The following is a 217,783-nucleotide window of genomic DNA, read 5'->3' as shown; positions in this document are numbered from 1 at the left end:
TGGATTAACCGTAATGGTAAAACTTGTTTCCCCAAAACATGTTGGATTAGAGTTATCGTCTACACGAACATATATGGTTTGTGGACTTGACATATTTGGGTAAGCTTCTGGTGTTGTTATTGCATTGGTACTTGTTGCAACATCGCCTGGCTGCTCGTAATAACTTACCGTGTAATTGGCCGGATCTTGACCGTTTAAAATAACTGCTTCCTCGGTTGTTAAATCGAATATTTCTACGCCATCGTTTGATGAATCGTCGCAAAGTTCTAGGTTTGAAGGTGAACCAGTAGTTGAATTGTTATTTATAAGTAATTGGAAATCAACTATTGAAAAACAACCTGTTGATGTGTTAGTAATTGTAGCATAAATAGTTTGTCCGTTATTGTTGCTAGTATATGGGCTAGTTAATGGACTTGAAGCAATAGTAGCGTTACTTTCAGATTCATAATAAGCAACAGCAACATTAGATTGAGAACCTATAATTAAAGGCGTGTTTTCCTCTAAATTAAAAAGGGTTTGACCATCATTAAATGGTGCTACCGAATCACATTCGGTTAAATCTAAGCCATTTCCAAAAGGAGGAGTTTGGCTAATAGGAGCATCAGCAAATTGCGCGGTACCAGTCCAAGTTAAACTAAAAGGACTATTACCAATAGGTCTATCTATAACAATAAAATAGGTATCTCCTGCATTAGCATTTATAGCACTAACAAAACTATTTCCAGCAGCACCAGGACCTTCAAAGTTGTCAGTTTCAGAAGTACTTAACCCTGTTAAATTATTTGCTTGACCAGATGATTGTGGATTTGTTGTTGAGCATCTAATCGTTGGTCCTAAATTACCACAAGTAGTATTTGGCCCAAAAATAAAGAAATCGTAGTCCTCAGTAATATTAGTACTATTAGGTGTTAATGTAAAAGCTAAAGTTCCTGTTGTTGTTACAGTTACTTCTAGCCATAAGCTATTGTTTTCATTACTCTGGCAAGAATTAGGAAATTCGTTACTATTGTTTCCAGGTCCGTTAACATCTAAAACAACATCTGAATCTCCACAAACTGTAAGAGCATTAGCACAGTCATTAGGTTGTTGAGCGAAAGAAATAAACGAGAAAATAAAAAATAATGTACTTAGTAGGATCCTTTTCATAATGGGTTAAATGCGATTAAGTAAGCAAATATAAACTATATAATTAGTTTTTATAAGATTGTTAAATATTAGTGTGGTTTTAAAAAGTAGAATACTAAATTTAAAACAACTTTATATAAATAACACCTACCTAAAAAAACAGATAAATTTTATTAACGCTTTAGAGTAAAGTGATTTTTATAAATACGGCCATCTTCTAAGGTAACATGAAACCAATAGTCATTTGCGGGCATAATTTTTCCGTTGTAAGTACCATCCCAACCTTTACCAGCAGGATCTAAAGTAGTAAGAAGTTTTCCGTAGCGATCGAAAATATGAATTAAAGAATTACGTTGAAATTGACTTGACACACCGTAAACTTGCCAAGTGTCATTTATTGTATCATTATTAGGTGTAAAGTATAGAGGGAAACCTATTACAGATACCAACTCTGTAACGCTACCACAATTATTTTTGGTATCTCTAATGGTTACTGTATAAATTCCAGGAGAAATATTATTAAATATATTACTTTCTTGAAAAAGTGTAGATTCTCCATCTTGATTAGTTAATGCAAATTCGTATTCGCCTTCACCACTAAATAATATTGTAATTTGATTATTATTTAAACTGCCATCAATTACTAAAACATCTTCTATTGTTGCAGTATTAGAAGGTTCTACAATTATAGTTTTTGTTTTACTACAACCAGATGCAATATTTGTAACGATTACAGTAAAAGTACCAACAGTATTAACTTGAATAGATTCGGTTGTTTCTCCTGTAGACCAGTTAAAACTATAGTTTCCCGAAAATTCATCAACTAAACTACTATTTAAAGTTAGTGTTTCTGGAAATGTATTTAAGCAATATAAAACTCTTTCGTTTTCGGTCTCTAATTCAGGTAGTGGGTTAATTTTTAAGTATACTTCATTTATTCCATAACAGGCATTATTGTTTTCAACTCTAACATAAATAGTTTGAGAATATGGCGTAGTATTTTGGTACGGTGATGTTAGTGGATTTTGTTCTAAAAGTGCATCATTATAAGTTTCAAAATAATTAATATTTAAACCTGTTGGTAATGCGTTTAAAATTTGAACAGAAAACTCATCTAGATTAAAGGTATCTAAACCATCTTCAGAGTTTAAAACATCACAAAGTTCTGGTGCGTAATAATTACTAATTTGTGTATCGCTAGTCTCAATTATTAGTTCGCTTGTATTAATACAGCCGGTAATAGTATTAGTTACTCTAACGTAAATGGTTTCAGGATTAGTAATATTGTTATATGCGTTGCCATCTATTTCATTGGTATTGTTTTCGGCATCGTTTTGTGAATTAAAAAACCTAATGCTCCTATTTGTTGTAGTAGGTGTAATATTATCTATAACTTGAGTTAGGTTAAAGGTTGTAAAACCGTCTACAGCATTAATATCGTCACATTGGTATAGTGTGGTATTGTTAGCTTCTGGTATAGGGTTTATTATTAATTGAAAATTTCCTATAGAATAACACGATGTTTCATTATTGTTTTCAATTCTAACATGAATAGTCTCATTAAAAGCTGTTTGATTGGTATAGTTATTAGGTAATTGATTTTGTTCATTTTCGGCATCTTCAAAACTATTATAGTATGAAATAGTATAAATTGCTGGATTTTGATTCCCAATAATATCTGCATTAAAAGTAGTTAAATCTAAAGTTAAAAATCCATCCATAGGATTATTATCGTTATCACATACAATAAAGTCGTTAGTATTATTTATTTGCGGAGTACTAAATACTTGAATATTAAAAGATGTAATATCAAAACAATTTGCATTGCCTGTAGGTTGTACTCGTGCGTATATTGTTTGTGGATTTGAAGTATTTTCATACAAACCGCTAATACTATTAATCCCAGCTTGAGCATCACTTAAACTCTCAAAATAAATAACATCTGTTGTTAGTGGGTTTTGAGTATCAAGGATATCGCTTGTTTGTTGCGATAAATCAAAAAGAAATTTATTATCATTATTGTTATCACAAACCCTAATATTTGAAGGTTGATTAGCAACTGGATACGAGAAGTACGTAACATTGGCTTCTCCTTTTAAAGCGCCACAATTACCATCGTTAAGTTCAATCAATACTTCATAAAAACCAGATGTTGTAATATCTAAATCAAAATCTGTTTCTGGTAAAAGGTTGCCATCTAAAGTCCAAGTATAGGTAGCACCAGGTATATCATCTCCCATTAAAGAGTAAAAATCACCATCACATAAGTTTAAAAATGTTGTACTGTTTCCATCTTTAATAATATCTATAGTTTCAGTAAAAAAAGAAGAAATAAATGGAGGTAAACCTTGTCTAGAATTAGCAGTTAAAGCCACTGCATTATGTTGATAATTGCAAGCTAAACCTAGTGCATTTGGATTATTTATAACAGATAGAAAAGGTGTGCCTTGATCGTAAGTATTACTCATAGCACGGTATATTTTTCCGTTAGGTCCTAATTGCAAACCTCCACGATAAGTTTGTCTTTCGTCAATAAGTACTTCGCTTGCACTAATATCTGTTGCTTGTAAATTATATTGTAATAAAGCGCCATATTGTGCATTAGCATTATTAAAATCTCCTGGAGCTACATTGGCAAAAGTCGAGACATAAAGCTTTGTGTTATCTGGAGAAAACTCAATACCATAAGGGTTTTGTGCTCCAGCTTGCGATATAAAATTTATATTAATAAAAGTAGGATTACTTACTATACCTGTAGCGGTATCAAAATCGTAAAGGTATAAGCCTTCGGTAATATTTGCCGCAGCTAATTTTGTACCGTCTGGAGAGAATTTTAAGTAACCTCTTCTTTCTGAAATTGAAAAAGGAAAAGACGATACTATAGGTGTTGTATTAATTCCTGTAACAGCGTTTACTTCAAAGGCATAAAATGTATTGTTATTATTATCAACTGCATTTGAGTTGGTTAACGCATCACTATCTGCAAATGTGACAACCCAAATACTTTGTGATTGGCAATCTTTTAAAACAGCACTTAATTTCTCTGAAGCTTTATGTAATAAAAACTGATTTTTTAATGTTACATCTCCTAATCCGCCATTTAAAGTCATATCTACAACAGAGTAACGAAATCCAGAATCTAAACCACCTTGAAACTCTGTGTCTTGGGTAATTATATAATAAATGTCTGCATCTTCAGGTTTAGGTATAATTATAGCAGACTGTGTGCTAGACTGGTTACCTGTTAAACCAAAACCATTAGGCATTAAATTGTGAGAACTATCGTAAACATTCTCGCCATTGGTATAAAATAATAAATTACCTGTATTGTCTGAAATACTTGTACAACCTTCTTCAGTAGCTAATTGTCCGTTATCTAAAGTTGTGACATTTCCATTTAAATCAAAATTAATTCCGGCATTATCGCCAAAATACCAGTTAGAGGCTTCTTGTTGCGAGTAAACAGCAAAACAACAACAAAATAGTAGGAAATTAAATACCTTTTTCATAATAGATTAGCGTAGTATTCAAATATATTATAAATACAATTGTTAATCTAACTTATGTATGTTAAAATAAATAGGTAATTACCTACAAATCACGTTTTAATAACAAACGGTAAGAGCCTAAAATAAATAGAGCAGTCCAAAATAAAACAATAGCGACTTGGTACCAATGTAAACTATAGTCAAAATTAAATTGTTCACCAACTTGGTTTGCTATTTCTTTAACAGCACCTAATCTTGAAAAGGGTTCCATTATTAAATTAGACATAGATTCTAAAGGAAACCATTGTGTTATTGCTTCCCAATGATCTTTTGTAGCATCAAACTGAAACCTTATTAAGGCGTAGGCAATTTTTTCGATTACATACCAAACAAATAAGAATCCTAAAGCAAAAGCAGAGCGTTTAATTAATATACCTAAGAACAAGCAAAACGAAAAGAAACCTAATAATTTAACAAAGAAGGCTAAAAGGTATTCTAAGTCTGAAAACACGTGAAACGACTCTGTAATACTAGAAAATGAATAACCAAGAATTAAAGACACAACAAATACAAAAAGTGTAGAAATTAGTGCGAAAACTGAAACAGTTATAAATTTAGAAGCTATAAATTCTTTTTTACTTAAACCATCAATTAAATTTTGTTTAATGGTTTTGTTACTATATTCATTAGCCATCATAGAAACAATAACAATGGCTAAAAAGAATTTTAGTGAAGCAGCAATAAACGTGTTAAAGTGCCATATATATGGAAAATTAAAAATGCCTTGTTCTGCAAGATGAAATTTTACAGGACCAATATCAAATTTAATGGCAGCAATTAAAGCAATGGCAGTTAATAAAATAAAATAAGCTAGAATAAGCACTTTACTAGCGCGATTATTCCAAAGTTTTATAAATTCTATATTTAAAAGTCGTAACATGATTGGTTGGTTTTTAGCTGAAATAATTCAGAAATGATTTAAATACTAAACTTTAATTTAGCAGGATTGATGTTTTATTTTTTATTATCTGTAAGCTGAAGAAATTGCTCTTCTAAACTTTCTTTACGCATAACTAAATGCGATAAGAATACACCATTATTAAAGGCTTGTTTATTAAACTCTGATGCAGAAACAGGTGCTTTTAAAAACGCAGTTGTAACACCATCTTTTTCTGTAACACGATCAATATCTTTATGTGTTTCTAAAAAAGAAAGTAAACTAGATTTGTCGTCACTTTTTAATTCGAAAAAGCCATTACTTGAAATCATCTCATCTACGCGGCCAGAATATAATTTTTCGCCTTTTCTTAAAACGACAACGTGTGAGCATACTTTTTCTACCTCGTCAAGTAAATGCGATGCTAATAAAATAGTTGTGCCTTGACTTGCAATTTGTTTAATAATAGCTCTAATTTGGTGAATACCTTGTGGGTCTAAACCATTAGTTGGTTCGTCTAGAATTAAAATTTCAGGATCATTAAGTAGGGCAGAAGCTATGGCTAAGCGCTGTTTCATTCCTAAAGAAAAGGTTTTAAATTTACTATCTTTTCTATCTGTTAAGCCAACAACTTCAAGTTTTTCTAATATTTTACTATCATCAATACCTTTAATTTTACAAACTAATTTTAAATTTTTAAAAGCAGTCATGTATGGATAAAAGTTAGGACGCTCAATAATAGCACCTACTTTTTTTAAAGCTTCATGTGTAGTTGCATTACCATCAAACCATTTAAAATCACCACTGGTTTTATTTACAACGTTTAATACAATGCCTAAAGTTGTAGATTTTCCACTACCGTTTGGTCCTAAAATGCCATATACATTACCTTTTTCTATAGTAAAAGATAAATCTTTTACAGCGGTTAAATAGCCATATTTTTTTGTAAGATTATTTATTTGAAGAATGGTTTCCATGAACTCTTAATATTTTTTGATGCCATAAAAAAGGCAAAGGTTGGTTTAAAAGTAAGACGATGCTATTTATTTTTTGTTACAAATTAGGCATAAAAAAAACCATTCTGGGAAAGAATGGTTTTAATTTATATGTGTATTTATAAGTAATACGGTAATAGAATTTTAATTCCAGTTTTCATCAAAATCTAAATTATCGTAATCATCAATATTGTAATCATCATCAAATTCATCATAAATATCATCACTTTCAGCTTCAAAAACTTTTTCTGGCGCAGAGTCTGGTACTTGACCTTGAACAAACATTAAATTAGGGTAATCAACACCTTCAGTTTCTTCAGCGATTTCGGCTAATTCAACAAAAAAAGTCCACATATTAAAGAAATCGTAAACATAAATAAGTTTTGTTTGTGCCTCATGTACTGTGTCATCTAAAGCTGTTTCGTTCATTAGCTTTACTTGGTTAGCGCCTTCGCTCATGTCAAACAAAGAGATTTCTTCGCCTTGATTCCACTCATCATCACTTAAATAAAATGATGCCATTTCTGTACCATCAAAACCAAAAGACTGCGTTATAATATTATGCAAATCTTCCATGGTATCTGTTTCTCTAATTTCTAAATCGCGAAACACATCTTCTTCTGTATCATTGTCAAGAATGACTCTAAATCTATAAATCATAATTTAATTTTGGTTTGCAAAGGTACGATTGTCTTCTATATTTCTTCCGAAATAAAAATACTTTTATAGCTGTTTTCTAAATATACATAAAATTGAATTCCAAATAAAATAGTTGCAATCACTAAATGTAATGGTTGCGATAGAAAAGGAAAATCAAAATAATACATTGCAATGCCCGAAACAACCTCGAAAACAATACATATAATTATTAAGTTTACTTTTTTATAACCTAAGTTTAAACGTTTGTTTTTAATATATAACCATGCGTTTACAAAAAACACTAAAAATGAAAATGAACGGTGTACATAGAATTGAAGTGTTGGGTTTTGCAGCCATAATTCTTTTACATAACCTATAGCTTTTACTTGCTCATCTACATGCTGTCTAACTTGAGTACCTAAAACAATTTGTATTAAAGTTAAAACAATGGCAAATAGTAAAATGTTTTTAAATTTAGAATTTTGAATTTGTTTTTTAAAACGTGTTTTCGAGGCATAAATTAAATATAAAATAAAGCCTACAATTACTAAAGCCATTACCATATGAATGGTAATTTTATAAGGCGCAAGGTTAGAGTCTACTACCGTTTTACCAAGCCAAGCTTGAAATGCCATACCAAATACTGTAAGTATAGATATTATAGTAAGCCATTTGTTTTTTCGCCAAAACCAAAAGGATAAAACTGTAAATATTAATATTGGAATTCCCGATAATGCACCACATAATCTATTAATGTATTCTACCCAAGTATGCAATGGGTTATACTTTGCATAATCATGTTTTGTGTATGCTTCCCAATTATTTAAATCTATATTTTCTGAAGAAATAAAATTTGATTGTGCAACTAAAAGACCTTCATCCTTAATAATTACAATACCTTTTTTATAATCGTGATTTGGTTTAAATTCTAAATCTGAAGCTTGAGTTGGAGGTATGTAATAACCAAAACATTTTGGCCAATCTGGACAACCCATTCCAGAACCTGTCATGCGAACTACTGCGCCAGCAATAATAACCAGATAAACTAAAACTAAGGCTGTTTTTGCAAAAGTTCTAAAGTATTTTTTCATATTCTTTTTCCTAAAAATTAAATTTCTAGCTTAATTGTTTTTTAAAACATAAACTGTTTTCCATGTTTTTATATTGGCCGTAATTAGGTATTATTTTATAGTTACTTTTTTTATAAAATCCTACAGCTTCTACTTGCCTAATTCCAGTTTCTAAAACCGAATAACTATATCCTAGTTCTAAAGCCCAAAGTTCTAATTTCTTTAAAATTGAACTGGCAATATTTAAACCTCTAAATTCTGGTTTAGTAAACATGCGTTTAATTTCTACCGAAGTAGTATTAAAAGGTTTAAATGCACCACAAGCAATGGCTTGATTGTTTTTATAGGCTACAACTACATGTTTTAAAACATCGATATTATTAAATTGGTTGTAAAAATCATGTTCATCGCCATCTGTAATTTTAAGATAATTGTCTAATTCTTTTACCAAATTGATAAAATCTTGATTATTAGAGTTTGTTCTTAAAATTTTAAGCATACTTTAATTTTAATAATATTTTTTCATGAATGCTAGTTTTATTTTTATAGCTTCCTCTATATAGAAACCATAATTAGCAATAGCTGTTCTACCTTTAATTGTATAAAAAGGCTCATACCATCTTTTAGATATATACTCTTCATCCCAACTTTCATGAAAATTAATTACTACAGGCTCTAAAAAGTCTATTTTTGTAGGTTCAGGTCTTAATTCCTTAGGTATTTTGTTTAAAAAAAAGTTTGAGTAATTTGTAGCCCAATTACCATTCTTTGTTTTATAAATGGGGTCAGATATTTTAATGTCCTTATAGTTATTGCAAAAATTGTATAGATATACTAATCTATTTTCATTTTCTTTAAATGAAGGCGTACTTGCATGTAATGAAATTAGGAATGTAATATTTTTATCTGTATAATCACCATGATGCAAGGAGTCTACAGTGTATTTTGCAATCCACTCTGAATTCATCAAATTTGAAGTGCAATAATTATACTTAGCTTTTTTTAAATCAATTTTACTACCAGAAAAAATTAATAATTTTGGTTCTTCATTGCATTTATAATCATTACAGTCAATACGTTTTAAACTGATTTTTATTTCTTCATTTTTAAATAAATCTGAAACTAAATAATGCTGTGTTTTATGTTTTTTTGATGTAAATGTAAGAGAGTCGTTTAATTTAGCTTTAATTTTAAATTTACCTTTTCTATTTGTTGTTGTTGTATATTTTTTCCAATTGGTTTTATTTTCCCCAAATTCTCTTAAAGCTTCATAGTTTTCAGCTTCTAAAAGTTTATTAATTGTATCATTTATAGTAACCGAAACTTTTCTGTCTTTTTTTGAGGCAAATGTGTTAAAAGCATAGCCTTCTATTGTAACTTCCTGCGAGTAAGTTCTAGTAAAAAAAAGTACTAATAATATGTATATTAATTTATTCATCTTTTGTTTTTAAACCTAAAGCTTTTCCTTTTTCTAGCATTAAATTAAAAGCGGCTTCATGATCGTTAGGTATTTCACCTTCTAAAATAGCTTCTTTTATGGCTTCTTTAATTATACCTATTTCTCTAGATGGTTTTAAATTAAAGGTTTTCATTATCTCTTCACCAGTTACTGGTGGTTGAAAATTTCTAATACTATCTTTCTCTTCAACTTCAATTATTTTTTCTCTAACAATTTTAAAGTTGTTGTGATATTTATTAAATTTCTTAGGGTTTTTGGTTGTAATATCTGCTTCACAAAGTGTCATTAAATCATCTACATAATCTCCAGCGTCAAAAACCAAGCGTCTTACGGCAGAATCTGTTACAATATCTTGAGCTAAAACAATTGGTCGCGAGCTCATAAATACTAATTTTTGAACAAATTTCATTTTCTCATTAAGCGGCATTTTTAAACGCTTAAATAAATGATATACCATTTTTGAGCCTTCAAATTCGTGCGCATGAAATGTCCAGCCTACTTTTTTAGAGAATTTTTTTGTTGGTGCTTTTCCAATGTCGTGTAATAATGCAGCCCAACGCAACCAAACGTCATCTGTATGTTTTGCTATATTATCTACAACTTCAAGTGTGTGGTAGAAATTGTCTTTATGGCGTTGGCCTTCAACTTCATCAATACCTTTTAAAGCCGTTAATTCTGGTAAAATATGTTTAAGTAATCCCGTTTTCTCAAGTAATAAAAAGCCAATTGATGGTGTTTTACTTTCTAATATTTTATTTAATTCTACAACAATACGTTCTTTGGTAATTATTTTAATTCTATTGTTGTTTCTCGTAATAGCATCTAACGATTCTTTTTCTATAGTAAAACCTAATTGCGTAGCAAAACGTATAGCTCGCATCATACGTAAAGGATCGTCACTATACGTAATATCTGGGTCTAAAGGTGTGCGTATAATTTTGTTTTGTAAATCTTCTACACCATTAAAAGGGTCTAATAAATCTCCAAAATTATCTTGCGATAAATCTAAAGCCAAAGCGTTTATGCTAAAATCTCTTCGGTTTTGGTCATCTTGTAAAGTGCCGTTTTCTACAACAGGATTTCTGCTGTTTTCGTTGTAAGATTCTTTTCTAGCACCAACAAATTCAACTTCTATGTCGTTATATTTAAGCATTGCTGTGCCATACGTTTTAAATACTTGAACTTTTGGCTTATTTGGTAAGTTTTTTGCAACTTGCTTTGCAAGAGCGATACCACTACCAACAGCAACTATATCTATATCTTTAGCGTTGCCGCGTTGTAATAAATAATCGCGTACAAAACCACCAATTACATAGCTATCAAGATTTAACTCTTTAGCAGATTGGGAAATGATTTTAAATATGTTGTGTTTAAGTGCTTTTTTGTGATTCATTGTATATGCAAACCTTGCTACTCCCTAATAATTTTAACGCTTCCGTTATTACTCAACTTTATAATAGTTGATGGGTTTGTAGACCTTTTTTCTGTTTGCAAATTTACGACATAATCCACACCTTTTAAAATGGCTTCGTCTATTTCTTTAAACGATTTTGGAGTTGGATTTCCTGCTAAGTTAGCAGATGTAGATACAATAGGTTTTCCTAAATATTTTATAAGGTGCTGGCAAAATTTATCTTGAGTAACTCTAATGGCAAGTGTATTGTCTTCTGCAATTAAATTCTCTGCAACTCCAGCAGGATTATCATAAATCACCGTAGTTGGATTTATAGCTAAATCTAAAATGTCGTAAGCTATATTTGGTACATTATCAACATGCTTTTCTAGCATACTATAATTATTAACCAAACAAATTAATGCTTTACTTTCTTCACGGTTTTTAAGTTTATAAACTTTTTTAACAGCATTATAATTTGTTGCATCGCAACCAATACCCCAAACAGTATCTGTTGGGTATAAAATAATGCCACCTTGTTTTAAAACAGTGACAGCTTCGGTAGTAAGTAATTTAATATCCACACTCAATTTTATTATATATTTGCGTAAAACAAAAGTAAATGAAATTAGTTTATTATAAATCAGATCATGGAAATTTTGGAGACGATTTAAATTTATGGATATGGCCTAAAGTTTTTGGAGACAACTTTTTTAATAAACGAAACGATGTTGCTTTTATGGGTATTGGCTCAATTTTAATGGGCAACTCGAAATTTATAGAACTAGCTAATAAAAGCGAAAAAAAAGTAATTTTTAGTACAGGAGTTCGCTCTATAAATGAAAACTTTAATTTTGATGACTCTTGGGATATTAGATTTGTACGTGGTCCTTATAGCTCATTAAGGTTAACAAAAGAAGCTAATAATTACATTGCAGATGGTGCTTATTTTTTAGTACTTTTGCCACAATATAAAACCTATTTAAACTTACCTAAAAAACATAAAATTAGTTTTATACCGTATTTTAAATCATTAGATAAAGTAGACTGGAAATCTATTTGCGATGGCTTAGGTTGGAATCTTATTTTACCAACAGATGGTAACGTAGAACAATTTATGATTGATATTGCAAAAAGTGAACAAGTTATAAGTGAAGCAATGCATGGTTGTATTTTGGCAGATGCTTTAAGAGTACCTTGGAAGCGTTTACGTTTTAATGCACATATGTATGAAGGAGAACGTGTAAGTGAATGGAAATGGAACGATTGGATGTTATCTATAGATATTAAAGAAAACAGTTTTATTGAAGCGCCAATATTAAAACGAAAAAAATGGTTTAAAATCTCGAAAGCAGCTTATAAAAAAGCAAATCGCGACCATTTAATATCTAAACTGTCTCAGCATGAAAGTATTTCGTTCAATTTATCTACAGAGTCTATAATGGAAAATATGATAGAAAAAATGGAGAAAGAAGTAGACGCTTTTAATGCTAAATATTTTCAATAAATTTAATACACATGGTTTTTAATGCAACCTAAATGATGTAATATATTCTATGAGTTTTTTCAAAAAAATAAAAGTTAAGTACAAAAATAATGCACTTAGAAACCGTTTAATTAAGGAGAATAAGCGTTTTAATTTAGAACACTACGTTTTTAAAAAAACTAATGTTTTAATTATAGATCAAATTGTGCCAGAATTTAATAAAGATTCTGGTTCTAGACGGTTAACCGAAATTATAAAATTACTTTTAGAAAAAGATGTTGCTGTATTTTTAGTAGCAGATTTAAAGCAATACAAGTATAAAAGCGATTATATAGAAAAGTTTAAAGCACTTGGTGTAAATGTTTACGAACCAACTGTAGACCAAAGTGATGTATTGGTAACTAAAGAACTTTTTATATATAAAATTGCACCAAAATTGGATATTGCATGGTTACATAGACCAAATATTTTTGAAAAATATTACCAACAAATAAAACAAGCAAATGCTAATATTAAGTTGGTTTTTGATATGGTAGATTTTCATTATTTAAGGTTAAGTAGAGAATTTAAAGACTCACAAGATTTAAACACAAAAACTGAAGCAGAACGCTATTTACAAATAGAATTAAATAACTGCAATCAAGCCGATAGTATTATAGTAATTTCTGAAGATGATAAAACCGAACTACTGAAACATTATAATAAGCCAGAAAAAATGGTCGTTATAGGTAATGTTCACGATTATATAAAAAAAACAGATGAATTTTTAACAGTAGAAAACCGTAAAGATTTGCTATTTGTTGGTGGGTTTAAGCACATGCCAAATGAAGATGCTGTATTGTATTTACATAATGAAATTATGCCATTGGTTTGGGAAACACATCCAGAGATTAAAGTTAATATTGTTGGTAGTTATCCAACACAAACAGTTTTAGAGCTTCACTCTAAAAAGTTTAATGTTATAGGTTTTGTAGAAGATGTATCTCTCTATTATAAAACAGCAAAATTATTTGTGGCGCCATTAAAATATGGCGCAGGTGTTAAAGGAAAAATAGGACAAAGTTTTGAGTATAGTTTACCAGTTGTAACTACAGATATTGGAGCAGAAGGTTTCGATTTTTCTCCATTTAGTCAAACCATGATTGCAAATAATAAAAGAGACTTTGCTAATCAAATTATGGCGCTTTATACTAATAATGAGTTATGGAATGAGTTAAGTGATTTCTCACCAAAAATTATTCAGCCATTTTCTCTAAAGCATATTAGCAGTACAATAGATCAGGTTTTAAAACGCTAACTTATTTAAGTTTAAAAACAGTATCTGTAAAATTATCTACAGTAAATTCGTGGTATACATCCTCTGGTAAAACCTGGTACGGTGTATTAAAAAAGGAAGCATCAATTTTAGGGTTTTTACTATCTATAACCATAATATTATTAGGGTTATAAAAAGCATAATTCTTTACAGAAGCATTTGTAGTTATTATTTTTTTCTGATAAGCTAAAGCTTCAAAAATCCTAAAACTTAAGCCATTATGTCCATCACGAACTAAGTCTAAAATTATTCTAGAGTTATCAAGATGCTCTTTAAGTTCATCAGCTTTAATCTCTGTGCTAGTATGCTCAATACTTTTATATAAACCAGCCGGTTTTCTAGAGCTTACAGTTACAAATTTGTAACTAATATTTAAAGCATCAAATTGTTGTGCAATACTATTAAGTTGAGTAAGTCTTTCGTCTGGAGACAATACTATAAAAGCATCATATTTGTACTCCGTTTTTATAGGTTGCTTCTCTAAATAAATAAAATTAGTAATGTGTTTAAAACCATATTTTTCAACATCTTTTAAATCAAAAGAATAAATAGAATCAAAAACACCATTTAATAAATGGTCCACAGGAAAGCGTACACAACTATCGTAAATATAAGCGATATACTGGTTTGTAAAAGTCTTTATTTTTGTGTGAACTGCTAATGGTATTAAATCTGGCCTTATAACTAAAATAGCATCTTGTTTGCCTAAACTTTCAAGTGTATTAGTAATATATTCTAAGCGTTTAATTTTTTTTATATTCTTGTTAAAAAATGTCTTTAAAACAAAATTTTTAAGTTTTTCAAATACCGAACGGTATTTATATTTAAACTTACTAATATCTATATGTGTAGCTTCAATCCCTTTTTTTTGTAATGCTTTTACAATATGTTGGTCGTAATTCCAATAATCAAAACTTATTAAGGTAATTTTCATAAACGCAAGTTGTCGCTAGTTATTTTTCAAACTCAAAGGTACAGTTTTTTGTAAAGCTACAAGGTATGTTAAAGAATTGTATCTTTGTTTTTTGTTTTAAAACAGAATTACTTTTTATGAAAAAAATTCAAGTAGGCTTTTTAGTCTCTTACGATTACGAATTGCTTAAAAATGCTATTCCTTTAGTTTATAAATTAGCCGATACTATTTTTTTAGCGGTTGATATAGACCGAAAAACCTGGAATGGATCACCAATTACTATTGATGATTCTTTTTTTAATTGGATAAAAACCTTTGACACAGAGAATAAAATAGTTATTTACGAAGATAATTTTTGTAAGCCAGAACTAACAACCATGCAATGCGAAGTGCGTGAGCGTAAAATGATGGCCGAAAAAATGGGAATTGGTAATTGGATAATTCAACTGGATGCCGATGAGTATTTTATAAACTTTGAACGTTTTGTAAAGTTTTTAAAAAGTAAAGATGCTTATTTAACAAACCCTGAAAAACATAAAATACAAATACAACCATTTCATGTAAGTTTATATAAAAAAACAGAAAACGGTTATTTGTATGTAAATGAAGCAACCAAAACTGTAGTTGCAACTAATTATCCAGATTATAAAATTGGAAGAAAAACGCATGGTAAAGTAATTTATTTTAATGCTTTAATTTTACACGAAAGTATTTCTAGAGATCGTGAAGATTTAATCACAAAGCTCACTAATTGGGGACATAATGAAGAGGTAGATGTTGACGGTTTTATGAAAAAATGGGATGCCGTAAATGAGTCTAATTATAAAGACATGCAAGATTTTTTCTTTTTAGAACCAGAAAAATGGAAACACTTGGATTTTGTTAAAGGATCAAACTTTACAGAGCTTTTTGAAAATTTTAAAAAAGAAAAAGAAAAAGGATTGTATAAGTCTAAGTTTTTTATTTTTAAAAAAAACTTAGGACAGTTTTTTAAATACCTTTTTAAGTAATTTATTTTGAAGTCAACACTCCTTATCGCTACATATAATTGGCCAGCAGCTTTAGAGTTAGTTTTACAAAGTGCTAAAAACCAAACGCAATTACCAGACGAAATTTTAATTGCAGATGATGGTTCTACACAAGAAACTAAAGCATTAATAGACCTGTATGCTAAAACATTTACCATACCAGTAAAACACATTTGGCAGGAAGATAAAGGGTTTAGAAAATCTCAAATTCTTAATAAAGCCATAGCGCAAGCAAGTGGCGAATATATAATACAAGTAGATGGCGATTGTATTATGCATCGTAATTTTGTAAAAGATCACATGGCTTTTGCAAATGCCAATCAATATTTATTTGGCTCTCGAGTAAATATACAGCAACCATATTTAGAAATTTTATTTCAAAAAAAACAAACCAATTTTGGACCGTTTTCAAAAGGAATAAAAAAACGCACACGAGCCATTCATTCTAAATTTTTAAGCGGCTTTTACAAAGAGCAAGATTTCTTTTCAAAAAAATTTCGTGGGTGCAATACCTCTTACTTTAAATCAGATTTTATTGCAGTAAATGGCTATAATGAAGATATAACTGGTTGGGGACGTGAAGATAGTGAGCTTATGCTGCGTATGCATAATAAAGGAGTAAAAGCAAGACGTTTGCGTTACCGTGGCATTGTGTTTCACATCTGGCATAAAGAAAAATCGAAAGATAGAGTAGAAGCAAACAATACAATAGAGTTAAAAACCATTAGCAATAAAATAGATTGGGCAACTAATGGATTAGATAAATATTTAAATAATGCGTAAAGTAATAAATCCACTATATCAAGCCAATACAAAAGCACTTGACCATTTTATATTAAATTATGAAACTCAAGGTGAAGCATTTGGCAATCAAGATAGAAACAGTTTGCGCTTATTTAAGTTAGATGGCAAAGTTTTAAATGCTAAATCTTTTAAAAAGCCAAATGCAATAAATAAAGTCGTTTATAAATTTTTTAGAAAAAGTAAAGCACAACGCTCTTTTGAATATGCAAATAAATTACAAGAATTAGGCATTGGCACTCCAGAACCAGTAGCATTTTACGAAATAAATACTGGTTTATTATTTGGTAAAAGTTATTATATAAGTGAGCAGCTAGATTGCGATATTACCTACAGGGAATTAACTACAGATTTTAATATACCTAACTATGAGGCTATACTTAGAGCCTTTACAAGGTTTACATTTGGCCTACATGAAAATGGCGTAAATTTTTTAGATCACTCACCAGGAAATACATTAATAGACTATAATAATGGCGATTATAAATTTTATTTGGTAGACTTAAACCGAATGAATTTTGAAACCATGATTTTTGAAAAACGTATAAAAAACTTTGCAAAACTTACAATTCATAAATCTATGATTGAAGTTATGAGTGATGAATACGCTAAGCTTATTAATGAAGATTATAGTAAAGTGTTTAATTTAATGTGGCAGGAAACACAGGCGTTTCAAGAATCTTTTCACCGCCGTAGACGCTTAAAACAAAAAATAAAATTCTGGAAAAAATACGATTAGTTTCTACCTTTACGTAGCAACCATAATTTTACATAACGCATAAAAACAACATAACCTTGTACATAGCCAATGGTTAAGCCTACAACACCATCACGAAAACCACTTTGTACTAAATAATGTTTTAAAAAGCCCCAAACAGGTTTAATTACAAAATGATAAGCAGTTAATTGGCCTGTTTTAGTATCGTAATCTTTAGCTTGTAATGTGGCATACTTATTCATTTTTTGCATGTATTGGTCAAAACTACGGTAAGAATAATGTAAAAATTTATGATCTAATTTTCCAATACTTCCGTTTACCTGTAAAGCTTCATGTACATGCCTATTATCGTACTTACAAGCTTCTTTTTTAAATAACCTAATAACACTATCATTTCGCCAGCCACTGTAATGTACACGTTGTCCCATAAAATGGTTTATACGTTTAATACTAAAGGCATCGTGAGAAATTTCATTTTTATTTAAAAGTGAGGTTATTTCAGTTTTTAATTCTGGTGTAACGCGTTCATCGGCATCCAAAAGTAAAATCCAATCATGTTGAGCTTGAGCAATGGCATAATTTTTTTGAGCACCATAAAAATCAAACTTACGCTGTATAGCGCGTGAGGCTAGAGTAGTTGCTTTCTCAAAAGTACCATCGGTACTAAAACTATCAATAACCAAAATCTCATCAGCAAATGAAACCGAAGCAATAGCTGCTTCAATATTATCAATTTCATTTTTAGTAGGTATAATTGCTGTTATTTTCCTCACACTAAAGTTTTGTGTAAAAATAACTATTTTTGCTATATATAAAGACTTTATCTAAAATCAATGGTTAAACCAGAAATCTCAATAATTATAAGTACTTACAATGCCGAAGCTTGGCTAGAAAAAGTACTGTGGAGTTACGAAGCACAAAGCTTTAAAAATTTTGAAATAGTTATTGCAGATGATGGCTCTAAGCAACCAACTTTTAATTTGTTAGAGCGAATTAAAAACGAAGTTTCATTTCCTATACAACACGTTTGGCATGAAGACAATGGTTTTCAAAAAACAAAAATTTTAAACAAAGCAATTGTAGCCTGTAACGCTAATTATATATTAATGAGTGATGGCGATTGTATGGCAAGAAAAGATTTTGTTGAAACGCATTACGCCAAACGAGAAAAAGGTTACTTTTTATCTGGTGGTTATTTTAAATTACCAATGGATATTTCTCAAAAAATAACAAAACAGGATATTCTATCTCAAGACTGTTTTAACTTAAAATGGTTGTTGGCAAATGGTTTACCATCATCTTTTAAAAATAATAAATTAAATGCATCACCTTTAAAAGCAAAGGTTTTAAATACCATAACGCCAACAAATGCTAGTTGGAATGGGCATAATGCTTCGGGTTGGAAAAAAGATATTTTAGCAGTTAATGGTTTTGATGAGCGTATGCAATATGGTGGAGAAGATAGAGAAATGGGAGAACGCTTATTTAATATGGGTATAAAATCTAAACAGATAAGGTACAATGCAATATGTTTACATTTAGACCATTCTAGAGGTTATGTAAACCAAGAAGCTATAGATAAAAATCAAGCAATACGTGCTGTTGTAAAAAAAGAAAATTTAAAATGGACTAACTACGGTATTTTACAAAAATCATAGATTTTTTAAAAATACGGTTAAGTTATCAAGTAAAAACTCTGGTTTAAAATAATTATAAAAATTAGAATAGTCTTTTTTAATCGCTTTATAAGTAGTATTCTTATATAATTCTGGTTTAAAATCCTTTAAATGTACAGAAATGTTTGTGGTTCCGTTTTCAAACAAACTCCATGCGGCTTTATCAATCCAAGGAGAAAAAATGGTAAATGTTGGCGTATTTAAAGCTTTTGCCATATTAACAGCGCCACCTTCGTTACCAATTAAAGCATCACAAAAGTGTGTGATACAAATAAAATCGCGTAAACTTTTTCCAAAAACATCTAATCTAATTCTTTTTTTAGTCTCTACTTTACACAGGTTGTAAATAGCATTAGCATCTTCTAATTGTTTTGGTATATAATTAAAAAGTAGTTGTACATCAGGATATGTTTCAATTATATAGTCTAACACGCTAGCCATATATTCAAAAGGATAGGTTTTAGATAAATCACTACCCAAAACACCAATCATAATCAAAGGTTTATTTAAATCTATACTATTTGAAATTAAAAAAGCCTTTGTTTTTTCAATTTCAGTATTCGTTAAATAAATTTTAGGTTTTATAGGTTGCGGTATATTCCCTAAAATAGGCTGTAATAACTGTAACCTGTTTTCAATAGCTAAACCAGCGTTTGTTTTTGGAGTTTTAGAATCTTTAAAAGTATGGTTGTATAAAAAAGAAGAATAAGATTTTTTAATAGAAATTTTAGTTTCAGCTTTGGTAAAGTAAGAAATAAGATTGCTACTTAGTTTTCCATAAACATCAATAACAGTGTCGTATTTTTCAGCTTTAATACGTTTTAAAAACTTATAAAATTCGGTTTTAGAGTTTTCAATGTCTTTAGTAAAAAAAACAAATTCATCAATAAACGGGTTGTTTTCAACTACTGGTAAGGTATGAGAATTAATTAAATAATGTAACTCAGCATCTGGATATTTAGCACGTAAAACCTCAAACAAAATACTTGTAGTAAGCACATCGCCAATCATTTTTTGCTGAATTACTAATATTTTCATACTTCAAAAATTTAAATCCCAAGATTGAAAACAATTTTGGGATTTAGCATATTATATAACTTTATCTTATTCGTTTATACTGCAACATTATGCTCACGTAAAGCATCATTAAGCGACGTTTTTTTATTAGTACTTTCTTTACGCTTTCCAATAATTAAAGCACAAGGCACATTGTAATCGCCAGCAGGAAAAGATTTTGTGTAACTACCAGGAATAACAACAGAACGAGCAGGAACACGACCTTTCATCTCTACAGGTTCATCACCAGTAACATCTATAATTTTAGTAGAAGCCGTTAATACAACATTAGCACCTAAAACCGCTTCAGTCTCAACGTGTACACCTTCAACAACAATACATCTAGAACCAATAAAAGCATTATCTTCAATAATAACAGGAGCAGCCTGTAAAGGCTCTAAAACACCACCAATACCAACACCACCAGAAAGGTGAACATTTTTTCCAATTTGTGCACAACTACCAACAGTAGCCCAAGTATCTACCATAGTACCTTCATCAACATAAGCACCAATATTAACATAACTAGGCATTAAAATTGTACCAGCCGAAATATATGCACCATGTCTAGCCACAGCATGAGGTACCACACGAATGCCTTTTTCTTTATAACCCGTTTTTAATGGGATTTTGTCGTGAAATTCAAAAACACCAACCTCAATAGTTTCCATTTTCTGGATAGGGAAATACAAAACCACAGCTTTTTTAACCCATTCATTAACTTGCCAACCATTCTCAACAGGTTCAGCCACTCTTAAAGTACCTTCATCAAGTAACTTAACGACTTCTCTAATGGCGTTTTGTGTGTTTTCTTCAGTTAATAAATCTCGGTTTTCCCAAGCATTTTCAATCGTTTGTTGTAAATCTTTCATCAATAATAATTTTTTAGTGTTTTGGGCGTGCCCTAAAGGTCAGGCTCTCGGCAGTCGCTCTCTGCGAGGAGCTTCAACAAATGCCTCCATCCTTCACGCAAATATAACCTCTATTTATAATTTGGCATAATATTTTATGTATGTAGTATATAAACATTAAATTTGCATAAAAAATAATAATGGCTCAAATTCTAGCAATAGACTATGGTAAAGTAAGAACTGGATTAGCAGTAACAGACGATATGCAAATTATCGCCTCTGGCCTAACCACGGTTGCTACCACAACATTATTAGATTTTTTAAAAGACTACACAACAAAGGAAAGCGTAGAGTTGTTTTTGGTTGGCGAACCAAAACAAATGAATAATCAGGCTAGCGAAAGCGAAGCCTTAATAGCACCTTTTATAAGTAGATTACGCACCTTTTTTCCACACATACCAATTAAAAGAGTAGACGAGCGTTTTACATCTAAAATGGCAGTACAAACAATGATTGATAGTGGTTTAAAGAAAAAACAAAGACAAAATAAAGCATTAGTAGACGAAATTAGTGCAACAATAATATTACAAAGTTACCTTTACAATAAATAATAATATGGTATTACCAATAGTCGCTTATGGCGATCCAGTTTTAAAAGTTAAAGCTAAGGAAATCGATAAAGATTATCCAAATCTTAAAGAACTTATAACAAACATGCAAGAAACTATGCATGGCGCTTATGGTGTAGGTTTAGCAGCACCACAAATAGGTTTGCCAATTCGTATGTTTTTAGTAGATGCATCTCCATTTGCAGACGATGATGTATTAGAAGACGATGAGCGCGCATTTTTAAAAGATTTTAAACACACATTTATAAACCCAACAATTTTAGAAGAATCTGGAGATGAATGGGCATTTAACGAAGGCTGTTTAAGCATACCAGATGTTCGTGAAGATGTGTTTAGAAAACCTAATATTAAAGTAGAATATTTTGATGAAGACTTTAAAAAGCATACCATGGAATTAAGTGGTTTAGCAGCTAGAGTTTTCCAGCATGAGTACGACCACATTGAAGGTATTTTATTTACAGATAAATTATCATCATTAAAAAAACGTTTAATAAAAGGAAAACTACTTAATATCTCTAAAGGTAAAATTAATGTAGAGTATAGAATGAAGTTTCCTAACCTAAAAAAGAAACGTTAAAAACTTGCAAAACACAATCGTGTACAAGATATTTGCGCTCCTTAGTTTAAAAATTAAGTGATAGCAAACAAAAAGAAACAATAATATGGCATTAGATAAAATTTTAGCAATTTCAGGAAAACCAGGTTTATACGAGTTAGTAACACAAACTAGAGGAGGATTTATTGCAAAATCTTTAGTAGATAATCGTAAAATCTCTGTAGGTATCCAGCAAAACGTAAGTGTTTTAAGTGAAATAGCTATTTATACTTTAACAGAAGAAGTACCATTACGCGAGGTTTTTAATAAAATAAAAACTAAAGAAAACGGTGCGCAAACAAGTGTAAGCCATAAAGAATCTAAAGATAAATTAGAAGAATATTTCTTCGATGTATTACCAGATTACGATGAAGATAGAGTATATGCAAGCGATATTAAAAAAGTAATACAGTGGTATAATACGTTACAAAAAAACGACTTATTAGATTTAGAAGATACTAAATCTACAGATGAAGAAGAATAAAACGCTTAATCTAAACATAAATTAAAATCCAGCTTTTAAGCTGGATTTTTTTGTTTTTAAATACCTTTACAAAAACTTTTTTACATGAATTCTAGAGCCAATCAATTAAAAGCATTCGATAGATTATTAACTATTATAGACGAGTTGCGAGAGCAATGTCCTTGGGATAAAAAGCAAACTATGGAAAGTTTAAGGCATCTTACCATAGAAGAAACTTACGAGCTTGGTGACGCTATTTTAGATAACGACCTAGAAGAAATAAAAAAAGAAGTTGGAGACCTCATGCTGCATTTGGTTTTTTATGCTAAAATAGGAAGCGAAACAAACGCTTTTGATATTGCAGATGTTTGTAATTCTATTTGCGAAAAACTTATACACAGGCATCCACATATATATGGTGATGTAAAAGTAAAAGATGAAGAAGAAGTAAAGCGTAATTGGGAGAAACTAAAACTTAAAGAAGGAAAGACAAGTGTTTTAGAAGGTGTGCCCAAAAGTTTACCAGCTTTAGTAAAAGCCAGTAGAATACAAGATAAAGTTGCAGGTGTTGGTTTTGATTGGGATGCACCAGAACAAGTTTGGGAAAAAGTTGAAGAAGAGCTTAAAGAATTTAAAGCAGAAGTTGAGCATAACGATGCCAATAAAATGGAAGATGAGTTTGGAGATGTTTTATTTTCTCTAGTAAATTATGCACGATTTAAAAATATAAATCCAGAGAATGCTTTAGAGCGAACCAATAAAAAATTTTCAAAGCGTTTTAAGTATATAGAGGCAAAAGCAAAGGAATTGAATAAAGATTTAAAGGATATGACTTTAGCAGAAATGGATGTTTTTTGGGAAGAAGCAAAAAAAATATAACTTTTTTTTCAATATCGAAATCCAAATTTAAAATTGCTGCGTATATATATTAAATGACATTCTTTCTTCATTGGAAAATTGGTTAATAGCGTAAACTTTTATAATGTCATTTTATATAATAAATTATTTCTAGTAAGCGAAATAGAAATAATTGGTTAGTTTAGTTAGGAGCCAAAATCCTGTTTGATTTAAATCGAACAGGATTTGGTTTTTTTAAACGTTTTACATTTATACAATTAAAAAAAAATACCCGTTATAAAACGAGTATTTTAATAGTTATTATAGTAAAATATTATTTATTCTGCATCATTATTATCTGCTGTATTAGTTTCTTCTGTAGTGGCTTCTTCTGCTTTAGCTTTAGCATTTTCCATTACTTTAATTTTTTTAAGTTTAGCTTTCCAAGTTTTTAAAGCTTCGGTATGCTTATCTATATTATCATATACAGATTTTACTAATGGGTTTTTTCTATCAGCGTCTTTAAAAAACAATAAGTTGTTTTGCAATTGGTTTATTTCACCTTTTGTTTCATCAATTTTTTTTCTAATAAAATTGTACTCGTTTTGTAAAGCTCTTTGATCTCTAGCAGAAGATAAATCTTGAAGTTTGTTTTCGTACTTCATCATTTCTACTTCACTTTTATTCATATCTAACGTGCCAAACAACGTATCAAGTGCTTTATTAAAATCACTTTCAATTTTACGTTTATTACTTGGCACACGACCTATGTTTTTCCAGTTTGCAATATGTTGTTTTATGGTTGCTAAATCTGCTTTTTGTTCTCCAGTAAGTTTTGTCTCTTTTACAAGTTTTAGCATACTTTCTTTATCTGCATAGGCTTTTTCTTCCTCTGCACTAGCTTCATTACGTTTGGCATGCAAGCGGTCGAAATAGTGATTGCACGCAGCTCTAAATTGTTTCCAGATTTTGTCGCTATCTTTTCTTGGTACATGACCAATGCGTTTCCAGTCGCTTTGAATTTTTTTCATTAGTGCAGTGGTTTTTTCAAAATCGTCACTGTCTTTATTGTCTTCTGCAATTTTTACTAATTCTCGTTTTTTCTCAAGATTAACGTATTGGTCCTTTTTTAAATTTTTATAAAAGGCATTTTTCTTATGGTTAAAATCTCTAACAGCTTCTTTAAATTTCGCCCAAGTAGCTTCGTTTACCTTGATTGGTACCTTTCCGGCTTTAAAGAATTCTTCACGTAAGGCTTCGATTTCTTTAATTTTATTTTGCCAGCTTTTGTGGTTGTCTTGTGTATTCTGGGTTTTTTCTTTTATAAGAGCAATAATACCTTGTTTTAATTCAAGGTTTTTCTCGTATAATTCATCGAGATGTTTAAAGTAATCTTGCCTTTTAGCATTAATAGCTTTTGTTGCTTGTTTAAAACGCTCCCAAATTACTTCGCGGTGTTCTTTTGCTACAGGACCTAAATCTTCTTTCCAAAGTTTGTGTAGTGCTTGTAGTTCTCTAAAAGCACGATTGGTGTTTTCTTCATTAACTAACTCTTCTGCACGTTCTATTATCTTGGTTTTTTTCTCAAGATTATGCTCAAAATCTTTGTCTCTTAAATCGCGATCTAAATGTAATAAATCGTAAAAACGCTCTACATTAAAATGGTAGCTATTCCACGCATTATTATACTTGTCTCTAGGTATTGCACCTGCGTTTTTCCACTGTTCTTGCAGATCTTTAAATTCTTTGTACTTACTATTCATAGTGCCATCACTATCTGTAAGTGCTTTAATTTGATCTATAATAGATAGTCTATTTGCTAAATTATCTTTAAGTCCTTTTTCTAAATTTTTATAATGCGCTGTTAATTTAGTACGGTATTCTTTATATATATCTTTAAAGCTTCGTTGCAATGGATTTGTGTAGTGAAAATCTATTTCGTTGCCACCTTTGCTTAAAAAGTCTTCCTTTTTTTCGTCTAAAAGTGCATTAAATTTTTCTGTGAATTCATTTTTAATATCATCCACATGCTTTTTTATAGCTTGAATTTTATGGTTTTTCACTAATTTTTCAAGCTCAATCACCAATTCGTCAAGAGACATTGCGTGGTAATCTTTGTCTTCGATAGTGTGTCTATCACTATTACCTTCATCTTCTGCATCTTCGGCGTTTGATTCATCAATTTCATTAATGAGGTCATCGTCGCTTGAGTCGCTATTAGTGTTTTGAGTTGTTGAATCTTCAGTTAAAGAAGGTGTTGTTTCTTCTTCTGAAGTGTTTTTGGTAGGGTTATTATCCTCAATTCCATCTGCGTTTAGCAGGTTATCTTGCTCAGACATTTCTTTAAATGTTATAGTTCTAATAAAAATTTTAGACTTTAAAGATAGTAAAATTGCATCATCTTCAAAGGTTGAAGCGTTATAAAGCTAATATTATTTACTTTACTTGTTCCATATTTGCCATGATTTTTCGGCTTGTAGTGCTAGCATATCATAACCGTTTATAATTTTAGCTTCTTTTTGTTTTCCTAAATTTAAAAACTTTGTTTCAGACGGATTGTATATTAAATCGAAAAGTAAGTGCTTATTTGTTAAGTATTGGTACGGTATATCTGGATAGCTTTCAATATTAGGATGTGTGCCTAAAGGCGTGCAATTAATTATAATTTTGTGATTTTCTATAATGGTTTTATTTAAATCTGAATATGTTATTTCATTTTTGTTTTTAGGTGTTCTTGATACAAAAAGAAACTCAATATCTAATTTTTTTAAGGCATAAGCTACGGCTTTACTTGCGCCGCCAGTACCTAAAATTAAAGCTTTTTTATGGTATGTTTTTAGGTGTGGTTTTAAGGTGTTTTTAAAACCATAAAAATCTGTATTATAGCCAACATATTTGCCTTTTTTTGTAATTTTTATTGTGTTTACAGCACCAATTGCTTTGGCTTTTTTGTTTAGTTTATCTAAATATGGTATTATGCTTTCTTTGTAAGGGATTGTTACGTTAAAACCTTCAATAGCCTTATTTTTTTTTAATTCTTTTTTAAATAAATCTATAGATACTAAATCAAAATTTTCATAGGAGGCATCGCTAATATCTTCAGTTTTAAACTTTATTTTAAAATAGTTTCTTGAAAAAGAATATTCTATATCTTTTCCTATTAATCCAAATTTACGCATTAATTTTTTTTGTTTTTCTACCGTACCATTCTAAACTAAGTACAATTGCTATTCCTATTGCTATATATATAATGGCTAAACTAGTTTCAAAATCAAATTCTGGCCAATACCTTTTGTAGTTTTCTACTATAAGTTTCCCTGTAGAATCTACTAAATATTCTCCAGTATTATCATTTTTATAAATTGTTTTTTTCCATGGCCAAACAACGCCTAACGAACCAACTATAAAACCAATTATAGATGCTGTTGTAACACTTTTATAATTTTTTAAAATATAGTTTAATACATGAGAAAATGTAATTAAACCTACTAAAGATCCTAGTGTAAAAACGGCTAAAACTTTAAGCATTTTAATACGCTCTACATTATCTACAAAACTAAAATTACCACCTAATATTTCGAAAAAAGTATCATAAAGTGCATTAACCGAGTCTACTAAAAGCAATACGTAATTACCTAGAAGAATTAAAATAAAAGACCCAGAGAAGCCTGGTAAGGTCATGCCAGAGACACTAATTATGCCACAAATAAATACAAACCAAAGGTTATCGTTTTGTGTTGCAGGATCAAGAAAACTAATACTTATACCTATTGCTGCACCAATACCTAGAGCTGCATAGGTTGTTATTTTCCAGTCTTTAAAATCTTTACTTAAATAATATATAGAACCTAAAATCATACCAAAAAAAACACTCCAAACATACAACTCGTTATGTTTTATTAAATAGTCTAAGATTTTGGATACACTAAAATAGCTTACTATCATTCCAAAAAATAGTAAGCCTAAAAACCTACCATTTATATATTTATAAAATGCTTTAAAATGACCATTTAAAATTAGTTTAAAAGCAGTAGCATTAATACGTTGAAGAGAGTAAATGAATTCTTCGTAAAAACCAGCAACAAAGGCTACAACGCCTCCAGATATACCAGGAACTTTGTTTGCAGCACCCATGCCTAATCCTTTTAAGATTAGAAATAATTTATCTTTAAAGGTGCGAGTACTTTCCATTATTTTGCTTTTGAGCCAACATATTCTAAAATGAATATGGTTAAAAATCCAGCAGCCATTAAGATAATTGCTGGCAAGGTTTGCGGCGAAATATTTTGATTTATCTCTGAAAATTGGAATGGTAGTATACTACTTTCTGTAACTGTTTTAAAAGATTCGAAATTATTTAAACTTTTTTGATATACAGCCAATGTTCCTAAATCTGAAACTGCAGAAAAAGGTATAATTTCTCCTGATGCATCATCCATTACAGTTAAGGTTTGTTTCCAAGGCCAAACTTTATTTAAAGAACCTAATATAAAACCAGTTAATAAAGCTAAAGTTGCATTATGATAGTTTTTAAATAGCCATTTTAATATACGGCTAAAACTTAATAGACCAACAATAGCTCCTGTAGCGAAAATGGCTATTTTTTTTAAATCGAAATCATGAAAGGCATTACTAAGTGTTTTGTAAGCTCCTAAAATAACTAGAATAAATGAACCAGAAATTCCTGGCAAAATCATAGCACAAATAGCTATTGCACCTGCAAAAAACAAAAACCAGGGATTGTTATTTGCAGCCATAGAAGGCAAGCTAGTTATATAATAAGCTAAAACGGCTCCAATTATTACTGCTAATATTGTTAAAGGTCTCCATTTAGTTATTTGCTTCCCAACAAAATAAATACTTACTAGTATTAAGCCAAAAAAGAAAGACCAAATTAAAATTGGATGTTGCTCTAACAAGTATTTGGCAATTCGCATGAAAGAGACAAAACTTACAATTATTCCTAGTAGTAATGCTAGTAAAAAATTACCATTTGCTTTTTGCCAAAAGGCTTTAATACCTTCGTTTTTTAAAGTTTTAAATAGTGATAGATTTATGTTACTTATTGTTGTAATAAGTTCTTCGTAAATTCCAGAAATAAATGCTATGGTGCCACCAGAAACTCCTGGTACAGCATCTGCAGCTCCCATGGCAATTCCTTTAAGCGAAACAAGTAAATAATCGGTGAGTTTTCTTTGCATTAAAACTATATTTAAATGGGATTATTTTTAGTCGACTATAAATTAAGGTTTAGTTAACCCTTAAATTGTTTAGATGTTTTTAAAATTATAATTGCACTAAAAATATATAAAACCACTTATATTATCTATATCAAAGGTATGTAATTTTAAATAGATTGTTTTAGTTTTAAGAGATGAAAAAAGATAATATGGATTACCTTTTTATCATCTTTTTAACAAGTAGAGATTGATAAACCAAAGGAAATAACTCTTCTAATATTATAATATGCTCAGCATCAAAACGCATGGCGTTTTTTAAATGATAGCTTGCTTTTTCTTGTTCAAATAATTGATAGTATAAACCAGCTAATCTAAACTCTATTTCAGCATTTTCAGGATAAAACTCTGCAGCTTGTATTAAATTTAAGGTTGCAGCTTCTAATTCTCCTAGTTCTTTCAACAAATCGGCACGCATTAACCAAGTTTCTAATTCGTAGTTACCAAGTTCTATAGCACGTTTGTGTCCTTTTTCGGCTTCTTCTAGAAAATTTAAACGGTGATTAATTTTAGCGTATAATTTCCAATATAAAACATTTTCGCTATCTATATTAATGGCTTTATTAATATAATACAATGCTTTTTGGTAATTACCTTGTTTACTGTAAAATTTAGTAATTGCAATCCAACCTTTATCTAATAAAGGGTCTTCATGTACAGTTTGATAAAAATAATTTTGTGCTAACTCATTATTGCCTAATTTTTCGTGGCAATGTCCAATACGTAATAAAGCGAAAGATGTTGGGTCTTCTAGACTTAATGTAATAGTATAATTTTCTATAGCTTCGTTGTATTGTTTTAGTTTTTCTAAAACTTTTCCTTTTTCAATATATGCACCTACAAAAGTATCGTCACTTATTATTGCAAAATCGAAAGCACTTAAAGCTTTTTCATAATCTTTTTGCTCAAAGTATTGTCTGCCTAATTGGTGCCAAGCAACTTCACAATATGGGTTTTTATCAAGGTATTTTGTTAAAAAACTTATGGCTTCTTCAGTTTCATTTAAAAAGTCAAAACAGTAAATTATATTATAAAGCGAAGCATAATCTTCAGGATTTTGTTCTAAGCAACGCATAAAATTATCTCTAGCTAAATCGAAACGATCTAAAAATAAATATTCCATTCCTATAATAGAGTACAAATCTGAAGTGTCATCAGCTAAATCTAATGCTTTTTGTAACACACTTATAGCCTCGTTATGTTTATCTTCTTTTGATAAAATATTTGCTTTTTGAATGTAGATTTCTTCGTTTGAAGGTTCTATAAGATGTAATTGGTCTAATAAATCATTTGCTTTTTCTAGTTCATTTTCAAAAACAAATACTTCAATTTTAAAGAGTTTTAAATTTGTAGATGTTGGGTGTTGGTCAAGTCCTAATTTTATAGCTTTTTTAGCCAATGCTACTTTGCCATTATTTAAATAATGGTGAATAATATTTTCAAATTCATTAGAATCGAAAAACAAAATATTATTTGTTTTTAACATAGATTCAAACTTCGAAAGTGAAATTTTGTTATGTTCTTCTTCTTGGCTAAATTCCATAGGCACATTTTCTAGCGTTCAACAATAATAAAAGTAGTACTCAATTGTCCATTTTTAAGGCGTAATCACTAAATGTTTTTAACAAAGTAATCAACAACCTAAAATTTTAAACTAATACAGCACTTTATAATTTGATTAACAGATAATTAAATTAATTGTTTTCGCTTTGTATTTTATTAAGTAATTCAATAATGATGCCACAGCCATCAATAATTTCTTGATTAGATATAGTTAGTGGTGGTGTAATTCTAATTGCTTTTGGCTCGAAAAGCAACCAAAAAGAGATTAGTCCAGCGTCTTGGGTATTTAAAATCAACTGGTTAGTGATTTCTGCAGAAGGAGTTATAGCAGCTAACATTAATCCTTTTCCTCGAATTTCGGTAATTAATTCGTGTTTTAAATGTTGTCTTATAAGTTGTTCTTTTTCTAAAGCTTGTGACATTAAGTCACTACTAATTACTTCTTGCAAGGTTGCTAGGGCAGCGGCAGCAATAACTGGATGGCCACCAAAAGTAGTTATATGACCTAGCTTAGGGTTATCTTGCAAGCAATCCATTAACTGGCTTGATGCTGTAAACGCACCAATTGGCATACCGCCACCAAGGCCTTTTCCTGTTACTAAAATATCTGGATTGCAATTATAATTTTGAAAACCAAAAAGTTTTCCAGTTCTACCAACTCCAGGCTGTATTTCGTCTAAAATTAAAAGCGCACCAACGTCATGACATCTTTTTTGTACTTTTTGTAAGTAGTTGTTTTTTGGCTCTATAAAACCTGCGCCACCTTGTATAGTTTCAAGAATTACGCAAGCGGTTTTATTTGTAATGTGCTTTAAATGTGGTTCGTGATTAAAAGTTATATGGCTCACTTCTGGTAATAACGGACGAAATGGAGCTTTGCGTTCTTCAAAATCCATTAAACTTAAAGAGCCCATAGTATTACCGTGGTATGCGTTGTGAGCTGCAATAATTTGACTCCTTCCTGTTGCACGTCTTGCGAGTTTTATAGCACCTTCAATAGCTTCTGTTCCAGAGTTAACTAGGTATGTTTTTTCTAAATTTTCTGGCAGATGTTTTGCTAATAATTTAGTGAGTTCTACAGCTGGTTTTTGTACATATTCACCATAAACCATAACGTGTAAGTACTTGTCTAGCTGCTGTTTTATTGCTGAAATTACTTTTGGGTGATTATGACCTAAAGTACAAGCAGAAACACCTGCAACAAAGTCTAAATATTTGTTGTTTTGGGTATCGTATATATAAGAGCCTTTAGCGTGTGAAACTTCCATTGCTAAAGGATAAGGTGAGGTTTGTGCTTGATATTTAAAGAAATCGTTTTGCATTATTTCTACTCTTCGTCTTTACTGCTAGCTTTTATAGCAGGTACCAATTTAGGTTGTTTTAAAATCTTTTTTGGTATTTGTCTTGAAGCTTTAGGTTCTGGCTCATTAGTTTCACTTGTTATACCGCTAACTCTAATTTTTGGTTTTGCTTCTTCATCTGCTTTTTCAACACGGTCTAAAAGTGCTTTATCAAAAAATTCTTCTTCTGGTACAAAAGGTTCTAAACCATTAATTTTTACAAGTTCTAAAGGAGGATCGTCTTTAAATAAATCTTCAACATTTAACGGTCTTTCATCTTCACGCCAATCAAATCCAACTAATTTTTTTGAGTTTTTAGGAAATTCTTCTTCAGGAAATGTTTTGGCTTCAGGATTTAAAATACGTTTATACATATCTATATCTCCATTGCTAAACACCATTTCTATATTTGCAGATCTTGCTTTATCTATGCCTACAAGTTCGTCATTTTCATCTCTCATATAAAAAATGGATTCTGCATTTTTATAAATATTTACATTTTTTAATTGGTTTTCTGTATCAAACAAACCAATAAGTCGTTTTCCTTTTATTTGGCTGTAACCGTCGTCGCTTAGAGTGTCTTTACTAATCATGAAAGCATTTTCAAATACAATTAAAGAATCAATTTTTTCTGTATCTGGATTAGATTTTAAGTGAATTGTATCTCCAGTCATTTGGTTTTTTAAATTCCATAGTATTGGTCTTCTTTTTGTTGCAAATGCCTCTTGAGAAGATGATTGAGATAAATTAATTAATTGTGTTAAACCTGTTTGATGATTTACGTGAATAGAATCTGCTTTACCACTAACATCAGATTTATAAAGTTTTGCATTTCTAAAAGCACGTGTTATTCTATGGTTCTCTTTACCTGTAACCATTAAAGTATCTGCGTGTAAGTAGATGGAGTCATTTTCTTGTAGGCTTACAGCTAGTGCGCGTTTGGTTACAAAAGCAGAATCTTTTGCTTTGTAAACTTCTGCATAGTGACCTCGAATAATACTGTTATTAATTGTATCTGTAATTGTAATATTATTTGTTGCTGAAGCGAAATCTATTTTTCTATCAAAATACATGCTGTCTCCAACAACTTGGCGGTTATCGTAATCTATTTTAGAGTTTTTAATAAAATAGCCTGTATCTTCATTTGTGTCGTAAAAACCGCGCTCACAATAAATGGTACTTGTTTCTCCTACTATTGTTGATGGTCCATACATGTATGCATGGCCACTTTCTGAATAAAAATCTAATTGATTTGTTGTTAATGTATATTCTGGATTTACAAGTTCTACTGTGTTTAAAAAGCGGTATTTCTTTTTTTGCATATAGTAACGACCAACAGTACTGGTAATTGTCCCTGAAGAGTCGCGAACTACTTTTCCAAAATCGTTATAAAAAGCTTGTTGTTTAGTACGGTCAAAAAATAATTTTTCGGTAGTTAGAGTAGAGCTTGGCTCGGTTAAAACAACTTCTCCCTTAGCAACTGCTAATTGGGTTTTACCACTATACTCTGCATATTTTGCTACCATTTGTATGGTGTCGCCTTGTTTCATTAAAACATTACCGTAAGCTTCAACAAAATTTTCTTTTCCGTAAACTACGGCTTGATCACACCACATATCTATACCATCATGGTAGACGTGTACTTGACCTGCATCACTACGCGTTAATATTCTTGCTCCAGGAAATTTTTCTTCGTCTATAGAACCAAAGGCTCCAGAGTCTTTAATTTCTATATTTTTTTGTTTTTGAGCAAAACTTTGAGTTGCTATAAAACTGAAAAATAAAAGTATAAATAGGTTTTTAAACATCTTGTTTTTAGAGTTTGAACAAAAATAACGATAATAATGAGTTGACATTATGTATTGGCATAAATTTAATAGTAGTATAATACCAAAAAACCTGCCGAAAATTATTTCTTGGCAGGTTTTAATACTGTAGTATTTAAGAAAATTATCTAAAAATAGTTTGTTTTCTATCTGGTCCAACAGATACAATTTTAATAGGTATTTCTAATTCTTTTTCTAAGAAAGCGATATAATCGTTAAGTTCTTTTGGTAATTGAGAAGCGTCGCTCATTTTAGTTAAATCTTCGCTCCAACCTTTAAACTCTGTATATACAGGTTCTACGTTTTCTGGTTCTATATTAAATGGTAAATGCTCAATTGTTTCGCCTTTATACTTGTATGCTGTTGCTACTTTTAAAGTTTTAAACCCAGATAATACATCACTTTTCATCATCATTAATTGTGTTACACCATTAACGCGACAAGTGTATTTTAAGGCTACTAAATCTAACCAACCACAACGTCTTGCTCTACCTGTTACAGCACCAAATTCTTGACCAACTCTAGCCATTTCTTCGCCATCTGCATCAAATAACTCTGTAGGAAATGGTCCAGAACCAACACGTGTTGTGTAAGCTTTAAAAATACCAAATACTTCTTTTATTCTATTTGGTGCAATACCTAAACCTGTACAAGCACCAGCAGCTGTTGTGTTAGATGATGTTACAAATGGATATGTACCAAAATCAATATCTAAAAGAGAACCTTGAGCACCTTCGGCTAAGATAGTTTTTTCATCTTTTAACGCTTGGTGTAAATAGGCTTCACTGTCTATAAATTGTAATTCTTTTAATCTTTCTACAGATTCGAAAAATTCAACTTCCATTTCTTCTAAATCGTATTGAATATCTACATCATAGAACGCTATCATGGCTTCGTGTTTGTTTGCTAAAGCACGGTATTTTTCTTTCCAATCTGGCATTTCTAAATCTCCAACGCGAATACCATTTCTACCTGTTTTATCCATATAAGTTGGTCCTATACCTTTAAGAGTAGAACCAATTTTAGCTTTACCTTTTGAGGCTTCACTTGCAGCATCTAGTAAACGGTGTGTTGGTAAAATTAAGTGTGCTTTTCGAGACACAATTAACTTAGCTTTATAGTCAATATTAAATTGATCTAAACCTTCTAATTCTTTTATAAAAACAACAGGATCAACAACAACACCATTACCAATCACATTCATAGCATCTTTGTGAAAAATACCAGAAGGAATTGTACGTAATACATGTTTTATACCATCGAATTTTAATGTATGTCCTGCATTTGGCCCACCTTGAAAGCGTGCAATAATATTGTAGTTAGCGGTTAATACATCGACAATTTTTCCTTTGCCTTCGTCTCCCCATTGTAAACCTAGTAGTAAATCTACTGCCATTATAAATAATTGTTTTTAGTTGTCTTTTGTTGTGTTTTTTGTGCCATAAAAATATAGGGAATGGTTGTTGATTTTTATATCAAAAACTTCCTCTATTGTTTTTTTTATAGACTGTATTCTAGGATCGCAAAATTCGATAACTTCACCAGTATCTGTTAATATAACATGATCATGTTGTTTATCGAAATAAGATTTTTCGTAATGAGCTTGGTTTTGACCAAACTGGTGTTTACGTACCAATCCCGAATCTAAAAGTAGTTCTATAGTATTGTAAAGCGTTGCTCGACTCACACGATATTTTTTATTCTTCATATTTAAATATAAAGACTCAATATCAAAATGCTCTTTACTATTGTAAATTTCTTGAAGTATAGCGTAACGTTCCGGAGTTTTACGGTGACCATTACTTTCTAAAAAAGTTGTAAAAACATTTTTTACAATCTCTTGATTTTTATTTTCTGTATTTGCGCTCATAATTACGCGACAAATTTACGTAATTTTTTGAGGTTATTCTATAAATTTGTAATATTCAATAGCGTGTTATCAATCAGTTATTAACAAGTGAAGCGTTACATGCGTGTTACTTTCTCAATACCATTAATCTTCTTCAGGTTATCCATAACCTTTTTTAATAGGGTTTTGTTTTTTACACTTAAATTAATTTTACCTGAGAAAATACCATCGTCACTTTTAAAACTAATGCTTGTCATGTTTACATGCATATTACTAGAGATTACTTTAGTAATATCGTTTACTAAACCAAGATTGTCTATACCAGAAAGTCTAATGTTTGCGTGGTATTCTTGTTGAGAAGAATCTATCCATTTTGCCTGCATAATACGGTAAGCATAATTAGATTGTAAGCTTAGTGCATTTGGGCAATTGTTTTTGTGTACTTTAATACCATCGTTAATTGTAAGAAATCCAAATACAGCGTCACCAGGAATTGGGTTACAGCAAGTGGCTAATTTATAATCTAGGCGTTCTTCTTCTTTACCAAATACCAACATATCGTATTTGTTGGTAATTTCGTCTTTTTCTAAATCTTCTTTTGAAACGTTGTTTTTTCGGTTAATTTTATTTTTTATAAAACTAACAAGTGCATTACTTCTAGAGGCTGCGTATTCTTTTAGCATTGGGTTACTAATAGAACCAATACCTACACGATAAAATAAATCTAAACTGGTTTTAAGCTTAAAGTGATTAACCATTTCGTTAACCGATTTTTCATTAAGCGTAATTTTTAATTGTTTTAATTTACGACGTAAAATCTCTTTGCCGTCTTCTGCAATTTCTTTTTTCTCTTCTTTTAAAAGTGATTTTATTTTAGAGCGTGCACGCGATGTTGTTGCGTAATCTAACCAATTTGGATTTGGCTTTATATTTTCGGAGGTTAAAATATCTACTTGATCTCCACTTTTTAACTCGTGACTTAATGGTACTAGTTTACCATTAACTTTTGCACCTCGTGTTTTCATACCAACTTCGGTATGTATGTTAAAAGCAAAATCTAATGGTGTTGCGCCTTTAGGTAAAGATTTTAAATCTCCTTTGGGCGTAAAAACAAAAATTTCCTTTGAGTATAAGTTAAGTTTAAACTGCTCTACAAAATCGACAGCATTAGTTTCGTGATTTTCTAAGGCTTCTTGTAAGCGGTTTATCCACAAGTCTAAATTATCGTCTTTATCGTTTTCATTTTTGTATTTATAGTGAGCTGCATAACCTTTTTCGGCTATCTCGTTCATACGCTCACTTCTAATTTGTACTTCTACCCAACGTCCTTTAGGTCCCATTACGGTAATATGTAAGGCTTCGTAACCTGTAGATTTTGGTGACGAAATCCAATCTCTTAGTCTTATTGGGTTTGGCCTAAAATGATCTGTTACTACAGAGTATATTTTCCAGGCTAAGAATTTTTCGTTTGCAGTATCAGATTTATATATAATTCTTACAGCAAATTTATCGTAAACCTCATCGAAAGAAACTCCTTGCTTATCCATTTTTCTTTTTATAGAAAATATAGATTTTGGTCTTCCTTTTATTTCGTAATTTAAATTTTCCCTATCTAAAGATGTTTTTATAACGTTATTAAAGTCGTTTATATAGGCGTCTTGTTCTTCTTTACTTTCCTTTAGTTTAAATAAAATGTCGTTATAAACTTCTGGTTCTGTATATTTTAAGCTTAAATCTTCTAGTTCGGTTTTTATGTTGTAAAGTCCAATTCTGTGTGCTAATGGAGCATAAATATATAGTGTTTCGCTTGCAATTTTAACTTGCTTATCTGGACGCATAGAGTCCATAGTTTGCATATTGTGTAAGCGATCGGCAATTTTAATAATAATTACTCTTACATCATCATTTAATGTAAGTAACATTTTTCTAAAATTTTCGGCTTGTAAAGACACATCCATTGCAGTGTCTTTACTCATAGACGATATTTTTGTTAAACCATCTACAATTCTGGCAACAGTTTCACCAAATAATTGTTCAATATCTTTTATAGAGTAATCTTCATTGTCTTCTACAACATCATGGAGTAGAGCAGCAGCAATTGATGTAGCATCAAGTCCTATTTCTGAAGCTACAATTCGTGCCACAGCAATAGGATGAAAAATATAAGCTTCACCGCTTTTTCTTCGTTGTTCTTTGTGAGCATCTACAGCAACTTCAAAAGCTTTTCTAATAAGTTTTTTATCATCTTCTGTTAATGAGGTATAACTTACTTTAAGTAGGTTTTTGTAGGCTTTTGCAATAGCTGCATTTTCTTTTTCAATTTCTAAGGCTGTCATAGAATTAAAAATAATATAAATATGTTAACTCGCAACGACTTTTTTTGTTTTTTAAACCGAAGTCATTCATTTTTAGTTAAAATGTAATTTTAAAGTATAAAATTTCTATTTTTTTTGGTAGACTTCCATTTCTAAACCTATGCCATAATTATTTAAACCTTCCATAAGTAGCTTAGATTTGTTAATGTTTTCTTTGTCGTAAAGTACCCATTTTCCGCCGTTTAAAAACACACGTTTTACGTAGGTTCTTTTTTCTTGAATTTTATCTGTAAAAGGTAAAAGCGGTCTAAATGTGGTAGATACTTTTACTATACCGCGTTTTGTTTTGACTTCTTGGTATTTTTTGTTAGGTAGTAGTTTTCCTTTAGCATCAGTATATCCCAATACTTGTAATGATACAAAAATACCAGATTTTGGTACGTATATATCAAAAGGTGTTACGTCAAGTTCAAAAAGTTCTTCGTTTTTTTCTGTAGCGATAAAAACAATATTATCGTAGGTTAATATATCTCCAGGTAAACCATTATTGTTTTCGTAGAAATTGACTTTAAATTTAGTTGAAAAGGGTCTTTTTTTGCTATTAGATTTATTACGTTTTCGCCATGTTTTGGCTTCAACTTTTATTGGTATTTTTATTTTAGTTAATCGTTTTGTTTGTTGTGTTTTATTAGGAAATAGTACTCCAATTTCACTTTCTATAGTTGGTAGCCAACATTTATAATAATCGTTATGTGTTGTTGGCTTTATTTTTTCAATTTTAAAAGGACCTTTAGGTTTGTTTTTTATAATAACCTCTTGCAGTTCACTTACCTTAGATTCCATTACTAGCGTGCTAGGTAATTGTTGTGTTGGGAGTTTTAAATCTTTATAACCTACTGCAGATAGATATAAGGTGTCTATGTCTTTATATAATTTTTTTGAAAAATAAAACTTGCCGTCTTCATCTGCAAAAATCCCATTGCCGTTACCAAAAGAAATGGTTGCATAGGCAACTGGATTTTGAGTCTCTGAAATTATAGTTGTGTTTTGTGACATACAACACAGTGACACGAAAAAAAAGCAGATAGTAAGATGTTTTTTTATAGACATTTTTTGAATTTAAATATTATCTAAAAATATAAAGTACAATTAAAAAACAAAAGTGTGATGTTTTTTAATTGTACTAAATATAAAACTTTAATTACAGTTTTGTTGTTATTTTGAAGCGTTTATCCAATTATCAATTTTGGTTTCTAATAAAGCTAATGGTACACAACCAGTTTCTAATACTTGATTATGAAACGCTGCAATATTAAATTTCTCTCCCAAACTTTTTTCTGCTTTGGCACGAAGTTCTCTAATTTTTAATTGGCCAATTTTATAAGATAATGCTTGACCAGGATTAGCCATATAACGTTCTATTTCTGAAATTATACTGGCTTCACTTTCTGCCTCGTGCGCTAAAGAGTATTTAATTGCTTGTTCTCTTGTCCAGCCTTTTGCATGCATTCCAGTATCTACTACTAAACGAATAGCGCGGTGCATTTCCATACCTAACATTCCAAAATATTGGTAAGGATCTGTGTATAAACCAAGTTCTTTACCTAGAGACTCGCTATATAAAGCCCAACCTTCACCATAGGCACTATACCACAAAGTTTTTCTAAACTCTGGTAAGTTTGTGTCTTCTTGTTGTAAAGAAATTTGATAATGATGTCCAGGAATTGCTTCGTGTAAAAATAATGCTTCGTCACTAAAAACATTATATTTTGTGGCATCTGGAATTGGTGTGTAAAAAATTCCAGGTCGTGTACCATCTAAAGAGCCAGGATTGTATTCTGCACTTGCAGATGCTTCTCTAAATTTTTCGGTTTGTCTTACTTCAAAAGCTGTTTCTGGTTTAACGTCAAATAGTTTTTCTATTTGGGGTTTCATGGTTTTATGAATCTCGTTAAAATTAGCAATAATTTCTTCTGGAGTTTTGTACGGCATTAATTCTTTATTATTTCTAACATAATCGAAAAAAGAAATAATATCACCTTTGTAACCAACTTGCTCTTTTACTGCTTCCATTTCTGCAAGTATACGTTTTACCTCACTTAAACCAAGTTCGTGAATTTGGTTTGCAGTCATTTCTGTCGTTGTGTAAAGTTTAATTTGGTGATCGTAATAGGCTTTCCCATTTGGAGTATCGCTAATGCCGCTAGAAGTTCTACCAGCTTCTAAATATTCACCATTCATAAAAGTATAAAGGTTAGTATAAGCAGGTTTTAGTTTGTTTTCTATCATGTTTGAATAAGCTTCTGTAAGACGTTTTTTGTCTTCTTCAGAAAAATCTTCAGGCATATTTTTAATAGGCTGATAAAATAAATGGTCTTCTAATTTAGTATCAATTATAGTTTTTAATTGTGGTGTAACTTTTATAATTAAAGACTTAGGTAATACGTGATTTACTTGAATGCCTTCTTTCATTTTAGCTTCGGCTGATGCTACCCATTCTAAATATTGATCAACACGTTGTAACCAATTCTCATAATCTTCTATGGTATTAAAAGGTTGTGCACTTTTACCGCTTGCTAATTGACCAATGGTTAATTGCTGTGTCCACATTTGGTTTATAGGCGTTAAATCTTCATTAAAATTAAAACGGTCTAAGTTAATGTTGCAATCCCAAATTAAAACATCACGACTTAATTGTTGTGTTTTTGTGAGTTGCTCATTAGTATAAGATTCTGCTTTAGTTTTATAATTTTGGTAGTATGCTTTTACTTTTGTAGCAAACTCATCTGATAGAGAATTGGGTAGTAAATTATTATATCTATGATCTCCTGCAGAGGTTGCTGCTAAAGGATTTAGTTTTAAACCGTCTTGATAAAAATCGTTTAGCATACTGCTAAATTCTATATTTTTTTCTGTAGAGTCTGGTGTTTCTGTAGTAGGGCTTTTGTCGTTTTTACATGATGCTAGTAGCGTTATCATGCATAAAATTGCTAAATAGTGTTTCATTTTAAAAGTTGATTTTAAGTTACTAAAGTACAGATTAATTAAGTAATGAATAATAATTTGTTTGTTATTGCTTATTATTTTTAATTGAAATACTATTTAACTAAAAATAAAAACGTTGGTAAAATTAATACCAACGTTTTTTCTTCTTTTTTGAAGCTTCACTTTTTCTTCCTTTTTTATATTTAGAACCTTTCTTTTTATGTACCTGTGGTTTTGCTTTAGGATCTAATGGATATGGATGATCTTCTACAATGTCTAATTGTAAATTAATAAGTTGTTGTATGGTTTTTATGTATTCTTTTTCATCTGCAGAACAAAATGAATACGCCATACCAGTATTTCCAGCTCTTCCGGTTCTACCAATTCTATGTACGTAAGTTTCTGGTACGTTTGGCATATCAAAATTTATTACTGCATCTACATTTTCTATATCTATACCGCGAGCAGCAACATCTGTAGCAATTAAAATATTAACCTCATTTTTTTTGAATCTATTTAAAGCTTCTTGTCTTAAGGTTTGGCTTTTATCACCATGAATACTATCGGCTTTATAATTGTTTCTTAAAAGCGTTTTTTCAAGTTTATCTACACCATATTTTGTGCGTCTAAAAATAATTATTTTACCTTTTATAGTATTACGTAATAAGTGTAAACATAATTCTATTTTTTTAGGTTTTGGGACGTAGTAAAGTGCTTGGTTTATATTTTTTGATGTTGAAGAATTCTGGGATACTTCAACACGTTTAGGGTTGTTTAAAATAGTTTTTGCTAATTGCTCAACCTTATATGGCATTGTTGCTGAAAACAGAAGGATTTGTTTTTCTGCAGGACAAAGTCTTTCAATTTTTTTAACATCGTCTATAAAACCCATATCAAGCATTAAATCTGCTTCGTCTAAAACTAAGGTTTCAACATAGTCTAAATTTACTTCATCTTGTTTGTGTAAATCTAATAATCTACCAGGAGTAGCTATTAAAATATCTACGCCTTTTCTTAAAACATCTTTTTGTGGTTCTATGGACGCACCTCCAAAAATAACTGCAGAACGTAGGTTAGTATATATTAAATAGTCTTGAAAATTTTCTTGAATTTGTATTGCTAATTCTCGTGTAGGGCTTATAATTAAAGCACGAACTTTTTTTTGATTTTTGGCTGCATCTTGCTTATCGTAAAGCAACTGGAGTATAGGTAATGCAAAAGCTGCTGTTTTTCCGGTACCGGTTTGAGCAGAGGCAATGACGTCTTTTTTATTTAAAACTAAAGGTATTGTACGCTCTTGAATTAAGGTTGGGTTATCATAACCTTTTTCGGCAATGGCACGTAATAATGGTCTGTTAAGTTTTAAATCTTTAAATGACATGTAATTAATTTTATGCAAAGATAACTTAAAAGTTATAGCAGTTTTAATAAACGTGTTTTAATTAAAAACCGACTTATATTTTTTTGCAGCATTGGTTAAATTTGTAGACAGCGTTTTAAGCCAAAGTAGTTGGTTGCTTATTAAATGTGCTTCTTGAAGGTTTAGTAGTGCTTTATTATCTATTTGCGTTTGTCCAGCTTCTATAGCCATATCTCTTTTTTGAGATAAATTCTCATAATGTTGCTGAAGTCTTTTATGTGCTTGAGCAGTTTCTTTTTCTGTTGTGAGCTCTGTTATTTTGTTGTTTTCTAATTTTGAAGCCGTATTGTTTAATGTGTTAAAAATACTCTCTGTAATGGTGTCAAACTCTTTAGAAGCAGAAGTAGTTTTATGGTTAAGTATATAGCTTCCAATTGAAGCAATTGCAGATAAAATGGTATGGTTTAAAGTTACCATGTCGTAAATTAAAGCCGATTCTTTTTGTTTAGATTTTGGATCTTGCGTCACGCGTTGAAAAGCGGCGTTTAAATTACTCATAGCTAAAAAGGCTTCCTTTCTAGAAATTTTATAATTTAAATTATTTTCTTCTTTATTGTGGTATAATGCTTTAGTGGCTTGTAGGTATTTTCCGTTTGAAGTTATTACGCTAACAATTACGGCATCTAGATTTTTATATTCCCAACTTGGAAAAACCAGATAGTTTGCAACTATAGCAATAGTTGCTCCAATAATAGTATCTATTACTCTATATTGAATAACCGAAAATGCATTAGGGTCTATTAAAGAATAAACAAATACAATATTTAAAGTAATAAAAGCTGCGCCTGCTTTATAGCTTTGCTGTATTAACGAGAAGGCAAAAGTTAAAGATACTACAGCTAAAATCATGTAAACTGTAGTGTTTTTAGTAATTAAAATAATAATTATTGCTATAACAGCGCCAATTAACGTACCTATAATACGGTTTTTAGAGCGTTCTTTTGTTAAACCATAATTGGGTCTCATTATAACTATTATGGTAAGTACAATCCAATAAGCATTTTTTAAATCTAATAAGCTACCTAACAAAAAGCCAAAGACAATAGCAATTGATAGTCTTAAAGCATGCCTTAGCATTGGTGATTTTAAGCTAAAATGTTGTAATAGAATATTAAATCTATAATCTTGAGAGGTTAAAAACTGTTGAGAGGTTTTAATTTTTAAAGATGCTTTAGTGTTGTCTTTTACTTTTTTAAGTACACGTCTAATAGCTTTTACTTCTTGTAAGAGTTGTTTTTGGTAATCTTGAAGGTTTCTTAATGCTATTGCGCCATCTCTGGCTTCTGGTAAAGTAACTACATCTACATAATCTTGAATTGCAGTTTCTGTTTTTTTAAATGTTTTGTTTAGTTGTTCTAAGTTTGGAAGGTTTCCTTTTTTTATTAAAAGTTCAGATAAAGCAATTAAGTGATTGCCTAAAACTTTATTCATTTTTTTAAAAACTATTAAATGTGATTTATGTAAACCAAATATGGAATCTATTTTTGAGTAATCTAAAGAATTTGCTAGAGCTAACTCAAAAATATCCACTAGTGAAATAAATATTAAAAGTCTACGCTCATTAGAAAATGATCTACCAGAACGTTTTCTTCCTTCTAATAGCGATTCACGCAATGTTTCGTGTTTTTCGCTAATTTGTGTTTGTAATATAAGTGCCTTTTTGGCGTTTTTTTCTCGTTTGTTTTGTTTGGTAAGTAACTTGGCTCTTATTTTTAAAAATTCTCCTGTAAGTTGTAATGTGTCTGATAGTAGTTGGTCATCATCCTTTTTAGGAAATAACCAGTTAGATAGTAGTGAAACAATTAAATACCAAAGTCCGCCAACACCAAGTAAACCAACATGTAATGCTATAGCTTTAATATCGGTTTTTTCTATAGCTAATGTTAAAACAATTGCCAATAGGCCAGAAAATGAAATTAAAGACGCTCTAAAACCATAAACAGAAATTAGGCTTACTAAAAAACTAATAATTGCAATTGCTATTAATAATAATATGAAATAGGGTTTTGTAACAAAAATTATAAATGATACTAAAAGGGTTAAAAGAATACTTATAAGTATACCATTAATTTTACGCCTTAAACTACCAGGAACATCGCTTGGTGCATTTAAAAATGTTCCAAGTGCAATAGCTGGAGCAAATTCAAATAAATTGGTAATATTTAAAATTGCTAAAGGTAAAACAATAGCAACTGTTAATACAATACCTCTGTAAAAGCTAGAGCCTTTTAAAAATAACTCTGTAGTGATTAAATGTGTTTTTAACTTATTCTGCACAGTTTAACAAAGGTAGTTTAATTGTTTTTAGCGTGTTTTAAATGATACGTTTTATAATAAAAACTTAACTTTTACTTAGCGTTAACTTAGTTGCATAATTGTGCTTTAATACCTAATTGCTTACTTAGTTTTTGCCGTCTTATGGAGGTTTTATTGGGGTTGATTTTTAAAAATTTTATAGGCAATACAGTAGTCGTTGTAATAGCATTAAAAGTTGCTTCGTGCTCAAAATAACATTCATTACTATAAGTTATATTATTATAGGTAAACTGAAATTCTATTACATACAAAAACGTTTTGACTCTTTTGTTTGTACTACTATCTAAATTTTTTAGATTATGTGAATAGTCATCAATTCGTTTATTTGTGATTTTAGCTAAAGTGTAGCTCCCATATTTTTTAGTTAAAGCTTGTTCATAATAATATTGCAGGCTAGAAGGTAGTGTAAAGAGTATAAAAGCAGAACTAAGTAAAATAAACCCAAAACCAAAAGCCATAAATAATGTACCATCAGTTTTAAATTTACTACCTAAATATGCAAAAAAAGCACCGAAAATTATAAATGCTAACCAAATACCTAATAAGCCTAAGTGTTTTTTTATAGCAAACACTATAAACTGTTTTCTATCATTAAAGGTTAGTTTTATTTTTTTGTTTTTCAATAGTATATTTTTAAATCTATTTTAAAAGAAAATAGGTTAATATTAGTACTACGATTAATAAAAAAATAATAATCGAGTTTTTGGCTTTTGTTTGCTTGTTTTTTAAAACATGAGAGCCTTTAAAATTACGCTCTTTATTTTTTACAATAAGATTTCTTTCTGTTATGGTTGGTTCTATAATAGTATTTTCTGCACCGCCATAAAATTCTGGATTTTCTAGAAGGTTGTCTACAATATCCTTAGAATCTTTTAAAGATAGATTTGTTTCATCTTTCACGTATTTAACTGCTTCTATAGTACTATTTTTTTCTATTAAATTTAGCACTTTAGCTTTGTTTAAAATTTTACCGTTAATTTTTAACTGATTGCTCATAAGTCTTTAGATTATAGTTTATAATTAAGCATAAGACTAAAATAACAAAAGATTTAAGGAAACACTTTTACTTTAAGAAGCATTTAATTAAAATAAAAAAAGAGTTAGCTAAAAGCTAACTCTTTTTTTTGTAGTTAAGAATGTTTTAAGTTATACTGCTATATCTATAACAGGAGTAGTTTTAATAGTGTTTTCAAATTGGTTTGATGTGTTATTTTCTCCGCTAGCTTTTAGTGCTTTTTCTCCTGCAAAAAATGTTTTGTGATCATCACCTAAATCAGATCCTGCCATTCTTTGGTGTTTTACGCATGATACACCTTTTCTAATCTCTTGACGTTGTACTTCTTTTACATAAGTTAACATGCCTTCTTTACCAAAGTATCCTTGTGTTAAATTATTCATATGCAACGCAGTTGTGTGATAAGTTGGTAAGGTTATTAAGTGGTGAAATATTCCGGCTTCTCTTGATGCATCTGCTTGAAACGTTTTTATATTTTGGTCTGCACGCAGACTTAACTCTGTATTATCATACTCTTCAGCCATTAAATTGTTTCTATCATATGCTGTAAGGTTTTTTCCTTCTAAAAGCATAGCATCATATGCTTGATTTCTAAAATTTAAAGTCCAGTTAAATGATGGTGAATTATTGTATACCAATTTTGCGTTTGGAATTATTGCGCGCACTCTATTAACCATATGTGCTATTTGTTTAACGTTTGGAGTTGGTGTTTCTATCCATAATAAATCTGCTCCATTTTGTAAGCTAGTTACACAATCTAATACAACACGGTCAATATTGGTACCATCTCTAAATTTATATAAGCCATTGGCAAGACGAACAGGTCTAACAAGTTTACCATCTCTTTTAAGTAAAACATCATCTTCTTTAGCATTATTTATATCAATTTCTTCTGCTTCAACAAAGGCAAGATATTGTGATGCTAAATCTCCAGGTTTTTGACTTACAGGAAGTTTTTGTGTTAATCCTGCACCTTCAGAATCTGTTCTAGCAACTATAATCCCGTCTTCAATACCTAATTCTAAAAAAGCATATCTTACTGCATTTAGTTTTGCTATAAAATCTTCATGTGGTACGGTAACTTTGCCATCTTGGTGACCGCATTGTTTAGCATCAGATACTTGGTTTTCAATTTGTATTGCACAAGCACCAGCTTGTATCATTTTTTTTGATAATAAATAGGTTGCTTCTTCATTACCAAAACCAGCATCAATATCTGCTATAATAGGTACAATGTGAGTTTCGAAATTATCTATTTTGTCTTGTACGTCTTCACCATTTTCTAAGCGTCTAAATAAATCGTTTAATTCTATAGCATCTGCTTGACGCAAGAAATCATAAATTTCTGCAATTAATTCAGGTACAGCAGTTTTTTCATGCATAGATTGGTCTGGTAACGGGCCAAACTCTGAACGTAATGCAGCAACCATCCAACCAGAAAGGTATAAGTATTTTTTGTTTGTAGTTTGATGGTGCTTTTTAACAGCTATCATTTTTTGTTGGGCAACAAACCCATGCCAGCAACCTAGAGATTGCGTGTATTTTGTAGTGTCTGCATCGTACTCTGCCATGTCTTTTCTCATAATGGCAGCGGTATATTTAGCAATATCTAAACCTGTTTTAAATCTATTTTGTATTGCCATTCTTGCAGCGCTTTCTGGTAATATTGCATCCCAAGTATTTCCATATTTAGCTTTTAGGCTTCTTATTGTTTCTAGCGCAGAGCTATAATTTGTTTGTGCTAAATTTTTCATAATTTTGTGTTACGTTATTTATTATTAATAATTAGATCCTGTAGATTGTTGCCGCAATCGCAGGATTGTTTTTTTTTAAATGTATTGGTAAGCTGGAAGTGTTAAAAATTCTTCAAATGTTTCCGCGAGAACTAAAGAGTTAAAAAGGTCTATAGCAAGTTTAAACTTTGTGTTTTTTATGTTTTCTTCTCCAATTTCGGTAATTATTTTTTCAACTTCATCATTAAATAACTCATTGTAAAACGCTTGGTTAAATTCGCGACCATCTTCAATAATAACTTTATTTTTTAACCACTGCCAAATTTGTGTTCGTGAAATTTCTGCTGTAGCAGCATCTTCCATTAAGTTATACAGTGCAACAGCTCCATGACCGCGTAGCCAAGCTTCGGTATATAAAATACCCACGTTAATGTTTTTTCTAATACCAGCTTCAGTTATTGTACCTTTTGGTAATTGTACTAAATCCTGTTCTGTAATATTAATATCATCTCTTGTTATGTGTAATTGGTTTGCATTTGGCATGTGTTTATTAAACTCATTTAATGCTACATTTACTAAAGCAGGATGTGCAACCCAAGTACCATCGTGGCCGTTTTTTACTTCACGTTCTTTATCTTTTCTTACTTTTTCTAATGCATTAGCATTGGCTTGTTCGTTATTTTTAATAGGAATTTGAGCAGCCATACCGCCAATTGCTAGTATGCCTCTTTTATGGCAGCGTTGTATTACTAACTTAGAGTAAGCGTCCATAAACGGTGTTTCCATTGTTACTTGATCGCGATTAGGAACAACAAAGTTAGAGTGGTTTCTAAACTTTTTGATATATGAAAAAATATAGTCCCAACGCCCACAGTTTAAGCCTACAATGTGATCTTTTAATTCGTAAATAATCTCGTCTAATTGAAAGCTTGCTGTTATTGTTTCTACTAAAACGGTTGCTTTAAATGTACCTAATGGTATTTTTAAATAGTCTTGAGCAAAAGCAAAAACCTCATTCCACCAGCGCGCTTCAAGGTAATGTTCTAATTTTGGTAAATAGAAGTAAGGTGCTGTGTTGTTTTTTAGTAATGTTGCAGCGTTATGAAAAACATATAAACCAAAATCTACCAAACTTCCTGAGGTTTCTTGGTTGTTAATTAAAATATGCCTTTCATTTAAATGTAAACCTCTAGGTCTCACTAATAATACAGCGGTTTTGTTATTTAGTTTGTAAGATTTATTTCTTTTTGTATCTACTAAAGCAATGGTTTTGTTGTTGGCATCCATTAAGTTTTGTTGACCTTCAATAGTGTTTTTCCAGGTAGGCGCATTGCTGTCTTCTAAATCTGCCATAAAGGTTTTGGCACCAGAGTTTAGAGCATTAATTATCATTTTTCTATTAACAGGTCCTGTAATTTCTACACGTCTATCTTGTAAATCGTGTGGTATGTTTCCTGCTGTCCAGTCGCTTTCTCTTATAGTCTTGGTTTCTATTGGAAAGCTTGGAAATTTACCTGTATCAAAAACTAACTGCTGTTGTTCTCTTCTTTTTAAAAGTTCTAAACGTTTAGAATTAAATTTTTCGTGAAGCGCAGTTAAAAAGTTAAAAGCATCATCGGTTAAAATTTCTGGATAGTAATTTTTTACTTCTTTAGAGAAAGTAATTTTGTGCGATTTTAAAAGCGTGTTTTCCATACTGTTATAATTTTATAGTACAATATTAGAACAAAGATTTTTAAAAAACAAGCGAACGTTCGCTAAATATTTATTTTCGCCAAAAAATAATATTCGCAAAAAAGTGTATATTTGTTTTTATGGAAGAAGATTATATTAAACTTATATTTGGTTTAAAGCTAAAGCAGATACGTACAGATAAAGATTTATCTCTATTTGGTTTGTCTAAATTATCTGGCTTATCAAAGTCTTATTTAAATGAAATTGAAAACGGAAAAAAATACCCAAAGCCAGACAAAATAGCGATTCTTTCAGAACGATTAGATGTGCCTTATGACCAAATGGTATCTTTAAAGTTAGATAAAAATTTAGCACCAATAGGTGATTTGCTTCAGTCTAAAATTTTAAAAGAAATACCGTTAGAACTCTTTGGTATTAAAGAAAGTAATTTAATAGATATAGTTGCTAATGCACCAGCAAAAGTAAATGCATTTATTAGTACTATTATTGAAATAGCACAACATTATAATTTTAGTCGAGAAAGTTTTTATTTAGCCTCTGTACGCTCATTTCAAGAAGCTAATAATAATTATTTTCATGACTTAGAGCAAAATGTTTTAGCTTTTGCAAAAGCTTACCATTTAAATTTAGATAGTTTTATTAGCTCTAAAGATTTAGAAGAAATATTAATTGAAGAGTATGGCTATACTATTGAAAAAAATGAATTAAATAAACATGAGGCTTTAGGAAATTTACGTTCGGTTTATGTACCAAAAACTAAAACCTTACTGCTAAACAATGAAATAGACGAATCTCAACGTACATTTATTTATGCGAAGGAATTGGCTTATAATTTTCTTGAAATTAAGGAGCGCTTGTTTACTTTTCCATGGATTAAGTTTGATACTTTTGATCAAGTTTTAAATAATTTTTATGCTTCATATTTTGCAGGTGCATTAATTATTTCTCGTGAAAAACTAAAGAAACAATTAGCTAATATTTTTGAAAAAGAAACATTTCAGTCTAACTTATTTATAGAATCTATAGAGAGTTTTAATGCTTCTCCAGAATCTTTTTACCAAAGGTTAACCAATATTTTACCAAAAGCATTTAATATTCAAAATCTGTTTTTCTTACGTTTTTCTCACACGGCAGGTAGTAATGCTTTTTATTTAAATAAAGAGTTGCATTTATCACACCAACACTCGCCACATGCCAACGAAACAAACGAACATTACTGTAGACGTTGGGTGTCTTTAAAAGTTTTAAAAGATATAAGTGAAAATAAAAATAGTCATGAATTTGATATCCAGATTTCTAATTATAAAGATGATGGTGAAAAATATTTGGTACTATCATCTGCAACAAGAGATCCTTTTAAAGATAGGCAATATAGAAGTATAAGTATAGGTTTATTAATTAATAAACAACTACAACGTAAACTTAATTTTTTAAGCGATGCAAATATTAAAATGCAAAATGTTGGTGTAACTTGCCAACGTTGTACGGTAGAAAATTGTGAGGTAAGGCAATCGCCACCAGTGGTTTTAGAAAAAAAGACTAAAAATAAAAAAATAGAGACTATAGTAGAAACACTTACTGCTAAGTTTAATTAATTTACAACTACTAGTTTTTTTAACATAACAATTTGTCCTAAATGGTAATGTGAGTGCTCTATAATACCAAGTAAATTTCTAAAGTAAGTACCATATTTTTCATCTTCAAAATAAGCTTGTAATTTGCTATCTGGTAATTGTTTAATTAATTCTGCAAATTGTTTAGCTTGAGTAAAAATTTTATCTAAAAATTGCTCCCAGTCTTTTTGGTTTGTAATTGGTGGATGATTAAAACTTAAGGCATCTTTAGCATTTAGTTTTTCGCCTTCAAGTACTTTTAAATTAGCGTCTATATAATAATTTATATGAAATACTAATGTAGCTATAGTATTAAAATCCTGTATTTTAGTTGTTGCTTGTTGCCAGGTTACAGAATCTAAAACTGTTTTTAAATTTGAAGCAGTCCAATTTCCACCAAAATGAAATTCTAATATATGTTTTGCTATTTGCGAAGTCGTTTTCATTAAAAAAAATAAAAATTAGTAATCATTATTTACTTCAATCCAATAATCATCTGGATCTTGAAAGTAAATTTGCTTAATACCATCGTTTCTAATATAATCTTTTTTTGGTGTGTTACGCCAATCTGAATAGTCTATACCTAAAGACTCTAAGTGCTCTACAAATGCATTAAAATTTAATGTGGCTAAGGCAAAATGTACAGCTTTGTTAGTTTTTATTTCACTATCTGGTCTAGGTATTAAATGTAATTGTTTGTTATCGTTAAATTTAAGCCATCTTGTTTTTGAATGAGATGCGGTGTTTTTTATCTCTTCAAGCTTAAATACTTTTTTATAAAATAAAACAGATACATCTACATCTTTAACAGAAAGTGCAATATGGTTAAAGGTGAAACAATTCATTATTTATTTAAATTAAGGCTTAATATCTGTTCTTTATTTAAACAAAGTTTATACTACCTAGGTTCTAAGCCATATTTTTTTAAAGTATTGGTATATAAATTCCAAGCTCTGTCTTTATTAAAAGACACTTGAATAGGAATTTTTTCAAATTCTAATAATGTGGTACTAACACGTTTTTTAAATTCTGCAACCGAAGTTGTGTAAAATAACCAGGTTTTACGGTTTTTGTGGCTGTAAACTATTGTAAGTATAGATTGTAAATCATGCTCTAAACTTTTAATTAATGCGTCTTCAATTTCTGTCATTAATTTATTTTCTTCAGCAGTAGGAATACCATTGTTTGTTTGTGAATTAAATGTCCAAACAAACTCTACGTGATCATTATATTGCTTAGAGTCGGTAAAGTTTTTTAAATGTTTTCTACCTCTTACAATAACAGGTTTTCCTTCGCTTTCTACGGTTGTTGCAAACCAAGAGTCGTTTAATTTTAGTTTAGATTCTTTAGACTGAGAGAATAAAGTACCAACATTTAGTATTAGTATTAATAGAATAAGTTTTTTCATTTTTTTAAGTTTTTTTGAAGAATTTGGGACTTTTAAATACTTAAAACGAAGCTACTACAAATAATTTACAAAGCCAAAAACAAAAAACCACCTAAAAAGGTGGTTTTTAAACTTGTAAATAGTTTTTCTTCTATTATTCTATAGTTACAATTAAATCGTCTTGTTTAACCATATTACCTTCTTTTAAACTAATTTTTTTAACAATTCCAGATTTAAAAGCCGTAACAGTTGTTTCCATTTTCATGGCTTCAATTATAAATAGAGGATCGTTTTCTTTTACTTCTTGTCCCTTTTTTACTAATACTTTGTATAATGAACCTTGTAATGGTGCACCAATATGGTTGGTATTAGCAGGATCTATTTTCTCATTTTCTTCTACAGTAATATTTAAAGATTTGTCTAATACTTCAACAAATCTATTTTCTCCATTAACTTTAAAAAATACAGTTCTCATACCTTGCTCATTAGGTATGCCCACAGATAGTAATTTTATAATTACTGTTTTACCAGGTTCTAATTCTATTAAAGTTTCTTCTCGCAATTTCATACCATAAAAAAAGTTTTTTGTTGGTACTAATGCTAAGTTGCCATAGTTTTTATAATTTTCATGGGCTTTTTCAAAAACTTTTGGATATAGAGTGTACGATAAGAAATCTTCCATTTCTATAGCTCTTGTAAATCCTTTTTGAAATTTCTTTTTAAAGGCTTTATACTCAGTATCAAAATCTATAGGTTCTAAATGTGCATTTGGTCTATTAGTATATGGCTTTCTGTTTTTTAGAATTATTTTTTGAAGCTTTTTAGGAAATCCTCCAGCTGGCTGACCTAAATCTCCTTTAAAGAAACTAATTACCGATTCTGGAAACGAAATTTCTTCACCACGTTCCATAACATCTTCTGTGGTAAGATTATTTGTAACCATAAAAATCGCCATGTCTCCAACCACTTTAGAGCTTGGTGTTACTTTTACTAGATTGCCAAATAGTTTGTTAACAGCAGCATACATTTTTTTAACCTCGTCAAACCTATCACCTAAACCTAAAGCTATAGCTTGTGGTCTTAAATTTGAATATTGTCCGCCAGGAATTTCATGCTCAAAAACCTCTGCTGTTCCAGCTTTTAAACCAGATTCAAATGGGTAGTACAACTCACGAGTGTCTTCCCAAAAATTTGAAAACTGATTTAATTTTGGCATATCGAACTGGTGTTCTCTTGGTTGGTTTTTCATCATTTCTACAACCGCATTAAAATTAGGTTGAGATGTAAGCCCAGATAAACCACTTAATGCTACATCTACAACATCTACACCAGCTTCTATAGCTTTTAAATAGGTTGCTGTTTGTAGTGATGAGGTATCATGAGTATGTAAATGAATTGGTACATTTACAGTGTCTTTTAACGCCGAAACCAATTCTGTTGCAGCATAAGGTTTTAATAAACCTGCCATATCTTTTATGGCAATCATGTGGGCACCAGCATTTTCTAAATCTTTAGCAAGTTGTGTGTAGTATTTTAGGTTGTATTTTGTTTCGTTAACATCTAAAATATCGCCAGTATAACTTAATGCTGCCTCTGCTATTCCGCCAGTTTTATTACGAACATAATTTATACTTGGCTCCATAGCTTTTACCCAGTTTAAGGAGTCGAAAATTCTAAAAATATCAACACCATTTTCCCAAGATTTTTCTACAAACTTTTCAATTAAATTATCTGGATATGCTTTATAACCAACACCATTAGAGCCTCGTAATAGCATTTGAAATAATATGTTGGGTACTGCTTTACGCAATTCTCTTAAGCGTGTCCATGGACTTTCGTGCAGGAAACGTAAGCAAACATCAAAAGTTGCGCCACCCCAAACTTCCATACTAAATGTATTAGGATGGTTTTTTGCATAACTTTCGGCTACTTTAAGCATATCGAACGTTCGCATACGTGTTGCTAATAGTGACTGGTGTGCATCTCGCATTGTGGTATCTGTAAAATGAATTTTCTTTTCATCTTTTAACCAAGCACAAAATTTTTCTGGTCCTAACTCTGTAAGTAAATCTTTTGTGCCTTTTGGATAAGCTTCAGATAAACTAAACTTTGGAATTTTAGGGTTTCTAAACACCTTGTTTTCTTCAATAAACTTTACATCAGGATTGCCATTTACAATAGTTTCAGCTAAATACTTAACTACTTTTGAAGTTCTATCTTGTGGTAATTTTATTTTGAAAAGTGCAGGTGTATTTTGAATAAAATTAACGGTTACTTTTCCATCTTTAAATGTTGGATGCTGAATTACATTTTGTAAAAAGTGAATGTTAGTTTTTACACCACGAATTCTAAATTCTTTTAAAGCTCGAATCATTTTACGTGTAGCACCATCTAAGGTTCTACCATGTGATGAAACTTTTACTAACATAGAATCGAAAAACGGACTTACCTGATAGCCTTGGTATATACTACCAGCGTCTAAACGAATACCCATACCAGATGCACTACGATATGTTGTTACATTACCATAATCTGGTGTGAAGTTATTGGCAGGATCTTCGGTTGTAAGTCTACATTGTAATGCAAAACCATAGGTAGCTATAGAATCTTGATCGTATATTTTTATTTGTTGGCTGTTTAATTTGTAACCACCAGCAACAAAAATTTGTGTTTTTACCAAATCTATACCTGTAACCATTTCGGTAACGGTATGTTCTACCTGTATTCTAGGATTAACTTCTATAAAGTAAATATTATCTTCTCTATCTACTAAAAACTCTACTGTACCAATGTTATTATAACTTACTTCCTTGGCAATAGAAACAGCATATTTATATAATTGTTGTTTAACATTATCACTTACATTATGTGATGGTGCAATTTCAACTACTTTTTGATGTCGACGTTGTACAGAGCAGTCGCGTTCATGTAAGTGGCGAATATTACCATGATTATCTGCAACAATTTGTACTTCAATATGTTTTGGGTCTTCAACATATTTTTCTAAAAACATGGTGTCATCACCAAAAGCATTTAATGCTTCATTTCTTGCTGAGTCAAAATTTAGTTCTAAATCTTCAGCTTTTCTAATAATTCGCATGCCACGACCGCCACCACCAGAGGCAGCTTTAAGCATAATAGGATAACCTATAGTTTCGGCTTGAGAAAGCGCTACTTTTAAAGAGGTTAGTTTCTTTTTATTACTTTCTATAATTGGTACATTACATTTTACTGCTACTTTTTTTGCAGTAATTTTATCGCCTAACGCGTCCATAACCTTTGGGTCTGGACCAATAAAAATAATACCATTAGCGGCACATTGTCTTGCAAATTCTGAGTTTTCAGATAAAAAACCATAACCTGGATGTATAGCGTCTACATTTTTAGATTTTGCCAAATCTATTATGGCTTCAATATCTAGATAGGGTTTTAATGGTTGGTTGTTTTCTCCAATTTGGTAAGATTCATCAGCTTTATTTCTATGTTGCGAGTAGCGATCTTCGTACGTATAAATGGCTACAGTTGTTATGTTTAACTCTGTACAAGCTCGTAAAACGCGAATAGCAATTTCACTTCTGTTAGCAACAAGAACTTTTTTAATTTTCATTTTGTAGTAGTGTGTTTTAGTTGTGTGTTATTTTATAATATATGGATTTTCGTTTTGGTAATTTCTTATAATAAAATCTAATGCAGATTTTAGTAATTCTCCCATGTTTTTAGAGCGTTTAAACCTTACATCGTTAGTGAGTTTAAATAAGCCAGACCTTAATTCTTTAATTTTAGCATTTGTAGAAATTGTATCTTCTTTCATGCAATTAATTAAATCTTGTAAGCGTTCCTGCTCGCTTGTTGCTCGCTTTGCTAGAAGAGAACGTTCTTCTTTTTTATATTGTTCTATAGACTCTTTAGCTAAAACCTCTATACTCATTTTTACTAAAGCATTGTTTTCTTTTAAAAACTGTGGTTTATATACTTTTGGGTTACCTTCATAACTTTGCTGGTCGAAATCTACTGCGCGAATTCTATATTGAATACGGTCGAAATCATGAGTAATTACAATTACATAATTATACGAGCGCATATCTGCCAAAAGTCTTACAAAGCAGCGCTCATTAAATTTAACAAACTCTTTGGCTAATGCACGTTTATCTTGTTCTGTAATTTTATTTAGGTATTCGCTTATGTAAGTGTCACCAGGAATTCCAGAAATATGTTCTTCTATTAAAGTGTCTTTATGAACTAAAAAGTTTATATGGTTGGGCGATAGAATATGCTCAAGTTCTAAACCGTAAATTCTGGAAGCATCTGCTTTTTTTATATATAAAAATATATAGTTATCATTTAATACGTTTCTAACTTTTATACGAAAAGGTTTAGTATTACCAAAGGTGCAAAAATCAATACTATCAATATTTAAATAGGGTAGAATAGAGTCACTACCGTCTGAATGTAATATAGAATACATTTGTTTTAAACTTAACTCTATTTCATCTCTTTCATGCTCGGCATAATAACAGCTTACCCAAAGTGTATCATTATCATTATCATCAAAAATTTCTACTGCACCTTGAAAGCGTAAAAGATCATCATAAAAAATTGGAATTTTTATGTTTCGGCCTTGCTCACTAAGGTATTTTGACAACTTATCTGTTATTGGATATGCTGGTTTTTTTTTAGATATTAATTTTTCGTTCATAGTAATAATTCAATGCCTATAAGGTAGTTATTTATTGACAAAAAATACTATGCACGCATAGTATTTTTTTATTTTTATTTAAAATTAATTTAACATAAGAAAGGTTTGTTTATAAAAATTAAATTTACCTTTGCAGTATAATTATGAGAAACAATAAATTAAATAGTATTTGTAAAATGTTTTGGATGTCAATTTCCAAAGCATAGAGCGTATATTATAAAAACCATATATAAAGCGTTCTATTTTTTAATAGAACGCTTTTTTTTTAACCATAGTAAAATGAATTTTTTAAACCTTATATCGATTAGTATTAAAAGTAATGCACATAATTTTATGTGTAAGAAGTCGATTACACCCAAATATCAAAGCGTTTAAATTAATAAGAAATAGAAACTTTTAATCCCTTTGATTTTACACTAAATCAAAGGGATTTTTTTATACCTAGTATTATGATAAGAAAAATCACAGTATTACTAAAAAGAGAGCAAACAGTTAAAGAGTTAAAAAGCTATACTAATGTCATGATTGGGTCATTAATATTAGCTATAGCGTATGTAATATTTATTATACCACATAATATTGTGCCAGGTGGTATTTTAGGTTTAAGTATTGTAACAAATAAACTTACAGGTTTATCTGTTGGTATAGTAGCTTTGTGTATAAATATTCCATTATTACTTTGGGGAACAAAAGTATTGGGAAAAAAAACAGGCTTAAAAACAGCATTTTCAATGGTGTTGGTGTCTTTTTATATAGACATTTTCACCAAAATATTTAGAAATAAGATATTTGTAGAAGATGTTTTAATCTCATCGATATTTGGTGGTGTAATTATTGGTTTTTCTGTTTTTATGGTAATGAAAGCTGGTGCAACCACTGGAGGAAATGATATTTTAGTTCGTATACTGGCAAAAAAAATTAAACGTCCTTTTAGTCAATTAATATTAATGGTAGATGGTATTGTAATTGCTTTGGGTATTTTTGTGTTTAACGATTTTACAATGGCTGCTTATAGTATTGTTGCTATAATTGCTATTAGTAAAACCATAGCTTATTATATTAAGCAATCTGCAATGCACATGACGGTATTTGTTTTTTCTGAAAAGAATTTACTTATACAAGAGGCTTTTTTAAATAACAAAAAGCATACTAATACAATATTAAAATTAATACACCATGATTCTCAAGGAAAGTTAATTTTAATTACAAAAAACAGAAAACAAATTGAGACTGTTAAAGCTGTAGTTTATAAAGTAGATGAAAAAGCAGATATTAGTGTTTTAGAGTCTACAACTGAAACGGTTTAGTTAAATAAAAAAGCCACTTCAAATTGAAGTGGCTTTTTAAATTAATTTATAGAGATTACTTAATCATCTCATAACTACGTTTTACAAAATCGCTTAATTCTTTACCTTTTAATAAACCTTGAGATAGTCTAGCTAAATCTAAACTTTGGTTAATTAAACGTTCTTGTTTTTTCTTTGTTTTGGTATTTAGAATATCGTTTACTAAGTCAGAATTTGTATTTACTACTAGGTTGTAAATCTCTGGCATGTTACCAAACATATTCATTCCGCCACCACCAGTTGCTTGCATTTCTTTCATACGACGCATGAATTCTGGTTGTGTTATCATAAATGGAGCAGCATCACTATCTTGAGGTTCTAATTGTACAGAGAATTTTTCAGAAGGAATAACTTCTTTTAGTAATTCGTCTAATGCTTTAGTTTGCTCTTCATCTAATTTAGAAATTGTTGTATCGTCTTTCTTAATTAGTTTGTCTATAGAATCTGCATCAACACGTGCAAAAGTAATATTCTCTTTAGTGCTTTCTAATTTTTGCATTAAATGCGAAACAATTGGAGAATCTAATAACAATACTTCATATCCTTTTGCTTTGGCAGCTTCAATATATGTATGTTGTTCGTCTTGGTTGCTTGCGTATAGAATTACCATTTTACCATCTTTATCTGTCTGGTTTGCTTTAATGGCGTTTTCTAATTCTTGATACGTGTAAAACTTATTATCTACTGTTGGGTATAATGCAAATGCATCTGCTTTATCGAAGAATTTATCTTCAGAAAGCATTCCATATTCAATAACAATTTTAATATCGTTCCATTTTGCTTCAAAATCTTCACGGTTATTATTAAATAACGATTTTAATTTATCTGCTACTTTACGTGTAATGTAAGATGAAATCTTTTTAACAGCGCCATCTGCTTGTAAGTACGAACGTGATACGTTTAATGGAATGTCTGGAGAATCTATAACACCACGTAACATGGTTAAAAATTCTGGTACAATACCTTCTACATTATCTGTTACAAATACTTGGTTTTGGTATAATTGAATTTTATCCTTTTGCATGCTCATATCTTGAGTCATTTTTGGGAAATACAATATACCAGTTAAGTTAAATGGGTAATCTACATTTAAGTGAATATGAAATAAAGGCTCTTCAAATTGAGCAGGATAAAGTTCTCTATAAAAACCTTTATAGTCTGCATCTTCTAACTCAGTTGGTTGTTTTGTCCAAGCTGGATTAGGATTGTTTATAATATTATCTACAGTAATTTTTTTCTGTGGTTCTGTAGTTTCTTTACCTTCAGCATCTTTAGTTGTTTCAGGTGTATGTTCTGGATCGTTAATTTCTTTAGTTCCAAATTTAATTGGAATAGGCATAAACTTGTTATACTTAGATAGTAAGCTACCAATACGTGCTTCTTCTAAAAACTCTAAAGAGTCTTCAGCAATGTGAAGAATAATTTCTGTTCCTCTATCTTTTTTATCTGCTGTTTCTAATGTGAATTCTGGAGAACCATCACAAGTCCAGTGTGCAGCTTCGGTTCCTTCTTTGTGAGATTTAGTAATAATTTCTACTTTATCTGCTACCATAAAAGCAGAATAAAAACCAAGACCAAAATGCCCAATAATTCCAGAGTCTTTAGCAGAGTCTTTATATTTATCTAAAAATTCTTCGGCTCCAGAGAAAGCGACTTGGTTAATGTATTTTTCAACTTCGTCTGCAGTCATACCTAAACCTTGATCAATAATATGAAGTTTTTTACCTTCTTTATCGATTTTAACTTCAATAATTGGGTTTCCGTATTCTGCTTTAGACTCTCCAATACTGGTTAAATGCTTTAATTTTAAAGTTGCATCTGTACCATTACTAATAAGTTCACGTAAAAATATTTCGTGATCACTATATAAGAACTTCTTAATTAGTGGAAAAATGTTTTCTACCGAAACATTAATATTACCTTTTGCCATTGTTATAGTTTTTTAAATCTGTTAATTTAATCACTATGGTTATGTAAAACATAGTGGTAAAAAACAGGTTTTAATTATTATTATTAATTTACTGTTTTGTGATAGTCAAAAAAAATACCAATTAAGTAAAGGTGACAAGATGACATTTGTTTTTTTGTTATTATTAAATACATAAAATAGTTTATATATTATGCATGCATAATGATTGAAATATAATTTTAAAGTGTTTTATTGCGAAAACATTAAATTGCGAGACTATTTTAAGAAGTTTTAACAAATAACTTCTTGTTTAAAAAAAGAATAAAAGATTATAAATGTACAATTCGAAAATTATTGGACTTGGTAAGTATTTGCCAGATAATGTGGTAACTAATGATGATCTATCTAAAATGATGGATACAAATGATGAATGGATTACCGAACGCACAGGAATAAAAGAACGCCGTTGGGTAAAACCAGGTTCTGGAGATACAACTGCAACTATGGGAGTAAAAGCTGCCAAACAAGCAATTGAGCGTGCAGGAATAGATAAAGACGATATAGATTTTATTGTTTTTGCGACTTTAAGTCCAGATATGTATTTTCCTGGTCCGGGCGTACAAGTACAGCATGCTTTAGGAATTAAAACTGTTGGTGCGCTAGATGTACGTAACCAATGTTCTGGTTTTATTTATGCTTTATCTGTAGCAGATAATTTTATTAAAACAGGAATGTATAAAAACATTCTTGTTATTGGTAGTGAGTTGCATTCTCACGGGTTGGATAAAACTACACGTGGTCGAGGCGTTACGGTAATTTTTGGTGATGGAGCAGGAGCTGCAGTTTTAACAAGAGAAGAAGACACAACTAAAGGTGTATTATCTACACATCTACACTCTCAAGGTGAACATGCTGAAGAGTTGGTGTTAGTAGCACCAGGTATGGGAAAACGTTGGGTAAATGATATTTTAGCAGATAAAGATCCTAACGATGAAAGTTATTTCCCGCATATGAATGGGCAATTTGTATTTAAAAATGCTGTAGTTAGATTTAGTGAAGTAATTATGGAAGGTTTAATGCAAAATAAATTAGGGAAAGAAGATATTAGTATGCTTATTCCGCATCAAGCTAATTTAAGAATAGCTCAATTTATACAAAAAAAGTTTGCACTTAGTAATGATCAAGTTTATAATAATATTATGCGTTATGGTAATACAACAGCAGCGTCTATACCTATTGCGTTAACTGAAGCTTGGGAAGAAGGTAAAATAAAAGAAGGTGATAATGTGGTTTTAGCAGCCTTTGGTAGTGGATTTACTTGGGGAAGTGCTATAATAAAGTGGTAATTTTTTAACAAGAAACTATAACTATAAAAAATCCCAATGTTTAACAATGGGATTTTTTGCTATCAATCATATAAACTTAACGTGTTTACGAACGTTTTATGTAAAGACTAATTCAAATAAAATAAATTCGTTAACGGTGTTGTGTTTCTTAATAGACGCTTATTTTTTGATTTTATTACATTGATATTCAGTATTTAACACTATTTAACATAAGGATTTTAATCTCATAAAAAAAAATCCTGAAACAAAGTTCCAGGATTTCACGCTATTAATCAATTCTATAATAATATGAAATATCAATTTCAAGAATTAACTGATGCAAATATATAACCCAATTATGGTTAAATCTATTTGGTTGAGGTATTTAGCACTTTTTTAACGCAATTTATAGATCTTTAACAAGAAAATATATACATAAATAAAAACCCAAAGCATAAACGCTTTGGGTTTTCTAATTTAATAGCCAAAATAAACACTAACCATCAACTTTTATAAGGACTATTAAATTGAGCTGAATTTTGTGTTTTTACATAAATCCACCACCGCTAGATTTTTCGTTATTATCTCTATTTTTTCTAGATTTAGCTCTGTATTTCCCACCACCAAATCTATAATTTAGTCCTAAAAATATGTTTTGGTTTTCCCAATTAAAATTTCCGGTTTGTCTAAATGGGTTATCACCTACAAAACCAAATTCCATAGTATTAAAAATATCATTGTAATTAATACTTATAGACCCTTTACCTTTAGCAAAGCTTTGTCTTGCTCCTACATTTACAAAATACATTGGTGTACTTTCAAACTGGATACCTTTATTTTTTCCTCTATATAATCCAAAAAGAGAGAATGATAAGGTTTTGCTTACACTAAAGTTATTGAAAGCTCTAAAATTCCAAGCTACATTATCTACTTCAATTTCACTTCTAATAATATCGTCTATAGTTGCATTTTCTAATGGTACATCTATACGTTCTGTAATACCGGTTTGTGTTTGCGAAAACAAATCAAAACTTGCATTAATGCTCCACCATTTTGTTGGTCTGTAATTACTTGATAACTCTATACCAAAAGCCGATGTGTTATCAAAGTTATCATTAGTTAAAATTAACCTGCTTAAATCTGTTTGGTCTACAAATACGGCAGTATTAATTTCGTCTTCAATAATTCTATAAAATACACCACCAGTTATGCTTCCGCCTTTTACTACACGTGTATAGTTTGCTTCTATAGAATTTGTAAATTGTGGTAAAAGATTTGGGTTTCCAAATTGAGATATTAATGGCGTGCTCCATTCTCTAATAGGGTTTATTTGTCCAATTCCAGGTCTATCTATACGTCTACTATAGCTTAATTGATATGAGTTTTTCTCGCTAGGACTATAAGTTAAAAACAACGAAGGATAGACTTCAAAATAATCATTTTTAAAAGGATTTGGAGTAGTTTCGTTTGTTTCTATTTCTGTCTCTAAGGCATTAGCGTTAACCTCTACAGTCTCTGCTCTTAAACCAATTTGGTATGTGAATTTTTCAAATTTCTTTCCGTAGGTTGCATAAGCAGAGAATATGTTTCTTTCGTAATCAAAAGTTGTTGATGGTGTTTGCCTTAGCATTCCAGCTTCATTAAAGCTCAAACCAGTAGAGGCAAAGTTTATATTGGTTTCAAATAAACGTGCTTGTAACCCTAATTCTAATTTTGCTTTTTCACTTAATGGGTTTACATAGTCTAGGTTTATGGTTGTTCTATTTCTTTCTGTTCCTACTAAATCATTTCTTGTAGGACTTAGTGCATTTGCACCAAAATTATAAAAATTAGCATCTTCATCTTGTTCAAAATCGTTATAATCTACTTCTAGCTCTACGTTGTGACCATCTTTAGCAAAATCTAATTTGTAATTTAAGTTGTACTGCCCAGAGATGTTATCGTTTGTATTTTTAAAAGTTTGGTATTGGTTAGCGGCTTCATCATCATAAAATAAAACACTGGTTTCACTATTAGTTTTAGAGTCGAATGTATTTTGGTTTGTGAAAAAAGATACTGTGTTTTTATCATTAATGTAGTAATCTACACCAACTTTATATAAGTGATTTTTAGTGTTAGATAAGCCTCCAAAAAACTGTTGAGAATTATCGTCTATACGTAAAATGTTTCCTCTGTTTGCGTTTTTAGCAATATTGTTTCCATAGTTTCCGTAGATGTTAATTTTTCCGTTTCTATAGTTTAAATCTACCGATGAATTAAATTTTGCATTTTCATCTACATTTAATCCCATATTTATACTACCATTAAATCCTAATTTCACGTTTTTATGTAGTACTATATTTATAATACCACTCATACCTTCTGGATTATATTTGGCAGATGGATTTGTAATTAACTCTATACTTTTTATAGAGGTAGAAGGAATTTGTTTTAATAACTGTGCAGCAGGAATGTTAGATAATTTTCCGTCTACCATAACGCGCACATTTTGATTACCACGTAAACTTATAGCTCCAGATTGCTGGTCTACACTTACACTTGGTAAGTTATTCATAATATCACTTGCTGTTGGTCCAGTTGTAGTAAGGTCTTTACCAACGTTTATTACTTTTCTGTCTACTTTTTGTTGTATTGTAGAAACTTCGGCCGTGATTTCTACCTCGCCTAAACTGGTAGCTTCTTCAAATATTTTAATAGTACCAAAGTCTATTCTTTTAGTGGCTTTGGTAATTTCAATTTCACGACTTACTGTTTTGTAGCCAAGGTATTCGATGCTTACTTTGTTTTTTCCTTCAGGTATATTTTCCATGTAAAAAGTACCGTCTTCTTTTGTAAGACCACCTGTAATAATTTTATTATTTAAATCTCTAATTACAATATTTACATATGGTAAGGGTTCGTTAAGATTTCCGTCTAAAATAGTACCAGTAATAATTCCATTTTTAAATATGGATGGACTATTAACCGAAGTTTGTGCCTGTAATGTAAAAGCCATTACAAATAGGCAAATGCTTAAAAAATGTTTCATTTTGATTGATTGGTGTTTTTTGATTGATTGTATTTAAATTGGTTTGTTTTGGTAATAATATAAAGACGTTTGTTTTAAATTTCTGTTACCGCTTTTAACAGGTGTTAACATGAATTTAACATTTGTCTTGTTTCTTTTTATTAATATGAGATAAGAAATAAAAAAAGATGAATAAGAAAACATTAGTAATAGGGGCATCAACAAAACCAAATAGATATTCTAATATGGCGATGCAAAAATTAACAAATTATAATCATGATACTGTGGCCTTTGGAATGCGTCCAGGAGAAGAATATGGTGTTACTATAGATACAGAATTAAAACCTTATAAGGTTTTAGATACAGTAACTCTATATTTAAACCCTACTAGGCAAAAAGAATATTATAACTATATAGTGTCTTTAAAACCCAAGCGTGTAATTTTTAATCCAGGAACAGAAAATCCAGAATTTTACGCTATTCTCGAAGAAAATAATATTGAAGTAGAAGTTGCTTGTACATTGGTAATGCTATCTACAAACCAGTATTAACTTCTTTTTTATTGGTAATAAATAATAAGCCAATAAATGTTAGTAAGCCGTTTACTATTAAAATTTCGAATCCAAATTGGTAGCCAAATAATAGCTCTTTAGAATACAGATTCATAAAGTAAGATAGTAATGGTGCGGCTATGGCAATAATCCAAACATATTTATCTTTAATATGGTTTTTGGTTAAAATGCCAAATGCAAATAAGCCAAGTAATGGACCATAAGTATAACCAGCAGCTTTAAATAACTCCCATATAACAGAAACATCTTTAAAAATAGTATCAAATAATATAATTACAGCAACAAGTAGAAAACTAAAAAAGATATGCACACGTTTACGTATCTTTTTTTGTTCTTGCTGTGGTTTTTTATCAAGCTCTATAATATCTATACAAAAAGCAGTTGTTAGTGAAGTTAAAGCAGAATCTGCACTCGAGTAAGCAGCAGCAATTAAACCTAAAAGAAAAAATGCTGAAGTCGCAATACCTATTTCTGGCAACATGGCTACGGTTGGAAATAAATCATCCTTTTTGGCAGTAATACCATTTTGCTCTGCATATTGGGTAAGCATTAAACCTAAAGCTAAAAATAAGATGTTTACAAATACAAGAACCACTGCAAACGAAAGCATATTTTTTTGTGCTTCTTTAATATTTCTACAGGTTAGGTTTTTTTGCATCATATCTTGGTCTAAACCTGTCATGGTAATAGTAATAAATATACCTGCTAAAAAGCTTTTCCAAAAATACTGCGGATCATTACCATCGCTAAAAAAGAAAACCTTACTCATGTTGCTATTAGTAATATTGCTGTAGACTTCACTAATACTATTTAAATTTAAAGCAGAAGCTAAAAAGAAAATTGCCACAATTACGGCAGTAAGCATAAATAATGTTTGTAAAGTGTCTGTAAAAATTATAGTTTTAATACCACCTTTAAAGGTATATAGCCAAATTAAGGCAATGGTAATTAATACGGTAACCGGAAAAGGAATACCAAATTGATTAAAAACTAAAAGCTGTAAGACCTTAGCAACTAAAAACAGCCTAAAAGCAGCACCAACCGTTCTAGAAATTAAAAAGGCTACAGAACCTGTTTTGTAACTTGTACTGCCAAACCTATCTCTTAAATACGTATAAATAGACGTTAAGTTTAATCTATAATATAAAGGTAATAATACATAAGCAATAACTAAATAACCAACAAAATAGCCTAGTACAACTTGAAAATAGCCAAACTGTTTGCCTTCTACAGCACCAGGAACAGAGATAAATGTTACGCCAGATAGCGATGCTCCAATCATACCAAAAGCAACCAAATACCATGGTGCAGATTTGTTTGCTTTAAAAAAAGCAGCATTTGTATCTTCTTTTCCTGTGAAATAAGATATTAAAATAAGCACACCAAAATAGGCAGCAATTAATAATAAAATTTGAGTAGCAGTCATGTAAATTATATTCTACCGGCCAAAATACAAAATAAGTTTACAGCTATAGGTTTGTTGTAAAAAAATAGTAAAATATAACTTATTATTACCTTAAGTATTAATGTATTTAAGTGCGCTAAAATTAGCGAAAGTCTTGACTAATATTTAAATTCGCAGTCTATGGAATTCTCATCAAAACTTTTGGAAAATGCTGTTAACGAAATCTCACAATTACCAGGTATTGGTAAGCGTACAGCATTACGTTTGGCATTACATTTATTAAAACAACCAAAGGAGCAAACCACAAATTTATCGCAAGCAATTACACACATGCGCGAAGATTTAAAATTTTGTAAATCTTGTCACAATATTAGCGATGTAGAACTGTGTGAAATTTGCGCAAATCCATTACGAAAAAAAGATGTTATTTGCGTCGTTGAAGATATTCGCGACGTTATGGCTATAGAAAATACGGCATCGCATAAAGGATTGTATCACGTTTTAGGCGGAAAAATAAATCCTATAGAAGGTATTGGTCCACACGATTTAAATATTGTAAGCTTAATAGAAAAAGTAAAAAGCGGAAACATTAAAGAACTTATTTTTGCCTTAAGTCCAACTATGGAAGGCGATACTACCAACTTTTATATATTTAAACAATTACAAGGTTTAGAAGTACAAACCTCTACAATAGCCAGAGGAATATCTGTTGGAGATGAGTTAGAGTATGCAGATGAGGTAACACTTGGACGCAGTATTTTAAACCGTATTCCGTTTGAAAACTCATTAAAACAATAAGCCTTTTTGCAACTCTCGGTTATCATACTTAACTATAATGTACGCTACTTTTTAGAGCTATGTCTACAAAGCGTAGAAACAGCAATACAAAATATAGATGCCGAAATAATAGTAGTAGATAACAACTCACAAGATAAAAGTTGTGCTATGGTAAAAGCTAAATTCCCTAAAGTAAAACTTATAGAAAATAAAAATAACTATGGGTTTTCTAAAGGAAATAATATAGGAGTAGCACAAGCCCAAGGCGAATATATTTGCATATTAAATCCAGACACGGTAGTAGGAGAAAACACGTTTAAAACACTCTTGCAATTTGCAAAAACAAAACATAACCTTGGTATAGTAGGCTGTAAGTTAATAGATGGAAATGGTGAGTTTTTACCCGAAAGTAAACGTAACGTTCCAATAACAAAAGTAGCAATACAAAAAGCTTTAGGTAACTCACAACACTATTATGCAAACCAACTATCTAAAAATGAAATAGGTAAAGTACCCATTTATGTAGGCGCATTTATGTTAATAAAGCGCGATGTTTACAAAGCTGTAAATGGTTTTGACGAAGACTATTTTATGTATGGCGAAGATATAGACCTAAGTTATAAAATTATAAAAGCAGGTTACCAAAGCTATTATTATGGAGAAATAAGTGCAATACATTACAAAGGAGAAAGCACTTTAAAAAATAAAACCTATGCAAAACGCTTTTATGGCGCTATGCAAATATTTTATAAAAAACATTTTAAACGTAATGTAGTTTTTGATGCTTTGGTTTTTTTAGGCATACAATCTGCAAGAATATTTGGCAATAAAGGAAAAGATGTAGTTGTAAAAACTGAAAATTACGCATTAGTTTCAAATAAGGAAATAGATGTTTTAGCCGAAAAATTAAAAAAACCGATATCATCAATTCAAAATATAACGGAAGCAAAAGCCAATACACAGGTGATTTTTGATGCTAACTATATTAGTTTTCAAAAGATTATTGAAGAAATGGAAACTTCAGAAAAAAATAAAAATTTAACTTTCAAAATACTTCCAAAAAACGCTAATTTTATACTCGGAAGTCATTCCTCAAAAAGTAGAGGAGAAGTGATACACTTTTAAGTATCAAAATAATAGAGTTAATAAAATCAAAATTATAATGAATAGTCAGATAAATAAGCTATTTTTTATTAATTTTGCATTTTGAAAATATAAAAAGACACATTTTTTATTAATATGGCAAGATTTGAACTAAAATTACCGAAAATGGGAGAAAGCGTAGCAGAAGCTACGATTACTTCATGGTTAAAAGAAGTTGGAGATACTATTGAACAAGACGAAGCAGTTTTAGAAATTGCAACAGATAAAGTAGATAGTGAAGTACCAAGTGAAGTTGATGGTGTTTTAGTAGAAGTGCTTTTTAATGTAGACGATGTGGTACAAGTAGGCCAAACCATTGCTGTGATAGAAACAGAAGGTGAAGGTAATACAGCCGCTACAGAACCAAAAGCAGAAGAAGTTGTAGAAGAAAAAACAGCACCTGCAGTTGCAGAGGTTGAAAAAACGGTGACTAAAGCTCAAGAAACAGCAGCGCCAATAAGTTCTAATGGCGAACGTTTTTACTCTCCATTAGTAAAAAATATGGCTAAAGCCGAAGGTATTGATCAGGCCGAATTAGATGCTATTACAGGAACAGGAAAAGATGGTCGTGTAACTAAGGCAGACATGCAAGCTTACTTAAAAAATAGAGGTTCTCAACTTGCACAAGAAGCAGCTGCACCAGCTAAGACTGCTAAACCTGAAGCTAAAAAACCAGCGCCAGTTGTAGCAGCACAAGGTGATGAAATTATAGAAATGACTAGAATGGGCAAGCTTATTGCGCATCATATGGTAGATAGTGTACAAACAAGTGCACACGTACAAAGTTTTATCGAGGCCGATGTTACAAATATCTGGAACTGGAGAAAGAAAGTAAAAGGAGAATTTATGAAACGTGAAGGCGAAAACCTTACGTTTACGCCTATATTTATGGAAGCCGTTGCAAAAGCATTACGTGATTTTCCTATGATGAATATCTCTTTACAAGGCGATACAATTGTTAAAAAGAAAAACGTAAACCTAGGTATGGCAGCAGCTTTACCAGATGGGAATTTAATTGTACCAGTTATTAAAAATGCAGACCAACTTAACCTGGTTGGCATGACAAAAGCTGTAAACGATTTAGCAGGACGCGCAAGAGATAATAAATTAAAACCAGACGATATACAAGGCGGAACATATACTGTAACAAATGTTGGTACATTTGGTAGTATTATGGGGACACCAATTATTAACCAGCCACAAGTAGGTATTTTAGCTTTAGGTGCTATACGTAAAGTGCCAGCAGTTATAGAAACACCAGATGGCGATTTTATAGGTATACGTTATAAAATGTTTTTATCACACTCTTACGATCACAGAGTTGTAAATGGAGCACTTGGTGGGCAGTTTGTAAAAGCAGTAAAAGACTATTTGGAAGCTTGGGATTCTAATAGAGAAATATAATTTATACTACTTATTATATATAAAAAGCACAGTTTAATTACTGTGCTTTTTTTTGTTTTATAGAACTTTATTTATTCATTTATATGTGTCATTTTGAGAATTAAACCAGATTTAATGTGGCAGTACCTAAGATATATTTTATAATATGAAATTAGTTAGGCATTTGTTGTGGAATATTTGTAGTATCAAAAGTTTTAAATAATATATAGCATAACAAGCAATGTGTATTATTTCTAATTATTATAATTGTTTAGTTATTTCTTTAAAACGGCTCATGTTTTATTCGTACTTTAAAATGTCTGTAATAATATTAGTAAATTCTTTTTTCCAAAATTTATTATTATGTCCGCCATTATATTTCTTAACATCTATAAAGGAGTTTGTTTCGGCATATTTTAATTTTAAAAACTTAGCATCAGCATCAAGAAAAGTTTCTTCACTTCCATATCTTAAATAGAGGTTTGGATATTTAGTATTAGTATTCCAAGAAGTATTAGATTTTATATCACCGGCAAATGTTGAAAAACAAAGATAAGTACCTATTAAATCTGGGTTAGTATTTAGCAAACTCAAGCCAAATCCTGCACCATTAGATGCGCCATAAAAATATCTATCATCTCGGTTTGTGGTTTGATCAAGATTTTTTTCTATGTATTGAATTAATTCTTTACTAAAGTAATTTAAATGATTTTTAAAAGTATTTTCTAAATGTGGATACTTATTGTCTTTAGGGAAATCTTGATTTACATATTCAAAATACCTGTAAGTAAGATTGTGTCTTTTTCCATTACCAATTGTCATACTTGTACTGTCTGCAATTTTACCGTTAGAGAAACTTGCTACTAAAACTAAAGGCTTAATTATTTTATTATCTATTAATGAGTCTAATAATATTTTTTTATCTGTTAAATTGCTATTACCATCAGTCGCATATATAATTGGGTAATCTTTTTTGGTGTCAAAGTCTTTTGGTAAATAGAGATTGTGTTTTCTATAATTGCCAAAGCTTTCGCTGTAAAGAGAATCAATTAAAAATTTAGATTTAGAAGGTGCTGTAGTTGTTTTAGAATTACATGATGTAAATAAAATTCCTATTAAAAATATGCCAATTAATTTTCTCATTTTTTCTTTATTAATTATTTGCAATTCGTTTTAATATTAAGTTTTGTGTTGTGAAACTTTTACAACTATTCCATTTTCAAAATAGATATCTAGTACATCTGGATCTATATTAAATAAGCCAGGAACAAAACCAAGTTGGTATGCAATATGGTTGCTATTATAAATGTAAAAATCGTCTCCTAATAAATTGCTTACCTCTTTTTTGGTTTTTCCAATTAACAAATCACTTTCAATAATATCTTGTGACATTTTATACCTTTCGGTGGTATTTGTGTGCCATTCATTTTTATTAAAATTTGTTGTTGGATAATAGGATGCTATAAAAAACCATATGTAAATTATACTTATATATAGTAGCGGACTTAAGCATATAGCAGGAATAATAGCTATAAATTTTCTGTTACTTTTATTGCCAATATTCCATTTTTTTAAAACCCAATTAAAAAACAGGTAAGTTGGAATACCAACAATTAAAATTGAAAAAAGAAGACTCATTGAATAATAGCGTATTAAACTGTATGTGAAAAGTTAGTTTAAATATAAAGATTTAATTTTTAATTAAAACAAAAAAAAAACACAGCATTAAGCTGTGTTTTTTTATAAATAAAGATTTTATATTATGGGTTTGTAGACCATAATGCAGCACTTTTTAACATTGCTCGTCTTGGTAGCTGTAAACCGGCAACAATTAACTCTGCAAAATCTTCAGGTTGTAAAACACTATCTTGTGAGTCTTTATCTGCTATACCTAAATCTATAGACATGTCTGATGCTATTGTACTTGGTGTTAATGTGCAAACTCTAATATTATTTTTTCTAACTTCTTTCATTAAAGATTCAGACATACCAATAACTGCAAATTTAGATGCAGAATAGGCAGATGTAGTTGCATTACCATTTAATCCTGCGGTAGATGAGATGTTAATTATATCACCTTGGTTTTTATCTATTAAATAAGGTAAAACCTCTTTTGTAACATAGTACATACCCATAACATTGGTTTGTATAATTTTACTCCATTCTTCAACAGGCATATCGTTTAGTGTACCAAAAGCAGCGATACCAGCATTGTTAACTAAAATATCTACTGTGCTAAGTTTTTTAATTAAGTTGTCTATACTTGCTTTAACCTCTTCATAATTACCTACATCAAAAACTTCGTATTCTGCATTAACTCCTAAACCTTTAAGTTCTGCAACGGTAGCTTTAAGCGTGTCTTCATTTCTACCTGTAATACCAACATCAATACCTTGTTTAGCAAAAGCAATGGCTGTAGCTCTACCTAAACCTCTGCTTCCTCCTGTTATTATTGCTTTTTTGTTTTTTAAATTTTTCATTTTTAATTTTTATTCTATTCTTAATTAAACGCTTCTCGTAGTGCAGTAATAAAATCTTCTACACTTTCTATATTATTGTAAATGGCTGTATCTACTTTTAAAACTGGTATTTTATTATCAAAGTTTTTGTTTGTGTTGCTTTTAAAATCTTTAATAATTTTAAGATAATTAGTGCTGTCTTTATCTATGTTATATTCTGTGAAAGCAATTTTATTATTATTTAAAATACGTTTAGTATCTGGGCAAATAAGACAGTCGTTTTTTGTGTAAAGTGTTACTTCTTTATCTTTTAAAGCTTCATCTATTTTAAAATCTAAACCTTCGTGGTCTTTTTCTACTTCAATAGCATAAGCCACTTCATTAACAATAAAAGTAGTGTTGTACTTGCCTTCGGTACCATTTAATTGTATTAATGTTAGTAGTTTAATTTTGCTATTTGGAGTAATATTTCTAAGAATAGGTCTAGTGCTACTGCGTCTAAAATCTTTAGTATCTACTTTTAAAAAAATGTCATACGAGAGAGAATCTGTGTTATTAGCATAAAGTGTTATGCGTTTCCCTTTTTTTTTCTTCGGTAAGTTTAACGTATTTATGTTCATTTTGCGCAAAACTATATACGCTAATTAGTAAAAAAATAAATATGGTAAATTGTATTTTCATTATAATTTTTATTGTAGTCTTTAATGTGTGTAGTTTGTATTCTCTTCAAAATTTAAAGAATCAAAGTAAAAGTAACATAATACAATTATATTTGCATAAACCATACTACAAAACATGCAATTAAACCTAAATAAACCTATTTGTTTTTTCGATTTAGAAACAACAGGAATTAATATTTCTAAAGATAGAGTAGTAGAGATTTCCATTTTAAAAGTATTTCCTAACGGAAATAAAGAGAGTAAAACCTGGTTGGTAAATCCAGAAATGCCAATTCCAGCAGAGGTTTCTGCTATACATGGTATTACAGATGAACGCGTTGCAAACGAGCCAACATTTGCAGAACTTGCAAAGGATATTAATGTTATGATTAAAGATAGCGATTTGGCAGGATTTAACTCTAATAGGTTTGATATACCTTTATTAGCAGAAGAAATGCTTCGTGCAAATATGGATTTTGATATGAATAAACGCGTGGCAATTGATGTACAAACTATTTTTCATAAAATGGAACAGCGTACATTAAGTGCAGCCTATAAATTTTATTGTGATAAAAACTTAGAAAATGCACATTCTGCAGAAGCAGATACTTTAGCAACTTATGAAGTTTTAAAAGCACAATTAGATCGTTATGAAGATTTAGAAAACGACGCTAAATTTTTAGCCGAGTTTAGCTCGCATAAAAAGTTTGCAGATTTTGCAGGATTTATAAACTATAATAAAGAGGGCGAAGAATGTTTTTCTTTTGGTAAGCATAAAGGCAAAAAAGTACTAGATGTATTAGATAAGGAACCTGGATATTTTGGCTGGTTACTCAATGCAGATTTTCCTTTATATACAAAAAAGGTACTCACAGCTATTAAATTAAGAGCTTTTAATAATAAAATTTAAAACCGGTTATGAAGCTAATTTGTATAGGACGAAATTACACAGACCATATTAAGGAATTGGAAAATGAAAAGCCAACAGATCCTGTTGTGTTTTTAAAACCAGATACCGCTATACTATTAAAAAAACAACCGTTTTTTATACCAGAATTTTCAAAAGAAGTACATCATGAAGTTGAGGTACTTGTAAAAATAAATCGGGTTGGTAAGTATATAGATAAAAAATTTGCACATAAATATTACAATGAAATAGGATTAGGTATCGATTTTACAGCGCGTGATTTGCAAGCAAATTTAAAAGCAAAAGGACTACCTTGGGAAAAAGCAAAAGCGTTTGATGGAGCTGCCGTTGTAGGAAAATGGCTTCCAAAATCAAATTTTGAAGATTTAAACAACCTTAATTTTAGTTTAGAAAAGAATGAAAAAGTAGTACAGCAAGGCAATACGAGCCTAATGTTGTGGAAAATTGATGAAATCGTCGAATATGTGTCAAAATATTTTACTTTAAAGATTGGAGACATTATCTTTACGGGAACACCTGCCGGAGTTGGCAAGGTAGTTGCTAATGATAAATTAAAAGGATTTATAGAAAACCAAGAATTATTTTCTATAACTGTTAAATAAAAATGGAAAAATATTATAAATTACATAGACTACGTGAGCTTGCAGATAATGACGAAGATTTTATTTTAGCATTAGCCGAAACATTTTTAGAAGAAGTTCCTGCCGATGCCGCACTTTTAAAACAAGCAGTAGAAAATGAGAACATGCTTCAAGCTTACCAAACCGCTCATAAAATGAAACCTACTGTAGATGTTTTTGAGTTGGGAGTTTTAGATAAACTCATTGAAATACAAGATTGGGGCAAGTATAAAAAGGAAGGAGAAGATGTAAAACCACAATTAGCAATTGTGCTAGAAGCAATAGAAAAAGCTTCAAAAGAAATAAAAAGCGATTTTAGTTTATAAATGCAAGCCGAAATTATTACCATTGGAGATGAAATCCTTATTGGTCAAATTGTAGATACAAATTCAGCATATATAGGTAAAGCACTAAATGCCATAGGTATTTCGGTTTACCAAATAACCTCTGTTCAAGACGAAAAATCTCATATATTAAAAGCATTAGCAGAAGCTGAAGAAAATGCAGATATAATAATTATTACAGGAGGTTTAGGTCCTACAAAAGACGATATTACAAAGCATACCATAGCAGAGTATTTTAACGACACCTTAATTAGAGATGCTCAAGTCACAGAAAATATACAGCGTCTTTGGCGAGACTTTGTAAAGCAACCTATACAACAAGTAAACTTAGATCAAGCCTTAATTCCATCAAAAGCAAAACCATTAATGAATTTAGTAGGTAGTGCACCAGGAATGTGGATAGAAAAAAAAGATAAAGTCTTTATTTCTATGCCGGGAGTGCCTTTTGAGATGAAAGAATTAATGGTAAAAGAAGTAATACCTAGGCTAAAAGAAAAATACGAACGACCTTATATTATACATAAAACGCTATTAACCTACGGTGTAGGAGAAAGTATTATTGCCTCACGTATAGAATCTTGGGAAAACACATTACCACATTATATTAAATTAGCTTATTTACCAAGTTTAGGTAAAGTAAGATTGCGATTATCAGGAATTGGATTAGACGAAGACATTTTATTAAAAGAAATAGAAACCCAAATAGATACAGTATTACCATTAATAAAAGATATATTTACAGGTTTTGAAGACGAAGGTGATTTAGAAGAAGTAATAGCAAAAAAACTTACCCAAGACAATAAAACACTATCCATAGCCGAAAGTTGTACAGGAGGTCAAATAGCACAAATATTTACACAACATGCTGGAGCATCAGCCTATTTAAAAGGCGCTATTGTACCTTATGCAACACAAAGCAAAGTAAATATTTTAGGTGTTTCACAAGCATTAATAGATAAACATTCAGTAGTAAGCGCAGAAGTTGCAGAAGCAATGGCAGTACAATGCAAAAAACTATACGCAACAGATTTTGCAATTGCTACAACAGGTAATGCAGGACCCGAAAAAGGAGATTCTCAAGCAGAAATTGGTACAGTTTTTATTGCATTTGCATCAAAAAATGGAGTAATTTCACAAAAATTAGAGCTGGGAAATAATAGATTAAGGGTTATAAACAAGGCGGTAAATAAGGCTTTAGAACTTTTAAGTAAAGAAATTTTTAAAAATTGATAAAAAACAGATTGTCAATACTAAAAGATTTCATATATTTGCACCTCGAATTTTAATAACAATTTTAAAGTTATAAGTAATGTCAAGAGTTTGTGAACTTACAGGAAAGAAAGCAATGGTTGGAAACAACGTATCGCATGCAATGAATAAGACTAAGCGTAAATTTAACGCGAACTTAATCAAAAAACGTTTTTTTCTTCCTGAAGAAGATAAGTGGATAACTTTAAAAGTATCTACATCTGCTTTAAAAACAATCAACAAGATTGGTATCGCAGCTGCATTAAAAGATGCAAGAGCTAAAGGATTTATAAAATAATAGCCTATATAGGATGAGATTTTCGCTTGCGCGGAAATAACAAAAAAGAAATTTTACAATGGCAAAAAAAGGTAACAGAGTACAAGTAATATTAGAATGTACAGAGCATAAAGCTTCTGGGCAACCAGGAACTTCTCGTTATATTACGACTAAGAATAAAAAGAACACACCTGATAGAATGGAGATAAAGAAATTTAATCCAATCTTAAAGAAAATGACTGTTCACAAAGAAATTAAGTAATTAAGATAATTTTTTAGAATTATGGCAAAGAAATCAGTAGCATCGTTACAAACAGGATCTAAGAGATTGTCTAAAGCAATCAGAATGGAAAAATCTCCTAAAACAGGAGCATACATGTTTGTTGAAAAAATTATGGCACCAGATTTAGTAAACGATTTCTTAAACAAGAAATAAGTTTTACTATATGTACAATTTATTAAGCTGCTTTCTAAATAGAGAGCGGCTTTTTTAATGTCAAAATATTACGTTACTTTACAATAATTAATGACAATGTTTCAGTTTTAAATTTAAGGCTTGACTATTGCTATTAAAATTTTAATTAACACTTAATAGAAAAAACAGCCAATGAGTTTTTTTAAAAAAATATTTTCTTCAGAAAAAAAAGAAACCTTAGATAAAGGTTTAGAAAAAACAAGCACTAGTTTTTTAGGGAAACTTAGTAAAGCAGTTGCTGGAAAATCTAAAGTCGATGACGATGTTTTAGATAATTTAGAAGAAGTATTAGTCTCTAGTGATGTTGGTGTAAATACTACATTAAAAGTAATTGAGCGTATAGAAGCTCGTGTTGCTAAAGATAAATATTTAGGTACAGATGAGCTTAATAGAATTCTTAGAGAAGAAATTGCAGGATTATTAAGTGAAACTAACTCTGGCGAAGAAACAGAATATAAAATACCAACATTGCCACCTCAAGAAAATGGTAAAAAAACACCATATGTTTTAATGGTGGTAGGAGTAAACGGTGTTGGTAAAACTACAACTATAGGTAAGCTTGCTTATCAATTTAAAAAACAAGGATTAAAAGTTGTATTAGGAGCTGCAGATACTTTTAGAGCTGCAGCAATAGACCAATTACAAGTTTGGGCAGATAGAGTAGATGTGCCAATGATAAGACAAGAAATGGGAAGTGACCCAGCAAGTGTTGCCTTTGATGCACTTGAGTCTGGAGTTTCTCAAGATGCCGATGTTATAATTATTGATACGGCAGGACGTTTACACAATAAAGTTAATTTAATGAATGAGTTAACCAAGGTAAAACGTGTAATGCAAAAAGTTATAGGAGATGCACCACATGATGTATTACTAGTTTTAGATGGTTCTACAGGACAAAACGCATTTGAGCAAGCTAAACAATTTACAGCAGCTACAGAAGTAACATCATTAGCAGTTACTAAATTAGATGGCACAGCAAAAGGTGGCGTTGTAATTGGTATTAGTGATCAATTTCAAATACCAGTAAAATATATTGGTGTTGGTGAAGGTATTGAAGATTTGCAGGTATTTAATAAATACGAGTTTGTAGACTCTTTCTTTAAATAGAAAAAATATGTAACAAAATTCTATAAAAAAAAGCCTTCGAAATTTATTTCGAAGGCTTTTTTTTATGAGTTATTGTTTTAAATACTATTGAGCAGTAACTGTTATTGGGCCAACCCAATCACTAAAACCATTAGTTCCACCACAATTAGATCGTATATAAAAATCATAAGCTTGTCCAGAAGTAACACCGCCATAACTTACCCTTACAGGAGAAAAAGAAGTAGCAGTTACACTACTAGTATTAAAAGCAGTTCCTGCTTCAACAATAGCTATTTCCCAACTGTTTTGAGAGCTTTCGTAATCCCAAGTAAAATCAAAATATTTACTTCCATCATTATTTGTTCCAGATGAAGTAGATGTAAAATTAAATGGATCTATACAATTAGGGTTTGATGGCTCGTTTAAAGTTGTGATAGAAACTGGTCCAACCCATGAACTAAATCCAGAGTCTTCACAAACATTTCTTACATAAAAATCATAAGTTGTTTCAGAGTTTAAATTGTTTATAGATGCAGATTGATCATAAAAATCTGGTTCAATTTGTGTAGTGCCACTACCTAAGTTAAAACCTTGTACTCCATATTGTATTTCAGATCCTCCAGAACTTGGTGAACTCCAATATAAATCTATTTTATTATGCGTTATAGAGTCTGGATAAACATCTTCTGTAAAATTAGTTGGGTCCTCACAAAAAGGATTACTGTCTAATGTAACAAACGAAAATGGTCCTGCCCAATTACTATAAGTTTGAGATTCATTACAAAATACGCGAGTATAAAAGCTATATTGTGTTTGTGGTTGTAAGTTTTGTACAGATGTGTAAGTGTCAGGAACGGTTAAAGTTATTCCACTACCTTGAGAAAAGCCAAAAGTACCATATTCTACTTGGTATAAAGAAGAGCTTATGCTTACATCCCAGTTAAAAGACGCAGTTGTATTTGTTAAATTTTGTACAGATAAATTAACAGGTAAGGCACAACTATTTTGTTGGTTTTCTTCGTTTGGACTGTCGTCGCTAGAGCATCCAAAAATTAGCAGAGATACTGCTAGTAATAAGGTAATTTTTTTCATATTGATTAAGTTTAGTGCGTGAATATAGCTAAACTTATTATTTTTCTACAAAAGAAAATTAACTTTATTAATGTATGGTTTTGTTGTAATTAACATAACTATAAAGGTTGTAAATTTTAAGTTTCTGACTGTTAGTTAGTTGTTGTGAGTTTAATAAAGAGGAGTTAATTAATTACTAGATTAATTTTTTCCCATAAATCATTATCAAACGATGACAAAGCAAAGTTTTCATCATCTGCAGCGTCTCCCATTCTAATAACTACTAAATCTTTACTTGGAACAATATAAATTTTTTGGTCGTTTTTGCCTAAAGCACAATACATATCGTTTGGTGCATTAGGCACTAAACTTCCGGGAAATTCTAGTTGACTTTGTGGTAGGTGATAACTAGATTTTCCATTTAACCACCATAAATAGCCATAAGCTTCGTTAATATTTTGACTTGTTTGTGTGGCCTCACTTAAAAAATTGGCAGATACAATTTGTGTGTTTTCCCATTTACCGTTAGCGGCAATTAATAAACCAAACCTAGCCATACTACGCGTGTTACTCCAATATACATTTAGATCTCCAAGTGGTAACCAAGCACCATTCATGCCTATTCTGTTTTTTAAATTAGAATTAAAATATGAGTTCCAATCTTGATTACTAGCTTGAGCTATAACATCCTGCATTTTCACATAAACATTATGGTAAGCCCAACGGCTTCCAGCATCAGCAATATATTGTAAGTTTTCTGGTGAAGTAGAGTCTCCTAAAGTATCATCAAGTCCAGAAGACATAGATAATAAATGTTTACAAGTAATTAAGTCTTCTTTATCTAAAGTAGCACTTGTCCATCCAGTACCTAAATACTGTGAAACTTTATCATTTATATTAATAATGCCTTGGTCTTCTGCAATGCCAGAAACGGCTGTAGTTAAAGTTTTTCCTGCGCTTGCCCAATACCAATTGCTATTAGCATCATGGTTGTTAAAATAATTTTCTATAACTATTTTTCCTTTGTAAAGTATTATAAAACCTTTAGTGTTATTTATCTCTAAAAAGTTTGAAAGTTCTTGAGTAGCATTAACGTTCCAATTTAATGCTGAAGCGTCTGTAGTTTCCCATTTCTCACTATCATTTGGTGGAAAATAAAAAGCTTCAGTAGTTGTTGGGTTTATAGTTTCATTTTGGTTTTCAGAATTTTCTGTAGAGCAACTAGAAATAAAAACAATGCTTAATATAAAAAAGAAGAATTTTTTCATTTGTATTCGTTTTAATTAATAAGACTTAAAAGATAGAATAAGGTTTAAAACCTAAAACTTTAAGTTGCGTTTTGTATTTTTAAATAAAATTTAAAAAATGAAACAAAACATACTATTTATTTTAATAACAATTTTCTTACTAAATAATTGTAAAGAAGTAAAGAAAACAGACATTAAAGTTAATGAAATTGAAGAGAAATCAGACTCGGCAGTTGCAATAAAAGATTTTAGAGAGTTTAAAGTTTTAGATTCTAAATTTTTAAAAAACGAAACACTTTGGAAAGATATTAACGAGTCACTTATTGGTTTTAATCAAGTAAATTACGATGCTTTAAAGCCACTTATACTAGAACAAAATATACCAATAATTCAAAAAAACATAAGAGAAGGCAAGTTAAGTTATGAGCAATTGGTGAAATTTTATTTGTACAGAATACGCCAGTTTGACAGAGAAAATGAATTAAGTTTAAATTCTGTTATAGCAATAAATCCAAATGCCATTGAATTAGCTAAAATTGCAGATGCCGAAATAAAAACTACAGCCGAGCGTCATCCAATATTTGGTATGCCAATTTTGTTAAAAGATAACATTAACACAAAAGGTATGGCTACAACTGCTGGCGCAATTGCATTATCTAATAACCAAACCGAAGACGCTTTTATTGTTGAGCGTTTAAAAAGCCATGGCGCTATAATTTTAGGTAAAGCTAACCTCAGTGAATGGGCTTATTTCTTTTGTGGCGATTGCCCAAGCGGTTACAGTGCCGTTGGTGGTCAAACATTAAATCCTTATGGAAGACGAATAATAGATACTGGTGGTTCTAGTTCTGGTAGTGGTGTTGCGGTAGCTGCAAATTTTTGTGTTGCAGCAATAGGTAGTGAAACTTCAGGTTCTATTTTATCTCCAGCAAGTCAAAACTCAGTAGTTGGTTTAAAACCAACTATTGGCTTATTAAGTCGAACAGGAATAATACCTATTTCTTTAACTTTAGATACAGCTGGACCAATTACAAAAAATGTTACCGATAATGCAATTGTTTTAGACGCTATGTTAGGTTATGATGCAAAAGATTCTAAATCTATAAAAACCGATTTGATTAATGGTTTTTACTCTAATAATTATAATAAAAAAGACTTACAAGGAAAACGATTAGGTGCTTACAAACGCTTATTAAAAGATAGTTTGTATTCCAATGCGTTAACAGTTTTAAAAGCACAAGGTGCTACAATAATAGAAATTGAAGAACCAGAAATTGAATTACCAGATTTTTTAAGACTGCTAAATTTAGATATGAAAAACGATTTACCAGAGTATCTTGAAAAATATGCAAACCCAAATTTAAATTTAAGCTCAGTTAGTGATATTATAAAGTATAATAACCAAGACTCATTACTTAATGCACCTTATGGCCAGTCTTTATTTAAAGGTGTTGTAGAAGATAAAGCAACTAATACAGCGTTCACAAAAATAAAACGCACACTCAAATTTAATGGAAGAAGTTATTTTTTACAGCCTATTAAAAAGCATAATTTAGATGGGTTCGTTTCAATTAATAACTATCATGCTGGCTATGCAGCCGTCGCAGAATATCCTGCTATAACAGTACCAATGGGTTATAGTAAAAACGGCGAACCAAAAGGTTTAACATTTATTACAAAACCACAAAAAGAATTAGATTTACTTAATTGGACATATGCTTACGAGCAAGCTTCAAAAGCACGTATAGCTCCAAAACAGTATAATTAATAGATAAATAATAATCAACGACTGTCAATCTCAAATCATTACGTATCTTTGCAGACCGAAAATGTAATAGTATCACTAAATGGTATTTCCAGTAATATGGAAAAAAGAGTATGAGAACAAAATCACTTAAAAAGAACAAGATTAATGTAATAACACTAGGCTGTAGTAAAAATGTTTACGATAGCGAAGTGTTAATGGGACAACTTAAAGCCAATGGCAAAGAAGTTGTACATGAACAAGAAGGAAATATTGTTGTAATAAACACATGTGGTTTTATTAATAATGCAAAGGAAGAAAGTGTGAACACCATTTTGGAGTACATGCAAAAAAAGGAAGATGGTGATGTAGATAAAGTTTTTGTAACAGGATGTTTATCTGAAAGATATAAGCCAGACTTGGAAAAGGAAATACCAAATGTCGATCAATATTTTGGTACTACAGAATTACCAGGTTTATTAAAAGCTTTAGGTGCAGATTATAAACACGAGCTTATTGGTGAGCGTTTAACAACAACACCAAAAAACTATGCGTATTTAAAAATAGCCGAAGGTTGCGATAGACCTTGTAGTTTTTGTGCAATTCCTTTAATGAGAGGAAAGCATAAAAGTACACCAATTGAAGATTTAGTAACCGAAGCAGAAAAATTAGCAGCCAATGGCGTTAAAGAATTAATACTTATTGCTCAAGATTTAACGTACTACGGTTTAGATTTATACAAAAAACGAAACCTTGCAGAGTTATTGGAAAACTTAGTAAAAGTTGAAGGTATCGAGTGGATTCGTTTACATTATGCATTCCCAACAGGATTCCCAATGGATGTATTAGATATAATGAAACGCGAACCAAAAATTTGTAATTATTTAGATATTCCGTTACAACACATTAGCGATAATATATTAAAAAGTATGCGTCGTGGTACTACAAAAGAAAAAACCACAAAACTACTTAAAGAGTTTAGAGCTAAAGTTCCAGAAATGACAATTCGTACAACTCTAATTGCTGGATATCCTGGTGAAACCGAAGAAAATTTTCAAGAACTAAAAGAATGGGTTCGCGAAATGCGATTTGAGCGTTTAGGTTGTTTTACATATTCTCACGAAGAAAACACACATGCATTTAATTTAGAAGACGATGTTCCAGAAGAAGTGAAAATGCAACGTGTAAATGAAATAATGGAAATTCAATCTCAAATTTCTTGGGAATTAAACCAAGCAAAAATAGGTCAAGAATTTAAAGTAGTTATCGATAGAAAAGAAGGAAACTACTTTGTTGGTCGTACAGAATTTGACTCTCCAGATGTAGATAATGAGGTTTTAATAGATGCTAAAACAGTGTATTTAAAAACAGGAGAATACACAACGGTAAAAATTATTGAAGCTGAGGATTTTGATTTGTATGGTGAAGTTGTAACAGCTTAATTAGCTGCATTTACAACTTGTTTATAGCTAATTATTAAGAGCGTTTCATACAATTTTTAAGTTAATTTTAAGACAAACAATAGTGTAAAGAGCCTTATCTTTACACTAGATTTTCTATTAACTATGCCATCATACAATCTCTCTTATAAATCCACAGGATATTTTTCACAACTAATTTGTAATTATTTAGCCGAAGCAGAAGCGCTCAGGCCATTTTACAATCGTTTTCCAAATCTTGAAAATTTTCAAGAACAAATAAAAGAGAAAGCCTCGGCATTTAGCCAAGAAACACGTACCGTTTTAACAAGTGTTTTAAGTGAAAACTATAAAATGGTAGAAGCTTCTCAAGCTACAATAGATAATATTGAATCTTTAAGACAAAGCAACACTTTTACCGTAACAACAGGACATCAATTAAATTTATTTACTGGACCACTTTATTTTTTACACAAAATAGTGTCTACAATAAATTTAGCAAAAACTTTAAAAGCTAAATTTCCCGAAAATAATTTTGTGCCAGTATATTGGATGGCAACAGAAGATCATGATTTTGATGAAATAAACTACTTTAATTTTAAAGGAAAAAAAATACAATGGAACCGTGAAGCATCAGGTGCCGTTGGTGAATTAGATACAAATGGTTTAGATGCAGTTTTAGAAATTTTTTCTCAAGAATTAGGTATTGGTAAAAATGCAGACCGTTTAAAAACACTTTTTAAAAGTGCTTATTTAGAGCATGAGACTTTAGCTCAAGCTACATTTTATTTAGCAAATGAGTTGTTTAAAGATTATGGTTTAGTTGTAGTAGAAGCAAATAACAGAGCGCTAAAAAACCTCTTTATTCCTTATGCAGAAAAAGAATTAACACAACAAATCTCTTATCAAAACGTAAGCAAGGTTAATAAGCAAATAGAAGCATTATCTCAAGATTATAAAATACAAGTAAACCCAAGAGAGATAAACCTATTTTATATCACAAAAAATATAAGAGAACGTATTGTTTTTAATAATAATAGTTTCAAAGTCTTAAATACTAATATTACTTGGAGTAAGAGTGAAATAATACAACACCTCAATGAGGCGCCAGAATGCTTTAGTCCCAATGTAATTTTAAGACCACTTTATCAAGAAATAATTTTACCAAACCTTTGTTACATTGGCGGTGGCGGTGAGTTAGCATATTGGTTTCAATTAAAATCTAATTTTAAAGCTAATGGTGTAGTGTTTCCTATGTTATTATTGCGTAATTCGGTTTTAATACAAACACAGCAACAAGCAAATAAATTAAAAAGATTAGATATATCTAATGAAGATATTTTTCTAAAAAGAGAATCTTTTATAAATAAAAAAGTAAGAGAAATTTCTAATATAGATATCGATTTTTCAACACAAGTAAATCATTTAAAAACACAGTTTGAAACGCTTTACGAGTTAGCAAAAAAAACCGATAAATCTTTTCTAGGTGCAGTTGCCGCACAAGAAAAAAAGCAAATTAACGGGTTAGAAAACCTAGAGAAACGCTTACTTACGGCACAAAAGAGAAAATTAAAAGATCAAATAGAACGTATTACAGATCTTCAAAATCAACTATTTCCTAATAAAAGTTTACAAGAACGAAACACAAATTTTAGCGAGTTGTATTTAGAATTTGGAGAAAATTTAATTCCAAATCTAATAAAACATTTAGAGCCTTTACAAGGAGAATTTACCGTGTTAACATTTTAGAAAAAAAATTAGGAAAGAGGTTCTTAAATTTTAAATGCAATTATTACTTTTGCACATGCAACACGACAAAGTACTTATTTTAGATTTCGGATCGCAATACACACAACTAATTGCGCGCAGAGTTAGAGAACTTAACATCTATTCCGAAATACACCCATTTAATAAAATACCAACCAATTTAGACGACTACAAGGCAGTTATCCTTTCAGGAAGCCCAATGTCTGTAAGATCTCAAGACGCTTTTCATCCAGAGTTAAAAGGCATTCGCGGCATAAAACCAATGCTTGCAGTATGTTACGGTGCACAATATTTAGCACATTTTTCTGGTGGAGAAGTAGCAGAATCTAATACTAGAGAATACGGTCGAGCAAACCTAAGTTTTGTAGAAGACGATGCTTTTTTTAAAGGCATAACAGCAGGAAGTCAAGTATGGATGAGCCATAGCGATACCATAAAAACTTTACCAACAAACGGTAAATTATTGGCAAGTACGCATGATGTAAAAAATGCAGCATATAAAATAGAAAACGAAACAACATACGCGATACAGTTTCATCCAGAAGTATACCATTCTACAGATGGTAAACAACTATTAGAAAACTTTTTAGTAAATATTGCAAATGTAAATCCAGACTGGACACCAAATGCATTTGTAGAAGAAACAGTAGAAGCCTTACAAGCTAAAATAGGCAACAATAAAGTTGTTTTAGGTTTATCTGGAGGCGTAGACTCATCTGTAGCAGCAATGCTATTACATAAAGCCATTGGCGAAAACTTATATTGCATATTTGTAAATAACGGTTTATTACGTAAAAACGAATTTACCGATGTACTTGAGCAATACAAAGGCATGGGATTAAATGTAAAAGGCGTAGACGCATCACAACGTTTTCTTGTAGCATTAGCAGGAAAAAGTGACCCAGAAGAAAAACGTAAAGCCATAGGTCGCGTATTTATTGAAGTGTTCGATGACGAAGCACACCAAATACAAGACGTTACATACCTTGCACAAGGCACCATTTACCCAGATGTAATAGAAAGTGTGAGTGCAACAGGCGGACCAAGTGCAACAATAAAAAGTCATCATAATGTTGGCGGTCTGCCAGATTTTATGAAACTTAAAATAGTCGAGCCACTAAAAGCGCTTTTTAAAGACGAAGTTCGTCGTGTAGGAGCATCAATGGGTATGGATAAGCAATTATTAGGTCGTCATCCATTTCCAGGACCAGGATTAGCCATTAGAATATTAGGCGATATAACGGCCGAAAAAGTAAGAATATTACAAGAAGTAGACGCTGTATTTATAAACGCATTAAGAGACGCAGGACTATACGATAAAGTATGGCAAGCAGGCGCAATTTTACTACCAGTAAACAGTGTTGGCGTTATGGGAGACGAACGTACTTACGAAAAATGCGTCGCACTTAGAGCAGTAGAAAGCACAGATGGTATGACGGCAGATTGGGTAAACCTACCATATGAGTTTTTACAAAAAACCAGTAACGATATTATAAATAAAGTAAAAGGAGTAAATAGAGTTGTTTACGATATTAGCTCAAAACCACCAGCAACAATCGAGTGGGAATAAAATAAATTGGGCGTTACCAAGCCATGCAAAAAAAGCATGGTTTGGTCGTGCTCTCGGCAGTCGCTCTCTGCGAGGAGCTTCAACAAAGCCTCCATCACTAACGCAGCATACCAAATATGGCTGTTTTTTTTTGGAATGATAATTGAATATTAAATAAAAACACTAATTTGTCGTTCTGTGTAAACTATAAAAAGTTAAAACACAAAGGCACATTTCAATATTTAAAATAAAACTAAGTTTTTTTACATGAAAAACATACTATACATCTTTACACTAGTTATTTGCTTTAGTTGCTCATCTGCAAAGGCGCAAAATTACATGACGCATAAAGTTAAATCTGGAGAGTCCATAGAAACTATTGCTAAAAAGTATAAAGTAACAAAAAGTCATATATTAGAACTTAATCCAGATGCTAAAAACGGTATTAAAAAAAATACTGTTTTAATTATCATGAAAACTGGAGGTGTAAAACCCGGTAATAGTAATACAAAACAACCAACAAATACTACAGGTTTAAATAAAATTGAAAAAACGCAGGAAGTAAAAGAGCTTACCGGTTACAAAAAACACAAAGTAAAACGTAAAGAAACACTGTATAGTTTATCTAAAAAATATAATGTTACAGAGGCCGAAATTAAAAAATACAATACGTTTTTATATGCCAATAATTTAAGAAAAGGAGATAAATTACAAATCCCAGTTTTTAAAAAAGTAATAGAAAAAGAAGTAAATTCACCAATAGTACAGTATACAGTTTTACCAAAAGAAGGTAAATGGAGAATAGCTTACAAATACGGTATTACTGTTCCAGAATTAGAAGCCTTAAACCCTAATCTTTCAGAAGTTTTACAACCAGGGCAAAAAATTAATGTTCCAAATCTTGATGCTGCTAATGTAAAGCAAGTAGACGAAATGTATAGTTATTATACAGTAAAAGCAAAAGAGGGATTTTATAGATTAAAAATAAATACTGGTTTAGAGCAAAGCGAATTAGAGCGTTTAAACCCAGGATTAGCAGAATCTGGTTTAAAAGAAGGTATGGTTTTAAAAATTCCATATAATGGCGCAACACAAGCAACTCAGGCAAATAATAACACAGATGTTGTAGATAATGTGCATCAAATAAATAAGTTAGAAAATGCAATTTTAGATACAGAAACTAAAAACATAGCTATTATGTTACCGTTTCAATTAAACTCTGTGAATACAGATTCTATTTTCGATGCAAAACAAAAAATAAAAAACAGTAGAGCATTAGCCTTAACTTTAGACTTTTACTCTGGAGTATTAATGGCATTCGATTCGTTAAAAAAATTAGGAGTTAATTTAAAAGTAGATGTTTACGATACTCAAAATAGATTAAGTCATACAACAGCTTTAGTGAGAAATAATGATTTCTCTAATACACATGCTGTAATAGGTCCATTATTCCCTAAAAATTTTAATGCTGTAGCAGCTGCTTTAGAAACAAGAAATGTACCTGTAATTTCACCCATAACAAAATCTGTAAATCTTGGCAATAATGTATTTCAATCAAGACCAAGTGAAGATAATATGGAAAAAAAGATTATAGATTATTTTATTGCAGACTCTACAGCACAGGTTATTATAATTTCAGATATAAAACATAAGGCAAAAAGCACTATGCTAAAATCTAACTTTACTAATGCAAAACTAGTTAGTTCAAGGTTAGATAAAAAAACTAAAAAAGATGCACATTATATAATAGAGCAGGATTTACTTAATGTTATAAAACCTGGAAAAAATGTTGTGTTTTTAGAAACAGATAACCCAAATTTTGTGTCTAATGTATCAAGTATGTTAAATGCATTACTACAAGATAAAACCGAAATTATTTTAACAACAACTAACCACAATAAAGCTTTTGAATACGAAGAGGTTTCAAATTATCATTTGTCCAATCTTAAATTTACATATCCTTCAATATCTAAAATTGTAAATGAAGAGTCTAATCTTAAATTTATAAAAGATTATAAAGCAAAATATAATACTTCACCTAATACTTACGCTATAAGAGGTTTCGATTTAACAATGGATGTTGTATTACGTATGGTTTCATCTCAAGATATTTATAAGTCTGTTATTGAAGCACCACTAACATCTTATATTGAAAATAAATTTTCTTACAAGAAAAAATTATTTGGTGGTTTTTATAACGATAGCGTTTATATTGTTAGGTATAACAATTTACAAATAGACGAGGTTAAGCAATAAACAGATATTAAAAAGCGTTTTTACATTAATTTTAGTAAATATATTTTATGTATAAATGCTTTGTTTTTTTGGCTGTATTCTTATGTTTTCAACAAGATTCAAAAGGTGTTGCTTGGAAAGAAAACTTCAAATTAAATTGGCAGGATTTTAAAGCTAAGCCAGATAAAAGTACAGAGGCAGTAGCTATAACAGCTTCTGGTATTACCTTTGGTTATTCTGTACAAAGGTCTTCAACACGAGGTGTAATAGGTTTTAAAAGTGAAGTGTTTGCTCATTTTTACCCAGAACATTCATGGTATAAAAAAGAAAGTGTAGATAATCATGTTTTAGCACATGAACAACTCCATTTTGATATTACCGAACTTCATGCACGTTACTTTAGAGAGAAATTGTCTAAACTAGAAGTAAATTCTAACATAACCGAAGTATTAAACACATTACACAACCAAACAAATACAAGTTTGGCAGATATGCAAAATAAATACGATACAGAAAGCAACTATTCTATGGATAATGAAGGTCAAGTAAAATGGTCTACTTTTGTTGCAAAAGAACTTAAACGCTTGCAGAAATTTAAAGTAGATTAATTATGCTTGAGCCAGATCCAAAGTTTTTAGTAAAACTTGCACATACTAAAATGCCGTATGGTAAATATAAAGACAGATACCTTATAGATTTACCAGAATATTATATCGTTTGGTATCATAGTAAAGGTTTTCCTAAAGGAAAATTAGGCGAAATGCTAGAAACCGTTTACACGCTAAAGTTAAATGGTATAGAAAATTTGGTGCGAAATATTCAAAAAAATTTTCCTAAACCATAAGAGATTGTTTAATCTCAATTAAATTTAACTCTCACGTTTTTTGTTGTATTTTTTATGCTGTATGTTTTTCTTTTCTAGAATAGCATAAAATTTTCTGGGAGACATTTTTAAATCTTTAGTAATGTCACTAACTTTTTTCTTCCCTTTTTTGTAAAGTTTTAAATTTTCAGATACACGCTTATTAAAATAATAATTTTTGAGTTTTTCTACAATTTGTAACTCGGTTAAATTAGACGTGTTTTTATAATTTTCAATTTCAGTTTTAATGTTTGATAAACTACTCATAGGCCTTGATTTTTATCACTTCGTTATTAAAATATAATTGGTAAGCACAAATCTAATATATTGTTTTTTTTCTAAAAACCATTTTTTAAACATCATCTGTAATAAAATCTGTCACTATAAGAGCTTAAAAAATAAAAAGTTTAAACGCTTAGAACTTCCATAAAATATCGTAAATTTGCTCGCGTTTAACAACGTACAATGACAACTAAAACTAAATACATATTTGTTACCGGTGGCGTAACATCATCTCTTGGAAAAGGCATTATTGCAGCCTCTTTAGCTAAACTACTACAAGCTCAAGGATATAGAACTACAATTCAAAAACTAGACCCATACATTAATGTAGATCCTGGTACTCTAAACCCTTATGAACATGGCGAATGTTATGTTACAGATGATGGTGCAGAAACAGATTTAGATTTGGGCCATTATGAGCGTTTTTTAAACGTTCCTACTAGCCAAGCTAATAACGTTACTACTGGTAGAATTTACCAAAGTGTAATAGATAAAGAACGTCGTGGTGAGTTTTTAGGTAAAACTGTACAGGTAATTCCTCATATTACAGACGAAATTAAAAACCGTATCCAGATTCTTGGTAACTCTGGTGATTACGATATTGTAATTACAGAAATTGGTGGTACTGTTGGTGATATAGAGTCTTTACCTTATGTTGAAGCTGTAAGACAATTAAAATGGGAATTAGGAGAACATAACGCTTTAGTTATTCATTTAACTTTAGTGCCATATTTATCTGCCGCAGGTGAGTTAAAAACAAAACCAACGCAACATTCTGTTAAAACATTAATGGAAAGTGGTGTGCAGGCAGATGTTTTAGTTTGCCGTACAGAGCATGAATTACCAGAAGATTTACGCGATAAATTAGCGCGTTTTTGTAATGTAACTAAAGAGTCTGTTATACAATCTATAGACGCATCAACAATTTACGATGTGCCAAACTTAATGCTAGAACAAGGTCTTGATACTATTGTTTTAAAGAAATTAAATTTAGAAAGTAATGTACCAAACTTAGACCAGTGGAATGAGTTTTTACAAAGACATAAAAACCCAGTTTCAGAGGTTACAATAGGTTTAATTGGTAAGTACGTAGAACTTCAAGATTCTTACAAGTCTATACTTGAAGCATTTATACATGCAGGAGCAGAAAATGAAGTAAAAGTAAATGTAGAGTCTGTACACTCTGAGTATTTAAATGGCGATAATGCAAAAGCAATGTTATCACATTTAGACGGTGTTTTAGTAGCACCAGGATTTGGAGAACGTGGTATAGAAGGTAAAATTGATGCAGTAAGATACGTGCGTGAAAATAATATTCCGTTTTTAGGTATTTGCTTAGGTATGCAAATGGCAGTTATAGAATTTTCTAGAAATGTTCTAGGTCTAGAAGATGCTAATTCTACAGAAATGAATCCAGAAACTAAGCATCCTGTAATAAACTTAATGGAAGAGCAAAAGACTATTACAGATAAAGGTGGAACTATGCGTTTAGGTGCTTGGGATTGTGAAATTGTAAAAGATAGTATTGTAGATAGTGTTTATAATTCTAAAATTATAGAAGAGCGTCACAGACACCGTTACGAGTTTAATAGTGCTTATAAAAAACAAATAGAAGAAAAGGGAATGCAGGCTACTGGTTTAAATCCAGAAACTGGTTTAGTAGAAATTATAGAAATTACAAATCATCCGTGGTTTGTAGGTGTGCAGTACCATCCAGAATATAAAAGTACAGTTGCAAATCCGCATCCATTATTTGTAGCATTTGTAAAAGCAGCGCAACAGCACAATAAAAAGAAATAAAAAACGTGTCACTATGGCACAAAAACAATAACGGATTACTTTTTGAAGTGGTCCTTATATTAAACAACCTGTAAGGTTTTATTAAATCTAACAGGTTGTTTGCGAAATAAACCAACATTAATACTAAGGTTAAAATAAATTTTAGCTGGGTCGAAAGACAAAAATAATATGGAAGAAAAGAAATTAGACGTAAAATCGATTATAGGCTTCGTACTTATATTTGGTATTTTATTATTCATGATGTGGCAAAACCAGCCAACACCAGAAGAGCTTGAAGCAGAAGAAAAAGCAAAACAAGCTCAAATTGATGTAGAAAATAAAGCTAAAGCAGCAGCTGCACAAAATGACACAAAAGTTACCACAGCTCAAGATTTTTCAAACACCACAGAAGGAGACTCGTTAAGAAAAATAGCACTTCAAAATAAATTAGGCGCATTTTCTTATTTCGCTCAAGAAGGTGAAACTGTTGTAGATAATGGTGTTTTACAATTAAAATTTTCTAATAAAGGTGGGCATTTAGCAGAAGTTAAACTTAATAAGTTTGTAGATTACGATTCGCTTCCTATATACCTAGTAAAAGATAAAAACGCAAGTTTTAATATTAATTTTGGTACTACAGATAGTCGTATTCTAAATACACAAGACTTATACTTTCAACCAACAAAAACTAAAAACGGTGAGAATACTATAGTTTCTATGAAACTAAAAGTTTCAGAAACTAAGTTTTTAGAATACAAATACATTATTAAGCCAAATGATTATATGATTGATTTCACAATTCAATCTCAAGGCTTAAGTAGCGAAATTAACAGCTCGCAAGAAGTTAATTTAAAATGGGAACAAAAAGCATATCGACATGACGAGAGTATCTCTTACGAGAATCGTTACACACGTTTAACATACCAGCACGATGATGGTAAAATAGATAAATTATCACAAGGTGGTGAAGATGATGAGGTAGAAGAAGATATGGATTGGATGTCGTTTAGACAGCACTTTTTTAGTTCTATACTTACAACAGATAAGCAATTTAAATCTGTAGCTCTAACATCTAAAGATTTAGTAGAAGATGAAGAAATAGATACCGTATTTACAAAGCAATTTTCTGCTAAAACAGCATTAGCCTTAAATGGAAACGAAATAAACGAAAGTTTAGGTTTATATTATGGTCCTACAGATAGTAAAATATTAAAAAAATACGATAAAAACTTAGAAGAAAGTATTCCATTTGGTTGGGGAATTTTTGGTTGGATTAACAAATACTTATTTGTACCATTATTTAGCTTTTTAAGTTCGTTTTTACCTTATGGTATAGCTATTATAGTCATGACGGTTTTAATAAAATTATCTATGTCTTTTGTACAGTACAAGCAGTATTTGTCGCAAATGAAAATGAAAATTTTAAAACCAGAGTTAGATGCTATTCGCGAAAAGCATAAAGACAATAAAATGAAAGCGCAACAAGAAACAATGGCGCTTCAAAATAAAGCAGGAGCAAGTCCGTTAGCAGGATGTTTACCAGCTTTAATACAAATGCCAGTGTTTTACGCACTATTCATGTTTTTTCCAACAGCATTTGCATTAAGACAAAAGAAGTTTCTTTGGGCAGACGATTTATCATCATTCGATTCTATTTACAAGTTTCCTGATGGTTTTAGTATTCCATTTTATGGTGATCATATTAGTTTATTTCCAATTTTAGCTGGTATTGCAATTTTCTTCTATATGAAGTTAACAACAGGACAACAACAAATGTCTGCACCACAGCAAGAGGGTATGCCAGATATGGCTAAGATGATGAAGTACATGATTTACTTTGCACCAATAATGATGATTATTTTCTTTAATTCTTATGCATCAGGATTAAGTTTATACTACTTTATTTCAAACTTAATTAGTATTGGAATTTTATTAGTAATCAAGAATTTTATTTTAGATGAAGAAAAAATCCTTGCAGGAATACAAGCAAATAAAGCAAAGCCTAAAAAGGAAAACCGTTTTCAAAAACGTATGAAAGAAATGATGGAGCAGGCAGAGCAACAAAAGCAAGCTCAAAAACGCAATAAAAAATAAAATATATTATACTAAAAAAAGCTGCCTCTTAAATATTAAGTTTGGCAGCTTTTTTGTTTAGTACAATTTGACTCTATAGTAAACGTTAAATAAAGTAGCGCTATATTATTTTAATAGTCATAAAAATCTATAAAAATGAATAAAATTTTAGTTGTAATAATTACATTAATTTCAACAATTACATTTGCACAAAGTATAAACCAAATGGATGCTAATGGTAAGCGTCACGGTATTTGGAAAAAGAATTTTAATAATACAAAAGTATTACGTTACGAAGGTGAATTTAATCACGGAAAAGAAAAAGGAACTTTTAAATTTTATAAAAATATAGACGGTAAAGCTGTACTTACAGCAACAAGGACGTTTAGTGAAACAAGTGATTTAGCGAAAGTAAAATTCTTTTCTTCTACAAAAAATCTTATTAGCGAAGGTAATATGAAAGGTAAAACCTATGTTGGTAAATGGGTTTACTATCATAACAAATCTAAACAAGTAATGAGTGAGGAGTTTTATAATGAAAAAGGAAAACTAGAAGGAAAAAAGAAAACATATTATTTAAGCGGTAAGGTAGCTGAAGAAGCAAATTACAAATCAGGGAAATTAAACGGACTATTAAAAACATATTCTGAAGCTGGAAAGTTAATGAGTAGTTTTACATATTCTCAAGGAGAGTTGCATGGTCCAGCAAAAATTTACGATAATAAAGGACAAATAAAAGCAGAAGGTGTTTACCAAAAAGATCGTAGACACGGCATTTGGAAATTTTACGATAACGGAATGTTTTCACATGAAAAAGATTTTACCAGGCGCAGTAAAAACCCACATAAAAAATAAATAAAAAGCCTCGCATTTGCGAGGCTTTTTTAACTACTAAACTAAAAAGAATTATTACTGTGGCGGTAATAATACGGTATCAATAGCGTGTACTACGCCATTTGTAGCTTGAATATCTACTAAAGTTGTTATTATAGCACTTACTCTATTATTAGCATCTGTTAATGTAAAAGCAGAAGCATCTGCAGTAATATCGCCTCCAAGAGTTGTTACAATACCACTACTTAATTGTGAAGACTGTACGTTAGCATTATTTACAATATGATATGTTAATATAGCATCTGCTGTAGCAGCATCAACATCTTCTAAAGAGTTTAATTCTAGTTCTTCTAATAATGCTGTAAATGCATCGTTAGTTGGTGCAAAAACAGTAAATGGTCCAGCTTGAGAATTAGACACAGTTTCTATGTAAGGTACAGTTGGAGTTCCTGTATCTGCTAATTGTAAAGCAGCAACTAAACTTGATAAATCTGGATTACTTGTTGCAAAAGTTGCAATAGTAGGTAAACCTATAACAGCATCTACAACATGTACTATTCCATTTGTAGTTTCAATATCAGCAGTAGTTACTGTAGAAGCTCCATTTAACATTACACCATTCATACCATTATAATATAAGCTTAAGTTAGTGTCATTTGGTCCAGTTGCTAAAGTGTTTACATAGCCACGATTTCCAATTAAAACGCTAGAAGTAATATTAGTATCGGTAATCACATGGTTTAATAAAACTTGAGTAAGTATATCATTTGGTACTTCAGCTAAAGAATCAAAACCATTTGTGTTTAAAAAAGCAGTGAAAGCTGTATTAGTAGGTGCAAAAACGGTTCTTTCTCCATTAGCAGATAAAGCATCTGTTAATCCAGTTTGTATTACAGCTTCAACTAATAAGCTTAATTCTGCATTTGCTTGAGCAGTTTCAACAATATTTAATGTTGTTTCTTGGTTTGTTTGTGGTGAAGCATCATCATCATTACTGCAAGCAGATATTGTAATTAGTGCTAACACTAATAAAGATAATTTTTGGATTGTTTTCATAACTTAAAATTTAAAAGTTTGTTTTTTTGTTTAACAAATTTATATAAAGATTAAACAAAATATTTTAAAATTTTGTTAATATTTTAATTTTAAGAGAGATAATACTGTTTTAAGTAACAAGTAATAATACAGATAAAGTATTAAATTTTTATTTCTCGTATCTTTGCAGCCAGAAAAAAAAGAAATGAAAAAAAGAGTAATTGTAGGACTTTCTGGTGGAGTAGATTCAAGTGTTGCAGCCTATTTGTTAAAAGAACAAGGTTATGAAGTTATAGGTCTGTTTATGAAAAACTGGCACGATGACTCGGTAACAATTTCAGACGAATGCCCATGGTTAGACGATAGTAATGATGCCATGTTGGTTGCTGAAAAATTAGGAATTCCTTTTCAAACGGTAGATTTAAGTGAGCAGTATAAAGAACGCATTGTAGACTACATGTTTAATGAATATGAAAAGGGTCGCACACCAAATCCAGATGTACTTTGTAATCGTGAAATAAAGTTTGATGTTTTTATGAAAATTGCCTTAGACCTTGGTGCAGATTATGTTGCAACAGGACACTATTGTAGAAAAGGCATTATAGAAAAAGACGGTAAAGAAGTCTATCAATTATTATCAGGAAAAGATAATAATAAAGATCAATCATACTTTTTATGTCAATTATCTCAAGAGCAATTAGCAAAAGCATTATTTCCAATTGGTGAATTACAAAAACCTGAAGTACGTGAAATAGCTGCAAAAGCCGATTTAATTACTGCCGATAAAAAAGACTCTCAAGGTTTATGTTTTATTGGTAAGGTAAGACTGCCAGATTTTCTTCAGCAGCAATTAAAACCAAAAGAAGGTGTAATTGTAGAAATACCTAAAGACAATGCTAATTATAGTAACACGCAAGAATCTTTTAATTCTAAAACCGAAGAACTTAAGTACTTATCAAGAAAAGCAGAATATGCTGTTGCAGATGGAGAAATTGTAGGTAAACACCAAGGTGCTCATTATTTTACAAAAGGGCAACGTAAAGGTTTGTCGGTTGGCGGTAAAGTAGAACCTTTATTTGTAATAGATACAGATGTAGAAGAAAATGTAATTTATACAGGACAAGGAAAAGGACATCCAGGACTTTATAAAAAAGCATTGTTTGTTTCAAACGACGAGTTGCATTGGGTACGACCAGATTTAGCTTTAAAGCCAGATGAAACGCTTCAGGTTTTAGCTAGAATTCGTTACCGTCAAACATTAGAAAATGCAACATTACATAAAGTAGAATCTGGATTATACGTAGAGTTTGAAAACTTACAATCTGCAATTACCGAAGGTCAATTTGTAGCTTGGTACTTAGAAGATGAGTTGGTTGGCTCTGGTGTAATTTCATAAAATTTAAAATTAAAAAACATGCAAAACAAGATAACAGAACTCTTTAATATTCAATACCCAATAATTCAGGCAGGAATGATATGGAATAGTGGTTGGCGCTTAGCATCGGCAGCTAGTAATTCAGGAATTTTAGGGCTTATTGGTGCCGGTAGTATGTATCCAGATGTTTTGCGAGAACACATACAAAAGTGTAAAAAAGCTACAAATAAACCTTTTGGTATAAACGTACCAATGTTGTATCCTAACATAAAAGAAATTATGGATATTATTGTAGAAGAAGATGTGAAAATTGTATTTACTTCTGCAGGAAATCCTAAAACATGGACCAAGTGGTTGCAAGATAAAGGTATAACAGTTGTGCATGTTGTTAGTAGTGTAAAATTTGCGTTAAAAGCTCAAGAAGCAGGAGTAGATGCTGTAGTGACCGAAGGGTTTGAAGCTGGAGGACATAACGGTAGAGATGAAACAACAACACTTACTTTAATATCAATGGTAAAAGAAAAATTGCAAATACCTTTAATTGCTGCAGGAGGAATTGCAACAGGAAAAGCAATGTTAGCTTGTATGGTTTTGGGAGCCGATGGCGTACAAGTTGGTAGTCGATTTGTAGCAAGTGAAGAAAGTTCTGCACACAAGGATTTTAAACAAGTTGTAGTTGATGCTAAAGAAGGTGATACACAGTTAACTTTAAAAGAATTAGCACCTGTACGTTTAATAAAAAATAAGTTTTTTAATGAAGTACAAGAACTTTATAAAATAGCACCAACACCAGAACAACTAATAAAATTATTAGGTCGTGCAAGAGCAAAGCGTGGTATGTTTGAAGGTGATTTAGAAGAAGGAGAACTAGAAATTGGCCAAATAGCAGGATTAATTCACGATGTAAAACCTGTTGCTCAAATTGTAGAAGATATGGTTACAGAGTTCGAACAAGCAAAAGCCAATGTTGCTCATTTATAGTACATATATTGTAAGTGCTATTTTCAACTTTAAATTTTTATGAAAAAATATGGCTATCTGTTATTACTAGGTATAGCATGTTTATGTAATACATCTTGTACTGTTTTACAATGGCGAAAAACAGATGAAGCTATTCAGCAAAAATTTAAAACAGAAAATATAAACAGTGAGATAACTTACTACAAAGTAGATAGTTTAAATCTAGATATTCGTATTCACGAAGTAAAATCTCAAGACAATACAGTAAACCTTATATTTTTTCATGGTTCACCAAGCTCTTTGTCTGCTTGGGAAAATTACATGTTAGATAGTAAACTTTTAGCAAGTGCAAATATGTATGCTATAGATAGGCCTGGATATGGCTATTCTAATTTTGGAAAGCAACTTACCTCAATTTCTACGCAAGCACAAATAATGAGTGCTGTTATAAACAAAAAAGTATTGGATAATGTTATTGTTATAGGATCATCCTATGGCGTACCATTAGCAGCACGCATAGCTTATTTAAACAAAAATGTAAAAGCATTAGTTATGGTTTCTCCAGCCATAGATCCTGAAAATGAAAAAGACATTTGGGCTTCTAGATTTACACAATGGAAATTAACAAGATGGTTAGTGCCAACAGCATATCGTGTTGCGGGAGATGAAAAAACGGTACATGCTAAAGAGTTAGAAATTATAGCAAAAGACTGGAAAAAACTACAAATTCCTGTTTTACATTTTCACGGTGATGTTGATGATATTGTGCCTTTTGAAAATATACATTTTAGTAAAGAAAATTTTAATAATATTAAAGTCATTTCAGTAGAAGGAAAAGGACACGAAATTGCGTGGAAAAATCCTGAAATAATTATGCCGTATTTAGTAAATTTAATTGAAGACATTCAAACTAAAAAATAGCTAAAATAAAAGCAGAAAACCAAAACCTAAGCATTACTTTTGCTAAATGGTTTTATCAAACTACACAAAAGAATTTAAATACAATTGGCAACTAGCAGCACCAGTAATGCTAGGAATGCTAGGTCATACCTTTGTTAGTTTTATAGATAATATTATGGTAGGCCAATTAGGTACTGCGCAACTAGCAGCAGTATCTTTAGGTAACAGTTTTATGTTTATTGCTATGTCTTTAGGTATTGGCTTTAGTACAGCCATAACACCAATAGTTGCCGAGGCAGATTCTGCTAAAGATTTTAACGGCGGAAAGTCAGCATTAAAACACGGTATTTTTCTATGTACTGTTTTAGGTATATTGTTGTTTTTACTAGTATTTTTTGCTAAACCATTAATGTATTTAATGAAACAACCAGTTGAGGTTGTAGAGTTGGCAATTCCATATTTAGATTTGGTTGCTTTTTCTCTTATTCCACTTATAATTTTTCAAGCATTTAAACAATTTAGTGATGGTTTGTCTATGACAAAATACCCTATGTATGCTACCATTATAGGAAACTTAATAAATGTACTTTTAAACTACCTTTTAATATTTGGAAAATTTGGTTTTCCAGAACTTGGTATCGTTGGTGCAGCTTATGGAACTTTGGTATCTAGATTTGTAATGCTTTGGTATTTATGGTATTTACTAAAGAAAAAAGACAAGTCTAAAGATTTTGTTACAAACATTAAGCTATTTGTTTTAGATACATTGATGCTTAAAAAAATTGTAAACTTAGGGACGCCTAGTGCCATGCAAATGTTTTTTGAAGTAGCCATATTTACTGCTGCTATTTGGTTAAGTGGTTTATTAGGCAAAAATCCTCAAGCAGCAAACCAAATAGCCTTAAATCTAAGCTCAATGACCTTTATGGTTGCTATGGGATTAAGTGTGGCTTCCATGATTAGAGTAGGAAACCAAAAAGGATTAAAAAAATATTTCGAGCTACGCCGTATTGCTTTTTCTTTATTCCTTTTGGGTACAATATTTGCCACAGGATTTGCAATAATATTTGCTGTTTTTCATGACTATTTACCAAGAATATATGTAGATTTTGATGATGTTGTAAACTTTAAAGATAATATGGAAGTAGTATCTATAGCTTCTAAATTATTATTAGCAGCAGCTATTTTTCAAATAAGTGACAGTATTCAGGTAGTGGTTTTAGGAGCATTACGTGGTTTACAAGATGTAAAAATACCAACACTAATAACTTTTGTATCTTATTGGTTAATAGGATTTCCAATAAGTTGGTTTTTTGGTAAAGAAAGCATGTATGGTAGCTTTGGTATTTGGTGCGGCTTATTAGCAGGACTAACGAGTGCTGCAATTTTATTATATTTAAGATTCAATTTTTTAACAAAGAAGTTAATTTTGTCAAACGACTTAAAAAGTAACTAACTAATTTTATAATGACACTTCCAAAATTTATATTAGGTGATAACACCGATTTTCCTAACGCTATTTTCGTAATTCATACAGAATTTCCTATGTTTATAATTAACTTAGAAGATGATGAGGTAGAATGGTTAGAAGAATTTGATCAAAACGACCAGAAAGAACTGGAAATGGAAACCGAAAACTTAATTAAAGAAGCAACAGCTTTTTACGATAGAGAAGTAGAGCGATACGACGAGTAGTTTTTTATAAACTTTAAGTAAAAAAACGCCCAAAAAACAATAAATGTTAGAACAATTAGTAGAATTAGATAAAGAACTTTTTTTATACCTAAACAATTTAGGAAACGTATACTGGGATGCCTTCTGGATGTTTTACACAGCCAAGTTTCATTGGATTCCTTTTTACGCCATTTTATTGTATTTGCTATATAAAAGGTTAAACAGTAAAATGTTTATTCTAACACTAATTCTTGTTGTGTTCATGATAACATTTACAGATCAGGTTACAAACTTATTTAAGTATGGAGTAGCACGATTTAGGCCTTGTCACGACCCAAGTATTAATACCATGATGCGTATAGTAAAAGAAGGTTGTGGTGGGCGATTTGGCTATTTTTCAGGTCATTCAAGTAACTCGATGGCAGTAGCAATATTTACAGGTTTAATACTTCGGGAGCGTTATAAATACTTTATTTATATCATGATTGTTTGGGCAATATTAATGGGTTATAGCCGTATTTATATAGGTGTACACTTTCCATTAGATGTTTTAAGTGGTTTTATTTTTGGCGGACTTTCAGGTTTTGCATTTTATAAACTGGATAGATATTTACAAAAGCGTTTTATTTACACTAAGAACGCGCAGTAATAAAATAAATATTTCTAAAATATATAGCTAACCCAAAGCTATGCGCAAAAATTAATACAGGATCATTTCTAAATACAGCATAAATTAAAATAAGTAAAGCACCAATGCTACTCAATACCCAAAAGCCTAACGGTAAGGTAGATTGTTTTTTTACTTCAGAAAAAAGCCATTGGTAAACAAAGCGTAAGCTAAATATACATTGTGCAGCTATCCCTAAAACTAATAGCCATTGTGGTATATTTTCATTTTGAAACCACTTTGGTAAAGCAATGGTATTACTTGTAATAAAGTAGAGTATAACTATTACAGGAATACTTAAAATAATTAATCTTACCCAAGCTAAAATGCTTTGCCAAACCTTTTGTAACTGTAGGTTTCTTATATAAATAAAGTAGGTTAAAAGTTGGCCAAGCATGATACTAAAATCGTCTCTGTAATAACCATAAATACAAAGTAAAATTGACGCAATTAAACTAAATATCCAAAATACAGATGGTGTAACAGATTTTTTTTGTTTTTCACTTTGTAACCATTGAACAATTAATCTTAAAGAGAAAAGCGCTTGTGCTAAAAAGCCAATACTATATAAAAGCCAGCCACTCATAGTTTTTGCTTAGTAATAGTATAATTTATGTATCTTTTTTTTATCCATAAAAACACAAAGCAGTCTATAAATGGACCAATAGATCTATTCCAAAACCCAAATTTAGATTGTCCTGCGAGTCTTGAAAAATGAGCAATAGGTATTTGTTTTATACGTCCGTTTTGTAATAAAACCATAGCTGGCAAAAACCGGTGCAAACCTTTAAACATAGGAATATTTTTAGCGTATGCTGTTTTTATTACTTTTAAAGGGCAACCAGTGTCATCTATACCATCATTTGTAAATAAGCGTCTAAATTTATTTGCTGCTTTACTTGACCATTTTTTTGTAACACTATCTTGGCGATTATCTCGCATACCAGTAACTAAATCGTAATCTTCAATATGTTTTAATAAGGTGTTAAAATCGTTTGGTGAGGTTTGTAAATCACTATCCATATAACCAACTAATGCTGTGTCTACAATATCAAATCCTGCTTTTATAGCTGCACTTAAACCATAATTTTTGTCGAAAGAAATAAAAGAAAAAAAAGTTTTGTCTTTACAAATAGCAGTAATTAAATCTAAACTCTTATCTGTAGAGCCATCGTTTATAAATAGAACTTTCGTTTTTTTTGAAGCTATAGTTATATAGTGAGATAAAGCGTTTTTTAGCCTAAGTATATTGTCTTCTTCATTATAAATAGGAACAATTATGGTAAACTGGTAGTCCATTATTTTTTTAATCCTAGTAAGTAATCTGCAGCTACAAATGGCGTGGTTTTATTGGCTTCAATTAAAGCTATTTGTTTTTGCAAAGCATCTTTAATTTGTGCGTTTTCAAAAAAATCTATTTTTAGTTGCTCTTCTATAGTTTGTAGTAACCAAAATTTATTTTGTTCGTTTCTTTTAGAATTGAAGTAATTATTTTTAGTAGTTAAATCAATATACTCAACAATGGCATTGTAAATGGCTTCAATCCCCTTATTATTTATAGCACTACAAGTCATGACTTTTGGTTGCCAAGCAGACGTTTTTTGCGGGTATAAATGTAATGCACGGTTAAATTCAACTTTAGCTAATTTTGCACTTTTAATATTATCGCCATCTGCTTTATTAATAGCAATCATATCTGCCATTTCAATAATACCACGTTTAATTCCTTGTAATTCGTCTCCGGCACCAGCTAGTTTTAAAAGTAAAAAGAAGTCTACCATACTATGCACGGCAGTTTCACTTTGCCCTACACCAACAGTTTCTATAATAATAGTATTAAAACCAGCAGCTTCACATAAAATAATTGCTTCACGTGTTTTTCTGGCTACGCCACCTAGAGATTCTCCAGATGCTGATGGACGAATAAAAGCATTTTCGTTTTTTACCAACTCTTCCATTCTGGTTTTATCTCCTAGAATACTTCCTTTTGTAAGTGAACTACTTGGGTCTACAGCAAGCACCGCAACTTTTTTATTTATAGTAGTTAAGTAAGAACCAAAAGCTTCAATAAAGGTGCTTTTTCCAACGCCAGGAACTCCAGTAATACCAATTCTAACAGATTGGTTTGCATGTGGTAAACAGGCTTTTATTATTGCATTTGCCTGTTCTAAGTGTTTTGGGTTTTTACTTTCAACTAAAGTAATTGCTTGGCTTAAAGCGGTAATATTTCCTTTTAATATTTTAGATACTAAAGTGTTGGTGTCTTTTAACTGCTTACGTCTTGCTTTAATTTTAGAAACGGCATCTGTGTTAGTTATTTCTGGAGGAGAAACACCATCGTTTTCTTGTAATGCCGATTTTTTTTTAGTCATAGTTTTATAATTTCCGCGAAAGCGAAAACAGTATAATTATCTCTAAAAGCTAATATATAAAGTCTTTATTAATTTAAACCTATTTTATGGTTTAAGTCTAAAATTATAAAAAACCCTTATTTAAGTGGTACTACAATTTTAGAGTAATCCCAAGCCATTGTAAGGGATAAATTATCTGTAGAATTATCGAAAGCAATAGTAAAAAGCTCTACAGGATTTTCTAATTTTTGAACAGGAGCAACATAAGTGGCTACATCAAAAGCAGGATCTCGCATAGCTTTCATAGTTTCATCAACGCCCCATTTATATTGCTTAGAATTAAACATCACATTCCATGCAGTGTCATTAGGTATCGTCCAAAGTGTATATTTTCCAGCAGGTAACGAGTCATTTCCTACTTTTAAAGCTGTGTTGGTTTCAAAAGTAGTCGCTTCATTTGCGCCAGTACGCCAAACTTTGTTGTAAGGAACCAAAGCGCCAAAAATTTCACGATTACGTTTAGATGGTCTGTTATAAAAAACTTCCAACTCAATATCATCAACTTCAAAAACAACAGTTTTTTCAGGACTTAATGGTTTGCTAAATAAACCGCCGGCAAAGTGCGAGTATCCAAAGACTCCAATAGCGACAATAATGAGTAAAATTATTAACCTTTTTAACATGGATTTGCGTAAATTTTAAAAAGATAAAGATACTTTAAAAACTGAATGATAGTAAAGAAACAACGCTAATTTATTCTTAAAAAATAGTGAATTTTGAAAAAAAATAAATCAATTTTGCAACACTTGAGAAAATGTATCGTCTTTATAATAGATTAAACTACCAACCAAAAACTAAAAAGTGAAAGTCGTTCAATTAGATACTATTGAATTGTGTAAACAAAATAATCGCAAAGCGCAATTGCATTTGTACAACCAGTATTGCGACGGTATGTACAGTGTTGCGAAACGTTTTGTTAATCACACAGCCGAAGCCGAAGATATTGTTCAAGAATCTTTTATTAAGGCATTTTCAAAATTACATCAATTTAAAGGCGATGTTACTTTTGGCGCTTGGTTAAAACGTATTGTTGTAAATAAAAGTATAGACACGCTTAAACTAAAAAAGCAGCGTTTAGTTGAGCTTGAAGATGTGCACCTTAAAGTTGTAGATACTTCTGTAAACAACAAATGGTTAGTAGATGAAAGTGTAACACTGGAGCAAATTAAAAAGGCAATACAACAACTTCCAGATAAGTATAGGTATGTTGTAATGTTGTTTTTAGTTGAAGGTTATGACCATCAGGAAATTTCAGAAATTTTAAACATAACACAAGTTGCTTCACGAACACAATTATCCAGAGGAAAACAAAAATTACAAGAATTACTAAAACAAAAACATTATGGCTAAAGATATTAGAAACTTATTTGAGGCAGATAATAAATTATCTATAGATAAAATGCCTAAAGGACATGAAGAGCGTTTTCTTAAAAAGTTAAAAGCTACTAAGCCTGTGCAAAAAAAATCTAGATTTAGCATAATTAATATTGCCGCCAGTGTCGTGTTATTATTAGGTTTAGCTTTTGGAGTATTCCAGTTTTTAAATACCGAAAACCAAATAGAAGTTGCAGGTACTAATACAAGTGAAGCTATAGAAACAAAATCATTAGGCGATATTTCTCCAGACCTTAAAAAGGTTGAAGATTATTATTTGGCTAATATAAATTTAGAATTATCTAAAGTAAAATTAACACCAGATAATAAAGAATTGTTTGATGGTTATGTAAAACGTTTAGACGAGCTTAAAGCAGAGTATAAGCGTTTAACCATAGAGTTAACAAATCAAGGCCCAGATGAACTTACTGTAGATGCTTTAATTAGTAATTTAAAATTAAGACTAAACTTAATGTACCGTTTAAAGGAACAATTAAAAGATTTAAATACAGCAACTTCTGGACGTATTTAAAAAAAACAATCAATCAAAAAACGAATAGTTATACCAAAATTACTTTTTGGTATCAACCAAAAAATTAAAAAATAATGAAAACTATAAAACTATTAATTGTGTGTATGTTAGCTACTTTAAGCTTAACGGCACAAAATAAATTACAAAAGGAAACAAAATCCTTTAAAGTAAATAAAGATGTAACTGTAAATTTAAATACAAGTCATACTAATATCTTGGTAGATACATGGAATAAAGATTATGTAGAAATTGAAGCTTATATTGAAAGTGATAAATTATCTAAAGAAGCGTTACAAACCGTATTAAATACTTGGGATTTAGAAATAAATAACACAAAAAGTAATGTAAAAATTACAACAAAAGGTTCTGCAGGTTCTTGGTCTAGTGATATGAGTATTAAGATTTTAGATGAAGAGTCTTTAAAAGCAATTTCTAATTTACCTTTAGAAATTAACGAATCTTTAGAGCCATTATTAGAAAATTTAGGAAACTTAGAGTCGTTAAAAAATTTGCCAGAATCATTAAAAGTATTGCGTATTCCAGAGTCTCCAGATGGTAACTATAATGTAGATTTCGATTTAGAACGTTACGAAAAAGAAGGTGAAAAGTATTTAGATGCCTGGAGCAAAAAATACCGAAAAGAATATGGAGAAGAATATGAAGAAGAAATGCGCGAATGGGCAAAAAGTATTAAACAATCAGATTTCGATAAGTTTGAACGCAGCATGGAAGTTTGGGGAGAACAATTTGGAAAAGATATAGAGAAAGCTTTCGAAGATGGTTTTGGAGAAAAATTTGAAAAGCGAATGGAAAAATGGGGAGAAGAGTTTGGTAAAAACTTTGAAAAAAATGTAGCGCCAGCTTTAGAAAAATGGGGAGAAGAATTTGGTAAAGCGTTTGAAGCTAAAATGGAAGAAACCTTTGGTAACTCTAAAGCAAACGGTGTTTTTGATAAAGACAACAAAAACTACGACCTTATAAAGACCATAAAAATTAAGATGCCAAAAAAAGCAAAATTAAAACTTAATGTTAGACATGGCGAGCTTAAACTAGCATCTGTAATCACTAATCCAGATATTACAGTATCGCACGGTAATTTATTTGCTAATACAATTAATGGGAGCAATGCTTCCATTAATGTATTATATTCTAATGCTACAATTTTAAATATAAATGAAGGTGCTTTAAAATTAAATTATGCCGATAAAACTAAAATTAAAACAGCTAAAGACTTAGTGCTTAATGCAGTATCCTCTAATATAGATATAGAAACCCTAAATGGTAATAGTATAATAGACGGTAGTTTTGGAGATTTGTACATACGTAATATAGCGCATAGTTTTAGTAACCTAAATATTGTTTTAGAAAATAGTGATGCACTTTTAAAATTACCAACAGCAATAAATTACAACCTCTACTTTAAAGGGAATCACTCTAAGTTTAATAAACAACGTACAAATAATACTACAATAAAACATAATCCTAATGGTGGAGATACAACCAAAACCATTGTTATTAATGCAAAGTATAGTAATATAGTTGCCGAATAATTATTTATTTTTGAATTCAAAAATTTTTAATACCTATTGGTTTATAAATACATATGAATTCTAAAAAAAACCTTTCTTTTTTTAAATCGCTAGCATCGCAAAACATTAATGTTATTGATGCTTCAATTCCTAAAAGCGACTATATAGCTATAGATCTTTCTCAAACAAATTCTAGCTTAAAAACGCTTGATGTTTCTTCTTCACAAGCCTGGGAAAATTATATAGGTAATTACCTAAAAACACATAATAAAAAAGTAGCCTTTGGTGGCTATCTAGAAAAGCGTAGTATTTATAATCGTAGCGATTATTTTAACAATCAAAATCCAGAAACCGAGAGAAATATTCATATTGGTTTAGATTTATGGATAGCAGCAGGAACATCTGTTTTAGCAGCTTTTAATGGCGAAATACATAGCTTTAAAGACAATACTAATTTTGGTGATTATGGTCCAACTATTATTTTAAAACACCACATAAATGGAATTACTTTTTACACCTTATATGGGCATTTATCTCGAGAGTCTATAAAAAATTTAAAAGTAGGAGCAGAGGTTAAAAAAGAAGAAGTTATTGCACATTTAGGCAAAGCCGAAGTAAATGGCGATTATGCACCGCATTTACACTTTCAAATTATTTTAGATTTACAAGGTAAAAACGGTGATTATCCTGGTGTTTGCTCGTTAAAAGATTTAGAGTTTTATAAAGCAAATACTATTAATCCTGAGCTTATTTTAGGATTATAAATTTAAATTATTCTTCGTAAAAAGTTAAGTTGAAATTTTTAATATTTAATTAAAAACAAAACGTTGCGCAAACGACTTTCCAAAAAAGAAACCAGCAATAACTAGAATAGCATCGGCAGCAGTAAACCACAGTTCTTTAGGTAGCATAAATATAGTTGCAAAGGTTGCTAATAGCATTAAAGCTCCAACTATGTAAGCAGGAATCATGCTTGTTTTAGAAATAAAACCAGCAATTGCCATACCACTAATTATGCCCATAAAATGAGCAATAACTACAAATATTTTAGAACCTACAGGAATAGCTTGCATATTGGCCTTTATCCACTCAATATCTTCTGGTTTAGCGCCTTCGGCTAGAGGAAATAAATTGTGTCCAATTACGGTTTCGAAAAGGTAAACAACAACCGAAGCAACAATAAAACCTACAACTGTTGCAAGTATATTTTTAAGCATAATTTTAGTGTATTAGTTAGTTAAATAAAATTACAAAATTAAATTGAATAGAACAGTATTGTACACTCTATGATGTAAATAAATATAGCGCATAAAAAAAACCGAAGTATTAAACTTCGGTTTTAATGTATTTAATTATAACGTTATAATCGCATTTTGCTTAATCGTTAACTAAAACCCATTCACCTTTAGCAATTAAAGGTTCGGCCTGTTTAAATTTAACAACTTTGTTTTCACCACTCATAACATGCTTGATAGTCACTTTATCGTTACGTCCAATTTTTGGTTGGTCGCGTACAATAGTTTCTACTACTTGTTGCTGTTGTTGTGTGTTTCCTGCTTGTCTGTTTTGTGCAGAACGCTCGTCTAGATTAGGGATTTCTTCTTTTTGTGTTTGTAAGTTTTCCTTTTTCTTAGTTTCTCTAGCTTCGCTAATTGCGTTTGTATTTTCGCTTGGCAGTTCGCCTTTAAATAAAAATGAAATAACATCTTTATTTACTTGATCAATCATTGTTTTAAACAGTTCAAAAGCTTCAAACTTATAAATTAATAATGGATCTTTTTGTTCGTGTACTGCTAATTGTACAGATTGTTTTAACTCATCCATTTTACGTAAATGCGTTTTCCAAGCATCATCAATAATGGCAAGTGTAATATTTTTTTCAAAATCTGTTACTAATTCTTTTCCTTGAGACTCATAAGCGCGCTCTAAATCTGTTACAACTTGTAAAGTTTTTACACCATCTGTAAATGGTACAACAATACGTTTGTATTTATCGCCTTGGTTTTCGTAAACATCTTTAATTACTGGGAAAGCCACTTCTGCATTACGTTCCATTTTTGCTTTATAATGGTCGAAAGCAGCATTATAAATACGCTTTGTTATAGCTGTTGCAGATAATTTGTTAAACTCATCTTCAGTTATAGGTGAAGGCATAGAGAAGTAACGAATTAACTCAAACTCAAAGTTTTTAAAGTCGTTAGCATTTTTGTTAGTTTCGGCAATACCTTCCGAAGTATCAAAAATCATGTTTGCTAAATCCACTCTTAAACGCTCACCAAATAAGGCATGATGACGACGTTTGTAAACAACTTCACGTTGCGAGTTCATAACATCATCATACTCTAATAAACGCTTACGTACACCAAAGTTATTTTCTTCAACTTTTTTCTGTGCACGTTCAATAGATTTAGAAATCATAGAATGCTGAATTACTTCACCTTCTTTTAATCCCATTCTATCCATCATTTTGGCAATACGTTCACTACCAAATAATCGCATTAAATTATCTTCTAATGACACATAAAACTGTGAGCTTCCTGGATCTCCTTGACGACCAGCACGACCACGTAACTGTCTGTCTACACGTCTAGAATCGTGACGTTCTGTACCAATAATAGCTAAACCTCCAGCTTCTTTAATTTTGTCTATTAATTTAATATCTGTACCACGACCAGCCATGTTAGTTGCAATAGTTACTTGTCCTGGTTGTCCAGCTTCTGCAACAATATCTGCTTCTTTTTTATGTAATTTGGCGTTAAGTACATTGTGTGGTACTTTTCTAATGCTAAGCATTTTTCCAAGTAACTCAGAAATTTCAACATTTGTAGTACCAATTAATACTGGACGCCCTTGTTGAGATAGTTTTGTTACTTCTTCAATTACCGCGTTGTATTTTTCTCGTTTAGTTTTATAAACTAAATCTTCTTTATCGTGACGTGCAATTGGTCTGTTTGTAGGAATTTCTACAACATCAAGTTCATAGATTTCCCAAAACTCTCCTGCTTCTGTCACGGCTGTACCTGTCATACCAGAAAGTTTGCGGTACATTCTAAAGTAATTTTGTAGTGTTACTGTTGCAAATGTTTGTGTAGCATCTTCAATTTTTACATTTTCTTTTGCTTCAATCGCTTGGTGTAATCCGTCACTATAGCGACGACCATCCATAATACGACCTGTTTGCTCATCTACAATCATTACTTTATTATCCATAACAACATATTGGTTGTCTTTTTCAAATAAAGCGTATGCTTTAAGTAGTTGGTTTAAAGTGTGTATACGTTCAGATTTTACTCCAAATTCTCTAAATAAATCTTCTTTTAATTCTGCTTCTTCTTCAGGAGAAAGGCCTTTTGCTTCAATTTTAGCAATTTCAATACCAATTTCTGGCATGACAAAGAAGTCTGGATTATCTTTACCAGAAAGGAATTCAATACCTTTATCTGTTAATTCAATTTGATTGTTTTTTTCTTCTATTACGTAATAAAGTGCTTCGTCAACTTTTGGCATTTCACGGTTGTTATCTGCCATGTAAACGTTTTCGGTTTTTTGAAGTAATTGTTTAACGCCTTCTTCACTTAAAAACTTAATTAACGCTTTATTTTTTGGTATACCTCTGTACACACGTAGTAATTGAAAACCACCTTCTTTTTCGTCTCCGGCAGCAATTAACTTTTTAGCTTCTGCTAATGTTTGTACTAATTCTTTACGTTGTACAGCTACAATATTTTCTACTTGAGGTTTAAGTGCTGTAAATTCGTGAACGTCTCCTTTAGGTATTGGTCCAGAAATTATTAATGGTGTTCTAGCATCATCTACTAATACAGAATCGACCTCATCTACAATAGCGTAGTGATGCGGACGTTGTACTAAATCGTCTGGCGAATTTGCCATATTATCACGTAAATAATCGAAACCAAATTCGTTATTTGTACCGTATGTAATATCTGAGTTGTATGCTTTACGGCGACCTTCAGAGTTTGGACGGTGATTATCTATACAATCTATGGTCATGCCATGAAATTGAAATATTGGCGCCATCCATGCCATATCACGTTTTGCTAAATAGTCGTTTACAGTTACTAAATGCACACCTTTTTCTGCTAAGGCATTTAAGTACACTGGCAATGTTGCGACTAATGTTTTACCTTCACCTGTTTGCATTTCGGCAATTTTACCTTCATGTAAAGCGACACCACCAATTAATTGCACATCGTAGTGTATCATGTCCCAAGTAATTGCTTTTCCTGCTGCATCCCAAGAGTTTGACCAAGTAGCTTGGTCTCCATCTAAGGTTACATAATCTCCCATTCCAGAAACTTCTCTATCGTATGGTGTTGCAGTGACAGTAATTTCACTGTTATTTGTAAAACGTTTTGCTGTTTCTTTTACAACTGCAAAGGCTTCTGGTAAAATTTCTTTTAAAGTAACTTCTACAGCTTGGTAAGATTCGTCTTCAATTTTATCAATTTCTTGGTAAATATCTTCACGTCTGTCAATATCATCAGTCGCATCTGCTTCTGCCTTTAGTTTGTCTTTACGCTCGTTAAAAGGTTTGCGAGTTTCGGCTATAATAGCTTTAAACTCTATTGTTTTTGCTCTTAATTCGTCGTGAGATAAAGCTTCAAGAGCAGCTTCAAACGATTTTATTTTATCTACTAAAGGTGAAATGGCTTTTACGTCTTGTTTAGACTTGTCGCCAACAAATACTTTTAGAATGGAATCTAAAAAACTCATAGTTTACTGTTTTATATTTTGAATGTTTTGCGTTTTTTTAAAGCAAAACTTAATTTTAGTTGTTATTTGTGAGATTCTTTTGCGATGTTTAGAATAACACTTTTGCACCCTAATTAAAAAGGGCTTAAATATACGTTTTTAGCTGTGGTTAGCTAAATTTTAACGCACAAAAAAAGTCTCTAATCGAGACTTTTTTTGGTATTTTTTATAAATAAGATATAGTCTTGCTATATCTAGCAAGTATTACATTGTTGTAAGGCAATGTTTTAATACTCGTCCTCATTCCAGAGGTAATCTTCATCTGTTGGGTAATCCGGCCAGATTTCTTCGATAGAATCGTAAGAATCGCCTTCATCTTCAATGGCTTGTAAATTTTCTACAACTTCTAAAGGCGCTCCTGTTCTAATAGCGTAATCGATAAGTTCGTCTTTAGTTGCCGGCCAAGGTGCATCACTTAAATAAGATGCTAATTCTAATGTCCAATACATTTCTTAATAGGTTTATTTTTTTGCAAAAATAAATTTTTAGTTTAAATAGTCAAGAAAAAAGTGAATTATTTTTCAGTAATAAAAAAGAACGTCATTTTTCACTGAAACTATTTGAACCTAAATATTTTGCAGTGTTATTTAATAGTAGCTTTTAAGTTTGTTTGTCCTGTGTAACTTTAATGTTTCTCAGGAATCCATTTAACTTCGTCTGCTTGCAAGTCATGAGTCAACTTTCGTGCCAATACAAAAAGATAGTCAGAAAGACGGTTTAAATAGGTGAGTGCTTCTGGTAAAAAAGGTTCAATATCATTTAAGGCAGACGCTAGTCTTTCCGCTCGACGGCAAACACAGCGTGCTACGTGACAGAATGACACTGTTTGGTGCCCGCCTGGTAAAACGAAATGCGTCATTTGTGGTAGTGACTCGTTCATACTGTCCATTTCACGCTCGAGAAGTTCAATATCTTCGGAAGTGATTTTATTTATATTTAAGCGTTCTTTTCCGTTTTTTAAAACCATTTTTTCTGGATCTGTTGCTAATATTGCTCCAATTGTAAATAGTTTATTTTGAATTATTATAAGAATGTTTTTGTATAGCTGATTAATTTCTTGATCACGAATTAAGCCTATGTAAGAGTTTAACTCGTCTACAGTACCATAACTATCTATCCTTATGTGATGTTTTGGAACGCGTGTACCACCAAATAATGCAGTTGTGCCTTTATCTCCTGTTTTTGTATATACTTTCATGTGTTTTGTGTTTTTTTGATTAAATACTGTTTATATTTAATCATGGAAAGTTCCATTCTTTCAAAGTTAAAAGTTAAATATTGAAGCGAAAAACTTTTGGTTGAAAATTAGAATCTAAATTTATAAGCGTATTGTAAAGTGCTCTTTGGCTTGTTCTTTTCTAAAAAATACAATACCCCAAAAAAAGGTGTCTATTGTTACGGTAACTTTTGGATGTTTCTTTATGGTTTCCCAAGCTTCGGTCATATCTTTTGACCAATAAATATCGTCAAAAATAAAAACAGAATCGTTTGTTGCGCTTGGTAGTAGAGTTTCAAAATAATTTAAAGTAGCTTCTTTTTGGTGATTACCATCAAAATAAATTAAATCGTATTTGTTTTGTGCTAATGGTTGAATTACTTTTTTAAAATCTCCTGTTAGTAGTTCTATGTTTTTTAAGTTGAAGTTTTTAAAACTTTCTTTTGTAAATGCTGAAATATTTGGACAACCTTCAATAGTAGTGATTTGTGCATTTGGATTGCCTTGATGCATAGCGTGTGTTGCTATACCCATAGAGGTACCTAATTCTAAAATGTTTTGAAATTGAAAGTAGTTTACTAAACGATAAAATAGTTTGGCGCGATGGTTTGTTGTGCCTGCGTTTTTTGCAATTTTAGCAATAACTCGTGTATTGCTTTTAGTGGTTTGCGAACCTGCGCCTAAATCTGTTACCTGTATAGTTTGCTGGTTTTGTAATAATGCTTTTTTATAGGCTTTTAATTTACTGTAAGCATTTTGTGGTTTTTTATTGTAAAAACATTTAGTTACTAGACTGTAAACGAATGGTGATTGTACGCCGTGTTGGTTTGTAGAGCGTAACCAAAATTTTATGTACGCAATAATTAGTTTTCGCATGGTTTATTTATTCTTCCATTTTTTCTGCTAGTTCTAGCCAGCGCATTTCTTTTTCTTCTATACTATCTAATATAACCTGAAGTTTGTTTGATAGTTCGTTAATTTCATCTGTAGAAAGGTCTGGATTTAAGAACTTTTTTTCTAATTCAATTTTATCAAACTCTAAAGATTTTATTTTACTCTCTAAGTTTTTATATTCTTTTTGCTCGTTATAGGATAGTTTTACGTTACTATCTTTCTTCCAGTTTTTCTTTTCTTTTTTTTCTTCGTCTGTAGTTTCAGAAATAGCAGGTTTGCTGTCTTCGTATGCTCTAAAATCGCTATAGTTACCTGGAAAATCTTCAACAACACCTTCGCCTCTAAAAACAAACAGGTGGTCTACAATTTTATCCATAAAATAACGGTCATGAGATACCACTAATAAACAACCTGGGAAATCTAACAAGAAGCTTTCTAGTACGTTTAATGTTACAATATCTAAATCGTTAGTAGGTTCATCAAGAATTAAAAAATTGGGATTTTGAATTAAAACTGTACATAAATATAGGCGTTTGCGTTCGCCACCACTAAGTTTTTCGACAAAATCGTATTGTTTTTTTCTATCGAATAGAAAACGTTCAAGTAATTGCTGTGCACTAATTTGACGACCCTTTTTTAATGGTATGTAATCGCCAAACTCTCTAACAACATCAATAACTTTTTGTTGTGGTTTTGGCGTAATACCACCTTGTGTATAGTAGCCAAATTTTACAGTTTCGCCAACAACAATTTTTCCTGAGTCTGGCTCTGCTGTTTGAGTAAGTATATTTAAAAAGGTAGATTTACCAGTACCGTTTTTACCAATAATTCCTGCGCGTTCTCCTTTTTGAAACATGTAGCTAAAGCCATCTAAAATAATTTTGTCTTTATAAGCTTTAGAAACTTTTTTAAGTTCAACAATTTTACTTCCCAAACGCTCCATGTTAAGTTCTAGTTGCACTACGTGGTCTTTACGGCGTTGGTGCGCTTTATGTTTTATCTCGGTAAAATCGTCTATTCTAGATTTAGATTTTGTAGTACGTGCTTTAGGCTGGCGACGCATCCAGGTTAATTCTTTTTTATAAAGTTGTTTTGCTTTGCCTGTTTCTACAGCTTGTTGTTCTATTCTTGCTTCTTTTTTCTCTAAGTAGTATGAGTAATTACCTTTATAAGAGAAAAGTTCGCCATGGTCTAATTCTATAATTTCATTACAAACACGCTCTAAAAAATAACGGTCGTGAGTTACCATAAAAAGCGTGATGTTTTCTTTAGCAAAAAACTCTTCTAGCCATTCTATCATTTCTAAATCTAAATGGTTAGTTGGCTCATCTAGAATTAAAAGGTCTGGTTTGTTAATTAAAGCATTGGCTAACGAAAGGCGTTTTTTTTGTCCACCAGACATGCTACTTACTTTTTGCTGTAAGTTTTCAAGTTTAAGTTTAAATAAAATTTGTTTGTATTGCGTTTCAAAATCCCAAGCTTGGTGTATGTCCATTTGTTCGAAAGCTTTTTGGTAAGCTTCGGTATCTTCAGGATTTAATAAAGCATTCTCGTAGTTTTTTATAATATCAAGAATTGGGTTGTCGCTATTAAAAATAGTATCTTCAACCGTCATATCTCCATCTAAATATGGTTCTTGTGGCAAAAAGGAAACTTTTATATCCTTTCTAAATATAACATTACCAGTATCTGGTTCGTCAAGTTTAGCTAGAATATTAAGTATAGAGGTTTTTCCTGTACCATTTTTAGCTACAAAAGCTACTTTTTGGTCTTTGTGTATACTAAATGAAATGTTTTGGAAGAGTGTTAGCTCTCCATACGATTTCGATATTTGTTCAACAGTTAAATAGTTCAATGCTCAATTTTTTACAAATAACGGACAAAATTCCAAAAATTCCGACAAAAGTTTTATTGTTCAAGACGAAAAGCTATATTTGTCAAAATCAATAGCGTCCAATAATGAATAAAACTATAGTTGCTTTTACTATACTATTCAGTGTACTATGTTCATCTTGTATTAGTAATAAGGATGTGGTATATCTTCAAGATAAAGGCACAGTTACTGAAAATAATTTACTGTTAAAAGAGCTTGCAAAGCCTTATCGTGTTCAGATTAACGATATTTTGAGTATTGATATTAAATCTACAGATTCTGAATTAGCAAAACTAGTTGAAATATTTAAGCCTACACAGCAAGCTGTTAATACTCAAGGACAAGAAGCGTTATATTTTAGCGGTTTTACTGTAGATTTACATGGTAATATTAAATTTCCAATATTAGGTAATATTAATGTTTTAGGGTACACAACAGATGAAATTGTTGAAAAAGTTAAACAAGCATTATTAGATAAGTACTTAAAAGATATCTCTCAAATATTTGTAACAGTAAAACTATCTGGTTTGCGTTATACCGTTTCTGGAGAAGTTAATAGTACTGGTGTTTTAACCTTATTTCAAGATAGAGTTAATATTATTGAAGCCCTTGCTAATGCAGGAGATATAAAAGATACAGGAGACAGAACCGATGTTTTAGTAGTGCGTCAATATCCTCAAGGTCAAAAAATACACCATATAGATTTAACAGATATGGCAGCAATGCAATCTCCATTTTATTATATTCAACCAAATGATATGATTTTGGTAAAACCACTTAAGCGAAAAGCTTTAGGAGCAGGACAAACTGCAACACAAACATTAACAACTATTGCGTCAATATTTTCTGTTTTAGTCTCTACTTATTTTTTAGCAAGAAACCTATAAAGTGATTATTTATGAATGATGAATTTGAACTTTTAGAATCACAAAATCAAGCACCGTTTGATATTAAAGCATTTTTAATAAGAGCTTTAAGTTATTGGATGTGGTTTGTATTATGTATAGGTTTGGGAGTTTTTATTGTTTATCAACAAAATATTAGAAAACAACAATCTTACAGGTTAAGCACACAAATTTCTGTTGAAGATGATAAAAACCCATTATTTACTTCTAATACAAGTTTAACCTTTAATTGGGGAGGCGTTTCTGGTAAAGTTAAAACAATAATGACAACTTTAAAGTCACGTTCTCACCATGAAAAAGTTGTAGATAGTTTAGCGTTTTATATTAATTATTTAAAACAATCTCGATTTAGAAAAGATGAGATATATAAAGCAGCTCCATTTAAAATTGATTTAACTCCAAATACATATCAAGTTTTAAATCATCCTATAAAAATTTCCTTTTTAGGAGAAGACAAAATTAAATTAGAAACTAATTTTGAGGCCACTACATTGGCAACACAAAATTTTGATACTAAAGAGAAAGATGAAATTGCCGTTACAAATGGTTTAAAAACATATGTTGAAAAGCTTAATACACCAATTAATCTTCCGTTTTTTAAAGGAATAGTAAGCCAAAGAGAAAAACGAACCTATAATGTAGGTGACGAATATTTTATACTTTTTAAAGATTTTGATGCTGTAGTAAGGAATTATAATAGTAAATTAAAAATAGATAATCCAACAAACTCATCGATTCTAAATTTGAGTATGACAGATTATAATACTTCTAAAATTGTAGATTATTTAAATAAATGTGTAGAGATTTTAAGAAAAGATCAACTAGATAAAAAAAATCTATTTGTTACTAATACAATTGCATTTATAGATAAACAATTAGCAAGAGAAAAAGCTAAATTAACATCTAGAGCTGATTCTTTAAACAATTATAGAGAGCAAAATAAAATATTTAATTTAGATGAAGAAAGCCTTCAAATAAATGAAAAACTATCACAATTTGAAATTGAGCGCGATAATATTAATAGAAAATTAGCTTACTATAAAAGTTTGCGCACCTATTTAGAAACTAGTAATAGTTTTACCGAGTTACCAGCGCCATCTATTGCTGGAATTGATGATGTTAATATTCTAAATAATATTTCTAAAATTAATGCGCTATCTGTTCAAAAATCTAAGTATGAAGCGAGCGTAAGAAGCGATGCTTCTATTTTTACAGATTTAAATAATCAAATTGATGGATTAAAGTCTGTATTGTTAGAAAATATAAGTTCAGCAACTGCAGGTTTACGTCGTGAGTTAAGTTTTATTGGAGGAAAAATAGCGCAAAGCACAAGTAAAATAAGAAAACTACCAAAAAACCAACAACAAATATTAACTATCCAGCGCCAATATGCACTAAGTGAGCAAACGTATAATTTATTTTTATCAAAACGTGGTGAGGCAGACATTATAAAATCGGCAAATGTTAGTGATATTCAAATAATAGATACAGCAAAAGATACCGGAGCTATACCAATAGACTTAAAGTTGAGTGCTCGTTATGTTTTTGCTTTTTTAGGTGGTTTTTTAATACCATTATTAGTTGCATTTCTAGTTACATTTTTTGATAATAAACTACATAACCCACAGAGCTTAGAAAAATTGTCTAAAATTCCATTACTAGGAGTTGTAGGAAAAAGTGGTACAAAAAATAATTTAGCAGTACACTTAAAACCAAAATCTACTGTAGCAGAGGCTTTTAGGTCTATAAGGTCTAGCTTGCAATATATGTACAAAAAGCAAGATTTAGAAGGGTCTAAAACGGTTATGTTAACTTCATCTGTAAGTGGAGAAGGAAAAACATTTTGTTCTATTAATATAGCTAGTGTTTTTGCTTTAAGTGGTAAAAAAGTAGTTTTAGTAGGATTAGATCTAAGAAAACCTAAAATTTTTGATGATTTTGAAATTAAAAATGATGTCGGAGCTGTTAATTACTTAATTGGCAAAAAAAATCTAGAAGACATTACACAACAAACTAAAATTGAAAACCTAGATTTAATTGTTTCTGGACCAGTTCCACCAAATCCATCAGAGTTATTAATGGGGGAAACTATGGATAAATTTATAGCAGAACTAAAAGCAAAGTACGATTATATTATTTTAGATACACCACCAATAGGGTTAGTATCTGATGCTTTAGAACTTGTAGAATATGTAGATGCCTCATTATATGTTGTACGTCAAGACTATACTAAAAAAGGTATGTTAAGTCTTATTAACGATAAGTATAAAAAAGGTGAAATTAGTAACTTAAGCTTTATTTATAATTTTTATAATCAAAAAGGGAAATACGGCTACGGTTATGGCTATGGTTATGGTTACGGTTATGGCTATGGATCGTATGGAAATGGTTATCATGAGGATGAGGTAGTAAAAACGAGTTGGTTAAAGCGACTAATGGTATTACTAAAAATAAAAAAATAAAACATTGAGTTATAAATATCATACAGAAGATTTATCAAAATTTCAGTTTTTAGTAACTGGAGGCGCAGGATTTATAGGGTCTCATATAGTTGCTTATTTATTAAAGCATAATGCAAAAAAAGTACGCGTTTTAGATAATTTGTCAACAGGTTTTAAAACTAATTTAGAAGCATTTTCAAAATCAACTAATTTTGAATTTATAGAGGGAGATATTAGAGATTTAAAAACTTGTAAAACTGCAATGCAAGATATAGATTATGTAAGTCATCAAGCAGCCCTAGGCTCTGTGCCAAGATCTATAGATGATCCTGCAACATCTAATGCTGTTAATGTTACGGGTTTTTTAAACATGTTAATTGCATTAAAAGAAAATACCACTGTAAGGCGAATGGTTTATGCGGCTTCAAGTTCAACATATGGCGATAGTACTATATTGCCTAAAGTGGAGTCTTCTATTGGTAGCCCATTATCGCCTTATGCAGTAACAAAGTATGTAAACGAGTTGTATGCAGATGTGTTTGGTAAAACTTATAATACAGACACTATTGGACTTCGCTATTTTAATGTTTTTGGACCTAAGCAAAATCCTAATGGTGCTTATGCAGCGGTAGTGCCTCTGTTTATGAAAGCTTTGATAGATAATGTACCAGCGACTATTAATGGAGACGGTTCTCAAACTAGAGACTTTACCTATGTTTCAAATGCAGTACAAGGTAATATTAAAAGTTTTTTCGCTTCTGCAGAAGCAAAAAATGAAGTATTTAATATTGCTTGTAATGATCGTATTAGTATTATTAAATTGTGGGAGACCTTAGGTGTTTTATCAAATAAGCCTACCGAAGTTAAGTTTGGGCCTAAGCGTTTAGGAGATGTAAAAGACTCTTTGGCAGATATAAGCAAAGCTGAACGGATTATAGGTTATAAACCTAAGTATGATACTGTTGAAGGTTTAAAAGAAACTTGGGATTATTTTAAAGACAATTTAAGTGAAAACTAGTGATACACAAGATTGGTTATATATAATTTCTGCAAAACGAAATTTAATAAATTTAAATTTTAAAGAAATTTGGCGTTATCGCGATTTACTTTTTCTGTTTGTAAAAAGAGATATCATCACTCAATACAAGCAAACTATATTAGGTCCTTTGTGGTATTTTATTCAGCCCTTATTTACCTCGGTAATCTTTACCTTAATTTTTAATAATTTAGCTTCCATCCCAACGGGAGTAGGAGTGCCTTCGTTTTTATTTAATTTAGCCGGTATTACCTCATGGAATTATTTTAGTGCCTGTTTAACAGGAACGAGTGATACTTTTAAAGCGAACCAAAATATTTTTGGAAAAGTGTATTTTCCAAGAGTTATCACACCATTATCTGTTGTGTTTTCTAAATTATTAAAATTCGGAATTCAGCTACTAGTATTTATAAGTTTCTATATTTATTTTGTTTTTTTTACAGATAAAGCAGCAAACGCAGTACCACAAACCGCATTATTGTTATTGCCTTTTCTTATTATTTTTATGGGTTTATTTGGTTTAGGTTTTGGAATGATTTTATCTTCTATGACCACGAAGTATAGAGATTTAACGTTTTTAGTAAGTTTTGGTGTACAGTTATTAATGTACGGTTCGGCTGTCATGTATCCATTATCCTATTTTAAATCGCAACTGCCAGAATACTCATGGTTAGTTGAATACAATCCTATGACCACTATTATAGAATTATTTAGATATATGACTTTAGGTGTTGGTGAATTTTCAATAGCAAGTTTTCTTTATGCAGCAATAATTAGTATTGTTGTTTTTCTAGTAGGACTAATTATTTTTAATAAAACTGAGAAAAGTTTTATAGATACGGTTTAATATGAACAATAAAGACATCATTTTAAAGGCAACCAACATTTCTAAACAATACCGTTTGGGACTCGTTGGTACTGGCACCATTAGCCATGATTTAAACCGTTGGTGGTCTAAAATTCGTGGTAAAGAAGATCCGTATTTAAAAGTTGGAGAAAGTAATGACCGTAGTACAAAAGGGTCTAGCGACTATGTTTGGGCACTACAAGACATTAATTTTGAAGTTAAGCGAGGTGAAGTATTAGGTATTATAGGTAAAAACGGTGCAGGAAAATCTACATTATTAAAAATACTATCTAAAGTTACAGGACCAACCACTGGTAATATAAAGACTAAAGGACGAATAGCTTCTTTACTAGAAGTTGGAACAGGATTTCATGGCGAAATGACTGGACGAGAAAACATCTATTTAAATGGCGCCATTTTAGGAATGACTAAAAAAGAAATAGCCTCTAAAATAGATGAGATTATAGACTTTTCTGGTTGCGAGCGCTATATCGATACTCCTGTAAAACGCTACAGTTCTGGTATGACTGTGCGTTTAGCCTTTGCAGTAGCAGCCTTTTTAGAACCAGAAATATTGGTTATTGATGAGGTGCTGGCAGTTGGTGATGCAGAATTCCAAAAAAAAGCGATTGGTAAAATGCAGGATATTAGTAGAGGTGAAGGTAGAACGGTGTTGTTTGTGAGTCATAATATGGCGGCTGTAAAGAGTTTGTGTACTAGTGCGTTGGTTTTAAAGAACGGAAAAACAGAATTTGAAGGTGATGTAGAAGAAGCTGTGAACTTTTATCTAGAAGGCTCTGAAAACAATTCAAATATTAGTGTTTTTCATGATAGAAAAGGAAATGGGAAATTGTTAATAAAAGAGGTTAAAGTAAATGGTAAGAATGAAGATGTAAAACCGCAAACAGGTTTACCATTTAAAATGACCTTTATTTTAGATAATAATGTTCAAGCAAAACTTATTGATGTTCAAATGGATTTGAGATTAGATGATAATCTTGGACAAAGAATAGCTTGGTTAAGTACTAGTTTAGTAGATTGTGATTCAGATGATGAAGTGGTTAATAAATTGGTTTTTAAAATCGATAAATTAAATCTTAATAAAGGAAAATATTATGTTACTACATATATAACAGTGAAAAATGAAATTTCAGATTGGATTCAAAATGCTTTTTCCTTTGAAGTAGAAGAAGGTGATTATTATGGTAATGGAGTATTAGTATCTACAAACCAAAGTAAAGCTTTATTTAATTTTAAAGTCTCAAATGAATTATGATTAATAAAATAAAAAAAATAATTAAAGAGAATAGGGAATTTCAGTATTCACAATTAAAATATCTTAAAGAGTTAGAGTGGGCTCAAATATATCATGATAGTATTAGAGGACAAGAAGGCATTAAAGACCTTTCTTTAAATATAGGTAGATGGGCAGGCAACTACACTTTTTTTTATATATTGAATAGGGTTTTAAAAGACTATAAACCACTAAATGTATTAGAATTGGGCTTAGGAGAATCATCAAAATTTATTTCGACTTATTTAGATTTTTATTTAACAAACTCTAATCATCTAATAATAGAACAAGATAAAAGTTGGTCTTCAGCATTTAAGTTACAGTTCTCTTTGTCAAAGAGGTCTAAAATTGAAATTTGTCCTATAGTCGAAAAAAATATTAATGAATTTCCAGTAAAAGTTTATGAAAATTTAGAGTCTAAAATTCAAAACAATTATGATTTGTATGTTGTAGATGGACCACATGGTAGTCCAAGATTTTCAAGATATGATATAGTCTCTATTGCTAAAAAAATGAGTCCAAATCATGAATTCATAATTATATTAGATGATTATCAACGACAAGGAGAAAAAGATACTTTTTATAAGTTGCAATCTGTCTTTAAAGAAAAAGGAATCATAATTTATCATGAAACATTTTTTGGTTTTAAGGAAGTTAAGATAATTACTACAGAAAAATATAAATATTGTTGTTCTATTTAATATAATTGACAATGCTATTTTCAATACTTATTGCAAACTATAATAATGGTCATTTTTTTACTGATTGTTATAATAGTATAATACAACAAAACTATAATAATTGGGAAGTAATTATAGTAGATGACGGTTCAAACGATAACTCTGTAGAAGTAATAAAGAAAACAATAGCTAATGATAGTCGTTTTAAGCTATTTGAAAATGATAAAAATAGAGGTTGTGGATATTCTAAAAATAAATGTTGTGAATATGCAAGCGGAAAAATATTAGGCTTCTTAGACCCGGATGATGCTATAAAGCCTAACGCATTAGAAATTATGGTAAATGCACATAGAACTTATAAAAAAGCTGCATTAATAACCTCTAATTATGAACTTGTAGATTTAAATCTAAATGTTATTAGCAAAGGAGTTAATGCTAGTAAAGTGCCAAAAGGAAAATCGTATCTAACTCATGGAAAAGGTGCTTTAACACATTTTGCGACTTTTAAAAGCCATGCATATAATAACACTCTAGGCATAGATGCTTTAATGAAACGAGCTGTAGATCAAGATTTATATTATAAGCTTGAGGAGCAAGGTGATCATATTTTTTTGGATGATTATTTATACCTCTATAGAATACATGAGAATAGTATTTCAGAGAATAAAAATATTTTTAAAGCAAGATATTGGCATTATTACGCAAAGAAAGCAGCTTATAAAAGAAGGAAATCTAATAATTATGAAATAGATAATTTTTCTAACGCTTTTTTTAAAGATTATGAATCTAATTATTTCCTAAATAGGTTTGAACATTCAAAAAATAATAAACATTTTAAAGTAAAACTTTATTTTTTATGTAAGGCAATTTATGCAGATCCACTACATAACCCCATTAGAAAAATTAAAAGCCTATTATTACTAATGATAGGAAGAATATAATTAAGTTTTTTAAATGAAACCTAAACAGCCACTTATTTCAGTAGTTTTACCTGTATATAATGTCGAAAGATATATTAAAGAGGCTTTAGATTCTGTATTAAAACAAACAATTCAGGATTTTGAAATATTGGTTATAGATGATTGTTCAACCGATGATACAATTAAAATTGTAGAGGCATATAACGAAGACAGAATTAAAATTGTTAGAAAAGAAGAAAATAAAGGGTTAATACATAGTTTAAACCTTGGTTTCGGTTTTGCTAGAGGAAAATATATTGCTAGAATGGATGGCGATGATATAAATAATCTAACAAGATTCGAAAAACAGCTTCAAGTTTTAGAAAACCAACCACAAATTATTGCTTGTGGTAGTTGGGTTCAATATTTTGGTAGTCATAATACAATTATTAAGCATCGCAAAAATCATGATGCAATTGTAGCTCAAATGTTAATTAAATGCCCAATGAGTTTAGGGTGTTGTATGTTACGAACAACTGCTGTTAAAAGTATTATGTTTAATAAAGATAAAATTCATGTTGAAGATTATGACTTTTGGTCTAGGATAGCATGGAGTGGAAAACTTTATAATATTCCTGAAATATTATACTATTACAGAAGCCATGAAAATCAAGTTTCTACGTTGTATAAAAAAATGCAACAACAAGGAGACATATTAATTCAATTATTTCTGTATAAAAAAATTAGATATGATGAAAGTAAATTTAATGATGTTATGTTATCTAAATTTATTCAAAGAAAAGGAAGTATAAGTATAAAAGAGTTGCAATTATTTATTAGTTGGCAAAAAAAAATATTAAGTTTAAATAATAAAAGTGAAGTTTTCAATTCAAAAGAATTAAAGAATATTTTACACACAACAAAAAGAGCAGTAATTTATAATATTTACTTTGTAAATGGTTTTAAAGGAATTAATAAAGAGTGGAGACTAAAAGCTTTGCTTAAATTACCAGTAGAAGATTTTTTTTATGTTACAAAGAAGAAGATTAAGGAGAGAATAAAAATACTATTTAATTGAAAATTATTATAATCGATGGAGTTTAAAAGAAAAAATATTTTATTAATACTGCAAGCAGGAACTTTAGGAGGAGCTGAAAGGCAAGCACTTGGTCTTGGAGAGTATTTAGTAAAATATAAAGATTGTAATGTTGATGTTTTATTTACTTCTTCTCCAAAACGAACTGAAGATTTTAATATTTTTTTTGCTAACACAGGAATAAGAAATATTCATTATTTTGGAGCGCCTTACATTATTTTAAGAAGAGAGTTTTCAATTAAAAACTTAAAACGTTTAAAATGGTCTATTCAATATTTATTAAAATTGAGAAAAGGTTTAAAAAATGAAAATTATGAAGTAATTATCCCTTTTTTAAATTTCCCATCTAAAATAGCATATTATTTATACAAATTATTACCAACAGTAAAATATACTTTTTGGCATCAATTAGGACTAGATATTTTGAAAATGGATGTTTTCGAGAATATTGCAGTAAACAATATGCCATGTATAATTGGTAATGCAGAAAATTGTTTTGACATTTTTAAAAATGAATATCAGTTAAATAAAAAGAAGTTCAATCTTTTGCCACAATATATAACTCTAAAAAAACAAAAACGAGATGCTTCCACAATTAAACAAAAGTTTAATATACCAAAAGGAGCAATTGTCTTTGGGATGATAGCACATTTTAAAAGCTTTAAATACCATGATTTGGTATTAAAAATTTTTATAAAGTTGTGTGAAACTCATGAGAATATTCACTTAATTTTACAAGGAAATAAAGAAAACGATGAAATATCTAGAGGTATCTACCATGATTTAGAGAAGCAAATATTAGACTCTAAAATGACAGATAAAGTTACCTTGTTAACTAACGAAGATGTTATTGATGTTTTAAATATTTTGGATGTTGGAATATTATTATCTTTAATAGAAGGTACACCAAATGTAGTAATGGAATATATGTTATTTGGTTTGCCAGTCATAAGTTCTAATCATCCAGGCTGTATAGGTTTACTAAATGATTCTCCGTACTTAGTTGATAATAAAGATGAAGAAATATATTTAGCAATGAAAACATTAGCTAATAATAAATTAGAAAGAATAAAAGAAGGTGAAATTAATTTAGAAAGAATAAAAAAGTATAATATTATTACATATGTCAAGAAGTTAGAGCTCATTTTAACAAATAGTTACAGTTAATTAATATGTTAGAGAAAGATTTAATATCAATAGTATTACCAGTATATAATGGGGAAAAATTTATTTCAGATTCTATTAAAAGTTGTTTAGCTCAAACTTATTCAAATATTGAGTTAATAATAGTAAATGATTGTTCAACAGATAAAACTTTAGAGATAATTCAAAGCTTTAAAAAAAAAGATAATAGAGTTAAATTAATTAATAACAAAACTAATTTAAAGTTACCTGCAAGTTTAAATGTAGGACACAAAGCGGCAAACGGATTATTTCTGAGTTGGACAAGTCATGATAATTTATATAAAGCTAATGCTATAGAAGAATTATTGAAAGCTATGAAAAATAATGATACCGATTTAGTATATAGCGATGTTGATATGATATATTCGGATGGTTTATTTAAAAGAGAGGTTTTATATAAAAGTAAAGAAAATATATTATTTGGGAATCAGATTGGGTCTTGTTTCCTCTACAGAAAAGAAGTTTTTGTCAGAAATCAAGGATATAATGAAAAGCTTTTTTTGGTAGAAGATTATGATTTTTGGTTAAGAGCTTCGCTTCATAGCAAATTTTATCAATTAAACAAAAAATTATATAGGTATAGATTACATGATAATAGTTTAACGAATAGTATATCCGTCAATGAAAATAAAAATAAACTTTTTGTAAAAAAAACTAAAAGAATGTTTGATGACTTTTCAAGGTCAATATTAGAGAAAGATTATTTAGTTATATCAACATTTCAAACTAATATATTAACACATCAAAAAATCAGTTTTGATTGGATAACTAATAATTTAAAAACTATAAATAGATTTATAGATAAAATTTCAGAATTTCAGAATTTCAAAAATAAAAAATTAGTAAAAAAAGTATTTTTAGAAAGTATTTTAAGTGTATATATGTATAACTCTGATAGGAAATTTAATTTTTTTAGATCTGTATTAATTGGAATAAATTTTTATAATGTTATAGATTTTAATATAGCTAAAACTTTAATTAAATATTCTTTTTTTAAAAAGTAATGAAGCCAACTATAACTATAATAATGGCAACTTATAATCGAGAACATTTTATTCTAGAGATGTTAAATAGTATAAGTGTACAAACATTTAAAGCTTGGGAGTGTTTAATTATTGATGATGGAGGAACAGATAATACAGAAGAAGTTATTTCAAATTTATTAAAAGAAGATAATAGGTTTAAATATATAAAAAGAACAAAAAAATATAAAAAAGGATTATGCGGTAGCCGCAATTGCGGATTAGATTTAGCTAAAGGTGATTATATTATTTTTTTTGATGATGATGATATGGTTCATTCTAATATTTTAGAAATAGCCCATAATGAAATTAAAAAAAATAAAGTTGAATTTTGTCACTACCAAAAACAATCTTTTTTTAAAGAAAAACCTAAATTTCAAAATACAAAAACTGAAATAATAGATTTGATTGATAAAACCAATTTAAAAGACATAGTAACAGGAAAAATAGGCTTAGCCTCATGCACAGTATTATGGAAGAAAGAATGTTTTAGTAAAATCCGCTTTAATGAAGATCTACATTATGCAGAGGAATGGGAGTGTTATATAAAAATTATTAGTAATGGCTTTAAGGGAATAATAATAAAGGATGTTTTATACTTTAATAGGAAGCATCAAAACTCCAATACTGGCGAATTTTATAATATTAATCCAATTCGAGTAGAATCTTACATTAATGCAATACTTTTAGTACTTGATAATTTAAAGGAAAAAAAACTTATTTCGAAAAGTATTATTCATTATTTCGTGCAAATTTCCGCGAATTATAAGGAGTATAATTTATTTAACAAAATTTGTGCTAAACTTAATTTTAGTAAATTTCAAAAATTAAAATGGACTGTATTTAAAAAAACACTTCCTCTACGTTTATATTTTTATCGAATATTTAAAAGGAGTAGCCAAAGATAAAAAATATGAAATTAAATATTATACTTTTAAAACTATTAAAATATTTACCATTTTCATTCTTGAAGATAGTAATTTTAAAAAACATTTTTGGTTATAAAATAGGTGAAAATGTTACAATTGGTAAAGCCTATATTAATTGTAAAAAGGTAATCATTGGTGACAATGTAAAAATAGCTAATGGAAATAATTCCAGAGTTATAAATAATCACTATTTCGATGTTTGGAATAACATAACTATTGGAAATGATTCATGGATTGCAGGAAAAAATTCTGAATTTTGGACGCATGGTTCAATACATAAAAAACAGGTAAGAATTTAGATATAGAAATTGGTGATAATAATTATATAGGTACATCTTGTAAGTTTGCACCAGGCGTAAAAAATGTTCAATAAATATAGTAGGATTAGGAAGTGTTGTAACTAATAGTTTTAAAACTAATAATAATATTATTGCAGGAAATCCTACGAAAATTGTAAAAAATAATATTGATTGGAGAGCCAATTGGTAAGTGTATGAATATTAAAAACAACATATTAGTTATAGCAGAATCTATAGATGTCAATGCAACAAGTGGTGCAAAAGCCAATGTAGCATTAATTAACGCTTTACTTTTATGTAATTATACTGTAACAGTATTACATTATACACGAAAAAATATTCTACTACCTCATATAAACTGTATTAATATTAAAGAAAATAAAAGTAGTCTATATTATTTTTTAAGTCGTGCACAGCGTGTATTTCAAAGGATTACAAAAATTAATATTTCTACAAACTTAGAGCGCATATTTGGTCATTCGTTTACCTTTTATAACGATTCTAAAAGCATTACAAAGACTATAAATAAACACTATAATAATCACGATTTAATAATAACTTTAAGTCAAGGCGCTAGTTTTAGGCCGCATCATGCCATGTTAAGTTTACCAAAACTATATAATAAGTGGTTGGCTTACGTGCATGATCCTTATCCGTTTCATTATTATCCTAAACCGTATAATTGGGTTGAGGCTGGATATAAACAAAAAGAGGAGTTTTTTAGGACAGTTTCAGAATCTGCCAAATACTCAGCGTTTCCAAGTCAACTGTTAAAAGAATGGATGGGACAATTTTTTCCTAAGTTCTTAGACACAGGGTTGATAATACCGCATCAGCAATTAAAAATAGATATTTTACAAGATTTAGGTGAGTTTAATTCACTTTTAGATGAAGATACATTCACTTTACTGCATGCAGGAAATTTAATGAAGCAACGACCACCACTTTCATTAATAAATGCCTATAAAAAATTTTTAAAAGCAAACCCAAAAGCGAAACAAGACTCTAGATTGTTGTTAATTGGTCCAGCAAGTTATCATAAAAAAACGCTCGAAAAAGAATCAAAATTATTACCGCAATTAAAATTACATTTAGAAAGTATCCCTTTTAAAATAGTTAATACATTACAGCATAACGTCTCGGTAAATATTATTTTAGAATCAAATTCAGAAATCAGTCCTTTTTTACCAGGTAAATTTCCACATTGTGTTTATGCTAATAAACCTATTTTAGCCATTAGTCCACAAAAAAGTGAGGTTAGAAGACTTTTAGGAAGTGGTTATTCTTTTATTACTGAGGTTAATAATACTAAAAAGATGGTTGAATTAATAGAAAAAATGTATTTAAATTGGAGTATAAACAAAGATGAGAGTTTAAACCGTAAAGATTTAGAATCTTATTTGAGTATTGAATATTTAAAATCAATAATTGAAAAGATATAGATTTTAATTCATGAAATTTTCCATACTAATCACTACAAAAAACAGACTAGAAGATTTAAAAATTACTTTAAATGAAATTGCTTATTTATTAGAACTTAAAGATGTAGAATGTATAATTTGTGATGACGGTTCTAACGATGGTACTTATACTTATATTGAGGACCGTTATAAAGGTATAACACTTTTAAAAAATGAAAAGAGTAAAGGCTTAATTTTTAGTAGAAACCGTTTGTTAAATTTAACCACAGCAGATTATGCTATAACTTTAGATGATGATGCTCATATTGTTACTAATAATCCCTTAGAAATTATTGAGAACTTTTTCTTGAACAATAGTCAATGTGCAGTAATAGCAGGTAGGATTTTTTGGGGAAAACAATTACCTAATAACCTTACAGATACCTCGGATAATACAAGAGTAAAAGGTTTTGTAGGTTGCGGTCATGTTTGGCGTATGGATGCGTGGCGAAGTATACCAAATTACCCAGATTGGTTTGTGTTTTATGGCGAAGAGGAGTTTGCAAGTTATCAATTGTTTAAAAATAAATGGGAAGTATGGTATGTCCCAGCGTTTTTTATCCATCATCGCGTTGATGTGAAGTCTAGAAAAATGAATCAAGATTATACCACTAGGTTAAGACGCTCTTTAAGGTCTGGCTGGTATTTGTATTTCATGTATTATCCCTTACTTTTAATACCAAAAAAATTTATATATACAATGTGGATGCAATTGAAATTAAAAGTGTTTAAAGGCGATTTTAAAGCTTTAAAAGCAATACTATTAGCTATTTTAGATTTGATAATACATATGCCTAAATGCTTTATTGGTAGTAGGTTAAAATTTAAAGAGCTAAATAATTACAAGAAATTGGATGAAACCAAGATATATTGGAAATCATAATAAACCTAAAATAGATGAAAAATCAAATTGAAATTTATAATAACAGATCTGTTTTTGGTATAACTATGTTAAATAAGTACTTTACTAAAGCACCAAATAATGTTGTAAGTGATATAGGAGCAGGTTATGGCAATATGAAACAGCATATTGAAGAAATTAATGGAATATGGCAACCTTTTGATTTTTATAAGAAAATGGATTATTCAATTTTATGGGATTTAAATAATCCAGCACCAGATAATATATCTAAGCCAGGAATAATTATCTTACTCGAAGTGCTAGAGCATTTGCCAAATCCATTATTAGCATTACAAAATATTAGTAATCATATAGAAAGTGATGGCTATTTAATTTTGTCAACACCAAATCCAAGAAGCAGTAAGAATATAATTAATTTAATTCTAAAAGGTTCGCTTTATGCATTTCAAGAAAAACATTTAAAAGAATATCACGTATTTACTCCATGGGAACATATTGTAAAAGATTTTTTAAAAACAGCTGGATTTGAAGTGTTAGAGTATGCAATTGTAGATACACAATATCAAAATAGGAAACCAGAAAATTATAAGGATTTTTTTAAAAAGAAAATAGAATGGTTCTTAGAGAAAAAAGATGAAAAATCAATAGGAATGAGCTATGGTTTAGTTGCAAAAAAAATAAAGAAATAAATGACATTCATTATAGCAGAAATAGCACAAGCACACGACGGTAGTTTAGGTATGGCGCATTCTTATATTGATGCTGTGGCTAAAACAGGAGTAAATGCCATAAAGTTTCAAACACATATTGCCGAAGCAGAAAGTAGTATTCATGAACCTTTTCGTGTTAAATTCTCTAAACAAGATAAAACGCGTTTAGAGTATTGGAAGCGTATGGAATTTACGCTAGAGCAATGGCAAGAACTAAAAGCGCATTGTGACGATGTTGGTTTAGAATTTATGAGTTCACCTTTTAGCAACGCAGCAGTAGATTTACTAGAAAAAGTAGGCGTAAAGCGCTATAAAGTCGGTTCTGGTGAGGTGAATAATTTTTTACTGCTAGAGAAAATAGCACAAACAGGAAAGCCGGTAATTATATCTTCTGGTATGAGTTCTTTTGAAGAGCTAGATGCTACTGTGAAATTCTTAGATAATAGAAATGTAGACTATTCCATTTTGCAATGCACAACATCTTATCCTACAAAACCTGAGCAATATGGTTTAAATGTTATCACAGAATTTAAGCAACGTTATCAAGTACCAATTGGTTTTTCAGACCATTCATCATCTATAGAAGCTAGTATTGCAGCAACAGCTTTAGGCGCAGAATTGTTAGAGTTTCATGTAGTATTTAATAAAGACATGTTTGGCCCAGACGCCAAATCGTCTTTAACAATGGAAGAAACTTCACAATTGGTTAAAGCGGTTAAAAATATTAATACAGCACAAAATAATCCAATAGATAAAAATAAAAACGAACAGTTCACTGAATTAAAGCATATTTTTGAAAAATCCCTTTCAGTAAATAAAGATTGTCCAGAAGGACACGTTATAACATTCCAAGATTTAGAAGCTAAAAAACCAAAAGGTTTAGGAATAGATGCTAGTGATTACGAAAGTGTTATTGGCAAAACACTAAAACAGCCATTACAACAATGGGGTTTTTTAAATAATAAAGATTTGAAATAATATATTTAATGAGTAGTATTAGCAAAATAGCCAAGCGAAAGTATATAGAATATTCAAAATACGAAGGCAGCCAACATATAGCCAAAGAGCATTCAATTTATCGTATTTTAGAGTGCATAAAAAACAACAAATGTGAATCTGTATTGGAAGTAGGTTTAGGAATAGGTACAATTTTTAGTGCCGTTTACGAGTTTAATCCTAATTTAAAATATGTAGGAACAGAGAATAACGATTTTTGCCTTAACAGTTTAAAAACAAACCTAAAAGACAGTTATAATCATTTAGAAATCCATGCTAATATAGAAGCCATACCGAAAACCGAAAAATTTGATGTCGTGATTATAGATGGCAAAGACGATACGCTAAATGTAGTAAAATACTATTTAAAAGAAGATTCTATAATTGTTATAGAAGGCGATAGGTCAGACCAAGAAGCAACTATGGTTAAAATGTTTCCAAACTGTATAAATGTCCATATTGTGACCTTGAAAAAGAATCCTGCAGATGGTTTTTTTGATGTAAAAGATTATCAAGGTGGCGTAAAGGTTATCTTTATAAAACCTAATACGAAACAATACCTATATTGGTTAAAACACAAAGTGCTAACCAATTTAAAATATAAAGTAAGAATACTAAAAAAGAAAGTTTAATGGCTAAAAGAAAAATTTGCGTAGTTGTAACAGCTAGACCTTCGTATAGTCGTATAAAAACAGCACTAACAGCAATAAAAAATCATCCAGAATTAGAGTTGCAATTGGTTATTGCTGGTTCTGCTTTATTAGGAAGATACGGCAATGCAGTAGATTTTATAGTAAACGATGGGTTTGAAATTGCCGAGAAAGTATTCATGGTTTTAGAAGGCGAAAACCCAACAGCAATGGCAAAAACCACTGGTTTAGGCGTTATGGAATTGTCTAACGTGTTTTATAAACTACAACCAGATGCGGTAGTCACTATTGCAGATCGTTTTGAAACCATTGCAACGTCTATTGCAGCTTCTTATCAAAACATACCATTAATTCATATTCAAGGTGGCGAAGTAACTGGTAATATTGATGAAAAAGTAAGACATGCCAATACTAAACTAGCAGATATTCATCTAGTAGCTTCGCAAGATGCCTACGATCGTGTCGTAAAAATGGGAGAACGACCAGAAACTGTTTTTAATACTGGTTGTCCGTCAATAGATTTGGCACAGCAAATTAAAAACAATCCAACATTAGATTTCGATCCGTTTGAAAAATATGGTGGTGTTGGTGAGCTTATTAATTGGAAAGATGGTTACATAGTTGTCATGCAACATCCAGTAACAACAGAATATCGGTCTGCAAGAGAAGACGTTACAAAAACATTAGAAGTGGTAAATGAATTAAATATACCAACCTTTTGGTTTTGGCCAAATGTAGATGCAGGATCAGATGGTACATCAAGTGGTATTAGAAGTTTTCGAGAAATAAATCAGCCAAAAAATATTCATTTTTTTAAGAATATGGAACCAAATGATTTTTTAAAATTATTAGTAAATAGTCAATGTTTAATTGGTAACTCTAGTGTAGGCATTAGAGAATGTTCTTATTTAGGTGTACCAGTTGTAAATATTGGAACACGACAAAACCGAAGAAAACGTGGCAATAATGTAACAGATGTTGCTTACAATAGAAATAAAATAAAAGCAGCCATTCAAGAACGTATTTCTAATACTAACATTACATCAGAATCTATTTATGGAGATGGAAATGCAGGTGAAAAAATAGCCAAAACATTGGCAAGTGTAACTTTAGAGTTTCATAAAACCATTACGTATTAAAATGAAAATTCTTGGCATCATACCAGCTCGTGGTGGATCAAAAGGTATTCCAGGTAAAAACATTAAAATGTTAGCAGGAAAACCATTACTTCAATACACTTGGGAAGTCGCTTCAAAAAGTACATTACTTTCAAAAGTAATTTTAAGTACAGAAGATGACGCAATTATAAACGTTGCCAAGTCATTAGGAATAAACATTCCATTTAAAAGACCTTCAAATCTTTCCAAAGATAAGTCGCCAACTTTAGGAGTAATTCAACATGCATTAGAGTTTTATAAAACAAAAGGCGAAACGTTTGATGCTATTTGTTTGTTGCAAGTTACCAGTCCGTTTAGAACTGTTGCTTTTTTAGAAAAAGCAATTGAAACTTTTGTAGAAGCAAAAACCGACTCTTTAATTTCTGTCTTGGAAGTGCCACACGAATTTAATCCGCATTGGACATTCAAGGCTAATAAAAATAATGAGTTAAATATTGCTACCGGTGAAAAAACTATTATAAGCAGGAGGCAAGATTTACCAAAAGCATACCATCGCGATGGCAGTATTTATTTAACAAAAACAGATACTATTATAAAAGATAATTCTTTATTTGGAAATTCAATATCTTATGTACTTTCCAGTAAAGAAACCCATGTAAATATTGATACTCTTGAAGATTGGGAAAAAGCCGAAGCTATTTGTAAAACCAAGTTTTTATAATTGATGAAAAAAATAGGAATTGTTATTACAGATGGCGTTGGTTTTAGAAACTTTGTGTTAAGCGAATTTTTAACTGAAATCTCTAAGGCGTATAACCAAGTTGTTATATATTCTGGTTTGCCACAAGAAAATTATAAAGAAATAACACTTCCAGAAAATATAGAGGTAAAAGAATTAGAAATTTTTACCGAAAGTAGAATAACATGGTTTTATAGAAAACTTAAAGAAGTTGCGCACATGACGCTTCATAAAAATTATTATGGCATTAATAACAATTTAAAACGTGGCTATCCAAAAAAGAATACAAAACGTGGTATACTTACTAAAATCGCCTATAAAATTGCAGGAATATATCATACAGAAAAAGCAATAAATAAATATGAAAAACTTCAGTTTAACTCTTTTAAAAATAATACCATAACACAGCGTTATTTAAGCATTTTAAAAGAAAGTAAACCAGATTTACTATTCTTTACTCACCAAAGACCACCATACTTGGCACCATTTTTATATTGTGCTAATGTTTTAAAAATACATACAACATCGTTTATTTTTAGCTGGGATAATTTGGCTTCTAAAGGAAGAATGATGGGAAGTTTTAACAGCTATTTAGTTTGGAGTGATTTAATGAAAAAAGAGTTAATCCACTTTTATCCAAATACGATACCCGAAAATGTAAAAGTTATTGGTACGCCACAGTTTGAGCCTTATGTGATGGAACAATACAAAACCCAAAAGTCTAATTTCTTTCAGAAATTTAATTTAGATGCTTCTAAAAAAGTGATTTGTTATAGTTGTGCAGATGCTGGAATTGGCGCAAATGATGCAGTACATATTGCTTCAGTAATGCAGTATATAAACAATAATCCTAAGTTAAACTTGCAACTATTAGTTAGAACGTCACCAGCAGAAGATGGTTTAAGATTTGAACCATTAAAAGAAAAATTCCCAGAGATAAAATGGAATATTCCAAAATGGAAACTAGCCAGAAACAATCATGTTGAGTCTTGGTCACAGCGCATCCCATCAATTGAAGATGTTATAGACTTACGGTCTATTTTAGAGTTTTCCAGTCTAAATATAAACATGTGTTCTACAATGGGATTAGATTTTATGTTGTTTAATAAACCTGTAATTTATACGGTTTTTGGGAATGAAACAAATGATTTATACAACGATCAGTTATTTTTAAATTATGTGCATTTAGAGTACGTTATAGATAGTAAAGCCGTAGCTATTGCAAAAGATGAAACAGAATTACATGCCTATTTAACTGAAGCTTTAGAACAACCAGAACTAAGAAAAGAAAACAGAGAAGCATTGATTAAGTTAGAAATAAGCAAAACGCTTAAAGGTACAAGTAATCGTATGGCAAAAACATTAATGAAATGGTCGTAAAACAGCACATAGCAATAGTTTGTAACTATCAATTATTGGAAAACCGTATTGGTGGTATGGATTATTTTTTCTGGGCATTTAATAACAAATGTAAAACCGAGCAAATTATTATAGATTGGTTTTTTCCTAATACAGTAAGCTATGGGCAGTATGATGCGTTTAAAATAATAGCAGACAAAGACCAGTCTATAGAAGCTACATTTATAAATTATATAAAAACAACACCTACTAATTATACACATGTTATTACGCATTTTGTAGAGTTGTGTACTTCATTTTATGCTGAGGTAAAACACTTATTAAACACAAAAATTATAGCAGTGGATCACAATCCAAGACCTTTAGGCGGTTATCCATTGCTAAAGCAAATAAAAAAGAAAATAAAAGGCCGTTTATATGGGAAGCATATAGATGAGTTTATTGGTGTTTCGGATTATACAAGTAATGCTATAATAAACGATTTTGGACGCTTTTTAAAGCCTAAAACAAAGACTATTTATAATGGTGTTTTAATCCAAGATATTGTACCTAAAACTAGCGAAAGAGTAAAACAAAATCCTCGATTTTTAGTGGTCTCTCATTTGCGCTTTTCTAAAGGAATACAAGATTTAATAGTAGCTGTTAGTACATTGCCACTACCTTTAATTAAAGATTTAAAAATTGATGTTTTTGGAGAAGGACCTTATAAAACAGAATTATTAGGTCTCGTCAATAAGTATAAATTAAATACAGTATTTCATTTTAAGGGCAGTAGTTCAAGCTTAAATACTAGCTACCAAGATTACGATTACTTATTACAACCCACACATATGGAGTGTTTTAGTTTATCTATTTTAGAAAGCTTAGCCGCAAATGTTCCCGTAATAACAACACCAGTTGGTGGTAATGAAGAAGTTATCACTCATGGTAAAAATGGATATATATTTGAAGCCGAAGATATACAAACATTAAGTGTACTTTTACAATCTGTTATTACAGGCAAAAAAACAATACAAGAAAACACTAGACCTATGATATCACATTATTTTTCTATTGATTTAATGGTAGATAATCACCTTAGTTTATTACAATAGTATTTTAATTATAATTTGATGCAGCCAATAGTCAAGACACTTTCTATAATAATACCAGCTTATAATGAAGCACAAACCATTGCTTTAATTTTAAATAAAATTAAAGATGTAACACTAATAAGTGGTATTGAAAAGGAAATTATAATAGTAAACGATTGCAGTAGTGATAATACTGTACAAGCCATAGAAACTTATGTAAAAGCCCACCCAGAAACAGATATAAAGTTGTTTCATCAAGATAAAAATTATGGCAAAGGTGCAGCATTGCATCGCGGTATAAAAGAAGCGGCAGGCGATATTATTATTATACAAGATGCAGATTTAGAATATGATCCTAACGAATATAATAGACTGTTACAGCCCATAGTAGATGGCTTTGCAGATGTTGTTTATGGTAGCCGTTTTAAAGGTGGGAATCCTCACCGTATTTTATTTTTTTGGCATAGTTTAGGTAATAAATTTTTAACATTTTTAAGTAACATGATGACCAATATGAATTTTACAGATATGGAAACCTGTTATAAAATGTTTAAATCTGAACATATAAAATCATTAACATTAAAAGAAAAACGCTTTGGTTTTGAGCCAGAGGTTACTGCTAAAATAGCGCGAATTAAAAATATTCGAGCTTATGAAGTAGGTATAAGCTATTACGGAAGAACTTATGAAGAAGGAAAGAAAATAGGATGGAAAGATGGTGTTAGAGCTATTTATTGTATAATTAAGTATAAATTAATAAAATAGTAAATGAAAATAGCATTTTTAACGCCTGAATACCCACACGAACGTATTGGACATTCTGGAGGTATTGGAACCAGTATAAAGCACCTTGCAACTGCATTACATGCGTTGGGACACGCTGTGACCTTGTTGGTTTATGGTCAAGATGAAGATGCTAGTTTTACAGCTCATGGTCTTGAGTTTTATAAAATTAAAAATCCAAAATTAAAAGGCTTGTCGTGGTATTTGACACGAAAAAAAATACAAAAGTTAATCAATAGTTTACATGCAAAAGGAAACATAGAGCTAGTTGAAGCACCAGATTGGACAGGTATAACCTCATTTGTACATGTAAAATGTCCAATTATTATAAAAGAACATGGAAGCGATACTTATTTTTGCCATTTAGACAATAGACCAGTAAAAGCAATTAATCGTTTTCATGAGAGACAAGCAATAAAACAAGTAGATGCTATTATAGCAGTTAGTCAATTCACTGGAGATTTAACCAATAAATTATTTAATTTATCTCGACCTTTTACTGTGATACCCAATGCTATTAATTTAGAAGCATTCAAACCAACAACATCTATAAAAAATAATACAAATACGATTTTGTATTTTGGAACATTAATTAGAAAAAAAGGCCTTTTAGAACTGCCAATAATATTTAATATAGTACATGAGCAGTATCCAGATGTCACTTTGCTTTTAGTAGGTAAAGATAGTGCAGATATCAAAACAAAATCGCCTTCAACTTGGGAATTAATGAAACCTTTGTTTTCAAAATCAGCATTAAATAAAGTAGATTACATAGGAGCGATTACTTATACTAAAATGAGAGAACAAATAGAGCAAGCCAGTTTATGTGTGTTCCCTACTTTTGCTGAAGCTTTGCCTGTATCTTGGTTAGAAGCTATGGCGTTACAAAAGCCCATTGTAGCATCAAATGTTGGTTGGGCAAAAGAAGTTATTGATAATGGCAAAAACGGGTTTTTAGTCCACCCAACAAACCATAAAGAATATGCTAATAAAATTTTAAATTTATTAGAAAATAAAACATTAAGCGAATCCTTTTCTCAAGAAGCAAGACAAAAAATTGAAAAAAGATTTAGCTCTAAAATAGTTGCAAAACAAAGTGTAGTTTTTTATAAAAAGATAATAGATGATTATATTACTTCATAAAAAAAATAAAGTAGTTGAGGTAATAGATAGTAACTCTAATTTAACTTTAGAAATTTTGGAGTCTAATCCAACAAAAGCGCTTTTTGTTTTAGCATCAAAGTATAATAATAGTATAATTTGTTGGGCTCATTATAATTATAAGAACAGTATAAATATTAAAAAAATAAAATCATTTTTTTTTAATACTAATACAATAGTTTCTACAGGTAATAAAAATTATTTGTCAAATGCAATTGGCTACGTTGAAGATTCGGTTTTTATTAACGTTAATAAGACTGTAAAATATCCAACTTGGTTAATGCATAGTAATTGTGGTGCTATTTACGCAAATAACCTCTTAAAGTTTAAACCACTTATTAAAGTAAATCAAGATTTTACGTACAATTTAAATAGTATAGCAAAACTAGGAATTAATAACGGTTTATATTGTTACGCTTCACCAGGGATTATTAAGAATCAAGGTGTAAAACCTTCTTTTAAAACAGCATCTAAATTTAAATTATTCCAATTTGTAAAAGAACATTATAAAGCAAGATGGGTATTTTTATTATTCATTAATTTTTTAATACATGAAAGGAAAATTCTAATTCTTCCTTTTCTAAAAAGCTTTTTATATAAAAGAAAGCATTTTAATAATCTTATAACTTCGGAAAATAAAATAAAAAAATTAGAAATAAATGAAACAGTATCGGTTATAATACCAACCATAGGAAGAGCGACCTATTTATATAATGTTTTAAAAGATTTAGCTCTACAAACTTTAAAACCAAAAGAAGTAATAATTATTGAGCAAAATAATAACGAGGTTTTAAAAACGGAATTAAATTATTTAAAAACAGAAAATTGGCCATTTAAAATAATACATAAACTTATATCGCAAACAGGAGCTTGTAATGCAAGAAATATAGCTCTAGATTTAGTATCTTCAAATTATACATTTTTTGCAGACGATGATATAAGATTTAACAAAAATATTTTAAATAACGCAATACATTTTATGCATGGTCAAGGTCATGATGCTATTACCTTAAGTTGTTTAAGAGAAAATGAAATAGAAAAACAAAAAACCTCTATACAATGGAATTCTTTTGGCTCTGGATGTAGTATTGTTAAAAGTAACGTAATAAGAAACTTAAAATTTAATATGGCCTTCGAGCATGGTTTTGGAGAAGACACAGATTTTGGTATGCAATTAAGAAACAATGGTGTTGACATCATTTATTTACCTTCAGTACAATTAAAACATTTAAAAGCACCAGTTGGAGGTTTTAGAAAAAAACATATACATGAGTGGGAAAAGCAAGATATAATACCTAAACCATCACCAACGATTATGCTTTTTTTATTAAAATATAAAACCAAGCAACAATTAAAAAGTTATAAATTAACCTTATTTCTTAAGTACTATAAAAAACAGACTATAAAAAATCCAATTACTTATTTTAAAAATTATAAAAAGCGTTGGGCATTAAGTAAAGTTTGGGCAGAACAACTAAATAATTCAAATTTTTAAAATGATTTTCACCTTAATAGTTTGTACTTACATGCGGCCAAAACCACTTTTGCAATTGCTAGAGTCGGTAAAAATGCAAACCTTATATCCAAACGAAATTATTATTGTAGATGGTTCTACAAATAATAATACTTCTGAAGTCATTAAAAATAATGCTTTTAAAAATTTAAAATATTATAAGGTTGATGAGTCTAAAAGAGGCTTAACCAAACAGCGTAATTTTGGAATAAATAAGGTAAGTTCAACATCAGAAATTATTTGTTTTTTAGATGATGATATTATACTTGAAACCAACTATTTTGAAGCACTAATATCTACCTATAAATTGAAACCAGAAGCTTTAGCAGTTGGCGGTTATATAACCAACGAAGTTCATTGGAAAAAAGAAGTAGAAACACATGAAGCTTCCAATTTTTATTATGATGGTTGGCAACGCCTAGAGCCATTACGATTTAAAATACGAAAATTATTTGGTCTATTACCAGATGCCAATCCTGGTTGTATGCCAACGTTTTCTCATGGTAGGTCTGTTAGTTTTTTACCGCCTTCAGGAAAAATATATGCTGTAGAACAAATTATGGGCGGTGTTTCATCATATAAAAAAGAAGTTTTTAAAACATTATCTTTTTCAACTTATTTTCAAGGTTATGGTTTATATGAAGATGCAGATTTTAGTTTACGTATTGCCAAATTAGGCAAGTTATATATAAATACAAATGCTAAATTAGCGCATTATCATGATGCCTCTGGCCGGCCAAATAAATTTAAATATGGTAAAATGGTAGTTAGAAACGGTTGGTATGTATGGCGCGTAAAATATAAAAACCCTAATTTTAAAGCTCGTTTAAAGTGGCATGCAACAGCTATATTATTAACTAAAATTAGACTTTTAAATATAGTTAACACTCCAAATAGAAAAGAAGCTTTAACCGAAAGTTTAGGAAGAATAGTAGGATGGTTTTCTTTATTTTTTAATGCACCAAAACACAACTAATGCATTTTTTAATTATATCTCATGCACTACACAAAACGACTCAAAATGAGCTGTATAGTTATGCACCTTATGTTCGTGAAATGAATTTATGGTTAAAATATGTAGATACCGTTACTGTGGTTGCACCAGTTACCAATGAGGCATTAACAGCTATAGATTTATCGTATAAACATAATAATTTAAATTTAAAGCGTATACCACGTTTAAACTTTACAAATGTATCACACGGTTTTAAATCTTTATTTAAACTTCCATATATTTTAATAGTCCTTTTTAAAGCCTGTTTACAAGCAGACCATATTCATTTGCGTTGTCCAGGAAATATTGGATTGTTAGGCTGTTTGGTTCAAGTTTTTTTTCCAAAAAAAATAAAAACAGCTAAGTATGCTGGTAATTGGGATCCTAAAGCCAGTCAACCATTAAGCTATCGCATTCAAAAGCGAATATTAATGAATACCAATTGGACAAAAAACATGACTGTTTTAGTGTATGGCGAATGGAAAAATCAAACTAAAAATATAAAGTCGTTTTTTACGGCAACATTTAAAAATTCGGAAAAAGAAAACGTTCCAGAAAGAAATTATAAAAACACACTGAAATTTATTTTCGTAGGAAGTTTAGTAAATGGAAAACGCCCATTATTAGCCATTCAGATTTTAGAAGCTTTATATAAACGAAAATGTAATGTAACTTTAAATCTGTATGGCGATGGTGTTTTAAATACAAGTTTAAAAGCATACGTTAAAAAAAACAATTTAGAGCATATTGTGACGTTTCATGGCAATCAAAAAAAAGATATAATTGAAAAAGCAATTAAAAGCTCGCATTTTTCAATTTTACCATCACAATCTGAAGGTTGGCCAAAAGCTATTGCAGAAGCTATGTTTTTTGGTTGTATTCCTATTGTAACAAAAATCTCATGCGTGCCATATATGTTAGATTATGGTAACAGAGGTGTTTTAATTGAGCCCGATGTGAATCAAGCTGTTTTGGTAATTAAAACTTTTTTAGAAAACGAATCTAATTTAAAACAAATGTCTAATAACGCATTAAAATGGTCGCAAAATTTTACCTTAGATACATTTGAAGCAGAAATTTCTAAATTACTAAAATCTTCATAATTGAAAGTATTACAATTAATAGACTCTTTACACGCAGGTGGCGCAGAACGAATTGCGGTTTCGCTAGCAAATACATTGAGTGAGACTACAAATAAATCCTACCTATGCGCTACAAGAGAGGAAGGTTTTTTAAAGGAAAGCCTTGACAATAAAGTGTCTTATCTTTTTTTAAAGAAAAAATCTAGTTTAGATATTAGTGCGATTTCAAGATTACATAACTTTATTAAAACTGAAGGAATAGATATTATTCATGCACATTCAAGCTCTTATTTTTTAGCAACACTAATTAAAATTTTAAATAAAAAGGTTCGCATCGTATGGCATGACCATTATGGGAATAGAGCTAATATTACAGGCATAAATAATAAGGTTTTAAAGCAATGTTCTAAATACTTCTTTCATATAGTTTGTGTTAATCACAATTTAGTAACTTGGGCTCAAGAAAATTTATATTGTAAAAACATTAGTTATTTAAAAAATTTTGTAATTGAAAACAAATCTGTTGAAAAAACAAAACTTTTAGGTAAATCTAGAAAGAGAATTATTTGTTTAGCAAATTTAAGACCAGACAAAGATTTGTTAAATGCAATAGAAGCTTTTTCTATTGTTTTGAAAAATAATCCAGATTGGACTTTGCATTTAGTAGGTAAAAATTTTAATGATGACTACGCAAAGTCTATAGAACATAAAATTAAAACTTTAAATATTAGTAAAGAGGTGTTTTTGTATGGAAGTGTGCCAGACAGTTTAAATGTATTACGACAAGGTAATATTGGTATATTATCATCCAAATCTGAAGGTTTACCAGTAGCACTTTTAGAATATGGTTTGGCAGGTTTACCTGTAGTTGTAACAAATGTAGGTGATTGTGCAGAAGTTATTTTAGATGGTAAGTTGGGTAAATTGGTACCTGCAAAAAACAGCGAATTATTAGCAGTTGCAATTCAAGACATTATTGCAAACCCAAAACACTCAAAAGTAGTAGCTGCTAATTTTAATAAACATATTTTAAAACATTTTTCGGCTAGCCAAGCTATAGAGCAATTAACTATAATTTATAAAAAAAGTTTATTATAACAGTGAATTTTATACAAGACATAAAGTTAATTACGCTACACATAATAATTGCATTTGTTATTTATTTGTTTCCTGTTATTTCAAATATATATCTCATTGGTATTTTTTCATATTTTTTTTTAAAAATTATAAATGCACCAACTAAAGAGCGAACATTTCAAATTTTATTAGCTTGTGCATATGTGATAGGAGCAGAGGTTTTTATTCGAATGACTGGCGGAAGCATACTCTATGAAGCTTCAAAGTATATGGTTATTTTCTTTTCTGTAGTAGGTATTGTAAGCACAAGAATTTCTCAAAAAAGTTTTGTTTATGTACTATTTATATTACTTCTAGTTCCTGGTATTTTTGTTGCTGGTTTTAATATAGGAAGTGACACGGTAATACGAAAAGCAATTGCCTTTAATTTAAGTGGTCCTTTTTGTTTGGGTGTTGCCTCGATTTTTTGTTATAAAAAAAGTATAAGCTACTCTAATTTTCAAAAATTATTATTTTATATAGTTTTACCATTAATTACAACTACAACCTATTTATTTGTCTTTAATCCCAGTGTAAGGGAAGTTATTACTAGTACTGGTTCAAACTTTGAAACATCGGGTGGTTTTGGTCCTAATCAAGTAGCGACAGTATTAGGTTTAGGTATGTTTGTTTTAACCGTTAGGTTTTTCTCTAAAGCGCCTTATAAATTATTTAAAACAGTAAATATTGTAATATTAGCACTAATGTCTTTTAGAGCAATAGTTACGTTTAGTCGTGGCGGTGTTTTTGTGGCTATAATAATGATTGTTTTTTTTATTTTAATGTATTTTAAAAAATCGAATAGTAAAAACAGAAAAAGAATTACGTTTTTAACCTCACTATTTATAATTATAGGTGTTTCTATATGGGCGATTTCATCTATAGAAACCGATGGGTTTATAGATAAACGTTATAACAATGAAGATGCTTTAGGTCGAGAAAAAGAAGATATTTCTACAGGACGAACAGCGCTATTATCATTAGAGTTTAATGCCTTTTTAGAAAATCCAATCTTTGGAATAGGCGTAGGAAAATCTAAAGAATATAGGTTAGAAAAAACAGGCGTTTTAGCGGCTTCACATAATGAAATGAGTCGCATATTATCTGAACATGGTATATTTGGACTTTTTGCTTTTAGTATATTATTTCTAACACCACTGGTTCAAAGAATAAGAGATAAATCTAACTTTTTTTTCTATTCTTTTTTCCTATTTTGGTTTTTAACAATTAATCATTCGTCAATGCGAATTGCAGCACCAGCATTTATTTATAGTTTATGCTTGCTCTCTATAAAATATGAAAAACCTCTTATACATAGGAAACAAGCTATCTCAAAAGGGTAAAACGGTTACAACTATCGATACGTTAAGTAACCTATTAGCACAAGAAGGTTTTAGCGTTAAAGCAGTTTCGTCTAAAAAGAATAAATGGTTACGTTTATTACATATGCTGTATAGTATTATTAGGTATGCAAAATGGATAGACTATGTTTTAATAGATACTTATAGTACTCAAAACTTCTACTATGCATATTTATGTTCTAAATGCTGCAAATTGTTTAATTTAAAATACTTACCAATCCTACATGGAGGAAATTTACCTAACCGATTAATAAATAACCCTAAATTAAGTCGCACAATATTTAAAAAAGCCTATTTAAATATTGCACCTTCAGGTTATATAGCAGAAGCTTTTAAAAATCAAGGTTATAGTAATATTAAATGTATACCAAATACTATTGAAATTGATAATTATCCGTTTCAAGAAAGAGAAATTTCTAAAGTTAAATTATTATGGGTGCGTTCATTTTCAAAATTATATAATCCAAAATTAGCTATAGATGTTCTAAATCACTTACAAGAAAATAATATTTCAAGCAGCTTATGTATGGTTGGTCCAGATAACGATGGTAGTTTATTAGAGACTAAAAACTATGCAAAATCCTTAGGATTAGAAGTCGAATTCACTGGAAAGTTATCTAAAAATGAATGGGTTAAACGTTCTAAAAACCATAATATATTTATAAACACAACAAATTTTGATAATATGCCAATAAGTGTAATTGAGGCTATGGCTTTAGGATTACCTGTTATATCTACTAATGTTGGTGGTTTACCTTATTTCTTAGAAAATAATAAAAATGCACTTTTGGTAGAACCTAATAATTATAAGTTATTTATAGAAGCAATTATAAATTTAAAAACATATAAAAGTAATAGGTTGGCTATTGTTAAAGAAGCTAGAAATACTGCAGAAACTTATAAATGGCAATCAATTAAAAAACTTTGGAAAGCAACATTGGTTTAAAAAACATTTAACTTATTATCTTTAAGGCGACCTTATAAATAATCTATGGCCAAAAAAAATATTCATTTTGAAATTTCAGAACGCAAAGTTTTATTGCGAATTTTTGATCTTATTTCAGTAGGTGTAGCATTATATGGGTTTAACTATTTTACAGATTTTGATTATTTTAAAATAGACGAGTATAATTGGCACTGGTTAATACTACTTATCATTTACATAATAGGTTTTGGGACCATTTTTGAACTTTATGATCTTAAAAAATCAAGTAGAATAGAGTCTATTACAAGTTCTATTTTACTAACAACATCTACCACGGTTTTAGTGTATTTACTAACACCGTTTTTTACACCAACATTGCCAGAGAACAGAATACAGATATTGTATTTTTTTCTTGCTATTTTATTGCCTTTATTAATATGGAGGTTTGCATATATTACCTTAATATCTTCACCAAGGTTTTACAAACGAGCGTTATTAGTTGGAGAGATATCTAATATTGAAAGCATTGTTGGAGCTTTTAAAAATGTAGATCCAAATTATCAAATTATTGGATTTATAAATTGTGAAATATCTCAAGAAGATAATATAAAATATAAAGGAATAAAAGAATTTGATGCATCAAATATTTACGATGTTTTAGCAAAAGAACATATATCTGAAATTGTAATTGCTAGTAATAACTCTGAAACTATTGCACCTTCAATTTATGTAGATTTAATAACGCTTTTAGAACGTGGATTTCCTATAAAAGAATATACTCAGGTTTATGAAGATATGTCTTACCGTGTACCAGTACAATTTGTTGGTAAGGATTTTTATAAATATTTTCCGTTTAGCCGTAATAATAAAAATAAACTGTATTTAACTTATAGGCGTATTTTTGATTTGGTATTATCTTTTATTGGTTTATGCTTTTCAGTTTTAATTTTACCAATACTATTAATTGGTAATTTAATAGGTAATAGAGGTCCGTTATTTTATATCCAAGAGCGAATAGGTAAAAACGGAAAACCTTTTAAAATTTATAAGTTTAGAAGTATGATTATTAATGCCGAGAAAGATGGTGCTGTATGGGCAAAAAAAAACGATACCAGAATAACAACTTTTGGTCGTTTTTTAAGGACTTCGCGTATTGATGAGTTGCCACAGTTAATAAATATTATAAAAGGTGATATGAGTATTATTGGTCCAAGACCAGAACGCCCAGTTTTTGTTAATGAGTTGTCTCAAGTTATTCCGTTTTATAATACAAGACATATTGTAAAACCAGGCTTAACTGGTTGGGCACAAGTAAAATCAAGATACGGTTCTAGTATTGACGATAGTATGGAGAAATTGCAATACGATTTGTTTTATATAAAACATCGAAGTTTTTTAATGGATTTTAATATTATTATTAAAACATTAAGTACTGTAATTTTCTTTCGAGGACAGTAATTTTATAAATTATTTTACTTTTTGTAATTTATAAAAACCAATTAAAAATATATACCTAATACATAATGCAATTAAAATTGGTATTAAAGTAATAGCAAAACGTTGTACTCCTATTACCCAATGTAAAGTCATTAAACAAAGCATTATAATTAATAATTTTAAATAACCTAAATACCATGTATTTGGTGTTTTTTTGAAAGCTTGAAAAGCTGCTATAATACCTAAAGGAAAAGCCCAAAGTAAATTATAGTTGTTTTGGGTTGCTGTATGATCTGTAGCAAACCAAAGTAATACGAGTAAAACACCTATAATTCCTGTAATAGATTGTATAAAAATATCAAGCCATTTATTTCTAGTACTGTTTTTATAATCCCTATAAGTAAGCCAAATAATTAACGTGCTTAAAAGACTTAAAATTAATAATGGACTAAATAAAAACATGTTGTTTTCTTTGTTGTAAGTAGACAGGTATAGTACTTTAGATTGTTTTACAACTGGCGTGTTATTTTTTTTAAATGTTGCTAGCTCATAAAAATTAAAAATATTTTCTGGCAAAAACATATATTCTCTAGGAGTTGCTTTTTGGTCTATTACAGATCCTAAGGCAAGATTAATACCAAAACTACCCCAATTATTCCAGTGTAAGTTATTTTGTATTAATGTTCTAAAGGTTTCTTGCGAATAATTTTCTGGGTTTTTATAAGTGATGTTTCCATTTAAGGTTTCCTCTAAAACATCACGAATTTTAGTAGCACAATTATCATAAAAAAAATCGTATAAATAGGCTTGGTTTTCAGGTTTATTATTATTTATTAAATAACTCCAGAGTTTTTGTTTTTCAGTTTTATCTATATTTAAAACTTGTTCTTTTATAGTTCTATCTTGGCTTTTGTAAAAAGCAATAACATCACTACTACGGGCTTTTCCCATTAAATATTTTAGCTTTCCTTGTGCAAAGTTTAAATAAAAATTGGGGTCTTTAAAATTATAGCGTCCGTAATCATAAATCACATCTGTATACTCATTTTTTACTCTAAAGCCGTTGTGGCCAAATGAATCATTTAATAAGTTTCCTGGACCAATTGTAATAATACTAATTTCTGTATTGTTAGTAATTATTGGAGTTTGAGAAAAAGAAAAAAAACTTAAAAATATAGTAGTGGCTAGGAGAAATTGTTTCATAATTTTTTAGAATACTATCTAAAGATACTGAAATCTAATTTTACAGAAAAAACGTTAGAATATAAAGCAACACTTTGGTCGCCAATATCTGTAAAAGCATAATCTACATGTATGCCTTTGTATTTAAAACCTAGACCTAAACTAGGCTGAAATGTTAAGTTCTCGCTAGTATTGTCTATTTGTAATTCGTTTTGAAAATTCCCAATACCTCCACGTAAATATATCATATTAATATAACCAAACTCAAAACCAAATGCTGGATTTATACTAGCGAATGAAGTAGAAATTATATCGTTGTTTTCTTCAAAACGTACATTTAAATCTAACTCTGCTCTTAGCGAATAATCATAATTAAATACGTAACTTTTAGAAACACCTACTTGTAATTTTGGTATAGTTATCTCTGTACTTTCTGGTAATTCTTGATTTTGACCTTCAACAGCATTTCTAACACGTTCAAAAGCTTCTTCATCATAACTCCATGCATTAAATGTTGTAGTAATATCTCGAGCCATTATGCCAAATTTCCAATTGTTTTGCGTTTCAAATTGTATGGCAGCATCTAAACCAAATCCCCAAGAATTGGCAAAATCTCCAATTATACGACGTATAACTTTGGCGTTTACACCATAACTAAAACCTTGAACTGGTAACCGTCTTGAGTATGAAACTGTAACGCCATAGTCTGCAGTAGAGAATAAGCTAATACGGTCGTAATTTACATTACCTTCATCATCAATTAATTGTGTGGTATCTAAAATGTCATCTACAGCAAAACGAATTACAGATACACCTAATGCACTGCGATCATCAAGCGGTTTTGCAAAAGCGATATAATCGTAATTAGCAATATTAGCAAAATAACTTGAGTGCATTAAAGCAATTTGGCTATCTTCTAAATTTACTAATCCAGCAGGATTCCAGTATCCAGAATTAACATCGTTTGTATTTGCAACAACGGCATTACTCATGCCTAAAGCGGCTGCGTCTACACCAATATTCATAAATTCGTTAGAATATTTAGTTTGGCTAAATAGCGATAAAGACACTATAGAAAAAACAAGCGTAAGTAGTAGTTTCAATTGCAATTTTTTTACAAAGATGGTATAATTTTTCTATTTACTCAAAACAAATAGTTTTAGTCACTTTTTTACTTCGAACTTTATTAATGTTTATACTATTAAAATACTTTAAAAGCTTAGAATTTAGTTGTTTTGGTATACATTAAACTTGAAATTAAAAAGTATATTGTATGTATCGTATTTCTTATTTGAAATACTTTGTTATTTTTACAAAAAACTAACCAATGCAAATAAAAAACTTTATTCCAAATTTTATAACACTATTAAATTTACTATGCGGCTGCATAGCTGTTTTATTTGCTGTTAATAATCATTTTGTAACAGCAGCATTATTTGTGTTTTTAGGAATCTTTTTTGATTTTTTTGATGGTCTTTTGGCAAGAAAATTAAACGCGCAAAGTGCTATTGGTTTACAATTAGACTCTTTAGCAGATATGGTTACAAGTGGTTTAGTGCCAGGAATTATACTTTATAAATTAATAGCCTTAGCTGTAGATGCTCCTGCAATGTCTGCTTCTAGCGAATGGTCTTTACATTGGTCTGGTTTCTCTATGGCTTGGATACCAATAATTGGTTTATTTGTAACATTAGCTTCTGCCTATAGATTAGCTAAATTTAATGTAGATGAAGAGCAACAAACCTATTTTAAAGGTTTACCAACACCGGCAAATACATTATTAATTATGTCTTTGCCTTTAATAATGGAGTTTCAACATAGTGATGCTATAAATGCTATAATATTAAATCAATGGTTTTTAATAGCATTAACACTTTTAAGTTGTTATTTATTAAATTCAAATATAAAACTGTTTGCTTTAAAATTTAAAGACTTTACGTTTAAAAACAATGCTTTACGCTATGTTTTTATATTATTAAGTTTGGTATTATTAATTGTACTTCACTTTGCAGGAATACCAATAATTATTTTATTATATATCATACTCTCATTAATTCAAAATAACCAAAATTAAAATCAATGGCTGGAATTATTTTTACACTTTTAATGCTTGTTGCTTTGCAAGCTGTATTAGGATTTGATAACTTATTGTACATCTCTTTAGAGTCTAAAAAAGCACCATTAGACAAACAAAAGGGTGTTAGAAAAAAAGGAATTTTAATCGCTATTGTATTAAGAATTGTTTTATTATTTGTTTTAGTAAGGATTATTGGTTTTTTTCAAGAACCATTTTCTTGGCTTACTGGAGGTATTGAAGATGTTATTAAATTTTCGTTTAATGGGCATAGTATAATAGTGTTAGCTGGTGGCGCTTTTATTATTTATACAGCTATTAAAGAGATTTGGCATATGATTTCGCTTAAAGATTTAGATTATGACGTTGAAGGTGACTCTAAAAGAAGCAAATCTGCAAGTGCTGTTATTACAAGTATTGTAATTATGAATTTAGTTTTTTCTTTCGATTCTATTTTAGCGGCTATTGGTTTAACAAGTGAAATTGAAAATGCAACTACTGCATTTATTGTTATGGCAATCGCAATTGTAGCTAGTGGATTGTTAATGCTGCTTATGGCAGATAAAATATCTGTGTTTTTAGCTAAAAATAGAATGTACGAAGTATTAGGCTTATTTATATTATTTATAGTTGGTATAATGCTTATTACCGAAGGTGGGCATTTAGCACATTTAAAATTATTTGGAGAAGAAATTGTACCAATGAGTAAAACAACATTTTATTTTGTAATTGCTGTATTAGTTGTTATTGACATAGTACAAGGTCGCTACCAGAAGAAATTACTTGCAGAAAGAGAAAATACTCTTGAAAATAAAAATGAAATATAAATTATTTTTTAAAATTTATATTTTAGTATTTATTCTGGAGATTAGTATAGTCTTATTAGACGTTTTATTTTATGCAAATAGCTCAAAAATTGGAGCTTTAGAATTAACGCGGTTTTCTAATTTAATAGTAGCTATTATAAGTTTTCCTATTAATTTACTCGGCAGAAATTTACCTTTTTATGCACTAAACTTTAGTAGCAGTCTAGGCTATATGCTTATTAATGTATTTATACATAGCTTAGTAGTTTTTAGTATAGTACTAGCTCTAAAAAAAAAATTAAAAATCAATCTTAGTTTTACGTAGTTCAAAATTTTGTCCTAAATATACTTTTCGTACCATTTCATCGGCAGCAAGATCTTCAGGAACACCTGCTTTTAAAATACCACCTTCAAACATTAAATAGGTTCTATCTGTAATAGCTAAAGTTTCTTGTACGTTATGATCGGTAATAAGAATACCAATATTTTTTTTCGCCAAGCGTGCAATAATACGCTGGATATCTTCTACCGCAACAGGATCTACACCGGCAAAAGGTTCATCTAATAAAATAAAATTAGGATCGGTTGCTAGAGCTCGAGCAATTTCGGTTCTTCTACGTTCTCCACCAGATAATAAATCGCCACGGTTTTTTCTAATGTGACCTAAACTAAATTCTTCAATAAGCGATTCCATTTTATGTAATTGCTCTTTCTTACTTAATTTAGTTAATTGTAAAACACTTAAAATATTATCTTCAATACTTAACTTTCTAAAAACAGAAGCTTCTTGAGCTAAGTACCCAATGCCGCTTTGTGCACGTTTATACATTGGGTATTTAGTAATATTTGTACCTTCTAAATGAATGCTACCGCCGTTAGGTTTTATTAAACCAACAATCATATAAAAAGAAGTGGTTTTTCCGGCTCCATTTGGGCCTAATAAACCAACAATTTCTCCAGTATTAACTTCAAGAGAAACGTCTTTTACAACTTTTCGTCCGTTATAGGACTTCATTAAATGTTCGGCTTTTAATTTCATAATTAAGTATTATGTGCTAAAAATAGTAAACTAGAAATAAATGAGATTCTGTTTAGCTAAAATTTAACTTTGGTATTTAGTTATTAGTTTGTTCTAAAGCATCCCAGTATTCGTAAGCTCTACGTAAGTGAGGTATAACTATTGTTCCGCCTATAAGCATTGCAATACTTAATGTTTCAACTACTTTTTCTTTAGAAATATTGTTTTTATAACACGCTTCTAAATGGTATTTTACACAATCGTCACATCTTAAAACCATTGAGGCTACTAAACCTAATAACTCTTTAGTGGCAACATCTAGAGCACCTTCTGCAAAAGCGTTAGTATCTAGATTAAAAATGCGCTTTATAATTTTATTGTTATCTGCTAATATTTTATCGTTCATTTTAGAGCGATAATCGTTGAATTCTTTAACTAACTCTGACATCTTTTGTTTCTTTATTTTCTTTCTTTTTCTGTTTATTTACTACTATCCTCGAAATGTAAATACTTACTTGGTAAAGGATAAGTATTGGTATAGCCACAATAATTTGACTTGCAATATCTGGTGGCGTTATTATAGCAGAAAGAATAAGCACTAAAACAAGTGCAAACTTTCTATATTTTTTTAAAATTTCTGGTGTTACTAAACCAACTTTGGTTAAGAAGAATATTACTATAGGAAGCTCGAATACAAAACCTGCAGCTAAGGATGAAGATCTTATTAGTGAGATGTATGAACTAATATCTATTTCGTTTAAAATTTCGGCACTAACATTATAGTTTGCTAAAAAGTTTATAGATAAAGGTATAATTATAAAATACCCAAAGAGTACTCCAATAAAGAAAAGTATAGATGATATTATTATAAAACCTCTAGAGCTTTTACGTTCGTTATCTTTCATTCCAGGACTTATAAAGTGCCATAATTGATAGATAATATATGGGAATGCTAAAATAAATCCAGAATAAACAGATGTCCAAATATGTGCCGAAAATTGTCCGGCCATAGTTCTATTTTGAATAATAAAAGGGAACTCTGCTTGGCAAAAAGTAGTGTCGTTAATACCAAAAAAAGTAGATAAATTACAAAGCCATTGGTAAGTAGGAAACGACATTTTTTTTGGCCACATAATAATATTATCAAAAATAAAAGTGCCAAATATAAAAGCCACAGTACCACATAGTACAATAGCAATAAATATTCTAATTAAATGCCATCTTAAATCCTCAAGATGATCAAGAAAAGACATCTCGTTTACATTTTTACTTGCCATTATAAAATGCCTTCTTTAATTAAATTATGAATGTGTACTACACCAGCATATTTACCATCATGCTCAACCAATAATTGAGAAATGCCATTATTTTCCATAATTTCCATGGCATCTACAGCCATAGCATCTTCTGCAATACGTTTAGGGTTATTGCTCATAATATCTCTTGCCGTAAGTTTAGAGAAATCATCAACTTTTGTAAGCATACGTCTTAAATCACCATCTGTAATAATACCTACAATATTGTTGTTTTCTACAACTGCAGTTACACCTAACATACTCTCAGAGATTTGAATAATAACTTGCTTTACGTTTGTGTCTGGAGCTACTTGAGGTTTGTTATTAACAGAAGATAAATCATGAACTCTTAAATATAGTTTTTTACCTAAAGCGCCGCCAGGATGGTATTTAGCAAAATCTTTACTAGAAAATCCTCGAAGTTCAAGTAAACAAACTGCTAAAGCATCACCAATTACAAGTTGTGCAGTTGTACTGGTAGTTGGCGCTAAATTATTAGGGCAAGCTTCTTTTTGTACAAATGCGTTTAAAACGAAATCAGCTTGTTGTCCTAAAAAAGAATCTTTATTACCAGTAATGGCAATCATTTTATTTTTTGCATTCTTAATTAAAGGAACTAAAACTTTAATTTCAGGTGTGTTTCCACTTTTAGAAATACAAATAACAACATCATCTTCTAAAATTAAGCCTAAATCACCATGAATAGCATCTGCCGCATGCATAAAAACAGCCGGTGTACCAGTAGAATTTAAGGTAGCAACAATTTTTGTAGCAATTATAGCGCTTTTTCCAATTCCAGTAATAATAACACGACCTTTAGATTTGTATATAAGCTCCACAGTATCAGGGAAGTCATTGTCAAGTAAAGCGGTTAAATTTTTAATAGATTCGCTTTCTAAAGTGATGGTTTCTTTAGCTAATTTTATAATAGATTCTTTAGTATTCAAAATTTATCATTTTTTTGGTAGTCTTGTTTTAAAAAGATTTGTTATCTTTAAAATATTGTGCAAATGACTTTAATTAAGTAATTTAATGCTGATGCAAATTTAGCGAAAAATTAAGAGGAACATTAACTTGTTTCTAAAAAAAGAGATTTAAAAAATTACTACTGTTTGTTGATTAAATTAAATGTCATTAAAATAAAAGAGAGAAAATGTGTAAAATAACTAATCCCTTAGATTAATAGTGAAGAGTGAAATTCAAGCTGCGCTAAAAAAACATTTTGGATTTAGCGAATTCAAAGGTTTACAGGAAAAAGTAATTGAGAGTATTTTAGATAAAAAAAATACTTTCGTTATCATGCCAACAGGTGGTGGTAAATCCTTATGCTACCAATTACCAGCCTTAATGCAAGAAGGTACAGCAATAGTTGTATCTCCTTTAATAGCATTAATGAAAAATCAAGTTGATGCAATTCGTGGCGTTTCAGACGAGCACGGTATTGCGCATGTACTTAATTCATCCTTAAACAAAACAGAAGTTAAACAGGTTAAGGAAGACATTACAAACGGTATTACCAAGTTGTTATATGTGGCACCAGAATCCTTGACAAAAGAAGAAAACGTTGAGTTTTTACGTGGTGTAAAAATATCATTCATGGCAGTAGACGAAGCGCACTGTATTAGTGAATGGGGACATGACTTTAGGCCAGAATACCGTAACCTGAGAACCATAATACAACGTATTGGAGATAATATACCTATTATAGGTTTAACAGCAACTGCAACACCAAAGGTTCAAGAAGATATACTTAAAAATCTTCGCATGACAGATGCAAACACTTTTAAGGCCTCTTTTAATAGACCTAATTTATATTATGAAGTACGCCCAAAAACAAAAACGGTAGATAGTGATATTATAAGGTTTGTAAAACAAAATTCAGGTAAAACAGGCATAGTTTACTGTTTAAGCCGTAAACGTGTAGAAGAGTTAGCACAAGTTTTACAAGTAAACGGTATAAAAGCCGTACCATATCATGCCGGATTAGATGCAAAAACTAGAGCTAAACACCAAGATATGTTTTTAATGGAAGACATAGATGTTGTTGTAGCTACTATAGCATTTGGTATGGGTATAGACAAACCAGATGTAAGGTTTGTAATACATCACGATATACCAAAAAGTATAGAAAGCTATTATCAGGAAACTGGTCGTGCAGGTAGAGATGGTGGTGAAGGCCATTGTTTAGCTTACTACTCTTATAAAGATATTGAGAAATTAGAAAAATTCATGTCTGGTAAACCTGTAGCCGAACAAGAAATTGGTCATGCTTTATTACAAGAAGTAGTAGCATTTTGTGAAACTTCTATGTCGCGAAGAAAATTTATACTTCATTATTTTGGAGAAGAATTTGATACCGAAACAGGCGATGGTGGCGATATGGATGATAATATGCGTCATCCAAAAAAACAAAGTGAAGCTAAAGATGAAGCTAAGTTAGTAATAGAAACAGTAAAATTAACTAACGAAAAATATAAGTCTAAAGATTTAGTAAGTGTTATTACCGGTAAACCAAATGCCATGATAACCTCACATAAGACAGATGCACAACCATTTTTTGGAAACGGAAAACATCATCCAAAATCTTTCTGGATGGCATTATTACGTCAAGTAATAGTTGCTGGGTATTTAAAAAAGGATATCGAAACTTATGGTGTAGTAAAAATTACAGAAAAAGGGAAAGCCTTTTTAGAAAGTCCAATATCTTTTATGATGACCGAGGATCATACATACGATGAAAATCATGATGATCATATTATTACAGCAGAAAAAGGTGGTGGAGCAGTAGTAGACGATACTTTAATGAAAATGCTTAAAGATTTACGAAAAAAGAATGCTAAAAAATTAGGTGTTCCTCCTTTTGTGATTTTTCAAGACCCATCATTAGAAGACATGGCTTTAAAATATCCTGTATCTATAGCAGAGTTAAGCAATGTTCATGGAGTTGGAGAAGGTAAAGCAAAAAAATACGGAAAAGATTTTGTTGCTTTAATAGATAAGTATGTTGAAGAAAATGATATTGATAGACCAGATGATTTTATAGTAAAATCTACCGGTACTAATTCTAGTTTAAAGCTATACATTATTCAAAATGTAGATAGAAAATTACCGTTAACAGATATTTCTTCTGCCAAAGGCATGGAAATGGGTGATTTTATTAAAGAAATGGAAGCCATTGTTTATTCTGGTACCAAACTAAACATAAATTATTGGATTGATGATTTATTAGATGAAGACCAACAAGAAGAATTACACGATTACTTCATGGAGTCTGAAACCGATAAAATAGACGTTGCAATAGACGAGTTTGATGGCGATTATGATGATGAAGAACTTAGGCTATACCGCATAAAGTTTATTAGCGAAGTCGCTAACTAAATATAAGTATATTAACTTTTATTGGTGTTTGCTTCAAACTTAGAAAATACTATGTTTTCTTTTTTTGTAGTAAACACCAATTCTTTTATAGTACTTCTAGATATTTTTTCTACAGCGTCTTTTTCTATTTCAAAATCTACATTAGTTACGTAACCCTTAAACCTATCGGCAGGTTCCGATTCAAACTCATCCATATCAGATTTTAAATTTAAAGTATAATTATCACCAACAATTTTAAGTGTAGCACCCGTTTTAGTTTTTACTTTTAGCTTTCCTATAATATAAGTTTGCACATAATAGTAACCACCTAATTCACTGTACCCAACATAAATAAGATTTTGTTTAGATGTACCTAATGGCGCATCTTTACTAAATTCTAAAATACTATTAATATAATTTAAATCTTCAGTCGTATTATTTTCTGTTTTCGTGTTACCAAAAAGCTTATTTATAAATCCCATAGTTTGTTTTAAAATAGGTTCAAATCTAATAAATATAAAACAAAAGAATAAAAAAACTCCTTAGTGATTACATAAAGCTTTTAAGTTCTTCATATCTTTGCAGCTCATTAAAAAACAAGACAATGCAAGACGGATTATACGCAAAATTTAATACCAATAAAGGTACAATTTTAGTTAATTTAGAATTTGAAAAAACACCTGGAACAGTAGGTAACTTCGTGGCTTTAGCAGAAGGTAACATGGAAAACTCTGCAAAACCTCAAGGTACTCCTTATTATGATGGATTAAAATTTCATAGAGTTATTGAAGATTTCATGATTCAAGGTGGTTGTCCACAAGGAACAGGAACAGGTAACCCAGGTTATAAGTTTGACGATGAATTTCACCCAGATTTAAAACACTCTGGACCTGGAATATTATCTATGGCAAATGCAGGACCAGGAACTAACGGAAGTCAATTTTTTATTACTCACATCGCTACAGATTGGTTAGATGGTAACCATACCGTTTTTGGAAACGTAGTAGAAGGACAAGATGTTGTAAATGCTATTGCTCAAGGTGATGAAATTGAAACTCTAGAAATAATTAGAGTTGGTGAAGCTGCAGAAAACTTTAATGCTATTGAAGCTTTTAGAACATTTGAAGGTGCTCGCGAAAAAAGGTTAGCAGAAGAAAAGGCTGCAATTGCAGCAGAATTAGATAAATATTCTGCAGGTTTTGACCAAACAGAAAGTGGTTTACGTTACCAAATTGTTCAAAAAGGAGATGGTGCTAAAGCAGAAAAAGGTAAAACAGTATCTGTACACTATAAAGGAACATTAACAGATGGTACCGTTTTCGATTCTTCTTATAAGCGTAATGCTCCTATTGATTTTGCTTTAGGAATGGGACAAGTAATTCCAGGATGGGATGAAGGTGTTGCTTTATTAAACGTTGGAGATAAAGCACGTTTTGTAATACCAAGTAACTTAGCTTATGGTGCTCAAGGTGCTGGTGGAGTAATACCTCCAAACGCAAACTTAATTTTTGATGTAGAATTAATGGCTGTAAAATAATTCAGAACGCTTTTTTACAATAATAAGTAACAAATATTAAAATTAAACGTCTCATTTATAATGAGGCGTTTTTTTATGCCTTAAAATTAAAAACCAACTAAAATATTAGCTATAAAAACCATTTTATCTCATGAAATATTCATTTTTACTATTCGTATTTTTAATTATTAGCTGTTCAAATACTGTAAATTATACTCCAGAATTTAAAGCAAAAACCGAAGGCACATATTTATATAGTTTAGACGAAACGATTGAGGTTTCATATAACGATAAAAACGAAATTTCTGTATTATGGCGTGGCGTAGATGTAAGACCAATAGCAATAGATCAAAACACTTTTACTAGTGTAGAAATGAATAAAAAGTTACGATTTATAAAACATCCTGAAACTAATACAATGTATTTAACAGATGTTACCGAAGACGACAATAAAATTGCATACGATTACAAAAAGATGCCAGAAAATTTTAATGTACCAAGTGTACATTTAAAAAATAAAAATTATACTGAAGCTTTAAAGGGCTACTTAGCAATACAAAAAGAAGATTCTACCAGTGTTTATATAAACGAGTATCACTTTAATAAATATGGTTATAAATTAATGCGCGATGAAAATTATAAAGATGCTATTGAAGTTTTAAAAATTAACGCTGCTTTATATCCTGAAAGCGATAATGTTTACGATAGTTTGGGAGATGCTTATTTAAAAATTGGTGACAGTTTAAATGCTTTTAATAATTTTAAAAAATCTTTAGAATTTAATAACGGAAATAAAAAAGCAAAGCGTTTTGTAGAAGCCTATAATAAAGCGTAATTATTAGACTTCTTAAAAAAAAAAACCAATTACTGTAGCATTATCATTGTATACACAATACTACAGTAATTGGTTTTTAAAGTAATATTATTTTTTTTCTGCGGTTAATTCTGCGATTTTACAAATAACTTCAGTAGCCTTTATCATACTTTCTACTGGTACGTACTCGTAACGACCGTGAAAATTATGTCCGCCAGCAAATATGTTTGGACAAGGTAAACCCATATAACTTAGTTGAGAACCATCGGTTCCACCACGAATAGCTTTAATTAATGGCTTAATGTCTAATTGTTTCATTGCTTCTTCAGCGATATCTACAATGTGCATTACGGGCTCTACTTTTTCTTTCATATTAAAGTATTGATCTTTTATTTCAATCTCAATTACTTCTTTTCCGTATTGTGTATTAATTTCGTTGGTAATTTTTTGCATGACTTCTTTTCGTGCTTCAAAATGCTCACGATCGTGATCACGAATTATATATTGCATAACGGTATCTTCAACTTCTCCATTAATAGAGTATAAGTGGAAAAAACCTTCATAACCTTCAGTATGTTCTGGTGTTTCCATACGTGGTAGCGAGTTTATAAACTCTGTAGCGATGTACATGGAATTTACCATTTTACCTTTAGCATAACCTGGATGCACAATTTTTCCTTTTACACGAACTTTAGCTCCGGCAGCATTAAAATTCTCGTATTCTAATTCTCCAATTTGGCTACCATCCATTGTGTAAGCCCAATCGGCTCCAAACTTTTCTACATCAAATTTATGTGCACCACGACCAATTTCTTCATCTGGTGTAAAACCAACTTTTATAGTACCGTGCTTAATTTGCGGATTAGCAATTAAGTACTCCATTGCAGAAACTATTTCTGTAATTCCCGCTTTATCATCTGCGCCTAAAAGCGTTGTACCATCTGTTGTAATTAAAGTTTGACCTTTATATAGTAGTAAATCTTCAAAATAATCTGGAGATAAAACAATGTTTTCAGCTTCGTTAAGTATAATGTCTTTACCATCGTAACTCTCAATAATTTGAGGTTTTACATTAGCACCAGTAAAATCTGGAGTGGTATCAAAATGCGAAATAAAACCAATAGTTGGTACATCATGCTCTACATTACTAGGTAAAGTTGCCATTATGTAAGCATTTTCGTCTATAGTAACATCGCTCATACCAATAGCTTTAAGCTCTTCTACTAAAGCATTTGCTAAATCCCATTGCTTTGCTGTACTTGGCGTTGTGTCGCTTTCTGGATCAGATTCTGTATCTACAGTTACATATCCTACAAAGCGTTTTATTATATCTTGTTTTGAAATCATATCTATTTCCTATTCTAGTAGGAGTTTTTTTAATAGTTAACTAAAAATTTAATGATGTAAAAATACAATTATTAAGTTTTTTTAAGCTTTTACATTGCTCATTTTTTTAATAAGAATTACTTTTGTGCAAACATTACTACATGTACAAAGCACTACTACGCCCACTATTTTTTCTTTTCGATCCAGAAAAGGTTCATCACTTTACATTTTCGTTAATAAAATTTACTTGTAAGATACCAGGTATGGCTTCACTTTATAGAAGTTTATATGTGGTAGAAGATGCTAAACTAGAACGCAAACTCTTTGGTTTAACCTTTAAAAATCCAGTAGGTTTAGCAGCAGGTTTCGATAAAAATGCTGTATTGTATAATGAACTTGCAAACTTTGGTTTTGGCTTTATAGAAATAGGTACAGTAACACCTAAAGGTCAAGTTGGGAATCCTAAAAAGCGTTTGTTTAGGTTAAAAGACGATAAAGGTATTATAAACAGAATGGGTTTTAATAACGAAGGTCTTGATGCTGCTATTTCTCAATTAAAAAAGAATAAAGGAAAACTTATTATTGGTGGTAATATTGGTAAAAACACGCAAACAAAACCAGAAGATTATACTAAAGATTATCTGGAATGTTTTAATGCTTTACATCCTTATGTAGATTACTTTGTGCTTAATGTAAGTTGCCCAAATGTTGGTAGTCATGCAAAATTAAATGACAAAGATTATTTGTTAGAACTTATTGGTACTGTGCAAAAAGCAAATACTACTTTTAAAACTCAAAAACCAATTGTATTAAAAATTGCTCCAGATTTAAACAACGGTCAATTAGACGAAATTGTGGAACTAGTACAAGAAACAAGTTTAGATGGTGTTATTGCCAGTAATACTTCTACAGATAGAACAGGTTTAAAAGCTACAGATAAAAGGTTAGCCGAAATAGGAAACGGCGGTTTAAGCGGGCAACCAATTAAAGAAAAATCTACTCAGGTTATAAAATATCTATCTCAAAAAAGTAACAAAGCGTTTCCAATAATTGGTGTTGGCGGAATACACTCTGCAAAAGATGCTTTAGAGAAAATTGAAGCAGGAGCAGACTTAGTTCAAATATATACAGGCTTTATTTACGAAGGTCCATCGCTAGTAAAACAAATAAATAAAGCGTTATTGTAAAATTAGTTTTTGGGTTTTAGAGTTTCCGTTACTACTATTAAGTTTAAGTAAATACACACCTTTATTTAAATCTGAAAAATTAAGTTGAAAAATACTGTTTCTATTCGCTACGTTTAAGTCTTTAACTTTACTACCAAGAATATTGTAAACTTGAATTGTACTTAAATTATTATTGCTTGAAATGTTTATTATTCCGCTTGACGGATTTGGAAAAACCTTTAAGTTTTCTTCTTGTTGAAATTCACCTGTGCTAAGTGTTGAAGATTTAAAAGTTACTGTTAATTCACCTACTTTATTGCCGTTAAAAGGCGATCCATTAATCATAGAAATTGCAACTTGCGGATTTGTTGGCGCATCTGCCGAATTGTAATTGCTACCACTATCTGTACCAGCATCGTAAACAAAAACATCTATAGTAAAAGTAGGTTTCCAATTGGTATTGGTATCGTTTCTTAAATCAATACTATTTACAGCAATAAACCAATCTGGACTTGGCGCAATCATAGACACAAGTGTAAGTAAATGGTGTTCTTCATCAACTTCAATATTAGAAATAGTAGCCGAACCAAACTCTGCATTATTTGGTGAAAATGAAGTGTTAAACCATTCCTTTGTATTCGATGAGTTTTGAACCTCATTCATTAATGCAGTATTATTTCCTAATTCTGCCATATCTTTTATTCCTACTGAAGCATTTTGCCCTAATTGAAAATATTCGTTTTCATTTTTATGCGTTGCACCAACAAGATTAGAAAAGTGATCGTTTGCAGGAATAGATGTGTGCTCTGTTGCGTTCCATGTGCTATTAAACGTAACATCGTAAATAGCGGTACTTTGTGCATTACTATTACTGCTGAATAGAAGAACAACTGTAAATAAAATAAAATTTAAGAAGGTAAAGTTTTTCATATTCAAAAAAGATAAGTGTTTTAATAACAGTCGTTTTTTCAATATAAAACTTACAGAAACAGTGTCAGACTGTAATAAAATATTATTTTTAGCTCAAAATTTTAAATTTGAATTACGAAACACTTTTAGCATTTGTTATAGCAACTTCGGCATTAGCCATATCTCCAGGACCAGACAATATATATGTATTAATGCAAAGTATTGTTAACGGTACAAAGTACGGTTTGGCCACAGTTTGTGGATTAATTTCTGGATGTTTAGTGCATACAACTTTAGTTGCCTTTGGAGTATCGGCCATTATAAAAGAAAACGATATATTATTTTTTATAATAAAATGTTTAGGTGCAGCCTATCTTTTATACTTAGCATTTAAAGTTTACAAAAGTGATGCAAAAGTAGAATTAAACGACACGGCAGTTCCTAAAAAAAGTATGTGGCAACTGTTTAAACAAGGTGTTATAATGAACGTGTTAAACCCAAAGGTTTCTATTTTCTTTTTAGCTTTCTTTCCTGGTTTTTTGTTTTCTGAAACACTTAGTACTGTAAAACAGTTTTATATACTTGGTTTTCTGTTTATGGCAACGTCGTTTGTAATATTCTCTTTAGTCGCCATTTTAGCAGGCTCAATTTCTACCTATTTAAAATCTCATAAAAATATAGGTTTGATTTTAAAGTGGTTACAAATAGTTGTGTTTGTTGGTATTGCGATTTTTATATTTTTCTCAAAAAAATAGCCTATTTTTATACTGAAATTGAATTAATACATGTCAAACCACGTAAAAGTTATAGAATGTCCAAGAGATGCCATGCAAGGCATTAAAGATTTTATTCCAACCGAAAAGAAAGTACAATACATACAATCTTTACTTCGTGTTGGTTTTGATACTATCGATTTTGGAAGTTTTGTATCACCAAAAGCAATACCGCAAATGGTAGATACTGCCGAAGTTTTAGCGCAGTTAGACTTAAGTAAAACAACAAGTAAATTATTATCTATAATAGCCAATACGCGTGGTGCAAATGATGCTTGTACACATCCAGAAATAGATTATTTAGGTTATCCGTTTTCAATTTCCGAGAATTTTCAAATGCGTAACACGCATAAAACTATCGCGCAATCTATTGTTACGCTACAAGAGATCTTAAATAGAGCAGACCAAGCTAATAAAGAGGTGGTTGTTTATATTTCTATGGGTTTTGGAAATCCGTATGGTGATCCTTGGAATGTCGATATAGTAGGAGAGTGGACAGAACGTTTAAGTAAAATGGGCGTTAAAATACTTTCACTTAGTGATACTGTTGGTACATCTAATCCAGAAAATATAGATTATTTATTCTCTAATTTAATTCCACAATATAAAGACATTGAGTTTGGCGCACACTTACACACAACTCCAACCACTTGGTTTGAAAAAGTAGATGCAGCATACAAAGCTGGATGTCGCCGTTTTGATGGCGCAATACAAGGTTTTGGTGGTTGTCCAATGGCTAAAGACGATTTAACAGGTAATATGCCAACCGAAAAAGTACTATCGTATTTAACAACTAAAAAAGCACACAATCTAAATGCTATGTGTTTTGAAAGTAGTTATAATGAAGCTACTAAAATCTTCTCTAAATACCACTAATCTAGATTTAAATTACAATTTGTATTTGTTAAATATAAATTGCATTTAATTGTTTTTCAGTAAACTACATTAATTTCATAATCTTTATTTAAATTTAATCTAAATAAACTTGCGTAAACTATTTTTCAGTTCTATTTTTGCAATCAAATTACAGTTCTATTTGTAATTAGTCTAAATAATAATAAATAAAATAATTTTATTAGAAATGAATAAACTAGTATTAGGTTTTGCAGCTTTAGCAACAATAACATTATCATCTTGTTCAAGTGATGATGACACAAGTGTTATAATTGAAACAAATAATGTATCAGCTCCAGATACTTATGTTTTTGAAAGAGATGGCAACACAACAGTGAGCTTTAGTGGTCAAACAACACGTATACAAATGGCTCAGGAAATTGTTTCTGGCTTATTAGATACTGCAAATACTGAAACTATTTTAGATAATATGTTTGCTCATCAAGAAGGCGCAAACGATTTTAGTGATGCTGCCTTAAATGCATCAAATAAAAGTGTAAGAAGTAAAACAGCTGCTTCTACAGATTATTATGCTGCAAATACAACAGATGCTGCTACAATTAAAGCAACATTTGATTTTTTTATAGAAGAACAAGTAAACACTGTATTTCCTAATTGGGATACAGACGCAAGCGCAGGAGTTGCAGGTTCTATTCAAGAAGCTGGTGGTGGTTCTACAAGATACGTAAGCGAAAAAGGTTTAGAATATAACCAAGCATTCGCAAAAGGTTTAATAGGTGCATTAATGGTAGACCAAATAGTAAATAACTATTTAAGCCCAGCAGTTTTAGATGCAGGTGATAATAGAACAAATAATGATGCAGATGTATTAGATGGCGATAGCAACTATACTACAATGGAGCATAAATGGGATGAAGCTTATGGTTACTTATACGGTAACGAAGCAAACCCAGCAGTACCAGTTTTAGGCGCAGATAACTTTTTAAATAAATACTTATCTAGAGTAGAAGGAGACGAAGACTTTGCAGGTATTGCAATGGAAATTTACAATGCTTTTAAATTAGGTCGTGCTGCAATTGTTGCTAAAAATTACGAGCTACGTGATGCACAAGCAAATATTATAAAAGAAAAAATTTCTGAAATTATTGCAATAAGAGCAGTATACTATTTACAACAAGGAAAAGCAGATTTAGGTTCAGATTGGGCTTCTGCATTTCATAGCTTATCTGAAGGATATGGTTTTGTTTATAGCTTACAATTTACAAGAAAGCCAGGAACAAATGCACCTTACTTATCTAAAGACGAAGTGCTTTTTTATACAGATTCATTAATGGAAGGAAATGGTTTTTGGGATATAACTCAAGAAACTTTAGATACAATATCTAACGAAATTTCGGCAGAGTTTAGCTTTACAACTGAACAAGCAGGAAGTTAATTTTTAAGGTTAGTTTTTTAATAGTAGCCTCTTTTTTTAAGAGGCTACTATTTAATATTTTTGCAAACTGAAAACAAAAAAATAATAGCATGTTAAAAAGAATAATATTAGTAACACTTGTAGTATCTGCAATACTTGCGTGCTCAAGTTCAGACGATTCTAATTCAGGAAACAACTCAAGTGATACTTACAATAGAACAGCAATGCTAACAAACATTGCAGATAATATTATTATTCCTGGCTACCAGAATTTAAGTACAGATTTAAGTACTTTAGTAGACTCTAAAAATGCATTTGTAGCCAATGTAAACCAAACAAATTTAGAAACATTAAGAACCAATTGGTTTAATGCTTACCAGTCGTTTCAAGCCGTACAAATGTTTCAAATAGGTAAGGCAGAGGAAATTTTGTTCGAAGAGCAAATGAATATTTACCCAACCAATACTACAGATATTGAAAACAACATCGCCAATGGTAATTACGATTTATCAAGCGTAAACAATAACGATGCTGTAGGTTTTCCTGCAGTAGATTATATGTTATATGGTGTTGCAGATAACGATGCAGCTATTTTAACTACTTTATCTAATGCTAATTATAGTAACTACCTGTCAGACTTAATAGATAGAATGCAAACACTAACCAATACTGTTTTAACAGATTGGACTTCAGGTTACAGAGATAACTACATTACAAATACTGCTAACGTAGCCTCTGGCGCAGTAAACCAAACTTTAAACGCTTATGTTTTTTATTACGAAAAACGCCTTAGAGCAGATAAAGTAGGGATTCCAGCAGGTGTGTTTTCTAGTACACCATTACCTTCTAAAGTAGAGGTTTTATATAAAGAAGATAACTCTAGAACTTTATTATTAGAAGCATTAAACGCTGTACAAGATGTGTTTAATGGAAAAGCAATTAACAGTAATATTGAAGGAGAAAGCTATAAAAATTATTTAATAGCTTTAGATAGAAATGATTTAGCCGAAGTAATAAATGACCGTTTTGATGCAGCAAGAACAAAAATTGAAGCATTAAATACAAATTTAAAAACTCAGGTAGAAACAGATAACACAAAAATGACGGAAGCTTACGATGCATTACAATTAGCAGTTGTTTCATTAAAGTCCGATATGTTATCCGCTTTTAACGTAAGTGTATCTTATGTTGATGCAGATGGAGATTAACATTAAAACAAAATAAATAAAAAGGTTGTCTATTTAAACGGGCAACCTTTTTTTTGCATTATGAATAGCAGCATTAAATCATACTTAAACGCAACTACAAATGCAGCACCTTTAGCTGTGTTTCGTATTGGTTTTGGTTTAATGATGTTGTATAGTATTATTCGTTATTGGGCAAAAGGTTGGATAGAAACCATTTACATACAACCACAATTTCATTTTAAATATTACGGTTTTGAGTGGGTAAAAACTTTAGGCGATTATACCTATATTTTATTTATTATCTGCGGAATCGCTTCGCTTTTAGTGGCACTAGGTTTTAAATATAGATTAGCAATTATAGCCTTCTTTTTAAGCTTTACTTATATAGAGTTAATGGAGAAAACTACGTATTTAAACCATTACTATTTTATAAGTGTTTTAAGCTTTATCATGATTTTTTTACCGGCAAATGCATACTTCTCTATAGATGCTTACCGTAATAAAATTCAATATAAAAACATACCACGATGGACAATAGATAGTATTAAACTGCTATTAGGTATTGTCTATTTTTACGCAGGATTAGCAAAAATTAATAGCGATTGGTTATTAAAAGCACAACCGTTAAAAACGTGGTTACCATCTAAATATGATATTCCGTTTATAGGCGAAACTTTAATGCATCAAAACTGGTTTCACTTTGCTATGAGTTGGTCTGGTATGCTGTATGATTTGTGTATTCCGTTTTTATTACTCTATAAAAAAACACGCGGTTTTGCTTTTGTATTGGTTGTGATTTTTCATGTGTTTACAAGAGTATTATTTCCAATTGGGATGTTTCCGTATGTCATGATTGTTAGTGCGCTTATTTTCTTTGATGCAAATTTTCATAATAAAATAATAAGATATAGTAAAAAACTATTACGAATTCCTTCCGCGAAAGCGATAGAAACAAAATCTGTTTTCAAATTAAAAAGAAAAACCTTAGTGCTACCAATAGTAACTTTGTTTTTAGCCTTACAATTACTTATACCTTTTCGTTATTTGTTGTATCCAGGCGAGCTATTCTGGACCGAAGAAGGTTACAGGTTTTCATGGCGCGTGATGTTAATGGAAAAAATGGGAAACACGACATTTAAAATTGTAAACGGAAAAACAAAAGCGTTTTTTTATGTTCAGAATGATGATTTTTTAACACCATTACAAGAAAAGCAAATGAGTTTTCAACCCGATTTTATTTTAGAATATGCACACTACCTTGGTGACCATTTTAAAAAGCAAGGTCATGAGCATGTAGAAGTATATGCTAAAAGTTATGTTGCATTAAACGGAAGATTAAGTGCGCCGTTTGTAGATGAAACCGTAAATTTGTACGCCGAAAAAGAAACATTTAAACCCAAATTTTGGATTTTACCATTTAACGATGAGATTAAAGGATTATAAATTATTTTTCATTTGCTTTTTATTAGCAGCTATAGCCATTGCCCAAAACAAAATATCTGGAACAATTACAGACGCCTCTAACAATCAACCTATTGTAAACGTAGAGGTTTACGATAAAGATGCAGGATTGTTAACTACAACCAATACTTCTGGTTTTTTTGAATTTGAAACCGAAAAGCAAAACCTTACTATTGTATTTTTTTCATACAATTATGAAGTTGTAGAGCAAGTAGTGACAGGTAATAGTACAATAGAAATTAATTTACTGCCTTTAGCCGAAACACTATCTGAGGTTGAAATATCTTCTAGAAAAGCAAAAGTATTTGCTTTAAAACGCTTAAAAGATGTTGAGGAAACTGCAATTTATGCAGGTAAAAAAACAGAGGTTGTTTTAGTAGAACAATCTATGGCAAGTTTAGCGTCTAACAACGCAAGGCAAATATACAGTCAAGTTTCTGGATTAAATATATACCAAAACGACGATGCAGGATTGCAACTTAATATTGGTGGTCGTGGTTTAGATCCTAATCGTACAGCAAGTTTTAATACCAGACAAAACGGTTATGATATTAGTGCAGATGTTTTAGGTTATCCAGAAAGTTATTATACACCAGCAGCCGAAGGTTTAAAAGAAGTGCAAATTATTCGTGGTGCTGCATCTTTGCAATATGGAACGCAGTTTGGTGGTTTGGTTAATTTTAAAATGAAAGAACCTAACGCAACAAAACCTTTTGAGCTAATTACAAGAAACACCATTGGAAGTAATGGTTTGTATACAAACTTTACAAGCGTAAGTGGTACTAAAAATAAATTAAGCTATTACTCGTTTTTTAATTATAAAAAAGGTGATGGTTTTAGAGATAACTCAAACTTTGAATCTAAAAACGCATTTGCACATATTGGTTATCAATTTAATGAGCGTACAAAACTAACAGGAGAAGTAACTTATTTAAGATATTTAGCAAAGCAAGCAGGTGGTTTAAACGATAGCCAATTTGAAGAAGATCCATACCAAAGTAACAGAGCACGAAATTGGTTTCAAGTAGATTGGTTACTATATAATTTAAAATTATCTCATAAGTTTTCTGATAATACAAACTTTACATTTAACGCTTTTGGTCTTGATGCTAATAGAACAGCTTTAGGTTTTAGAGACAGACGTACAGATTTATCTGATCCTGGTGGAGCAAGAGATTTAATAAGTAGCGATTTTAATAACTATGGTTTTGAAACGCGATTACTCTCAAAGTATAATGTGTTTAATAAGGAAGCTACATTTTTAATTGGTGGTAAGTTTTATAAAGCCGATAATAGTTATTCTCAAGGACCAGGAAGTGATGGAGCAGATCCTAATTTTGATTCTGCAATAAATGATTATCCTTTTTACCCAACACAATCTGCATACGATAACCCAAATTTAAATATTGCAGTTTTTGGTGAAAATATTTTTTATGTAAGCGATAAATTCTCTGTAACACCAGGCGCAAGATTTGAATTTATTAAAACCGAAAGTATAGGATCAAGACAAACATTTAATTTTGATGGCGCAGGAAATCCAATAGATGCAGGAGTAGAATATCAAGATATTGAAAACGAACGCTCTTTTGTACTTTTAGGTTTAGGATTAAGTTATAAGGCATCAAAAGCTTTAGAATTTTATGGTAATATTTCTCAAAATTACCGCTCGATAACTTTTGGAGATATTAATATTGTAAATCCGTCTAATGCTGTAGATCCAGATTTAGATGACGAATCTGGTTTTACTTTAGACCTTGGTGTTAGAGGTAATATTAACCAATTAGTATCCTATGATGCCAATGTTTTTGGGTTGTTTTATAACGATAGAATTGGTTTAATAGATGCTGTAATTCCGCCAGTAAATAACGTTGGTAAATTGCGAGTAAATGTTGGTGATGCTAGAATATTTGGTGTAGAATCTTTAATAGATTTTAACCTTAAAAAATTATTTAATTTAAACAATAAGTTTAGTGCTAATTACTTCATTAATTCTTCTTTTGTAACTTCAGAATACACATCAACAAACTTCGATAATACAAGTAGTGATGTACGCGTTGGTAATAAAGTAGAGTTTATTCCAGATGTAAATATAAAAACAGGCTTACAGTTTGGTTACGGTAACTTTTTATCAAACATACAATATACATATTTGTCATCACAGTTTACAGATGCTGGTAACGATCCTGGAGGCGATAACCTAAATAGTATTGTTGGTACCATACCAAGTTACAATGTGTTAGATGTTTCTGTTTCTTATAAATACAAACGCTTTAAATTAGAAGCAGGAATAAATAATGTATTAGATAAAGCATACTTTACAAGACGCGCAACAGGTTATCCTGGACCAGGAATTATACCATCGGCAAATCGTAATTTTTATACTACATTACAAATAAAAATATAATTAAACTAAACCTTATTTTAATACAGTCTAAATACATATAGCTGAAATACAGTTATTTAAATTTGTTCTAAACACATTATTGCATAGCTTTAAGTATTATTAATTATAAAAAAGAAAAGTTATGTCTATAAGAATAGGAAATAGTTGTATTAATTGCGATAATTTATTAGAAAATGAAAACTGTAAAGTTCACGGTGTTAAAGTAAGTACAAGTTACACGTGTGATAGTTTTGAAATGAAAGCAGCTTTAAAAAACGATCCAAACTGCGATACTTGCGCAAGATACCAAGGCCCAACTTGTGCCAATCCACAAAAAGCAGCTCCCGGAATGTTATGCTCACATTGGGCACCACAAAATGCTACAGCATAAAATAAATTAAAATATATTATAAAAACAGTAAGCTTAATAGTTTACTGTTTTTTTTGTTAGTTTATTAAAGCTTAATGGTTATCTTTGCTTGCAATTAATTCCAATTGCAATGACAGCACACGAAAATAAAATAGTTGGTGAAGGTTTAACTTATGACGATGTTTTACTAGTCCCAGCTTTTTCTGAAGTATTACCTCGCGAAGTCAATATTCAAACAAAATTTACAAGAAATATTACAATTAACGTTCCAATAGTTTCAGCAGCTATGGATACGGTTACCGAAAGCAGAATGGCAATTGCTATGGCTCGAGAAGGCGGAATAGGTGTGTTACATAAAAACATGACAATTGAGCAACAAGCAACAAAAGTACGTAAAGTAAAACGTGCAGAAAGCGGTATGATTATCGATCCTGTAACTTTACCATTAACCGCAGTTGTAGCCGATGCTAAAAATGCTATGAGAGAACACAGCATTGGAGGTATTCCTATTGTAGATGAAAACGGAATTTTAAAAGGTATTGTAACCAATAGAGATTTACGCTTCGAGCACCAAAACGATAGACCAATTGTTGAGGTAATGACGAGCGAAAACCTTATTACTGCTGCAGAAGGTACAAGCCTTAAAGATGCAGAGAAAATTCTTCAAGAAAATAAAATTGAAAAGCTCCTAATTGTAAAAGAAAATAAGCTAGTTGGTTTAATTACATTTAGAGATATCACTAAAGTAACTCAAAAACCTATAGCAAATAAAGATACTTACGGTAGATTAAGAGTTGCTGCAGCAATTGGAGTAACTGGTGATGCTGTAGAAAGAGCAGAAGCTTTAGTAAACGCAGGAGTAGATGCTATAATTATAGATACTGCTCATGGTCATACAAAAGGTGTGGTTTCTGTTTTAAAAGAAGTAAAATCTAAATTTCCTAAGTTAGAAGTGGTTGTTGGAAATATTGCAACTGCAGAAGCTGCTAAGTATTTAGTAGAAGCAGGAGCAGATGCTGTTAAAGTAGGTATTGGTCCAGGTTCAATTTGTACTACAAGAGTTGTTGCAGGTGTAGGTTTTCCTCAATTTTCGGCAGTTTTAGAAGTAGCAAATGCTATAAAAGGTTCTGGAGTGCCAGTAATTGCAGATGGAGGAATTAGATACACTGGAGATATACCAAAAGCAATTGCAGCAGGAGCAGATACTGTAATGTTAGGTTCTCTATTGGCAGGAACTAAAGAATCTCCTGGAGAAACTATAATTTACGAAGGAAGAAAGTTTAAATCTTACCGCGGAATGGGTTCTGTAGAAGCCATGAAAAAAGGAAGTAAAGACCGTTATTTCCAAGACGTTGAAGACGATATTAAAAAATTAGTACCAGAAGGTATTGTTGGTCGTGTACCATATAAAGGAGAGTTATTTGAAAGCATTCACCAATTTATTGGAGGTTTAAGAGCAGGAATGGGTTATTGTGGCGCTAAAGACGTTAATACTTTAAAAGAAACAGGAAGATTTGTAAAAATTACAGCATCTGGAATTAACGAAAGTCATCCACACGATGTAACCATTACAAAAGAAGCGCCTAATTATTCAAGGTAAAAATTATAATTTAAGCATAAAGAAACACGATTAATATCGTGTTTTTTTATGTCAAATTTTAAAGTATTTAAATTGTTAATGTTAATGTAATTAGTGTAAAAATTAATAGCATACTTTCTATTTTTATAGTTTACAGTTAAAACTTAATTGAACATGGAAATTATAGGAAACATAATTAAAGGAGCCATAAATTTAAAAGATGCTTTAACACCTTCGGTTAATCCAATTGAAGCACAAGAAAAAGTATTAAAAAATTTATTAGAAACTGCAAAAGATACGCAGTTTGGTAACTACTATAATTTTCAAAATATTTTAGAATCTAGAAATATAACGAAAGTATTTTCTCAAACCATTCCTTATTTCGATTATAATAAAATTAATGAACAATGGTGGAGTAAATTACATGATGGAGAAGAAAATGTAACCTGGCCCGGAACACCTAATTATTTTGCGTTAAGTTCTGGAACTACAGGAAAAACTAGTAAAAGAATTCCAGTTACAGATGCGATGTTGAGTGCTATAAAACAGGCAGGAATAGATCAAGTAACAGCGCTTAGTAATTTTGATTTACCAGCAGAGTTTTTTACTAAAGAAGCCATGATGTTAGGTAGCTCTACAGATTTAATAGAAAAAGAAGACCATTTAGAAGGTGAAATTAGTGGTATTACAGCCAGTAATATTCCATCGTGGTTTAAAGGCTTTTACAAACCAGGAGAAGATATTGCTAAAATAGATGATTGGGACAAACGTGTTGAAACAATTGCAAAACGCGCTAAGCAATGGGATATTGGTGCATTAAGTGGTATACCATCGTGGATGGAACTTATGCTAAAAAAAGTTATAGATTATCACAATTTAGAAAACATACATGATATTTGGCCAAACCTACAAGTATATACTTCTGGAGGCGTTGCTTTTGGCCCGTATAAAAAAAGTTTTAATGCATTATTAGGAAAACCTGTTACAGTTATAGATACTTATTTGGCTTCCGAAGGTTTTTTAGCATTTCAAGCGAGACCAGAAACTACAGCTATGCAATTAGTAACAAATGGCGGTATTTATTTTGAGTTTGTTCCTTTTAAACCAGAATACATAAATCAAGATGGTTCTTTAAAAGATAATGCACCTAGTATAACATTAAAAGATGTAGAATTAGATCAAGATTATGTTTTAATTATAACAACGGTAAGTGGTGCTTGGCGCTATTTAATTGGTGATACAATAGAGTTTACAGATGTAGAAAAAGCCGAAATTAAAATAACAGGTAGAACAAAATTCTTTTTAAACACAGTTGGTTCACAATTATCTGTAAATAAACTAGATGATGCTATTAGATATCTTGAAGAAGAATTTGAAACTACAATTCCAGAGTATACACTTTGTGCAAAACGTTTTGATGATGGTTTTTATCACAGTTGGTATTTAGGTTCAGAAAGTTTAAATCAAGATAATACTAAAATAGTTGAAGCTTTAGACGGTTACCTTAAAAACGCAAATAAAAATTATAAAGTAGCAAGAGGTAAAGCTTTAGAAGGTGTAAAAGTTACAGTTGTTAAGCCTGAAGTTTTTGCAGATTGGAGTGGTGCCAACAAGAAAAAAGGCGGACAAGTAAAAATGGAACGTGTTATGGGAGAAGATAAATTTAAAGAGTGGGAAACATTCGTTAATAAATATTAAGACTTAGAAAGCTCTAAGTCTCTTTTGTTAACTATATCCATTATTTCTTCAGGAGATAAGTAATACTTTTTAATTCTTGCTATATATTCTTTATCAATATTTGCTTGATTTAAAATAAACTCTTTTGTTTTTAAAATATATTTTTCCATTCCAGATTTTATAGCAAAAGTATCTGCAGAACGTTCTGCTTTAGCTATGTGATTGTCAGATAATAAGTATTTTATACCAAACCATATTAAGTTGAGGTTGCTTCGCTTTCTATAATCCATAACATGGCCAAGTTCGTGACCAATCCAGCCAATTAGTACATCTTTAGGCATGTTTTTAGTAAAATAGGTTTCACCCTTAATATTTACAGTTTCACTAATAAAAATATTATAAGCACGGTTTCCTTTAGATTTAAAAAAGCTGTTAAAATCTGGTTGTGCTTGCATTGTAGATTTTTTTATTTCCTTTTTAAACTCAAAATTTATTGTTGTATTTTTTAATTCAGGATAATAAGATAAAGCAATTTCAACCTCTTCTTTTATAGAGTCTGGAATTGTTGATTGTGCATATGCTATAGATGTCATTAAAAATATTATTAATAGTTTCATAATAAATATTAATATAAGTTTATAAGCGGTTTACTAAAAATCATTTAACTAATTATCACTAAAATTTTAACAAATTAAAGAACTTAGAGCCTATATACACTGCTATTAATTAGAATGAACTTATTTTGTTTATCTATAAGACACTGAAAAATAGAGTGTTTGAAATGTAAAAACCTTGTTTAAAAGTTATATTTACTTATTTTTGTTGAAAACCTACCATCAAAACCATATGCTTACAAGTAAAAAAACATTTTTGTTTTTGTTGTTTGTTATTAAATTTAGCTTAGGCTTATGCCAAAAAGCTAGTGATCAAGACGACTTTATTTTAAATATTCCTGAAGGAGAAATTACCAAAGCTTTTATAGATACAACTTTAAAAGAGGTTAGAAATTATTATTATTCTAATAATTATGCCAAAGCTATAAATAACGGTGAGACACTTTTAAATTTAGCTAGGCAAATAGGGTATTCTCGAGCTGCGTATAAAATTTCTAGTATAATAGGAAATTCGTTTTTGCAAACCAATGATACTGTTGCTGCAAAACGAATGTTTTTAAGAGAATTAGAACTTGCCGAAAAACGAAACGACTCTGCTATATATCTTGGTGCTAGTATAGATTTAGGTAATATATATTTTTATAATAAAAAATATAGCGAAGCCATTAAATCTTATAAAGGCGCAATACCATATGCTCAAAAAAGTAAAGACTCTGTAAGCTTATTTATACTAAATTATAATATTTCAGATGGTTATTTAAATAAATTTGAAGTTGAGAATGCTAAACCATTTGTAAAAAAATTAGATAACTATATAGTTGCTGCTAAAGCAAAACCATATCAAGCTGGGTATTTTGAAATTGTAGGACGTTATTATGTTTTAAATAATGAACCTAAAAAAGCCATACCGCATTTAGTAAAGAGTATCGATATTTCTAAATCTATAGATTATACAGATAATTTAGTAAATGCTTACACATATTATGCAAAAGCCGAAGCAAATTTAGGGAACTATAAAAAAGCTTTTAATCTTCAAAAGGAAGTTGATTACTATAAAGAAAAAAAATATGGTATAGATAAAATAGCAGCAATAGAAAGTGAATCTGCAAGGTTTAAATTAAAAGAATACCAACAAGAAATAAATAAAAAAGCTTTAGATAATGCACGTATTGAAGAAGAAGCTTCCCGAAGTAAAAAAATAATGCTATGGCTAATTGTGGGATCAACTGCGTTATTGTTGAGTTTTGGTTTGCTTTTTATGTCTTACAGAAAAAGAAAAAAACTACTATTAGATTTAGAGCAAAAGAATAAAGAATATTTATACGCAAAACAAGAAAGTGAGGCTTATGCAAGAGCAAAAAGTAACTTTTTTTCAAATATTAGTCATGAATTAAGAACACCATTATATGGGATTATAGGTATATCTTCTATATTAATGGATGATAAAAATATTGTAGAAAAACATAAGGAAGATGTAAAATCCTTAAAATTTTCTGCAGATTATCTTTTAGCTTTAATTAACGATGTATTACAAATAACTAAGTTAGATGCTACGCAAGAAACAAACCTTAACAAAATAACATTTAACCTTGAAGATTTAATTAATGGTATTATGAAATCTTTTGAGTTTTTAAAAGCTCAAAACATGAATACATTTAAAATAAATATATCTAAAAACACACCATTAGTATTAATAGGCGATGATGTTAAGCTATCTCAAATATTAATAAACTTAATAGGTAATGCTTGTAAATTTACCGAAAATGGAACAATAACATTAGATATTAATACCGAAACAATTTCAAATAATACAGTAAAGTTAAATTTTGTTGTAAAAGATACAGGCATAGGTATTCCTAAAAGTAAACAAGAAGCCATATTCGATGAGTTTACTCAAATAGAAAAAGAAGGTGGAGAATTATTAGGAACAGGTTTAGGCTTACCAATAGTTAAAAAACTTATTGAGTTGCATCAATCAAAAATTTACTTAGAAAGTGATGAAGGCAAAGGTACAACCATTAGTTTTTCGTTAAATTATGATGTGGCTAACCAAAGTCAAAATTCTGTTTCTACTATAAATGTACAATCTAAAATTTCTATAAATAATAAACGTATTTTAGTAGTAGATGATAATAGAATTAATAGAATTGTAACCAGAAAAATATTAGAAAAATATAAAGCTAAACCTTTATTAGCAGAAACAGGACCTGAAGCTATTACACTAACAAAAGCTAATAAAGTGGATTTAATTTTAATGGATATTAATATGCCAGGAATGAATGGTTTAGAAGCAACAGAAGCCATTAGAAAATTTAATGTAAACGTTCCAATAATAGCATTAACAGCTGTAGAAATAGAAGAAATGAGAGAGAGTATTAAAAACTCTTCTATATGCGATATTATAATAAAACCTTACGATGAAATTGTTTTTATCGAAACAATTTTAAAACACATTTAAAAGCAATTAATAAAAAGCATAAAGTTTTGCTTTAATTATTTTTAAAGTTAAACATCTATAAACAAAGCTTTAAGCTATTATACTTTTTAATATAAATTAATGCTAAATTTAAATAACAATAGTATAAGTATAGACAAAAAAAAATCAAGTTCTAGAACTTGATTTTTTTTTAATATAAGTGTTTATTATTTTAAGGGTTTGTATTAGTAATAACCCATTTTTTTATAAGCTCGTTATAAGTCAACTCAAAAGCATCACCTTGCTGTATGGTCATGTTACCACTATAAGCTATTCTATTACCGTTAGATGAATTTGTATTATTAGGCAAAAATGTAATTGAGCCACTTGTTGCAACCACTAAAATCTTTTTTCCATGAGCTGCAGCCTTAATACCAGAAACTATAATATCTTCAGGAATCGAAAGAAATTTATTCTTAGGAATAAAAGATCTAGCTAAGGAATTTGTTTCTCCAGGAAACACTCCAATATCTGCATTGTGTAATAAAATTGGATTTGTAAGTGTAGTATTAACACTCAAAAAATTAACTGTATTAGTAGCATTTGAAGCTCTAACACTTGCGTAAGAATTTACTGACAGTAGGACGAACAGTAAACCTGAAAATATTTTAAACATAGGACTTTGGGTTTAGTAATAGCTCGGTAAAAGTATACTAAATTCAGTTAAAATTCAAAGCAATGTAGTTGTATTTGAATCATTTTCTATGAAATACGTCAAAACACGTTAAAACGCAATTTTTGCAGTTTAAATTTTTAAAATGAACAATCATTCGTTAAAATCGTTTAAATGCAAGTGAGTAATTGATGGTTAATTTACTGTCTATCAATTGTTTGTGTTCTTTTTGTTAACACTTTTAAATGTTATTAAAAAAATAACTCAATTGCATCGCTAATCTAGTTTAAGCAATCATTCGATAATGTTAATAATAAAGCGATGGCTGTTAAAATCAAAAAGTCATTTTAAGTATCTTTATTCGTTAATTAAAAGGAAACTAAATGTCGTTTGATCGTATAAAAGAAAAATTGAATATTCTTGCAGATGCAGCAAAATATGATGTATCATGTTCATCTAGTGGAAGTAATAGAACAAACAAAAATAAAGGCCTAGGTGATGCGTCTTCAAGCGGTATTTGCCATACATATACAGAAGATGGAAGATGTGTTTCTCTTTTAAAAATTTTACTCACTAATCACTGTATTTTCGATTGTGCTTACTGCGTGACGAGAAAAAGTAATGATATAAAACGAGCAGCTTTTAAGGTGCAGGAAGTTGTAGATTTAACTATTAATTTTTACAGAAGAAATTATATAGAAGGTCTTTTTTTAAGTTCTGGTATATTTAAAAATGCCGATTATACTATGGAGCGTTTAGTTGCAGTTGCTAAAAAGCTAAGATTAGAAGAAAACTTTAATGGTTATATACACTTAAAATCTATTCCAGGTGCTAGTGATGAGCTTATGCGTGAAGCAGGTTTGTATGCAGATAGGTTAAGTGTGAATATTGAAATACCTACAGAAAAAGGATTAAAGCTTTTAGCTCCAGATAAAAATAGAGCAGATTTTTTAAAACCTATGAAAAAGGTTAAAAATGAAATTATTCAATATAAAGCCGAAAAGAAAATTATAAAAAGTACACCAAAATATGCTCCTGCAGGACAAAGCACCCAAATGATTGTTGGTGCAAGTGGAGAAAATGATATGGAGATTATGTACACCTCTAATTATTTTTATAAAAATTTTAATTTAAAACGCGTGTATTATTCAGGTTACGTACCAATTAGTTACGATAATCGTTTACCTCAAATTGGTAGTCCTGTTCCAATGCTTAGAGAAAACAGATTGTACCAAACCGATTGGTTATTGCGGTTTTATGGTTTTAATATAGAAGAGATATTAAATGAAAACCATAAAAGTTTAGACTTAGATATCGACCCAAAATTGGGTTGGGCATTACGTAACCTTCATGAGTTTCCTATAGATATTAATAAAGCAGATAAAAGAATGCTAGCTAGAATTCCAGGTTTAGGTATGAAATCTGTTTATAAAATTCTAAATGCAAGGCGTTATAGAAATCTTAATTGGGAACATTTAAAAGCTATTGGTGTCGCTTTAAATAGAGCCAAATATTTTATTATTTGTGCTTCTAACGAATACGAAAAAAGAGATTTAACTGCCGAAAAAATTAAAGGCCTAATTCTTCAAAACTCAAAAAGTAAGTACACATCAACTTTATCTAACCAACTTAATTTATTTGGTTAAATATGAATACAATATTAATTTATGATGGTACTTTTGATGGTTTTTTAACTTGCGTTTTTGTTAGTTTCGATCAAAAATTAAAAGATGTAAATATAGTAAGAGAGCAATTTTTTCAAGATACTTTTTTTGCTAAAAAAGAAACTGTTATAACACAAAAAGCAAAAGCAGATCGAGTTTGGGTTGGTTTAAAAAAGAAAATAAAACCAATGGAATTAAGCAGGCTGTATTATGCTTTTTTAAGTGAAAGTATAACAGTTGAAAATACACTATTTAAAGCTATACAATATATATTTAAAAGTGATGTTAATGTTGCTTCAAATTTTGCAAATACACATATTTTAGAGATTTCAAAACTCTCAAAAAGTGTAGGTAGAGAAAAGCATAGAATGGAAGCTTTTGTAAGGTTTAAACTTACAAAAGACAATATTTATTTTGCTAATATAGAACCAGACTTTAATGTATTACCGCTAATATCAAAACATTTTAAAAATAGGTATGCAGACCAAAAATGGATGATTTACGATTTAAAACGTAATTATGGTATATATTATAATCTTGAAAAAGTAGATATTGTTACTTTAGAGTTTGATGCCAAATACAACCCTACACATACTTCAAAAGATATTTTTTGTGAGCAAGAGTTAGAGTTTCAGCAGTTATGGAAAGATTATTTTAAAAGTACAAATATTGTTTCAAGAAAAAATTTAAAGCTTCATAAACAGCATGTTCCAAAAAGGTATTGGAAATATTTAAGCGAAAAGCAACCTAATTAAGCTACTTCAGGATTGTAAACTTGACCACGATGCGGTTTTAAACTATCTCTTATAGGTTTCATTTGGTCTTCATTAACAACTAAAAATGCGATTGCGTGTAAGTCGTTAATAGCTTCAAATCCAGTGATATTTAATGCTAGCTTTTCAGCTAAAATATATTCTTTTAAATGAATTTCGTGGTGTTCTGCAATTTTTAATGCATCTGGACCTCTAAAATCCCAGATTAATTTAAGCTGTCTCATTTTGTATACTTATACCTTTTTCGGCGAAATTTTTAAAATCTGTTAAATATTGCATAGATTGTTTTTTAAATGCTTTTGGCATAAAAACAGTCATCATTCTCATAAAAAAACTAGTAGCAATAAATTCGTTTTTAGAAACCCATTTTGTAAAACCATCTTCTGTTTCATGAAAATAATTCTCTTGAATATTGTGCATGCCTTTAGCATCATAATGTGCATGTAGCGTATGTGGTAAATTATTTTCTGTAATAGTTTCAATTAAGGTCATGGTTCTGCGACCAAAAGAATAATTTAGTTTCATTTTAGCACCAATACTTCCAGGATTACCAGAAACATGCTCATAACTTATTAAACCTCTTTGCCAATGTTTCATATTTTCTGGATTATCCAGAATAGAAACAAAAGTATCTATTGGAACTTCAATTAATATGGTAGAAGTGTATTCCATGAATTTTAATTAAATTTTCAACAAAATTACCACAGTAGCTTTAATAATTTGTAAAAGCAACGTTAAATGATTTTTTTATTCGATAAACGTATTACTTTCAAATAAAAGAATGCAACTTATTGTATAACAGTAAATAAATTAAATATTTTATCGTTATGTAATGTACTTGCTTTATATGCTAATATTGTTATTTTTGCAAGACTCAAAAAAAAACAATTTATCACATGAAAATTAAAATTATAGTTAAGTTTATTTGTCTATTTTTTGTTTCAGCTTTTAGTGCATTTGCACAAAATAATGATGTAATTTTCACTGTAGATAATACACCTGTTTATGCAACAGAATTTATTAGAGTTTACAATAAAAATTTAGATTTAGTAAAAGAAGAATCTCAAAAAGATATTGATGGCTATTTAAAATTATTTATTGAATATAAATTAAAACTTCAAGAGGCAAAAGCACTAAATTTAGATAAAAAACCATCATACCAAAGAGAGTTTAAAAGCTATAAAAAACAATTGTCTAAAAACTATTTAAGCGATAGTAAAGTAACTAATACTTTGGTAGAAGAAGCATATAATAGGCTAGGGTACGAGATAAACGCGAGTCACGTTTTAGTAAGAATTGATCAAAATGCTAGTGCAAAAGACACTTTAGCTGCTTATAACGAAATTTTAAAATTACGAGAAAGAGTTTTAAGCGAAGGTTATAAAAAAGTACAAAGTGATGTGCACAATGGAAAAACAATTTTTGCCGAAGATTTAGGATATTTTTCTGCTTTTAAAATGGTTTACCCGTTTGAAAATGCTGCTTATAATACTAAAGTAGGTGAGGTTTCTATGCCATTTAGAACTCAATTTGGATATCATGTAGTAAAGGTTTTAGATAAAAGAAAATCTCAAGGAGAAGTTACCGTTGCTCACATCATGATAAAAGATGATGAAGAGAAAATTAAAGAAATTTATAAAAGGTTAGAACAAGGAGAGCAATTTAGCGCTTTAGCAAAACAGTTTTCTGAAGATAAAAGCTCGGCAAGTAAAGGCGGTGAATTAAACCCATTTTCTGGAGGGCAATTAAGTTCTAGTGAATTTGAGAAGCAAGCATTTAAATTAGAAAATAGTGGAGATATATCTAAACCATTTAAATCTCAATTTGGTTGGCATATAGTAAAACTAATAAACAAAAAACCACTGCAGCCTTTTAACGAAATAAAAGCAGAATTAACGAACAAAATTAGACGCGATTCTCGATCTAAACTAATTGACGACTCTAGGATTAATAGCTTATTATCTAAATATAATGTAACTAAAAACCCAAATGCGTTAAGCTATTTTAAATCTATTTTAAATAAAAATTATACTATTGGTCGTTGGTCAATACCAAAAGATATTAAAGCCAAAGACACTATGTTTACTATACAAGGTAAAGCATTTAGTTATAATGATTTTGCTCAATATTTATTAAAAACACAAAGAAGAAATATAAACAAACCATTAGATATTGCATTAAATACTAGTTATACTTCATATTTAAACAGCGAATTATTTCGTTATCAAGAAGAAAATTTAATTAATGAAAATCAAGAATTTGCTCAAATAGTAGAAGAATATAGAGATGGATTATTGCTGTTCGATTTAATGGAAACTCAAATTTGGAACGCAGCAAAAAAAGATTCTTTACAAATTAAAACCTATTATGAAGATAATAAAGAGCAATACTATTATAAAGAACGAGTTGATGCAATTGTAGCATCTTCAGCAAAAAAAAGTGATATTAAAAAAGTTGCTAAACTGTTAAATAAAAACAATTCTATAGAAACTATTAAATCACAAATTAATACCAATAACAAAATAAACGTTAGCTTCACATCAGGAATATTAGCAAAAAACCATCAAGCATTACCTAAAGGTCTAAAAATAAAAAAAGGAGTATCAAAAATTTTCACTCATAATAATTCTTATGTTGTAGCTTTAATTAAAAATATATTACCAAAAACATTACAAACTTTTGATGAAGCAAAAGGAAAGGTAATTAGCGATTATCAAATAAAAAAAGAAAAAGACTGGCTAAAAACATTAGCTTCAAAATACGAAGTGAAAATAAACAAGGATATCTTGAATACAGTTAAAAATCAAATTAAAAATCAATAATATTAAAAAGTTAATTTACATACTAACCTTATTACTAGTAGTTTCTTGCAACTATTTTAATCCTCCAACAAACGAAAATGCAATAGCTAGAGTAGGAGAAAACTATCTATATAAAGAAGATGTTTTAGATGTTTTGCCAGAAAGTTACAGCGAAAGCGATAGTATTGTTTTAGTAGAAAATTTTATAAATCGTTGGGCTACAGAGCAACTTCTAGTAGAAAAGGCAACATTAAACCTTGAAGAAAAAACACAAGCAGATTTCGATAAATTAGTACAACAATATAAAAGCGACTTATATAGCAAAGCTTATTTAGAAGCATTAGTTTATAAAAGTTTAGATACTGTTGTTTCAATAAACGAAGCATCAACCTACTACGAGAAAAATAAAGAAGCATTTAAATTAAACGAAGAATTAATAAAATTTAGATATATTAATTTAGATGCTAATAGGTTAGATTTAAGCGATGTAACAGAGAAGTTTAAAAGGTTTAATGCTAGTGATAAAAAGTATCTAGATTCTATAGCAATACAGTTTAAATCATACTCGCTAAACGATTCAATTTGGATACGTGTAAATCAAGTAGTTAATAAAATACCAGTAGTCAATTCAGAAAATCAAGACGAATTGTTAAAAAAATCTAATTTTATACAACTCAAAGATTCATTAAGCCTATATTTGATGCAAATTAAAGAAGTACAACTTCGAAACACTCTAGCACCATTAGAATACGTAAAACCTACAATAGATCAAATAGTAATAAATAGGCGTAAGTTAGAGTTAATAAGACAGCTAGAAAAAGACATTACAAAAGATGCAATTAAAAACAAACAATTCGAAATTTATAAATAATTTGAAATACATTACAGCGTTAAGCTTATCACTTTTTGCAGTCTGCAGTATGCAAGCTCAAGAAATAATAGAAGAAAAAGAAGAAAAAACTACAGCAATTGATAGTGTGCAACCTTTTAAAGAGGTTAAAGTAGATGGTGTTGCAGCAGTAGTAGGAGAATATATTGTTTTAGATAGTGATGTAGACAAAACCATTTTACAGTTAAAAGCTAGTGGTAACGACATCTCTCAATTTACAAATTGCGAATTATTTGGAAGACTTTTAGAAGATAAATTATATGCACACCACGCCATACAAGATAGTATTGTTGTAAGTGATGCCGAAATTCGTTCGTATGTAAATCAACAAGTAGAAAGATTTAGAGTTAATTTTAAAACTGAAGACGAAATGCTTAAGTTTTATAAAAAAGACAACATAAAAGCATTAACAGATGAAATGTTTGAAATTAATAAAGCAAACAAATTAGCATCAGAAATGCAAAGAAAAATAGTTGACGAAATTGAAGTAACTCCAGAAGAAGTTCGTGAATATTTTAGCGGAATACCAGAAGCCGAAAGACCAATTTTTGGAACAGAACTTAAAGTTGCTCAAATAGTAATTGAACCAAAAGTAACACCAGAAGCAGAACAAGAAGTTATAGATAGACTAAACGAGTTTAAAAAAGATATCGAAGAAAATGGAGCAAGCTTTAGTGCAAAAGCTTTATTTAATTCGGCAGATACAGGCTCAAAAAGAACAGGAGGAAGACTACCAACCATGAACCGTGCAAAGCCACAAATGGTAAAAGAGTTTAGGGAAGCAACATTCTCTCTACAAGAAGGAGAAATATCAGAACCTTTTAAAACCGATTTTGGATGGCATATAGTATATCTTGAAAAAATTAGAGGTCAAGAATATGATGCAAGACACATTCTATTAATACCAGAAATATCTGAAGAAGCAAAAGCAGAAGCAAAAGCAAAACTAGAAGGTATTAGACAAAATATTATAGATGGAGATATTTCATTCGCAGATGCAGCAAGAGAAGCTAGTGATGAAATTAAAACTAAATTTGAAGGCGGATTAATAAGAAATCCAGAAACTCAAGATTTTACTTTCCCATTAACAAAAATGCCTACAGAAATTTATACAGAAATAGAAGATCTTGAAACAAATGAAGTATCAGAAATTGTGGCAGATTTTACAAGAACCGGAAACGTTAAATATAAAATCTATACAGTAACAGACAGAATAGATGAGCATAAAGCAGATTTCTCAAGAGACTTTTTAAAAATTAAAGAACTAGCCTTAAACGAAAAAAGACTAAATGCCATAGCTAAATGGCAAAAAGAAAAAATAGAAGATACTTACATTAAAATAGGAGGAGAATATAAAAACTGTGAGTTCACAAATAATTGGCTAAAAAAATAAAATATTAAATGTCAGACGTAAACGCTATAAACCAATTAGTAAAAAAATATAACGCTCTACGTAGCGAAATAGCAAAAGTAATAGTTGGTCAAGAAGATGTAGTAAATCAAATATTAATATCTATATTTTCTGGAGGCCATGCCTTATTAATAGGAGTGCCTGGTTTAGCAAAAACGTTAATGGTAAATACCATTGCAAAAACATTAGGCTTAGATTTTAAGCGCATACAATTTACGCCAGATTTAATGCCAAGTGATATTTTAGGAAGTGAAATATTAGATGAGAACAGGAATTTTAAGTTTATAAAAGGTCCAATATTCTCAAACATTATTTTAGCCGATGAAATAAACCGAACACCACCAAAAACACAAGCAGCACTTCTAGAAGCAATGCAAGAACGTGCAGTAACAGTTGCAGGTCATCACTATAAACTAGACTTACCATACTTTGTATTAGCAACACAAAACCCTATAGAGCAAGAAGGAACTTATCCATTACCAGAAGCCCAGCTAGACCGTTTTATGTTTGCAATAAATTTAGACTATCCAACTTTTGAAGAAGAAGTACAAGTAGTAAAAGCAACAACTACAGAAGTTTCAGCAAGCGTAAATGCTTTATTCTCTGCAAAAGAAATAATAGAATTTCAACAACTAATTAGAAAAATTCCTGTAGCAGATAATGTTATTGAGTATGCAGTAAAAATGGTCGCTAAAACAAGACCAAATACAAACACAGCTGCAGATTTAGTCAAACAATATATAGATTGGGGTGCAGGACCAAGAGCATCACAAAACCTTATTTTAGCAGCAAAAACACATGCAGCAATTAATGGTAAGTTTTCACCAGATATAGAAAATGTTCAAGCTGTAGCTATTAGTATTTTACGTCATAGAATAATTAAAAATTATAAAGCTGAAGCTGAAGGTGTAACCGAAGAACAAATAATAAAATCTTTATTTTAAAAAAATGACATTAAAAAAACTCATTTTACCATTAGTTGTTTACCTAATAGGCTTTGGTGTAACAATTATTGCAGCATTATTTAAAATGATGCATTGGCCATATGGAGCAGAGCTACTTATATTTGGTATGTTATTTCAGGCTTTAGGCGTATTAATTACTATAATTATTTTAATAAAACTTTATTTTAAAAAAGAATAAAGAAATCTTTCAAGTATTAAATCTTTAATTCTTGTCAATTTAATATTTTTCGCATAAAAATATTATTAAATTAATAATATTCACTATCTATTTTTAGAGTTTATTAGGTTTTTCGCAAACGTTTTCGTATTTCATTACAAATTTTTTAAATTCTTCAAGATTTTGTATTTTTGCGGTCTCGTAACTTAGAGATAAATAATAACAACCTTAAACTTTAATATATGGCATTCGATATCGATATGATTAAAAAGGTTTACGCTCAAATGGCAGAACGTGTTGACGCAGCTCGTGAAGTCGTAGGTAAACCATTAACACTTTCAGAGAAAATTTTATACAATCACCTTTGGGATGGTAAAGCAACTAAAGCTTTTACTAGAGGTAAAGATTATGTGGATTTTGCTCCAGATCGTATTGCATGTCAAGATGCTACTGCACAAATGGCATTATTGCAATTTATGCAAGCTGGTAAAGATAAAGTAGCAGTGCCAACAACGGTACACTGTGATCACTTAATACAAGCAAAAGAAGGAGCAGCAGCAGATTTAAAACACGCTAACGATGTAAGTAGCGAAGTATTTAATTTCTTAGAATCTGTATCTAATAAATATGGTATAGGTTTCTGGAAACCAGGAGCAGGTATTATACACCAAGTTGTATTAGAAAATTACGCATTTCCAGGAGGAATGATGATTGGTACAGATTCTCACACAGTAAATGCTGGAGGATTAGGAATGGTAGCAATTGGTGTTGGTGGAGCAGATGCTGTAGACGTTATGGCAGGTATGGCTTGGGAACTTAAATTCCCTAAATTAATTGGTGTAAAGTTAACAGGAGAACTTTCTGGTTGGACTGCACCTAAAGATGTTATTTTAAAAGTAGCCGAAATTCTTACTGTAAAAGGTGGAACAGGTGCTATTGTAGAATATTTTGGGCCTGGAGCTAAAGCAATGTCTTGTACAGGTAAAGGAACAATTTGTAACATGGGTGCCGAAATTGGAGCAACAACTTCAACTTTTGGATACGATGAATCTATGGAGCGCTATTTACGTGCTACAGATAGAGAAGATGTTGCAGATGCTGCAAATAAAGTTAAAGAGTATTTAACTGCAGATGCAGAAGTTTATGCTAACCCAGAGCAATATTTCGATCAAGTTATAGAAATTAACTTATCAGAATTAAATCCATTATTAAATGGACCTTTTACTCCAGATTTATCTACATCTGTAGGTAGTGATATGACTGAAAAAGCTAAAGCTAACGATTGGCCAATTCAAGTTGAATGGGGATTAATAGGATCTTGTACAAATTCATCTTACGAAGATTTATCTCGTGCTTCTTCAATTGCGCAACAAGCTATAGATAAAGGTTTAAAAATGAAAGCAGATTTAGGTATTAATCCTGGATCAGAGAAAGTAAGATACACAGCAGATCGTGATGGTATTTTAGGCATATTTGAAAAATTAGATGCAAAAATATTTACAAACGCTTGTGGACCTTGTATAGGGCAATGGGCAAGATATAGTGATCCTAAAAACGCACCTAAAAATAGTATAGTACATTCTTTTAACAGAAACTTTGCTAAACGTGCAGATGGAAACCCAAATACACACGCCTTTGTTGCATCTCCAGAATTAACAGCAGCTATTGCAATTGCTGGTCGTTTGGACTTTAATCCAATGACAGATAAGTTAATTAATGAAGATGGTCAAGAAGTAATGTTCGATGAGCCTAGAGGTTGGGAGTTACCACCAAAAGGTTTCGAGGTTAAAGATAACGGCTATTTAGCTCCTGTTGAAGATGGTAGTGGAGTAGAAGTTGTAGTTAGTCCAACATCTGAACGTTTACAATTACTTACACCTTTCGAGCCAATAGGTAATGAAATAAATGGTGCTAAACTTTTAATTAAAGCATTTGGTAAATGTACAACAGACCATATCTCTATGGCTGGACCATGGTTACGTTTCCGTGGACATTTAGATAATATTTCTAATAACTGTTTAATTGGTGCGGTTAATGCTTTTGGAAAGAAAACTAATTTTGTTAAAAATCAATTAACAGGAGAATACGCAGGTGTTCCAGATACGGCGAGAGCTTACAAAGCAGCAGGTATTAAAACTGTTGTAGTTGGAGATCATAACTATGGTGAAGGTTCTTCTAGAGAGCATGCAGCTATGGAGCCAAGACATTTAGGTGTTGCAGCTGTAATTGTAAAATCTTTTGCACGTATTCATGAAACTAACTTGAAAAAACAAGGAATGTTAGGTTTAACATTTGATAATGAAAGTGATTATGATTTAATTCAAGAAGATGATACTTTCAACTTTATTGATATAGCAGAATTTGCACCTAATAAACAATTAACTTTAGAAGTTGTTCATGCAGATGGTAGCAAAGATGTTATTAAGTTAAATCATACCTACAATCAATCTCAAATAGATTGGTATAACGAAGGTTCTGCTCTTAATTTAATAAAGAAGCAAAACGCTTAATATATATTATTACAAAACAAGTAAAAAGCGCTTAGAAATTAATTTCTAAGCGCTTTTTGTATGTTGTTAAGTTTTACTATTAATTAGTTACCTTATTTGGTGTATAGTAAAATAAGTATTTGCAGAATCTCCTAATAGACTTAAATTTAATAAATCGCTATTTACTTTAAATGTAACTGTATCTCCTGCACTTAAACTAATTAGCGTTGTAACATTTCTTATTGGTGGTGTGACATTAGCAGATAAGACGCTTACATTTGCAAAACTGTTTGTAGATTCTAAAACATTGTTTTTGTAAACTGAAAGACCAAAATTTGTGGTTGCAGAAATTATCGAGTTTGCTTTTATTTGGGCATATAAACTATAAATGCCATCTTGTTTAGCGACAAATTCATGGGTAGTTGTGTTAAATTCATCATTAACATCAAAATCTTCGTCATCAAATGGTATTAAAGCTTCATTTCCTACTAAAGTAAGGTTTACTAAACTAGAGGTTGAAAACTTTCCTTTTACCGCTGTTTTTAATACAGCTTGTACAATTTTTCTAGATTCCACTCTCTTAACAATACCATCACTAGAAACTACTAAAATAGAGTCTCTAATTGTGTTTTCGTTTGTTTCTTGGTCTAAAGATCTAATCCTTAGGTTTCCGTTAATATCTAAACTTGCGGTTGGCGCAGTGGTTCCTATTCCTACTTGTGAAAAAGCAGAATAACTTATTAAACAGAATAATAAAATTTTAAAGTTCATAGCAATTATTTAAAAATTAACAATAACCATCAACTAGTTGATACATAGCTTTGTAAAGATATGAATAAAATTAGCTTTATCCGCTTAAGTGTCTTGTTTATTCGATGAAATGCATAAATTTTAATTTATAGAGTTATAATTATTTGCATATGAGCATTTTTTTAAACTTTAGTAAGGTAAAATATTGCTTTACGACATATAAATTATAAGCTTTTATTATGAATACATTATGGTTTTTTGAAGATTCTAACCTATTTAAAATTTTATGTCCACATAAATTTAAGTGTTATAAGGGTAATCATAAATTTGATGATTATAAAAAAAGCGATTATATATACTTCACACAAGATTCGGCAAATAAGGTCTACTTAATAGAAAAAGGTAAAGTAAAAATTGGTTACTATAGCGAAGCAGGAGAAGAGATAATTAAAGCCATTTTATCTAAAGGTCAATTATTTGGCGAAAAAGCAATTTTAGGAGAGTCTAAGCGTGATGAGTTTGCACAATCTATAGAAAACACCACTTCAATTTGCCCTATTAGTGTAGATACAATGTATAACTTAATGCGTGACAACCAAACATTTAGTTTTAAGGTTTATAAATTTATTGGTTATAAACTAAAAAAGTTAGAAAGAAGATTGCAACTTTTAATGTTTAAAGATACAAAAACAAGACTTTTAGAGTTTTTAAATGAGTTATGTACAGATTATGGTTACGATTGCCCAAAAACTGGAGATTATATTATAAACCATCCTTATACACAAAAAGATATAGCATCTTTAATAGGTACATCTAGACCAACATTAAATATCCTTTTAAATGAATTAAAAGAAAGTAATGTTTTAGATTTTAACAGAAAAGAAATAAGAATGTTTAAAAAAATAGCACAGTGTTAGCTAGCTAACATTTTTTTATGATTTGTAGTTATAATTTTGAAGAAACAAATAATTATAATTAAAAAACAAAGCAATGATTAAAAAAATGATTTTTGGAATGTTGGCAATAAGTTTATTAGCCACTTCTTGTAGTAATGATGATGATGGCGAAACGTCTCAAGTCACCACAGATTTAGTTTTAAAATTAAATGGTCTAGAGGCTTTAGGTGACGATTTTGTATACGAAGGTTGGATTATTGTAAACGGTAATCCTGTGTCAACTGGCACGTTTAGCTCTGTTAATTTTCCTCAAAGTTTTACGGTTAATGCAGAGCAATTAAATTTAGCAACACAGTTTGTATTATCAATAGAGCCAGCAATAGATCCAGATCCATTACCTGCAGAAACTAAAATTTTAGCAGGAGACTTTGTAGATAGTTCTGCTACGTTAAATACTGGTTTAGTTGGAGATTTTAGTACTGCTTCGGGTGCTTTCTTTTTAAGAACACCAACAGATGAGACAGGAACTAATAATGGTAATGACCAATATGGCGTTTGGTTTGGTAATCCAGGAATGCCGCCAACAGCTAATTTTACTTTACCAATTTTACCAGATGGTTGGGTATACGAAGGTTGGGTTGTAGGAGATTCTGGGCCACTAACAACTGGAACGTTTTTAGATTTTGATACGGTAGATGATTTAGCTCCTTTTAGTGGTGCTTCTGCAGGACCGCCAATTCCAGGTGAAGATTTTTTTAATAATGCGCCAGTAGGAGAGTCTTTTCCTTTAGATATTAGAAACCGTACAATTGTAATTTCGGTAGAGCCAGTACCAGACAACTCTCCTGCACCGTTTACTTTAAAACCTTTATTAGGTGTTGCAGGAACAGAAACAGCACCGGCAACACATGATTTTAATTTAAATTTAAGCTCTTTGCCAACAGGAACTGTAACAAGATAATAGCACAAACAATACCATATTTATTTTAAATTGTGATTTTAGATTAAATATAGTATTGTTTGTTTTTTTGTTAGATTTGAAGCGTTAATTATGTTATTAACGCTTCATTGTTTTAGTATAATATGAAAAATAAAAAATTCCCTATAAAAAATAGTTTATTTGCAATTGTATTAATCTTATTAATTATTCCTCAAACAAGACAAAAAATACAAATTGCTGTACACTCTGTAATTGCAAAATTAAGTCCAAACGTAGAAAGTACAACTAACTTAAAAAATGTAAGTAGTTATAACTGGGAATTAAGAGATTTGGAAGGAAAAAATTTTAATTTATTAGAAGTTAAAAATAAAGTGGTATTTGTAAATATATGGGCAACTTGGTGTCCGCCTTGTATTGCAGAGATGCCTTCAATTCAAGCACTTTATAATGATTATAATGATAAAATTGAATTTGTTTTAATATCTAATGAAAATGCTGAAACAATAACAAAGTTTTTGAAAAAAAAGAACTATAATTTAAATAGCTATAATCCGCAAACTCAAATACCAGAAACCTTTAATGTTAAAAGTATACCACGAACATTTTTAATTAATAAAAATGGAGAAATTGTTATAGACGAATCTGGTGCAGCTAATTGGAATAGTGAAACAGTTAGAGCTACAATAGATAAACTTTTAAGGGAATAAGGTTTTAAAAAAGGCTTTTATAAATGAAAAAGAAAATAGAGATTTCATTATTTTAAATTCTTCGAAAAAATTAGAATCTTCATCTAAAAATTTAAACATGGTTTCAATTGAATTTTTTGTGTAAAAATTTTTAAATATCCATTCACCTTTTTCATTTTCATCATACAGAACTTTTAGAAATATTTTATCGTAAAATTTATATTTACTATTAATTAAATTCTTAGATGGTGATTGGTTGTTTTTTAAGTTTTCAATTAGCTTTTTAACTTTCTTTTCAGAATTTTTAAATGAATAACCAGTCGAGGCTTTTACCCAACCACCAGCAGTACCTATTTTAGTAATGTTTTTTTGTGAGTATTTTTCAAAAGGAAATACCGACATAGGTATTCTTCCATGTTCTGTAGCTAAAATTTTATACGATTTTATTTTTAAAATTTCTGATATATATTTCTCTAAATATTTATCGTAAGTGGTATTAGCAACCATTTCTTTTGTAAAATAAGTAAATTCAACTAATGCTTTTGTTTTAGAAAAAGGTAATACGTAGGTAAATGAAGTTTTTTCACCATCTTTTAACCTATAATCCATCATTGTAAATTGTTGTAAATTAAATTCAGGTGTTGCTGTTTCTATAGTCCAACCTTTAAAATGTTGAATAATATTAGAGTAATTATTAGATTTTAAAAAAAAATCTTTTGGTAGTCTACTATCAAAGACGTGATTAGAGGTGTATAAATTATTTTTAGTTTCTACAATTGTTTTATTTTTATCTGTAATTTTAATTACATCTTCAACAATAAAAGTGATATTGTTGGTATTGTTTATAATCGCTTTGGCATAATTATAAAAGTCTATAGCTTCTATAGTTTTATAGCTGTATGGAGATAAACGTAGCGTTTTACTTTTTTTAGAAGAGTAAAATATAGATTGATGCCAAGTATTTTTTATTATAGCCTCCCATTTTCCTTCACCTTTTTCCCAAAAACTCCAAGTCTTATCGTTTGTAGACTTGGTAGATTTATCTATTAGTGCTATTTTTTTATTTTTAAAAAAGGAGTCTTTAGCAAAAGCAATAGCTAATTGTAATCCGGCAAGACCATTGCCAACTATTATATAGTCGAAAAATTGGCTTTTTTGCATTAAAAAAAGGTTAGCGTTTAAAGTACTTAAATGGTACTACAAGCATTCCAAAGCATTCACCATCATTTTTGCCTAGGTGTTTGTGGTGCATTTTATGTGCGCGTCTTACGCCTTTAGCGTATCTATTGTTTGCTTTTCTAAATAGTTTAAAACGTTGGTGAATAAATATATCATGAACTACAAAGTATGCAGCACCGTAAGCCATAATGCCTAAGCCTATTGGTAAACAATACCAAACGCCTTCATAACTCCATAGGTAAAAGCAAATCATGCTTACAATGGCATAGAATATAAAAAAAGCATCATTTCTTTCAAACCAACTGTTGTGGTCTTTATGATGGTGGTCTTTATGTAACGACCATAAAAAACCATGCATTATATATTTATGTGTAAACCAGGCCATAAATTCCATAAAGGAAAATGTACCTAAAAAAACTAAAATCCAATAAAGTATTTGCATTACATTAAATTTAATTGATATTTTACATAGCTTCTAGTTAAAAGCTCTACTTTTTTATAATTAGCGACACGAATTCTAGCAGATTTTATTTCTAGCGCAGGAGTTTTTTTGAGTTTTTTAAGTAATTGACTGTAATATCTATAAGCCATAAAAACTCCAAATCTAGCATCTATAGGCAACTCTTTTATCCCTTTTAGTCCTTTTGCAAAATCACTTTCTATATCTTCTATAATATTTTGTTTCGCAATTTCATCTAAGTTGTTTAAGTCTGTATTGGGAAAATAGGTGCGTTCTAAGTCGTCGAAATCTGCTTTTAAATCTCTTAAAAAATTTACTTTTTGAAATGCAGAGCCAAGAGACATTGCAGAGCTTTTTAACTCGTTAAATTTAGAAGCATCTCCATTTACAAAAACTTTTAAACACATTAAACCAACAACATCTGCAGAGCCATAAATGTAGTCTTTATATTCTGCTTCTGTTAAGTAATTTGTTTTGTGTAAATCTAAACGCATACTTCGCATAAAAGCGTCTACCATTTCTTTTTCAATATTATATTTATGGTAAGTATGCTGAAAGGCGTTTAATATAGGGTTTAAACTAATTTTATCTTTTAAAGCATCTTTTAAATCATTTTCAAATTTTGCAAACAAAGTTGGTTTATCATAATCGTGAAAACTATCTACAATCTCATCTGCAAACCTAACAAAGCCATATATATTATAAATATCTTGTCTTATTGTATCGGCAAGCATTTTTGTAGCCATAGAAAACGAGGTGCTGTAAGACTGTGTAACCACTTTGCTACACTTAAAAGAAACGGTGTCAAATAACGTTTTCATATTACTTTTGGTTTTTATTTATTAGTTCAGAAACTAATTTTCCAGAAATTAAAGCTGGCGGTACTCCTGGTCCTGGTACTGTTAGTTGTCCTGTGAAATATAAGTTTTTAACTTTTTTACTTTTTAAATTTGGTCTTAAAAAAGCAGTCTGTAATAATGTATTAGCCATTCCATAAGCATTTCCTTTATAAGAATTGTAATCTTTTATAAAATCGTTTACGCAAAACGATTCCTTAAATATAATAGATTCTTTAACAGTTTGCGAAGTTAGATTCTCAAATCGAGAAATTATTTTATTAAAATATTTTTCTCTAATATCTTTATTGTCTTCTATGCCTGGTGCTAAAGGTATTAAAAAAATACCAGCTTCTTTGTTTTCTGGTGCAGCGTTACCGTCTGTAATACTTGGGAAACTTGCATAAAACAATGGGTTTTCTGGCCACTTAGGATTGTCGTAAATGTCTTTTGCATGAACATCAAAATCGACATCAAAAAATAATGTATGATGGTTTACATTTTTCAATTTCTTATCGAAGCCTACATAAAATAATAGTGATGATGGTGCGAATACTTTTTTCTCCCAATATTTTTCTGAGTATTGTCTGTGTTTTTTTTCAATTAAAGTTTCTGTATGGTGATAATCTGCTCCACTTAACAATATATCGCAATCTATTTTTTTTCCGTTTACAACTATATTAGAAACATTATTTTGCTCATTTATATTAATTTTATCAACGTTAGAGTTAGTATATATTTTTACACCTAAAGATTCTGCTAGTTTTTCAATACCTAAAATAACTTGATACATTCCTTTTTTAGGATGAAACGTACCAATACCAAAATCTGCATAATTCATAAAGCTATAAAAAGACGGTGTGTTACTTGGTTTTGCTCCAAGAAATAAAACAGGAAATTCTAATATCTGAGCTAATTTTTTGTTTTTAAAATCTTTTCGTACGTCTTTTTTTATAGTACTTAAAAATTGACTTATTTTTTTTATAGTTATTGGTGTAACTAGTTCAAGTGGAGAAACTCCAGGTCTATATACTAAATCTTTTATGGCTACATCATAATTTTCTTTTGCATTGTCAATAAACTTTTTTAATTTTTTTGAACTACCTGGTTCTTCTGCTTCAAATGCAGAATATATTTTATCAATTGTATCTTCAATTGTGATGTAATCATTTTTATCAAAATATACAGAATACGCAGGATTTAACTTTTCTAATTCATAATAATCTGAAGGGCATTTATTGAAATCTGAAAAGAAACGTTCAAATACATCTGGCATCCAATACCAAGTTGGGCCAATATCAAAAGTGAAACCTTCTTTTTTTAATTGTCTAGCTCTTCCACCAATGGTAGCATTTTTTTCGTATACAGATACTTCATGGCCAGTTTTAGCCAAATAACATGATGCAGCAAGTGCAGAAAAACCAGAACCTATTATTGCAATTTTTTTCATTTAAACAGTTTCTAAATTAAAATTTTTTTCAACCAATTCTTTAGAGGTTTTATAGATAGAAATATTAGGATGAAGTTTTTTGTTATCTATAGAATCTGCAAAATGAGATGAAATTAGTAATTTGTTATTATTTTTATTAAATAAATCTTTAGCATAAGTATTAAAATACTTATCTAAGTCGTTGCTATCTGGTTTTAAAGTGAAAACAGAAACAAAGGTAACTTGGTCATAGATTTCACATATATGTTTTAAACTATTATTGGGTACACTTTGGCCAAGATATATATTATTTAAGGCTTTGTTTGATAGAATATAGTTAATATACAATAATCCTAGTTCGTGCATTTCGCCTTCAGGTAAAAAAAGTACATAGGCAGTATTATATTTAATAGTATTTCTTTTTTTATTATTAGCTTCTAAATTTGTAGCTATTACTATTTTTTGTTTTATTAATTCAACAATAAAATGTTCGTGAGCAGGAGTAATTGTATTGGTTTGCCAAAGCATTCCAATAATGTCTAACAATGGAATAAATACAGTATCAAAAATTTTTATAAAACTATATTTATTTTCTAAATCTTCATAAGTTTTATAAAAAAGCTCTTGATCGAAATTTAGCATTGCAAATTTCATTTGATCAATATAATTGTTTTTTGAATTCTGTTTTTCGGCAATACTTTTAACTATTTCAGGAATCTCAATCTCACTTAGTTTAGCAATTTTAGATACTTTATAGCCATTTTTATTTAAAAAAGATATGTTTAATAGTTTTTGTAAACTTTTTGATGAATAATACCTAATATTTGTTTCAGTTCTATTAGGCTCAAAAAGTTTGTAACGTTTCTCCCAAATTCTAATTGTATGAGCTTTAATACCTGATAGGTTTTCTAAGTCCTTGATACTGAAGCTTGTTTTTATATTGTTCATTTTTTTTTACAAATTGTTAAACAAAATAGTAAAAAAAAAACAAAAAATAGTCTTTTATGAAAATCTTAACGATAAATTTTGAAGAGTGCGCACGAGAAGATTCGAACTTCCACAATTTAAATAATTACTGACCCCTCAAGCCAGCGCGTCTACCAATTCCGCCACGTGCGCTATTTAAAATAAAGTAAAAAAAAAAGTTAAGCAAAGCTTAACTTTTTTTAGTGACCGGGCTGGGGCTCGAACCCAGGACCCTCTCCTTAAAAGGGAGATGCTCTACCAACTGAGCTACCAGGTCATTTCCTTAATGAGGGTGCAAATATAAGACCTTTTATTAATTATACAAGCCTATTTTAAAAAAAAATTTTGTTTTTTTGTTGGGTAATTAGCTACATGTTTAATAATCAAATAATAAGCGTTTAAATGAATTTTATATTAATTGGGTATATGGCATCAGGAAAGTCAAAAATTGGAGTAGAATTATCAAAAATTCTATCATTTGACTATCTAGACTTAGATGAAGTAATAGAAAAAAATGAGAAGAAAGACATAAATCTAATTTTTAAGGATCACGGTGAAATATATTTTAGAAAAAAAGAAAAAGAACATTTAACTAATTTATTGAATTCTGTAGATAACACTATAATATCTCTTGGAGGCGGAACACCTTGTTATTTTGATACAATGGATAGTTTACTATTAAATGAAAATGTTACTACAATATATTTAAAAGTTAGTATTCCAGTTTTGGTAAGTAGACTAAAAAAAGAAAAAGCAAAAAGACCTTTAGTGGCTCATATAGACACAGATGAACTTTTAACAGAGTTTATTGGTAAACATTTGTTTGAACGTAATACGTTTTATAGTAGAGCAGAATATACTACAAATGCAAATGGGAGTATTAACGAAATAGTAGAAGGTATTATACTTAAACTATTTTAAAAAAACTTCATAGTTATTTGTGTCTAAAACAACTTCTATATGCTCATTTAAAGATGTAGATAGCGAAATACCTTTAAAATCTGCTTTTACTGGAAATTTTTTGTGATTTCGATTAACTAATACTGCGGTTTTAAATTGTTTTAATGGGACATCTAGAAAATATTTAACACCATAAATTAAAGTTGTTCCTGAGTTTAATACATCGTCTATTAAAACTATAGACTTATTAGTATACTCTGCTTTAGTAAGAGAAGTTTTTATATTATTAATTGGTGACTTTTTATTAATAATCACTTTGCAAAGTTGTGGTTTGATAGAAGATATTTCAGTTAGAATTCTTTTTAATTTTTTAGCTAAAACATATCCGTTTTGATCTATTCCTGCTAAAATTATTTCAGTTTCATCTATATTACTTTCATATATTTGATAGGCAATTCTTCTAATTTTATTTTTAATTTCATCATGAGACAAAATTTTGTTACGTGTTTGTTCTTGTTTCATTTTGTTAATATATTAAAGTTCGTTGTCTCTATAAATATCATCAATATCTCTTCTATCTTTTTTTGTAGGTCTACCTGTTCCTTTTTTTCTATAATAATCTTTAGAATATTTAAGTAGTTCTTGAGCTTCAAATTCTGATTTAGGAGTTGTATCAACTCTATATATATCTACTAATTTTGCTCCTAAGCGATTTTCTGGTATATCTAAAATTGTAAAGCTATAATTAACTTGGTTTTTTCTAACAGTTACTTTATCTGTTGGATAGACTTCCCTACTTGGTTTTACAACTAAATTGTTAACTTTTACGTGGCCTTTTTTACAAGCTGTACTAGCAATATTTCTAGTTTTGAAATATCTTAAGCACCACAAATACTTATCTATACGCATATAATTTATGTAAATTGTACGTTAATGATATTGTGCAAGATTATTATTAAACTTATCTTGCGCTCAAAAATAAGCAAAAATGAATTTAAGGAAATTATTTATCCCCATTTTATTACTTTTCATTTCAGTCTTTTCTTGTAAGGATGATGATGACTCAATTGACATTGCTCCAGATAGAGATAGACAAGAAGTGTATAATGAAAATATTGTAGAGATTTTAGAATACTTAGAAACTCATACATTTAATTATGCAGATTTTCAAGCTAATCCTGCTTATAGTGATTTTTCAACAACTCCAGCAACAATTACTCCTAACGATGAGTTTGATTTAGTTTTTAGTGAAATAGATCCAAATGTTATGCCTGCACAAAGATCTATTTTAAGCTTTTTAAACGAACCTGATTATCCAAAATTAATAGTAAAATCGGTAACAGAGGATGATGTTGATTACGATTTATATATATTACAATTAAGAGGAAGTAAAGACGACCCTCAAGCTACAGGTAACTTAATACACCCATTAGATAAAGGAGTTGTTGAGTATAATGGATTTACTCCAGACGGAGTTTCATTTGATAGTGCTATAAATCCTATATCTTTTAACTTAAGTAATGTTGGACTTTTAGGAGGTGTTGTTACTGGATTTAGAGAAGCTTTAATTAGTTTTAAAACAGCTGTAGGTTTTACTGAAAATACAGATGACAATGGTAACCCTGATGGAACTATTACAAATCACAATCATGGAATTGGTGCTGTGTTTATTCCTTCAGGTTTAGGTTATTTTAGATATCCACCTTCAACTTCTTCTATAGAAAGTTATTCTCCAATATTTTTTACGTTTAAAACTATTGGAAGAGCAGATACAGATTATGATGAAGATAATGTGCCTTCTCATCTTGAAGACTTAAATAGCAATAATGATGGAGATGATGATGATACAGATGGAGATTCTGCTCCAAATTATATTGATTTTGATGATGATAATGATAGTGTTTCTACTAAAGATGAAGATGTTGATGGTGATGGAGACCCAACAAATGATGATACCGATGGTGATGGCACGCCAAACTATTTAGACACAGATGATGATGGTGATGGTATTTTAAGTAAAAATGAAGATGCAGACTCAGATGGTCTCTTAACTAATGATGATACCGATGGTGATGGTATACCAAATTATTTAGACTCAGATTCATAGTTAATAAGAAAATAAACTAAAAAGCGTATAACTTAATTTGTTATACGCTTTTTTTGTTTTAAAGGTTAAATGAAACACTTAATATTAGCTGTTCTGCTCTTGTATCTAATCTGTCTGATGAAACAGTTGTATTATTTGTAATTACAGTAACTTCATTTTCGCTAAATCCACGTTCATATCTTAAGTCTATACCAATTTTATTAAAATTTAAACCTATACCAAAATTTAGACCTACAGAAAAATCATCTTCAATATCTTCAAGTGTTGCATTTTCAAATTCTGTATCTAGAATATATTGAAATGAAGGACCTGCGAAAACACTAAGCGGACCAATAACTTTTAATCCTACTAGTATTGGAGCGTCTAACTTTTGTACCTCAAAATCACCAATTGAATATTCTGTTTTAGTTTTTGTATAAACCAATTCTGGTTTTACATATAATTTATCTCCTAGTTTTCCAAATACGCCAAGATGGTATCCTATAGCTGCTGTAGGATCTTCGCTAGCCATTGAAATAGAATTAAAATAATCTCCATTTGCATTATAATTAATACCAGCTCTTAAACCAAAACCACTACCTTCTTGTGCTTTAATAGAAGAGACTGTAACAATGCTTAATACGATAATTGCGATAATTTTTTTTGTGTAACTCATTTGTGTTCGTTTTATTGATTTATATATTATAAACGAAAGCGTCTATAAAATATTTCTTTTATAGAAATCTAGATATAAAAAAAGGGATGAAAAAATATCATCCCTTTTAAAATATATATAAATAATATTATTTTCTTTTAATAACCTTTTCGCATGCTTTAACAATAGCATTTGCGTTTAATCCATACTTTTCCATAAGTTGAGCTGGTGTTCCAGATTCGCCAAATGTATCATTTGTAGCAATAAATTCTTGAGGTGTTGGTTTGTGTTGAGATAAAACTCTTGCAACACTTTCTCCTAATCCACCTAAGTGATTATGTTCTTCTGCGGTAACAATACATTTAGTTTTGCTTACAGAGTCTATAATTGCTTTTGCATCTAAAGGTTTAATAGTGTGAATGTTTATGACTTCAGCCGAGATTCCTTTTTCATTTAAAGTTTTAACAGCTTCTAGTGCTTCCCAAACAAGGTGACCTGTTGCTACAATTGTAACATCTGTTCCATCCACTAAATGCAATGCTTTTCCTATTTCAAATTTTTGATCAAAAGGAGTGAAGTTTGCCACTTTTGGTCTTCCAAAACGTAAATAAACTGGTCCATGATGTTCTGCTATAGCAATAGTTGCTGCTTTTGTTTGGTTATAATCACAAGGATTAATCACAGTCATACCAGGAAGCATTTTCATAAGTCCAATGTCTTCTAATATTTGGTGTGTTGCACCATCTTCTCCAAGAGTTAAACCAGCGTGAGAGGCACAAATTTTTACATTTTTATCTGAGTATGCAACACTTTGTCTAATTTGATCGTACACACGACCAGTTGAAAAGTTTGCAAATGTTCCTGTAAAAGGAATTTTTCCTCCAATGGTTAAACCGGCAGCTAACCCAATCATGTTGGCTTCTGCAATACCTACTTGGTAAAATCGTTCTGGATGATTTTTTTTGAAATCGTCCATTTTAAGTGAACCAATTAAATCGGCACAAAGTGCAACAACATTTTCATTGGTTTGCCCTAATTCTGTTAATCCTGCTCCAAATCCAGAGCGTGTATCTTTATTTCCTTGATTTTCGTAAGTTTTCATTTTTGTCTCTTGTTTTGAAGGATTAGTAATCACCTAAAGTTTCTGGGTTTTGCGATAAGCCTTCGGCTAACTGTTCGTCATTTGGAGCTTTACCGTGCCAAGCGTGTGTATGCATCATAAAATCTACACCGTTACCCATAACTGTTTTTAATAATACACAAACAGGTTTTCCTTTTCCTGTTAGTGATTTAGCTTCAGCCATTCCTTTTAAAATAGCATCTACATTATTTCCTTCTTCAATATCTACAACAGTCCATCCAAAAGCTTCAAATTTATCTCTTAAACTTCCTAATGGTAAAACAGTATCTGTAGAACCATCAATTTGTTGCCCGTTTAAGTCTATAGTAGAAATAATATTATCAACTTTATTTCCGGCTGCATACATAATGGCTTCCCAGTTTTGTCCTTCTTGTAATTCTCCATCGCCATGTAAACTATAAACTAAGTGGTTGTCACCGTTTAACTTTTTAGCTTGAGCAGCACCAAGAGCTACGCTCATTCCTTGACCAAGAGAACCAGAAGCTATGCGTACTCCAGGTAAATCTTCATGAGTTGTTGGGTGTCCTTGTAATCTTGAGTTTATTAAACGAAACGTGTTTAACTCATTTACAGGAAAGTAACCAGTTCTGGCTAAAACACTATAATATACAGGAGAAATGTGACCGTTTGATAGAAAAAATAAGTCTTCTCCTATACCATCCATGTCAAAACCATCTTTTCTATCCATGATTTCATTGTAAAGTGTAACAAAAAATTCTGCACACCCAAGAGAACCACCTGGATGACCAGAGTTAACTTTGTGAACCATTCGTAAAATATCTCTACGAACTTGTGTTGTAATGTCTTCTAATTGTTGTGTTGTTGCCATTATTTTTAGCTTGATTTATAAAGCATCAAAAATAACTTTTTAATGAGTGTTTACAAAGACTCTTGCAACGCATTTATTAACGAAATAATAGGAATTGCTAACAATTTATAAAAACATATAAATTTATTAAATGTTTAAGAAGCATTCTTAATTTGTTAATTATCTTTACCAGCTGAATATTTTTATAAAAATGACATTCGATTTAAAATCAAAAGACCTGCAGAGTAAAGCTAGAGCAGGAGTAATAACAACAGATCATGGTGTGATAGAAACACCAATATTTATGCCAGTAGGTACAGTGGCTTCTGTAAAAGGAGTGCACCAAAGAGAACTTAAAAATGATATTAATCCAGATATTATTCTAGGAAATACATATCATTTGTATTTAAGACCTCAAATAGAAACTTTAGAAAAAGCTGGAGGTTTACATAAGTTTATGAACTGGGATCGTAATATTTTAACAGATTCTGGTGGTTACCAAGTGTATTCTTTATCATCAAGAAGAAAGATTAAAGAAGAAGGCGTTAAGTTTAAATCTCATATAGATGGAAGTTACCATACATTTACTCCAGAAAATGTAATGGAAATACAGCGAAGTATTGGAGCAGATATTATTATGGCGTTTGATGAGTGTACACCATATCCTTGCGATTATAATTACGCACGACGCTCAATGCATATGACGCATAGATGGTTAGACCGTTGTATTAACCATCTTGAAAAAGTACCATTTAAATACGATTATTCTCAAGCATTTTTTCCAATAGTTCAAGGTAGTACATATAAAGATTTACGTAAACAATCTGCCGAATATATTGCAAATGCAGGAGCAGTAGGTAATGCTATTGGAGGTTTATCTGTAGGAGAACCAGCTGAAGAAATGTATGCAATGACAGAAGTAGTAACAGATATACTACCAGAAGATAAGCCACGTTATTTAATGGGAGTTGGTACACCAATAAATATTTTAGAAAATATTGCTTTAGGTGTAGATATGTTTGATTGTGTTATGCCAACGCGTAATGCAAGAAATGGTATGTTATTTACAGCTCATGGTACTATAAATATTAAAAATTTAAAATGGAAAGACGATTTCTCTCCATTAGACGAAATGGCAATAACTTGGGTAGATACAGATTACTCTAAAGCATATGTTCGTCATTTATTTAGTGTTAATGAGAGATTGGCAGCACAAATAGCTACCATACATAATCTTGGTTTTTATATGTGGTTGGTGCGTGAAGCAAGAAAGCATATATTAGCAGGAGATTTTAGAACTTGGAAAGATACCATGGTTAAACAAATGGACAAAAGACTGTAATATTGAAAATTCTAGACTGGTACATACTTAAACGCTATCTACTTACTTTTGTAATGATGATTTTACTGTTTATTCCAATTGGAATAACCGTACACCTTGCCGAGAAAATAGGAAAAATATTAGATCGCGAAGCGCCTTTAGGAGAAACACTAATATATTTTCTTGATTTTACAATCTATTTTGCACACCTTTTATTTCCATTGTTTTTATTCTTATCTGTAATTTGGTTTACTTCAAAATTAGCTAATAATACAGAAGTTATAGCATTTTTAAGTTCAGGTGTGTCGTTTACTAGATTTTTAAGACCATATTTAATAGGAGCAACAATAGTGGCTATGTTTTCTATTCTTTTAGGTCTTTATCTTGCGCCAATTGCAAGTAAAGGATTTAATGACTACCAATATAAGTACTTAAAAAGAAAAAATAATCAAGCACAAAGCAATGTTCTTAAGCAAATTAACGATAAAGAGATTATTTATGTTAGTAGCTTCGACCCAATAAAGAAAACAGGTCTTAATTTTTCTTTAGAACATTTTGAAAATAATAAAATGACCTATAAAATAAGTGCTTCTAACATAAGATATATAGAAGACGATTCTATTTATAGACTTAGAAGTTACTTAAAAAGAAATGTAGGTGAAAACGAAGATGAATTAGCTATCGAAAGAAAAAAAGATACAATCTTTTCATTCGAGCTAGAAGATTTAGTTCCTGAAGAATATATAGCAGAAACTTTAAGGTATGGAGAACTAACTCATTTTATAGAACGTGAAGAGAAAAGAGGCTCTTCAAACATTGGTCGTTATAAATTAGAACTCTATAGAAAATGGAGTTTACCTGTTTCAGTTTTTATACTTACAATTATAGCCGTTGCTGTATCGTCTAAAAAAAGACGTGGAGGAATGGGTGTAAACCTTGCCTTTGGTATTTGTATAGCAATGGTATTTGTCTTTTTCGATAAAATATTTGGTACAATGGCTGCACAATCAGACTTTTCACCACTTATAGCCGTATGGTTTCCAAACTTTATTTTTGGTATTTTAGCAGCTATACTTTTATATAATGCTAAACGATAAACTAAAAAACTACTTACACTTACATGTGTTGGTATTTATAGCAGGCTTTACCGCTATATTAGGCAAACTAATATCTATAGAAGCAGTTTCTTTAGTATGGTATAGAATGTTAATCGCTTCTATTTTAATGTTTATATACATTAAGGTAGCTAAGGTTGATATTTCTATAGATAAAAAAACATTGTTAAAATTTTCATTTGGAGGTATTATTATAGCATTACATTGGATAACCTTTTTTGCATCCATAGATGTTTCAAACATATCTATTGCATTAGCTATGTTTTCTACAGGAGCTTTTTTTGCATCATTTATAGAACCTATAATATATAAAAGAAAAATTATTAGTTACGAAATACTTTTTGGACTAATAGTAATTTTAGGTGTTTTTATAATCTTACAAACAGAAATGAAACACATATATGGTATTCTATTAGGTATAGCTTCAGCTTTTTTTTCTTCCCTATTTGCAGTATTAAACGGAAAATTTTTAGAAAAAGACTCGGCTACTAAAATATCATTTTACGAGTTTATTGCAGGCGTACTATTTATTTCTATATTTATTGCTGTTTTTGGTAACGGTTTTACGGCTAGTTACTTTAATATAAGTATACAAGACTTTGGTTATTTATTCATTTTAGCTTCAGTTTGTACAGCTTATGCATTTATTGCAGCCACTTATGTAATGAAACAAATAAGTCCGTATACTGTTGTTTTAACCTATAACTTAGAACCTATTTATGGCGTAATATTGGCTATTATATTATTTCCTTTATCAGAAAAAATGTCACCTTCATTTTATTATGGCGCTGTAATTATTTTAGCCACAGTACTTTTAAACGGAATTTTAAAAAACAGAAAAGCCTTTAAGATTAAAAAGAGTCAAAACGAAAAAATTGTGTAATTTTGCACACTAACTATAAGAAACTATTTAATACAATTCTCAATGGAATATTTAGAATTTGAATTACCTATTAAAGAACTTGAAGAGCAATTAGACAAATGCCAGGTTATTGGAGAAGAAAGTGATGTAGATGTTACCGAAACCTGCAAGCAAATAGAAAAGAAGCTTGTTGCTACAAAAAAAGAAATTTACAAAAACCTTACACCATGGCAGCGTGTACAAATGTCACGTCACCCAAACAGGCCATATACATTAGATTATATAAATGCCTTATGTGGAGATTCGTTTTTAGAATTGCACGGTGATCGTAACTTTAAAGATGATAAAGCTATGATTGGAGGTCTTGGTAAAATTGGAGACCAAAGTTTTATGATTATTGGTCAACAAAAAGGTTACAATACAAAAACGAGACAGTACAGAAACTTTGGGATGGCAAATCCAGAAGGTTACCGTAAAGCGTTACGTTTAATGAAATCTGCAGAGAAATTTGGTATACCTGTAATTACCTTATTAGATACACCTGGAGCATATCCTGGATTAGAAGCAGAAGAAAGAGGACAAGGTGAAGCCATTGCAAGAAACATTCTTGAAATGACACGTTTAAAAGTACCAATTATAACAATTGTTATTGGCGAAGGTGCATCTGGTGGAGCATTAGGAATTGGAGTAGGAGATAAGGTATTAATGTTAGAAAACACTTGGTACTCTGTAATATCTCCAGAGTCTTGCTCATCTATATTATGGAGAAGTTGGGAGTTTAAAGAACAAGCAGCAGATGCTTTAAAACTTACTGCCAAAGACATGAAAAAAATGAAGTTGGTAGATGAAATTATAAAAGAACCTTTAGGAGGCGCACATAGTAATAGAGAAAAAACATACGAAGCTGTGAAAACCGCAATCTTAAAATCTTTTGAAGAGTTTAAAAACTTATCACCAAAAGATTTAGTTTCTAACCGTATGGATAAATATTCTCAAATGGGAGTATTTAAAGGCTAGCAGCAATAAACACTCAAAATATTAAAATCTGAAAGCTAGTCTTTCAGATTTTTTTATGCTTATTAACAATAAAATCAAGTTATTAACAGTTGAATTGTTAATGATGTGTGAAGATTGAAAAGAATCAAAATTTACATTCACGTAACAATTTTTTTACTTTCGTTGTCTATGAAACAACCAAACCAATTAAAAGGATATAAAGTAGATAAAAGCACAATAATCAATCTTGAGAAAGGTAAAATTCCACCTCAAGCCATTGATTTAGAAGAGGTTGTGCTTGGCGCTATGATGATTGATAAAAAGGGTGTAGATGAGGTTATCGATATATTAAGTGCAGAGGCTTTTTATAAAGAAGCGCATCAACATATTTTTGAAGCCATTTTTATGTTGTTTCAGGAAAGTCAACCTATTGACTTATTAACCGTTTCAACCCAATTAAAAACTAATGCAAAGTTAGATTTAGCTGGAGGAGACTTTTATCTAATCTCTCTAACGCAAAAAGTATCATCTTCTGCTCACATCGAGTTTCATGCCCGTATTATTTTACAAAAATACATTCAGCGAAGCTTAATAAAAATCTCTAGTGAAATTATAGAAGATTCTTACGATGAAACTCAAGATGTATTTGATTTATTAGATCGTGCAGAATCTAAATTATATGAAGTAACCCAAGGAAATATTAAAAAATCTAGTGAAACAGCTCAAGATTTAGTAATACAAGCCAAAAAGAAAATTGAAGAAATTTCTAAAAAAGAAGGAATGAGTGGTATTCCTTCTGGGTTTAATAAGTTAGATAAATTAACATCTGGATGGCAGGAAAGTGATTTAATTATTATAGCAGCACGTCCAGGTATGGGTAAAACAGCCTTTACCTTAACTATGGCAAGAAACGTTGCTGTAAATTCAAATATTCCAGTAGCATTTTTCTCTTTAGAGATGGCTTCTGTACAATTAATTACACGTTTAATTTCTAGTGAAACGGGATTATCATCAGAGAAATTAAGAACAGGAAAATTAGAAAAACACGAATGGGAACAGCTTAACGTAAAAGTTAAAGCTTTAGAAAAGGCACCATTATTTATAGATGATACACCATCACTTTCAATTTTCGATTTACGTGCAAAAGCAAGACGTTTAGCATCTCAACATGGTATAAAAATGATCATGATTGATTACTTACAGTTAATGACAGCAGCAGGTAATGGAGGAAACCGTGAGCAGGAAATATCTACAATTTCGAGAAACTTAAAAGCTTTAGCAAAAGAATTATCAGTACCAGTAATAGCATTATCACAATTATCACGTGCGGTAGAAACACGTGGAGGAAGTAAAAGACCATTACTGTCAGATTTACGTGAATCTGGAGCCATTGAGCAAGATGCCGATATTGTATCGTTTATTTATAGACCAGAATATTATAAAATAGACGAATGGGATGACGATGAGCAATCGCCAACCGCTGGTCAAGGAGAATTTATTGTTGCAAAACACCGTAATGGTGGTTTAGAAAATATACGATTAAAGTTTATTGGAAACCTTGGTAAATTTGATAACCTAGATGATTTCGATACGCCATTTGCTAATAACGAATTTCATTCTAAAATGAATGCAGCAAACGACGATACTTTTAAACAAGATAACTTTACAGCATCACCGCATGATGCATTTGGAGCACCAGAAGATGATGATGTTCCTTTTTAATTAAAACTCATGTTAATTTATTTAAAATTAACCTTGCTTTAAACTATTTTTGTAACCAAGTTTCTAGACAGAGACTTGGTTTTAAATTTAAATACCTAATGGACAAAATCCGTACAACCAATTATTTGCTATTAATAATAGTAATACCAATAATATTTTATCTACTTAAAATATTGTCTTTTATATTTATTCCATTAGTATTCTCAATGTTTATTGCATTGTTATTTTTACCATTATTACGTTATTTAAAACGTCGTGGTGTGCATAAAGTTTTAAGTATTCTGGTTGTATTACTTATTATGTTTTTGGGTTTAAAATTAGGTATAGAACTAGTTAAATTATCAAGTAAACAGATAATGGAAACAGATTCTGCCTTTTTACTCAATGCCGAAAATAAAATAAACGATTTAATTTACGATGTAGAGTCTGTATTTGGGATAGAATCAAATAAAACAGAAACTTCAAAATTATCGCGATTTATAAATAAAGAATTTATATTCGATAACTTTGGTAGCACACTAAATTTTATAACAAAAACATTAACAGCGCTGTTAATGACATTCTTTTTTGTTGTACTATGGCTTGCTGAGTCTATAAATATTGAAAATTTATTAAACAAGACAATTTTAAAACAAAGGCATCAATCCATTAAAACATTTATAAAAATAGAAAACGACCTAATCAAGTTCATTAAAGTTAAATTTTTAGTTAGTTTTCTTACAGGTCTTTTTACAGGTTTAGCTTGTTATTTTTTCGATGTAAGTTTTCCTATTTTTTGGGGGTTATTTGCTTTTTTAATAAACTTTGTACAAATGGTAGGTTCTTTTATAACTGTAATTTTATTATCAATTTTTGCATTTGTAGAATTAGAACCTTCAACATCTTTATTATTTTTTATAATTGCAATAGCAGGAACTCAAGTACTTTATGGTAGTATTTTAGAACCTATATTTATGGGAAAATCATTTTCAATAAATGTAATTACAGTTTTAATAGTACTTATGTTTTGGGGATATCTTTGGGGAGTTCCAGGTTTAATAATGGCAATTCCAATAACTGTATTTTTAAAAATTATTATGGAGCAGTTTAAAAGCACACAAGGTATAGCAAAACTCATATCTGCCTAAAAGCTTCCGTTAACATTAATCTTTCTTAAATTGAAAAGGAATAATTTTTGATTATCTTTCTGCATATTTATTTCAGTTTAAACAAAATCTGTAATAACGATTATGAAAAAAGTGCTATTTCTATTATTATTTCTTTTAACAACACATAGTTATGCATCGTATATTCTTATACCAATGGATGCAGACTCTCAAAAAAACCACCTAAAAGCCTATGGTATAACCTATTGGGTGTTGGCAAAAAACACAAAGGTAAAGTGGCTTTTAAACTATCGTGGTGGTTCATTTTTATTACAAGATAATGACGAGGTTAGGCACGAATGTAAAGTTCGAGGAGTAAGTTTTGAAGTTATAAGTGATGATAACGCTCAAGCTATACTTGAGGAAATTAGTAGCCCAAGCCAAAATATGGAAGCTGTTGTATTAGAAAAAGCACCAAAAATTGCAGTTTATACGCCAAAAGGAAAATTGCCATGGGATGATGCCGTTACAATGGTTTTAAGTTATGCCGAAATACCTTACGAAACCGTTTACGATGAAGAAGTACTAAACGATGAACTTATTTTGTACGATTGGTTACACCTACACCATGAAGATTTTACAGGACAGTTTGGAAAATTTTATAGAATGTATCGTGCAGCAGCCTGGTACATAGAAGAAAAAAAAGAAGCAGAAGCATTAGCTACAAAATTAGGCTACAATAAAGTATCTGAAGCAAAAAGAGATGTTGCACTTAAAATTCGTGATTATGTAGTTGGTGGAGGTTTCATGTTTGCCATGTGTAGTGCTACAGATAGTTTTGATATTGCCTTATCTGCCGAAAATGTAGACATTTGCGAACCAATGTTTGATGGTGATGGTAGTGATGCAAATTACCAATCTAAAATAGATTATAATAAAACTTTCGCATTTAAAGACTACACGTTAGAGCGTAGTCCAATGGTTTACGAATTTTCTAGTATAGACATGACTAGAAAACGAAAAATACCAAAACAAACAGACTATTTCTCACTAATGGATTTCTCAGCAAAATGGGATCCTATACCAACCATGCTATGTCAAAACCACACCGCTTTGGTAAAAGGTTTTATGGGACAAACCACTTCTTTTACTCGAGACGAGATAAAAAGCAATGTTTTAGTAATGGGTGAAAACCACACTAATGGCGAAGCAAAATACATACACGGCATAAAAGGAAAAGGTTTTTTTACTTTTTATGGTGGTCATGATCCAGAAGATTATACACACAAAGTTGGTGATCCAAAAACAGAATTAGATTTACATCCAACATCTCCAGGTTACCGTTTAATATTAAATAACGTATTATTTCCTGCTGCAAAAAAGAAGAAACAAAAAACTTAAAATATGGGCGTTACCCAAACCTGTAAAAAAACAGGTTTAGGTCAGGCTCTCGGCAGTCGCTTCCAGACAAAAAAGTCTGGCGAGCTCCAACAAAGCCTCCATCCTTAACGCGGTACTTCAATCGTAAAAGCTAAAAAACAAACACTATTAATACCTAAAAATAATAGCAATGTCTACAAAAGAGCAAATATTGAAAAAAATACAAATACTAATAACAAACCATTTTAGAACACCAGAAGAAGCATTTAATTTTTTTGATGATAATGGCGACCAAAAACTGTCAAAATCTGAAATAAAAGATTTGCTAAAAGAAGCAGAAATTAGTGGATTTATTCGCGGTATTGTAGCTTCAAAATTAATTGAAGGTTACGATAAAGATGGTGACAATTATATAAACTGGAAAGAATTTCAAGCAGCTATAGACGAAATCTCATACAAATAACAAGTGAATAGTTACGTAGTACAATTTTTAAGACTATTACTATTAACAATAGTATTCTGGATAATAGCATTTTCTATTTTTATCTTTATAAGATATTTTGCAATAGGATCAGAAGAAGGAGTAATAGTTACCACCTATCATATTTCAGATATATTATATTTTGGTGTAATATTAGGAGTATTAATTGGTGTAATTTTTACTATAACAGAATTTCTTTTCGATAAGTTTTTATCTAAAAACCTATCCCTAGCATTAGTACTTACAGAAAAATTTATAATATATCTTTTAAGTATTATTTTATCGCTTAATTATGTATATCCATTAGTTGAAGAAGCATTAAATTTAAATATAAGTAATGAAGATGGTTGGTGGAAAGAAAGTCGTCATTTCTGGTTATTGGTAGGGTACTTTTTAGTTTGTTCTATAATATTTTCATTTATAAAAATAGCTAATGAAAAATTTGGAAGCGGTGTGTTTTTTAATTTTTTAATAGGTAAGTATAGAAACCCTAAAGAAGAAAAACGCATATTTATGTTTTTAGATTTACAAGCTTCAACCACAATAGCTGAGCAAATAGGCCACTACCGTTATAGTGAATTAATCCAGGATTGTTTTTACGATTTAAATAGAATTGTTTCAAAATATAATGCAGATATATACCAATATGTTGGAGATGAAGCAGTCTTAAGTTGGAAGTATAAAACAGGGATTAAAAAAAATAATTGTGTAGAATTATTTTTTCACTTTAAATCTAGAATAGAAAAAAAACAAAAACGGTATTTAAAAAAATACGGTTTAGTTCCTAAATTTAAAGCTGGAATTCATGGTGGTGAGTTAATTGTTACCGAAGTTGGGAGTATTAAAAAAGAAATAGCATATCATGGAGATGTAATAAATACTTGCGCTAGAATTCAAGGCGAATGTAATAAATACAATGAAACTTTACTTTGTTCAAATGCTATAATACACGATTTAAAATTATCCAGTAAATTTAAAACTAAATATATTGGAGATTTAGAGCTAAAAGGCAAGGAGGAAACTTTAAAAATTTCTGCTATAAAATTAAATTAATTGTTGTTTTTAGCACCAACCAATTGTTCTAAAATATATTCAACACCATTTTCATCGTTAGTTTTAGTAATATACTTGGCAGCTTTTTTTACATCTGGATGAGCATTTTCCATTGCAAAACTATATTTTGCTAAAGCCAACATTTCTAAATCATTTTTATAATCTCCAAAAACCATAGTTTCTTCAGGCTTAATATTATACTTGTTTTGTATTAATTTTATAGCTTGGCCTTTGTTAGAATCTATTCTAGATAAATCTACCCAGTTTTTTGCAGATACTATTGCCTTAAATTTAGACTCTAAAATCTGTACGTGTGGATAAATGTATTTTTCAGAATCTGTTTCATGGTACAATGCTATTTTATAAATATCTTCTGTAATAGCATTTGGTGATTTTATAATTTCGTATTCTGTATAATATTGAGATATTACATTTAATAAATCCTTAGATTGTTCTTTTACATACGCTTTATCTCTTGAACAAAATACAGCATGAATATCTTTAAAATCTTCTATAGCTTCAAATAATTCTGGTAAAAAATCATTGTGTATTGGTGTAGATAAAATTACTTGGTTATCATCTACTACATAAGCACCATTTTCCGCAGCTATTATAATATCATTTTTTATAAGGCTAAGTTTTTTCGAAATACTATAAAATGGTCTTCCACTTGCTGCAACAAACTGTATATTGTTTTTTTTAAGTTCTTGATGTAGTGTGTAAAAACTATCACTTACTTTATGGTTGGAATCTAATAAGGTACCATCCATATCTGTTACTACTAATTTTATATTCGATAAATCCATTTAATAAGTATATCTACAAATGTAAATTATAATTTGAATTTTTATTTTAATATTAAGTTAAGATATATAAAATAAAAAAGCCCGATTCTTACGAATCGGGCTTTAATTTTATAAGTGAAATTATATTAATTAATTGGCAAAAAGCCTTTATTTAATTTTGTTCACAATAGCTTCAAAAGCTACTGGGTGATTCATTGCTAAATCTGCTAAAACCTTACGGTTTAATTCGATGTTATTAGCTTTTAATTTACCCATAAATTGTGAGTAAGACATTCCATGTAAACGGGCTCCAGCGTTAATACGCGTGATCCATAATGCACGGAAAGTTCTCTTTTTATTTCTACGGTCTCTATACGAATATTGCATCGCTTTATCAACCGCATTTTTTGCTACTGTCCAAACGTTTTTACGACGTCCAAAGTAACCTTTTGCTTGTTTAAGCACCTTTTTTCTTCTGGCTCTTTTGGCAACAGAATTTACTGATCTTGGCATAATTTAAATGTGTTTTGTAGTAGGCGGTCAATAACGACACTTTTAATCAAATCTTAGTTTGCCTATCTCCAGGGTTTATAAATAATTTGTAACCGGTTAAAATAACTATTACTTTAAACGTAACATTACTTTAACGTTATTCTCATCTGCTTCGTGTACTAATGCACTATGCGTTAGAGCTAGCTTACGTTTTTTAGACTTTTTTGTTAAAATGTGACTTTTAAACGCGTGCTTTCTTTTAATTTTCCCAGTACCTGTAAGCTTAAAACGCTTTTTAGCACTAGATTTTGTTTTCATTTTAGGCATCTTGTTTCCTTGTTTTTAATGATTTCACTTATAATATCTTAAACCTAAATACTTATTAGGTGTATTATCTATTTTTTTGGAGCGATAAACATAGTCATACGTTTACCTTCTAATCTCGGCATTTGCTCCACTTTACCAAGTTCTTCAAGGTCTTGTGCTAAACGCAACAATAATATCTGACCTTGTTCTTTAAACACAATAGATCGTCCTTTAAAGAATACAAATGCCTTTAATTTAGCACCTTCTTTTAAGAATTTTTCTGCATGTTTCTTTTTAAATTCGTAATCATGGTCATCTGTTTGAGGGCCAAAACGAATTTCTTTTATAACAACCTTAGTCGCTTTACTCTTTAAAGCCTTGTCACGTTTCTTTTGTTCGTAAAGAAACTTTTTATAGTCCATAATTTTACATACAGGCGGATCTGCCTTTGGCGATATTTCAACAAGATCTAACTCTTGTTCTTCTGCTATGGCTAAAGCTTGCTTGGATGTGTAAATACCAACTTCAACATTTTCTCCAACTAGACGCACTTTTTCTGCTCTAATTTTTGAATTAATTCTGTGTTGGTCTTCTTTAATGACTCTTAAAGGTCCTCTCGATCTTTTTCTACGTATTGCTATGACTTATGTATTTTAGTTAAACGTTTATTTTAAAATTGTTTTAATGTTTTATTTATTTCTGTTTTAACAATCTCAGAGAAGTCTTCTACACTAATCGTGCCTAAATCTTCTCCGCCATGTTGTCTTACAGATATTTTGTTTTCTTTCTCTTCATTCTCGCCTATTATAATCATATAAGGCGTCTTGTTCATTTCGGCCTCTCTAATTTTCTTACCAATAGTCTCACTTCGGTTATCTATAAGTGCGCGAATTTCGTGATTTTCTAGCAAATTTAAAACTTTTTCGCCGTATTTTTCATATTTTTCACTAAGAGTTAATATAGAAACTTGATTTGGCATTAACCAAAGTGGGAAATTTCCGCCTGTATGCTCTAATAAAATAGCAATAAATCTCTCCATACTCCCAAATGGTGCACGGTGAATCATTACTGGTCTGTGTAACTCATTATCGCTTCCTTTATAAGTTAAATCAAAACGCTCTGGTAAGTTATAATCTACTTGTATTGTACCTAATTGCCATTGTCTTCCTAAAGCGTCTTTTACCATAAAATCTAACTTAGGTCCATAAAAAGCAGCTTCTCCAGTCTCAATTACATAGTTCAATCCTTTATCTTTAGCAGCGCTAATAATAGCTTGTTCTGCTTTCTCCCAATTTTCTAAACTACCTATATACTTTTCAGGATTTTCAGGGTCTCTTAAAGAAACTTGAGCTGTAAAATTCTCAAAACCTAAAGATCCAAAAACATATAGTACTAAGTCAATTACATTTTTAAACTCAGCATCTAATTGGTCTGGCGTACAAAATAAATGGGCGTCATCTTGAGTAAAACCTCGAACACGTGTTAAACCATGTAATTCTCCACTTTGCTCATATCTATATACAGTTCCAAATTCAGCATAACGCTTAGGTAAATCTTTATAAGACCATTGTGCAGCATTGTAAATTTCACAGTGGTGAGGACAATTCATTGGTTTTAATAAAAACTCCTCATCTTCCTTAGGTGTTTTTATTGGTTGAAAACTGTCTTCTCCATATTTTGCATAGTGACCTGAAGTAACATATAATTCTTTTTGTCCAATATGCGGGCTCATTACCATTTCATAACCAGCTTTCTTTTGTGCAGCTTTTAAAAAGTTTTCTAAACGCTCTCGTAAAGCTGTTCCTTTAGGTAGCCATAATGGTAAACCAGCTCCAACTTTTTGAGAGAAGGTAAATAACTCAAGTTCTTTTCCTAGTTTTCTATGATCTCTCTTTTTAGCTTCTTCTAAAAGCGCTAAATACTCAGTTAATTCTTTTTGTTTAGGAAAACTAATACCATAAACACGCGTTAATTGAGGTTTTGTTTCATCTCCTCTCCAATAAGCACCAGCTACAGATAGTACTTTAACGGCTTTAATAATTCCTGTATTTGGAATATGGCCACCACGACATAAATCTGTAAAAGTAGAATGGTCACAAAAAGTAATAGTACCATCCTCTAAATTTTGTATTAATTCAGTCTTAAAAGGGTTGTTTTTATATAGTTCTAAAGCCTCGGCCTTAGTAGCGCTTCTCATATTAAAATCATGCTTACCTCTAGCAATCTCTAACATCTTACTTTCAACAGTTTTAAAATCTTTGTCAGTTAAAACATCTTCACCAAAATCTACATCATAATAAAAACCACGCTCAATAGCTGGCCCTATAGTTAATTTAGCGTTTGGATATAATTCCTGAATAGCTTGTGCTAAAACATGTGCACTAGAATGCCAAAAAGCTTTTTTTCCTTCATCATTGTTCCAGGTATATAATATTAATGATCCATCGGTGGTAAGTGGAGTAGTGGTCTCAACTGTTAAACCGTTAAAACTAGCCGAAATAACATTTCTGGCTAAACCTTCGCTAATGCTCTTAGCAACATCCATAGGTGTAGAATTCGTTTCAAACGATTTTACACTCCCATCTGGTAAAGTAATCTGTATCATATATAATATTAAATTCAACAAACAAAGATAATAGGTTACTAACAGACAAGCAATACAAAAAGTGAAATTATATCATTTTAGTATTAATGGCGTTCCCAAAGGTCGGGCTTTCCACTATATCTTTTTTTTTGAAATAAAAAAAAGGATGCCGTATCAATCCCTAACGCAAATAAAAGGGTAAAAAAGGCATTATGAAATGAAGTATTAACTAAGGCTATTGTTATGGTATTTATTATAGTTATATAAAGGGTATGAAAACGGATAAAAATTAGGGTATATATAATAAGGACAAAGGTGAGAAATAAAAGTCAAAAAAAACCAGTACATAATGTGTTGATTAGAAGCTTTTAAGAAGGTTGTT

199 protein-coding genes, 2 tRNA genes and 1 pseudogene are annotated in these 217,783 nt (G+C 30.3%); 113 read left to right on the top strand and 89 right to left on the bottom strand.

The features are described 5' to 3' along the window. The 10 genes and pseudogenes from BM549_RS07100 to BM549_RS07055 all read right to left on the bottom strand — a co-directional run. Positions 1-1,146 (bottom strand): annotated as a pseudogene (locus tag BM549_RS07100) (hypothetical protein); the annotation flags it as partial. Between the two features lie 152 nt (positions 1,147-1,298). Further along, positions 1,299-4,634 carry a T9SS type B sorting domain-containing protein gene (locus BM549_RS07095; protein WP_290469629.1) on the bottom strand — a complete coding sequence of 1,112 codons (3,336 nt, stop codon included), beginning with the start codon at positions 4,632-4,634 and terminating at the stop codon, positions 1,299-1,301. An 82-nt stretch (positions 4,635-4,716) separates the two neighbouring features. Beyond that, a complete protein-coding gene (locus BM549_RS07090; protein WP_013868868.1) occupies positions 4,717-5,553 on the bottom strand; it encodes an ABC transporter permease subunit in 837 nt (278 codons plus the stop codon). Positions 5,554-5,627: 74 nt separating this feature from the next. Continuing rightward, the gene (locus BM549_RS07085; protein ID WP_290469628.1) at positions 5,628-6,527 is read right to left on the bottom strand and encodes an ABC transporter ATP-binding protein; all 900 of its coding nucleotides are present in this window, start codon (positions 6,525-6,527) and stop codon (positions 5,628-5,630) included. 162 nt (positions 6,528-6,689) lie between these two features. Then, on the bottom strand, positions 6,690-7,205 hold the full coding sequence (locus BM549_RS07080) for a hypothetical protein (RefSeq protein ID WP_013868866.1): 516 nt from the start codon (positions 7,203-7,205) through the stop codon (positions 6,690-6,692). A 35-nt stretch (positions 7,206-7,240) separates the two neighbouring features. Further along, the gene (locus tag BM549_RS07075) at positions 7,241-8,275 is read right to left on the bottom strand and encodes a heme A synthase (protein ID WP_290469627.1); all 1,035 of its coding nucleotides are present in this window, start codon (positions 8,273-8,275) and stop codon (positions 7,241-7,243) included. Positions 8,276-8,300: 25 nt separating this feature from the next. Then, a complete protein-coding gene (locus tag BM549_RS07070; RefSeq protein ID WP_290469626.1) occupies positions 8,301-8,753 on the bottom strand; it encodes a GNAT family N-acetyltransferase in 453 nt (150 codons plus the stop codon). Positions 8,754-8,762: 9 nt separating this feature from the next. Further along, entirely contained in the window at positions 8,763-9,692 is a 930-nt protein-coding gene (locus tag BM549_RS07065) for a hypothetical protein (RefSeq protein ID WP_290469625.1), read from the bottom strand. Then, the gene (locus BM549_RS07060) at positions 9,685-11,106 is read right to left on the bottom strand and encodes an HD domain-containing protein (RefSeq protein ID WP_290469624.1); all 1,422 of its coding nucleotides are present in this window, start codon (positions 11,104-11,106) and stop codon (positions 9,685-9,687) included. Before BM549_RS07060 ends, BM549_RS07065 begins: the two co-directional genes overlap by 8 nt. Before the next feature lie 17 nt (positions 11,107-11,123). Further along, on the bottom strand, positions 11,124-11,690 hold the full coding sequence (locus tag BM549_RS07055) for an L-threonylcarbamoyladenylate synthase (RefSeq protein ID WP_290469623.1): 567 nt from the start codon (positions 11,688-11,690) through the stop codon (positions 11,124-11,126). A gap of 38 nt (positions 11,691-11,728) precedes the next feature. On the opposite strand from BM549_RS07055, the gene BM549_RS07050 reads away from it, so the two are divergent. Then, on the top strand, positions 11,729-12,613 hold the full coding sequence (locus BM549_RS07050; RefSeq protein WP_290469622.1) for a polysaccharide pyruvyl transferase family protein: 885 nt from the start codon (positions 11,729-11,731) through the stop codon (positions 12,611-12,613). A gap of 49 nt (positions 12,614-12,662) precedes the next feature. After that, a complete protein-coding gene (locus tag BM549_RS07045; RefSeq protein WP_290469621.1) occupies positions 12,663-13,889 on the top strand; it encodes a glycosyltransferase in 1,227 nt (408 codons plus the stop codon). Position 13,890: 1 nt separating this feature from the next. Here the strand turns inward: BM549_RS07045 and BM549_RS07040 are convergent, their stop codons facing one another. Next, positions 13,891-14,841 (bottom strand): hypothetical protein, encoded by a 951-nt coding sequence (locus BM549_RS07040; protein WP_290469620.1) that lies wholly within the window; start codon positions 14,839-14,841, stop codon positions 13,891-13,893. Positions 14,842-14,957: 116 nt separating this feature from the next. Here BM549_RS07040 and BM549_RS07035 point away from each other — a divergent pair, with 116 nt between their 5' ends. Genes BM549_RS07035 through BM549_RS07025 form a run of 3 tightly spaced genes read left to right on the top strand, consistent with a single transcriptional unit; the run spans position 14,958 to position 17,388 of the window. Then, positions 14,958-15,830, top strand: a complete 873-nt coding sequence (locus tag BM549_RS07035) for a hypothetical protein (protein WP_290469619.1) — start codon at positions 14,958-14,960, stop codon at positions 15,828-15,830. Between the two features lie 6 nt (positions 15,831-15,836). Continuing rightward, positions 15,837-16,631, top strand: a complete 795-nt coding sequence (locus BM549_RS07030; protein WP_290469618.1) for a glycosyltransferase family 2 protein — start codon at positions 15,837-15,839, stop codon at positions 16,629-16,631. Then, on the top strand, positions 16,624-17,388 hold the full coding sequence (locus tag BM549_RS07025) for a lipopolysaccharide kinase InaA family protein (protein ID WP_290469617.1): 765 nt from the start codon (positions 16,624-16,626) through the stop codon (positions 17,386-17,388). The genes BM549_RS07030 and BM549_RS07025 overlap by 8 nt, the downstream gene beginning before the upstream one ends. On the opposite strand, the gene BM549_RS07020 is transcribed toward BM549_RS07025, so the two are convergent. Beyond that, the gene (locus BM549_RS07020) at positions 17,385-18,140 is read right to left on the bottom strand and encodes a glycosyltransferase family 2 protein (protein WP_290469616.1); all 756 of its coding nucleotides are present in this window, start codon (positions 18,138-18,140) and stop codon (positions 17,385-17,387) included. The genes BM549_RS07025 and BM549_RS07020 overlap by 4 nt on opposite strands. A gap of 60 nt (positions 18,141-18,200) precedes the next feature. Between BM549_RS07020 and BM549_RS07015 the strand changes: the two genes are divergently transcribed. Beyond that, positions 18,201-19,025 carry a glycosyltransferase family 2 protein gene (locus tag BM549_RS07015; protein ID WP_013868854.1) on the top strand — a complete coding sequence of 275 codons (825 nt, stop codon included), beginning with the start codon at positions 18,201-18,203 and terminating at the stop codon, positions 19,023-19,025. On the opposite strand, the gene BM549_RS07010 is transcribed toward BM549_RS07015, so the two are convergent. Both BM549_RS07010 and BM549_RS07005 read right to left on the bottom strand, forming a co-directional pair. After that, positions 19,020-20,081, bottom strand: coding sequence for a glycosyltransferase family 9 protein (locus tag BM549_RS07010; RefSeq protein ID WP_290469615.1), 1,062 nt, complete (start codon positions 20,079-20,081; stop codon positions 19,020-19,022). The genes BM549_RS07015 and BM549_RS07010 overlap by 6 nt on opposite strands. 74 nt (positions 20,082-20,155) lie before the next feature. Next, a complete protein-coding gene (locus tag BM549_RS07005; protein ID WP_290469614.1) occupies positions 20,156-20,971 on the bottom strand; it encodes a 2,3,4,5-tetrahydropyridine-2,6-dicarboxylate N-succinyltransferase in 816 nt (271 codons plus the stop codon). A gap of 179 nt (positions 20,972-21,150) precedes the next feature. On the opposite strand from BM549_RS07005, the gene ruvX reads away from it, so the two are divergent. From ruvX to mazG, 4 genes are all read left to right on the top strand, one after another. Continuing rightward, positions 21,151-21,561, top strand: coding sequence for a Holliday junction resolvase RuvX (gene ruvX, locus BM549_RS07000; RefSeq protein WP_013868851.1), 411 nt, complete (start codon positions 21,151-21,153; stop codon positions 21,559-21,561). Positions 21,562-21,565: 4 nt separating this feature from the next. Beyond that, positions 21,566-22,156: a peptide deformylase gene (gene def / locus BM549_RS06995; RefSeq protein ID WP_290469613.1), complete on the top strand. Its 591-nt coding sequence runs from the start codon at positions 21,566-21,568 to the stop codon at positions 22,154-22,156. 85 nt (positions 22,157-22,241) lie between these two features. After that, positions 22,242-22,658, top strand: a complete 417-nt coding sequence (locus BM549_RS06990; RefSeq protein ID WP_013868849.1) for a DUF5606 domain-containing protein — start codon at positions 22,242-22,244, stop codon at positions 22,656-22,658. Between the two features lie 84 nt (positions 22,659-22,742). After that, positions 22,743-23,516, top strand: coding sequence for a nucleoside triphosphate pyrophosphohydrolase (mazG, locus tag BM549_RS06985; RefSeq protein WP_290469612.1), 774 nt, complete (start codon positions 22,743-22,745; stop codon positions 23,514-23,516). Between the two features lie 296 nt (positions 23,517-23,812). Here the strand turns inward: mazG and BM549_RS06980 are convergent, their stop codons facing one another. The 18 genes from BM549_RS06980 to aceB form a co-directional block, all read right to left on the bottom strand. After that, positions 23,813-25,813: a DUF349 domain-containing protein gene (locus BM549_RS06980; RefSeq protein WP_290469611.1), complete on the bottom strand. Its 2,001-nt coding sequence runs from the start codon at positions 25,811-25,813 to the stop codon at positions 23,813-23,815. Between the two features lie 102 nt (positions 25,814-25,915). After that, positions 25,916-26,653 carry a shikimate dehydrogenase gene (locus BM549_RS06975; protein ID WP_290469610.1) on the bottom strand — a complete coding sequence of 246 codons (738 nt, stop codon included), beginning with the start codon at positions 26,651-26,653 and terminating at the stop codon, positions 25,916-25,918. Beyond that, on the bottom strand, positions 26,646-27,665 hold the full coding sequence (locus BM549_RS06970) for a DUF368 domain-containing protein (RefSeq protein WP_290469609.1): 1,020 nt from the start codon (positions 27,663-27,665) through the stop codon (positions 26,646-26,648). The genes BM549_RS06975 and BM549_RS06970 overlap by 8 nt, the downstream gene beginning before the upstream one ends. Next, on the bottom strand, positions 27,665-28,675 hold the full coding sequence (locus BM549_RS06965) for a DUF368 domain-containing protein (RefSeq protein ID WP_290469608.1): 1,011 nt from the start codon (positions 28,673-28,675) through the stop codon (positions 27,665-27,667). Before BM549_RS06965 ends, BM549_RS06970 begins: the two co-directional genes overlap by 1 nt. A 193-nt stretch (positions 28,676-28,868) precedes the next feature. Beyond that, positions 28,869-30,254 (bottom strand): tetratricopeptide repeat protein, encoded by a 1,386-nt coding sequence (locus tag BM549_RS06960; RefSeq protein ID WP_290469607.1) that lies wholly within the window; start codon positions 30,252-30,254, stop codon positions 28,869-28,871. Between the two features lie 151 nt (positions 30,255-30,405). Continuing rightward, a complete protein-coding gene (locus tag BM549_RS06955) occupies positions 30,406-31,596 on the bottom strand; it encodes an aspartate aminotransferase family protein (protein ID WP_290469606.1) in 1,191 nt (396 codons plus the stop codon). A gap of 5 nt (positions 31,597-31,601) precedes the next feature. Beyond that, positions 31,602-33,422, bottom strand: a complete 1,821-nt coding sequence (locus tag BM549_RS06950; RefSeq protein WP_290469605.1) for an OstA-like protein — start codon at positions 33,420-33,422, stop codon at positions 31,602-31,604. 142 nt (positions 33,423-33,564) lie between these two features. Then, positions 33,565-34,836: an adenylosuccinate synthase gene (locus BM549_RS06945; protein WP_290469604.1), complete on the bottom strand. Its 1,272-nt coding sequence runs from the start codon at positions 34,834-34,836 to the stop codon at positions 33,565-33,567. Between the two features lie 15 nt (positions 34,837-34,851). Then, complete coding sequence (locus BM549_RS06940; RefSeq protein ID WP_013868839.1) at positions 34,852-35,310, bottom strand: Fur family transcriptional regulator; 459 nt, start codon at positions 35,308-35,310, stop codon at positions 34,852-34,854. A 95-nt stretch (positions 35,311-35,405) separates the two neighbouring features. After that, positions 35,406-37,625 (bottom strand): RelA/SpoT family protein, encoded by a 2,220-nt coding sequence (locus BM549_RS06935; protein ID WP_290469603.1) that lies wholly within the window; start codon positions 37,623-37,625, stop codon positions 35,406-35,408. Positions 37,626-37,730: 105 nt separating this feature from the next. Then, complete coding sequence (locus tag BM549_RS06930) at positions 37,731-38,660, bottom strand: hypothetical protein (RefSeq protein WP_290469602.1); 930 nt, start codon at positions 38,658-38,660, stop codon at positions 37,731-37,733. A gap of 159 nt (positions 38,661-38,819) precedes the next feature. Further along, the gene (locus BM549_RS06925; RefSeq protein WP_290469601.1) at positions 38,820-40,610 is read right to left on the bottom strand and encodes a DUF885 family protein; all 1,791 of its coding nucleotides are present in this window, start codon (positions 40,608-40,610) and stop codon (positions 38,820-38,822) included. Positions 40,611-40,734: 124 nt separating this feature from the next. After that, entirely contained in the window at positions 40,735-41,970 is a 1,236-nt protein-coding gene (locus BM549_RS06920; protein ID WP_290469600.1) for a DEAD/DEAH box helicase, read from the bottom strand. Between the two features lie 57 nt (positions 41,971-42,027). Continuing rightward, positions 42,028-44,286, bottom strand: coding sequence for an FUSC family membrane protein (locus BM549_RS06915; RefSeq protein ID WP_290469599.1), 2,259 nt, complete (start codon positions 44,284-44,286; stop codon positions 42,028-42,030). Between the two features lie 86 nt (positions 44,287-44,372). After that, positions 44,373-44,948: a hypothetical protein gene (locus BM549_RS06910; protein ID WP_290469598.1), complete on the bottom strand. Its 576-nt coding sequence runs from the start codon at positions 44,946-44,948 to the stop codon at positions 44,373-44,375. 16 nt (positions 44,949-44,964) lie between these two features. Beyond that, entirely contained in the window at positions 44,965-45,321 is a 357-nt protein-coding gene (locus BM549_RS06905; RefSeq protein WP_290469597.1) for a hypothetical protein, read from the bottom strand. Between the two features lie 150 nt (positions 45,322-45,471). Next, positions 45,472-47,094, bottom strand: a complete 1,623-nt coding sequence (locus BM549_RS06900; protein ID WP_290469596.1) for an isocitrate lyase — start codon at positions 47,092-47,094, stop codon at positions 45,472-45,474. 75 nt (positions 47,095-47,169) lie between these two features. Further along, the gene (gene aceB, locus BM549_RS06895; RefSeq protein WP_290469595.1) at positions 47,170-48,768 is read right to left on the bottom strand and encodes a malate synthase A; all 1,599 of its coding nucleotides are present in this window, start codon (positions 48,766-48,768) and stop codon (positions 47,170-47,172) included. Between the two features lie 119 nt (positions 48,769-48,887). Here aceB and BM549_RS06890 point away from each other — a divergent pair, with 119 nt between their 5' ends. Then, a complete protein-coding gene (locus tag BM549_RS06890) occupies positions 48,888-50,363 on the top strand; it encodes a helix-turn-helix domain-containing protein (protein WP_290469594.1) in 1,476 nt (491 codons plus the stop codon). Here BM549_RS06890 and BM549_RS06885 read toward each other — a convergent pair. The 5 genes from BM549_RS06885 to BM549_RS06865 form a co-directional block, all read right to left on the bottom strand. Then, positions 50,360-50,827: a DinB family protein gene (locus BM549_RS06885; RefSeq protein WP_290469593.1), complete on the bottom strand. Its 468-nt coding sequence runs from the start codon at positions 50,825-50,827 to the stop codon at positions 50,360-50,362. The two genes, BM549_RS06890 and BM549_RS06885, sit on opposite strands and share 4 nt — an antisense overlap. A 15-nt stretch (positions 50,828-50,842) precedes the next feature. After that, positions 50,843-51,226 carry a VOC family protein gene (locus BM549_RS06880; protein ID WP_290469592.1) on the bottom strand — a complete coding sequence of 128 codons (384 nt, stop codon included), beginning with the start codon at positions 51,224-51,226 and terminating at the stop codon, positions 50,843-50,845. Between the two features lie 53 nt (positions 51,227-51,279). Next, positions 51,280-51,789 carry a DUF695 domain-containing protein gene (locus BM549_RS06875; RefSeq protein WP_290469591.1) on the bottom strand — a complete coding sequence of 170 codons (510 nt, stop codon included), beginning with the start codon at positions 51,787-51,789 and terminating at the stop codon, positions 51,280-51,282. A 133-nt stretch (positions 51,790-51,922) separates the two neighbouring features. Continuing rightward, positions 51,923-55,375: a pyruvate carboxylase gene (locus tag BM549_RS06870; protein ID WP_290469590.1), complete on the bottom strand. Its 3,453-nt coding sequence runs from the start codon at positions 55,373-55,375 to the stop codon at positions 51,923-51,925. Positions 55,376-55,402: 27 nt separating this feature from the next. Further along, positions 55,403-56,464: a hypothetical protein gene (locus BM549_RS06865; RefSeq protein ID WP_013868824.1), complete on the bottom strand. Its 1,062-nt coding sequence runs from the start codon at positions 56,462-56,464 to the stop codon at positions 55,403-55,405. A 449-nt stretch (positions 56,465-56,913) separates the two neighbouring features. On the opposite strand from BM549_RS06865, the gene BM549_RS06860 reads away from it, so the two are divergent. Next, the gene (locus tag BM549_RS06860) at positions 56,914-57,771 is read left to right on the top strand and encodes a YitT family protein (RefSeq protein ID WP_290469589.1); all 858 of its coding nucleotides are present in this window, start codon (positions 56,914-56,916) and stop codon (positions 57,769-57,771) included. 55 nt (positions 57,772-57,826) lie between these two features. On the opposite strand, the gene htpG is transcribed toward BM549_RS06860, so the two are convergent. Further along, positions 57,827-59,740, bottom strand: a complete 1,914-nt coding sequence (gene htpG, locus BM549_RS06855; RefSeq protein ID WP_290469588.1) for a molecular chaperone HtpG — start codon at positions 59,738-59,740, stop codon at positions 57,827-57,829. 314 nt (positions 59,741-60,054) lie between these two features. Here htpG and BM549_RS06850 point away from each other — a divergent pair, with 314 nt between their 5' ends. Next, positions 60,055-61,065 (top strand): 3-oxoacyl-ACP synthase III family protein, encoded by a 1,011-nt coding sequence (locus BM549_RS06850; protein ID WP_290469587.1) that lies wholly within the window; start codon positions 60,055-60,057, stop codon positions 61,063-61,065. Positions 61,066-61,591: 526 nt separating this feature from the next. Here BM549_RS06850 and BM549_RS06845 read toward each other — a convergent pair. After that, entirely contained in the window at positions 61,592-64,072 is a 2,481-nt protein-coding gene (locus tag BM549_RS06845; RefSeq protein ID WP_290469586.1) for a TonB-dependent receptor, read from the bottom strand. Positions 64,073-64,239: 167 nt separating this feature from the next. Between BM549_RS06845 and BM549_RS06840 the strand changes: the two genes are divergently transcribed. Next, positions 64,240-64,602, top strand: coding sequence for a CoA-binding protein (locus BM549_RS06840; RefSeq protein ID WP_290469585.1), 363 nt, complete (start codon positions 64,240-64,242; stop codon positions 64,600-64,602). Here the strand turns inward: BM549_RS06840 and BM549_RS06835 are convergent. Then, positions 64,586-66,049 carry a sodium:solute symporter gene (locus BM549_RS06835; protein WP_290469584.1) on the bottom strand — a complete coding sequence of 488 codons (1,464 nt, stop codon included), beginning with the start codon at positions 66,047-66,049 and terminating at the stop codon, positions 64,586-64,588. The two genes, BM549_RS06840 and BM549_RS06835, sit on opposite strands and share 17 nt — an antisense overlap. 159 nt (positions 66,050-66,208) lie before the next feature. On the opposite strand from BM549_RS06835, the gene recR reads away from it, so the two are divergent. The 3 genes from recR (at position 66,209) to BM549_RS06820 (ending at position 69,352) form a co-directional block, all read left to right on the top strand. Continuing rightward, positions 66,209-66,826: a recombination mediator RecR gene (recR, locus tag BM549_RS06830; RefSeq protein ID WP_290469583.1), complete on the top strand. Its 618-nt coding sequence runs from the start codon at positions 66,209-66,211 to the stop codon at positions 66,824-66,826. Positions 66,827-66,832: 6 nt separating this feature from the next. Further along, on the top strand, positions 66,833-67,930 hold the full coding sequence (locus tag BM549_RS06825; RefSeq protein WP_290469582.1) for a glycosyltransferase family 2 protein: 1,098 nt from the start codon (positions 66,833-66,835) through the stop codon (positions 67,928-67,930). 114 nt (positions 67,931-68,044) lie between these two features. Continuing rightward, entirely contained in the window at positions 68,045-69,352 is a 1,308-nt protein-coding gene (locus BM549_RS06820; protein WP_290469581.1) for a dihydrolipoamide acetyltransferase family protein, read from the top strand. A 279-nt stretch (positions 69,353-69,631) separates the two neighbouring features. On the opposite strand, the gene BM549_RS06815 is transcribed toward BM549_RS06820, so the two are convergent. The 4 genes from BM549_RS06815 to BM549_RS06800 all read right to left on the bottom strand — a co-directional run bounded on the left by BM549_RS06815 (position 69,632) and on the right by BM549_RS06800 (position 72,410). Next, on the bottom strand, positions 69,632-70,474 hold the full coding sequence (locus tag BM549_RS06815) for an alpha/beta hydrolase-fold protein (protein ID WP_290469580.1): 843 nt from the start codon (positions 70,472-70,474) through the stop codon (positions 69,632-69,634). Positions 70,475-70,510: 36 nt separating this feature from the next. Beyond that, a complete protein-coding gene (locus BM549_RS06810) occupies positions 70,511-70,969 on the bottom strand; it encodes a hypothetical protein (protein ID WP_290469579.1) in 459 nt (152 codons plus the stop codon). A gap of 122 nt (positions 70,970-71,091) precedes the next feature. Beyond that, the gene (locus BM549_RS06805; protein ID WP_290469578.1) at positions 71,092-71,811 is read right to left on the bottom strand and encodes a 3-ketoacyl-ACP reductase; all 720 of its coding nucleotides are present in this window, start codon (positions 71,809-71,811) and stop codon (positions 71,092-71,094) included. 20 nt (positions 71,812-71,831) lie between these two features. Next, the gene (locus BM549_RS06800) at positions 71,832-72,410 is read right to left on the bottom strand and encodes a glutaredoxin domain-containing protein (RefSeq protein WP_290469577.1); all 579 of its coding nucleotides are present in this window, start codon (positions 72,408-72,410) and stop codon (positions 71,832-71,834) included. Positions 72,411-72,585: 175 nt separating this feature from the next. Here BM549_RS06800 and BM549_RS06795 point away from each other — a divergent pair, with 175 nt between their 5' ends. The 8 genes from BM549_RS06795 (at position 72,586) to ftsY (ending at position 77,448) form a co-directional block, all read left to right on the top strand. Then, entirely contained in the window at positions 72,586-73,359 is a 774-nt protein-coding gene (locus BM549_RS06795; RefSeq protein ID WP_290469576.1) for a 3'-5' exonuclease, read from the top strand. Between the two features lie 8 nt (positions 73,360-73,367). After that, the gene (locus BM549_RS06790; protein ID WP_290469575.1) at positions 73,368-73,979 is read left to right on the top strand and encodes a fumarylacetoacetate hydrolase family protein; all 612 of its coding nucleotides are present in this window, start codon (positions 73,368-73,370) and stop codon (positions 73,977-73,979) included. A gap of 2 nt (positions 73,980-73,981) precedes the next feature. Then, positions 73,982-74,323, top strand: a complete 342-nt coding sequence (locus BM549_RS06785) for an Hpt domain-containing protein (RefSeq protein ID WP_290469574.1) — start codon at positions 73,982-73,984, stop codon at positions 74,321-74,323. Then, the gene (locus BM549_RS06780; RefSeq protein WP_290469573.1) at positions 74,324-75,571 is read left to right on the top strand and encodes a CinA family nicotinamide mononucleotide deamidase-related protein; all 1,248 of its coding nucleotides are present in this window, start codon (positions 74,324-74,326) and stop codon (positions 75,569-75,571) included. Between the two features lie 79 nt (positions 75,572-75,650). Further along, positions 75,651-75,887, top strand: coding sequence for a 50S ribosomal protein L28 (gene rpmB, locus BM549_RS06775; protein WP_013868806.1), 237 nt, complete (start codon positions 75,651-75,653; stop codon positions 75,885-75,887). Between the two features lie 58 nt (positions 75,888-75,945). Further along, positions 75,946-76,128 carry a 50S ribosomal protein L33 gene (gene rpmG / locus BM549_RS06770; protein WP_013868805.1) on the top strand — a complete coding sequence of 61 codons (183 nt, stop codon included), beginning with the start codon at positions 75,946-75,948 and terminating at the stop codon, positions 76,126-76,128. 21 nt (positions 76,129-76,149) lie between these two features. Beyond that, a complete protein-coding gene (locus tag BM549_RS06765; RefSeq protein WP_013868804.1) occupies positions 76,150-76,302 on the top strand; it encodes a DUF4295 domain-containing protein in 153 nt (50 codons plus the stop codon). A 171-nt stretch (positions 76,303-76,473) separates the two neighbouring features. After that, positions 76,474-77,448 carry a signal recognition particle-docking protein FtsY gene (gene ftsY, locus BM549_RS06760; protein ID WP_290469572.1) on the top strand — a complete coding sequence of 325 codons (975 nt, stop codon included), beginning with the start codon at positions 76,474-76,476 and terminating at the stop codon, positions 77,446-77,448. A gap of 84 nt (positions 77,449-77,532) precedes the next feature. Here the strand turns inward: ftsY and BM549_RS06755 are convergent, their stop codons facing one another. Both BM549_RS06755 and BM549_RS06750 read right to left on the bottom strand, forming a co-directional pair. Next, entirely contained in the window at positions 77,533-78,519 is a 987-nt protein-coding gene (locus BM549_RS06755) for a fibronectin type III domain-containing protein (protein WP_290469571.1), read from the bottom strand. Between the two features lie 164 nt (positions 78,520-78,683). Further along, positions 78,684-79,766 (bottom strand): serine hydrolase, encoded by a 1,083-nt coding sequence (locus BM549_RS06750; RefSeq protein WP_290469570.1) that lies wholly within the window; start codon positions 79,764-79,766, stop codon positions 78,684-78,686. A 97-nt stretch (positions 79,767-79,863) separates the two neighbouring features. Between BM549_RS06750 and BM549_RS06745 the strand changes: the two genes are divergently transcribed. The 7 genes from BM549_RS06745 to BM549_RS06715 all read left to right on the top strand — a co-directional run bounded on the left by BM549_RS06745 (position 79,864) and on the right by BM549_RS06715 (position 89,302). Continuing rightward, on the top strand, positions 79,864-81,513 hold the full coding sequence (locus BM549_RS06745) for an amidase family protein (protein ID WP_290469569.1): 1,650 nt from the start codon (positions 79,864-79,866) through the stop codon (positions 81,511-81,513). A 110-nt stretch (positions 81,514-81,623) separates the two neighbouring features. Next, on the top strand, positions 81,624-82,931 hold the full coding sequence (gene rimO / locus BM549_RS06740) for a 30S ribosomal protein S12 methylthiotransferase RimO (RefSeq protein WP_013868799.1): 1,308 nt from the start codon (positions 81,624-81,626) through the stop codon (positions 82,929-82,931). A gap of 123 nt (positions 82,932-83,054) precedes the next feature. Beyond that, positions 83,055-84,656, top strand: a complete 1,602-nt coding sequence (bshC, locus tag BM549_RS06735; protein ID WP_290469568.1) for a bacillithiol biosynthesis cysteine-adding enzyme BshC — start codon at positions 83,055-83,057, stop codon at positions 84,654-84,656. 55 nt (positions 84,657-84,711) lie between these two features. Continuing rightward, positions 84,712-86,244: a glutamine-hydrolyzing GMP synthase gene (gene guaA / locus BM549_RS06730; RefSeq protein ID WP_290469632.1), complete on the top strand. Its 1,533-nt coding sequence runs from the start codon at positions 84,712-84,714 to the stop codon at positions 86,242-86,244. A gap of 246 nt (positions 86,245-86,490) precedes the next feature. After that, positions 86,491-88,479 (top strand): LysM peptidoglycan-binding domain-containing protein, encoded by a 1,989-nt coding sequence (locus BM549_RS06725; protein WP_290469567.1) that lies wholly within the window; start codon positions 86,491-86,493, stop codon positions 88,477-88,479. Between the two features lie 68 nt (positions 88,480-88,547). Then, complete coding sequence (locus BM549_RS06720; RefSeq protein WP_290469566.1) at positions 88,548-89,066, top strand: hypothetical protein; 519 nt, start codon at positions 88,548-88,550, stop codon at positions 89,064-89,066. Positions 89,067-89,068: 2 nt separating this feature from the next. After that, a complete protein-coding gene (locus BM549_RS06715) occupies positions 89,069-89,302 on the top strand; it encodes a DUF3820 family protein (protein WP_290469565.1) in 234 nt (77 codons plus the stop codon). 24 nt (positions 89,303-89,326) lie between these two features. On the opposite strand, the gene BM549_RS06710 is transcribed toward BM549_RS06715, so the two are convergent. Beyond that, positions 89,327-89,587: a hypothetical protein gene (locus BM549_RS06710; RefSeq protein WP_290469564.1), complete on the bottom strand. Its 261-nt coding sequence runs from the start codon at positions 89,585-89,587 to the stop codon at positions 89,327-89,329. Positions 89,588-89,785: 198 nt separating this feature from the next. Between BM549_RS06710 and BM549_RS06705 the strand changes: the two genes are divergently transcribed. From BM549_RS06705 to BM549_RS06695, 3 genes are all read left to right on the top strand, one after another. Further along, positions 89,786-91,402: a CTP synthase gene (locus BM549_RS06705; protein WP_290469563.1), complete on the top strand. Its 1,617-nt coding sequence runs from the start codon at positions 89,786-89,788 to the stop codon at positions 91,400-91,402. A 168-nt stretch (positions 91,403-91,570) separates the two neighbouring features. Next, the gene (gene yidC / locus BM549_RS06700) at positions 91,571-93,475 is read left to right on the top strand and encodes a membrane protein insertase YidC (RefSeq protein WP_290469562.1); all 1,905 of its coding nucleotides are present in this window, start codon (positions 91,571-91,573) and stop codon (positions 93,473-93,475) included. A gap of 135 nt (positions 93,476-93,610) precedes the next feature. Then, positions 93,611-94,309 (top strand): toxin-antitoxin system YwqK family antitoxin, encoded by a 699-nt coding sequence (locus tag BM549_RS06695; RefSeq protein ID WP_290469561.1) that lies wholly within the window; start codon positions 93,611-93,613, stop codon positions 94,307-94,309. A gap of 54 nt (positions 94,310-94,363) precedes the next feature. Here the strand turns inward: BM549_RS06695 and BM549_RS06690 are convergent, their stop codons facing one another. Further along, positions 94,364-95,344 (bottom strand): fasciclin domain-containing protein, encoded by a 981-nt coding sequence (locus tag BM549_RS06690; RefSeq protein ID WP_290469560.1) that lies wholly within the window; start codon positions 95,342-95,344, stop codon positions 94,364-94,366. A 184-nt stretch (positions 95,345-95,528) separates the two neighbouring features. Here BM549_RS06690 and mnmA point away from each other — a divergent pair, with 184 nt between their 5' ends. Genes mnmA through BM549_RS06660 form a run of 6 tightly spaced genes read left to right on the top strand, consistent with a single transcriptional unit; the run spans position 95,529 to position 100,881 of the window. Then, complete coding sequence (mnmA, locus tag BM549_RS06685; RefSeq protein WP_290469559.1) at positions 95,529-96,719, top strand: tRNA 2-thiouridine(34) synthase MnmA; 1,191 nt, start codon at positions 95,529-95,531, stop codon at positions 96,717-96,719. 18 nt (positions 96,720-96,737) lie between these two features. Then, entirely contained in the window at positions 96,738-97,679 is a 942-nt protein-coding gene (locus BM549_RS06680) for a nitronate monooxygenase (RefSeq protein WP_290469558.1), read from the top strand. 39 nt (positions 97,680-97,718) lie between these two features. Next, complete coding sequence (locus BM549_RS06675) at positions 97,719-98,579, top strand: alpha/beta hydrolase (protein ID WP_290469557.1); 861 nt, start codon at positions 97,719-97,721, stop codon at positions 98,577-98,579. 46 nt (positions 98,580-98,625) lie between these two features. Continuing rightward, entirely contained in the window at positions 98,626-100,014 is a 1,389-nt protein-coding gene (locus tag BM549_RS06670; RefSeq protein ID WP_290469556.1) for an MATE family efflux transporter, read from the top strand. An 11-nt stretch (positions 100,015-100,025) separates the two neighbouring features. Next, positions 100,026-100,253, top strand: coding sequence for a hypothetical protein (locus BM549_RS06665; RefSeq protein ID WP_013868782.1), 228 nt, complete (start codon positions 100,026-100,028; stop codon positions 100,251-100,253). Positions 100,254-100,296: 43 nt separating this feature from the next. Further along, positions 100,297-100,881, top strand: a complete 585-nt coding sequence (locus BM549_RS06660) for a phosphatase PAP2 family protein (protein ID WP_013868781.1) — start codon at positions 100,297-100,299, stop codon at positions 100,879-100,881. On the opposite strand, the gene BM549_RS06655 is transcribed toward BM549_RS06660, so the two are convergent. The 4 genes from BM549_RS06655 to BM549_RS06640 all read right to left on the bottom strand — a co-directional run bounded on the left by BM549_RS06655 (position 100,865) and on the right by BM549_RS06640 (position 103,933). After that, a complete protein-coding gene (locus BM549_RS06655) occupies positions 100,865-101,485 on the bottom strand; it encodes a lipid-A-disaccharide synthase N-terminal domain-containing protein (protein WP_290469555.1) in 621 nt (206 codons plus the stop codon). The two genes, BM549_RS06660 and BM549_RS06655, sit on opposite strands and share 17 nt — an antisense overlap. Further along, entirely contained in the window at positions 101,482-102,198 is a 717-nt protein-coding gene (locus tag BM549_RS06650) for a glycosyltransferase (RefSeq protein WP_290469554.1), read from the bottom strand. The genes BM549_RS06655 and BM549_RS06650 overlap by 4 nt, the downstream gene beginning before the upstream one ends. Further along, positions 102,198-103,271, bottom strand: coding sequence for a methylmalonyl Co-A mutase-associated GTPase MeaB (gene meaB, locus BM549_RS06645; RefSeq protein WP_290469553.1), 1,074 nt, complete (start codon positions 103,269-103,271; stop codon positions 102,198-102,200). The genes BM549_RS06650 and meaB overlap by 1 nt, the downstream gene beginning before the upstream one ends. A gap of 116 nt (positions 103,272-103,387) precedes the next feature. Continuing rightward, positions 103,388-103,933: a DUF2911 domain-containing protein gene (locus BM549_RS06640; protein ID WP_013868777.1), complete on the bottom strand. Its 546-nt coding sequence runs from the start codon at positions 103,931-103,933 to the stop codon at positions 103,388-103,390. 178 nt (positions 103,934-104,111) lie between these two features. Between BM549_RS06640 and BM549_RS06635 the strand changes: the two genes are divergently transcribed. From BM549_RS06635 to BM549_RS06620, 4 genes are all read left to right on the top strand, one after another. After that, complete coding sequence (locus BM549_RS06635) at positions 104,112-104,660, top strand: RNA polymerase sigma factor (RefSeq protein WP_290469552.1); 549 nt, start codon at positions 104,112-104,114, stop codon at positions 104,658-104,660. Further along, positions 104,653-105,216: a hypothetical protein gene (locus BM549_RS06630; protein ID WP_290469551.1), complete on the top strand. Its 564-nt coding sequence runs from the start codon at positions 104,653-104,655 to the stop codon at positions 105,214-105,216. Before BM549_RS06635 ends, BM549_RS06630 begins: the two co-directional genes overlap by 8 nt. 74 nt (positions 105,217-105,290) lie before the next feature. Then, positions 105,291-106,766, top strand: coding sequence for a hypothetical protein (locus BM549_RS06625; protein WP_290469550.1), 1,476 nt, complete (start codon positions 105,291-105,293; stop codon positions 106,764-106,766). A 53-nt stretch (positions 106,767-106,819) separates the two neighbouring features. Next, the gene (locus BM549_RS06620) at positions 106,820-107,509 is read left to right on the top strand and encodes a peptidoglycan DD-metalloendopeptidase family protein (protein ID WP_290469549.1); all 690 of its coding nucleotides are present in this window, start codon (positions 106,820-106,822) and stop codon (positions 107,507-107,509) included. A gap of 45 nt (positions 107,510-107,554) precedes the next feature. On the opposite strand, the gene BM549_RS06615 is transcribed toward BM549_RS06620, so the two are convergent. The 6 genes from BM549_RS06615 to BM549_RS06590 all read right to left on the bottom strand — a co-directional run bounded on the left by BM549_RS06615 (position 107,555) and on the right by BM549_RS06590 (position 115,483). Continuing rightward, a complete protein-coding gene (locus BM549_RS06615; protein WP_290469548.1) occupies positions 107,555-107,962 on the bottom strand; it encodes a hypothetical protein in 408 nt (135 codons plus the stop codon). Between the two features lie 160 nt (positions 107,963-108,122). After that, positions 108,123-111,479, bottom strand: coding sequence for a preprotein translocase subunit SecA (secA, locus tag BM549_RS06610; RefSeq protein WP_290469547.1), 3,357 nt, complete (start codon positions 111,477-111,479; stop codon positions 108,123-108,125). Between the two features lie 266 nt (positions 111,480-111,745). Then, a complete protein-coding gene (locus BM549_RS06605) occupies positions 111,746-111,967 on the bottom strand; it encodes a DUF2795 domain-containing protein (protein ID WP_008272287.1) in 222 nt (73 codons plus the stop codon). Positions 111,968-112,143: 176 nt separating this feature from the next. Then, the gene (locus BM549_RS06600) at positions 112,144-112,716 is read right to left on the bottom strand and encodes a cob(I)yrinic acid a,c-diamide adenosyltransferase (RefSeq protein WP_290469546.1); all 573 of its coding nucleotides are present in this window, start codon (positions 112,714-112,716) and stop codon (positions 112,144-112,146) included. Between the two features lie 120 nt (positions 112,717-112,836). Then, positions 112,837-113,610, bottom strand: a complete 774-nt coding sequence (locus BM549_RS06595; protein ID WP_290469545.1) for an O-methyltransferase — start codon at positions 113,608-113,610, stop codon at positions 112,837-112,839. Between the two features lie 7 nt (positions 113,611-113,617). Continuing rightward, the gene (locus BM549_RS06590; RefSeq protein WP_290469544.1) at positions 113,618-115,483 is read right to left on the bottom strand and encodes an ABC-F family ATP-binding cassette domain-containing protein; all 1,866 of its coding nucleotides are present in this window, start codon (positions 115,481-115,483) and stop codon (positions 113,618-113,620) included. A gap of 104 nt (positions 115,484-115,587) precedes the next feature. Here BM549_RS06590 and BM549_RS06585 point away from each other — a divergent pair, with 104 nt between their 5' ends. The 30 genes from BM549_RS06585 (at position 115,588) to BM549_RS06440 (ending at position 147,494) form a co-directional block, all read left to right on the top strand. Continuing rightward, a complete protein-coding gene (locus BM549_RS06585; protein WP_290469543.1) occupies positions 115,588-116,388 on the top strand; it encodes a polysaccharide biosynthesis/export family protein in 801 nt (266 codons plus the stop codon). Positions 116,389-116,399: 11 nt separating this feature from the next. Further along, the gene (locus tag BM549_RS06580; RefSeq protein WP_290469542.1) at positions 116,400-118,868 is read left to right on the top strand and encodes an exopolysaccharide transport family protein; all 2,469 of its coding nucleotides are present in this window, start codon (positions 116,400-116,402) and stop codon (positions 118,866-118,868) included. 4 nt (positions 118,869-118,872) lie between these two features. Continuing rightward, a complete protein-coding gene (locus tag BM549_RS06575) occupies positions 118,873-119,865 on the top strand; it encodes an SDR family oxidoreductase (RefSeq protein WP_290469541.1) in 993 nt (330 codons plus the stop codon). Continuing rightward, positions 119,855-120,730: an ABC transporter permease gene (locus tag BM549_RS06570; RefSeq protein WP_290469540.1), complete on the top strand. Its 876-nt coding sequence runs from the start codon at positions 119,855-119,857 to the stop codon at positions 120,728-120,730. The genes BM549_RS06575 and BM549_RS06570 overlap by 11 nt, the downstream gene beginning before the upstream one ends. 1 nt (position 120,731) lies before the next feature. After that, complete coding sequence (locus BM549_RS06565; protein ID WP_290469539.1) at positions 120,732-122,006, top strand: polysaccharide ABC transporter ATP-binding protein; 1,275 nt, start codon at positions 120,732-120,734, stop codon at positions 122,004-122,006. After that, positions 122,003-122,725: a hypothetical protein gene (locus BM549_RS06560; protein ID WP_290469538.1), complete on the top strand. Its 723-nt coding sequence runs from the start codon at positions 122,003-122,005 to the stop codon at positions 122,723-122,725. The genes BM549_RS06565 and BM549_RS06560 overlap by 4 nt, the downstream gene beginning before the upstream one ends. An 11-nt stretch (positions 122,726-122,736) precedes the next feature. After that, entirely contained in the window at positions 122,737-123,645 is a 909-nt protein-coding gene (locus BM549_RS06555) for a glycosyltransferase family 2 protein (protein ID WP_290469537.1), read from the top strand. A 13-nt stretch (positions 123,646-123,658) separates the two neighbouring features. After that, positions 123,659-124,681 (top strand): glycosyltransferase, encoded by a 1,023-nt coding sequence (locus BM549_RS06550; protein WP_290469536.1) that lies wholly within the window; start codon positions 123,659-123,661, stop codon positions 124,679-124,681. Positions 124,682-124,696: 15 nt separating this feature from the next. Then, positions 124,697-125,866 (top strand): glycosyltransferase, encoded by a 1,170-nt coding sequence (locus tag BM549_RS06545; RefSeq protein WP_290469535.1) that lies wholly within the window; start codon positions 124,697-124,699, stop codon positions 125,864-125,866. A gap of 5 nt (positions 125,867-125,871) precedes the next feature. Next, positions 125,872-126,888, top strand: coding sequence for a glycosyltransferase (locus BM549_RS06540; RefSeq protein WP_290469534.1), 1,017 nt, complete (start codon positions 125,872-125,874; stop codon positions 126,886-126,888). Continuing rightward, on the top strand, positions 126,888-127,814 hold the full coding sequence (locus tag BM549_RS06535; protein ID WP_290469533.1) for a glycosyltransferase family 2 protein: 927 nt from the start codon (positions 126,888-126,890) through the stop codon (positions 127,812-127,814). The genes BM549_RS06540 and BM549_RS06535 overlap by 1 nt, the downstream gene beginning before the upstream one ends. Positions 127,815-127,873: 59 nt before the next feature. Next, on the top strand, positions 127,874-128,134 hold the full coding sequence (locus BM549_RS06530; RefSeq protein WP_290469532.1) for a hypothetical protein: 261 nt from the start codon (positions 127,874-127,876) through the stop codon (positions 128,132-128,134). Between the two features lie 167 nt (positions 128,135-128,301). Next, positions 128,302-129,576, top strand: coding sequence for a UDP-glycosyltransferase (locus tag BM549_RS06525; RefSeq protein WP_290469531.1), 1,275 nt, complete (start codon positions 128,302-128,304; stop codon positions 129,574-129,576). A 10-nt stretch (positions 129,577-129,586) separates the two neighbouring features. Then, positions 129,587-130,477, top strand: coding sequence for a glycosyltransferase family 2 protein (locus BM549_RS06520; protein ID WP_290469530.1), 891 nt, complete (start codon positions 129,587-129,589; stop codon positions 130,475-130,477). 14 nt (positions 130,478-130,491) lie between these two features. After that, positions 130,492-131,145, top strand: a complete 654-nt coding sequence (locus BM549_RS06515; protein ID WP_290469529.1) for a class I SAM-dependent methyltransferase — start codon at positions 130,492-130,494, stop codon at positions 131,143-131,145. Further along, entirely contained in the window at positions 131,146-132,144 is a 999-nt protein-coding gene (locus BM549_RS06510; RefSeq protein ID WP_290469528.1) for an N-acetylneuraminate synthase family protein, read from the top strand. Positions 132,145-132,152: 8 nt separating this feature from the next. Continuing rightward, a complete protein-coding gene (locus BM549_RS06505) occupies positions 132,153-132,794 on the top strand; it encodes a methyltransferase (protein WP_290469527.1) in 642 nt (213 codons plus the stop codon). Then, the gene (gene neuC, locus BM549_RS06500) at positions 132,794-133,951 is read left to right on the top strand and encodes a UDP-N-acetylglucosamine 2-epimerase (protein ID WP_290469526.1); all 1,158 of its coding nucleotides are present in this window, start codon (positions 132,794-132,796) and stop codon (positions 133,949-133,951) included. Before BM549_RS06505 ends, neuC begins: the two co-directional genes overlap by 1 nt. A 1-nt stretch (position 133,952) precedes the next feature. Then, positions 133,953-134,651, top strand: coding sequence for an acylneuraminate cytidylyltransferase family protein (locus tag BM549_RS06495; protein WP_290469525.1), 699 nt, complete (start codon positions 133,953-133,955; stop codon positions 134,649-134,651). A gap of 3 nt (positions 134,652-134,654) precedes the next feature. Next, complete coding sequence (locus BM549_RS06490) at positions 134,655-136,049, top strand: hypothetical protein (RefSeq protein ID WP_290469631.1); 1,395 nt, start codon at positions 134,655-134,657, stop codon at positions 136,047-136,049. Then, a complete protein-coding gene (locus tag BM549_RS06485; protein WP_290469524.1) occupies positions 136,040-137,122 on the top strand; it encodes a glycosyltransferase family 4 protein in 1,083 nt (360 codons plus the stop codon). The genes BM549_RS06490 and BM549_RS06485 overlap by 10 nt, the downstream gene beginning before the upstream one ends. Positions 137,123-137,140: 18 nt before the next feature. Then, positions 137,141-137,866 carry a glycosyltransferase family 2 protein gene (locus BM549_RS06480; protein ID WP_290469523.1) on the top strand — a complete coding sequence of 242 codons (726 nt, stop codon included), beginning with the start codon at positions 137,141-137,143 and terminating at the stop codon, positions 137,864-137,866. A 3-nt stretch (positions 137,867-137,869) separates the two neighbouring features. Continuing rightward, positions 137,870-139,027, top strand: coding sequence for a glycosyltransferase family 4 protein (locus tag BM549_RS06475; RefSeq protein WP_290469522.1), 1,158 nt, complete (start codon positions 137,870-137,872; stop codon positions 139,025-139,027). Further along, on the top strand, positions 139,008-140,540 hold the full coding sequence (locus BM549_RS06470) for a glycosyltransferase family 2 protein (RefSeq protein WP_290469521.1): 1,533 nt from the start codon (positions 139,008-139,010) through the stop codon (positions 140,538-140,540). Before BM549_RS06475 ends, BM549_RS06470 begins: the two co-directional genes overlap by 20 nt. Before the next feature lies 1 nt (position 140,541). Further along, on the top strand, positions 140,542-141,534 hold the full coding sequence (locus BM549_RS06465) for a glycosyltransferase family 2 protein (RefSeq protein WP_290469520.1): 993 nt from the start codon (positions 140,542-140,544) through the stop codon (positions 141,532-141,534). Then, positions 141,534-142,655 (top strand): glycosyltransferase, encoded by a 1,122-nt coding sequence (locus BM549_RS06460; protein ID WP_290469519.1) that lies wholly within the window; start codon positions 141,534-141,536, stop codon positions 142,653-142,655. The genes BM549_RS06465 and BM549_RS06460 overlap by 1 nt, the downstream gene beginning before the upstream one ends. Further along, positions 142,656-143,732: a glycosyltransferase gene (locus BM549_RS06455; RefSeq protein ID WP_290469518.1), complete on the top strand. Its 1,077-nt coding sequence runs from the start codon at positions 142,656-142,658 to the stop codon at positions 143,730-143,732. A gap of 2 nt (positions 143,733-143,734) precedes the next feature. Beyond that, a complete protein-coding gene (locus BM549_RS06450) occupies positions 143,735-145,093 on the top strand; it encodes an O-antigen ligase (protein WP_290469517.1) in 1,359 nt (452 codons plus the stop codon). After that, positions 145,047-146,057 carry a glycosyltransferase family 4 protein gene (locus tag BM549_RS06445; RefSeq protein ID WP_290469516.1) on the top strand — a complete coding sequence of 337 codons (1,011 nt, stop codon included), beginning with the start codon at positions 145,047-145,049 and terminating at the stop codon, positions 146,055-146,057. Before BM549_RS06450 ends, BM549_RS06445 begins: the two co-directional genes overlap by 47 nt. Positions 146,058-146,102: 45 nt before the next feature. Next, entirely contained in the window at positions 146,103-147,494 is a 1,392-nt protein-coding gene (locus BM549_RS06440; protein WP_290469515.1) for a sugar transferase, read from the top strand. A gap of 9 nt (positions 147,495-147,503) precedes the next feature. Here the strand turns inward: BM549_RS06440 and BM549_RS06435 are convergent, their stop codons facing one another. Together BM549_RS06435 and BM549_RS06430 are read right to left on the bottom strand one after the other, a co-directional pair. Next, on the bottom strand, positions 147,504-148,676 hold the full coding sequence (locus tag BM549_RS06435; RefSeq protein WP_290469514.1) for a DUF4105 domain-containing protein: 1,173 nt from the start codon (positions 148,674-148,676) through the stop codon (positions 147,504-147,506). 14 nt (positions 148,677-148,690) lie between these two features. Then, positions 148,691-149,758 (bottom strand): PorV/PorQ family protein, encoded by a 1,068-nt coding sequence (locus BM549_RS06430; protein WP_290469513.1) that lies wholly within the window; start codon positions 149,756-149,758, stop codon positions 148,691-148,693. Between the two features lie 224 nt (positions 149,759-149,982). Between BM549_RS06430 and BM549_RS06425 the strand changes: the two genes are divergently transcribed. Both BM549_RS06425 and BM549_RS06420 read left to right on the top strand, forming a co-directional pair. Next, positions 149,983-150,729 (top strand): CDP-alcohol phosphatidyltransferase family protein, encoded by a 747-nt coding sequence (locus BM549_RS06425; protein WP_290469512.1) that lies wholly within the window; start codon positions 149,983-149,985, stop codon positions 150,727-150,729. A 5-nt stretch (positions 150,730-150,734) separates the two neighbouring features. Continuing rightward, positions 150,735-151,556, top strand: a complete 822-nt coding sequence (locus BM549_RS06420) for a tellurium resistance protein TerC (protein ID WP_290469511.1) — start codon at positions 150,735-150,737, stop codon at positions 151,554-151,556. Positions 151,557-151,833: 277 nt separating this feature from the next. Here BM549_RS06420 and lptB read toward each other — a convergent pair whose 3' ends face one another. The 4 genes from lptB to BM549_RS06400 all read right to left on the bottom strand — a co-directional run bounded on the left by lptB (position 151,834) and on the right by BM549_RS06400 (position 154,795). After that, on the bottom strand, positions 151,834-152,574 hold the full coding sequence (gene lptB / locus BM549_RS06415) for an LPS export ABC transporter ATP-binding protein (RefSeq protein ID WP_290469510.1): 741 nt from the start codon (positions 152,572-152,574) through the stop codon (positions 151,834-151,836). A gap of 76 nt (positions 152,575-152,650) precedes the next feature. After that, positions 152,651-153,001, bottom strand: a complete 351-nt coding sequence (locus BM549_RS06410; RefSeq protein WP_290469509.1) for a carboxymuconolactone decarboxylase family protein — start codon at positions 152,999-153,001, stop codon at positions 152,651-152,653. Continuing rightward, a complete protein-coding gene (gene tatC, locus BM549_RS06405; RefSeq protein ID WP_290469508.1) occupies positions 152,985-153,830 on the bottom strand; it encodes a twin-arginine translocase subunit TatC in 846 nt (281 codons plus the stop codon). Before tatC ends, BM549_RS06410 begins: the two co-directional genes overlap by 17 nt. Further along, a complete protein-coding gene (locus BM549_RS06400; RefSeq protein WP_290469507.1) occupies positions 153,830-154,795 on the bottom strand; it encodes a KpsF/GutQ family sugar-phosphate isomerase in 966 nt (321 codons plus the stop codon). Before BM549_RS06400 ends, tatC begins: the two co-directional genes overlap by 1 nt. Before the next feature lie 238 nt (positions 154,796-155,033). On the opposite strand from BM549_RS06400, the gene BM549_RS06395 reads away from it, so the two are divergent. Next, positions 155,034-157,226: an ATP-dependent DNA helicase RecQ gene (locus BM549_RS06395; RefSeq protein WP_290469506.1), complete on the top strand. Its 2,193-nt coding sequence runs from the start codon at positions 155,034-155,036 to the stop codon at positions 157,224-157,226. Between the two features lie 11 nt (positions 157,227-157,237). Here BM549_RS06395 and BM549_RS06390 read toward each other — a convergent pair whose 3' ends face one another. Continuing rightward, positions 157,238-157,687, bottom strand: coding sequence for a hypothetical protein (locus BM549_RS06390; protein WP_013868727.1), 450 nt, complete (start codon positions 157,685-157,687; stop codon positions 157,238-157,240). 122 nt (positions 157,688-157,809) lie between these two features. On the opposite strand from BM549_RS06390, the gene BM549_RS06385 reads away from it, so the two are divergent. Further along, positions 157,810-158,742 (top strand): peptidylprolyl isomerase, encoded by a 933-nt coding sequence (locus BM549_RS06385; RefSeq protein ID WP_013868726.1) that lies wholly within the window; start codon positions 157,810-157,812, stop codon positions 158,740-158,742. A gap of 130 nt (positions 158,743-158,872) precedes the next feature. Continuing rightward, complete coding sequence (locus BM549_RS06380) at positions 158,873-159,556, top strand: tetratricopeptide repeat protein (protein WP_290469505.1); 684 nt, start codon at positions 158,873-158,875, stop codon at positions 159,554-159,556. An 87-nt stretch (positions 159,557-159,643) separates the two neighbouring features. On the opposite strand, the gene pepT is transcribed toward BM549_RS06380, so the two are convergent. Then, the gene (gene pepT / locus BM549_RS06375; RefSeq protein ID WP_290469504.1) at positions 159,644-160,882 is read right to left on the bottom strand and encodes a peptidase T; all 1,239 of its coding nucleotides are present in this window, start codon (positions 160,880-160,882) and stop codon (positions 159,644-159,646) included. 140 nt (positions 160,883-161,022) lie between these two features. Here pepT and BM549_RS06370 point away from each other — a divergent pair, with 140 nt between their 5' ends. Beyond that, positions 161,023-162,048: a quinone-dependent dihydroorotate dehydrogenase gene (locus BM549_RS06370; protein WP_290469503.1), complete on the top strand. Its 1,026-nt coding sequence runs from the start codon at positions 161,023-161,025 to the stop codon at positions 162,046-162,048. On the opposite strand, the gene BM549_RS06365 is transcribed toward BM549_RS06370, so the two are convergent. Next, the gene (locus BM549_RS06365; protein ID WP_290469502.1) at positions 162,040-162,957 is read right to left on the bottom strand and encodes a spondin domain-containing protein; all 918 of its coding nucleotides are present in this window, start codon (positions 162,955-162,957) and stop codon (positions 162,040-162,042) included. The two genes, BM549_RS06370 and BM549_RS06365, sit on opposite strands and share 9 nt — an antisense overlap. Before the next feature lie 107 nt (positions 162,958-163,064). Here BM549_RS06365 and BM549_RS06360 point away from each other — a divergent pair, with 107 nt between their 5' ends. The 9 genes from BM549_RS06360 to BM549_RS06320 all read left to right on the top strand — a co-directional run bounded on the left by BM549_RS06360 (position 163,065) and on the right by BM549_RS06320 (position 174,656). Then, positions 163,065-163,691, top strand: coding sequence for a LysE family translocator (locus BM549_RS06360; protein WP_290469501.1), 627 nt, complete (start codon positions 163,065-163,067; stop codon positions 163,689-163,691). Positions 163,692-163,721: 30 nt separating this feature from the next. Then, the gene (locus tag BM549_RS06355; RefSeq protein ID WP_290469500.1) at positions 163,722-164,585 is read left to right on the top strand and encodes a hydroxymethylglutaryl-CoA lyase; all 864 of its coding nucleotides are present in this window, start codon (positions 163,722-163,724) and stop codon (positions 164,583-164,585) included. A 205-nt stretch (positions 164,586-164,790) separates the two neighbouring features. Next, complete coding sequence (locus BM549_RS06350; protein WP_290469499.1) at positions 164,791-165,999, top strand: DUF4856 domain-containing protein; 1,209 nt, start codon at positions 164,791-164,793, stop codon at positions 165,997-165,999. An 89-nt stretch (positions 166,000-166,088) separates the two neighbouring features. Beyond that, entirely contained in the window at positions 166,089-167,186 is a 1,098-nt protein-coding gene (locus BM549_RS06345) for an imelysin family protein (RefSeq protein WP_290469498.1), read from the top strand. Positions 167,187-167,246: 60 nt separating this feature from the next. Next, positions 167,247-168,608: an HTTM domain-containing protein gene (locus tag BM549_RS06340; RefSeq protein ID WP_290469497.1), complete on the top strand. Its 1,362-nt coding sequence runs from the start codon at positions 167,247-167,249 to the stop codon at positions 168,606-168,608. Then, on the top strand, positions 168,589-171,030 hold the full coding sequence (locus BM549_RS06335; protein WP_290469496.1) for a TonB-dependent receptor: 2,442 nt from the start codon (positions 168,589-168,591) through the stop codon (positions 171,028-171,030). Before BM549_RS06340 ends, BM549_RS06335 begins: the two co-directional genes overlap by 20 nt. Before the next feature lie 121 nt (positions 171,031-171,151). After that, positions 171,152-171,400, top strand: a complete 249-nt coding sequence (locus tag BM549_RS06330) for a hypothetical protein (protein WP_013868715.1) — start codon at positions 171,152-171,154, stop codon at positions 171,398-171,400. 109 nt (positions 171,401-171,509) lie between these two features. Further along, a complete protein-coding gene (gene guaB / locus BM549_RS06325) occupies positions 171,510-172,979 on the top strand; it encodes an IMP dehydrogenase (protein ID WP_290469495.1) in 1,470 nt (489 codons plus the stop codon). A 153-nt stretch (positions 172,980-173,132) separates the two neighbouring features. Continuing rightward, complete coding sequence (locus tag BM549_RS06320) at positions 173,133-174,656, top strand: GH3 auxin-responsive promoter family protein (protein ID WP_290469494.1); 1,524 nt, start codon at positions 173,133-173,135, stop codon at positions 174,654-174,656. Here BM549_RS06320 and BM549_RS06315 read toward each other — a convergent pair. Then, the gene (locus BM549_RS06315) at positions 174,653-175,252 is read right to left on the bottom strand and encodes a hypothetical protein (protein ID WP_290469493.1); all 600 of its coding nucleotides are present in this window, start codon (positions 175,250-175,252) and stop codon (positions 174,653-174,655) included. The genes BM549_RS06320 and BM549_RS06315 overlap by 4 nt on opposite strands. A 229-nt stretch (positions 175,253-175,481) precedes the next feature. Between BM549_RS06315 and BM549_RS06310 the strand changes: the two genes are divergently transcribed. Beyond that, entirely contained in the window at positions 175,482-177,707 is a 2,226-nt protein-coding gene (locus BM549_RS06310) for an ATP-binding protein (RefSeq protein WP_290469492.1), read from the top strand. 190 nt (positions 177,708-177,897) lie between these two features. Here the strand turns inward: BM549_RS06310 and BM549_RS06305 are convergent, their stop codons facing one another. Continuing rightward, the gene (locus tag BM549_RS06305; RefSeq protein WP_290469491.1) at positions 177,898-178,341 is read right to left on the bottom strand and encodes a hypothetical protein; all 444 of its coding nucleotides are present in this window, start codon (positions 178,339-178,341) and stop codon (positions 177,898-177,900) included. A gap of 380 nt (positions 178,342-178,721) precedes the next feature. Between BM549_RS06305 and BM549_RS06300 the strand changes: the two genes are divergently transcribed. Continuing rightward, positions 178,722-179,984 (top strand): putative DNA modification/repair radical SAM protein, encoded by a 1,263-nt coding sequence (locus BM549_RS06300; protein ID WP_290469490.1) that lies wholly within the window; start codon positions 178,722-178,724, stop codon positions 179,982-179,984. Between the two features lie 2 nt (positions 179,985-179,986). Then, a complete protein-coding gene (locus tag BM549_RS06295; protein ID WP_290469489.1) occupies positions 179,987-180,757 on the top strand; it encodes a TIGR03915 family putative DNA repair protein in 771 nt (256 codons plus the stop codon). Here the strand turns inward: BM549_RS06295 and BM549_RS06290 are convergent. Beyond that, on the bottom strand, positions 180,754-180,999 hold the full coding sequence (locus BM549_RS06290; protein ID WP_290469488.1) for a hypothetical protein: 246 nt from the start codon (positions 180,997-180,999) through the stop codon (positions 180,754-180,756). The genes BM549_RS06295 and BM549_RS06290 overlap by 4 nt on opposite strands. Continuing rightward, positions 180,986-181,447 carry an SRPBCC family protein gene (locus tag BM549_RS06285; protein WP_290469487.1) on the bottom strand — a complete coding sequence of 154 codons (462 nt, stop codon included), beginning with the start codon at positions 181,445-181,447 and terminating at the stop codon, positions 180,986-180,988. Before BM549_RS06285 ends, BM549_RS06290 begins: the two co-directional genes overlap by 14 nt. 224 nt (positions 181,448-181,671) lie before the next feature. Between BM549_RS06285 and BM549_RS06280 the strand changes: the two genes are divergently transcribed. The 6 genes from BM549_RS06280 to BM549_RS06255 all read left to right on the top strand — a co-directional run bounded on the left by BM549_RS06280 (position 181,672) and on the right by BM549_RS06255 (position 189,508). Next, positions 181,672-183,597: a peptidylprolyl isomerase gene (locus tag BM549_RS06280; protein ID WP_290469486.1), complete on the top strand. Its 1,926-nt coding sequence runs from the start codon at positions 181,672-181,674 to the stop codon at positions 183,595-183,597. Between the two features lie 133 nt (positions 183,598-183,730). Then, positions 183,731-184,447 (top strand): peptidyl-prolyl cis-trans isomerase, encoded by a 717-nt coding sequence (locus BM549_RS06275; RefSeq protein ID WP_365336951.1) that lies wholly within the window; start codon positions 183,731-183,733, stop codon positions 184,445-184,447. 1 nt (position 184,448) lies between these two features. Further along, complete coding sequence (locus BM549_RS06270) at positions 184,449-185,858, top strand: peptidylprolyl isomerase (protein WP_367112924.1); 1,410 nt, start codon at positions 184,449-184,451, stop codon at positions 185,856-185,858. Between the two features lie 8 nt (positions 185,859-185,866). Next, a complete protein-coding gene (locus BM549_RS06265; protein ID WP_013868703.1) occupies positions 185,867-186,820 on the top strand; it encodes a MoxR family ATPase in 954 nt (317 codons plus the stop codon). Positions 186,821-186,824: 4 nt separating this feature from the next. Beyond that, a complete protein-coding gene (locus BM549_RS06260; protein WP_290469484.1) occupies positions 186,825-187,019 on the top strand; it encodes a hypothetical protein in 195 nt (64 codons plus the stop codon). A gap of 221 nt (positions 187,020-187,240) precedes the next feature. After that, positions 187,241-189,508, top strand: coding sequence for an aconitate hydratase (locus BM549_RS06255; RefSeq protein ID WP_290469483.1), 2,268 nt, complete (start codon positions 187,241-187,243; stop codon positions 189,506-189,508). A gap of 87 nt (positions 189,509-189,595) precedes the next feature. Here BM549_RS06255 and BM549_RS06250 read toward each other — a convergent pair whose 3' ends face one another. Continuing rightward, positions 189,596-190,258, bottom strand: a complete 663-nt coding sequence (locus BM549_RS06250) for a hypothetical protein (protein ID WP_290469482.1) — start codon at positions 190,256-190,258, stop codon at positions 189,596-189,598. A gap of 218 nt (positions 190,259-190,476) precedes the next feature. On the opposite strand from BM549_RS06250, the gene BM549_RS06245 reads away from it, so the two are divergent. The 3 genes from BM549_RS06245 to BM549_RS06235 all read left to right on the top strand — a co-directional run bounded on the left by BM549_RS06245 (position 190,477) and on the right by BM549_RS06235 (position 192,780). Continuing rightward, on the top strand, positions 190,477-191,154 hold the full coding sequence (locus BM549_RS06245; RefSeq protein WP_290469481.1) for a Crp/Fnr family transcriptional regulator: 678 nt from the start codon (positions 190,477-190,479) through the stop codon (positions 191,152-191,154). 73 nt (positions 191,155-191,227) lie between these two features. Beyond that, on the top strand, positions 191,228-192,094 hold the full coding sequence (locus BM549_RS06240; RefSeq protein WP_290469480.1) for an anti-sigma factor: 867 nt from the start codon (positions 191,228-191,230) through the stop codon (positions 192,092-192,094). 122 nt (positions 192,095-192,216) lie between these two features. Continuing rightward, positions 192,217-192,780 carry a TlpA disulfide reductase family protein gene (locus BM549_RS06235; RefSeq protein ID WP_290469479.1) on the top strand — a complete coding sequence of 188 codons (564 nt, stop codon included), beginning with the start codon at positions 192,217-192,219 and terminating at the stop codon, positions 192,778-192,780. Here BM549_RS06235 and BM549_RS06230 read toward each other — a convergent pair. From BM549_RS06230 to BM549_RS06200, 7 genes are all read right to left on the bottom strand, one after another. Then, positions 192,769-193,920, bottom strand: coding sequence for a lycopene cyclase family protein (locus BM549_RS06230; protein ID WP_290469478.1), 1,152 nt, complete (start codon positions 193,918-193,920; stop codon positions 192,769-192,771). The two genes, BM549_RS06235 and BM549_RS06230, sit on opposite strands and share 12 nt — an antisense overlap. A gap of 10 nt (positions 193,921-193,930) precedes the next feature. After that, a complete protein-coding gene (locus BM549_RS06225) occupies positions 193,931-194,380 on the bottom strand; it encodes a sterol desaturase family protein (protein WP_290469477.1) in 450 nt (149 codons plus the stop codon). Next, entirely contained in the window at positions 194,380-195,219 is an 840-nt protein-coding gene (locus BM549_RS06220; protein ID WP_290469476.1) for a phytoene/squalene synthase family protein, read from the bottom strand. Before BM549_RS06220 ends, BM549_RS06225 begins: the two co-directional genes overlap by 1 nt. 1 nt (position 195,220) lies before the next feature. Beyond that, positions 195,221-196,684, bottom strand: coding sequence for an NAD(P)/FAD-dependent oxidoreductase (locus BM549_RS06215; RefSeq protein ID WP_290469475.1), 1,464 nt, complete (start codon positions 196,682-196,684; stop codon positions 195,221-195,223). Next, a complete protein-coding gene (locus BM549_RS06210; protein ID WP_290469474.1) occupies positions 196,685-197,611 on the bottom strand; it encodes a MerR family transcriptional regulator in 927 nt (308 codons plus the stop codon). Positions 197,612-197,697: 86 nt separating this feature from the next. Next, positions 197,698-197,782, bottom strand: a tRNA-Leu gene (locus BM549_RS06205). A 51-nt stretch (positions 197,783-197,833) separates the two neighbouring features. Continuing rightward, positions 197,834-197,906 (bottom strand) — tRNA-Lys (locus tag BM549_RS06200). Between the two features lie 125 nt (positions 197,907-198,031). Here BM549_RS06200 and BM549_RS06195 point away from each other — a divergent pair. Continuing rightward, entirely contained in the window at positions 198,032-198,550 is a 519-nt protein-coding gene (locus BM549_RS06195) for a shikimate kinase (protein ID WP_290469473.1), read from the top strand. Here the strand turns inward: BM549_RS06195 and BM549_RS06190 are convergent. Continuing rightward, on the bottom strand, positions 198,542-199,051 hold the full coding sequence (locus tag BM549_RS06190; protein ID WP_290469472.1) for a phosphoribosyltransferase family protein: 510 nt from the start codon (positions 199,049-199,051) through the stop codon (positions 198,542-198,544). The two genes, BM549_RS06195 and BM549_RS06190, sit on opposite strands and share 9 nt — an antisense overlap. Positions 199,052-199,063: 12 nt before the next feature. Continuing rightward, positions 199,064-199,438: an RNA-binding S4 domain-containing protein gene (locus BM549_RS06185; protein WP_290469471.1), complete on the bottom strand. Its 375-nt coding sequence runs from the start codon at positions 199,436-199,438 to the stop codon at positions 199,064-199,066. A 79-nt stretch (positions 199,439-199,517) separates the two neighbouring features. Between BM549_RS06185 and BM549_RS06180 the strand changes: the two genes are divergently transcribed. After that, positions 199,518-200,636: a hypothetical protein gene (locus BM549_RS06180; RefSeq protein ID WP_290469470.1), complete on the top strand. Its 1,119-nt coding sequence runs from the start codon at positions 199,518-199,520 to the stop codon at positions 200,634-200,636. Between the two features lie 58 nt (positions 200,637-200,694). On the opposite strand, the gene BM549_RS06175 is transcribed toward BM549_RS06180, so the two are convergent. The 3 genes from BM549_RS06175 to BM549_RS06165 all read right to left on the bottom strand — a co-directional run bounded on the left by BM549_RS06175 (position 200,695) and on the right by BM549_RS06165 (position 203,240). Continuing rightward, entirely contained in the window at positions 200,695-201,291 is a 597-nt protein-coding gene (locus tag BM549_RS06175; protein WP_290469469.1) for an outer membrane beta-barrel protein, read from the bottom strand. A gap of 127 nt (positions 201,292-201,418) precedes the next feature. After that, positions 201,419-202,372, bottom strand: coding sequence for a transketolase family protein (locus BM549_RS06170; protein ID WP_290469468.1), 954 nt, complete (start codon positions 202,370-202,372; stop codon positions 201,419-201,421). A 22-nt stretch (positions 202,373-202,394) separates the two neighbouring features. After that, positions 202,395-203,240, bottom strand: coding sequence for a transketolase (locus BM549_RS06165; protein ID WP_290469467.1), 846 nt, complete (start codon positions 203,238-203,240; stop codon positions 202,395-202,397). Between the two features lie 190 nt (positions 203,241-203,430). Here BM549_RS06165 and tgt point away from each other — a divergent pair, with 190 nt between their 5' ends. The 9 genes from tgt to BM549_RS06120 all read left to right on the top strand — a co-directional run bounded on the left by tgt (position 203,431) and on the right by BM549_RS06120 (position 213,234). Beyond that, a complete protein-coding gene (gene tgt, locus BM549_RS06160) occupies positions 203,431-204,561 on the top strand; it encodes a tRNA guanosine(34) transglycosylase Tgt (RefSeq protein WP_290469466.1) in 1,131 nt (376 codons plus the stop codon). A gap of 2 nt (positions 204,562-204,563) precedes the next feature. Further along, positions 204,564-205,637 carry an LptF/LptG family permease gene (locus BM549_RS06155; RefSeq protein ID WP_290469465.1) on the top strand — a complete coding sequence of 358 codons (1,074 nt, stop codon included), beginning with the start codon at positions 204,564-204,566 and terminating at the stop codon, positions 205,635-205,637. Continuing rightward, the gene (locus tag BM549_RS06150; RefSeq protein ID WP_290469464.1) at positions 205,624-206,538 is read left to right on the top strand and encodes a DMT family transporter; all 915 of its coding nucleotides are present in this window, start codon (positions 205,624-205,626) and stop codon (positions 206,536-206,538) included. Before BM549_RS06155 ends, BM549_RS06150 begins: the two co-directional genes overlap by 14 nt. A gap of 42 nt (positions 206,539-206,580) precedes the next feature. After that, positions 206,581-207,534: an acetyl-CoA carboxylase carboxyltransferase subunit alpha gene (locus tag BM549_RS06145; RefSeq protein ID WP_290469463.1), complete on the top strand. Its 954-nt coding sequence runs from the start codon at positions 206,581-206,583 to the stop codon at positions 207,532-207,534. 168 nt (positions 207,535-207,702) lie between these two features. Beyond that, positions 207,703-209,235, top strand: a complete 1,533-nt coding sequence (dnaB, locus tag BM549_RS06140; protein WP_290469462.1) for a replicative DNA helicase — start codon at positions 207,703-207,705, stop codon at positions 209,233-209,235. A gap of 98 nt (positions 209,236-209,333) precedes the next feature. Beyond that, on the top strand, positions 209,334-210,362 hold the full coding sequence (locus tag BM549_RS06135; RefSeq protein WP_290469461.1) for an AI-2E family transporter: 1,029 nt from the start codon (positions 209,334-209,336) through the stop codon (positions 210,360-210,362). 102 nt (positions 210,363-210,464) lie between these two features. Continuing rightward, complete coding sequence (locus BM549_RS06130) at positions 210,465-211,721, top strand: asparagine synthetase B (protein ID WP_290469460.1); 1,257 nt, start codon at positions 210,465-210,467, stop codon at positions 211,719-211,721. Between the two features lie 190 nt (positions 211,722-211,911). Continuing rightward, positions 211,912-212,163 (top strand): EF-hand domain-containing protein, encoded by a 252-nt coding sequence (locus BM549_RS06125; protein WP_290469459.1) that lies wholly within the window; start codon positions 211,912-211,914, stop codon positions 212,161-212,163. 3 nt (positions 212,164-212,166) lie between these two features. After that, positions 212,167-213,234, top strand: a complete 1,068-nt coding sequence (locus tag BM549_RS06120) for an adenylate/guanylate cyclase domain-containing protein (RefSeq protein WP_290469458.1) — start codon at positions 212,167-212,169, stop codon at positions 213,232-213,234. On the opposite strand, the gene BM549_RS06115 is transcribed toward BM549_RS06120, so the two are convergent. The 5 genes from BM549_RS06115 to thrS all read right to left on the bottom strand — a co-directional run bounded on the left by BM549_RS06115 (position 213,231) and on the right by thrS (position 217,422). Further along, positions 213,231-214,040 (bottom strand): HAD family hydrolase, encoded by an 810-nt coding sequence (locus tag BM549_RS06115; protein WP_290469457.1) that lies wholly within the window; start codon positions 214,038-214,040, stop codon positions 213,231-213,233. The genes BM549_RS06120 and BM549_RS06115 overlap by 4 nt on opposite strands. 147 nt (positions 214,041-214,187) lie before the next feature. After that, positions 214,188-214,532: a 50S ribosomal protein L20 gene (gene rplT, locus BM549_RS06110; RefSeq protein ID WP_013868673.1), complete on the bottom strand. Its 345-nt coding sequence runs from the start codon at positions 214,530-214,532 to the stop codon at positions 214,188-214,190. Positions 214,533-214,640: 108 nt separating this feature from the next. After that, on the bottom strand, positions 214,641-214,838 hold the full coding sequence (gene rpmI, locus BM549_RS06105) for a 50S ribosomal protein L35 (protein WP_013868672.1): 198 nt from the start codon (positions 214,836-214,838) through the stop codon (positions 214,641-214,643). A gap of 68 nt (positions 214,839-214,906) precedes the next feature. Next, positions 214,907-215,416, bottom strand: coding sequence for a translation initiation factor IF-3 (gene infC / locus BM549_RS06100; RefSeq protein ID WP_256365400.1), 510 nt, complete (start codon positions 215,414-215,416; stop codon positions 214,907-214,909). A 71-nt stretch (positions 215,417-215,487) separates the two neighbouring features. Further along, positions 215,488-217,422, bottom strand: a complete 1,935-nt coding sequence (gene thrS / locus BM549_RS06095; RefSeq protein ID WP_290469456.1) for a threonine--tRNA ligase — start codon at positions 217,420-217,422, stop codon at positions 215,488-215,490. Positions 217,423-217,783 lie beyond the last annotated feature (361 nt).

The organism is Lacinutrix sp. MedPE-SW, from assembly GCF_001874145.1.
GTDB lineage: Bacteria > Bacteroidota > Bacteroidia > Flavobacteriales > Flavobacteriaceae > Lacinutrix.
The sequence above is the reverse complement of the archived record's forward strand: the minus strand, read 5'-3'. Positions and strand labels throughout refer to the sequence as shown.

Bases quoted from the DNA above. Each gene is read 5' to 3' on its own strand.
- BM549_RS07050 (WP_290469622.1), top strand. From the start codon at position 11,729: ATGAAATTAGTTTATTATAAATCAGATCATGGAAATTTTGGAGACGAT.
- BM549_RS06940 (WP_013868839.1), bottom strand. From the start codon at position 35,310: ATGAGCGCAAATACAGAAAATAAAAATCAAGAGATTGTAAAAAATGTT.
- BM549_RS06580 (WP_290469542.1), top strand. From the start codon at position 116,400: ATGAATGATGAATTTGAACTTTTAGAATCACAAAATCAAGCACCGTTT.
- BM549_RS06305 (WP_290469491.1), bottom strand. From the start codon at position 178,341: ATGTTTAAAATATTTTCAGGTTTACTGTTCGTCCTACTGTCAGTAAAT.
- yidC (WP_290469562.1), top strand. From the start codon at position 91,571: ATGGAAGAAAAGAAATTAGACGTAAAATCGATTATAGGCTTCGTACTT.
- tgt (WP_290469466.1), top strand. From the start codon at position 203,431: ATGACATTCGATTTAAAATCAAAAGACCTGCAGAGTAAAGCTAGAGCA.
- BM549_RS06715 (WP_290469565.1), top strand. From the start codon at position 89,069: ATGCTTGAGCCAGATCCAAAGTTTTTAGTAAAACTTGCACATACTAAA.
- BM549_RS06130 (WP_290469460.1), top strand. From the start codon at position 210,465: ATGAAAAAAGTGCTATTTCTATTATTATTTCTTTTAACAACACATAGT.
- BM549_RS06620 (WP_290469549.1), top strand. From the start codon at position 106,820: ATGAATTCTAAAAAAAACCTTTCTTTTTTTAAATCGCTAGCATCGCAA.
- htpG (WP_290469588.1), bottom strand. From the start codon at position 59,740: ATGGCAAAAGGTAATATTAATGTTTCGGTAGAAAACATTTTTCCACTA.
- BM549_RS06900 (WP_290469596.1), bottom strand. From the start codon at position 47,094: ATGAAAAATTTAGCACAAACAAATTATAGCTCTGCGCTAGAAACAATA.
- BM549_RS06790 (WP_290469575.1), top strand. From the start codon at position 73,368: ATGAAGCTAATTTGTATAGGACGAAATTACACAGACCATATTAAGGAA.
- BM549_RS06605 (WP_008272287.1), bottom strand. From the start codon at position 111,967: ATGTATTGGACATTAGAATTAGCATCTTATTTAAGTGATGCACCTTGG.
- guaA (WP_290469632.1), top strand. From the start codon at position 84,712: ATGCAACACGACAAAGTACTTATTTTAGATTTCGGATCGCAATACACA.
- BM549_RS07045 (WP_290469621.1), top strand. From the start codon at position 12,663: ATGAGTTTTTTCAAAAAAATAAAAGTTAAGTACAAAAATAATGCACTT.
- BM549_RS06495 (WP_290469525.1), top strand. From the start codon at position 133,953: ATGAAAATTCTTGGCATCATACCAGCTCGTGGTGGATCAAAAGGTATT.
- BM549_RS06885 (WP_290469593.1), bottom strand. From the start codon at position 50,827: ATGAAAACGACTTCGCAAATAGCAAAACATATATTAGAATTTCATTTT.
- BM549_RS06860 (WP_290469589.1), top strand. From the start codon at position 56,914: ATGATAAGAAAAATCACAGTATTACTAAAAAGAGAGCAAACAGTTAAA.
- BM549_RS06210 (WP_290469474.1), bottom strand. From the start codon at position 197,611: ATGAACAATATAAAAACAAGCTTCAGTATCAAGGACTTAGAAAACCTA.
- BM549_RS06615 (WP_290469548.1), bottom strand. From the start codon at position 107,962: ATGCTTAAAAATATACTTGCAACAGTTGTAGGTTTTATTGTTGCTTCG.
- BM549_RS06285 (WP_290469487.1), bottom strand. From the start codon at position 181,447: ATGGAATACACTTCTACCATATTAATTGAAGTTCCAATAGATACTTTT.
- BM549_RS06675 (WP_290469557.1), top strand. From the start codon at position 97,719: ATGAAAAAATATGGCTATCTGTTATTACTAGGTATAGCATGTTTATGT.
- BM549_RS06835 (WP_290469584.1), bottom strand. From the start codon at position 66,049: ATGACTGCTACTCAAATTTTATTATTAATTGCTGCCTATTTTGGTGTG.
- rpmB (WP_013868806.1), top strand. From the start codon at position 75,651: ATGTCAAGAGTTTGTGAACTTACAGGAAAGAAAGCAATGGTTGGAAAC.
- BM549_RS06490 (WP_290469631.1), top strand. From the start codon at position 134,655: ATGAAAAAAATAGGAATTGTTATTACAGATGGCGTTGGTTTTAGAAAC.
- BM549_RS06870 (WP_290469590.1), bottom strand. From the start codon at position 55,375: ATGAAAATTAAAAAAGTTCTTGTTGCTAACAGAAGTGAAATTGCTATT.
- BM549_RS06515 (WP_290469529.1), top strand. From the start codon at position 130,492: ATGAAAAATCAAATTGAAATTTATAATAACAGATCTGTTTTTGGTATA.
- BM549_RS06665 (WP_013868782.1), top strand. From the start codon at position 100,026: ATGACACTTCCAAAATTTATATTAGGTGATAACACCGATTTTCCTAAC.
- BM549_RS06470 (WP_290469521.1), top strand. From the start codon at position 139,008: ATGATTATATTACTTCATAAAAAAAATAAAGTAGTTGAGGTAATAGAT.
- BM549_RS06115 (WP_290469457.1), bottom strand. From the start codon at position 214,040: ATGGATTTATCGAATATAAAATTAGTAGTAACAGATATGGATGGTACC.
- BM549_RS06585 (WP_290469543.1), top strand. From the start codon at position 115,588: ATGAATAAAACTATAGTTGCTTTTACTATACTATTCAGTGTACTATGT.
- BM549_RS07065 (WP_290469625.1), bottom strand. From the start codon at position 9,692: ATGAATAAATTAATATACATATTATTAGTACTTTTTTTTACTAGAACT.
- BM549_RS06660 (WP_013868781.1), top strand. From the start codon at position 100,297: ATGTTAGAACAATTAGTAGAATTAGATAAAGAACTTTTTTTATACCTA.
- BM549_RS06185 (WP_290469471.1), bottom strand. From the start codon at position 199,438: ATGCGTATAGATAAGTATTTGTGGTGCTTAAGATATTTCAAAACTAGA.
- BM549_RS06805 (WP_290469578.1), bottom strand. From the start codon at position 71,811: ATGAAAAATTTAAAAAACAAAAAAGCAATAATAACAGGAGGAAGCAGA.
- BM549_RS06445 (WP_290469516.1), top strand. From the start codon at position 145,047: ATGAAAAACCTCTTATACATAGGAAACAAGCTATCTCAAAAGGGTAAA.
- BM549_RS06510 (WP_290469528.1), top strand. From the start codon at position 131,146: ATGACATTCATTATAGCAGAAATAGCACAAGCACACGACGGTAGTTTA.
- BM549_RS06785 (WP_290469574.1), top strand. From the start codon at position 73,982: ATGGAAAAATATTATAAATTACATAGACTACGTGAGCTTGCAGATAAT.
- BM549_RS06750 (WP_290469570.1), bottom strand. From the start codon at position 79,766: ATGAAAAAATTCTTCTTTTTTATATTAAGCATTGTTTTTATTTCTAGT.
- BM549_RS06980 (WP_290469611.1), bottom strand. From the start codon at position 25,813: ATGTCTGAGCAAGATAACCTGCTAAACGCAGATGGAATTGAGGATAAT.
- BM549_RS06475 (WP_290469522.1), top strand. From the start codon at position 137,870: ATGAAAATAGCATTTTTAACGCCTGAATACCCACACGAACGTATTGGA.
- BM549_RS06290 (WP_290469488.1), bottom strand. From the start codon at position 180,999: ATGAGACAGCTTAAATTAATCTGGGATTTTAGAGGTCCAGATGCATTA.
- BM549_RS06560 (WP_290469538.1), top strand. From the start codon at position 122,003: ATGATTAATAAAATAAAAAAAATAATTAAAGAGAATAGGGAATTTCAG.
- BM549_RS06555 (WP_290469537.1), top strand. From the start codon at position 122,737: ATGCTATTTTCAATACTTATTGCAAACTATAATAATGGTCATTTTTTT.
- BM549_RS07070 (WP_290469626.1), bottom strand. From the start codon at position 8,753: ATGCTTAAAATTTTAAGAACAAACTCTAATAATCAAGATTTTATCAAT.
- BM549_RS07010 (WP_290469615.1), bottom strand. From the start codon at position 20,081: ATGAAAATATTAGTAATTCAGCAAAAAATGATTGGCGATGTGCTTACT.
- BM549_RS07090 (WP_013868868.1), bottom strand. From the start codon at position 5,553: ATGTTACGACTTTTAAATATAGAATTTATAAAACTTTGGAATAATCGC.
- BM549_RS06460 (WP_290469519.1), top strand. From the start codon at position 141,534: ATGCATTTTTTAATTATATCTCATGCACTACACAAAACGACTCAAAAT.
- BM549_RS06390 (WP_013868727.1), bottom strand. From the start codon at position 157,687: ATGGGATTTATAAATAAGCTTTTTGGTAACACGAAAACAGAAAATAAT.
- BM549_RS07040 (WP_290469620.1), bottom strand. From the start codon at position 14,841: ATGAAAATTACCTTAATAAGTTTTGATTATTGGAATTACGACCAACAT.
- BM549_RS06240 (WP_290469480.1), top strand. From the start codon at position 191,228: ATGATTAAAAAAATGATTTTTGGAATGTTGGCAATAAGTTTATTAGCC.
- BM549_RS06505 (WP_290469527.1), top strand. From the start codon at position 132,153: ATGAGTAGTATTAGCAAAATAGCCAAGCGAAAGTATATAGAATATTCA.
- BM549_RS06850 (WP_290469587.1), top strand. From the start codon at position 60,055: ATGTACAATTCGAAAATTATTGGACTTGGTAAGTATTTGCCAGATAAT.
- BM549_RS06220 (WP_290469476.1), bottom strand. From the start codon at position 195,219: ATGAAAACGTTATTTGACACCGTTTCTTTTAAGTGTAGCAAAGTGGTT.
- BM549_RS06815 (WP_290469580.1), bottom strand. From the start codon at position 70,474: ATGAGAAAATTAATTGGCATATTTTTAATAGGAATTTTATTTACATCA.
- tatC (WP_290469508.1), bottom strand. From the start codon at position 153,830: ATGGCAAGTAAAAATGTAAACGAGATGTCTTTTCTTGATCATCTTGAG.
- BM549_RS06150 (WP_290469464.1), top strand. From the start codon at position 205,624: ATGCTAAACGATAAACTAAAAAACTACTTACACTTACATGTGTTGGTA.
- BM549_RS06710 (WP_290469564.1), bottom strand. From the start codon at position 89,587: ATGAGTAGTTTATCAAACATTAAAACTGAAATTGAAAATTATAAAAAC.
- BM549_RS06385 (WP_013868726.1), top strand. From the start codon at position 157,810: ATGCAAGACGGATTATACGCAAAATTTAATACCAATAAAGGTACAATT.
- BM549_RS06655 (WP_290469555.1), bottom strand. From the start codon at position 101,485: ATGAGTGGCTGGCTTTTATATAGTATTGGCTTTTTAGCACAAGCGCTT.
- BM549_RS06970 (WP_290469609.1), bottom strand. From the start codon at position 27,665: ATGGAAAGTACTCGCACCTTTAAAGATAAATTATTTCTAATCTTAAAA.
- BM549_RS07025 (WP_290469617.1), top strand. From the start codon at position 16,624: ATGCGTAAAGTAATAAATCCACTATATCAAGCCAATACAAAAGCACTT.
- BM549_RS06650 (WP_290469554.1), bottom strand. From the start codon at position 102,198: ATGGACTACCAGTTTACCATAATTGTTCCTATTTATAATGAAGAAGAC.
- mnmA (WP_290469559.1), top strand. From the start codon at position 95,529: ATGAAAAAAAGAGTAATTGTAGGACTTTCTGGTGGAGTAGATTCAAGT.
- BM549_RS06890 (WP_290469594.1), top strand. From the start codon at position 48,888: ATGGAAGAAGATTATATTAAACTTATATTTGGTTTAAAGCTAAAGCAG.
- BM549_RS06320 (WP_290469494.1), top strand. From the start codon at position 173,133: ATGGAAATTATAGGAAACATAATTAAAGGAGCCATAAATTTAAAAGAT.
- BM549_RS06420 (WP_290469511.1), top strand. From the start codon at position 150,735: ATGGCTGGAATTATTTTTACACTTTTAATGCTTGTTGCTTTGCAAGCT.
- BM549_RS07085 (WP_290469628.1), bottom strand. From the start codon at position 6,527: ATGGAAACCATTCTTCAAATAAATAATCTTACAAAAAAATATGGCTAT.
- mazG (WP_290469612.1), top strand. From the start codon at position 22,743: ATGAATTCTAGAGCCAATCAATTAAAAGCATTCGATAGATTATTAACT.
- BM549_RS06795 (WP_290469576.1), top strand. From the start codon at position 72,586: ATGCAATTAAACCTAAATAAACCTATTTGTTTTTTCGATTTAGAAACA.
- rimO (WP_013868799.1), top strand. From the start codon at position 81,624: ATGAGAACAAAATCACTTAAAAAGAACAAGATTAATGTAATAACACTA.
- BM549_RS06880 (WP_290469592.1), bottom strand. From the start codon at position 51,226: ATGAATTGTTTCACCTTTAACCATATTGCACTTTCTGTTAAAGATGTA.
- lptB (WP_290469510.1), bottom strand. From the start codon at position 152,574: ATGAAATTAAAAGCCGAACATTTAATGAAGTCCTATAACGGACGAAAA.
- BM549_RS06215 (WP_290469475.1), bottom strand. From the start codon at position 196,684: ATGAAAAAAATTGCAATAATAGGTTCTGGTTTTTCTGCACTTGCTGCA.
- BM549_RS06745 (WP_290469569.1), top strand. From the start codon at position 79,864: ATGAAACAAAACATACTATTTATTTTAATAACAATTTTCTTACTAAAT.
- BM549_RS06245 (WP_290469481.1), top strand. From the start codon at position 190,477: ATGAATACATTATGGTTTTTTGAAGATTCTAACCTATTTAAAATTTTA.
- BM549_RS06595 (WP_290469545.1), bottom strand. From the start codon at position 113,610: ATGCGAAAACTAATTATTGCGTACATAAAATTTTGGTTACGCTCTACA.
- BM549_RS06295 (WP_290469489.1), top strand. From the start codon at position 179,987: ATGAATACAATATTAATTTATGATGGTACTTTTGATGGTTTTTTAACT.
- BM549_RS06145 (WP_290469463.1), top strand. From the start codon at position 206,581: ATGGAATATTTAGAATTTGAATTACCTATTAAAGAACTTGAAGAGCAA.
- BM549_RS06335 (WP_290469496.1), top strand. From the start codon at position 168,589: ATGAGATTAAAGGATTATAAATTATTTTTCATTTGCTTTTTATTAGCA.
- BM549_RS06755 (WP_290469571.1), bottom strand. From the start codon at position 78,519: ATGAAAAAAATTACCTTATTACTAGCAGTATCTCTGCTAATTTTTGGA.
- BM549_RS06640 (WP_013868777.1), bottom strand. From the start codon at position 103,933: ATGTTAAAAAGGTTAATAATTTTACTCATTATTGTCGCTATTGGAGTC.
- rpmG (WP_013868805.1), top strand. From the start codon at position 75,946: ATGGCAAAAAAAGGTAACAGAGTACAAGTAATATTAGAATGTACAGAG.
- dnaB (WP_290469462.1), top strand. From the start codon at position 207,703: ATGAAACAACCAAACCAATTAAAAGGATATAAAGTAGATAAAAGCACA.
- BM549_RS06350 (WP_290469499.1), top strand. From the start codon at position 164,791: ATGAATAAACTAGTATTAGGTTTTGCAGCTTTAGCAACAATAACATTA.
- ftsY (WP_290469572.1), top strand. From the start codon at position 76,474: ATGAGTTTTTTTAAAAAAATATTTTCTTCAGAAAAAAAAGAAACCTTA.
- rpmI (WP_013868672.1), bottom strand. From the start codon at position 214,838: ATGCCTAAAATGAAAACAAAATCTAGTGCTAAAAAGCGTTTTAAGCTT.
- BM549_RS06175 (WP_290469469.1), bottom strand. From the start codon at position 201,291: ATGAGTTACACAAAAAAAATTATCGCAATTATCGTATTAAGCATTGTT.
- BM549_RS06945 (WP_290469604.1), bottom strand. From the start codon at position 34,836: ATGGCAGTAGATTTACTACTAGGTTTACAATGGGGAGACGAAGGCAAA.
- BM549_RS06370 (WP_290469503.1), top strand. From the start codon at position 161,023: ATGTACAAAGCACTACTACGCCCACTATTTTTTCTTTTCGATCCAGAA.
- BM549_RS06800 (WP_290469577.1), bottom strand. From the start codon at position 72,410: ATGAACATAAATACGTTAAACTTACCGAAGAAAAAAAAAGGGAAACGC.
- BM549_RS07060 (WP_290469624.1), bottom strand. From the start codon at position 11,106: ATGAATCACAAAAAAGCACTTAAACACAACATATTTAAAATCATTTCC.
- BM549_RS06225 (WP_290469477.1), bottom strand. From the start codon at position 194,380: ATGCAAATACTTTATTGGATTTTAGTTTTTTTAGGTACATTTTCCTTT.
- BM549_RS06280 (WP_290469486.1), top strand. From the start codon at position 181,672: ATGAAAATTAAAATTATAGTTAAGTTTATTTGTCTATTTTTTGTTTCA.
- BM549_RS07075 (WP_290469627.1), bottom strand. From the start codon at position 8,275: ATGAAAAAATACTTTAGAACTTTTGCAAAAACAGCCTTAGTTTTAGTT.
- BM549_RS06480 (WP_290469523.1), top strand. From the start codon at position 137,141: ATGCAGCCAATAGTCAAGACACTTTCTATAATAATACCAGCTTATAAT.
- BM549_RS06845 (WP_290469586.1), bottom strand. From the start codon at position 64,072: ATGAAACATTTTTTAAGCATTTGCCTATTTGTAATGGCTTTTACATTA.
- BM549_RS06875 (WP_290469591.1), bottom strand. From the start codon at position 51,789: ATGAAAAAACTTATTCTATTAATACTAATACTAAATGTTGGTACTTTA.
- bshC (WP_290469568.1), top strand. From the start codon at position 83,055: ATGCCATCATACAATCTCTCTTATAAATCCACAGGATATTTTTCACAA.
- BM549_RS06930 (WP_290469602.1), bottom strand. From the start codon at position 38,660: ATGTCACAAAACACAACTATAATTTCAGAGACTCAAAATCCAGTTGCC.
- BM549_RS06690 (WP_290469560.1), bottom strand. From the start codon at position 95,344: ATGAAAACAATCCAAAAATTATCTTTATTAGTGTTAGCACTAATTACA.
- BM549_RS06435 (WP_290469514.1), bottom strand. From the start codon at position 148,676: ATGAAACAATTTCTCCTAGCCACTACTATATTTTTAAGTTTTTTTTCT.
- meaB (WP_290469553.1), bottom strand. From the start codon at position 103,271: ATGACTAAAAAAAAATCGGCATTACAAGAAAACGATGGTGTTTCTCCT.
- ruvX (WP_013868851.1), top strand. From the start codon at position 21,151: ATGGCTCAAATTCTAGCAATAGACTATGGTAAAGTAAGAACTGGATTA.
- BM549_RS06975 (WP_290469610.1), bottom strand. From the start codon at position 26,653: ATGCGTAAATTTGGATTAATAGGAAAAGATATAGAATATTCTTTTTCA.
- BM549_RS06410 (WP_290469509.1), bottom strand. From the start codon at position 153,001: ATGTCAGAGTTAGTTAAAGAATTCAACGATTATCGCTCTAAAATGAAC.
- secA (WP_290469547.1), bottom strand. From the start codon at position 111,479: ATGAGTTTTTTAGATTCCATTCTAAAAGTATTTGTTGGCGACAAGTCT.
- BM549_RS06265 (WP_013868703.1), top strand. From the start codon at position 185,867: ATGTCAGACGTAAACGCTATAAACCAATTAGTAAAAAAATATAACGCT.
- BM549_RS06765 (WP_013868804.1), top strand. From the start codon at position 76,150: ATGGCAAAGAAATCAGTAGCATCGTTACAAACAGGATCTAAGAGATTG.
- BM549_RS06300 (WP_290469490.1), top strand. From the start codon at position 178,722: ATGTCGTTTGATCGTATAAAAGAAAAATTGAATATTCTTGCAGATGCA.
- BM549_RS06600 (WP_290469546.1), bottom strand. From the start codon at position 112,716: ATGAAAGTATATACAAAAACAGGAGATAAAGGCACAACTGCATTATTT.
- BM549_RS06440 (WP_290469515.1), top strand. From the start codon at position 146,103: ATGGCCAAAAAAAATATTCATTTTGAAATTTCAGAACGCAAAGTTTTA.
- BM549_RS06725 (WP_290469567.1), top strand. From the start codon at position 86,491: ATGAAAAACATACTATACATCTTTACACTAGTTATTTGCTTTAGTTGC.
- BM549_RS06820 (WP_290469581.1), top strand. From the start codon at position 68,045: ATGGCAAGATTTGAACTAAAATTACCGAAAATGGGAGAAAGCGTAGCA.
- thrS (WP_290469456.1), bottom strand. From the start codon at position 217,422: ATGATACAGATTACTTTACCAGATGGGAGTGTAAAATCGTTTGAAACG.
- BM549_RS06535 (WP_290469533.1), top strand. From the start codon at position 126,888: ATGAAGCCAACTATAACTATAATAATGGCAACTTATAATCGAGAACAT.
- BM549_RS06170 (WP_290469468.1), bottom strand. From the start codon at position 202,372: ATGAAAACTTACGAAAATCAAGGAAATAAAGATACACGCTCTGGATTT.
- BM549_RS07005 (WP_290469614.1), bottom strand. From the start codon at position 20,971: ATGAAAGATTTACAACAAACGATTGAAAATGCTTGGGAAAACCGAGAT.
- BM549_RS06935 (WP_290469603.1), bottom strand. From the start codon at position 37,625: ATGACAGCCTTAGAAATTGAAAAAGAAAATGCAGCTATTGCAAAAGCC.
- BM549_RS07035 (WP_290469619.1), top strand. From the start codon at position 14,958: ATGAAAAAAATTCAAGTAGGCTTTTTAGTCTCTTACGATTACGAATTG.
- BM549_RS06865 (WP_013868824.1), bottom strand. From the start codon at position 56,464: ATGAACGAAAAATTAATATCTAAAAAAAAACCAGCATATCCAATAACA.
- BM549_RS06810 (WP_290469579.1), bottom strand. From the start codon at position 70,969: ATGAGTCTTCTTTTTTCAATTTTAATTGTTGGTATTCCAACTTACCTG.
- BM549_RS06365 (WP_290469502.1), bottom strand. From the start codon at position 162,957: ATGAAAAACTTTACCTTCTTAAATTTTATTTTATTTACAGTTGTTCTT.
- BM549_RS06905 (WP_290469597.1), bottom strand. From the start codon at position 45,321: ATGAGCAATCAGTTAAAAATTAACGGTAAAATTTTAAACAAAGCTAAA.
- BM549_RS06630 (WP_290469551.1), top strand. From the start codon at position 104,653: ATGGCTAAAGATATTAGAAACTTATTTGAGGCAGATAATAAATTATCT.
- BM549_RS06990 (WP_013868849.1), top strand. From the start codon at position 22,242: ATGGCATTAGATAAAATTTTAGCAATTTCAGGAAAACCAGGTTTATAC.
- BM549_RS06465 (WP_290469520.1), top strand. From the start codon at position 140,542: ATGATTTTCACCTTAATAGTTTGTACTTACATGCGGCCAAAACCACTT.
- BM549_RS06965 (WP_290469608.1), bottom strand. From the start codon at position 28,675: ATGCAAAGAAAACTCACCGATTATTTACTTGTTTCGCTTAAAGGAATT.
- BM549_RS06695 (WP_290469561.1), top strand. From the start codon at position 93,611: ATGAATAAAATTTTAGTTGTAATAATTACATTAATTTCAACAATTACA.
- BM549_RS06960 (WP_290469607.1), bottom strand. From the start codon at position 30,254: ATGGAATTTAGCCAAGAAGAAGAACATAACAAAATTTCACTTTCGAAG.
- BM549_RS06195 (WP_290469473.1), top strand. From the start codon at position 198,032: ATGAATTTTATATTAATTGGGTATATGGCATCAGGAAAGTCAAAAATT.
- BM549_RS07015 (WP_013868854.1), top strand. From the start codon at position 18,201: ATGGTTAAACCAGAAATCTCAATAATTATAAGTACTTACAATGCCGAA.
- BM549_RS06165 (WP_290469467.1), bottom strand. From the start codon at position 203,240: ATGGCAACAACACAACAATTAGAAGACATTACAACACAAGTTCGTAGA.
- recR (WP_290469583.1), top strand. From the start codon at position 66,209: ATGGAATTCTCATCAAAACTTTTGGAAAATGCTGTTAACGAAATCTCA.
- BM549_RS06485 (WP_290469524.1), top strand. From the start codon at position 136,040: ATGGTCGTAAAACAGCACATAGCAATAGTTTGTAACTATCAATTATTG.
- aceB (WP_290469595.1), bottom strand. From the start codon at position 48,768: ATGGAAAACACGCTTTTAAAATCGCACAAAATTACTTTCTCTAAAGAA.
- BM549_RS06380 (WP_290469505.1), top strand. From the start codon at position 158,873: ATGAAATATTCATTTTTACTATTCGTATTTTTAATTATTAGCTGTTCA.
- BM549_RS06180 (WP_290469470.1), top strand. From the start codon at position 199,518: ATGAATTTAAGGAAATTATTTATCCCCATTTTATTACTTTTCATTTCA.
- BM549_RS06315 (WP_290469493.1), bottom strand. From the start codon at position 175,252: ATGAAACTATTAATAATATTTTTAATGACATCTATAGCATATGCACAA.
- rplT (WP_013868673.1), bottom strand. From the start codon at position 214,532: ATGCCAAGATCAGTAAATTCTGTTGCCAAAAGAGCCAGAAGAAAAAAG.
- BM549_RS06540 (WP_290469534.1), top strand. From the start codon at position 125,872: ATGTTAGAGAAAGATTTAATATCAATAGTATTACCAGTATATAATGGG.
- BM549_RS06550 (WP_290469536.1), top strand. From the start codon at position 123,659: ATGAAACCTAAACAGCCACTTATTTCAGTAGTTTTACCTGTATATAAT.
- BM549_RS06345 (WP_290469498.1), top strand. From the start codon at position 166,089: ATGTTAAAAAGAATAATATTAGTAACACTTGTAGTATCTGCAATACTT.
- BM549_RS07080 (WP_013868866.1), bottom strand. From the start codon at position 7,205: ATGATTTATAGATTTAGAGTCATTCTTGACAATGATACAGAAGAAGAT.
- BM549_RS06680 (WP_290469558.1), top strand. From the start codon at position 96,738: ATGCAAAACAAGATAACAGAACTCTTTAATATTCAATACCCAATAATT.
- BM549_RS06135 (WP_290469461.1), top strand. From the start codon at position 209,334: ATGGACAAAATCCGTACAACCAATTATTTGCTATTAATAATAGTAATA.
- BM549_RS06235 (WP_290469479.1), top strand. From the start codon at position 192,217: ATGAAAAATAAAAAATTCCCTATAAAAAATAGTTTATTTGCAATTGTA.
- BM549_RS07095 (WP_290469629.1), bottom strand. From the start codon at position 4,634: ATGAAAAAGGTATTTAATTTCCTACTATTTTGTTGTTGTTTTGCTGTT.
- BM549_RS06950 (WP_290469605.1), bottom strand. From the start codon at position 33,422: ATGTTTAAAAACCTATTTATACTTTTATTTTTCAGTTTTATAGCAACT.
- BM549_RS06425 (WP_290469512.1), top strand. From the start codon at position 149,983: ATGCAAATAAAAAACTTTATTCCAAATTTTATAACACTATTAAATTTA.
- BM549_RS06925 (WP_290469601.1), bottom strand. From the start codon at position 40,610: ATGAAACACTATTTAGCAATTTTATGCATGATAACGCTACTAGCATCA.
- BM549_RS06340 (WP_290469497.1), top strand. From the start codon at position 167,247: ATGAATAGCAGCATTAAATCATACTTAAACGCAACTACAAATGCAGCA.
- BM549_RS06955 (WP_290469606.1), bottom strand. From the start codon at position 31,596: ATGCAAAACGATTTCTTTAAATATCAAGCACAAACCTCACCTTATCCT.
- neuC (WP_290469526.1), top strand. From the start codon at position 132,794: ATGGCTAAAAGAAAAATTTGCGTAGTTGTAACAGCTAGACCTTCGTAT.
- guaB (WP_290469495.1), top strand. From the start codon at position 171,510: ATGACAGCACACGAAAATAAAATAGTTGGTGAAGGTTTAACTTATGAC.
- BM549_RS06705 (WP_290469563.1), top strand. From the start codon at position 89,786: ATGACAACTAAAACTAAATACATATTTGTTACCGGTGGCGTAACATCA.
- BM549_RS06565 (WP_290469539.1), top strand. From the start codon at position 120,732: ATGAACAATAAAGACATCATTTTAAAGGCAACCAACATTTCTAAACAA.
- BM549_RS06255 (WP_290469483.1), top strand. From the start codon at position 187,241: ATGGCATTCGATATCGATATGATTAAAAAGGTTTACGCTCAAATGGCA.
- BM549_RS06355 (WP_290469500.1), top strand. From the start codon at position 163,722: ATGTCAAACCACGTAAAAGTTATAGAATGTCCAAGAGATGCCATGCAA.
- BM549_RS06625 (WP_290469550.1), top strand. From the start codon at position 105,291: ATGAAAACTATAAAACTATTAATTGTGTGTATGTTAGCTACTTTAAGC.
- BM549_RS06230 (WP_290469478.1), bottom strand. From the start codon at position 193,920: ATGCAAAAAAGCCAATTTTTCGACTATATAATAGTTGGCAATGGTCTT.
- BM549_RS06545 (WP_290469535.1), top strand. From the start codon at position 124,697: ATGGAGTTTAAAAGAAAAAATATTTTATTAATACTGCAAGCAGGAACT.
- BM549_RS06250 (WP_290469482.1), bottom strand. From the start codon at position 190,258: ATGAACTTTAAAATTTTATTATTCTGTTTAATAAGTTATTCTGCTTTT.
- BM549_RS06190 (WP_290469472.1), bottom strand. From the start codon at position 199,051: ATGAAACAAGAACAAACACGTAACAAAATTTTGTCTCATGATGAAATT.
- BM549_RS06520 (WP_290469530.1), top strand. From the start codon at position 129,587: ATGAAATTTTCCATACTAATCACTACAAAAAACAGACTAGAAGATTTA.
- BM549_RS06780 (WP_290469573.1), top strand. From the start codon at position 74,324: ATGCAAGCCGAAATTATTACCATTGGAGATGAAATCCTTATTGGTCAA.
- BM549_RS06310 (WP_290469492.1), top strand. From the start codon at position 175,482: ATGCTTACAAGTAAAAAAACATTTTTGTTTTTGTTGTTTGTTATTAAA.
- BM549_RS06840 (WP_290469585.1), top strand. From the start codon at position 64,240: ATGAATAAGAAAACATTAGTAATAGGGGCATCAACAAAACCAAATAGA.
- pepT (WP_290469504.1), bottom strand. From the start codon at position 160,882: ATGATTTCAAAACAAGATATAATAAAACGCTTTGTAGGATATGTAACT.
- BM549_RS06260 (WP_290469484.1), top strand. From the start codon at position 186,825: ATGACATTAAAAAAACTCATTTTACCATTAGTTGTTTACCTAATAGGC.
- def (WP_290469613.1), top strand. From the start codon at position 21,566: ATGGTATTACCAATAGTCGCTTATGGCGATCCAGTTTTAAAAGTTAAA.
- BM549_RS06670 (WP_290469556.1), top strand. From the start codon at position 98,626: ATGGTTTTATCAAACTACACAAAAGAATTTAAATACAATTGGCAACTA.
- BM549_RS06920 (WP_290469600.1), bottom strand. From the start codon at position 41,970: ATGTCATTTAAAGATTTAAAACTTAACAGACCATTATTACGTGCCATT.
- BM549_RS06330 (WP_013868715.1), top strand. From the start codon at position 171,152: ATGTCTATAAGAATAGGAAATAGTTGTATTAATTGCGATAATTTATTA.